The organism is Variovorax sp. LjRoot175 (assembly GCF_964253805.1).
In the GTDB taxonomy this organism is placed as follows: domain Bacteria; phylum Pseudomonadota; class Gammaproteobacteria; order Burkholderiales; family Burkholderiaceae_C; genus Variovorax.
The window spans coordinates 3,744,634-3,961,711 of sequence record NZ_CAXURY020000001.1 but is presented as its reverse complement, the minus strand read 5'-3'; the positions used below and the strand labels follow the sequence as shown (position 1 = coordinate 3,961,711).

The 217,078-nt window shown below is 66.8% G+C and carries 231 protein-coding genes, 2 tRNA genes, 2 pseudogenes and 1 riboswitch (1 of these 236 cut by a window edge); of the genes and pseudogenes, 108 read left to right on the top strand and 127 right to left on the bottom strand.

Annotated features, from left to right (window positions below):
* Positions 1-89: 89 nt before the first annotated feature.
* The 3 genes from ACSQ89_RS19665 to ACSQ89_RS19655 form a co-directional block, all read right to left on the bottom strand.
* The gene (locus tag ACSQ89_RS19665; RefSeq protein WP_436291017.1) at positions 90-524 is read right to left on the bottom strand and encodes a hypothetical protein; all 435 of its coding nucleotides are present in this window, start codon (positions 522-524) and stop codon (positions 90-92) included.
* Positions 525-758: 234 nt separating this feature from the next.
* Positions 759-920 carry a hypothetical protein gene (locus tag ACSQ89_RS19660; protein ID WP_436291018.1) on the bottom strand — a complete coding sequence of 54 codons (162 nt, stop codon included), beginning with the start codon at positions 918-920 and terminating at the stop codon, positions 759-761.
* 135 nt (positions 921-1,055) lie between these two features.
* Entirely contained in the window at positions 1,056-1,964 is a 909-nt protein-coding gene (locus tag ACSQ89_RS19655; protein ID WP_436291019.1) for a LysR family transcriptional regulator, read from the bottom strand.
* Positions 1,965-2,048: 84 nt separating this feature from the next.
* Here ACSQ89_RS19655 and ACSQ89_RS19650 point away from each other — a divergent pair, with 84 nt between their 5' ends.
* Genes ACSQ89_RS19650 through ACSQ89_RS19635 form a run of 4 tightly spaced genes read left to right on the top strand, consistent with a single transcriptional unit; the run spans position 2,049 to position 5,170 of the window.
* On the top strand, positions 2,049-3,044 hold the full coding sequence (locus ACSQ89_RS19650) for a 2Fe-2S iron-sulfur cluster-binding protein (RefSeq protein ID WP_093103280.1): 996 nt from the start codon (positions 2,049-2,051) through the stop codon (positions 3,042-3,044).
* A gap of 29 nt (positions 3,045-3,073) precedes the next feature.
* Entirely contained in the window at positions 3,074-4,336 is a 1,263-nt protein-coding gene (locus ACSQ89_RS19645; RefSeq protein ID WP_093103137.1) for an aromatic ring-hydroxylating dioxygenase subunit alpha, read from the top strand.
* A gap of 2 nt (positions 4,337-4,338) precedes the next feature.
* Complete coding sequence (locus ACSQ89_RS19640) at positions 4,339-4,812, top strand: aromatic-ring-hydroxylating dioxygenase subunit beta (RefSeq protein ID WP_093103138.1); 474 nt, start codon at positions 4,339-4,341, stop codon at positions 4,810-4,812.
* Positions 4,813-4,834: 22 nt separating this feature from the next.
* Entirely contained in the window at positions 4,835-5,170 is a 336-nt protein-coding gene (locus ACSQ89_RS19635) for a non-heme iron oxygenase ferredoxin subunit (RefSeq protein ID WP_093103140.1), read from the top strand.
* Positions 5,171-5,194: 24 nt separating this feature from the next.
* Here ACSQ89_RS19635 and ACSQ89_RS19630 read toward each other — a convergent pair whose 3' ends face one another.
* From ACSQ89_RS19630 to ACSQ89_RS19605, 6 genes are read right to left on the bottom strand one after another with little or no spacing between them, the layout of a single operon-like run.
* Positions 5,195-5,689: a dihydrofolate reductase gene (locus ACSQ89_RS19630; RefSeq protein WP_093103141.1), complete on the bottom strand. Its 495-nt coding sequence runs from the start codon at positions 5,687-5,689 to the stop codon at positions 5,195-5,197.
* Positions 5,690-5,692: 3 nt separating this feature from the next.
* Entirely contained in the window at positions 5,693-6,523 is an 831-nt protein-coding gene (locus ACSQ89_RS19625; RefSeq protein ID WP_093103143.1) for a thymidylate synthase, read from the bottom strand.
* Between the two features lies 1 nt (position 6,524).
* The gene (locus ACSQ89_RS19620; RefSeq protein ID WP_436291020.1) at positions 6,525-6,839 is read right to left on the bottom strand and encodes a CcdB family protein; all 315 of its coding nucleotides are present in this window, start codon (positions 6,837-6,839) and stop codon (positions 6,525-6,527) included.
* Between the two features lies 1 nt (position 6,840).
* Positions 6,841-7,110: a type II toxin-antitoxin system CcdA family antitoxin gene (locus ACSQ89_RS19615; protein ID WP_093103146.1), complete on the bottom strand. Its 270-nt coding sequence runs from the start codon at positions 7,108-7,110 to the stop codon at positions 6,841-6,843.
* 46 nt (positions 7,111-7,156) lie between these two features.
* The gene (locus ACSQ89_RS19610; RefSeq protein ID WP_436291021.1) at positions 7,157-8,581 is read right to left on the bottom strand and encodes an FAD-binding oxidoreductase; all 1,425 of its coding nucleotides are present in this window, start codon (positions 8,579-8,581) and stop codon (positions 7,157-7,159) included.
* A complete protein-coding gene (locus tag ACSQ89_RS19605) occupies positions 8,578-8,982 on the bottom strand; it encodes a DUF2069 domain-containing protein (protein WP_093103150.1) in 405 nt (134 codons plus the stop codon). Before ACSQ89_RS19605 ends, ACSQ89_RS19610 begins: the two co-directional genes overlap by 4 nt.
* A gap of 51 nt (positions 8,983-9,033) precedes the next feature.
* Here ACSQ89_RS19605 and ACSQ89_RS19600 point away from each other — a divergent pair, with 51 nt between their 5' ends.
* The 3 genes from ACSQ89_RS19600 to ACSQ89_RS19590 are packed head-to-tail and all read left to right on the top strand — an operon-like array spanning position 9,034 to position 11,339.
* Positions 9,034-10,251 carry a YihY family inner membrane protein gene (locus ACSQ89_RS19600; RefSeq protein ID WP_436291022.1) on the top strand — a complete coding sequence of 406 codons (1,218 nt, stop codon included), beginning with the start codon at positions 9,034-9,036 and terminating at the stop codon, positions 10,249-10,251.
* A gap of 37 nt (positions 10,252-10,288) precedes the next feature.
* On the top strand, positions 10,289-10,672 hold the full coding sequence (locus ACSQ89_RS19595) for a thioredoxin family protein (protein ID WP_244503741.1): 384 nt from the start codon (positions 10,289-10,291) through the stop codon (positions 10,670-10,672).
* Between the two features lie 4 nt (positions 10,673-10,676).
* Positions 10,677-11,339, top strand: a complete 663-nt coding sequence (locus ACSQ89_RS19590) for an NAD-dependent epimerase/dehydratase family protein (RefSeq protein ID WP_436291023.1) — start codon at positions 10,677-10,679, stop codon at positions 11,337-11,339.
* On the opposite strand, the gene ACSQ89_RS19585 is transcribed toward ACSQ89_RS19590, so the two are convergent.
* Positions 11,323-12,135 carry an alpha/beta fold hydrolase gene (locus tag ACSQ89_RS19585; RefSeq protein WP_093103156.1) on the bottom strand — a complete coding sequence of 271 codons (813 nt, stop codon included), beginning with the start codon at positions 12,133-12,135 and terminating at the stop codon, positions 11,323-11,325. The two genes, ACSQ89_RS19590 and ACSQ89_RS19585, sit on opposite strands and share 17 nt — an antisense overlap.
* Positions 12,135-13,445, bottom strand: coding sequence for an O-acetylhomoserine aminocarboxypropyltransferase (locus tag ACSQ89_RS19580; protein WP_093103158.1), 1,311 nt, complete (start codon positions 13,443-13,445; stop codon positions 12,135-12,137). Before ACSQ89_RS19580 ends, ACSQ89_RS19585 begins: the two co-directional genes overlap by 1 nt.
* A 138-nt stretch (positions 13,446-13,583) precedes the next feature.
* Here ACSQ89_RS19580 and ACSQ89_RS19575 point away from each other — a divergent pair, with 138 nt between their 5' ends.
* The gene (locus ACSQ89_RS19575; RefSeq protein WP_093103159.1) at positions 13,584-14,033 is read left to right on the top strand and encodes a CBS domain-containing protein; all 450 of its coding nucleotides are present in this window, start codon (positions 13,584-13,586) and stop codon (positions 14,031-14,033) included.
* Positions 14,034-14,037: 4 nt separating this feature from the next.
* Here ACSQ89_RS19575 and ACSQ89_RS19570 read toward each other — a convergent pair whose 3' ends face one another.
* The 3 genes from ACSQ89_RS19570 to ACSQ89_RS19560 are packed head-to-tail and all read right to left on the bottom strand — an operon-like array spanning position 14,038 to position 17,358.
* Entirely contained in the window at positions 14,038-15,021 is a 984-nt protein-coding gene (locus ACSQ89_RS19570; protein ID WP_436291024.1) for a Bug family tripartite tricarboxylate transporter substrate binding protein, read from the bottom strand.
* A 2-nt stretch (positions 15,022-15,023) separates the two neighbouring features.
* Positions 15,024-16,106, bottom strand: coding sequence for an adenosine deaminase family protein (locus tag ACSQ89_RS19565; RefSeq protein WP_436291025.1), 1,083 nt, complete (start codon positions 16,104-16,106; stop codon positions 15,024-15,026).
* A gap of 34 nt (positions 16,107-16,140) precedes the next feature.
* A complete protein-coding gene (locus tag ACSQ89_RS19560) occupies positions 16,141-17,358 on the bottom strand; it encodes a polyhydroxyalkanoate depolymerase (RefSeq protein ID WP_436291026.1) in 1,218 nt (405 codons plus the stop codon).
* A 122-nt stretch (positions 17,359-17,480) separates the two neighbouring features.
* Between ACSQ89_RS19560 and ACSQ89_RS19555 the strand changes: the two genes are divergently transcribed.
* The gene (locus tag ACSQ89_RS19555; protein WP_093103165.1) at positions 17,481-18,143 is read left to right on the top strand and encodes a glutathione S-transferase; all 663 of its coding nucleotides are present in this window, start codon (positions 17,481-17,483) and stop codon (positions 18,141-18,143) included.
* 6 nt (positions 18,144-18,149) lie between these two features.
* On the opposite strand, the gene ACSQ89_RS19550 is transcribed toward ACSQ89_RS19555, so the two are convergent.
* From ACSQ89_RS19550 to ACSQ89_RS19535, 4 genes are all read right to left on the bottom strand, one after another.
* Positions 18,150-19,169, bottom strand: coding sequence for an SRPBCC domain-containing protein (locus ACSQ89_RS19550; RefSeq protein WP_436291027.1), 1,020 nt, complete (start codon positions 19,167-19,169; stop codon positions 18,150-18,152).
* Positions 19,166-20,104: an SAM-dependent methyltransferase gene (locus ACSQ89_RS19545; RefSeq protein WP_436291028.1), complete on the bottom strand. Its 939-nt coding sequence runs from the start codon at positions 20,102-20,104 to the stop codon at positions 19,166-19,168. The genes ACSQ89_RS19550 and ACSQ89_RS19545 overlap by 4 nt, the downstream gene beginning before the upstream one ends.
* 22 nt (positions 20,105-20,126) lie before the next feature.
* Entirely contained in the window at positions 20,127-21,038 is a 912-nt protein-coding gene (locus ACSQ89_RS19540; protein WP_436291029.1) for an NAD-dependent epimerase/dehydratase family protein, read from the bottom strand.
* Between the two features lie 68 nt (positions 21,039-21,106).
* Complete coding sequence (locus ACSQ89_RS19535) at positions 21,107-21,685, bottom strand: GbsR/MarR family transcriptional regulator (RefSeq protein WP_436291030.1); 579 nt, start codon at positions 21,683-21,685, stop codon at positions 21,107-21,109.
* A 127-nt stretch (positions 21,686-21,812) separates the two neighbouring features.
* On the opposite strand from ACSQ89_RS19535, the gene ACSQ89_RS19530 reads away from it, so the two are divergent.
* Both ACSQ89_RS19530 and ACSQ89_RS19525 read left to right on the top strand, forming a co-directional pair.
* Complete coding sequence (locus ACSQ89_RS19530; RefSeq protein ID WP_093103171.1) at positions 21,813-22,901, top strand: PA0069 family radical SAM protein; 1,089 nt, start codon at positions 21,813-21,815, stop codon at positions 22,899-22,901.
* Positions 22,902-22,910: 9 nt separating this feature from the next.
* The gene (locus ACSQ89_RS19525; RefSeq protein WP_436291031.1) at positions 22,911-23,444 is read left to right on the top strand and encodes a gluconokinase; all 534 of its coding nucleotides are present in this window, start codon (positions 22,911-22,913) and stop codon (positions 23,442-23,444) included.
* On the opposite strand, the gene ACSQ89_RS19520 is transcribed toward ACSQ89_RS19525, so the two are convergent.
* The 7 genes from ACSQ89_RS19520 to ACSQ89_RS19490 are packed head-to-tail and all read right to left on the bottom strand — an operon-like array spanning position 23,408 to position 29,114.
* Entirely contained in the window at positions 23,408-24,019 is a 612-nt protein-coding gene (locus ACSQ89_RS19520; RefSeq protein ID WP_436291032.1) for a 3'-5' exonuclease, read from the bottom strand. The two genes, ACSQ89_RS19525 and ACSQ89_RS19520, sit on opposite strands and share 37 nt — an antisense overlap.
* Positions 24,016-24,366: a TfoX/Sxy family protein gene (locus ACSQ89_RS19515; RefSeq protein ID WP_436291033.1), complete on the bottom strand. Its 351-nt coding sequence runs from the start codon at positions 24,364-24,366 to the stop codon at positions 24,016-24,018. The genes ACSQ89_RS19520 and ACSQ89_RS19515 overlap by 4 nt, the downstream gene beginning before the upstream one ends.
* A complete protein-coding gene (fghA, locus tag ACSQ89_RS19510) occupies positions 24,363-25,226 on the bottom strand; it encodes an S-formylglutathione hydrolase (protein ID WP_436291034.1) in 864 nt (287 codons plus the stop codon). Before fghA ends, ACSQ89_RS19515 begins: the two co-directional genes overlap by 4 nt.
* The gene (locus ACSQ89_RS19505) at positions 25,223-26,143 is read right to left on the bottom strand and encodes an alpha/beta fold hydrolase (RefSeq protein WP_436291035.1); all 921 of its coding nucleotides are present in this window, start codon (positions 26,141-26,143) and stop codon (positions 25,223-25,225) included. Before ACSQ89_RS19505 ends, fghA begins: the two co-directional genes overlap by 4 nt.
* Positions 26,136-27,245: an S-(hydroxymethyl)glutathione dehydrogenase/class III alcohol dehydrogenase gene (locus tag ACSQ89_RS19500; protein WP_436291036.1), complete on the bottom strand. Its 1,110-nt coding sequence runs from the start codon at positions 27,243-27,245 to the stop codon at positions 26,136-26,138. The genes ACSQ89_RS19505 and ACSQ89_RS19500 overlap by 8 nt, the downstream gene beginning before the upstream one ends.
* A 45-nt stretch (positions 27,246-27,290) precedes the next feature.
* Complete coding sequence (locus tag ACSQ89_RS19495) at positions 27,291-28,127, bottom strand: amidohydrolase family protein (protein ID WP_436291123.1); 837 nt, start codon at positions 28,125-28,127, stop codon at positions 27,291-27,293.
* A 12-nt stretch (positions 28,128-28,139) separates the two neighbouring features.
* Positions 28,140-29,114 carry an aldo/keto reductase gene (locus ACSQ89_RS19490; protein WP_436291037.1) on the bottom strand — a complete coding sequence of 325 codons (975 nt, stop codon included), beginning with the start codon at positions 29,112-29,114 and terminating at the stop codon, positions 28,140-28,142.
* A gap of 52 nt (positions 29,115-29,166) precedes the next feature.
* Between ACSQ89_RS19490 and aroQ the strand changes: the two genes are divergently transcribed.
* Positions 29,167-29,622 carry a type II 3-dehydroquinate dehydratase gene (gene aroQ / locus ACSQ89_RS19485; RefSeq protein ID WP_436291038.1) on the top strand — a complete coding sequence of 152 codons (456 nt, stop codon included), beginning with the start codon at positions 29,167-29,169 and terminating at the stop codon, positions 29,620-29,622.
* A gap of 6 nt (positions 29,623-29,628) precedes the next feature.
* Entirely contained in the window at positions 29,629-30,270 is a 642-nt protein-coding gene (locus tag ACSQ89_RS19480) for a DNA-3-methyladenine glycosylase I (protein ID WP_436291039.1), read from the top strand.
* On the opposite strand, the gene ACSQ89_RS19475 is transcribed toward ACSQ89_RS19480, so the two are convergent.
* From ACSQ89_RS19475 to ACSQ89_RS19455, 5 genes are all read right to left on the bottom strand, one after another.
* Entirely contained in the window at positions 30,263-31,780 is a 1,518-nt protein-coding gene (locus ACSQ89_RS19475) for a SpoVR family protein (RefSeq protein WP_436291040.1), read from the bottom strand. The two genes, ACSQ89_RS19480 and ACSQ89_RS19475, sit on opposite strands and share 8 nt — an antisense overlap.
* Positions 31,777-33,069: a YeaH/YhbH family protein gene (locus ACSQ89_RS19470; RefSeq protein WP_093103188.1), complete on the bottom strand. Its 1,293-nt coding sequence runs from the start codon at positions 33,067-33,069 to the stop codon at positions 31,777-31,779. Before ACSQ89_RS19470 ends, ACSQ89_RS19475 begins: the two co-directional genes overlap by 4 nt.
* Positions 33,070-33,091: 22 nt before the next feature.
* On the bottom strand, positions 33,092-35,014 hold the full coding sequence (locus ACSQ89_RS19465) for a PrkA family serine protein kinase (protein ID WP_093103189.1): 1,923 nt from the start codon (positions 35,012-35,014) through the stop codon (positions 33,092-33,094).
* Positions 35,015-35,437: 423 nt separating this feature from the next.
* Positions 35,438-36,424 (bottom strand): tripartite tricarboxylate transporter substrate binding protein, encoded by a 987-nt coding sequence (locus tag ACSQ89_RS19460; RefSeq protein ID WP_436296347.1) that lies wholly within the window; start codon positions 36,422-36,424, stop codon positions 35,438-35,440.
* Between the two features lie 38 nt (positions 36,425-36,462).
* A complete protein-coding gene (locus ACSQ89_RS19455; RefSeq protein ID WP_093103192.1) occupies positions 36,463-37,332 on the bottom strand; it encodes a fumarylacetoacetate hydrolase family protein in 870 nt (289 codons plus the stop codon).
* A 121-nt stretch (positions 37,333-37,453) separates the two neighbouring features.
* Between ACSQ89_RS19455 and ACSQ89_RS19450 the strand changes: the two genes are divergently transcribed.
* The 3 genes from ACSQ89_RS19450 to ACSQ89_RS19440 all read left to right on the top strand — a co-directional run bounded on the left by ACSQ89_RS19450 (position 37,454) and on the right by ACSQ89_RS19440 (position 39,918).
* Positions 37,454-38,125 carry a FadR/GntR family transcriptional regulator gene (locus ACSQ89_RS19450; protein ID WP_436291042.1) on the top strand — a complete coding sequence of 224 codons (672 nt, stop codon included), beginning with the start codon at positions 37,454-37,456 and terminating at the stop codon, positions 38,123-38,125.
* A gap of 108 nt (positions 38,126-38,233) precedes the next feature.
* Complete coding sequence (locus tag ACSQ89_RS19445) at positions 38,234-39,232, top strand: tripartite tricarboxylate transporter substrate binding protein (protein ID WP_436296346.1); 999 nt, start codon at positions 38,234-38,236, stop codon at positions 39,230-39,232.
* The gene (locus tag ACSQ89_RS19440) at positions 39,229-39,918 is read left to right on the top strand and encodes a molybdate ABC transporter substrate-binding protein (RefSeq protein ID WP_436291044.1); all 690 of its coding nucleotides are present in this window, start codon (positions 39,229-39,231) and stop codon (positions 39,916-39,918) included. The genes ACSQ89_RS19445 and ACSQ89_RS19440 overlap by 4 nt, the downstream gene beginning before the upstream one ends.
* A gap of 10 nt (positions 39,919-39,928) precedes the next feature.
* Here the strand turns inward: ACSQ89_RS19440 and dnaJ are convergent, their stop codons facing one another.
* From dnaJ to ACSQ89_RS19365, 15 genes are all read right to left on the bottom strand, one after another.
* Positions 39,929-41,062, bottom strand: a complete 1,134-nt coding sequence (gene dnaJ, locus ACSQ89_RS19435) for a molecular chaperone DnaJ (RefSeq protein WP_093103197.1) — start codon at positions 41,060-41,062, stop codon at positions 39,929-39,931.
* Positions 41,063-41,143: 81 nt separating this feature from the next.
* Complete coding sequence (gene dnaK, locus ACSQ89_RS19430) at positions 41,144-43,078, bottom strand: molecular chaperone DnaK (protein WP_436291045.1); 1,935 nt, start codon at positions 43,076-43,078, stop codon at positions 41,144-41,146.
* 104 nt (positions 43,079-43,182) lie between these two features.
* Positions 43,183-43,752 (bottom strand): nucleotide exchange factor GrpE, encoded by a 570-nt coding sequence (grpE, locus tag ACSQ89_RS19425; RefSeq protein WP_093103200.1) that lies wholly within the window; start codon positions 43,750-43,752, stop codon positions 43,183-43,185.
* 130 nt (positions 43,753-43,882) lie between these two features.
* Positions 43,883-44,233, bottom strand: coding sequence for an FKBP-type peptidyl-prolyl cis-trans isomerase (locus ACSQ89_RS19420; RefSeq protein WP_093103202.1), 351 nt, complete (start codon positions 44,231-44,233; stop codon positions 43,883-43,885).
* Positions 44,234-44,273: 40 nt separating this feature from the next.
* Positions 44,274-44,633: a winged helix-turn-helix transcriptional regulator gene (locus ACSQ89_RS19415; RefSeq protein ID WP_093103203.1), complete on the bottom strand. Its 360-nt coding sequence runs from the start codon at positions 44,631-44,633 to the stop codon at positions 44,274-44,276.
* A gap of 173 nt (positions 44,634-44,806) precedes the next feature.
* Entirely contained in the window at positions 44,807-45,658 is an 852-nt protein-coding gene (gene asd / locus ACSQ89_RS19410) for an archaetidylserine decarboxylase (RefSeq protein ID WP_093103205.1), read from the bottom strand.
* Between the two features lie 67 nt (positions 45,659-45,725).
* Positions 45,726-46,718, bottom strand: a complete 993-nt coding sequence (locus ACSQ89_RS19405; RefSeq protein WP_093103206.1) for a Bug family tripartite tricarboxylate transporter substrate binding protein — start codon at positions 46,716-46,718, stop codon at positions 45,726-45,728.
* A 45-nt stretch (positions 46,719-46,763) separates the two neighbouring features.
* Entirely contained in the window at positions 46,764-47,861 is a 1,098-nt protein-coding gene (locus tag ACSQ89_RS19400; protein WP_436291046.1) for a lactonase family protein, read from the bottom strand.
* 28 nt (positions 47,862-47,889) lie between these two features.
* Positions 47,890-48,654: an SDR family NAD(P)-dependent oxidoreductase gene (locus ACSQ89_RS19395; protein WP_436296345.1), complete on the bottom strand. Its 765-nt coding sequence runs from the start codon at positions 48,652-48,654 to the stop codon at positions 47,890-47,892.
* Positions 48,655-48,667: 13 nt separating this feature from the next.
* Complete coding sequence (gene garD, locus ACSQ89_RS19390) at positions 48,668-50,242, bottom strand: galactarate dehydratase (RefSeq protein WP_093103211.1); 1,575 nt, start codon at positions 50,240-50,242, stop codon at positions 48,668-48,670.
* Entirely contained in the window at positions 50,239-51,537 is a 1,299-nt protein-coding gene (locus ACSQ89_RS19385; RefSeq protein WP_436291048.1) for a TRAP transporter large permease, read from the bottom strand. The genes garD and ACSQ89_RS19385 overlap by 4 nt, the downstream gene beginning before the upstream one ends.
* Positions 51,528-52,067 carry a TRAP transporter small permease gene (locus ACSQ89_RS19380; RefSeq protein ID WP_436291049.1) on the bottom strand — a complete coding sequence of 180 codons (540 nt, stop codon included), beginning with the start codon at positions 52,065-52,067 and terminating at the stop codon, positions 51,528-51,530. Before ACSQ89_RS19380 ends, ACSQ89_RS19385 begins: the two co-directional genes overlap by 10 nt.
* Positions 52,064-53,032, bottom strand: a complete 969-nt coding sequence (locus ACSQ89_RS19375) for a TRAP transporter substrate-binding protein (RefSeq protein WP_436291050.1) — start codon at positions 53,030-53,032, stop codon at positions 52,064-52,066. Before ACSQ89_RS19375 ends, ACSQ89_RS19380 begins: the two co-directional genes overlap by 4 nt.
* A 42-nt stretch (positions 53,033-53,074) precedes the next feature.
* Complete coding sequence (locus ACSQ89_RS19370) at positions 53,075-53,965, bottom strand: SMP-30/gluconolactonase/LRE family protein (protein WP_436291051.1); 891 nt, start codon at positions 53,963-53,965, stop codon at positions 53,075-53,077.
* Positions 53,966-53,970: 5 nt separating this feature from the next.
* The gene (locus ACSQ89_RS19365; protein ID WP_093103217.1) at positions 53,971-54,798 is read right to left on the bottom strand and encodes an NAD-dependent epimerase/dehydratase family protein; all 828 of its coding nucleotides are present in this window, start codon (positions 54,796-54,798) and stop codon (positions 53,971-53,973) included.
* 66 nt (positions 54,799-54,864) lie between these two features.
* Here ACSQ89_RS19365 and ACSQ89_RS19360 point away from each other — a divergent pair, with 66 nt between their 5' ends.
* From ACSQ89_RS19360 to ACSQ89_RS19345, 4 genes are all read left to right on the top strand, one after another.
* Positions 54,865-55,689, top strand: a complete 825-nt coding sequence (locus ACSQ89_RS19360; RefSeq protein WP_093103218.1) for a FadR/GntR family transcriptional regulator — start codon at positions 54,865-54,867, stop codon at positions 55,687-55,689.
* 129 nt (positions 55,690-55,818) lie between these two features.
* Positions 55,819-56,793, top strand: coding sequence for a Bug family tripartite tricarboxylate transporter substrate binding protein (locus ACSQ89_RS19355; protein WP_436296344.1), 975 nt, complete (start codon positions 55,819-55,821; stop codon positions 56,791-56,793).
* Positions 56,794-56,920: 127 nt separating this feature from the next.
* A complete protein-coding gene (gene kdgD, locus ACSQ89_RS19350) occupies positions 56,921-57,832 on the top strand; it encodes a 5-dehydro-4-deoxyglucarate dehydratase (protein WP_093103221.1) in 912 nt (303 codons plus the stop codon).
* Between the two features lie 105 nt (positions 57,833-57,937).
* A complete protein-coding gene (locus tag ACSQ89_RS19345; protein WP_436291053.1) occupies positions 57,938-59,374 on the top strand; it encodes an aldehyde dehydrogenase family protein in 1,437 nt (478 codons plus the stop codon).
* 89 nt (positions 59,375-59,463) lie between these two features.
* On the opposite strand, the gene ACSQ89_RS19340 is transcribed toward ACSQ89_RS19345, so the two are convergent.
* Complete coding sequence (locus ACSQ89_RS19340; RefSeq protein ID WP_093103224.1) at positions 59,464-61,002, bottom strand: ABC transporter permease/substrate-binding protein; 1,539 nt, start codon at positions 61,000-61,002, stop codon at positions 59,464-59,466.
* A gap of 95 nt (positions 61,003-61,097) precedes the next feature.
* Here ACSQ89_RS19340 and ACSQ89_RS19335 point away from each other — a divergent pair, with 95 nt between their 5' ends.
* Complete coding sequence (locus ACSQ89_RS19335; protein ID WP_436291054.1) at positions 61,098-61,886, top strand: alpha/beta fold hydrolase; 789 nt, start codon at positions 61,098-61,100, stop codon at positions 61,884-61,886.
* 18 nt (positions 61,887-61,904) lie between these two features.
* Positions 61,905-62,975: an ROK family protein gene (locus ACSQ89_RS19330; protein ID WP_436291055.1), complete on the top strand. Its 1,071-nt coding sequence runs from the start codon at positions 61,905-61,907 to the stop codon at positions 62,973-62,975.
* Here the strand turns inward: ACSQ89_RS19330 and ACSQ89_RS19325 are convergent.
* The 3 genes from ACSQ89_RS19325 to ACSQ89_RS19315 are packed head-to-tail and all read right to left on the bottom strand — an operon-like array spanning position 62,972 to position 66,173.
* The gene (locus tag ACSQ89_RS19325; protein WP_436291056.1) at positions 62,972-64,351 is read right to left on the bottom strand and encodes a phospholipase D-like domain-containing protein; all 1,380 of its coding nucleotides are present in this window, start codon (positions 64,349-64,351) and stop codon (positions 62,972-62,974) included. The genes ACSQ89_RS19330 and ACSQ89_RS19325 overlap by 4 nt on opposite strands.
* Positions 64,348-65,013, bottom strand: a complete 666-nt coding sequence (locus ACSQ89_RS19320) for a glutathione S-transferase family protein (protein ID WP_436291057.1) — start codon at positions 65,011-65,013, stop codon at positions 64,348-64,350. The genes ACSQ89_RS19325 and ACSQ89_RS19320 overlap by 4 nt, the downstream gene beginning before the upstream one ends.
* Positions 65,014-65,051: 38 nt before the next feature.
* Entirely contained in the window at positions 65,052-66,173 is a 1,122-nt protein-coding gene (locus ACSQ89_RS19315) for a 5-methyltetrahydropteroyltriglutamate--homocysteine S-methyltransferase (RefSeq protein WP_436291058.1), read from the bottom strand.
* A gap of 147 nt (positions 66,174-66,320) precedes the next feature.
* Between ACSQ89_RS19315 and ACSQ89_RS19310 the strand changes: the two genes are divergently transcribed.
* The 11 genes from ACSQ89_RS19310 to ACSQ89_RS19260 all read left to right on the top strand — a co-directional run bounded on the left by ACSQ89_RS19310 (position 66,321) and on the right by ACSQ89_RS19260 (position 75,733).
* Positions 66,321-67,436: an aromatic ring-hydroxylating dioxygenase subunit alpha gene (locus ACSQ89_RS19310; protein ID WP_093103232.1), complete on the top strand. Its 1,116-nt coding sequence runs from the start codon at positions 66,321-66,323 to the stop codon at positions 67,434-67,436.
* On the top strand, positions 67,433-68,188 hold the full coding sequence (locus ACSQ89_RS19305) for a GntR family transcriptional regulator (protein WP_093103233.1): 756 nt from the start codon (positions 67,433-67,435) through the stop codon (positions 68,186-68,188). The genes ACSQ89_RS19310 and ACSQ89_RS19305 overlap by 4 nt, the downstream gene beginning before the upstream one ends.
* The gene (locus ACSQ89_RS19300; RefSeq protein WP_093103235.1) at positions 68,188-69,186 is read left to right on the top strand and encodes a PDR/VanB family oxidoreductase; all 999 of its coding nucleotides are present in this window, start codon (positions 68,188-68,190) and stop codon (positions 69,184-69,186) included. The genes ACSQ89_RS19305 and ACSQ89_RS19300 overlap by 1 nt, the downstream gene beginning before the upstream one ends.
* A gap of 157 nt (positions 69,187-69,343) precedes the next feature.
* Complete coding sequence (locus ACSQ89_RS19295; protein ID WP_436291059.1) at positions 69,344-70,522, top strand: ABC transporter substrate-binding protein; 1,179 nt, start codon at positions 69,344-69,346, stop codon at positions 70,520-70,522.
* A gap of 79 nt (positions 70,523-70,601) precedes the next feature.
* Positions 70,602-71,474: a branched-chain amino acid ABC transporter permease gene (locus ACSQ89_RS19290; protein WP_093109898.1), complete on the top strand. Its 873-nt coding sequence runs from the start codon at positions 70,602-70,604 to the stop codon at positions 71,472-71,474.
* Complete coding sequence (locus tag ACSQ89_RS19285; RefSeq protein WP_093109897.1) at positions 71,474-72,445, top strand: branched-chain amino acid ABC transporter permease; 972 nt, start codon at positions 71,474-71,476, stop codon at positions 72,443-72,445. The genes ACSQ89_RS19290 and ACSQ89_RS19285 overlap by 1 nt, the downstream gene beginning before the upstream one ends.
* Entirely contained in the window at positions 72,442-73,200 is a 759-nt protein-coding gene (locus ACSQ89_RS19280; RefSeq protein ID WP_436291060.1) for an ABC transporter ATP-binding protein, read from the top strand. The genes ACSQ89_RS19285 and ACSQ89_RS19280 overlap by 4 nt, the downstream gene beginning before the upstream one ends.
* Positions 73,193-73,897: an ABC transporter ATP-binding protein gene (locus tag ACSQ89_RS19275; RefSeq protein WP_436291061.1), complete on the top strand. Its 705-nt coding sequence runs from the start codon at positions 73,193-73,195 to the stop codon at positions 73,895-73,897. The genes ACSQ89_RS19280 and ACSQ89_RS19275 overlap by 8 nt, the downstream gene beginning before the upstream one ends.
* Positions 73,898-73,926: 29 nt before the next feature.
* Positions 73,927-74,772, top strand: a complete 846-nt coding sequence (locus ACSQ89_RS19270; protein ID WP_436291062.1) for a helix-turn-helix domain-containing protein — start codon at positions 73,927-73,929, stop codon at positions 74,770-74,772.
* Between the two features lie 26 nt (positions 74,773-74,798).
* Entirely contained in the window at positions 74,799-75,197 is a 399-nt protein-coding gene (locus ACSQ89_RS19265) for a nuclear transport factor 2 family protein (RefSeq protein WP_436291063.1), read from the top strand.
* A 137-nt stretch (positions 75,198-75,334) separates the two neighbouring features.
* Positions 75,335-75,733, top strand: a complete 399-nt coding sequence (locus ACSQ89_RS19260; protein WP_436291064.1) for an SRPBCC family protein — start codon at positions 75,335-75,337, stop codon at positions 75,731-75,733.
* A gap of 109 nt (positions 75,734-75,842) precedes the next feature.
* On the opposite strand, the gene ACSQ89_RS19255 is transcribed toward ACSQ89_RS19260, so the two are convergent.
* The 3 genes from ACSQ89_RS19255 to ACSQ89_RS19245 are packed head-to-tail and all read right to left on the bottom strand — an operon-like array spanning position 75,843 to position 78,105.
* Positions 75,843-76,460, bottom strand: coding sequence for an NAD(P)-dependent oxidoreductase (locus tag ACSQ89_RS19255; RefSeq protein WP_436291065.1), 618 nt, complete (start codon positions 76,458-76,460; stop codon positions 75,843-75,845).
* Positions 76,461-76,502: 42 nt separating this feature from the next.
* Positions 76,503-77,159 (bottom strand): DsbA family protein, encoded by a 657-nt coding sequence (locus tag ACSQ89_RS19250; RefSeq protein ID WP_436291066.1) that lies wholly within the window; start codon positions 77,157-77,159, stop codon positions 76,503-76,505.
* Between the two features lie 55 nt (positions 77,160-77,214).
* Positions 77,215-78,105, bottom strand: a complete 891-nt coding sequence (locus tag ACSQ89_RS19245; protein WP_436291067.1) for an MBL fold metallo-hydrolase — start codon at positions 78,103-78,105, stop codon at positions 77,215-77,217.
* 100 nt (positions 78,106-78,205) lie between these two features.
* Here ACSQ89_RS19245 and ACSQ89_RS19240 point away from each other — a divergent pair, with 100 nt between their 5' ends.
* A complete protein-coding gene (locus ACSQ89_RS19240; protein WP_436291068.1) occupies positions 78,206-79,135 on the top strand; it encodes a LysR family transcriptional regulator in 930 nt (309 codons plus the stop codon).
* Here ACSQ89_RS19240 and ACSQ89_RS19235 read toward each other — a convergent pair.
* Positions 79,119-80,042 carry a LysR family transcriptional regulator gene (locus tag ACSQ89_RS19235; RefSeq protein ID WP_436291069.1) on the bottom strand — a complete coding sequence of 308 codons (924 nt, stop codon included), beginning with the start codon at positions 80,040-80,042 and terminating at the stop codon, positions 79,119-79,121. The two genes, ACSQ89_RS19240 and ACSQ89_RS19235, sit on opposite strands and share 17 nt — an antisense overlap.
* 118 nt (positions 80,043-80,160) lie before the next feature.
* Between ACSQ89_RS19235 and ACSQ89_RS19230 the strand changes: the two genes are divergently transcribed.
* From ACSQ89_RS19230 to ACSQ89_RS19220, 3 genes are read left to right on the top strand one after another with little or no spacing between them, the layout of a single operon-like run.
* On the top strand, positions 80,161-81,111 hold the full coding sequence (locus ACSQ89_RS19230) for a hydroxymethylglutaryl-CoA lyase (RefSeq protein WP_093109886.1): 951 nt from the start codon (positions 80,161-80,163) through the stop codon (positions 81,109-81,111).
* 13 nt (positions 81,112-81,124) lie between these two features.
* Complete coding sequence (locus ACSQ89_RS19225) at positions 81,125-82,285, top strand: CaiB/BaiF CoA transferase family protein (protein ID WP_436291070.1); 1,161 nt, start codon at positions 81,125-81,127, stop codon at positions 82,283-82,285.
* Between the two features lie 25 nt (positions 82,286-82,310).
* Complete coding sequence (locus ACSQ89_RS19220) at positions 82,311-83,288, top strand: Bug family tripartite tricarboxylate transporter substrate binding protein (RefSeq protein WP_436291071.1); 978 nt, start codon at positions 82,311-82,313, stop codon at positions 83,286-83,288.
* A 5-nt stretch (positions 83,289-83,293) separates the two neighbouring features.
* Here ACSQ89_RS19220 and ACSQ89_RS19215 read toward each other — a convergent pair whose 3' ends face one another.
* The 3 genes from ACSQ89_RS19215 to rpoD form a co-directional block, all read right to left on the bottom strand.
* Entirely contained in the window at positions 83,294-84,424 is a 1,131-nt protein-coding gene (locus tag ACSQ89_RS19215; protein ID WP_093109883.1) for an HPP family protein, read from the bottom strand.
* A 5-nt stretch (positions 84,425-84,429) separates the two neighbouring features.
* Positions 84,430-85,668, bottom strand: coding sequence for a multidrug effflux MFS transporter (locus tag ACSQ89_RS19210; protein ID WP_436291072.1), 1,239 nt, complete (start codon positions 85,666-85,668; stop codon positions 84,430-84,432).
* Between the two features lie 100 nt (positions 85,669-85,768).
* Positions 85,769-88,018, bottom strand: a complete 2,250-nt coding sequence (rpoD, locus tag ACSQ89_RS19205) for an RNA polymerase sigma factor RpoD (protein WP_436291124.1) — start codon at positions 88,016-88,018, stop codon at positions 85,769-85,771.
* Here rpoD and ACSQ89_RS19200 point away from each other — a divergent pair.
* A complete protein-coding gene (locus ACSQ89_RS19200) occupies positions 87,933-88,244 on the top strand; it encodes a hypothetical protein (protein WP_436291128.1) in 312 nt (103 codons plus the stop codon). The genes rpoD and ACSQ89_RS19200 overlap by 86 nt on opposite strands.
* Before the next feature lie 114 nt (positions 88,245-88,358).
* Here ACSQ89_RS19200 and dnaG read toward each other — a convergent pair whose 3' ends face one another.
* Entirely contained in the window at positions 88,359-90,248 is a 1,890-nt protein-coding gene (gene dnaG, locus ACSQ89_RS19195; protein WP_436291073.1) for a DNA primase, read from the bottom strand.
* 90 nt (positions 90,249-90,338) lie between these two features.
* On the opposite strand from dnaG, the gene ACSQ89_RS19190 reads away from it, so the two are divergent.
* A complete protein-coding gene (locus tag ACSQ89_RS19190; protein WP_436291074.1) occupies positions 90,339-91,292 on the top strand; it encodes a YihY/virulence factor BrkB family protein in 954 nt (317 codons plus the stop codon).
* Here ACSQ89_RS19190 and ACSQ89_RS19185 read toward each other — a convergent pair.
* Positions 91,240-91,998 carry a 3-hydroxyacyl-CoA dehydrogenase gene (locus ACSQ89_RS19185; RefSeq protein ID WP_436291075.1) on the bottom strand — a complete coding sequence of 253 codons (759 nt, stop codon included), beginning with the start codon at positions 91,996-91,998 and terminating at the stop codon, positions 91,240-91,242. The two genes, ACSQ89_RS19190 and ACSQ89_RS19185, sit on opposite strands and share 53 nt — an antisense overlap.
* 105 nt (positions 91,999-92,103) lie before the next feature.
* A complete protein-coding gene (locus tag ACSQ89_RS19180) occupies positions 92,104-92,661 on the bottom strand; it encodes a phasin family protein (RefSeq protein ID WP_093109878.1) in 558 nt (185 codons plus the stop codon).
* Between the two features lie 185 nt (positions 92,662-92,846).
* On the opposite strand from ACSQ89_RS19180, the gene ACSQ89_RS19175 reads away from it, so the two are divergent.
* Together ACSQ89_RS19175 and ACSQ89_RS19170 are read left to right on the top strand one after the other, a co-directional pair.
* On the top strand, positions 92,847-93,788 hold the full coding sequence (locus ACSQ89_RS19175) for a histone deacetylase family protein (protein WP_436291076.1): 942 nt from the start codon (positions 92,847-92,849) through the stop codon (positions 93,786-93,788).
* Positions 93,785-94,222: an acyl-CoA thioesterase gene (locus ACSQ89_RS19170; RefSeq protein WP_436291077.1), complete on the top strand. Its 438-nt coding sequence runs from the start codon at positions 93,785-93,787 to the stop codon at positions 94,220-94,222. The genes ACSQ89_RS19175 and ACSQ89_RS19170 overlap by 4 nt, the downstream gene beginning before the upstream one ends.
* A gap of 60 nt (positions 94,223-94,282) precedes the next feature.
* Here the strand turns inward: ACSQ89_RS19170 and ACSQ89_RS19165 are convergent, their stop codons facing one another.
* Together ACSQ89_RS19165 and ACSQ89_RS19160 are read right to left on the bottom strand one after the other, a co-directional pair.
* Positions 94,283-94,699 (bottom strand): hypothetical protein, encoded by a 417-nt coding sequence (locus ACSQ89_RS19165; protein WP_093109875.1) that lies wholly within the window; start codon positions 94,697-94,699, stop codon positions 94,283-94,285.
* Positions 94,700-94,727: 28 nt separating this feature from the next.
* Positions 94,728-94,961, bottom strand: coding sequence for a CsbD family protein (locus ACSQ89_RS19160; protein WP_436291078.1), 234 nt, complete (start codon positions 94,959-94,961; stop codon positions 94,728-94,730).
* Positions 94,962-95,147: 186 nt separating this feature from the next.
* Here ACSQ89_RS19160 and pncB point away from each other — a divergent pair, with 186 nt between their 5' ends.
* The 5 genes from pncB to ACSQ89_RS19135 are packed head-to-tail and all read left to right on the top strand — an operon-like array spanning position 95,148 to position 101,328.
* Positions 95,148-96,377: a nicotinate phosphoribosyltransferase gene (gene pncB / locus ACSQ89_RS19155; protein WP_093109873.1), complete on the top strand. Its 1,230-nt coding sequence runs from the start codon at positions 95,148-95,150 to the stop codon at positions 96,375-96,377.
* Between the two features lie 20 nt (positions 96,378-96,397).
* Entirely contained in the window at positions 96,398-97,786 is a 1,389-nt protein-coding gene (locus ACSQ89_RS19150) for a sodium:proton antiporter (RefSeq protein ID WP_436291125.1), read from the top strand.
* A gap of 2 nt (positions 97,787-97,788) precedes the next feature.
* Positions 97,789-98,775, top strand: a complete 987-nt coding sequence (locus ACSQ89_RS19145) for a 2-hydroxyacid dehydrogenase (RefSeq protein WP_436291079.1) — start codon at positions 97,789-97,791, stop codon at positions 98,773-98,775.
* 5 nt (positions 98,776-98,780) lie between these two features.
* Positions 98,781-100,133 (top strand): DNA recombination protein RmuC, encoded by a 1,353-nt coding sequence (gene rmuC, locus ACSQ89_RS19140; protein ID WP_436291080.1) that lies wholly within the window; start codon positions 98,781-98,783, stop codon positions 100,131-100,133.
* Positions 100,134-100,146: 13 nt separating this feature from the next.
* On the top strand, positions 100,147-101,328 hold the full coding sequence (locus ACSQ89_RS19135) for an MFS transporter (protein ID WP_436296343.1): 1,182 nt from the start codon (positions 100,147-100,149) through the stop codon (positions 101,326-101,328).
* Here the strand turns inward: ACSQ89_RS19135 and ACSQ89_RS19130 are convergent.
* The 4 genes from ACSQ89_RS19130 to earP form a co-directional block, all read right to left on the bottom strand.
* A complete protein-coding gene (locus ACSQ89_RS19130) occupies positions 101,316-102,182 on the bottom strand; it encodes a TIGR00730 family Rossman fold protein (RefSeq protein WP_093109868.1) in 867 nt (288 codons plus the stop codon). The genes ACSQ89_RS19135 and ACSQ89_RS19130 overlap by 13 nt on opposite strands.
* Before the next feature lie 41 nt (positions 102,183-102,223).
* The gene (locus ACSQ89_RS19125; RefSeq protein WP_436296342.1) at positions 102,224-103,000 is read right to left on the bottom strand and encodes a crotonase/enoyl-CoA hydratase family protein; all 777 of its coding nucleotides are present in this window, start codon (positions 102,998-103,000) and stop codon (positions 102,224-102,226) included.
* A 61-nt stretch (positions 103,001-103,061) separates the two neighbouring features.
* A complete protein-coding gene (efp, locus tag ACSQ89_RS19120) occupies positions 103,062-103,616 on the bottom strand; it encodes an elongation factor P (RefSeq protein WP_093109866.1) in 555 nt (184 codons plus the stop codon).
* Positions 103,617-103,754: 138 nt separating this feature from the next.
* Positions 103,755-104,825 carry an elongation factor P maturation arginine rhamnosyltransferase EarP gene (earP, locus tag ACSQ89_RS19115; protein ID WP_436291084.1) on the bottom strand — a complete coding sequence of 357 codons (1,071 nt, stop codon included), beginning with the start codon at positions 104,823-104,825 and terminating at the stop codon, positions 103,755-103,757.
* A 17-nt stretch (positions 104,826-104,842) separates the two neighbouring features.
* On the opposite strand from earP, the gene uvrC reads away from it, so the two are divergent.
* The 3 genes from uvrC to ACSQ89_RS19100 are packed head-to-tail and all read left to right on the top strand — an operon-like array spanning position 104,843 to position 108,293.
* Complete coding sequence (uvrC, locus tag ACSQ89_RS19110; protein ID WP_093109864.1) at positions 104,843-106,804, top strand: excinuclease ABC subunit UvrC; 1,962 nt, start codon at positions 104,843-104,845, stop codon at positions 106,802-106,804.
* Between the two features lie 44 nt (positions 106,805-106,848).
* Positions 106,849-107,415: a CDP-diacylglycerol--glycerol-3-phosphate 3-phosphatidyltransferase gene (pgsA, locus tag ACSQ89_RS19105; protein ID WP_436291085.1), complete on the top strand. Its 567-nt coding sequence runs from the start codon at positions 106,849-106,851 to the stop codon at positions 107,413-107,415.
* Complete coding sequence (locus ACSQ89_RS19100; protein ID WP_093109862.1) at positions 107,412-108,293, top strand: DMT family transporter; 882 nt, start codon at positions 107,412-107,414, stop codon at positions 108,291-108,293. Before pgsA ends, ACSQ89_RS19100 begins: the two co-directional genes overlap by 4 nt.
* 88 nt (positions 108,294-108,381) lie before the next feature.
* On the opposite strand, the gene ACSQ89_RS19095 is transcribed toward ACSQ89_RS19100, so the two are convergent.
* Positions 108,382-109,326: a LysR substrate-binding domain-containing protein gene (locus ACSQ89_RS19095; RefSeq protein WP_436291086.1), complete on the bottom strand. Its 945-nt coding sequence runs from the start codon at positions 109,324-109,326 to the stop codon at positions 108,382-108,384.
* A gap of 74 nt (positions 109,327-109,400) precedes the next feature.
* Between ACSQ89_RS19095 and ACSQ89_RS19090 the strand changes: the two genes are divergently transcribed.
* The 7 genes from ACSQ89_RS19090 (at position 109,401) to ACSQ89_RS19060 (ending at position 114,526) form a co-directional block, all read left to right on the top strand.
* Positions 109,401-110,291: an alpha/beta fold hydrolase gene (locus ACSQ89_RS19090; RefSeq protein ID WP_436296341.1), complete on the top strand. Its 891-nt coding sequence runs from the start codon at positions 109,401-109,403 to the stop codon at positions 110,289-110,291.
* A gap of 3 nt (positions 110,292-110,294) precedes the next feature.
* Positions 110,295-111,380, top strand: coding sequence for a tartrate dehydrogenase (locus ACSQ89_RS19085; protein WP_436291088.1), 1,086 nt, complete (start codon positions 110,295-110,297; stop codon positions 111,378-111,380).
* 228 nt (positions 111,381-111,608) lie between these two features.
* Positions 111,609-111,881 (top strand): HU family DNA-binding protein, encoded by a 273-nt coding sequence (locus ACSQ89_RS19080; RefSeq protein WP_007830705.1) that lies wholly within the window; start codon positions 111,609-111,611, stop codon positions 111,879-111,881.
* 17 nt (positions 111,882-111,898) lie between these two features.
* Positions 111,899-111,974, top strand: a tRNA-Val gene (locus ACSQ89_RS19075).
* A gap of 74 nt (positions 111,975-112,048) precedes the next feature.
* Positions 112,049-113,962, top strand: a complete 1,914-nt coding sequence (locus tag ACSQ89_RS19070; protein ID WP_436291089.1) for a SurA N-terminal domain-containing protein — start codon at positions 112,049-112,051, stop codon at positions 113,960-113,962.
* 30 nt (positions 113,963-113,992) lie between these two features.
* Positions 113,993-114,068: transfer RNA gene (locus tag ACSQ89_RS19065), tRNA-His, on the top strand.
* 119 nt (positions 114,069-114,187) lie between these two features.
* Positions 114,188-114,526 (top strand): H-NS histone family protein, encoded by a 339-nt coding sequence (locus ACSQ89_RS19060; protein WP_093109857.1) that lies wholly within the window; start codon positions 114,188-114,190, stop codon positions 114,524-114,526.
* A gap of 66 nt (positions 114,527-114,592) precedes the next feature.
* On the opposite strand, the gene ACSQ89_RS19055 is transcribed toward ACSQ89_RS19060, so the two are convergent.
* Entirely contained in the window at positions 114,593-115,579 is a 987-nt protein-coding gene (locus ACSQ89_RS19055) for an NADPH:quinone oxidoreductase family protein (RefSeq protein WP_093109856.1), read from the bottom strand.
* Between the two features lie 126 nt (positions 115,580-115,705).
* Here ACSQ89_RS19055 and surE point away from each other — a divergent pair, with 126 nt between their 5' ends.
* The 5 genes from surE to rlmD are packed head-to-tail and all read left to right on the top strand — an operon-like array spanning position 115,706 to position 120,730.
* Positions 115,706-116,470: a 5'/3'-nucleotidase SurE gene (surE, locus tag ACSQ89_RS19050; protein WP_093109855.1), complete on the top strand. Its 765-nt coding sequence runs from the start codon at positions 115,706-115,708 to the stop codon at positions 116,468-116,470.
* A 1-nt stretch (position 116,471) separates the two neighbouring features.
* Positions 116,472-117,245 carry a protein-L-isoaspartate(D-aspartate) O-methyltransferase gene (locus ACSQ89_RS19045; protein WP_436291090.1) on the top strand — a complete coding sequence of 258 codons (774 nt, stop codon included), beginning with the start codon at positions 116,472-116,474 and terminating at the stop codon, positions 117,243-117,245.
* 11 nt (positions 117,246-117,256) lie between these two features.
* Positions 117,257-118,201 (top strand): peptidoglycan DD-metalloendopeptidase family protein, encoded by a 945-nt coding sequence (locus ACSQ89_RS19040; protein ID WP_436291091.1) that lies wholly within the window; start codon positions 117,257-117,259, stop codon positions 118,199-118,201.
* A gap of 8 nt (positions 118,202-118,209) precedes the next feature.
* A complete protein-coding gene (locus ACSQ89_RS19035; protein WP_093109852.1) occupies positions 118,210-119,250 on the top strand; it encodes a sigma-70 family RNA polymerase sigma factor in 1,041 nt (346 codons plus the stop codon).
* A 43-nt stretch (positions 119,251-119,293) separates the two neighbouring features.
* On the top strand, positions 119,294-120,730 hold the full coding sequence (gene rlmD / locus ACSQ89_RS19030) for a 23S rRNA (uracil(1939)-C(5))-methyltransferase RlmD (protein ID WP_436291092.1): 1,437 nt from the start codon (positions 119,294-119,296) through the stop codon (positions 120,728-120,730).
* Positions 120,731-120,775: 45 nt separating this feature from the next.
* Here the strand turns inward: rlmD and ACSQ89_RS19025 are convergent, their stop codons facing one another.
* Positions 120,776-121,477 carry a Bax inhibitor-1/YccA family protein gene (locus ACSQ89_RS19025; protein WP_436291093.1) on the bottom strand — a complete coding sequence of 234 codons (702 nt, stop codon included), beginning with the start codon at positions 121,475-121,477 and terminating at the stop codon, positions 120,776-120,778.
* 179 nt (positions 121,478-121,656) lie between these two features.
* On the opposite strand from ACSQ89_RS19025, the gene ACSQ89_RS19020 reads away from it, so the two are divergent.
* Positions 121,657-122,064: a GlcG/HbpS family heme-binding protein gene (locus ACSQ89_RS19020; protein ID WP_436291094.1), complete on the top strand. Its 408-nt coding sequence runs from the start codon at positions 121,657-121,659 to the stop codon at positions 122,062-122,064.
* 177 nt (positions 122,065-122,241) lie between these two features.
* Here the strand turns inward: ACSQ89_RS19020 and hemP are convergent, their stop codons facing one another.
* The 13 genes from hemP to bfr form a co-directional block, all read right to left on the bottom strand.
* Entirely contained in the window at positions 122,242-122,454 is a 213-nt protein-coding gene (hemP, locus tag ACSQ89_RS19015; RefSeq protein ID WP_093109848.1) for a hemin uptake protein HemP, read from the bottom strand.
* A 95-nt stretch (positions 122,455-122,549) separates the two neighbouring features.
* Complete coding sequence (locus tag ACSQ89_RS19010) at positions 122,550-122,963, bottom strand: ExbD/TolR family protein (RefSeq protein ID WP_436291095.1); 414 nt, start codon at positions 122,961-122,963, stop codon at positions 122,550-122,552.
* 5 nt (positions 122,964-122,968) lie between these two features.
* On the bottom strand, positions 122,969-123,682 hold the full coding sequence (locus ACSQ89_RS19005) for a MotA/TolQ/ExbB proton channel family protein (protein WP_093109846.1): 714 nt from the start codon (positions 123,680-123,682) through the stop codon (positions 122,969-122,971).
* Between the two features lie 16 nt (positions 123,683-123,698).
* Positions 123,699-124,409: an energy transducer TonB gene (locus tag ACSQ89_RS19000; protein WP_093109845.1), complete on the bottom strand. Its 711-nt coding sequence runs from the start codon at positions 124,407-124,409 to the stop codon at positions 123,699-123,701.
* A gap of 93 nt (positions 124,410-124,502) precedes the next feature.
* Positions 124,503-124,775 carry a (2Fe-2S)-binding protein gene (locus ACSQ89_RS18995; RefSeq protein WP_093109844.1) on the bottom strand — a complete coding sequence of 91 codons (273 nt, stop codon included), beginning with the start codon at positions 124,773-124,775 and terminating at the stop codon, positions 124,503-124,505.
* 115 nt (positions 124,776-124,890) lie between these two features.
* Complete coding sequence (locus ACSQ89_RS18990) at positions 124,891-125,571, bottom strand: Fe2+-dependent dioxygenase (RefSeq protein ID WP_436291126.1); 681 nt, start codon at positions 125,569-125,571, stop codon at positions 124,891-124,893.
* An 85-nt stretch (positions 125,572-125,656) separates the two neighbouring features.
* Complete coding sequence (locus ACSQ89_RS18985; RefSeq protein WP_436291096.1) at positions 125,657-127,945, bottom strand: catecholate siderophore receptor Fiu; 2,289 nt, start codon at positions 127,943-127,945, stop codon at positions 125,657-125,659.
* 228 nt (positions 127,946-128,173) lie between these two features.
* The gene (locus tag ACSQ89_RS18980) at positions 128,174-129,535 is read right to left on the bottom strand and encodes a sulfite reductase subunit alpha (RefSeq protein WP_436291097.1); all 1,362 of its coding nucleotides are present in this window, start codon (positions 129,533-129,535) and stop codon (positions 128,174-128,176) included.
* On the bottom strand, positions 129,532-130,434 hold the full coding sequence (locus ACSQ89_RS18975) for an FAD:protein FMN transferase (protein WP_436291098.1): 903 nt from the start codon (positions 130,432-130,434) through the stop codon (positions 129,532-129,534). The genes ACSQ89_RS18980 and ACSQ89_RS18975 overlap by 4 nt, the downstream gene beginning before the upstream one ends.
* 125 nt (positions 130,435-130,559) lie before the next feature.
* On the bottom strand, positions 130,560-131,366 hold the full coding sequence (locus ACSQ89_RS18970; RefSeq protein ID WP_436291099.1) for a DUF4198 domain-containing protein: 807 nt from the start codon (positions 131,364-131,366) through the stop codon (positions 130,560-130,562).
* A gap of 35 nt (positions 131,367-131,401) precedes the next feature.
* Positions 131,402-131,923: a DUF2271 domain-containing protein gene (locus ACSQ89_RS18965; protein WP_093109838.1), complete on the bottom strand. Its 522-nt coding sequence runs from the start codon at positions 131,921-131,923 to the stop codon at positions 131,402-131,404.
* Positions 131,924-131,943: 20 nt separating this feature from the next.
* Positions 131,944-132,588, bottom strand: coding sequence for a PepSY-associated TM helix domain-containing protein (locus ACSQ89_RS18960; protein ID WP_436291127.1), 645 nt, complete (start codon positions 132,586-132,588; stop codon positions 131,944-131,946).
* A gap of 106 nt (positions 132,589-132,694) precedes the next feature.
* The gene (bfr, locus tag ACSQ89_RS18955; RefSeq protein ID WP_093109836.1) at positions 132,695-133,171 is read right to left on the bottom strand and encodes a bacterioferritin; all 477 of its coding nucleotides are present in this window, start codon (positions 133,169-133,171) and stop codon (positions 132,695-132,697) included.
* A 239-nt stretch (positions 133,172-133,410) separates the two neighbouring features.
* Here bfr and ahpC point away from each other — a divergent pair, with 239 nt between their 5' ends.
* Positions 133,411-133,983, top strand: a complete 573-nt coding sequence (gene ahpC / locus ACSQ89_RS18950) for an alkyl hydroperoxide reductase subunit C (RefSeq protein ID WP_093109835.1) — start codon at positions 133,411-133,413, stop codon at positions 133,981-133,983.
* A 79-nt stretch (positions 133,984-134,062) separates the two neighbouring features.
* On the top strand, positions 134,063-135,640 hold the full coding sequence (gene ahpF, locus ACSQ89_RS18945; RefSeq protein WP_436291100.1) for an alkyl hydroperoxide reductase subunit F: 1,578 nt from the start codon (positions 134,063-134,065) through the stop codon (positions 135,638-135,640).
* On the opposite strand, the gene ACSQ89_RS18940 is transcribed toward ahpF, so the two are convergent.
* The 3 genes from ACSQ89_RS18940 to ppsR form a co-directional block, all read right to left on the bottom strand.
* Complete coding sequence (locus ACSQ89_RS18940) at positions 135,592-136,611, bottom strand: FUSC family protein (protein WP_436291101.1); 1,020 nt, start codon at positions 136,609-136,611, stop codon at positions 135,592-135,594. The two genes, ahpF and ACSQ89_RS18940, sit on opposite strands and share 49 nt — an antisense overlap.
* The gene (locus tag ACSQ89_RS18935) at positions 136,608-137,060 is read right to left on the bottom strand and encodes a MarR family winged helix-turn-helix transcriptional regulator (RefSeq protein WP_436291102.1); all 453 of its coding nucleotides are present in this window, start codon (positions 137,058-137,060) and stop codon (positions 136,608-136,610) included. The genes ACSQ89_RS18940 and ACSQ89_RS18935 overlap by 4 nt, the downstream gene beginning before the upstream one ends.
* A gap of 62 nt (positions 137,061-137,122) precedes the next feature.
* Positions 137,123-137,944, bottom strand: a complete 822-nt coding sequence (ppsR, locus tag ACSQ89_RS18930; RefSeq protein ID WP_093109831.1) for a posphoenolpyruvate synthetase regulatory kinase/phosphorylase PpsR — start codon at positions 137,942-137,944, stop codon at positions 137,123-137,125.
* 195 nt (positions 137,945-138,139) lie between these two features.
* Here ppsR and ppsA point away from each other — a divergent pair, with 195 nt between their 5' ends.
* From ppsA to dnaB, 7 genes are all read left to right on the top strand, one after another.
* Positions 138,140-140,533, top strand: a complete 2,394-nt coding sequence (gene ppsA, locus ACSQ89_RS18925) for a phosphoenolpyruvate synthase (RefSeq protein ID WP_436291103.1) — start codon at positions 138,140-138,142, stop codon at positions 140,531-140,533.
* A gap of 209 nt (positions 140,534-140,742) precedes the next feature.
* A complete protein-coding gene (locus tag ACSQ89_RS18920) occupies positions 140,743-141,279 on the top strand; it encodes a hypothetical protein (protein ID WP_436291104.1) in 537 nt (178 codons plus the stop codon).
* A 121-nt stretch (positions 141,280-141,400) separates the two neighbouring features.
* Entirely contained in the window at positions 141,401-141,775 is a 375-nt protein-coding gene (gene rpsF / locus ACSQ89_RS18915; RefSeq protein ID WP_093109828.1) for a 30S ribosomal protein S6, read from the top strand.
* Between the two features lie 31 nt (positions 141,776-141,806).
* A complete protein-coding gene (gene priB / locus ACSQ89_RS18910; protein WP_093109905.1) occupies positions 141,807-142,082 on the top strand; it encodes a primosomal replication protein N in 276 nt (91 codons plus the stop codon).
* A gap of 21 nt (positions 142,083-142,103) precedes the next feature.
* Positions 142,104-142,385 (top strand): 30S ribosomal protein S18, encoded by a 282-nt coding sequence (gene rpsR / locus ACSQ89_RS18905; protein WP_007830781.1) that lies wholly within the window; start codon positions 142,104-142,106, stop codon positions 142,383-142,385.
* A 13-nt stretch (positions 142,386-142,398) separates the two neighbouring features.
* Complete coding sequence (gene rplI, locus ACSQ89_RS18900; protein ID WP_436291105.1) at positions 142,399-142,851, top strand: 50S ribosomal protein L9; 453 nt, start codon at positions 142,399-142,401, stop codon at positions 142,849-142,851.
* A 187-nt stretch (positions 142,852-143,038) separates the two neighbouring features.
* On the top strand, positions 143,039-144,445 hold the full coding sequence (gene dnaB, locus ACSQ89_RS18895; RefSeq protein ID WP_093109826.1) for a replicative DNA helicase: 1,407 nt from the start codon (positions 143,039-143,041) through the stop codon (positions 144,443-144,445).
* 25 nt (positions 144,446-144,470) lie between these two features.
* On the opposite strand, the gene ACSQ89_RS18890 is transcribed toward dnaB, so the two are convergent.
* From ACSQ89_RS18890 to ACSQ89_RS18865, 6 genes are all read right to left on the bottom strand, one after another.
* Positions 144,471-145,181 carry a helix-turn-helix transcriptional regulator gene (locus ACSQ89_RS18890; RefSeq protein ID WP_093109825.1) on the bottom strand — a complete coding sequence of 237 codons (711 nt, stop codon included), beginning with the start codon at positions 145,179-145,181 and terminating at the stop codon, positions 144,471-144,473.
* Between the two features lie 43 nt (positions 145,182-145,224).
* Positions 145,225-145,677 (bottom strand): GyrI-like domain-containing protein, encoded by a 453-nt coding sequence (locus ACSQ89_RS18885; protein ID WP_093109824.1) that lies wholly within the window; start codon positions 145,675-145,677, stop codon positions 145,225-145,227.
* A gap of 19 nt (positions 145,678-145,696) precedes the next feature.
* Positions 145,697-146,146, bottom strand: a complete 450-nt coding sequence (locus ACSQ89_RS18880; RefSeq protein WP_436291106.1) for an EVE domain-containing protein — start codon at positions 146,144-146,146, stop codon at positions 145,697-145,699.
* Between the two features lie 76 nt (positions 146,147-146,222).
* Entirely contained in the window at positions 146,223-147,971 is a 1,749-nt protein-coding gene (locus ACSQ89_RS18875; protein ID WP_436291107.1) for a PhoH family protein, read from the bottom strand.
* 191 nt (positions 147,972-148,162) lie between these two features.
* A complete protein-coding gene (locus tag ACSQ89_RS18870) occupies positions 148,163-148,639 on the bottom strand; it encodes a peroxiredoxin (protein ID WP_093109821.1) in 477 nt (158 codons plus the stop codon).
* Between the two features lie 135 nt (positions 148,640-148,774).
* A complete protein-coding gene (locus ACSQ89_RS18865; RefSeq protein WP_093109820.1) occupies positions 148,775-149,161 on the bottom strand; it encodes an Mth938-like domain-containing protein in 387 nt (128 codons plus the stop codon).
* A 66-nt stretch (positions 149,162-149,227) separates the two neighbouring features.
* Here ACSQ89_RS18865 and ACSQ89_RS18860 point away from each other — a divergent pair, with 66 nt between their 5' ends.
* The 6 genes from ACSQ89_RS18860 to moaD are packed head-to-tail and all read left to right on the top strand — an operon-like array spanning position 149,228 to position 155,275.
* Positions 149,228-150,454 (top strand): pyridoxal phosphate-dependent aminotransferase, encoded by a 1,227-nt coding sequence (locus tag ACSQ89_RS18860; RefSeq protein WP_093109819.1) that lies wholly within the window; start codon positions 149,228-149,230, stop codon positions 150,452-150,454.
* Between the two features lie 28 nt (positions 150,455-150,482).
* Positions 150,483-151,805 carry a homoserine dehydrogenase gene (locus tag ACSQ89_RS18855; RefSeq protein ID WP_093109818.1) on the top strand — a complete coding sequence of 441 codons (1,323 nt, stop codon included), beginning with the start codon at positions 150,483-150,485 and terminating at the stop codon, positions 151,803-151,805.
* Positions 151,805-153,220, top strand: coding sequence for a threonine synthase (gene thrC / locus ACSQ89_RS18850; RefSeq protein WP_436291108.1), 1,416 nt, complete (start codon positions 151,805-151,807; stop codon positions 153,218-153,220). The genes ACSQ89_RS18855 and thrC overlap by 1 nt, the downstream gene beginning before the upstream one ends.
* A gap of 15 nt (positions 153,221-153,235) precedes the next feature.
* The gene (gene mobB / locus ACSQ89_RS18845) at positions 153,236-153,781 is read left to right on the top strand and encodes a molybdopterin-guanine dinucleotide biosynthesis protein B (RefSeq protein ID WP_436291109.1); all 546 of its coding nucleotides are present in this window, start codon (positions 153,236-153,238) and stop codon (positions 153,779-153,781) included.
* Positions 153,774-155,021, top strand: coding sequence for a molybdopterin molybdotransferase MoeA (locus ACSQ89_RS18840; RefSeq protein ID WP_436291110.1), 1,248 nt, complete (start codon positions 153,774-153,776; stop codon positions 155,019-155,021). The genes mobB and ACSQ89_RS18840 overlap by 8 nt, the downstream gene beginning before the upstream one ends.
* A 2-nt stretch (positions 155,022-155,023) precedes the next feature.
* Entirely contained in the window at positions 155,024-155,275 is a 252-nt protein-coding gene (moaD, locus tag ACSQ89_RS18835) for a molybdopterin converting factor subunit 1 (protein ID WP_126836506.1), read from the top strand.
* Here the strand turns inward: moaD and dapA are convergent.
* Complete coding sequence (dapA, locus tag ACSQ89_RS18830) at positions 155,262-156,251, bottom strand: 4-hydroxy-tetrahydrodipicolinate synthase (RefSeq protein WP_436291111.1); 990 nt, start codon at positions 156,249-156,251, stop codon at positions 155,262-155,264. The genes moaD and dapA overlap by 14 nt on opposite strands.
* Before the next feature lie 153 nt (positions 156,252-156,404).
* On the opposite strand from dapA, the gene ACSQ89_RS18825 reads away from it, so the two are divergent.
* On the top strand, positions 156,405-156,881 hold the full coding sequence (locus tag ACSQ89_RS18825) for a molybdenum cofactor biosynthesis protein MoaE (RefSeq protein WP_093109812.1): 477 nt from the start codon (positions 156,405-156,407) through the stop codon (positions 156,879-156,881).
* A gap of 102 nt (positions 156,882-156,983) precedes the next feature.
* Here the strand turns inward: ACSQ89_RS18825 and ACSQ89_RS18820 are convergent, their stop codons facing one another.
* Entirely contained in the window at positions 156,984-157,982 is a 999-nt protein-coding gene (locus ACSQ89_RS18820) for a Bug family tripartite tricarboxylate transporter substrate binding protein (protein WP_093109811.1), read from the bottom strand.
* A 94-nt stretch (positions 157,983-158,076) separates the two neighbouring features.
* Entirely contained in the window at positions 158,077-158,970 is an 894-nt protein-coding gene (locus ACSQ89_RS18815) for a LysR family transcriptional regulator (RefSeq protein ID WP_093109810.1), read from the bottom strand.
* Positions 158,971-159,083: 113 nt separating this feature from the next.
* Here ACSQ89_RS18815 and ACSQ89_RS18810 point away from each other — a divergent pair, with 113 nt between their 5' ends.
* The 12 genes from ACSQ89_RS18810 to ACSQ89_RS18755 all read left to right on the top strand — a co-directional run bounded on the left by ACSQ89_RS18810 (position 159,084) and on the right by ACSQ89_RS18755 (position 171,629).
* Positions 159,084-159,998, top strand: coding sequence for a ferritin-like domain-containing protein (locus ACSQ89_RS18810; protein WP_436291113.1), 915 nt, complete (start codon positions 159,084-159,086; stop codon positions 159,996-159,998).
* A 10-nt stretch (positions 159,999-160,008) separates the two neighbouring features.
* Positions 160,009-160,989: a Bug family tripartite tricarboxylate transporter substrate binding protein gene (locus tag ACSQ89_RS18805; RefSeq protein WP_436291114.1), complete on the top strand. Its 981-nt coding sequence runs from the start codon at positions 160,009-160,011 to the stop codon at positions 160,987-160,989.
* A gap of 4 nt (positions 160,990-160,993) precedes the next feature.
* A complete protein-coding gene (locus tag ACSQ89_RS18800) occupies positions 160,994-161,890 on the top strand; it encodes an alpha/beta hydrolase (RefSeq protein ID WP_436296340.1) in 897 nt (298 codons plus the stop codon).
* Positions 161,891-161,961: 71 nt separating this feature from the next.
* Positions 161,962-164,583: an ATP-dependent chaperone ClpB gene (gene clpB, locus ACSQ89_RS18795; RefSeq protein ID WP_436296339.1), complete on the top strand. Its 2,622-nt coding sequence runs from the start codon at positions 161,962-161,964 to the stop codon at positions 164,581-164,583.
* A 5-nt stretch (positions 164,584-164,588) separates the two neighbouring features.
* Complete coding sequence (locus tag ACSQ89_RS18790; protein ID WP_093109807.1) at positions 164,589-164,921, top strand: hypothetical protein; 333 nt, start codon at positions 164,589-164,591, stop codon at positions 164,919-164,921.
* 45 nt (positions 164,922-164,966) lie between these two features.
* The gene (locus tag ACSQ89_RS18785) at positions 164,967-165,884 is read left to right on the top strand and encodes a LysR family transcriptional regulator (RefSeq protein WP_093109806.1); all 918 of its coding nucleotides are present in this window, start codon (positions 164,967-164,969) and stop codon (positions 165,882-165,884) included.
* A 151-nt stretch (positions 165,885-166,035) separates the two neighbouring features.
* A complete protein-coding gene (locus tag ACSQ89_RS18780; RefSeq protein ID WP_436296338.1) occupies positions 166,036-166,416 on the top strand; it encodes a cupin in 381 nt (126 codons plus the stop codon).
* 69 nt (positions 166,417-166,485) lie between these two features.
* A complete protein-coding gene (locus ACSQ89_RS18775; protein WP_093109804.1) occupies positions 166,486-167,562 on the top strand; it encodes a TRAP transporter substrate-binding protein in 1,077 nt (358 codons plus the stop codon).
* The gene (locus ACSQ89_RS18770; protein WP_093109803.1) at positions 167,562-168,170 is read left to right on the top strand and encodes a TRAP transporter small permease subunit; all 609 of its coding nucleotides are present in this window, start codon (positions 167,562-167,564) and stop codon (positions 168,168-168,170) included. The genes ACSQ89_RS18775 and ACSQ89_RS18770 overlap by 1 nt, the downstream gene beginning before the upstream one ends.
* Positions 168,167-169,567 (top strand): TRAP transporter large permease, encoded by a 1,401-nt coding sequence (locus ACSQ89_RS18765; RefSeq protein WP_093109802.1) that lies wholly within the window; start codon positions 168,167-168,169, stop codon positions 169,565-169,567. The genes ACSQ89_RS18770 and ACSQ89_RS18765 overlap by 4 nt, the downstream gene beginning before the upstream one ends.
* A gap of 11 nt (positions 169,568-169,578) precedes the next feature.
* The gene (locus ACSQ89_RS18760) at positions 169,579-170,292 is read left to right on the top strand and encodes a DUF2848 domain-containing protein (protein WP_093109801.1); all 714 of its coding nucleotides are present in this window, start codon (positions 169,579-169,581) and stop codon (positions 170,290-170,292) included.
* The gene (locus tag ACSQ89_RS18755; protein WP_436296337.1) at positions 170,292-171,629 is read left to right on the top strand and encodes an amidase; all 1,338 of its coding nucleotides are present in this window, start codon (positions 170,292-170,294) and stop codon (positions 171,627-171,629) included. Before ACSQ89_RS18760 ends, ACSQ89_RS18755 begins: the two co-directional genes overlap by 1 nt.
* 3 nt (positions 171,630-171,632) lie before the next feature.
* Here ACSQ89_RS18755 and ACSQ89_RS18750 read toward each other — a convergent pair whose 3' ends face one another.
* From ACSQ89_RS18750 to amrB, 3 genes are read right to left on the bottom strand one after another with little or no spacing between them, the layout of a single operon-like run.
* Positions 171,633-172,109 (bottom strand): YbhB/YbcL family Raf kinase inhibitor-like protein, encoded by a 477-nt coding sequence (locus ACSQ89_RS18750; RefSeq protein WP_436296336.1) that lies wholly within the window; start codon positions 172,107-172,109, stop codon positions 171,633-171,635.
* Between the two features lie 11 nt (positions 172,110-172,120).
* Complete coding sequence (gene amrS / locus ACSQ89_RS18745) at positions 172,121-173,206, bottom strand: AmmeMemoRadiSam system radical SAM enzyme (protein WP_436296335.1); 1,086 nt, start codon at positions 173,204-173,206, stop codon at positions 172,121-172,123.
* Entirely contained in the window at positions 173,203-174,009 is an 807-nt protein-coding gene (gene amrB, locus ACSQ89_RS18740; RefSeq protein WP_436294573.1) for an AmmeMemoRadiSam system protein B, read from the bottom strand. Before amrB ends, amrS begins: the two co-directional genes overlap by 4 nt.
* 93 nt (positions 174,010-174,102) lie before the next feature.
* Here amrB and arfB point away from each other — a divergent pair, with 93 nt between their 5' ends.
* Together arfB and ACSQ89_RS18730 are read left to right on the top strand one after the other, a co-directional pair.
* Entirely contained in the window at positions 174,103-174,516 is a 414-nt protein-coding gene (arfB, locus tag ACSQ89_RS18735; RefSeq protein ID WP_093109796.1) for an alternative ribosome rescue aminoacyl-tRNA hydrolase ArfB, read from the top strand.
* Positions 174,517-174,595: 79 nt separating this feature from the next.
* Entirely contained in the window at positions 174,596-175,390 is a 795-nt protein-coding gene (locus ACSQ89_RS18730) for a GntR family transcriptional regulator (RefSeq protein WP_436296334.1), read from the top strand.
* 15 nt (positions 175,391-175,405) lie between these two features.
* Here ACSQ89_RS18730 and ACSQ89_RS18725 read toward each other — a convergent pair whose 3' ends face one another.
* From ACSQ89_RS18725 to ACSQ89_RS18710, 4 genes are all read right to left on the bottom strand, one after another.
* Complete coding sequence (locus ACSQ89_RS18725) at positions 175,406-176,143, bottom strand: amino acid ABC transporter ATP-binding protein (RefSeq protein ID WP_093109795.1); 738 nt, start codon at positions 176,141-176,143, stop codon at positions 175,406-175,408.
* The gene (locus ACSQ89_RS18720) at positions 176,121-176,810 is read right to left on the bottom strand and encodes an amino acid ABC transporter permease (protein ID WP_093109794.1); all 690 of its coding nucleotides are present in this window, start codon (positions 176,808-176,810) and stop codon (positions 176,121-176,123) included. The genes ACSQ89_RS18725 and ACSQ89_RS18720 overlap by 23 nt, the downstream gene beginning before the upstream one ends.
* The gene (locus ACSQ89_RS18715) at positions 176,810-177,478 is read right to left on the bottom strand and encodes an amino acid ABC transporter permease (protein WP_093109793.1); all 669 of its coding nucleotides are present in this window, start codon (positions 177,476-177,478) and stop codon (positions 176,810-176,812) included. The genes ACSQ89_RS18720 and ACSQ89_RS18715 overlap by 1 nt, the downstream gene beginning before the upstream one ends.
* Positions 177,479-177,549: 71 nt before the next feature.
* A complete protein-coding gene (locus ACSQ89_RS18710; protein ID WP_093109792.1) occupies positions 177,550-178,383 on the bottom strand; it encodes a transporter substrate-binding domain-containing protein in 834 nt (277 codons plus the stop codon).
* A gap of 208 nt (positions 178,384-178,591) precedes the next feature.
* Here ACSQ89_RS18710 and ACSQ89_RS18705 point away from each other — a divergent pair, with 208 nt between their 5' ends.
* The 6 genes from ACSQ89_RS18705 to ACSQ89_RS18680 are packed head-to-tail and all read left to right on the top strand — an operon-like array spanning position 178,592 to position 184,161.
* Positions 178,592-178,918 (top strand): (2Fe-2S)-binding protein, encoded by a 327-nt coding sequence (locus tag ACSQ89_RS18705; RefSeq protein WP_436294570.1) that lies wholly within the window; start codon positions 178,592-178,594, stop codon positions 178,916-178,918.
* Positions 178,911-180,359 carry an FAD-dependent oxidoreductase gene (locus tag ACSQ89_RS18700; RefSeq protein WP_436294569.1) on the top strand — a complete coding sequence of 483 codons (1,449 nt, stop codon included), beginning with the start codon at positions 178,911-178,913 and terminating at the stop codon, positions 180,357-180,359. The genes ACSQ89_RS18705 and ACSQ89_RS18700 overlap by 8 nt, the downstream gene beginning before the upstream one ends.
* On the top strand, positions 180,356-181,504 hold the full coding sequence (locus tag ACSQ89_RS18695; RefSeq protein ID WP_436294568.1) for an NAD(P)/FAD-dependent oxidoreductase: 1,149 nt from the start codon (positions 180,356-180,358) through the stop codon (positions 181,502-181,504). The genes ACSQ89_RS18700 and ACSQ89_RS18695 overlap by 4 nt, the downstream gene beginning before the upstream one ends.
* A 12-nt stretch (positions 181,505-181,516) precedes the next feature.
* Positions 181,517-182,452: a dihydrodipicolinate synthase family protein gene (locus ACSQ89_RS18690; RefSeq protein ID WP_093109789.1), complete on the top strand. Its 936-nt coding sequence runs from the start codon at positions 181,517-181,519 to the stop codon at positions 182,450-182,452.
* A gap of 26 nt (positions 182,453-182,478) precedes the next feature.
* On the top strand, positions 182,479-183,891 hold the full coding sequence (gene hydA, locus ACSQ89_RS18685) for a dihydropyrimidinase (RefSeq protein ID WP_436296333.1): 1,413 nt from the start codon (positions 182,479-182,481) through the stop codon (positions 183,889-183,891).
* 6 nt (positions 183,892-183,897) lie between these two features.
* The gene (locus tag ACSQ89_RS18680) at positions 183,898-184,161 is read left to right on the top strand and encodes an FmdB family zinc ribbon protein (protein WP_093109787.1); all 264 of its coding nucleotides are present in this window, start codon (positions 183,898-183,900) and stop codon (positions 184,159-184,161) included.
* A gap of 7 nt (positions 184,162-184,168) precedes the next feature.
* On the opposite strand, the gene ACSQ89_RS18675 is transcribed toward ACSQ89_RS18680, so the two are convergent.
* From ACSQ89_RS18675 to ACSQ89_RS18665, 3 genes are all read right to left on the bottom strand, one after another.
* On the bottom strand, positions 184,169-184,951 hold the full coding sequence (locus tag ACSQ89_RS18675) for a metallophosphoesterase (protein ID WP_436294567.1): 783 nt from the start codon (positions 184,949-184,951) through the stop codon (positions 184,169-184,171).
* Positions 184,948-186,639, bottom strand: a complete 1,692-nt coding sequence (locus tag ACSQ89_RS18670) for a SulP family inorganic anion transporter (protein ID WP_436296332.1) — start codon at positions 186,637-186,639, stop codon at positions 184,948-184,950. The genes ACSQ89_RS18675 and ACSQ89_RS18670 overlap by 4 nt, the downstream gene beginning before the upstream one ends.
* Positions 186,640-186,713: 74 nt before the next feature.
* The gene (locus tag ACSQ89_RS18665; protein WP_436296331.1) at positions 186,714-187,535 is read right to left on the bottom strand and encodes an AraC family transcriptional regulator; all 822 of its coding nucleotides are present in this window, start codon (positions 187,533-187,535) and stop codon (positions 186,714-186,716) included.
* 89 nt (positions 187,536-187,624) lie between these two features.
* Between ACSQ89_RS18665 and ACSQ89_RS18660 the strand changes: the two genes are divergently transcribed.
* The gene (locus ACSQ89_RS18660; RefSeq protein ID WP_436296330.1) at positions 187,625-188,866 is read left to right on the top strand and encodes an MFS transporter; all 1,242 of its coding nucleotides are present in this window, start codon (positions 187,625-187,627) and stop codon (positions 188,864-188,866) included.
* Between the two features lie 88 nt (positions 188,867-188,954).
* A complete protein-coding gene (locus tag ACSQ89_RS18655) occupies positions 188,955-189,707 on the top strand; it encodes a sulfite exporter TauE/SafE family protein (RefSeq protein WP_436294563.1) in 753 nt (250 codons plus the stop codon).
* A 20-nt stretch (positions 189,708-189,727) separates the two neighbouring features.
* Here the strand turns inward: ACSQ89_RS18655 and ACSQ89_RS18650 are convergent, their stop codons facing one another.
* From ACSQ89_RS18650 to ACSQ89_RS18640, 3 genes are all read right to left on the bottom strand, one after another.
* Positions 189,728-190,186, bottom strand: coding sequence for a hypothetical protein (locus ACSQ89_RS18650; protein WP_093109782.1), 459 nt, complete (start codon positions 190,184-190,186; stop codon positions 189,728-189,730).
* A 110-nt stretch (positions 190,187-190,296) separates the two neighbouring features.
* Entirely contained in the window at positions 190,297-190,971 is a 675-nt protein-coding gene (locus ACSQ89_RS18645; protein WP_436294562.1) for a glutathione S-transferase family protein, read from the bottom strand.
* Positions 190,972-190,987: 16 nt separating this feature from the next.
* Entirely contained in the window at positions 190,988-191,500 is a 513-nt protein-coding gene (locus ACSQ89_RS18640; RefSeq protein WP_093109780.1) for a 6,7-dimethyl-8-ribityllumazine synthase, read from the bottom strand.
* 89 nt (positions 191,501-191,589) lie between these two features.
* A riboswitch (FMN riboswitch) is annotated at positions 191,590-191,746 on the bottom strand.
* 166 nt (positions 191,747-191,912) lie between these two features.
* Here ACSQ89_RS18640 and ACSQ89_RS18635 point away from each other — a divergent pair.
* Both ACSQ89_RS18635 and ACSQ89_RS18630 read left to right on the top strand, forming a co-directional pair.
* Positions 191,913-192,374 carry an SRPBCC family protein gene (locus tag ACSQ89_RS18635; protein ID WP_436294561.1) on the top strand — a complete coding sequence of 154 codons (462 nt, stop codon included), beginning with the start codon at positions 191,913-191,915 and terminating at the stop codon, positions 192,372-192,374.
* Complete coding sequence (locus ACSQ89_RS18630; protein ID WP_436296329.1) at positions 192,358-192,714, top strand: ArsR/SmtB family transcription factor; 357 nt, start codon at positions 192,358-192,360, stop codon at positions 192,712-192,714. Before ACSQ89_RS18635 ends, ACSQ89_RS18630 begins: the two co-directional genes overlap by 17 nt.
* Here the strand turns inward: ACSQ89_RS18630 and ACSQ89_RS18625 are convergent.
* The 17 genes and pseudogenes from ACSQ89_RS18625 to ACSQ89_RS18545 all read right to left on the bottom strand — a co-directional run.
* Positions 192,683-192,919 (bottom strand): annotated as a pseudogene (locus tag ACSQ89_RS18625) (hypothetical protein); the annotation flags it as partial. The gene ACSQ89_RS18630 and the pseudogene ACSQ89_RS18625 overlap by 32 nt on opposite strands.
* Positions 192,920-193,142: 223 nt before the next feature.
* On the bottom strand, positions 193,143-194,051 hold the full coding sequence (locus ACSQ89_RS18620; RefSeq protein WP_093109777.1) for a nucleotidyl transferase AbiEii/AbiGii toxin family protein: 909 nt from the start codon (positions 194,049-194,051) through the stop codon (positions 193,143-193,145).
* On the bottom strand, positions 194,048-194,653 hold the full coding sequence (locus ACSQ89_RS18615; protein WP_436294559.1) for a type IV toxin-antitoxin system AbiEi family antitoxin domain-containing protein: 606 nt from the start codon (positions 194,651-194,653) through the stop codon (positions 194,048-194,050). The genes ACSQ89_RS18620 and ACSQ89_RS18615 overlap by 4 nt, the downstream gene beginning before the upstream one ends.
* Before the next feature lie 43 nt (positions 194,654-194,696).
* Complete coding sequence (locus tag ACSQ89_RS18610) at positions 194,697-194,942, bottom strand: lecithin retinol acyltransferase family protein (protein ID WP_436296328.1); 246 nt, start codon at positions 194,940-194,942, stop codon at positions 194,697-194,699.
* Positions 194,860-195,114: pseudogene (locus ACSQ89_RS18605) on the bottom strand (DNA glycosylase AlkZ-like family protein); the annotation flags it as partial. The gene ACSQ89_RS18610 and the pseudogene ACSQ89_RS18605, both read right to left, overlap by 83 nt.
* A 42-nt stretch (positions 195,115-195,156) precedes the next feature.
* Positions 195,157-196,035: a sugar phosphate isomerase/epimerase family protein gene (locus ACSQ89_RS18600; RefSeq protein WP_436294557.1), complete on the bottom strand. Its 879-nt coding sequence runs from the start codon at positions 196,033-196,035 to the stop codon at positions 195,157-195,159.
* Positions 196,036-196,069: 34 nt separating this feature from the next.
* Positions 196,070-197,494, bottom strand: a complete 1,425-nt coding sequence (locus tag ACSQ89_RS18595; protein ID WP_436294556.1) for an enolase C-terminal domain-like protein — start codon at positions 197,492-197,494, stop codon at positions 196,070-196,072.
* On the bottom strand, positions 197,487-198,341 hold the full coding sequence (locus ACSQ89_RS18590; protein WP_436294555.1) for a sugar phosphate isomerase/epimerase family protein: 855 nt from the start codon (positions 198,339-198,341) through the stop codon (positions 197,487-197,489). Before ACSQ89_RS18590 ends, ACSQ89_RS18595 begins: the two co-directional genes overlap by 8 nt.
* A 16-nt stretch (positions 198,342-198,357) precedes the next feature.
* Positions 198,358-199,884, bottom strand: a complete 1,527-nt coding sequence (locus ACSQ89_RS18585) for a tripartite tricarboxylate transporter permease (RefSeq protein ID WP_093109772.1) — start codon at positions 199,882-199,884, stop codon at positions 198,358-198,360.
* Positions 199,885-199,905: 21 nt separating this feature from the next.
* The gene (locus tag ACSQ89_RS18580) at positions 199,906-200,478 is read right to left on the bottom strand and encodes a tripartite tricarboxylate transporter TctB family protein (protein ID WP_436294554.1); all 573 of its coding nucleotides are present in this window, start codon (positions 200,476-200,478) and stop codon (positions 199,906-199,908) included.
* Complete coding sequence (locus tag ACSQ89_RS18575; protein WP_436294553.1) at positions 200,475-201,485, bottom strand: Bug family tripartite tricarboxylate transporter substrate binding protein; 1,011 nt, start codon at positions 201,483-201,485, stop codon at positions 200,475-200,477. The genes ACSQ89_RS18580 and ACSQ89_RS18575 overlap by 4 nt, the downstream gene beginning before the upstream one ends.
* Before the next feature lie 67 nt (positions 201,486-201,552).
* On the bottom strand, positions 201,553-202,620 hold the full coding sequence (locus ACSQ89_RS18570; protein ID WP_093109769.1) for a dihydrodipicolinate synthase family protein: 1,068 nt from the start codon (positions 202,618-202,620) through the stop codon (positions 201,553-201,555).
* Positions 202,621-202,622: 2 nt separating this feature from the next.
* A complete protein-coding gene (locus ACSQ89_RS18565; RefSeq protein WP_436294552.1) occupies positions 202,623-203,645 on the bottom strand; it encodes an NAD-dependent epimerase/dehydratase family protein in 1,023 nt (340 codons plus the stop codon).
* Between the two features lie 26 nt (positions 203,646-203,671).
* Positions 203,672-204,859: a dihydrodipicolinate synthase family protein gene (locus ACSQ89_RS18560; RefSeq protein ID WP_436294551.1), complete on the bottom strand. Its 1,188-nt coding sequence runs from the start codon at positions 204,857-204,859 to the stop codon at positions 203,672-203,674.
* Positions 204,860-204,867: 8 nt separating this feature from the next.
* On the bottom strand, positions 204,868-206,031 hold the full coding sequence (locus ACSQ89_RS18555; RefSeq protein WP_436294550.1) for a Gfo/Idh/MocA family protein: 1,164 nt from the start codon (positions 206,029-206,031) through the stop codon (positions 204,868-204,870).
* Positions 206,032-206,055: 24 nt separating this feature from the next.
* Positions 206,056-207,033, bottom strand: a complete 978-nt coding sequence (locus ACSQ89_RS18550) for a tripartite tricarboxylate transporter substrate binding protein (RefSeq protein WP_436294549.1) — start codon at positions 207,031-207,033, stop codon at positions 206,056-206,058.
* Between the two features lie 98 nt (positions 207,034-207,131).
* A complete protein-coding gene (locus ACSQ89_RS18545) occupies positions 207,132-207,779 on the bottom strand; it encodes a TetR/AcrR family transcriptional regulator (protein ID WP_093109764.1) in 648 nt (215 codons plus the stop codon).
* A 93-nt stretch (positions 207,780-207,872) separates the two neighbouring features.
* Between ACSQ89_RS18545 and ACSQ89_RS18540 the strand changes: the two genes are divergently transcribed.
* A complete protein-coding gene (locus tag ACSQ89_RS18540; protein ID WP_436294548.1) occupies positions 207,873-209,597 on the top strand; it encodes a thiamine pyrophosphate-binding protein in 1,725 nt (574 codons plus the stop codon).
* Positions 209,598-209,657: 60 nt separating this feature from the next.
* On the opposite strand, the gene ACSQ89_RS18535 is transcribed toward ACSQ89_RS18540, so the two are convergent.
* Positions 209,658-210,074, bottom strand: a complete 417-nt coding sequence (locus tag ACSQ89_RS18535; protein ID WP_093109762.1) for an SWIB/MDM2 domain-containing protein — start codon at positions 210,072-210,074, stop codon at positions 209,658-209,660.
* 183 nt (positions 210,075-210,257) lie between these two features.
* Entirely contained in the window at positions 210,258-211,184 is a 927-nt protein-coding gene (locus ACSQ89_RS18530; protein WP_093109761.1) for a DMT family transporter, read from the bottom strand.
* 35 nt (positions 211,185-211,219) lie between these two features.
* On the opposite strand from ACSQ89_RS18530, the gene ACSQ89_RS18525 reads away from it, so the two are divergent.
* Both ACSQ89_RS18525 and aceA read left to right on the top strand, forming a co-directional pair.
* On the top strand, positions 211,220-211,636 hold the full coding sequence (locus ACSQ89_RS18525; protein WP_436294583.1) for a gamma-glutamylcyclotransferase family protein: 417 nt from the start codon (positions 211,220-211,222) through the stop codon (positions 211,634-211,636).
* Between the two features lie 216 nt (positions 211,637-211,852).
* Positions 211,853-213,172 carry an isocitrate lyase gene (aceA, locus tag ACSQ89_RS18520; protein ID WP_093109760.1) on the top strand — a complete coding sequence of 440 codons (1,320 nt, stop codon included), beginning with the start codon at positions 211,853-211,855 and terminating at the stop codon, positions 213,170-213,172.
* A gap of 64 nt (positions 213,173-213,236) precedes the next feature.
* Here the strand turns inward: aceA and ACSQ89_RS18515 are convergent, their stop codons facing one another.
* Positions 213,237-214,199, bottom strand: a complete 963-nt coding sequence (locus tag ACSQ89_RS18515) for a GlxA family transcriptional regulator (protein WP_093109759.1) — start codon at positions 214,197-214,199, stop codon at positions 213,237-213,239.
* Positions 214,200-214,313: 114 nt separating this feature from the next.
* Here ACSQ89_RS18515 and ACSQ89_RS18510 point away from each other — a divergent pair, with 114 nt between their 5' ends.
* Both ACSQ89_RS18510 and thrS read left to right on the top strand, forming a co-directional pair.
* Positions 214,314-214,625 (top strand): putative quinol monooxygenase, encoded by a 312-nt coding sequence (locus tag ACSQ89_RS18510; RefSeq protein ID WP_093109758.1) that lies wholly within the window; start codon positions 214,314-214,316, stop codon positions 214,623-214,625.
* Between the two features lie 221 nt (positions 214,626-214,846).
* Positions 214,847-216,754, top strand: coding sequence for a threonine--tRNA ligase (gene thrS / locus ACSQ89_RS18505; protein ID WP_436294547.1), 1,908 nt, complete (start codon positions 214,847-214,849; stop codon positions 216,752-216,754).
* A 69-nt stretch (positions 216,755-216,823) separates the two neighbouring features.
* Here the strand turns inward: thrS and ACSQ89_RS18500 are convergent, their stop codons facing one another.
* Complete coding sequence (locus ACSQ89_RS18500; protein ID WP_244503993.1) at positions 216,824-217,018, bottom strand: hypothetical protein; 195 nt, start codon at positions 217,016-217,018, stop codon at positions 216,824-216,826.
* Here ACSQ89_RS18500 and infC point away from each other — a divergent pair.
* Positions 216,929-217,078: the start of a translation initiation factor IF-3 gene (gene infC / locus ACSQ89_RS18495; RefSeq protein WP_244503985.1), read on the top strand. The gene runs 387 nt beyond the window's last position; only the first 150 of its 537 coding nucleotides appear in the window; the start codon lies at positions 216,929-216,931; its stop codon lies off the right edge, out of view. The genes ACSQ89_RS18500 and infC overlap by 90 nt on opposite strands.

The following is a 217,078-nucleotide window of genomic DNA, read 5'->3' as shown; positions in this document are numbered from 1 at the left end:
GCGACAGCGCTGGTGCGCGCTTCTAGTTCGTTCGACTTGTCAAAGACCGCATCTGCGCCGGCCGCCAATCAGACCAAGGTGCCTGCCGCTCATTTCTTCATGGCCTTGATGTCGGCCTTGCCCTTCGCCTGTTCCGACTGGGCCTGCTTCACGCACGCAGTCTTGGCATCGCCCTTCTGGTCATCGCATTTCTCCTTGGCGACGCTGTAGGTGGCCTCCACCTTGGCCTCGGCCACCTTGCGCGCATTGCCGTCGCTGGGCTTGCGCTGCTGGTCGAACTCGGCCTTGGCGACCTTTTCCTTGCCCTTGGCTTCCGCGATGCAGACGTCCTTGGCGTTGTCCTTCATGGCGTCGCACAGCGCCTTGGCTGCCTTGTAGTCGGCTGCGATCTTGTCGCGGGCGGCCTTGTATTCGGCGTCGACCGGATCGATCTTCCCCGGTGGCGAGGGAGTCAGCTGTGCGCTGGCCTGGACGGCAAACAGGCACAACGATGCAATGGTGAACATCGACAGAAGCTTTTTCATGGTGGTCTCCTCGTCGCTATCCAGACAGGGTGCAGAGGGCTGATGCGGCGGCGTGCCTGCATGCGGTCCGGCGTCAACAGCAATGTAGAAATCGACGGGTCCCGCAAAGGTAGGACGCTCCGTGGAGCGATCGTAGGTACATGCCGACGCGAGACTTGTCTTCATCGACCTTGACGACGTTGCTCGATTCGGTGCTTTTCCGGTGTCTCGGGGACTTGCTCATGTCGTACTTTCCTAGAGCTGACGGTTGAGATGGCTGAGGAACCAATCGCGCGCCAGCGCGGAAACAGCGCCGAGCGCGTCGGGCTCTTCGAACAGGTGGGTCGCGCCAGGCACGATCGCAAGCCGCTTCTGGCTGTGCAGCAACGCGAGCGCTTGCCGATTCAAGTCGATCACCGCCTCGTCGTTGCCGCCGACGATCAGCCACGCGGCTCGGCGTTGCGAACGGGCTGGGTCCCGATCGGAACTTCATCTGCCGCCGGGGTTTGTGTCACCGCGCCGTGCGGCGTGAAGTTTCGGCTTCGTGCAGGATCAGGTGTCGGCAAAGCGGTCGAATAACACACCCCGCAGCCACTGGTTGCCCGGATCGCGGTGGAAGCGCGCATGCCAGAACGCGTTGATCGCGATCTGCGGCAGCGCCACCGGGTGCGTGCGCCAGACCAGCCCGAAGGGCTCGGCGATGCTTTGCGCCAGGCGCTCGGGCACGGTGGCGATCATCGGCGTGGAGCGCAGGATGTGGCCGATGGCCACGAAATGCGGCACCGTGAGCCGGATGCGCCGCGCGACGCCCTGCGCGGCCATCAGCTCGTCGACCTGGCCGTGGCCGGTGCCCGCGGCCTTGACCAGCAGGTGCTCGGCGGCGCAGAAATCCTTCAGCGTCAGCTTCGGCTTGGTCGCGAGCGCATGCGTGGCGCTGAAGAGGCACACGTAGCGCTGCTTGAACAGCCGGCGCTGGAAGATGCTGGCCTTCAACTGCGGCAAGAGGCCGATCGCGATGTCCACCTGGCCGGCCTCCATGGCATCGCGCAGGTTGACGGCGGTGTTGCGCACGGTGCTGATGGTCACGCCCGGCGCAGCGCGCGACAGCACCTCCATGAGCACCGGCGCGAAATAGATCTCGCCGATGTCCGTCATCGCGAGCGTGAAGCTGCGCGTGCTGGTGGCCGGATCGAAGACGGTCTGTTGATTGAGCGCGCCGTGCAGCGTGCCCATCGCGTAGGCCACGGGCTCCGCGAGCTGCAGCGCGAAGGGCGTGGGTTCCATGCCGCGCGCGGTGCGCAGGAACAGCTCGTCGCCGAAAGCCCGGCGCAGCCGCGCCAGCGCATTGCTGATGGCAGGCTGCGAGAGGCCGAGCGATTCCGCCACGGCCGAGACGCGCTTCTCGGCCAGCATCCGGTCGAAGACCAGCAGCAGGTTGAGGTCGATGTCCCGAAGCTCCATGCCGCACCTTTATTCACAACGGTGATTCGATGAATTCACGAGATTCTATTGGCCAATGTGAGAAGGATGCCGATGATCGGCGCCATGGAACTGCATATCCGCCCCTTCGCACGCACCATCGAGGTCCGCCCGGGCGCGAACCTGCTGGAGGTGCTGCGCGAGCACCAGGTGCCGGTCTCCTACAGTTGCATGGCCGGGCGCTGCGGCACCTGCCGCTGCAAGGTGGTCGAAGGACGGGTGCTGGACGCAGGGCAGGGGCAGGACGCGATGCGGCCCGAGGGCCTGCGCGAAAGCCATGTGCTGGCCTGCCAGAGCACACTGACCGAGAACTGCACCATCGAGATTCCCGAGCCTGACGAAGTGGTCGTGCACCCGGCGCGCATCGTCAAGGCCACTATTGCGGAGATCGAGACGCTCACGCACGACATCCGCCGGCTGCGCCTGAAGCCGGCCAAGCCCTTGTCGTTCTCGCCGGGCCAGTACGCCCAGCTGCAGTTCGCGCCCGAGCATGTGCGGCCTTATTCGATGGCCCGGCTCAGCGGCGACGCGGAGCTGGAGTTCCACGTGCGGCGCGTGCCCGGCGGCCGCGTGACCGACTATGTGTTCGAGCAACTGAAGCCCGGCGACGCGGTCCGTGTCAGCGGCCCGATGGGCGCCGCCTACCTTCGCACGCGGCACACCGGCCCGATCCTGTGCGCGGCCGGCGGCACGGGGCTGGCGCCCGTGCTCGCCATCGTGCGCGGCGCCATCGAGGCCGGCATGCCCAACCCGATCCACCTCTATTTCGGCGTGCGATCGGACGCCGACGTCTACGGCCTCGAAGAATTGCGCGAGCTCCAGGCGCTGCATGCGGGACTCAAGGTGCACGTGGTCGGCGTGTCGGGCGCGATGCGCCCGGGCTCGCGCCAGGGGCTGATCACCGACGCCATCCGGTCCGACTGGCCCGGCGGCTTCGAGGGCTGGCGCGCCTACCTCTGCGGCTCGCCCCCGATGGTGGAGGCGGTCACGCTGCTGCTCAAGGATCGTGGCCTAGCCGCAGAGAAGATCCATGCCGATGCCTTCTACATGCAGGGCACCTGAGACAGAGAAAGCGAGAAAAGGAGACTCCCATGACCACCCCCCAATCCATCGTATTCCCCGAGAAGATCCACTGGGAGTCGGAGAAGACCAGCCGCATTCCCTTCATGGCCTACATCGGCGAGGACCAGCACAAGAAGGAGCTGGAGCGCTTTTTCTACAACAAGCACTGGTGCTACGTCGGCCTGGAAGCCGAGATCCCCAACGCCGGCGACTTCAAGCGCACCGCGATCGGCGAGCGCTCGGTGATCATGGTGCGCGATGCCGAAGGCGGCATCAACGTGGTGGAGAACGTCTGCGCCCATCGCGGCATGCGCTTCTGCCGCGAGCGGCAGGGCAATCGCAAGGAATTCGTCTGCCCCTACCACCAGTGGAACTACACACTCAAGGGCGACCTGCAGGGCGTGCCCTTCCGGCGCGGCGTCAAGCAGGACGGCAAGGTCAACGGCGGCATGCCGGCCGACTTCAAGCCTGAAGAGAACAGCCTCAACAAGCTCAAGGTGGCCACGCGCGGCGGCGTGGTGTTCGCCTCCTTCGACCACGAAGTGGAGTCGCTGGAAGACTTCATGGGGCCGGCCATCCTGCATTACTTCGACCGCCTGTTCGACGGCCGCAAGCTCAAGATCCTCGGCTACAACCGCCAGCGCATTCCGGGCAACTGGAAGCTGATGCAGGAGAACATCAAGGACCCGTACCACCCGGGCTTGCTGCACACCTGGTTCGTCACCTTCGGCCTCTGGCGCGCGGACAACAAGTCCGAACTCAAGATGGATGCGCACGGCCGCCACGCCGCGATGATCTCGACGCGCGGCAGCGCGGGCAAGGCCGCGCAGGTCACGCAGGTGTCCAGTTTCAAGGAGAGCATGCAACTGAAGGACCCGCGCTTCCTCGACATCGTGCCCGAGCCCTGGTGGGGCGGCCCGACCGCGGTGATGACCACGCTGTTCCCGAGCGTGATCCTGCAGCAGCAAGTGAACAGCGTGTCGACGCGCCACATCCAGCCGGTGGGCCACGATGCCTTCGATTTCGTCTGGACGCACTTCGGCTTCGAGGACGACAGCGAGGAGATGCAGCAGCGGCGCCTGCGCCAGGCCAACCTGTTCGGGCCGGCCGGTTTTGTCTCGGCCGACGACGGCGAGGTCATCGAGTTCTCGCAGCAGGGCTTCGAGCAGAAGCCTTATCACCGCACGCTGGCCGAGCTCGGCGGGCGCGAGGTGGAAGACACCGATCACATGGTGACCGAGACGTTGATCCGCGGCATGTACAAGTACTGGCGCAAGGTGATGGAGGCATGACCATGGCGCCGCATGACTACTTCGAGCTGAGCCAACTCTACGCCGACTACGCACGTGCCGTTGACTCGGGCAACTGGGATTTGTGGCCCGCCTTCTTCATCGACGAGTGCAGCTACCGCCTGCAGCCGCGCGAGAACCACGAGCGCGGCCTGCCGCTCGCCACCTTGTCCTTCGAGAGCAAAGGCATGCTGGAAGACCGCGTCTACGGCATTCGCGAGACGCTGTTTCACGACCCCTACTACCAGCGCCATGTAGTAGGCCTGCCACTGGTGCATGGCGTCGACGAGGACGGCACGATCCGCAGCGAAGCCAACTACGCCGTGTTCCGCACCAAGCTCAGCGAACTCTCCACCGTCTTCAACGTGGGCCGCTACATCGACACGGTCGTGCGGCGGCCCGAAGGCCTGAAGTTCGCTTCACGCCTCGTCGTCTACGACAGCGAAATGATCCCGAACTCCATCATCTATCCGATCTGAGACGAGGCCCACGAGGATGAACATGAGCACTACTTCCTGGATCGACGCCGCCGCCGTCGACGAACTGCCGGCCGACGACGTGTTGGGCATCGAGGTCGAGGGCCGCGACCTCGCGCTCTACAGCGTGGACGGCGAGGTCTTCGCGACGAGCAACACCTGCACGCACGGCCAGGCCCGCCTGTGCGACGGCTTTCTCGAAGGCCACGAGATTGAGTGCCCCTTGCACCAGGGCAAATTCGACGTGCGCACCGGCAAGGCGATGTGCGCGCCGCTCACCGAGGACCTGCGCAGCTATCCGGTGAAGATCGAGGCCGGGCGCGTGTACGTCGCGCTCGACGAGATCGAATGGGCGCCGTGATGTGCGGAGAGCGGTTGCCGGCCTTCAGGGCCGTTCGAGCGTGACGAAGGCGTAGGGCAGGCCGTTGGCCGCGATGTGCGACTCGCGTGCGGTCTCGCGCCAGGACACGTCGAAGCGCGGCGCCCAGGCGTCGCCTTCGTAGTCGCGCCCGATCTCGGTCACGAGGGCGCGCTGCGCCAGCGGCTCGGCCTCGGCATAGATCTGTGCGCCGCCGATCACCCAGACCTCGGGCAACTGCTCGTCTTCGCAGCGGATCAAGGCCTCGCGCAGGCTGCCGGCACGCTCTGCGCCGTCGCTCTGCCAATCCGCCTGGCGCGTGATCACGATGTTGCGGCGGCCCGGCAGCGGGCGGAAGCGCGGCGGCAGCGAGTCCCAGGTCTTGCGGCCCATGATCACCGGCGCGCCGGCGGTCTGTTGCTTGAAGTGCGCCATGTCCTCGGGCAGATGCCAGGGCATCACGCCGTCGCGGCCGATCACGCCGTTGGCGGCGCGTGCGAGGATCAGGTTGATGCGCGTCATGGTTCAGACGGCCACGGGTGCCTTGATGGCCGGGTGATGCTGATAGTCGACGACCTCGAAGTCCTCGTATTCGTAGTCGAAGATCGAGGCCGGCTTGCGCTTGATGACCAGCGTCGGGTAAGGGTAGGGCGTGCGGCTCAGCTGCAGCGCCACCTGCTCGGCATGGTTGCTGTAGATATGGCAGTCGCCGCCGGTCCAGACGAAATCGCCCACGTCCAGATCGCATTGCTGCGCGATCATGTGCGTGAGCAGCGCGTAGCTCGCGATGTTGAAGGGCACGCCGAGAAAGATGTCGGCGCTGCGCTGATAGAGCTGGCACGAGAGGCGGCCCCGTCCTGAGCCTGTCGAAGGAGCCACATAGAACTGGAAGAAGGCATGGCAGGGCATCAGCGCCATCTTCGAGAGCTCGGCCACGTTCCATGCGCTCACGATGATGCGGCGCGAATCCGGGTTGGTCTTGAGCGTGTCGATCACCTGCTGGATCTGGTCGATGTGGCCGCCGTCCGGGGTCGGCCAGCTGCGCCACTGAACGCCGTAGACCGGACCCAGGTCACCGTCCTCGCGCGCCCATTCGTCCCAGATGGTGACGCCGCGCTCCTTCAGCCAGTTGTTGTTGCTGGAGCCGGTCAGGAACCACAGCAGCTCCTGGATGATGGACTTGAGATGCACCTTCTTCGTGGTGACCAGCGGAAAGCCTTCGTTCAGGTCGAAGCGCATCTGGTGGCCGAACACGCTCTTGGTGCCGGTGCCGGTGCGGTCGCTCTTGTGCACGCCGGTCATGTCGACGTGGCGCATGAAGTCTTCGTATTGGGAGCGGATGGGGCGGGTGGTCATGTCAGTAGCCTGGAAACAGGGTATCCAGGGCGTCTTGGATTTCGAGTTGTCTATCGGCGAGGTTGGCGACGGGGCGGCGCAGATCGCTGATCGGCACGGCGCCGATCGAAGCCGTGTCCATGATCACCGCCTTGCCTGCCACCTCGAGCTCCGGATTCAGGTTCCGGACGCGGGTGGTGAACCTGCCGCGTGTATAGAGAGGCACCACCACGCGTGTTTCGAGGACATCCAGAAAGCCGTTCTGAACGTCGAGCATGAATGGAATTGTCGTGCGGTCTGCGGGATCGGGATTGGCGTAGACGTCGAAGCGAGCCATCTCAGCCTTTTTTGCCATCGCCGAGGCTGCGTGCAAAACTGCGGTACTTGGCCAATGGCAGACCCTCCTTCGCAATCCGCGCGTTGTAGGCCTCCATGGCTTCCTTGTTCTCCGCAGCCCACTTTTCCCAATAGCGGCGTTTGACTTCTTCGGCAAGCAAACCGTCCACCGTTTGCGAGACGTTCATACCCAACTCGCGCGCCATCTCGAGAACCTTGCTATTGAGCGACAGGTTGGTGGCTTTCTTGGGCGCGTTGTCGAAGCGAAGCATGGGGTTTTCCTTGCTCATGGAGTATGCGCATATTTTACGCGCACGCTTACTCTGCGCGAATCACCCGACCCGGATTCAGGATGTTCTGCGGGTCCAGCCCGCGCTTGATGGCGCGCATCATCTCGAGCGCCACCGGCGACTTGTGCTTTTCGAGCTTGTCGACCTTGAGCGAGCCGACGCCGTGCTCGGCCGAGAAGGAGCCGTCGAACTTCGCGACCGCGTCGTAGACCAGCGTGTTGATGCGCTCCTCGTGCTCGCGCAGGAAGGCGCCGTTGTCGCCGCCGGCGGGCGCCTGCACGTTGTAGTGCAGGTTGCCGTCGCCGAGGTGGCCGAAGTTCACCAGCCGTACGCCCGGCACCTCGCGTTCCAGCAGCGCGTCGGTCTCGGCCACGAAGGCCGGGATGCGCGACACCGGAATCGAGATGTCGTGCTTGATGTTGAGCCCTTCCTCGGCTTGCGCCAGCGGAATGCTTTCGCGGATGTGCCAGAGCTGGTGTGCCTGCGTGAGGTTCTCGGCCACCACCGCGTCGCTGACGCAGCCGGCCTCGAAGGCGGTTTCGAGCAGTGCCTCGAAGCGGCCACGGGCATGGTCTTCGGATTCGTTGTCGGAGTTCTCGAGCAGCACGCAGTAGGGCGCCGCCGCATCGTCGATGAAGGGCACGCGCAGCTGCGGCATGTGCTTGTCGACCAGGCTCAGGGCAAACTTGCCCATGACCTCGAAGCCCGTGAGCCCCGGGCCCAGGCGTTTGTGCGCCAGGCCGAGCAGCGTCACCGCATGGTCGAGTGAAGGCACGGCCGCCCAGGCGGTGAGCCGCGCGGCCGGCAGCGGGTAGAGCTTCAGGGTGGCGGCGGTGATGATGCCCAGCGTGCCTTCGCTGCCGATCATCAGGTCGCGCAGGTCGTAGCCGGTGTTGTCCTTGCGCAGGCCGCTGGTGCCTTCCCAGATGCCGCCCTGCGGCGTGACGACCTCGAGCCCCAGGCACAGCTCACGCGCATTGCCGTAACGCAGCACCTGCGTGCCACCCGCATTGGTCGCCAGGTTGCCGCCGATGGTGCAGCTGCCTTCGGCCGCCAGGCTCAGCGGGAACAGGAAGCCGGCCCTTTCGGCGGCTTCCTGCAGGGTCTGCAGCACGCAGCCGGCATCCACCGTCATCGTGAGGTTGGCGGCGTCGATGCCGCGGATCGCGTTCATGCGCTGCAGGCTCAACAGCACCTGGGTGCCGCTCTCGTCGGGGATCGAGCCGACCGCAAGCCCGGTGTTGCCGCCCTGCGGCACGATCGTCGTGCCGGCGGCCGCGCAGGCCTTGACCACCTCGGCCACCTGCTGCGTGCTGGCTGGGCGCACCACGGCCAAAGACTTGCCGCGCGAGCGCTTGCGCCAGTCCTGCTCGTAGGCGCTGAGGTCGCCCTCGGTCAGCACATGGGCGGCACCGACGATGGTGCGCAGCTTGTCGATCAACGATGCGCTCATGGCGCGGCTCCTTCCAGATTGCGGGCCCGCGCCGCGTGGCGCAGGCGAAGACGAACATGCCAGGCGCAGGCGGCGAAGAGCGCCAGGCACAGCGCCACCTCGATCAGCGCAAGCACCTGGCTCGTGCCGTCGGCGTCGCTCCAGGCGCGCACCACGCCTTCGGTGAAATAGAGCCAGACCATGAGGCTGACCCAGCGGTAGGTGTACATCCGGTTCTTGAGCAGGCCCGCGAGCGGCACCACGAGCGGCAGCACCTTGAGCGCCAGCCAGGAGCCGCCCGGGCGAAGCGGCGCCAGCCACATTTCCCAGGCCAGGCCGAGCACGATCAGGCCGACCAGGCTGCCGACGGCGAGCCAGCGCGTGGCGGAAACGGAAGGAGGGGAGGCGTTGGGAGCGGTCACGGCAAGGGGAGATCGATCGGGCGGCGCCGGAGCGGCAGAGGACCCGATGGCATGATACCGGCCATGAATCGCCGGCAACTCTGGAGGGATCTTTCGCACTTTCCCTGGGGCAATACCGCCGCGGTGCTGGGCGAACGTTTTCGCGAGGACCGGCTGGGCCTCACGGCCAGCAGCCTGACCTTCACCACCACCATCGCGATGGTGCCTTTCTTCACCGTCGCGCTGGCGCTGTTCACGGTGTTCCCGATGTTCTCGGCCATGCAGGGCCGGGTACAGCGCTGGCTGATCGAGAGCCTGATCCCGGACAACATCGCACGCCAGGTGCTGGGCTACCTCAACCAGTTCGCGAGCAAGGCCAGCGGCCTCGGCGTCGCCGGCCTGGTGCTGCTGCTGGTGACCGCCATCGCGCTGATCCTGACGATGGACAAGACGCTCAACAACATCTGGCGCGTGCGCACGCCTCGGCCCTTCGCGCAGCGGGTGCTGATCTACTGGGCCGCGATCACGCTCGGGCCGCTGGTGCTGGCCCTGAGCCTGAGCACCACGGCCTATGTCTTCTCGGTCTCGCGCGATGTGGTGGGCCGCGGCATGCTCAAGCTGGTGTTCGACACCTTCGAATTCGTGCTGCTCGCCGGCGGCATGGCCTCGCTCTATCACTACGTGCCCAACACCCACGTGAAATGGGTGCATGCCTGGGCCGGCGGCATCTTCGTGGCTGCCGCGATCGAGATCGCCAAGCGCGTCCTGGGCTACTACCTGAGCCTGGTGCCGAGCTATTCGGTGCTCTACGGCGCCTTCGCCACCGTGCCGATCCTGTTGGTGTGGATCTATGTGGCCTGGGTCATCGTGCTGCTGGGCGCGGTGATCGCGGCCTACTTGCCCAGCTTGCTGACCGGCGTCGCGCGACGCGGCGGCACGGCCGGCTGGCCGCTCCAGCTTGCGGTGGAAACGCTGCAGCAGCTGGCGCGCGCGCAGACGTCGCCGGCCAAGGGGCTGGGCGCGGCCGAGCTGGTGGCGCGCATGAAGGTCGACGCCCTGCAGCTCGCGCCGGTGCTGGAAACGCTGGTCGCGCTCGACTGGATCGGGCCGCTGGCCGAGGAGCCGGCCAACGAGGATCCGCGCTACGTGCTGCTGGCCGACCCCCGCAGCACGCGGCTCGAACCCTTGCTCAAGGAAATGCTGATGCCGCAGGCGCCGGCCCTCGATAACCTGTGGCAGAAAGGTCCCTTGCGGACGTTGCTGCTGCAGGATGTGCTTCCGTATCGATAATGGCATCGCTTTCCGTTCCACCCTCATTCATTCGACCTTGAACGATTCCACAGTTCCCGCGAGGCTGGCCCTGGCCGACGATGCCCTGTGGGTGGTCTGCCTGTGCGCCGAATGGTGCGGCGCCTGCCGCGAGTACCGGCCGCTGTTCGAGCAGGTGGCGCGCGCGCATCCGCAGTTCCGCTTTGCCTGGGTCGACATCGAAGACCACGCCGACCTGGCCGACGACTTCGACGTCGAGACCTTCCCGACCATCCTGGTGGCGGGCGAGTCCGGCACCCGCTTCCTCGGCCCGCTGCTGCCGCATGCCGAAACGCTGGCGCGCATGCTCGGCGCGTTGCAGCCGGGGCAGGCGTCGGCCGCCGAGGTTTCAACCCTGCTCCGCGCACTGGCGCGCGAGCCCGATACCTTCTGCGTCGGCTAGCGCCATGAACGTCCTGCTCTTCGGCGCGACCGGCATGGTGGGCCAGGGCGTGTTGCGCGAATGCCTGCTCGACGCCGGCGTGTCGCGGGTGCTGAGCGTCGGGCGCAGCACGACCGGGCAGACCCATCCGAAGCTGCGAGAACTGATCGTGACGGACCTCTTCGACTTGAGCGCCGTCCGGGAACAGCTCGCGGGCTTCGATGCCTGTTTCTTCTGCCTCGGCGTCTCGTCGGCGGGCATGAGCGAAGAGGCCTATCGGCACGTCACCTACGAGCTCACGCTGGCCGCCGCCAAGGTGCTGGTGCGGCTCAATCCGCAGATGACCTTTGTCTATGTGTCCGGCGCCGGCACCGACAGCAGCGAGCGCGGCTCCAGCATGTGGGCGCGCGTCAAGGGCGCGACCGAGAACGCGCTGATGCGCCTGCCTTTCAAGGCCGCCTACATGTTCCGCCCCGGCTTCATCCAGCCCTTGCACGGCGTGCGTTCCAAGGTGGCGCTCTACCGCTGGATTTACGTGCTGGCCAGCCCGATCTTCGGCCTGATCAAGCGTCTGGCGCCGCGCCACGTGACCACCAGCGAACAGGTGGGCCGCGCGATGCTGGTCGTCGCCCGGCGCGGCGCGCCCACGCCGCTGGTCGAAACCGCGGACATCAACGCGCTGCGCTGAGAAAGTCCCGCAGCGCGAACAGCACCTCGTCCGGCGCTTCCGACATCAGCTGGTGGCCGGCCCTGACGGTGAGCACCTGGGCCCGGGGCGCTTTCGCGCTCAGCGCACGGGTCGCGCGCGCCGGCGTCATCTGGTCCGCGTCGCCGAGCAGGAACAGGATCGGGCACTGCACGGCCGCGATCGCCGCTTCGCCGTTCGCATAATCGTTGCAGGCCTTGAAGCCGATGTGGAACACGTTGGCGTCGCGGTTGCTGGCCAGCACCCGCCGCATCAGCGCGCGCGAACCGCCGTAGAGCCAGGTGCCCGGGCCCAGCGAGGACGGTGGCGGCGCCAGCAGCGAATGCGAAAAGGTGTTGACCATGTCGATCGCGCGCTGCGGATCGTTCAGTGCACCGTCGAGCAGCGCGGGTGACACGGTCATCGGGTAGGCCGTGCCGACCAGCGCCAGGTGCGTGACCCGCTCCGGCGCGCGCGCAGCCGCTTCGAGCGCGATCAGCGAACCGAAGCTGTGGCCGACCAGAGCTGCCTTGCCGATGCCGGCCGCATCGAGCAGCGCGACGACGAATTGCGCCGCCTCCTCGACGCTCGCGGGCGGCGGGCCCTCGCTCCTGCAATGCCCGGGCAAGTCGATCGCCAGCACGTTCCAGCCGTGGTTGGCGAACCAGCGGCTTTGCAGGATCCACACGCTGTGGTCGTTGAGCACGCCATGGATGAACACCACGCTGGGCTTCGCGGCATCGAAAGTCTTGCCGCCGGTGTAGCAGTAGCTGCGGTGACCGTTGACGAGCAGATCCATCACGCGCCTGCCTTTTCTGCGGCCTTCAAGGCACGCTTGAGATCGTCGATCAGGTCGGCCGGGTCCTCGAGCCCGATCGACAGACGGATCGTGCCCTGCGAAATGCCTGCGCCGGCCAGCGCCTCGTCGGTCATGCGGAAATGCGTGGTACTCGCCGGATGGATCACCAGGCTGCGGCAGTCGCCCACGTTCGCGAGATGGCTGAAGAGCTTCAGCGCCTCGATGAACTTCTTGCCCTGCTCGCGGTTGCCCTTGAGGTCGAAGCTGAAGACCGCGCCGGCGCCCTTGGCGCCGTGGCGCAGCAGCTTGGCCGCCAGCGCATGGCTCGGATGCGTTTCGAGCAGCGGATGTCCCACGTGCGCCACGAAGGGATGCGCCGCCAGGAACTCGACCACCTTCTGCGTGTTGTCGATGTGGCGTTCCATGCGCAGCGGCAGGGTCTCGATGCCCTGCAGGATCAGCCAGGCCGTGTGCGGGCTCATCGAGGCGCCGAAGTCGCGCAGCCCCTCGCGCCGAGCGCGCAAGAGGAAGGCGCCGACCGTGCTTTCCTCGCTGAAGACCATGTTGTGGAAGCCGTCGTAGGCCTGCGTCAGCTCGGCGAACTTGCCCGAGCGCTCCCAGTCGAAACTGCCGCCGTCGACCACCACGCCGCCGATCACGGTGCCGTGGCCCGAGAGGAACTTGGTGGCCGAGTGGTAGATCAGGTCGGCGCCCCAGTCGAAGGGCTTGATCAGGTAGGGCGAGGTCAGCGTGGAATCGACCAGCAGCGGCACGCCGGCCGCGTGCGCGATCTCGCTCACCGCCGGGATGTCGAGCACGTCGAGGCCCGGGTTGCCCACGGTCTCGCCGAACAGCAGCTTGGTCTCCGGCCGGATCGCGGCGCGCCAGCCGTCGAGGTCGCCCGGCTTCACGAAGGTGGTCTGGATGCCGAAGCGCCGCAGCGTGTAGTGCAAAAGGTTTTGCGAGCCGCCGTAGAGCGCGGTGCTCGCCACGATGTGCGAGCCTGCGCCCATCAGCGTCGCGATCGAGAGGTGCAGCGCGGCCTGGCCGCTGGCGGTCGCGATCGCACCGATGCCGCCTTCGAGCGCGGCCACGCGCTGTTCGAGCACCGCGTTGGTCGGGTTGCTGATGCGCGAGTAGACATGGCCCGCGCGTTCGAGGTTGAAGAGCGCGGCCGCATGGTCGCTCGACTCGAAGACGAAGGAGGTGGTGAGGTGGATCGGCACCGCGCGTGCGCCGGTGGCGGGGTCGGGTGCGGCGCCGGCGTGCAGTGCCAGCGTATCGAAGCCGGGGTCGGAATAGCCGGGCATGGGAGCCTTTCGATGGTCGTTTCTGCAATGCCCCGTGGCGCGCGCAATGCCTGCGACGCCGACATGGGCCTGTGGACGGGCGGCCATTGTGGGCTATATTCAAATCGGCACGCCGCCGAGCAAGTGAGGAGCACCACGATGAAAGTCAGCGACATCCTGCGCGTGAAGGGCAACACGCTCTACACCGTCACGCCCGACGAACCCCTGTCCGATGCGGTCAACACCATGGCCGACAAGGACATCGGCTCGCTGGTGGTCATGGAGCATGGCGACCTGGTGGGCATGCTCACCTTCCGCGAAGTCATCGTCGCCATCGTCGGCAACGGCGGCCAGGTCGGCGGCACGCTGGTGCGCAAGGCGATGGACGACCATCCCGTCACCTGCACGGCCGAAACCGACCTCGACGAAATCCGCCGCATCATGCTCGAGCGCCATGCGCGCTATATGCCGGTGATGGACAAGCGCATGCTGATGGGCGTGATCAGCTTCTACGACGTCGCCAAGGCCGTGGTCGACAGCCAGAACTTCGAGAACAAGATGCTGAAAGCCTATATCCGCGACTGGCCGGCGGAAGACGAGTCCTCGTAGCTCTTCACTCCTTGATGTTCGCCGCCTGCACGATCTTCTGGTTGCGTGCGTACTCGGCGTGTACGAACTTGCCGAGTTCTTCAGCCGAACCGCTGCCCGGTAGCGCGCCTTGCTCCGTCAGCTTGGTGCGCACCTCGGGGTCCTTCAACACCGCATTGAGCTCTTGGTTGAGGCGGATGACGATCGCCGGCGGCGTGTTGGCCGGCGCGAAGATGCCGGTCCAGCTCAGCATCGAATAGCCCTTGAGGCCCGGCATCTCGTCGAAGGCCGGCACGTTGGGCAGCGCGTCGAGACGCTTGCTGCCGGTCACGCCCAGCGCCTTCAGGCGGCCGCCGTTCACATGCGGGATCGCGCTGGTGCTGATCAGCATGGCCAGGTCGATCTGGTTGCCGATCACATCGGTGGCGATCTGCGCGCCGCCGCGATAGGGCACATGGGTCACGTAGATGCCGCTTCTTTCCTTGAGCAGCTCCATCGCGAGCTGCAGCACCGTGCCTACGCCCGAGGTCGCGTAGTTGTACTTGCCCGGCGCGGCCTTGGCGAGCTTGACGAAGTCGGCGTAGCTCTGCGCCGGCAGGCCCGGCCGCGCGACCAGCACCATCGGCGCGGTGTTGAGCATGCCGACCGGCGCCAGGTCCTTCAGCGGGTCGAACTTGAAGGCGGCGGGGTTGATGAGCTTGCCGATCGCGATCGCGCTGTCCGGCCCCGCCACCAGCGTGTAGCCGTCGGGCGCCGCGTTGGCGGCCTTGGCCACGCCGATGGCGCCGCCGGCGCCGGTTACGTTCTCGATCACGACCGACTGCTTGAGCCGTTCGCCTAGCTTGGTGGCGACCAGGCGCGCATTGAAGTCCACGCTGCCGCCGGCAGAGTAGGGAACGATCAGCGTGATCGGCTTGGCGGCGGGCCATGCGGGCGCTTGGGCGAATGCCGCGCCGGGCAGCGCGGCCAGGAGCATCGAGGCGAGGAGCAGGGGCTTGGGTCTAGGCATGGTCAGTCTTCGGAAGTGATCTGGTCTTGCGGCAGCTGTGCGCGCAGCGCATCGAATTCGGCGCTCCATTGCACGCGCCATTCGCGGCGCGTCGTGTCGTCGATCCATGCGCCGTCGAGCCCGTTGTGCATGAAGCCGCGCAGATCGTCGAGGCCGAAGCCGAAGTCGCGCACCATCATTCCCCAGGCTTGCGTGGGCGTGACCTTGTGCAGCGTGGGGTCGTCGGTGTTGGGATGGATGCGCAGGCCCAGGCCGGGCATGCGGCGGATCGGATGGTCCAGCGCCCAGCGCTCGGGCGGCAGCGTGCGCAGGTAGTAGGAGTTGGTCGGCACCACGGTGAAGAGCACGCCGCGCTCGGCGCACTCGCGTGCGAACTCGGGCTGGTCGACCACCGTGTAGCCGTGGTCGATGCGGTCGACCTGCAACACGTCGAGCGCGGTGCGCACGTTGGTCCACGGCATGCCGAACTCGCCCGCGTGCGCGGTCGTCTTGAGGCCGGCGCGCCGCGCGTCGCGGTACGCCTCCTGGAAGAGCTCGGGTGGCCGGTCGACCTCGCGGTAGTCGATGCCGATACCGATCACCTCCTCGCAGAGGTTGGCCGTGACCCAGCCGACCATCTCGACAGCAGCCTCGGGGCTGGCCTCGCGGTCGATGGCCGCGATCAGCCGGCCGGTGATGCCGAACTCGTCTTTTGCGTCATGGATGGCGCGCACGATGGCCTCTTGCGCGCTGCGGTAGGCGATGCCGGAGTCGCGCACCGTGCCGGTCGGGTTCCAGAAGAACTCGGCGTAGCGCACGTTGTGGGCCGCCGCGTCCTCGAGGTATTCGAAGGTGAGCCGGTGCAGGTCGTCGGGCACGCGCACCAGCTGCGCATCGAGCGCGCGCAGCACGCGAAGCACGCCGACCGGCTTCTCGCCGCGCGTGTAGAAGCCTTCGATCTCTTCATCGGCCAGCGGCCGCCCGGCGCGGCGATTGAGCGCCGCGAAGCTGTCGTGCCGCACTGTGCCGAACAGGTGGCAATGCAGCTCGAGCTTCGGGATCGCATGCAGGAAGGCATCGAGCGGGGAGGCGGGCGCGGGCGTCATCCGGGCCAGTCTAGACCAGCGCCAGCCAGTGGAGTCAGTGCACCTCGGCAGCCGTGTGGATCGCCTCGCGCACCCGCGGATAGATCTGCGCATTCCACTTGCTGCCGCTGAAGACGCCGTAGTGCCCCACGCCCGCCTGCAGGTGGTGGGTCTTGAGGTAGGGGCGCACGCCGGTGCAGAGGTCTTGCGCTGCCACCGTCTGGCCGACCGCGCAGATGTCGTCGCGCTCGCCTTCGACGGTCAGCAGTGCGGTGCGGCGGATGGCAGCGGGGTTGACCTTGCGCTCGCCCACGGTGAGCGCGCCGCGCGGCAGGTCGTAGGTCTGGAACACGCGCTCCACCGTCTCCAGGTAGAACTCGGCCGGCAGGTCGTTCACCGCCAGGTACTCGTCGTAGAAATCGCGGATGGTGGCGGCCTTCTCGATTTCTCCTTCGACCAGGTACTCGAAAAGGTTCTGGAACTGCTGCTTGTGGCGCTCCGGGTTCATGCTCATGAAGGCGGTGAGCTGCAGGAAGCCGGGGTAGACGCGCCGCATCATGCCTGCATGCGGCCAGGGCACGCGGCTGATCAGGTTGCGTTCGAACCAGCCGATCGGGCGCTCGTTCGCAAGCTTGTTGACGGCCGTCGGGTTGATGCGGCAATCGACCGGCCCGGCCATCAAGGTGAGGCTGCGCGGCGTGGACGGGTTGTCGTCCTCGGCCATCAGCGCGGTGGCCGCCAGCGCCGCCACGCAGGGCTGGCAGACCGCAACCATGTGCACGCCGGGTCCGACGGCCTCGAGAAACTTGATGAGCTGCAGCGTGTAGTCGTCCAGGCCGAAGCCGCCATGCCAGAGCGGCACGTCGCGGGCGTTGTGCCAATCGGTCAAATAGACGTCGTGGTCCCGCAGCAAGGTGCGCACGGTTTCGCGCAGCAGGGTCGCGAAATGGCCCGAAAGTGGTGCGGCCAGCAGCACCGGCGGATGCACCGCGCTGGTGTTCTTGCGGAAGTGAAGCAAGGTGCCGAAGGGCGCGACCAGCGCAACCTCTTCATGCACGGCCACTTCTTCGCCGTCGACCGTCACGCTCTGGATGCCATAGGCCGGCCGCGTGTGGGTGAGCCGCATGCGCGAGTAGACCTCCATGGCGGCGGCGATGCGCCGCGCCGCGCTGCGCTGCGAATTCTGCTGCCACAGGGAACTGCCGAGGTACTGCGCCGCGAGCCGCGATGGCGAAAGCAGGTCGGCGCTGGTTTGGTAGGCCCTGTACAACATATATACCTCTCGCAGGCAATTTGCGGGCCAAGGCGCGCGCCGGGGTGGGTGCGGCATGCACTGTTCTGGCACAGGCCTTGCACACACTGCAGGGCCTATCCCGGCAGCCGAGGAGCGTCCCCATGGCGAGCAGCAAACCCGTTCTCACGATCAGCAGCAAGAACTACGGCGCATGGGCGCTGCGCGGCTGGCTGATGTGCCGGCTGGCGGGGCTGGACTTCGTCGAGAAGGTGATCCCGCCCGACGACCCGGCCATGAAGGCCGAGATGCTGCTGCTGTCGGCCTCGATGCTGGTGCCCTCGCTGCAGCACGGCAGCGTGAAGGTCTGGGACACGCTCGCGATCGGCGAATACCTGAACGAGATCAAGCCCAAGGCCGGGTTGCTGCCGGCCGACATCAAGGCCCGCGCCCACTGCCGCGCGATCTGCGGCGAGATGCATTCGGGCTTCGGCTCGATGCGCGGCGCCTTGCCGATGAACATCAAGGCCAGGTTTCCCAACTTCAAGATCTGGTCGCGCGCGCAGACCGACATCGATCGCATCGCCCTGATCTGGCGCGAGTGCCTCAAGGCCTACGACGGCCCCTTCCTGTTCGGCAAGGAGCCCAGCATGGCGGACGCGATGTACGCACCGGTGGTCACCCGCTTCATGACCTACGACGTCGCACTCGACCGCGCCTGCGCCGCCTACTGCAAGCGGATCGTCGAACTGCCGGCCATGCAGGAGTGGATCGAGGCGGCCAAGCTGGAGCCCGAGGAGATTGACGAGCTCGACGCGGAGTTCTGATCAGGATCACGCGGAAGGCGCTTCGCTGCGCGCCTTGTAGAAGCGCAGGATGTGCTCGGAGAAATCACCCAGCAGGAAGTGCGCGACCCGGTCCGCATACCAGTTGAAGCGCGTGCTGACGCGCCAGGACACGTCGATGCGCAGCTCGGTGCCGCCATCGCGCGGCGAGAGCGTATAGGCCGAATCGCGCAGGTCGAAATAGTGGCCGCCGATCACCACGTGGTCGTCGAGCGCGCCGGCGGGAAAGGAGTCGGGCGCGAAGCGGTAGCGCCACTTCACGCGCCGCGACGGTTCCCATTCGGTGATGAGCTCGTCGAAGTGCACGTCCTTCTGCCAGCGCACTTTGCGTACCCGGCCTTCGGGGCTTTCCTCGGTTCGTCCTTCCATGGGCATCGGCACGCCGATCCGGTAGGCCCAGGCATCGCCGACTTCGTCCGGCCGGATGTCGCGCGCATCGTTGAGCGATTGCCAGACCCGCTCGGCCGGCGCTGCGATGAAGATCGTGCGCGAGGTGCTCGAGAGCTGCTGGGGATCGGGCAGCGAGGGCTCGATCGCGCCGAGCAGCAGTGGCAAGGCCGCGATGCCGTAGAGCGTCGGCCGCGGCCAGTCGGTGACGCGGCAGACCACGCCCATCATCAGGCCGCCCAGGCTGCCCATGAGCGCGAACAGCGGCACGATGACGATGGCGCAGATCAGGCCCTCGATGTAGATCATCAACGTGCCGCCCACGAACAGCGCCGTGGCGCACCACGGCGCCCAGAGGTAGTACCAGAAGCTGCGCCTGCGGCTGCGCTCGGCGAGATAGACCGTGACCGCGCCGCAGAGCACCGGTGCCAGGTAGATGAAGCTGCCGAGCATGGCCGAGTAGCGTTGGCCCGGCGAGCCGCTGAAGGCCAGGCGCATGACCAGGGCCGCGGCCGCGCCCCCGAACAGCGGCAGGAGCCAATGGAAGGGCAGCTCGACCGCCGGCGGTGCGGCGACGTGGTGCGTGCTTCGCTGGTGCGCCGGATCTGCCTCCTCGCTCATGCGCGGCCCGCCTCGCTCGCGTCGCGCACGGCGGTCACCATGCAGTAGTCGAAGTCGCGCCAGAACAGGCCCAGCGCGAGGGCGCAATAGCTGGCGACGATGTGCTTGCGGCGCCAGGGCGAGAGGCGGCCGCGCGCCTTCCAGAGCTCGGCCAGCGTGAAGCGCGTGGCGAGCACAGGAATGTGCAGCGCGCTCGGTGCCACGCGCCAGCGCAGCGACTTCACTTCGACTTGCGCGAAGCCGTGGCTCTGGAGCGTTGCGGCGAAGTCGTCGCGCGTGGCCAGCGTGGGCACGGCCCAGCTGTCGGCCCAGAGCCGGTGCAGCCAGCCGGCGATGCGGCCGGGCTGGCGGCGCAGCAGGAAACCGTCGATCACCACCAGCCGCGCGCCGGGCTTGAGCAGGCGCGCGGCTTCGGCGACGAAGTCGGCCTTGGTGGCGCCGCTCGCATAGCAGGCGCTCTCGACCGCCCAGGCGCCGTCGGCCTGCGCGGTGGGCAGCCCGGTGCGGTTGTAGTCGGCCTCGACGTGCGCTACGCGGTCGGCCACGCCGGCGCCGGCATCGAGCCGGGCCGCGATCGTGTTCTGCACCGCCACGTTGGTCACGGTCACCGCGTAGAGCTTGGGGTGCTCCATGGCCAGCGTGCGCGCGGTGGCGCCGGCACCGCAACCGAGGTCGACCACGCAGGCTGGCTTCGCGACGTCGAGCTGCAGCGCGCGGCCCACGGCGCGGTTCATCTCGACCAGCATGCCCTCGCGCCGCAACGGATTCAGCCCTGCGCGCCAGAAGCCGAAGTGCATGTTGTAGCCCGGGCTCCAAGCGCGGTAGTCGTCGGCGACCTCGGTGAAGTAGTCCTGCGTGTCGCTCGGCGTCACGGGGGCATGCGAGGGCGCGGCAGGTGCCGGCAGCGCGATGCGTTGCGGGAGGGTGTCGCTCATGAAGTGCTTTCCTGAAGTTGATTCACAAGGTGTCGGCGAAATCGCGCAGGTCGCGCGGCGCGGTGCCCAGCCAGCCGCGCAGCGGCGCATTGCTCGCGACGTTGTCGAGCTCGAGCATCACGCGGGTGTCGGTGCACCACGGCACGCCGGGTACGAAGTCGCCGGCGCGCGAACTCAGCACGCCCACCCATGCAGGCAGGCGCAGCACGCGGGCCGGCTTCGGCGCACCGCCGCGCCGCGCGCTGCGCAAGGTGGCGATCAGCTCGGCCAGCGTCATCGCGCGTGCCCCGCCGAACTCCACCACGCCGCGGGAGGGCGAGGCCGGGTCGGCCAGCACCGCCACGGCACGTGCGAGATCCTCGACATAGACCGGCTGCAACTTGGCAGCAAGCGCGGGGGCGGGCATCGCCAGCACAGGCAGTGCGGCCAGCGTGTGGAACAGCTTGGTCGCATCGCCGCCCTGGCCGAGCACGACCGAGGGCCGCAGCGCGATCCACGACGGGCCGCCGGCGGGCAGGGCTTGCAGTACAGCTTCGGCGGCGCGCTTGGTGCGCGCGTACTGGGTCGGGTTGTCTTTGTCGTTGCGGCCGATGCCCAGCGCCGAGATCTGGACGATGCGGCGCACGCCGGCCTGCGCGCAGGCTTGGAAGAGCGCGGCCGGCGTGTCCGTGTGCACCGCCTGCATCGGCCGGCGCGCGCTGTCGCGCAGCACGCCGACGGCGTTGATCACCGTGTCGAAGCCCGCCAGGCGCGGCAGCCAGGTCGCGGCATCGGTGTCGCGCGAGTAGTCGATCGGCAGGTGGGGCAGGTCGGTGCGCAGGCGCGTTGCGCTGCCGCAGGTCACCTGGTGTCCCGCCTTCTGCACCGCGGCGGCGATGCGGCTGCCGATGAAACCGTTGGCACCGCAGACGAGGATGTTCGATGAAGTGGTCATGGCGCTACTCCGGGTTTGAGTTCTTCTCGATGCTTCAGTCAAAACAGAAATAAACACGCAAAAAAATGTCAGAGCATGGGCAGGCTGGCATGGTGCGCGTCAGGATCGTCCTTGCCGCGGTTCGCATCGCCGCGCACGAACTTCTGCACGCTTGCGCCCAGCGTCAGCACCTTGTCGAGGGTGCCGGGCGACAGCCGCAGCATCTCGTCGGCCCAGGTGCCCAGCTTGGCCATGAGTTCCATGGTGGAGCGGATGCGGTCCTGCGCGTCGGCCGGCTCCTTGCCGAAGTCGGGGCTGGCGATGATCTCGCGCAGCACCCGCACGGTGGGGTCGAACTCGCGCTCCTTGCGCTCGCGCACCACGGTGCGGAACAGCTCCCACACGTCGACGCTGGTCTCGAAGTAGTCGCGCCGGTCGCCCAGTACGTGGGTCACGCGCACCAGGTTCCAGGCCTGCAGTTCCTTCAAGCTGTTGCTCACGTTGGAGCGGGCCACGTTGAGCGTTTCGGAAAGCTCCTCGGCATGCAGCGGCTTGCCATGGGCGAAGAGCAGCGCGTGGATCTGCGACACGGTGCGATTGACACCCCACAGGGAGCCCATCTCGCCCCAGTGAAGCACGAATTTGCGTTGGATTTCGGTCAGTTGCATGGTGTGGCCTTGCGATCGAGTTTATGGTTTTCGAAATTTCTGTCAATAAAGAAATGAAAATCTGATGCGGCGCTGGCCAATTGGTGAAATACTGTATGTTCATACAGTTTCCAAGAGACATTTCACCATGGCCGATGTTTTCATTCCCGTCCATGCCCTCAAGGGCCGAGGCGCGGCCACCCGCCTGCCGCACCGCTTCGAGCGCGACGTGCGCGATGCCTACGACGACGGCTGGGGCACGCTCGAAGAAGGCGCGGCCGAGCCGCTGCCGCCGCTTCAAACAGAGGTGCGTTTCGAAGACGTGAAGTCGGTGTTGTGCGAGAACGATTCGCCAGACATCTACTTCGATCGATCGATCAATCCGTATCGCGGCTGCGAGCACGGCTGCATCTACTGCTTCGCACGGCCCACGCACAGCTACCTGAACCTGTCGCCTGGCCTGGACTTCGAGACCAAGCTGATCGCCAAGCGCAACATCGTCGAGGTGCTGCGCGCCGAGCTCGGCCGCAAGAGCTACCGGCCCAGCCACATCGCGATCGGCACCGCCACCGATTGCTACCAGCCGATCGAGCGCGAGCTGCGGCTCACGCGTTCGGTGATCGAGCTCTTGAAGGAAACGCGCCATCCCTTCGGGCTGGTCACCAAGTCGAGCGCGGTCGAGCGCGACCTCGACTTGATCGCGCCGATGGCGGCCGAGCATCTGGCGGCGGTGTACGTGACCATCACCTCGCTCGACGGCGAACTCGCGCGCAAGCTGGAGCCGCGCGCGGCGGCGCCGCACCGGCGGCTGCGCACCGTGCGCACGCTGGCCGAGGCCGGCGTGCCGGTGGGTGTGAGCGTGGCACCGCAGATTCCCTTCGTCACCGAGGACATGGAGCAGGTGCTCGAAGCCGCGTGGGAGGCCGGTGCGCGCAGCGCCTTCTACACGGTGATCCGGCTGCCCTGGGAGGTGGCGCCGCTGTTCAAGCAGTGGCTGGAGCTGCACTACCCGCAGCGTGCGGGCCGCATCATGGCGCGCATCCACGAGATGCGCGGCGGCAGGGATTACGACGCCGACTTCGCCACACGCATGGTGGGCAGCGGCCTGTGGGCCGACCTGATCCGCCAGCGCTTCGAGAAGGCGACCCGGCGCATCGGCTTCAACCGCGAGCGCATCGCGCTCGATCTCAGCGCGTTTCGGCCGCCCGGCGAAGCGGGACAGGGCAGTCTGTTCTAAAGTCGATGCATGGATCGTTTCTGGATCGTTGTCATGGGGGTCTCGGGCTGCGGCAAGTCGAGCCTGGGTGCGGCGCTGGCCGCCGAGTTCACATTGCCGCTGATCGAGGGCGATGACTTTCATCCGCCGGCCAATGTCGAGAAGATGCGCGCCGGCATTGCGCTCACCGATGCCGACCGCACCGGCTGGCTGGCCACGCTGGGTCGGGAACTCGCCGGCCACCGGCAGGGTGCGGTGCTGACCTGCTCGGCGCTCAAGCGCGACTACCGCGAGCGGCTGCGCGCCGCGGCGCCGGGGCTGCGCTTCGTGTTCATGGATCTGTCACGCGAGGAGGCCGAACGCCGTGTCGCGGCGCGCGCGGCGGAGCACATGTTCCCGGCCAGCCTGGTCGCCAATCAGTTCGCGACCCTCGAATCGCCGGTCGGGGAGCCGGGGGTACTGGCCGTCGATGCGTCGGCGCCGCTGGACCGGCTCGTGGAGCAGGTCCGGGCCTGGCTGCAGCAGGATCAGCGCGCCGGCGGCGTGAGCCCCAGCGCCTCGTAAACGCGGATCGCCGCGTAGGCATCGTTGGCCGCGTAGCGCAGCTGCGCATCGGTCAGCTGCTTGTGGGCCCAGTTCGAGGTGGTGGCCTTGCGCGACTTCACGAAGCGGCGGTCGAACACCAGCGCCACGGCCGTCTTCACGCCGACCGACTTGCGGTAGCCGCGGCGGCGGAACTCGGTATCCAGATCGAAGACGGCCTGCGGCTCGATGCCGAAGCGCTGCCGGATCAGGCTCAGGTCGGAAGAGAGGCCGAAGCCGACCTTGGTCAGTTCGGTCGAGGCGAGCAGCCCGGCCAGGACCTCGTGGAACTCGCTGCGGTGCAGCTGGAAGAGCCAGGCCGCATCGCGCGTCGCGAACTGCAGCACGTGCGGGCCGCCCGAGACCTCGAACTTCGCGAAGGTCGGCTTGGATTCGGTATCGAAGCCGACCACGCCGCTGGCTCGCAGCGCCGCCACGGCCTGTTCGGCCTTTTGCGTCGTGTCGACCACGTGGATCTGCTGCAGGCCCAGGCCTTCGAAGACTTCGAGCAGCGCGATCTGCTCGCGTTCGGGCAACGGGGGCGGCATTCCGGTCATGGTGCTTTCGATCGTTTCTTTGGCGCGGTGCCGGATCGCAAGGCGGCTTCCCAGGCGCGCCGGGCCCACAGCGCGGCCTCGTCGCGGTCGTCGAACACCTCGGCCGGCGCTTCCCGGTAGGACGTCTGCATGGTTTTCCCGTTCCTCGTGTATTCGAAAGCCGGCAATCGCAGCCGGTCGAAATGCTCGACGCTTTGCGGGTCGGCCTTGAGGTAGAGCGTGTCGCGCGCCACCAGCGCGAACATGCGCCCCTCGTGGTAGATGCCGTGGCCGCCGAACATGCGCCTGGCTTCGATGCGGCCGAAGCGCTCGAAGACCTCGTGCAGGCTCCGGACGAACTCGCTCAAGTCAATGCCCCGGCATGGTGGCGCAGGTGGTCCGCCATGAAGCTCTGGATGAAGTAGTAGCCATGGTCGTAGCCGGCGTGTCGGCGCAGTTGGAGCGGCTGGCCCGCTGCGCGACAGGCGGCCTCGAACAGGTGCGGATGCAGCTGTTCTGCCAGGAATTTGTCGGCCAGGCCCTGGTCGACCAGGATGCCGGCCGGGTAGGGCGGTGCGGTCTGCGACTGCATCAGCGCGCAGGCATCGTGCGCGAGCCAGGCGCTGCGCTCGGCGCCGAGGTAGCCGCCGAAGGCCCTCTCGCCCCACGGGCACTGCGTCGGCGCGCAGATCGGCGCAAAGGCCGAGAGCGACTTGAAGCGACCCGGATGCCGCAGCGCCAGGGTGAACGCGCCATGGCCGCCCATCGAGTGGCCGAAGAGGCCGATGCGCTGCCCGTCGATCGGCAGGGCTTGCGCGACCAGCGGCAGCAGCTCATGGACCAGGTAGCTTTCCATGCGCCAGTGCTGCGCCCACGGCGCCTCGGTGGCGTCGAGGTAGAAGCCGGCGCCGATGCCGAAGTCCCAGCTCGCACTCGCGCCGGGCAGGCTCTCGACGGCGGCGCCGCGCGGGCTGGTGTCGGGCGCGATCAACGCCAGGCCCAGCTCGGCGGCCATGCGCTGCGCGCCGGCCTTGACCATGAAGGTCTCCTCGTTGCAGGTCAGGCCCGCGAGGTACATCAGGGCCGGCACCGGGCGCTGTTCCGCTTGCGGAGGCAGGAACACCGAGAAGCGCATCGGCAGCCCGATTTCGCGCGAGGCGTGCTCGTGAAAGCTTTGCATGCCGCCGAAGCAGCGGTGTTCGGAGAGGGTCTTCAGGCTGTCGGTCATCGGCCGATGTTGCCATGCACGAGATCGCGCACGGCATCGACGAAGGCCTGCGGTTTTTCCTGCGGCAGGTTGTGGCCGGCGCCCTGCACGACGCGGTGCTCGTGCCGGCCGATGAAATGGTGGCCGTGGTCGGCCGTGCCGCCGACCGGCATCACGCCGTCGTCGGTGCCGTCGAAGGTGATGCTCGGCACGCTGATGTCCGGCTGCTCTGCGAGGCGGGCCTCCAGGGCCGCGTACGCCGGGTCGCCGGCCGCCAAGCCATGGCGGTGGCGGTAGGAGTGGATCACGATGTCGACGAAATCGGGGTTGTCGAAGGCCGCCGCGCTGCGCTCGTAGGTCGCGTCGTCGAACTGCCAGATCGGCGACCACATGCGCCACAGCAGCTTGCACAGCGCGCGCCGGTTCTGCGCCAGGCCGGCGCGGCCGCGCTCGGCGTGGAAGTAATACTGGTACCAGTACCGCGCCTCGTTTTCCGGCGAGATGGGCTGCCGCGCCGCCGCGATGTTCTGGATCTTGTAGCTGTTGACCGAGATCAGGCCCGTGCAGCGCTCGGGCCACAGCGCCGCGGCCACGCAGGCCGCGGTTCCGCCCCAGTCGTAGCCCGCGAGCACCGCGCGCGGGATGGCCAGCGCATCGAGCAGGTCCCGCACGTCGGCGCCGATCGCGGCCTGCTCGCCCGATCGCGGCGTGCCCGCGTCGGCGAACTGGGTCGGGCCGAAGCCGCGCAGGTAGGGCACGACGACGCGGCAGCCCTCGGCCGCGAGCTGCGGCGCCACCTCGACGTAGGACTGCACGTCGTAGGGAAAGCCGTGCAGCAGCAGCACCGGCGGGCCATCGGCCGGACCGCTTTCGTGGAAGGCGACCTTGAGCACGCCGGCCTGCACGCGGCGCAGGCTGCCCAGAGCGTTTTCATTCATAGAGCACCACTCCCCGGATCGACTCGCCGCGCTTCATCAGGTCGAAGCCCTTGTTGATGTCCTCCAGCGGCATGGTGTGGGTGATCAGGTCGTCGATGTTGATCTTGTTCTCCATGTACCAGTCGACGATCTTCGGCACGTCGGTACGCCCGCGCGCGCCGCCGAAGGCCGAGCCTTCCCACTTGCGGCCGGTGACCAGCTGGAAGGGTCGCGTGCTGATCTCGGCGCCGGCCTCGGCCACGCCGATGATGATGCTGCGGCCCCAGCCCTTGTGCGTGCATTCGAGCGCCTGGCGCATCACCTTCGTGTTGCCGATGCACTCGAAGCTGTAGTCGGCGCCGCCGTCGGTGAGCTGCTGAACAGCATCGATCACGTTCTCGGTGTCCTTGGGGTTGATGAAGTGCGTCATGCCGAACTTGCGCGCCATCGCCTCGCGGGCAGGGTTCAGGTCGACGCCGATGATCTTGTCGGCGCCCACCATCTTCGCGCCCTGGATCACGTTGAGCCCGATGCCGCCGAGGCCGAACACCACCACGTTGGCGCCGGCTTCCACCTTGGCGGTGAAGATCACGGCGCCGATGCCGGTGGTGACGCCGCAGCCGATGTAGCAGACCTTGTCGAAGGGCGCATCCTCACGGATCTTGGCCAGCGAGATCTCGGGCGCGACCGTGTAGTTGCTGAAGGTGCTGGTGCCCATGTAGTGGAAGATGGGCTTGCCGTCCAGGCTGAAGCGGCTGGTGGCGTCGGGCATCAGGCCCTTGCCCTGGGTGCCGCGGATCAGCTGGCACAGGTTGGTCTTGCGCGAGAGGCAGAACTTGCACTGGCGGCATTCGGGCGTGTAGAGCGGAATGACGTGATCGCCTTTCTTGAGCGTCGTGACGCCGGGGCCGACGTCGACCACGATGCCTGCGCCTTCGTGGCCGAGGATGGCCGGGAAGATGCCTTCGGGATCGGCGCCCGAGAGCGTGTAGTAGTCGGTGTGGCAGATGCCGGTGGCCTTGATCTCGACCAGCACCTCGCCGAACTTCGGACCTTCGAGGTCGACGGTTTCGATGGACAGAGGAGCGGCGGATTTCCAGGCGACGGCGGCTTTGGTTTTCATGGGGAGAGCAGGAAGTGGAGAGGCGCGGAGGACGGTCCCCGCGCGTCACTTTATGCCATAGAAGCCCGCCGCGTTCGTGCCCCATACCTGCTCTTGTTCGGATGGCGGGAGGGCTTTGAGCAATTCCCTGGACACGGCCTCCCATTGCAGGTAGTCGCCTGCCAGCTCGAGCACGGGCCAGTCGCTTCCCCACATCAGGCGCGAGGGACCGAAGCAGGCCAGCAGGTGATCGACATAGGGACGCAACGCGTCTGCGTCCCAGCCCGGCCCCGCCTCCGTGGCGAGGCCCGAGAGCTTGCAGCACACCTGCGTCTGCTTGCCGAAACGCGCGATCTGCGTGGCCCAGGGCTCGAAGGCCCCACCAGCGATGTCGGGCTTGGCGGCGTGGTCGATGACCATGCGCAAATTCGGGTGCTGCAGCGCGAAAGCCAGTGCGGCGTCGAGCTGCTGCGGCTTGATCAGGAAGTCCAGGCTGAGATCCAGCTCGGTCATGGTCTCGATGGCAGGCTGCAACTGCGCGCCGAGGATCCAGTTCGGATCGGCGATGTCCTGCAGCATGGGGCGCAATCCCTTGAAGAGCGGCTCCTGCGCGAGGCGGCGGATGCGCTGCGGCGCGTCGGCCGCGTCCAGATCGGTCCAGCCGACGACCGCGCGCGCCCGGCTGGCGGGTTGTGCGGCCAGAGCCAGCAGCCGCCAAGTTTCTGCCTCGCTCGGCGCGGCCTGGATCAGCACCGTGCCGTCGATGCCCGCGCGGTCCAGGAGCGGTGCGAGGTCTTCGGGCGAGAAGTCGCGATAGAGCACGTGCAGCGCCGGCGTGTCCTGCAGCCAGCCGTAGTCACGATGCGCGAGCGACCAGTAATGCTGGTGGGCGTCGATGCGGATCGCCGCCATGGCTCAGTGTTCGCTGGCCAGCGCGTCCCACAGTGCCGCGGGAATGGGCGCCCGGCTGTGCGCCACGCTCTGCGTGATCTCCGCGGGGCTGCGCGCACCGACCACCACGGCGGCCGCGCAAGGGCAGGCCAGCGCGAACTGCAGCGCCGCGGCCGGCAGCGCAACGCCGAAGCCTGCGCAGATGCCGGCGAGGCGCTCGACGTGCTCGCGCACGGCGGGTGGCGCAGGCCGGTAGTCGAAGTGCGCATTGGACGTGCTGCCGCTCGCGAGGATGCCGGAGTTGAAGACGCCGGCCAGGATCAGGCGGACCTTGCGCGCGACGCACAGCGGAACCAATTCGCGCGCGGCCGAAGCATCGAGCAGGGTGTAGCGGCCGGCCAGCATCATGCAATCGAAGTCGCCCGCGGCCAGCGCATCGCGGCACACCTCCCACTCGTTGACGCCGATGCCGATCGCGCCGAGCACGCCTTCGGCGCGCAGGCGGTCGAGCGCGCGGTAGGCGCCTGTCATCGCTTCGCGAAAGCGCTCGGGCTGCTGCTCGCCATGGGTGTGGCGGTCGATGTCGTGGATGAAGGCGATGTCGATGCGCGCCAGGCCCAGGCGCTCCAGGCTCTCTTCGATCGATCGCATCGCGCCGTCGAAGCTGTAGTCGAAGTGCGGCGCGAACGGGAGGCCTTGCACATAGCCGTCGCGCTCCTCGGGCGCGGCCGGGTCGGGACGCAGCAGGCGGCCGACCTTGGTCGACAGTGCGAAGCTGTCGCGCGGCTGCTTCCCGAGCACGCGGCCCAGGCGCTGTTCGCTGAGGCCGTGGCCGTAGAGCGGGGCGGTGTCGAAGTAGCGCAGGCCCTGTCGCCAGGCTTCCTCGATGGTGCGCTCGGCGCTTTCGTCGTCGAGCGGTGCAAAGAGATTGCCCAGCGGCGCGCCGCCCAGACCCAGGCGCAGTGGGCCGGCGAGTCGTTCGAAAAGGGTGTCGTTCACGCCTGCATTCTCGGCGGTAGCTGCCCTGGCGAACACCTGCTACAAACGGGCCATGAAAAAGATCCTCGTCCTCAACGGTCCCAATCTCAACCTGCTCGGAACGCGCGAGCCCGCGCAGTACGGCTACGAAACCCTGGCCGACGTCGAGCGCATGTGCCAGGAGGCGGGCGCGAAGCTCGGCGTCGAGATCGAGTGCCGCCAATCGAACCACGAAGGCCAGCTGATCGACTGGATCCACGAGGCCGGTCGAGAGGTTGCCGCCGGCCGCATGTTCGGCGTGGTGATGAATCCCGGCGCCTACACCCACACCTCGATCGCGCTGCACGATGCGATCAAGGGCGCGAGCGTGCCGCTGGTCGAGCTGCACATCTCGAACGTGCATGCGCGCGAGGAATTTCGCCACCATTCCTACATCTCACCGGCGGCGCGCGGCATCATCGTCGGCTTCGGCGTCAAGGGCTATCCGCTCGCGATCGAAGCGCTGGTGCGCGTGAGCGAAGCGGCGTAGTCGCCGATGTCAGTGTCTCCGGGGCTTTTCGCCGGCGCCGACGGCACGCTGCGCTGCCGCTGGTGCGAATCCACGCCGGCCTACCAGCACTACCACGACAAGGAATGGGGCTTCCCGGTCACGGACGACCGGCGGTTGTTCGAGAAGCTGTGCCTCGAGGGTTTCCAGGCCGGGCTGAGTTGGCTCACCATCCTCAACAAGCGCGAAGCCTTCCGGCGCGGCTTCGCCGAGTTCGATGCCGAGCGCGTCGCGCGCTTCGGCCCCAAGGATGTGGAACGGCTGCTCGGCGATGCAGGCATTGTGCGGCACCGCGGCAAGATCGAGTCGGCCATCAACAACGCGCAACGCGTGCTGGAGCTGCGCGAGGAATTCGGTTCGCTGGCGGCCTACGCATGGGGCTTCGAGCCCGACCCGGCATCGCGGCTGCGCCGCATCACGCAGAAAGCCTTGCAGGCCATGAGCACGTCGCCCGAATCGGTGGCGATGTCGAAGGACCTGAAGAAGAGGGGCTGGAGCTTCGTCGGCCCGACGACGGTCTACGCCTTCATGCAGGCCATGGGGCTGGTCAACGACCACGTCGAGGATTGCCACGCGCGCGAACTGGCGCTGGCGGCGCGCGCGAAGCTTCGGATGCCGCGCCCTAGGTAGCTTGCGGGCCGGCCACTTTCCGGTGGTTCACCCGGCCCTGGCTGTCGACGCTCTCGAGATGCACGTCGAAGCCCCAGAGGCGGGCGACATGCTTGAGCACCTCCTGCGCATCGTCGTGCAGCGGGCGGTCGTTGTGCTGCGTGTGGCGCAGCGTGAGCGCGCGGTCGCCGCGCAGGTTGACGCTCCAGACCTGGATGTTGGGCTCGCGGTGGTTGAGGTCGTACTGGCGCGACAGCGATTCGCGCAGCTGGCGGTAGCCGCTGTCGTCGTGGATGGCCGACACCTCGAGCTCGGGCTCACCCTCCTTGTCGCGGATCGCGAAAAAGCGGAAGTCGCGCATCAATTTGGGCGAAAGGAATTGGCCGACGAAGCTCTCGTCCTTGAAATTGCGCATGGCGTAATCCAGCGATGTCAGCCACGGCGAGCCGGCCATGTCGGGGAACCAGCGCTTGTCTTCCTCGGTCGGGTTTTCGCAAATGCGCCGCAGGTCGGTGTACATCGCAAAACCCAGCGCATAGGGATTGATGCCGCTGTAGGCGCGGTGGCCGACCGGCGGCTGGAACACCACATTGGTGTGCGACTGCAGCCACTCCATCATGAAACCGTCGGCCAAAAGGCCTTCGTCGTACAGCGTATTGAGCAGGGTGTAGTGCCAGAAGGTGGCCCAGCCCTCGTTCATGACCTGCGTCTGGCGCTGCGGATAGAAGTACTGCCCGATTTTGCGCACGATACGCACCACTTCGCGTTGCCAGGGGTCCAACAATGGTGCATTTTTCTCGATGAAATAGAGCAGGTTCTCCTGTGGCTCGGACGGAAAGCGCTTGGCGGCCTCTTCGTCCTCGGCGCTGCGCCCGCTTTTCCGGGGCAGGGTGCGCCAGAGGTCGTTGACCTGCTGCTGGAGATGGTGCTCGCGTTCCTCGCGGCGCACCTGTTCCTGGTTCAGCGACAGTTTCTGCGGGCGGCGATAGCGGTCCACGCCATGGTTCATCAGCGCGTGGCAGGAGTCGAGCAGGTCTTCGACGGCCGCCACGCCATGGCGCTCCTCGCATTCGCTGATGTAGTTCCTGGCGTAGACCAGGTAGTCGATGATGGACGAGGCGTCCGTCCACATCTTGAAGAGGTAGTTGCCCTTGAAGAAGCTGTTGTGGCCGTAGGCGGCATGGGCGATCACCAGGGCCTGCATCGCCATGGTGTTCTCTTCCATCAGGTAGGCGATGCAGGGGTCGGAGTTGATGACGATTTCATAGGCCAGGCCCATGTGGCCGCGACGGTAGTTCTTTTCGGTCGAGATGAACTGCTTGCCGTAGGACCAGTGGCGGTAGATGACCGGCATGCCCACCGAGGCGTAGGCGTCCATCATCTGCTCGGCCGTGATGATCTCGAGCTGGTTGGCGTAGGTGTCGAGCTTGTAACCGCGCGCCACGCGGGCGATCTCGCCGTGGTAGCGCTCGATCAGTTCGAAGGTCCAGTCCGAGGGGCTGGGCAGGGGCTCTCGTTTCTTTGCGTTCACGCCGGCACCCCCTCTTTCTTGAACAGGTCGCGGAACACCGGGTAGATGTCCTGCGCATCGGCCACCTTGCGCATCGCGAAGTTCTTGTGGGTTTCAACCAGCTGGCTGTATTCCTCCCACATGTTCTGCTCGGCGTCGGCGACCTGCACGTAGGCGTAGTAGCGCACCAGCGGCAGCAGATGATCGGTCAGCAGCTCGCGGCAGCGGCCGCTGTCCTGGTGCCAGTTGTCGCCGTCGCTGGCCTGGGCGCCGTAGATGTTCCATTCGTTGCTCGGGAACCGCGCGCGGACGATCTCGTGCATCAGCGTCAGCGCGCTGGAAACCACGGTGCCGCCGGTTTCGGTGGCATGGAAGAACTCCTCTTCGCTCACCTCGCTGGCCTGGGTGTGGTGGCGGATGAACACCAGTTCGATCTTCTCGTAGTGCCGGGTCAGGAACAGGTACAGCAGCATGAAGAAGCGCTTCGACATGTCCTTGCGCGCTTCGTCCATCGAGCCCGACACGTCCATCAGGCAGAACATCACCGCCTTGGCCGAGGGCACCGGCACCCTGACGCGGTTGCGGTAGCGCAGGTCGATCGGGTCCAGGTAGGGCACGTGCTTGGCCTTGGCGCGAAGCTCCTCGAGCAGGGCTTCGGTTTCGCGGATCTCGCGCTGCACCAGCGCATCCGCCGCGCGCGGGCTGCGCTTGAGGTGCAGCAGGTGCGCCTCGAGTTCGCGGATCTCGCGCCGCGGGGCGCCGCCGAGCGCGATGCGCCGCGCCAGCGCGCCGCGCATGGAGCGCACGACGTGCAGGTTGGTGGGCATGCCGTCGCTGGTGAAGCCGGCGCGGTGGGTCTTCCATTCCGGCACCTCGGCCAGCTGGGTGCGGATCAGGTGGGGCAGGGCGAGGTCCTCGAAGAAGACCCGCATGAACTCTTCCTTGGTGAGGCGGAAGACGAAGTCGTCTTCGCCGCCTTCGCCATCGCCGGCCTGCGAGCCGCTGCCCGCGCCGCCGCCGCCCTGCTGCGGCCGCTCGATGCGGTCGCCCTTGACGTACTCGCGATTGCCGGGATGCACGTACTCGCGGTCGCCGCCCTGGCCATGGCCGAACACTGGCTCGGAGACATCGCGCTTGGGCAAGGTGATGTCCTCGCCCTGTTCGAGATCGCGAATGCTGCGGCCGCTGACGGCGCGCCGCACGGCTTCGCCGATCTGCTCGCGATAACGCCGCAGGAAACGCTCGCGGTTGCCGATGGACTTGTTCTTCCCCGACAGACGGCGGTCGATGATCTGCTGCAGCATGGCCACGGCAGGAACTCCTTTCAGCTCATCATGAGCTCTTGCGAACGCGCAGATACCACTCGCACAACAGGCGGACCTGCTTGGCGGTGTAACCCTTCTGCACCATGCGGTTGACGAAATCCTCGTGCTTCTTCAGCTCGTCGGCACTGCTCTTGGCATTGAAGCTGATGACGGGCAGGAGCTCTTCGGTGTTGGAGAACATCTTCTTCTCGATCACCGTGCGCAGCTTCTCGTAGCTGGTCCATAGCGGGTTTTTGCCCGCGTTGCCGGCGCGCGCGCGCAGCACGAAGTTGACGATCTCGTTGCGGAAGTCCTTGGGATTGCTGATGCCCGCGGGCTTTTCGATCTTCTCGAGCTCGGCGTTGAGCGAGCCGCGGTCGAAGACTTCGCCGGTGTCCTGGTCGCGGTACTCCTGGTCCTGGATCCAGTAGTCGGCGTAGGTCACGTAGCGATCGAAGATGTTCTGGCCGTACTCGGAGTAGCTTTCCAGGTAGGCGGTCTGGATCTCCTTGCCGATGAACTCCGCATAGCGCGGCGCCATCAGCTCCTTGATGTAGGAGAGGTACTTCTGCTCGGTCTCGGGCGCGAACTGCTCGCGCTCGATCTGCTGTTCGAGCACATACATGAGGTGCACCGGATTGGCGGCAACCTCGCTGCTGTCGAAGTTGAAGACCTTGGAGATGATCTTGAACGCGAAGCGGGTCGATACGCCGCTCATGCCCTCGTCGACGCCGGCGTAGTCGCGGTACTCCTGGATCGACTTGGCCTTGGGATCGGTGTCCTTGAGGTTGTCGCCGTCGTAGACCTGCATCTTGCTGAAGATGCTGGAGTTCTCCGGCTCCTTGAGCCGCGTCAACACCGAGAACTGGGCCATCATGCGCATCGTTCCGGGCGCGCAGGGCGCCAGCGAGAGCGAGGAGTTGCGCACCAGCTTCTCGTAGATCTTGATCTCTTCGGAGACGCGCAGGCAGTACGGCACCTTGACGATGTAGATTCGGTCGAGGAAAGCCTCGTTGTTCTTGTTGTTGCGGAAGGCCTTCCATTCGCTTTCGTTGCTGTGGGCCAGCACGATGCCGTCGAAGGGAATGGCGCCGAAGCCTTCGGTGCCCTTGAAGTTGCCTTCCTGCGTGGCGGTCAGGAGCGGATGCAGCACCTTGATGGGCGCCTTGAACATCTCGACGAATTCCAGCAGGCCCTGGTTGGCCAGGCACAGGCCGCCGGAGTAGGCGTAGGCGTCGGGGTCGTCCTGCGCGAAGGTCTCGAGCTTGCGGATGTCGATCTTGCCGACCAGCGAGGAGATGTCCTGGTTGTTCTCGTCGCCCGGCTCGGTCTTGGCCACGGCGATCTGCCGCAGCACCGAGGGATAGCGCTTGACGATCTGGAACTGCCGGATGTCGCCGCCGTACTCCTCGAGCCGCTTCACGGCCCAGGGCGACAGGATGCGCTGCAGGTAGCGGCGCGGGATGCCGTATTCCTTCTCGAGGATCTCCCCGTCTTCCGCGGCGTCGAAGAGACCGAGCGGCGACTCGTTGACCGGCGATCCCTTGATCGAATAGAAGGGCACCTGCTCCATCAGCTGCTTCAAGCGCTCCGCGATCGAGCTCTTGCCCCCGCCGACGGGACCGAGCAGGTAGAGGATCTGTTTCTTCTCTTCCAGGCCCTGTGCGGCGTGCCGGAAGTACGAGACCACCTGCTCGATTGCATCTTCCATGCCATAGAACTCCCTGAACGCAGGGTAGATCTTGATGACCTTGTTGGCGAAGATGCGCGACAGGCGCGGGTCGTTGCGCGTGTCGACCAACTCGGGTTCCCCGATCGCCTGGAGCATGCGCTCGGCGGCCGTCGCGTAAGCCCCGGGCTCGCGCTTGCAGATCTCAAGATATTCCTGCAGGGACAGGACCTCTTCGCGGGTCCGCTCGTAGCGGGCGGCGAAGTTACTGACGACATCCATAGACACCTCCATCGAGTCAGCGGGGCGCTGCCCGGAGTTTCCGTGCTGCACACGTTGCATCGTTCGCAGGAATGGTGCCAGGTATGGTGTGCACGCTTCGGATTCACTCCTCAAGCAGGAACTTGGTCAAAGCATAGAACAAAGAGCGCGTCCAGCAAATTGCTTTTCAAATAAGAATTGGCGCGTTGTTTAAAAGTTCCAACAAGAAACCGGAAGCATTAGTCAGATCGACCGAAAAATGTGTGACGCGCGAAGTCAGCCCCGGGGCAGGCTCTTCGTCGATCGTGCACGCAGGTTCTTTTCACATGCCTTGAAACAGCAGTCGGGATACAACGCCCCGCCCTTGGTTATAGGCTACGCGCGACGTGAAAGCATCAGTAGTAGGCCGGTTGCTCGAACGGCCGCGAGGAAAACCGCCTGCCGCTACTCGACCTTGCCGATCTTCCGGACGGCCTCGGTCATCATGGCGGCATCGGCGTTCCAGTACGACTGGAACTCCGGAGCGTCGAGGTAGGCGATGGGACTGCCCGCCTTCTCGATGACCTGCGCCACCGCCGGGTCCGCGGCGGCCTTGGCCGAGGCCGCGCGCAGCCGCCGCACGATGTCGTCCGGCGTGGCGGCGGGAACGAAAAGTCCCGACCACTGCGCGAACTTCACCCTGAACCCCGACTGCTCGAAGCTCGGTATCTCGGGCAGCGCAGCCAACGGGCGCTCGCCCCAGTGCGCGAGTGCGCGCAGCTTGCCGGCCTTGATCTGCTGGACCACGGTCGACGGTCCGCTCGCGACCGCATCGACCTGCCCCGCGAGCAGCGCGACCACGGCGGGCCCCGCGCCGGTGTAGGGGATGTGGGTCATGCGAAAGCCGGCCGCATTCTTCAGCATCTCCATCGGCACGTGCATCGTGCCGTAGTTGCCCGAGCTGCCGTAGTTGTAAGCGCCGGGCTTGGCGCGCGCGTCGGCGATGAACTCCGCCAGCGTCTTCCACGGCGCGTCCGCGCGCACGACCAGGACCGTCGGATCGGCGGTGAAGCGCGCGATCGGCTTGAACTGGCTCGTCTGGTAGGCAGGCTTGCGCTCGAGGATGGCGTCGGCCTCCGGCAGGATGGAGATCGAGGACAGGCTCAGCAGCACGGTGTAGCCGTCGGCTGGTGCGCGGGCCGCGAAGCCGATCCCTACCGCGCCGCCTGCGCCGGCCTTGTTCTCGACGATCACGGATTGTTTCAGTTCGCGCGACAAGGCCTCGGCCACGGGCCGTGCCACCGTGTCCGCAACGCCGCCCGGCGGAAAAGGCACGACCATCGTGATCGGCTTGTCGGGCCAGCCTGGCTGCGCGATCGCCGCCATGGCCGTGGCGCAGCAGGCGGCCGCAAGGAACGCGGCGCGCAGCAGCGCGTGTGGGTATGCATGCATGAGCTTGTCTCCATTTGTTGTAATGGGTACGTCCGCTTTCAGGCGAAGCGGTTTTCCAGCGTGCCGAGCCCGTCGATCTCGATGCGTACCGTGTCGCCTGCCTTCAGGTACTGCGGCGGCGACAGTCCCATGCCGACGCCGGCCGGCGTGCCGGTGGCGATCACGTCGCCGGGATACAGGGAGATGCCGCGCGAACAAGTCTCGATCAGCGATGGAATGTCGAAGATGAAGTCGGTGGTCCGCGCATCCTGGCGGAGCTCGCCGTTGACCCAGCAGCGCACGCGGGTGCGCGTGCCGTCCAGCGTGTCGGCGCTCACGATCCAGGGCCCCATGGGGCAGAAGGTGTCGAAAGACTTGCCCAGGTCCCATTGCTGGTGGCGCATCTGCACGTCGCGCGCGGTGACATCGTTGACGATGGTGTAACCGAACACGTGCGACAGCGCCTCGTCGCGCGCGATGTTGCGGCCGCCCTTGCCGATGACCACGGCCAGCTCGGCTTCGTAATCGATCTGCGCCGACACCGACTCGCCCGGCAGCCGGACCTCGTCCTCTGGCCCGATCACGCATTCCGGCACCTTGGTGAACACGATCGGCCAGGCATCGGCCTTGGCCGTGTTGTTCCTGAAGACCGAGCCCGACAGCTCCTGGGCGTGCGCGTGGTAGTTGCGTCCCACGCAGAAGATGTTGCGGCGCGGCAGAGGCAGGGGGGCTTGGAGCCTTACTTTGCTCAGAGCAAGCGGCGCACCCGCAGGAGGCAAGGCCGCGCCGGAGGCTCGGTCTTCGATCAGGGACAGTGCGCCGCGTTGCACTTGGGCGTCGCTGAGTTCGAGCGGACTGACAGTCGCTCCGTCTTCCGAGACCAGGCCGACCTGGCGCCGGCCTTGATATTGATAGGTGGCAATGCGCAAAATGATCTCCTTATGGAGACCAAATGCTACCAATCGAGTACCAAGTGCACAATAGCGACGCGCGCGCCGCGGTTGATACGATCGGCGCACTCCTCCATTTCATCCACCCAGCTTCGCGACCGTGTACAGCGCCCTGACCCTGCGGGAAGCCATTCTCGAAAACCTGAAATCGCGCACCTGGCGAGCCGGCCATCGCCTGCCGACCGAGCGCGAACTGTGCGGGCAGTTCGGGCTCAGCCGCGGGGCGGTGCGCCGCGTGCTGGCGGACCTGAAGGGGCGGGGCTTGATCACCCAGACGGTGGGCAGCGGGACCTATGTCAGCGAAGCGGTTGCGCAGGCGCTCGCGGAGCTCAGCCATGGCGAGTCGCCGCTCGCGACCAGTCCTGCCGAACTGATGAGCGCGCGCCTGGTGCTCGAGCCCGCGATCATCGCGATGGTGGTCGGCAATGCCACGGCCGCCGATTTCGCCCGGATGGAAGAGTGCTGCGACAGGGGCGAGGCGGCCGCGAGCCTCGAGGAATTCGAGCTATGGGACGGCAGGCTGCACGAGGCCATCGCCGGCGCAGCCCACAACGCCTTCATCTCGGCCGTGTTCCAGCGCATGAACGAGGTGCGCGCGCAAAGCGAGTGGGGGATGCTCAAGCGCCGCAGCGCGACGCCGGAGCGTCGGCTCGACTACCAGCGCGAGCATCGCGAGCTGGTCGCCGCGCTCAAGGACCGCGACGGCGCGCGCGCCGTGCAGCTCTGCCTGGAGCACCTGACGCACGTGCGTCGCAACCTGCTGGGGTACTGAGGGCCCGGACAAACCCGGCCTCGCATTGACCCGCTCGCCGGCGGCCGCTATTCTGGTTTTCAATTGGCACTGTCTTGTACCAATTCGTACCAATCCTTGGAGAAGGCCGTGAAAAGACTTGCCGCAGGCTGGTTGTTCAAGAAGACGGTCTGGAAGTACGTCGCCGCGGCACTGCTCCTCGTGATCGCGCCGTGGACAGCGGCCCAGGATTACCCCTCGCGCCCCGTGCGCATCGTCGTTCCCTTCGCTGCCGGCGGGCCCGCCGACGTTTACGCGCGCTTCGTCGCCACGCGGCTCCAGGAAGCGCTCGGCCAGGGTTTCGTGGTGGACAACCGGCCCGGTGCGGGCTCGGTGATCGGCACCGATGCCGTGGCCAAGAGCCCGGCGGACGGCTACACGCTGCTGTTGATGTCCAACGCGCACACGGTCAACGAGTCGCTGATCCCGAACAAGCCCTTTCAGCTGATGCGCGACTTCCTGCCGGTTGCGGCGCTCAACTATTCCGACCTCGTGCTCGTCACCCGCAGCGGCTTGCCGGTGAACGATCTGGCCCAGCTGATCGCGCTGGCGAAGTCGAAGCCCGGTGCCTTGTCCTATGCGTCGTCGGGGCCCGGGACGCCGTATCACATGGCCGGCGAACTCTTCAAGGCGATGGCCGGTGTGTCGATCCTGCACATTCCCTACCGCGGTAGCGCCGGCGCGCGCACCGATGTGCTGGGCGGCCAGGTCGACATGATGTTCGACGCCGTGCCGACGATGGTGGAGCATGCGCGCGCCGGCAAGGTGAAGGCGATCGCCACCACGGGGTTGACGCGCTCCGCCGTGACGCCCGAAGTACCGACCGTCGCCGAGGCCGGCGTTCCGCGGTACGAGGCGACCATCTGGCTCGGCCTGATGGCACCCCGGGGCACGCCTGCAGCCGTCGTCGATCGGCTGAATGCCGAGGTCGTGAAGATCGTGTCCAACCCCGAGGTCGTGCGCGCGTGGAAGGCGCAGGGTGCGACGCCGATGGCCATGAAGCCGGCGGAGTTCACCCGCTACATGAACGAAGACATCGAGAAATGGGCCCGCATCGTGAAGATCTCCGGCGCCAAGGCCGACCAATGAACCTTCTTTGCGCGGGCGCCGCGCAGGGCCTGGTCAAGGCCTTGCAGGATGCGTTTTTCGAGGCCACGGGCGAAAAGGTGGAAGGCCGTTTCGGCGCCGTCGGTGCGATGAAGGAGGCGCTGCTGGCGGGCGAGCCCTGCGACGTGATGATCGTCACCGCGTCGATGGTCGTGGCACTGCAGGCCGATGGCCGGCTGGTGCCGGGCAGCGAAGCGGCGCTGGGGCGCGTGCGCACCGGCGTCGCCGCGCGAAGCGGCGAGCCGCTGCCCGCCATCGCGACGCCCGAGGCGCTGAAGGCCAGCCTGCTCGCGGCCACCGCCATCTATTTCCCCGACGCCGAGCGCTCGACCGCGGGCGTCCATTTCGCCTCGGTGCTGGCCAGGCTGGGGATCGCGGACATCGTGTCACCGCGCCTTCGCACCTTCCCGAACGGCGCGACGGCGATGCGCGAACTGGCTGCGGCGCCGGAGCCGGGCGCCATCGGCTGCACGCAGATCACGGAGATCAACTACACGCCCGGGATCGCGCTGGTGGGCGCCTTGCCCGAAGCCTTCGAACTCGCGACCGTCTACACCGCGGCGGCGAGCGTCAACGCCGTTGAGCCCGAGTCGGCCCGGCGCTTCATCGAATGGATCGCGGGGCCCCGCTCGCGCGCGCTGCGGGAGCAGGGCGGCTTCGAACCTTAGGCTCGAGCCGTCAGCTGAAGAACTCCTTGGCCTTGTCGAACCAGCCCTTGTCGGTTGGGCTGTGCTTGTCGCCGCCCTTCTTGAGCGATTCGTCGAGTTCTTTCAGCAACTTGCGCTGGTGCTCGGTGAGCTTGACCGGCGTCTCCACGCGGATGTGGCAGTAGAGGTCGCCCGGGTAGCTGGAGCGCACGCCCTTGACACCCTTACCGCGCAGGCGGAACTGCTTGCCGCTCTGCGTGCCGTCGGGGATGTCGATGGCGGCCGCGCCCTTGAGCGTGGGCACGTTGATCTCGCCGCCGAGCGCGGCGGTGGTGATGCTGACCGGCACGACGCAGTGCAGGTCGTCGCCGTCGCGCTCGAACAGTTCGTGCTTCTTGAGCCGGATCTCAATATAGAGGTCGCCGGGCGGCCCGCCGTTGGTGCCGGGCTCGCCGTTGCCGGTGCTGCGGATGCGCATGCCGTCGTCGATACCGGCCGGGATCTTGACCTCGAGCGTCTTGTTGTTCTTGATCTTTCCCTGGCCATGGCAGGTGGTGCAGGGCTCGGGAATGATCTTGCCGGTGCCGTGGCAGGTCGGGCAGGTCTGCTGCACGCTGAAGAAACCCTGGCGCATCTGCACCGCGCCCTGGCCGTGGCAGGTGGTGCAGGTGATGGGCTTGGTGCCGGGCTTGGCGCCCGTGCCCTTGCAGGTGCCGCAGTCGTCCCAGCTCGGGATGCGGATCTGCGCTTCCTTGCCTTCGGCCGCTTCCTCGAGCGTGACTTCCATCGCGTAGCTCAGGTCGCTGCCGCGGAACACCTGGCGCCCGCCCTGGCGGCCGCCGCGGCCGCCGAACACGTCGCCGAAGATGTCGCCGAAGGCTTCCGCGAAGCCGCCAAAGCCTTCCGCGCCCGGTCCGCCGCGCATGTTGGGGTCGACGCCCGCATGGCCGTACTGGTCGTAGGCGGCGCGCTTCTGCGCGTCCGACAGCATCTCGTAGGCTTCCTTGACCTCCTTGAACTTGGCCTCGGCTTCCTTGCCGGTGTCGCCATGGTTGCGGTCGGGATGGTGCTTCATCGCGAGCTTGCGATAAGCCTTCTTGATTTCTTCCTCGCTGGCGTTCTTCGGGACGCCGAGGGTTTCGTAGTAGTCGCGTTTGGTGGCCATGGTCGGTGGGCTTGGGGGCGAAAACGGAAAAAGGCCGGACCGCCTTGTCAGGAGATCCAGCCTTGCATCAGGGTCGAAAAATCAACCCTTCTTGACTTCCTTGACCTCGGCGTCGACCACGTTGTCGTCGGCCGGAGCGCTTGCAGCTTCCGGGCCAGCGCCCGCCGCGCCGCCCGCGGCCCCGGCGGCCGCCTGGGCGTCGGCGTACATTTTCTCGCCGAGCTTCTGGCTGGCCGTCATCAGCGTGTTGGTCTTTTCCTCGATCACTGCCTTGTCGTCGCCCTTCAGGACTTCTTCCAGCTCCTTGATGGCGGTCTCGATCTTTTCCTTCTCGCCGGCATCCAGGCTCGCGCCGTGTTCGCCGAGCGACTTCTTCACGCTGTGCGCCATCGCTTCGCCCTGGTTGCGGGCCTGGGCGAGCTCGACCTTCTTCTTGTCCTCGGCCGCGTTGAGCTCGGCGTCCTTCACCATCTTCTGGATCTCGTCCTCGGAGAGGCCCGAGTTCGCCTTGATGGTGATCTTGTTTTCCTTGCCGGTGCCCTTGTCCTTGGCGCCGACGTGCAGGATGCCGTTGGCATCGATGTCGAAGCTCACCTCGATCTGCGGCGTGCCGCGCGCGGCCGGCGGAATGCCTTCGAGGTTGAATTCGCCGAGCAGCTTGTTGCCCGAGGCGATCTCGCGTTCGCCCTGGAACACCTTGATCGTCACGGCCGGCTGGTTGTCTTCCGCGGTCGAGAAGGTCTGCGCGAACTTGGTCGGGATCGTGGTGTTCTTCGTGATCATCTTGGTCATCACGCCGCCCATGGTCTCGATGCCGAGCGACAGCGGGGTCACGTCGAGCAAGAGCACGTCCTTGCGGTCGCCCGAGAGCACCTGGCCCTGGATCGCGGCGCCGACGGCCACGGCCTCGTCGGGGTTCACGTCCTTGCGCGGCTCCTTGCCGAAGAATTCCTTCACCTTCTCCTGCACCTTGGGCATGCGGGTCATGCCGCCGACCAGGATCACGTCGCTGATGTCGTTCACGCTGACGCCGGCATCCTTGATGGCGGTGCGGCAGGGCGCGATGGTGCGCTCGATCAGCTCTTCGACCAGCGATTCGAACTTGGCGCGCGTGAGCTTGATGTTCAGATGCTTCGGGCCCGAGGCATCGGCCGTGATGTAGGGCAGGTTGATGTCAGTCTGCGCGCTGTTCGAGAGTTCGATCTTGGCCTTCTCGGCCGCTTCCTTCAGGCGCTGCAGCGCGAGCACGTCCTTGCTGAGGTCGACGCCCTGGTCCTTCTTGAACTCGCCGATGATGTAGTCGATCACGCGCTGGTCGAAGTCCTCGCCGCCGAGGAAGGTGTCGCCGTTGGTCGACAGCACTTCGAACTGCTTCTCGCCGTCGACATCGGCGATCTCGATGATCGAGATGTCGAAGGTGCCGCCGCCCAGGTCGTACACGGCGATCTTGCGGTCGGCCTTGTCCTGCTTGTCGAGGCCGAAGGCGAGGGCCGCCGCGGTCGGCTCGTTGATGATGCGCTTCACGTCCAGCCCGGCGATGCGGCCGGCATCCTTGGTGGCCTGGCGCTGGCTGTCGTTGAAGTAGGCGGGGACGGTGATCACGGCCTCGGTGACGGGCTCGCCGAGGTAGTCTTCGGCGGTCTTCTTCATCTTGCGCAGGATTTCCGCGCTGATCTGCTGGGGAGCGAGCTTCTTGCCGCGCACTTCGACCCAGGCATCGCCGTTGTCGGCCTTGGTGATCGTGTAGGGCATCAGGTCGATGTCCTTCTGCACTTCCTTTTCCTCGAACTTGCGGCCGATCAGGCGCTTGACGGCGTAGATCGTGTTCTTGGGGTTGGTGACGGCCTGGCGCTTGGCCGAGGCGCCGACCAGCACTTCGCCGTCTTCCTGGTACGCAACGATCGACGGCGTGGTGCGCGCGCCTTCCGAGTTCTCGATCACGCGGGTCGTGTTGCCTTCCATGATCGACACGCACGAGTTGGTGGTGCCGAGGTCGATGCCGATGATTTTGGCCATGATGTTGTTGCTCCTGAAAGCGAAAAATATGTTGTTGTGAACTTGTGGATAACCCGGCTCGATTCAAGGGACGGAGCGGGGATTTCCTGTGGGTTTCGTGTGATTCAGTTAGGGGCGCTGACGGTCACCAGCGCAGGTCGCAGCACGCGGTCGGCGATGGTGTAGCCCTTCTGCAGAACGCCCACGATGGTGTTGGGCTCCTGCCCCTCGACCGGCACGACCGAGATCGCCTGATGCTGGTGCGGATCGAACTTGCTGGCCTGGGCCGGCGCGATCTCGATCACCTTGTTGCGTTCCAGCGCGCTCTTGAGCTGGCGCAGCGTGGCTTCGGCGCCTTCGCGGACCTGCTCGGGCGTGGCGTCCTTGTGGTTCAGGCCGGCTTCGAGGCTGTCCAGCACCGGCAGCAGGCTTTCGGCGAAGGACTCGATGGCGAACTTGCGGCCCTTGCTCACCTCCTCGTCGGCGCGGCGGCGCGCGTTCTGCACGTCGGCCTGCGCGCGCAGGTACTGGTCGGCCAGTTCGGCGTTCTTGGCCCGAAGCTCGGCGATCTCGGCCGTGGCGGCTGCCAGCGCGTCGGCCTCGTTGGCGGCTTGCGCGGCTTCCAGCTCTTCGGGGCTGGGCTCGCCCTGCAGGAAGTTCTCTGGATTCGATTGGGGGTTTTGCGGGTCTGACATGCTCAAAAAGCCGGCGTCCACGCCGGAAAACAAAACAATAGCGGGCCAGATGGGGCTGGGTGCGGGGTTTTCAAGGCAAAAAAATGCGCCCATCCAGGCGCATTTCGCTCGGGGCGGCGGTGCCGCCCGTTCAGTGGGCGTCGAGCAGCTCGACGTCGAACTTCAAGGTTGCATTCGGGGGAATCACGCCGCCGGCGCCGCGTGCGCCGTAGCCGAGGGCGGGCGGGATGATCAGGGTGCGCTGGCCGCCGATCTTCATGCCGGCGACGCCTTCGTCCCAGCCCTTGATGACCTGGCCGGCGCCCAGCGAGAAGGCGAAAGGGTCGTTGCGGTCGCGGCTGGAATCGAACTTGGCGCCCTGCACGCCGTCGTTGTAGAGCCAGCCGGTGTAGTGCACATGCACGTGCTGGCCGGCCTTGGCTTCGGCGCCGTCGCCGACGGTGGTGTCTTCGTACTGCAGGCCGGAGGGAGTGATGGGCATGAGATGCTCCTTTGGGGGATGAAGGAAAAAGGCCCGCAGTTTAACGAGGCGCCGGATTCGGCCCGAGTGCGGGTGCAGCAGGCACGGCAGGCGCCGCCTTCTTGACCTGGTTCACCTGCCACTTCACGGCAAAGGCCTGGAGGTCGGACAGGCGCTTGAGCAAGTCCTGCCCGCTCAACGTGAGGCTGTAGCCCTCGCTGCCGTGGTTCACGATGCCGGCTTCGCGCAGCTCCTTGATGCGGGTGTTGAGGGTGTTGGGCGTGATGTTGCCGACGCTGTCCTGCAGCAGGCGGAAGGTCTGGGCATGGCCGTCACGCAGTGCCCAGAGCACGCGCAGTGCATAGCGGGCTTCCAGCAGCGCAAGCAATTGGTTGACGGCCGCGTTTTCCTTGCTACTCATCGAACAACATCTCCTCGGGGCGGCGGCTGCTGCACGGCGCTGTGGCGCCGCGCGTTTTTATGTTGGGTGCTGGACCACTCGGATCGGGCGGGCGACTATATCCCAGAAGGCAGCTTGCTACAAGTTTTATAGCTATGCAATGAAGCCGGCTGCGGGTTGCAGCGGCAGCGCCTTCAGGAGGTCGAATGGTTGGCCATGAATTCGCCGAGCCGGATCGCGCCCGCCGGCGCCCATGCCGGGTTGAAGACGAGCGGCGGCGGCGGGAACAGCATCACGACCGTGGATCCGAGCAGGAAGCGGCCCATCTCTTCGCCCTTCTTGAGCACGATCTGGCGGTCAGCGTAGTCCCATTCGCGCACTTCGCCGCCGCGCGGCGGGTTGACCACGCCATGCCACACGGTCGCCATGCTGCCGACGATGGTGGCGCCGACCAGCACCAGCACGAAGGGGCCGCGCGCCGACTCGAAGATGCACACCACGCGCTCGTTGCGCGCGAAGAGGCCGGGCACGCCGCGCGCCGTGGCCGGGTTGACCGAGAACAGCTCGCCCGGCACATAGACCATGCGCAGCAGGCGCCCGTCGCAGGGCATGTGGATGCGGTGGTAGTCCTTCGGGCTCAGATAGAGCGTGGCGAAACTGCCGTGCTCGAATTGCGCCGCCAGCGCCGCATCGCCGCCGACCAGCGCGGTGATGGTGTAGCTGTGGCCCTTGGCCTGGAAGATCTGGTCGCCCTCGATGGGGCCGAACTGGCTGATCGCGCCGTCGACCGGCGACACCAGGTCGGCTTGCGCGATCGGGCGCGCGCCGGGCTTCAGGGCCCGGGTGAAGAACTCGTTGAAGCTCGGGTAGCTCGCGATGTCGCTGTCCAGCGCCTCGCCCATGTCGACGCCGTACTTGGCGACGAAGCGGCGGATGATCCAGGTCGTGACCGCACCGCGCTCCTTGCCCGCGACCCAGCCGGCAAACGAAGTCAGCGCCTGTTTGGGAAAGAGGTACTGCGGCAGGACGAAGAGGCGGTCGGACAAGAAGGCGCTTCCAAAAAGGGGAAGGCGATTCTATCGAGCGCCCCGCCTGTCGCCATTGGGACGGCGGCTACTCCGCCTTGATCGCCGCCGCCTTGATCACTTGCGCCCATTTTTCGACCTCGGCCTTCTGGAAGGCGGCGATCTGCGCGGTCGTCATGTCGGCCGGTTCCATGCCGAAGCCCTTGAGCTTGTCCTGCATCTCGGGCTGGGCGAGGATCTTGCGGATCTCGGTGTGCAGGCGATCGACCACCGGCGCCGGAGTCCCGGCCGGCACGAAGATGGCCTGCCAGGAGAGCACCTCGAAGTCCTTCAGGCCCGGCAGGCCCGACTCCGCCACCGTCGGCACGTCCGGCATCGAGGCCAGCCGCTTGGCCGAGCTGACCGCGATCGCGCGCAGCTTGCCGCTCTGGATGTGCGGGCCGGCCACCACGGTGGTGTCGAACATCATGTCGACCTGGCCGCCGATCACGTCCTGGATCGCAGGGCCGCTGCCCTTGTAGGGCACGTGCGTGAACTTGACGCCCGACCTGTACGACAGCAGCTCCAGCGTCAGATGCTGCGAGGTGCCGGTGCCGGCCGAAGCGGACGAGAGCCCGCCCGACTTGGTCTTGCTGGCCTCCAGCACATCCTTCAGCGTCTTGTAGGGGCTCGCCTGGTTGACCACCAGCACCACCGGGTTGGTGCCGATCAGCGTGACCGGCGCAAAGGACTTCTGCGGGTCGTAGCCGATCTTGGGGTAGAGGCTCACGTTGATCGCGTGCGAGCTGATGGTGCCGCCCAGCATCGTGTAGCCGTCGGGCGCGGCGCGCGACGCGATCTCCGAACCCACGCTGCCGCCGGCACCGCCCTTGTTGTCGATCACGATGCTGGTGCCCAGCGCGGGCCCGAGCTTCTGGCCGATCAGGCGGCCGAGCACGTCGGTGGTGCCGCCGGCCGGGAAGGGCACGAGGTAGGTGATGGCCTTGCCGGTCGGCCATTGGCCTTGAGCGAAAGCGGGCAGGGCGGGCAGGCCCGCGGCGAGCGAGGCGATGGCGGTCTGGATGAGGGTGCGGCGTTGCATGACAGTGTCTCCTTGGCGTTCAGGTACAAAAAACTCAGCGCGAGCTCACGGCAGCTCGACGATCTCGACCCAGTTCGGGTTCTTGCCCAGCGGCAGTCGCTGGGGCGTGCCGAGGGCACCGCTCGCAGCGTCGATCGGGTGCACCGAGGCGCTGTGGGACTCCTGGCCGACGGCGATCAGGAAACGGCTGCTCGGATCGATGGCGAAGCCGCGCGGCGTCTTCTCGGTCGGTGTCTGGCCCAGCGCTTGCAGCCGGCCGGTCGAGGCGTCGACCTTGAAGCCCGACAGCGTGCTGGACGTGCGCTCCGATGCGTAGAGATAGCGGCCGTCGGGCGTGAGATGAAGATCGGCGGCCCAGGGCTTGCCGGTGAAGCCCGCGGGCAGCACGGTGGCGCTCTGCTGGAGTTGCAGCGTGCCGCGGGCGGCGTCCCAGGCATACACATGCAGGCCGGCGTCGAGCTCGTTCAGCAGGTACACGTTGCGCTGCGCCTTGTCCCAGACGAAGTGGCGCGGTCCCGACTTCGCCGCGCCGGTCGTCAGCGGCGGGTCGTTGGGCGACAAGACCCCGGTCTGGGCGTCGAAGCGCCAGCTCGAGACGTTGTCGCCGCCCAGGCTGGTCGCCAGCACGAAGCGATTGCCGGCATCGGCGTGAATCGCGTGTGCGTTGGGTGCCGTGGGAAGCAACTGCTGGATCGGGCCGACGTTGCCCGCCTTGTCGATGCTGTTGACCGTGATCTTGTGCCCCGGGTAGGAAGCCGCGAACAGCCAGCGCCCCGTGGCGTCGGTGTCGATGTTGGCCATGCTGTCGGCCAGCGGCGCCTCGCCCAGCTTCTTCAGCTTGCCGCTGGTGCCATCGATCGCGAAACTCGCGACGCGAAAGGGCTGCGAGCGAAGTGCGGCGTACAGGAAGCGCTTGTCGGGGCTCACGGCCATTGGCATCACCATGCCGCCGACGTTCACCGACTCCACAGGCTTCAGCGTGCCCTGGCCGCGGTCGAGCTCGAGAACGGAGATCTCCTGGCTGTCCGCATTGGACACGTAGACCCAGGTGGCGGCCGAAACGTTGCCGCCGATCGCGCCGAGTCCGGGCACGAGCAGCAGCGCGAGGCGGCGCAGCGCGCGAGAAGTGATGGCTGGATGCATATTTTTCTTCCTTAGGGGTTCGGCCGGTTCAAGGCATGTACTGGCCGCCGTTGACTTCGAGAATCTGGCCCGTCACGTAGCTCGAAAGCTGCTCCGAGGCGAGGTAGAGAAAGGCGCCCACGCAGTCGTCGGGCTCGCCGATGCGGGCCATCGGGATCGTGGCCTTGAAGGACTCGAGCATCTGGGGCGTCGAGAACTGGTCGTGGAAGGGCGTCTGGATCACGCCCGGCGCCACCGCGTTGACGCGGATGCGGTCGAGTGCAAGCTCCTTGGCCAGGCCGCGGGTCGCCGTGCTGACGAAGCCCTTGGCGCCGGCATACAGGTAGGCGCCGGGCCCGCCGCCGTGGCGCGCCGCGACCGACGAGACATTGATGATGCTGCCGCCGCGGCCCTGCGCGCGCATCAGCGGCACCACTTCGCGGCAGAAGGCGAGCACCGAGCGCGCGTTGATGTGCAGCACCTCGTCGAAGAGCGCGTCGTCGAAGTCGGCGATCGGCACGCGCTTGACCAGGCTGCCGGCGTTGTTGACAAGGACGTCGATGCCGCCAAGTCGTGCGACGGTTTCGCGCACCACGCGCCGGATCGCTTCGGTGTCGCGCACGTCGCCCTGCAACGCGAAGGCTTCGCCGCCGGCGGCGGTGATCGCGTCCACCACCTCCTTCGCGGGGCCGGCCGAGCGGTTGTAGTGGACGGCCACGTGCATGCCGCGCGCCGCGTAGGCCCGTGCGACGGCGGCACCGATGCCGGTGCTGGCGCCCGTGACGAGGGCGGTCTTGCCTTTCAGATCTTCCATGCGATTCTCCTTTTCAGGTGACGGGCGCCGGGTTGAACAGCACCAGCGCGTTGTGCAGCTTCCAGTGCTCGGCCCAGGTCTTCTTGCGTCCACTGGCCACGTCGAGCATCAGCCGGAACAGCTCCCAGCCCACGTCTTCGATCGTGGCTTCGCCGTCGGCGATGCGGCCGGCGTTGACGTCCATCAGGTCGTGCCAGCGGCGCGCGAGATCGCTGCGCGTGGCGACCTTGATCACCGGCACCTCGGCCAGCCCGTAGGGCGTGCCGCGGCCGGTGGTGAACACGTGCAGGTTGATGCCGGCCGCGAGCTGCAGCGTGCCGCAAATGAAGTCGCTGGCCGGCGTGGCGGCATAGAGCAGGCCCTTCTGCCGCGCCTTCTCGCCCGGCGCGACGACGCCCGAGATCGGCGAGCTGCCCGACTTCACGATCGAGCCCATCGCCTTCTCGACGATGTTGGAGAGCCCGCCCTTCTTGTTGCCGGGCGTGGTGTTGGCGCTGCGGTCGACGCGGCCCTTGTCGAGGTAGGCGTCGTACCAGGCCATCTCGCGGATCATCGCCTCGGCCACCTCGGGCGTAGTCGCGCGGGAGGTGAGCTGGTCGATGCCGTCGCGCACCTCGGTCACCTCCGAGAACATCACGGTCGCGCCGGCGCGCACCAGCAGGTCGGTGCAGAAGCCGACCGCCGGGTTGGCGGTGACGCCCGAGAAGGCATCGCTGCCGCCGCACTGCACGCCGACCACCAGCTCGCTGGCGGGCACGGTTTCGCGCCGGCGGGCGTTGAGGCGCTCGAGATGCTCCTCGGCCTGGCGCAGGATCGAATCGACCATCGACATGAAGCCGATGTGCGCCTCGTCCTGCAGGCACACCACGTCCAGCCCGGTCTCCGCGCTGGCGCCGACGTCGGCCACGTTGCGTTCGTCGATCAAGGGAATCGTGCCGGGCGGCATCAGGCGCTCGGGCTGCAGCTTCTCGCAGCCCAGGCTCACCACCATCACCTCGCCGCCGAAGTTGGGGTTGAGGCTGATGTTGCGCAGCGTGCGGATCGGAATGATCGCGTCGGGCGCATCGATCGCAACGCCGCAGCCATAGCCGTGCTCCAGCGCCACCACGTCGTCGACGTTCGGAAACTTCGGCAGCAGCTCGGCCTTGATGCGCTGCACGGCGAACTCGGTCACGCCGGCCACGCACTGCACGGTCTGGGTGATGGCCAGGATGTTTCGGGATCCGACCGAGCCGTCGGGATTGCGGTAGCCCTCGAAGGTGTAGCCCTCGAGCGGCGCCTGCGGCGGCGGCTTGACGGTGGCGATCGGCAGGCCTTCGAGCTCCCGTGCGGCGGGCATCTTCAAGAGCCGCTCGTGCACCCAGCTGCCGGCGGCGATGGGCTTCAGCGCATAGCCGATCACGACGTCGTAGCGCCGCACCTCGCCGCCTTCGGGAATGTCGACCAGCGCCACCTTGTGCGCCTGCGGCACCTTCTCGACCAGCGCCAGGCCCGAGGGGAACACGGTGCCGGCAGGCAGCCCGCCGTCGTTGGCCACGATCGCGACGTTGTCGCGCTCGTGCATGGTGATGTAGAGAGGTTCGCTCATTTGGGTGCGGAGAAGAGCTCGGGCAGCCACAGGGAGAAGGCCGGCACGTAGGTCACGAGCATCAGGCACACCAGCAGCGCCCCGTAGAAGGGCCAGATCGATCGCATCACCTGCCCGACCGACACCCCTCCGATGGCGCAGCCGATGAACTGCGTGGTGCCGACCGGCGGCGTGTTCAGGCCGAGCGCGCAGTTGATCAGCATGACGATGCCGAACTGCACCGGGCTCATGCCGAACTGCATCGCGATCGGCAGGAAGATCGGCGTGCAGATCAGGATCGTGGCGGCCATGTCGAGGAAGGTGCCCAGCACGAACAGCAGCACGTTGATCATCAGGAAGATGACCCACGGGCTGCTCGAGACCGAGGTCATCAGTTCGCCGGTTTTCTGCGGCACCTCGTACAGCGCCATGAAGTAGCCGAAGGCCGAGGAGATGCCGATCAGCAGCAGCACCACGCCGGTGGTCTTGCAGGCCTTGGCGCAGGCCTTCAGAAAATCCTGCCAGCTGAGCGACCGGTACACCAGCACCGTGACGCCCAGCGCCCACAGCACGGCGGTGGCTGCCGACTCGGTGGCGGTGAACACCCCCGACAGGATGCCGACGAGGATGATCGCGACGATCAGGAGCCCGGGCAGCGCGCCGATGAAGGCCGCCAGCACCTCGCCCCAGCCGGGGAAAGCGCCGCGGATCGGGTAGCCGCGCTTGATCGCCACGTAATACGCCGCCCCCAGATTGCACAGCGTCAGGATCAGCGCTGGAATCATCCCCGCCAGGATCAGGCTCAGCACGCTGACCGAGGCGATGCCGGTGGTGGCCAGTGTGAAGATGATGAGGTTGTGCGAGGTCGGCATCAGCGCGCCGACCAGCGCCGCGTGCGTGGTGACGTTGACCGCGTAGTCCGCGTCGTAGCCCTCGCGCTTCATCAGCGGGATCATCACCGAGCCCATGGCCGACACGTCGGCCACCGGCGAGCCCGCCACGCCGCCGAACAGCGTGCAGCCGATCACGTTGCTCATGCCGAGCCCGCCGCGCACATGGCCAATCAGGCTGTTGGCAAAGCGCACGATGCGTTGCGCGATGCCGCCGTAGAGCATCAGCTCGCCGGCGAACACGAAGAAGGGGATGGCCAGGAACGAGAAGATCTGCATCCCGCCGACCATCTTCTGGAACACCACCGCCACCGGCAGACCGGCGTAGAGCACGGTGGCGACCGAGGCGAGGCCGATCGAGAACGCGACCGGCACGCCGAGGACCAGCAGCGCGAGAAAACTAAGAGAGAGAACAATCAATTCCACGCCGGCACCACTTCCTCGTCACGCAGCAGTGCCACGATGTGTTCAACCGAAAACAGAACGATCAACATGCCCGCGATCACGAGCGCCAGGTAGTCCATGCCCACCGGAATGCCCAGCATGGGCTTGATGTCGCTCCACTTGAGCCGGGTCCAGAGCCAGCCGCTGGAAACCATGATGGCGCCGAACAGCGCCACCAGCGCGTGGATCAGGATCTCGATCTTGAGGCGCAGCGACTCCGGCAACAGGGCGACCAGCGAATCCAGGCCGATGTGGCCGGCATCGCGCACGCCGACCGCCACGCCCAGCGCGGTGACGTACAGCACCAGCTGCAGCGCGAGGCCCTCGGCCCAGACCGGCGTGTCGTTGAAGAGGTAGCGCCCGACCACCTGGTACTGCACGCACACGATGATGGCGATCAGCAGCACCACCGCCAGCATCAGGCTGGCCTTGGACAGCAGCGCGCACACGCGCGAGTACGCATGGCGCGAGGGCGGGCGCGAGGTTTCGGGTTCGGCCGGCCCGTCGATCACTTGTTGTCCTGGATCGCCTTGACCAGGCGCTGCAGGTCCGGCGTGGAGATGAACTTGGCGTACACCGGTGCCATGGCGGCGCGGAACGAGGCCTTGTCGACGTCGGACACGATGGTGGCGCCGCCCTTGGTGACCACCTCGAGCGACTTGGCCTCCTGCTCGTCCCACTTCTTGCGCTGGAACGCGACCGATTCCTTGGCCGCGGCGCGGAACATGTCCTGCTCGGCCTTGGGCAGCTTGTCATAGACGGCTTTGGACATCACCAGCATCTCGGGCGCCATCGAATGCTCGGTGCGCGAATAGAACTTGACGGCCTCGTAGTGCTTGAAGCCGTCATAGGACGGGATGTTGTTCTCCGCGGCGTCGATCAGCCCGGTCTTGAGGCCGGTGTAGACCTCGCCGATCGGCACCGGCGTGGCATTGGCGCCCATGGCGTTGATCAGCGACACCCACAGGTCGGATTGCTGCACGCGGATCTTCATGCCCTTGGTGTCGGACAGCGACTTCACCGGCTTCTTGGCGTAGATCGAGCGCGCGCCGCTGTCGTAGAAGGCCAGGCCGACCAGGCCCTCGGGCTCGCAGCTCTTCAGGATCTCCTCGCCGGCCGGGCCGTCGAGCGACTTGCGCATGTGGGCGATCGAGTCGAACAGGAAGGGCATCGTCGGCACCAGCGTCTTGGCGCACAGCGAGTTCAGCGGGCTGATGTTGACGCGGGTCATCTCCAGCGCGCCGATCTTCACCTGGTCGATGGTTTCCTTCTCGGTCCCCAGCGCGCCCTTGTTGAAGACCTTGATCTTGTATTTGCCGTTGCTGCGCTTGTCGAGCAGCTCGCTCATGTACTTGACCGCGGCCACGGTCGGGTAGTCGTCGCTGTTGTGCACATCGGCCGAACGGAATTCGACGGCGTGCGCGGCCACGCCCAAGGCGGCGGCCGCCAGGGCGATCAGGGTGCGGGTGTATGTCATTTGTCTTCCTCTTTGGTGGTGGTTTGTGGAAATTGAACGTTGTCAGGTGCCGAACGCGGGCTCCGCGATGCCTTGGGTGCCGGGGCGCAGCGCGAACAGGCCGCCGGCGAGCGGCTGCTCGGAGAGATCGCCGCCCGGGCGGATCGAGGTCACGAACAGCGTGTCGAGCTTCGGGCCGCCGAAGGCGCACATCGCGGGCTTCTTCACCGGCACTTCGAGCGAGCGGTCGAGCCTGCCTGCGGGCGTGAAGCGGTGCACCAGGCCGGCGTCGTTGCCGCAGATCCAGTAGCAGCCGTCGGCGTCGACCGCGGCGCCGTCGGGCCGGCCGGGCAGCGGCTTCATATCGATGAAGACGCGGCGGTTCGTGGGCGTGCCGCTGGCCGTGTCGTAGTCGAAGGCCCAGATGGTCTGCACGCTCGGGTGCGAATCGGAGAGGTACATCGTGCGGCCGTCGGGGCTGAAGGCCAGGCCGTTGGGCACGATCAGGTCGTCGAGTTGCACGGTGGGTGCTTCGGCGCCTTTGTCATAGCGATAGAGGTGCCCGACGCGCGAGCCGGCTGCCATGTCCATCAGCATGGTGCCGGCCCAGAAGCGGCCCTGGCGGTCGCAGCGGCCGTCGTTGAAGCGCATGCCGGGCAGGGCGTGCTCCACCTGGGCGAGCCGCGTCGCGGCGAGCGTGCCGTCGTCCTGCGCTGCAATCGAGAACAGGCCGCTTTCCATGCCCGCGATCCAGGCGCCCGGCACATCGGCGCGCGACGCGATGCAGGCCAGCATCTCCTCACCGATCCACTTCACATGACCGGCCGCCGACCAGCGGTGCAGCGCCCGACCCGGGATGTCGACCCAATAGAGCGCTTCGTCAGCCGCCGACCACACAGGGCTCTCGCCCGTGCCGCAGCGAGCATCGACCACGAGCTCGGCTTTGCTGGACATGGCCTTCAATCGCCGAAGGGGCCCTGGGCGGTAAAGGCGCCGCCCTGGTAGATGGCGTTCGGGTCGGTCGGTGCCACGGGCGGCTGCGCCTCGATCTTGGCGCGGAAGACTTCCGAGCTGTCCTGCGGCTGGAAGCCCAGGTGCGCGGCCGCGCTGTTGTCCCACCAGACATCGCGGTTGGCCGACACGCCGTAGACCAAGGTATGGCCCACGGAGGGCGTGAAGAGTGACCTCTCGACCAGCGTCGTCAGGTCGCGGTAGCTGAGCCAGGTGCTCATCATGCGGCGGTTGGCCGGCTCGGGGAAGGAGGAGCCGATGCGGATGCTCACGGTCTCGATGCCCCAACGGTCGAAGTAGAACTGCGCCACGTCTTCGCCGAAGGATTTGGACAGGCCGTAGTAGCCGTCGGGCCGGCGCGCGGCGTGGGCGTCGATCGTTTCGCTCTGCTTGTAGAAGCCGATCACATGGTTCGAACTCGCGAACACCACGCGCTTCACGCCATGCCGGCGCGCGCCTTCATAGAGATGGAAGATGCCCTTGATGTTGGCTTCGAGGATTTCCTCGAAAGGGCGTTCGACCGAGACGCCGCCCAGGTGCACGATCGCGTCGCAGCCGGCGATCAGCGCATCGACCGCGGCCTTGTCGGCCAGATCGCAGGGCACGACTTCCTCGTGCTTGCCCTCGGCCGGCGCGAGCGCCGCGATGTCGGAGACGCGCAGCACATCCGCATAAGGACGCAGCCGTTCGCGCAGCACCTTGCCCAGACCGCCGGCGGCGCCCGTCAGAAGCAGCCGGGCCACGCGGGGCGGATTGGCTTTGGAAATCTCGCTCATCTCTTGTTTGTCTCTGGTGGTAAGTTATCGGTTGTCGTACAACGAGATGACGATTATCATCACCGCATGACGAACCTGTCAACGGGGTCAATCGCTAGCGCCGAAGCCGCCACCTTCACCGGCAGCCCGCGCCGCCGCGGGCGCGGTTTGGCCCATGGCCTGGTCGACGATCTGGGCGAGAAGATCCGCAGCCAGCAGCTCAAGCCGGGCGACAAACTGCCGACCGAGTCGGCCATCATGCAGGCCTACGGCGTGAGCCGCACGGTGGTGCGCGAGGCGCTCTCGAAGCTGCAGGCGGGCGGGCTGGTGGAGACGCACCACGGCATCGGCACCTTCGTGCTGCAGCCCAAGGCCGCGGGCATGTTCCGGCTCGATGCCTCGGACATCGCGACCTCGGTCGACGTGCTCGCGGTGCTCGAGCTGCGCATCAGCCTGGAGACCGAATCCGCCGGCCTGGCCGCGACGCGCCGCACCGACGAGCAGCTGGCCGCGATGCGCGAGGCGCTCGACGATTTCGAGCGCAACGTGGCGGTGGCGGGGGACACGGTGGCGCCCGACTTCCGTTTCCATCTGCAGATCGCGCAGGCCACCGGCAACCCGTACTTCGCGGACATCATGAGCCACCTGGGCACCACGATCATTCCACGCACGCGCATCACCGCCATCCGCAACCACGACCGCCGCGGCGAATACCTGAGCCGCGTGAACCGCGAGCATGAAGAGATCTACGCCGCCATCGCGCGGCGCGACCCGGAGTCGGCGCGCGCGGCCATGCGCATCCACCTGACCAACAGCCGCGAGCGGCTGCGGATCGCGCAGGCAGCGGCCAAGAGCGCCGCTGCCGAAGCCGCGCCGCCTGGCGATCCGGCCGATAGCACGCCGCCGGCCTGAGCGGCCGGCGCGCAGGACTGGACAGAGTGCCCAACTAGTTGTACGATGACTGATGACGAAGCCCGAAGCGGCATGCATGTGTGTGCCTGCGCGGCAGTCGCCCATTCCCATCCTCAGGAGACACAAGACATGACCATGAATCGACGCGATCTCGTGCTCGGCGCACTCGGCACCGGGCTGCTGGCCGCAAGCGGCGCACAGGCTGCCGACGTCTGGCCCGCCAAACCCATCCGCATCGTGGTGCCGTATCCGCCCGGCGGGTCGTCCGACATCATCGCGCGCTCGATCAGCCAGCCGCTGTCGGAAGCGCTCAAGCAATCGGTCATCGTGGAGAACCGCGCCGGTGCCAACGGCAACCTCGGCGCCGACCTGGTGTCCAAGGCGTCGCCCGACGGCTACACGCTGCTCTTGTGCGACGTCGGCGCGCTCGCGATCAGCCCGTCGGTCTACACCAAGCTGCCGTTCGACCCGTCGAAGGACCTGCGCGGCGTGACCATGCTGGCCTATTCGCCGCACCTGCTGGTTGTGCATCCGTCGGTGCCGGTGAGCAACCTCAAGGAACTGGTCGCGCTGTCGAAGAAGTCCGACCTGAACTTCGCCGTCACCGCCACCGGCAGCGCGCCGCACCTCGCCGGCGTGGCGCTCGAACGCGCCAGCGGCGCGCGCTGGCGGTACGTGCCCTACAAGGGCGGCGTGCAGGCCATCCAGGACACGGTGGGCGGCCAGACCCAGGTGCTGATGAACGGCATGCTCGCGACGCTGCCGCATGTGCAGAGCGGCAAGCTCAAGATCCTCGGCGTCTCCAAGTCCACGCGCATGCCGCTGATCGGCGATGTGCCGACCATTGCCGAGCAGGGCGTGCCCGGCTTCGACTCCGGTACCTGGCAAGGCATGCTGGCGCCGCGCGGCACGCCCGAGGCGGTGATCCAGCGCCTCAACAAGGAACTGGTTTCGATCATCCGTTCGCCCGACATCCGCTCGCGCCTGGCCGGGCAGGGTGCCGAGGTTGTGACCATGGCGCCGACCGAGCAGGAGCAGTTCTTCAACAAGGAACGCGCGCGCTGGGCCAAGGTCGTCGATGCGGCCCAGATCAAGCTGGACTAGAGCAACTCTCCCGGCCGTTCGGGCTGAGCTTGTCGAAGCCTGTCCTGAGCAAGGACGAGGGGCCCTTCGACAAGCTCAGGGCGAACGGAGCTGAGGACTCATCTTTTTCTTTCTTCACTTCAATCGCATGAATCCGCAAGAACTCAAATCCATCATGGGCTCCGGCCTGCTGTCCTTCCCGTTGACCGACTTCGACGCCGAAGGCAACTTCCACAAGAAGGGCTACATCGAGCGCCTCGAATGGCTGGCGCCCTACGGCGCGAGCGCGCTGTTCGCGGCCGGCGGCACCGGCGAGTTCTTCTCGCTGACCGCCGACGAATATCCCCAGATCATCCGCACCGCGGTCGACACCTGCCGCGGCAAGGTGCCGATCATCGCGGGCGCCGGCGGCCCCACGCGCTTCGCGATCCAGTGCGCGCAGGCGGCCGAGAAGGCCGGCGCCCACGGCATCCTGCTCTTGCCGCACTACCTGACCGAAGCCGGCCAGGAAGGGCTGGCCGCGCACGTGGAAGCCGTGTGCAAGAGCGTGAAGTTCGGCGTCATCGTCTACAACCGCGGCCAGAGCAAGCTCTACCCGGCCACGCTCGAGAAGCTGGCCGCGCGCTGCCCCAATCTCGTGGGCTTCAAGGACGGCATCGGCGACATCGAGCTCATGAGCTCGATCCACCTGCGCATGGGCGACCGCTTCGCCTACCTCGGTGGCCTGCCGACGGCCGAGGTCTATGCGGCGGCCTACAAGGCGCTGGGCACACCGGTGTATTCCTCGGCGGTGTTCAATTTCATCCCGAAGACCGCGATGGACTTCTACAAGGCGGTGGCCGACGACGACATGGCCACGCAGCACCGCCTGCTCAAGGAGTTCTTCATGCCCTACCTGGAGATCCGCAACAAGGGCCACGGCTACGCGGTGAGCATCGTGAAGGCCGGCGCCAGGATCGTGGGACACGACGCCGGCCCGGTGCGCACGCCGCTCACCGAGCTCAAGCTCGAGGAGTACGACGCGCTGGCGGCGCTGATCGACAAGCTCGGCCCGCAATAGGCCGTTTCCGAGTGCGCCCGTTGCAGGGAGCGTAGAGTTCCCCACTGCGCGGGGCCGCTCTTGCGGCCCTTCCTTTTTTCCCCGACCGACCTCCAAGGAACTGCCATGCAGAACTTCGACAACCTGATCAACGGCGAATGGCGCGCCGGCGCCAGCTACAGCCCGAATACCAATCCGAGCAACCTGGGCGACGTGCTCGGGCAATATGCCCAGGGCGATGCCGCCCAGGTGGATGCGGCCGTCGCGGCAGCCACCGCGGCCTTCCCGGCCTGGTCCACTGGCAGCATCCAGGCGCGCAGCGATGCGCTCGACAAGATCGGCAACGAGATCCTGGCGCGCAAGGAAGAACTCGGCACCCTGCTCGCGCGCGAGGAGGGCAAGACCAAGCCCGAAGGCATCGGCGAAGCCACGCGCGCCGGCCACATCTTCAAGTTCTTCGCCGGCGAATGCCTGCGCCTCTCGGGCGAAGTCATTCCGTCGGTGCGCCCCGGCATCGGCGTGGAGATCACGCGCGAGCCCGTCGGCGTGGTCGGCCTCATCACGCCGTGGAACTTCCCGATTGCAATCCCTGCCTGGAAGATCGCGCCGGCGCTGGCTTTCGGCAATTGCGTGGTGCTCAAGCCCGCCGACCTGGTGCCGGGCTGCGCCTGGGCGCTGGCCGAGATCATCAGCCGCTCGGGCATTCCGCCCGGCGTGTTCAACCTCGTGATGGGCCGCGGCAGCGTGATCGGCAACGCCCTGGTCGACCATCCCGGCATCCATGCCATCAGCTTCACCGGCTCGGTGGGCGTCGGCCGCAACATCGCGGTGCAGTGCGCGACGAAGCACAAGAAGGTGCAGCTCGAGATGGGCGGCAAGAACCCGCAGGTCGTCCTGGACGACGCCAACCTCGACCAGGCCGTCGAGCTCAGCGTGCAGAGTGCCTTCTATTCAACCGGCCAGCGCTGCACCGCGTCGAGCCGGCTGATCGTGACCGAGGGCATCTATCCGAAGTTCATCGAGGCGATGAAGGCGCGGATGGCGAAGATCAAGGTCGGCGACGCGCTGGCGCAGGGCACCGATATCGGCCCGGTCTCCAGCGAGAGCCAGCTGCAGCAGGACCTGAACTACATCGAGATCGGCCAGGGCGAGGGCGCCACGCTGGCCGCGGGCGGCGAGCGCCTGAAGCTGGACACCGAGGGCTACTACATGTCGCCGGCGCTCTTCAGCGAATCGGTGGCGTCGATGCGCATCAACAAGGAAGAGATCTTCGGGCCGGTGGCGAGCGTGATCCGGGTGAAGAACTACGAGGAGGCGCTGGCCACCGCCAACGACACCGAGTTCGGCCTGTCGGCGGGCATCGCGACGACGAGCCTGAAGTACGCGACGCACTTCAAGCGCCACAGCCAGGCGGGCATGGTGATGGTCAACCTGCCGACCGCGGGGGTGGACTATCACGTGCCCTTCGGCGGGCGCAAGGGGTCGAGCTATGGGCCGCGGGAGCAGGGGCGCTATGCGCAGGAGTTCTTTACCGTGGTGAAGACGGCTTACACGCTGGCTTGAGCGTCTTGTCTTGCTCCCTCTCCCTCCGGGAGAGGGTTGGGGTTGGGGTTGGAGGCGCCGGAGCCGGGAGTTCGCCCCGGCTCCAGGCCTCAAGATGAAGCGCGTCGTTGCCCCCTTCGCAGCCAGTATTCGATCAGCTCGAACACCCCTTCGCTCAACAGCGCCAGCACCGCCGCCGGCACCGCGCCCGCAACCAGCAACTCGCGGTCGTTGAGCGCAAGGCCGGTCACGATGCGTTCTCCAAAGCCTCCGGCTCCGATGAAGGCCGCGATGGTCGCCGTCCCGATCGCGATCGTCGTTGCCGTCCGTACACCGGCCAAGAGCGTCGGCAGCGACAGTGGCAACAGCACCAGCCGCAGGCTCTGCCTGCCGGTCATCCCGAGCGCCGTGCCAGCCTGTCGCAGGCCCACAGGCACCTCGGCCAGCCCGGTCACCGTGTTGCGCATGATCGGCAGCAGCGAATAAAGCGTGAGCGCGATCAGCGCCGGCAGGGTGCCGATCGCGCCGATCAGCGAGATCAGCACCGCCAGCATCGCGAGCGATGGCACGGTCTGCAGCAAGCCCGTGAGGCCGAGCACCACGGCGCGCAAGCGCAGGTGCGGAAACACGAGGATGCCCAAGGGCACCGCGATCAGGATCGCGAGCCCGACCGAGACCGCCACCAGCAGCAGATGCTGCCGTGCCAGCCGACCGAGGTCGGGGCCGAAGAGCTTGGCGGCAAAGCCCCGCGCGGCGCTCTCGGCGCCCGCCGGCCCGCTGTGCTTGCCCTGCGCCAGGAAGTCGCGCGCGATCACGTCGAAAGCCACGCCCTGCAGTTCGGCGCGCGCGTTCATCGCGATCATCGCGCGCTCGTCGATGCGGCCTTCGAGCTTCTGCAGCGCGGCCCAGGCCTGCGGAAAGCGCGTGGGCACGTCCAGGCGATACAGCAGCACCGCGTCGTAGCGCGGGAAATAGCGCCGGTCGTCTTCCAGCACGCGCAGGCCGAGGTGGTCGATCTTGGCGTCGGTGGTGTAGATGTCGATCACGTCGATCTGTTTGGCTGCGATCGCGTCGTAGGCCAGGCCGTGGTCCAGGCCGGTCGGCTTCTGGCCGAAGCCGTAGCGCGCGGCCAGGCCCTGCCAGCCATCGGCACGGCCGATGAATTCGTTCGAGAGCCCGAGCCGCAGTTCAGGGTGGCGTGCCAGGTCGCTCAGGCTGCGCACGCCGAGCCGGTCCGCATCGGCCGCGCGCATCGCGAGCGCATAGCCGTCGTTGAAGCCCAGCGGGATGGCGGCGCCGAGCCCGAGCGGCGCGAGCGCGGCGTTCATGGCCTCGCGCGTCATCGGCTGCGGGTTCTTGAGGATCTCCAGACCGATGGTGCCGGTGTATTCGGTGTAGAGATCGATGCCGCCCGAGCGCAGGGCTTCGTAGACGATGGCCGTGTTGCCCAGGCCCTGCCGCACCACGGGCGGGCTCGCCGTATGAGGCGATGCGGTCTGCGCCAGCACTTCCGCCAGGATGTACGACTCGGTGAAGCGCTTGGAGCCGACGCGCAGGCTTCCCTCCTGCGCGTGCGAGGACGAGGCCGCGCAGAGCAGCAGGCCCAGGCAGGACAAGGCGGTCAGCCACGCACGGCGCGAGGGATGCATCGAGCGCAGTGTATCGGCGTGACAGGCCGGTTTCCTACAGCAGCTGGTGTGCGGGGCTGATGCTGCGCCGCACCAGATGAACGCAAGCTGAATCGGTGCTGATCAATTGCGTCCGACGCGGTCAAGGAAAGCCCCTGCTGCTCGTTCATGGGCTTGGCAGCAGCTGGCGCTCGTGGCAAACCATCATGGAGCCGCTGGCTGCCAAGCGCGCGGTGGTCGCGATCGACCTGCCCGGTTTCGGCAAGAGCCCGCCGCTGGCAGGAGAAGTCTCCTTGCAGACCCTGGCCAATGCCATCACGGAGTTTCTGCGCGAGCACGACCTGATCGGCACCGACGCCGTCGGCAGTTCGATGGGCGCGCGCCTGGTGCTCGAACTGGCGCGCCGCGGCGGTGTGCTGGGTTGCGTCATCTCGCTCAACCCCGGCGGATTCTGGGCGGGCTGGGAGCGCCAGGTCTTCCACGCTTCGATCTGGCTCTCGGTGCGGCTGGTGCGTGCGCTGCAGTTCGCGATGCCCACGATCACCGCGCACGAATGGTCGCGCAGGCTTCTTCTCACGCAGTTTTCGGCGCAGTCGGCCATGCTGGCGCCGTCGCTTGTGCTCGAGGAAATGCGCAGCTGTGCTGCTGCGCGGTCCTTCGACCTGGTGTTGCGCGATCTCGTGCACGGTGCGCCGCCGCAAGGCGCGACCATCGGCAGCATGCGCAAGCCGCTTGTGATCGGCTGGGGCCGCATGGACCGCGTCTGTTTTCCGCAGCAAGCCGCGCGGGCGCAGCGGCTTTTTCCCGACGCGCGCCTGCACTGGTTCGAGCGCTGCGGCCACTTTCCGCATTGGGACGCGCCGGAGGAAACCGCGCGCCTGATCCTCGAGACCACGGCCGACTGAATTTTTGTGAAAGACGCAATGGCATCCCACAAGAGAAAGAAAAAAGCTTCGCTTCCCCCACCCGAGATCCATGGCGCGCGAGAACTGCCTACGGTGCTGGTCGAGGGCTACAGCCTCCAGTTGCGCGACAAGGACGGCTTCATCGGCGACCAGGCCAGCCAGACGGCGTTCAGGGAACTGCTGGAGCGCTGGCGACGGCGCCGCCGGAAGAGGGGCAGGGACCCGTTGGGCGCCAAGCATTCGAAGGACCTGCCCAAGAGCACGCTGGACGCCACGCTCAAAGCCGGCCAGACCTCCGAGGCCGCCGACATGGTTCATGGCGCCATCGAGGAATTCGCCGAGGAGCTGGCCTGGGTCATCGAACGCTTCCTGCGCCAGCCGTCATGGCAGGGCGTGGAGCGCATCGTGATCGGCGGCGGCTTCCCGGAGAGCGACGTCGGCGAGCGCGCGGTGCTGCAGGCGGCGGCCATCCTCCAGGGCATGGGCATCGACGTGCAATTGGGTCGCATCGGCCACGAAACCGACGACGGCGGATTGCTCGGCTGGTTGCACCTGGCACCGCCGCCGCTGCTGAAAGGCCGTGACGCGATCCTCGCGATCGACATCGGCGGCACCAACGTGCGCTGCGGCATCGTCAAGATGCGCCGCAAGCGCGCCAAGGACCTGTCGAAGGCGAAGGTGCTGCGGCGCGAAAAGTGGCGCCATGCGGACGACGGCCCGGCGCGCAAGGTGCTGGTCGAGCGCCTGGTGGACATGCTCCACGATCAGATCCGCTACGCCACGAAGAAGGGCATCCGCCTGGCGCCCTTCATCGGCATCGGCTGCCCGGGCCTGATCCGCAAGGATGGCTCGATCGCGCGCGGCGCGCAGAACCTGCCGGGCGACTGGGAGAGCGAACACTTCCATCTGCCGACCGAGCTGGGCAAAAAAATTCCGACGATCGGCGGCGAGCCCGCCCTGGTTCTGATGCACAACGATGCCGTGGTGCAGGGCCTGAGCGAATTGCCTTTCATGCGCGACGTGAAGCGCTGGGCGATGCTGACCATCGGCACCGGACTTGGCAACGCCAGCTACACCAACAAGACCTAAAGCTGGAACGCGATGGTCAGCAGCAGTCCTTCGGCCACGTCGCGCACGATGCCCGGACGGCGCGCGCGGTAGGTCTCGCCGGCCGAGGCGGTGGCCTCGATCCATTGCGCGAGCCAGTCGATCTCGTTGCGGTCGTAGAACACAACCGCCGCCTCGTGGTTCAGCAGCAGGCTGCGCATGTCGAGGTTGATCGAGCCGCACAGCGCGAGCTCTTCGTCGACCACCACCGCCTTGGCATGCGCCATGAAGGGCAGCATGCGGAAGATCACGCCGGCGCGCGCCAGGTCGCGCATGGCGCGGGCACGCACGAAATCGGCGAGCCGGTGGTTGGACTGCGCGGGAATCGCGATCGTGACCTGCACGCCGCGCCGCGCGGCCAGGCGCAGCGCATCGCGCAGGCCGTCGCCGGGCACGAAGTAGGGCGTGATCGCGAGCACGCGGTGCTCGGCGCGGAAGCAGGCGTCGATCAGGAGCGCGTGCGCCGTGTCTTCGGTCTGGTCGGGGCCGCTCGGCAGGAATTGCGCCAGGCCGCCAGCCGGCGGCGCCACCGCGGCCGCGATGGCGCGCGGCTTGCGCCCGCGCACCGAGGCCCAGTCGTGGTCGAACTGGCGCGCCGCCGCGGTGGCCACGCTGCCCTTCAAATCGAAGGACAGGTCGCGCCAGCCCACCGGGTAGTCGTGGTTGCCGAGGAAGTATTCGCCCGCCATGTTGCGGCCGCCCGACCAGAGCCAGCCGTCGTCGGCGATCGTGAGCTTGCGGTGGTTGCGCAGGTTGCGCGGACCCGCGCGGCGCAGGCTGAAGATCGGGCGGAACACGGCCACCTCGGCGCCGGCATCGCGCAGCGTGTCGAAGTGGCTTCGCGGCAGCGACAAGGCGCCGAAGCCGTCGAGCAGCACCCGCACCTTGATGCCTTCGCGCGCGCGCCGCGAGAGCCGGTTGATCGCCTCGTGCCCGAGCGCGTCGTCGCCGATGATGAAGGTGCAGACGTCGATGCGCGTGCGCGCGCCCTCGATCACTTCCCACAGCGCATCGCGTGCGGCGCCGCCGTCGGCATGGAAGCGCACCGCGCAAGGTCCGGGCGCCGCGAGGCCGAAACTTTCGACCAGGTCGGCAGCCCAGTGCCCGGCAGGTACCGAGCGCCGCGGCCGCGGCGAGCCCGCGGGCCGCAGCTTGCGCTGGCCGAATAGCAGGTAGATCGGCAGGATGAAGTAGGGCAGCAGCACGAGACCCATCACCCATGAAATGGCGGTGCTGGGCGCGCGCTGCTCGCGCCTTGCGCGCGTCGTCAGCACGTAAACGAGCAGCGCGAAGGTGACGACCAGCAAATGCTGCGACGGCGAGGGCAGCCAGTCGAGCAGGTCGTCGATGCGGTTCACGCGAGATGCGACTGGAGGGCCAGGGGCACCGGGCGTCCTTGCGAGGCCAGGAACCTCATCATCGGGCCGACCACTTCGCGCACCGCGGGCCGCGCACCCACGCGTTCGCGCCAGACCAGAAGGCGCGGCGTGTCGCCGGTCATGCCTGCGCCCTTGCGGTCAGCGAACACCTGCGCCATGTAGAAGGCGATGTCGGCAAACGAATAGGAGCCGGCGAGGTGGTCGCCGTGCGCCAGCCGATGTTCCATCTGCACATAGAAACGGGCGCAGGCGGCGCAGGCTGCCACCGCGGCCTCGCTTTGCATGTCGTGCTGCAGGCCCATGAGCTTGATCACGTGCGGGAAGAACACCTCGTCTGACATGTGCTCGAGCTGGCGCGCCCGTGCCCGCTCGACCACGCCGCGCGGCCACAGCGGCGGATCGGGCACCCGGTCTTCGAGGTACTCGAAGATCTGCGTCGAGTCGAAGATCTCGACCTCGCCGTCGATCAATACCGGCACCTGCCGCTTGGGGTTGATGCGCAGCACCTCGGGGTGCTTGGGCTCGTAGTTGTCGTCGCGGTCGAAGGACACCATCACGGCTTCGATCGCGATGCTTTTTTCGAGCGCCGCGATCTGCGCCTTGGCGCCGAACATGCTGAGGGGGCCGGTGAAGAGCTTCATGGAGCGCGATCATGCCCCGACTTCACCTCGCGTGCACCTCAGAGGGAGCCCCACACCTCCTGTGCGGTTTCCACGACCAGCCGCAGCTTCGCGCGCTGCGCCTCGACGGCGATGTTGTTGCCGTGCACCGTGCTCGAGAATCCGCATTGCGGCGAGAGCGCGAGCTGCTCCAGCGGCACGTATTTGGCGGCTGCCTCGATGCGCGCCTTGAGCTCGTCCTTATCTTCCATCTCGCCGAACTTGGTGGTCACCAGGCCCAGCACCACGGTCTTGCCCTTGGGCAGGAAGCGCAGCGGCCGGAAGTCGCCCGAGCGGGCGTCGTCGTACTCGAGGAAGTAGGCGTCGAGGTCCATCTCCTTGAGCAGCGCCTCGGCCACCGGCTCGTAGTTGCCGGCCGCCGCATGCGTGCTCTTGAAGTTGCCGCGGCACAGGTGCATCGCGAGGATCATGCCTTCGGGCTTCTGCGCCACCACCTTGTTGATGAAGGCGGCGTAGCGGTGCGGCAGCTCGTTGGGGTCGTCGCCGCGCTGGCGGGCGGCTTCGCGCATCTTCTCGTCGCACAGGTAGGCGAGGTTGGTGTCGTCCATCTGCACGTAGGTGCAGCCGGCCGCGGCCAGCGAGCGCAGTTCGTCGCCGTAGGCCCTGGCCACGTCGTCGTAGAACTCAGGGTCGAGTTCGGGGTAGGCCACCTTGCTGATGCCGGCGCGGCCGCCGCGGAAGTGCAGCATGGTGGGCGAGGGGATCGTGACCTTGGGCGTGTTGCCGGCCGACACCTGGCTCTTGAGGTACTCGAAGTCCGCGAGCTGGATGCACTTCGCGTGCGTCACTTTGTCGATGACGCGCATCACCGGCGGTGCCAGCTCCTCGGTGCCGTCGGGCTTCTTGATGGTGACCGGGATGTCGGTCTTCACGCCGCCGAGCTGCTCGAGGAAGTCGATGTGGAAGTAGGTGCGGCGGAACTCGCCGTCGGTGATGCTCTTGAGGCCGATGTCCTCCTGGAACTTCACGATCTCGGTGATGGCCTTGTCTTCGACCCCGCGAAGCTGTTCGGGCGTGATCTCGCCCTTGGCTTTTTGCTCGCGGGCTTCGAGCAGGTATTTGGGGCGCAGGAAGCTGCCGACGTGGTCGTAGCGGGCAGGCAGGCGGGCGTGCTGGGACATGGGATGCTCCGTCGAAATCAGAAAAAGTACGGTCGATCGTAATCTCATGCCGATGGACCGCGCTGGATACAGTGAAGTCGGTATTTACCCTCGTTTTAGCCGAAAAGTGTTGGAAATACCGGCTCAAATGTATACATTGAGTATCCCATGAGCACCTCTTCAAGCCCTTTTCCACTCAACGCCTGGTACGCGGCCGCCTACGACGTCGAGCTCAAGCACGCGCTGCTGGCACGCACCGTCTGCAACCAGAAACTGGTGCTGTACCGGCGCACCGACGGCCAGGTCGCCGCGCTGGAAGACGCCTGCTGGCACCGGCTGATGCCGCTGTCGATGGGCCGCCTCGATGGCGACGAGCTGGTCTGCGGCTACCACGGCCTGGTCTACAACAGCCAGGGTCGCTGCACCCACATGCCGAGCCAGGAGACGCTGAACCCGTCGGCCTGCGTGCGCGCCTACCCGGCGGTCGAGAAGCACCGCTTCGTCTGGGTCTGGCCCGGCGATCCGGCCAAGGCCGACCCGGCGCTGGTGCCCGACATGCACTGGAACGACGACCCGGCCTGGGCCGGCGACGGCAAGATGATCCGCGTGGCCTGCGACTACCGGCTGGTGGTCGACAACCTGATGGATCTCACGCACGAGACCTTCGTGCACGGCTCCTCGATCGGCAACCGCGCGGTGGCGGAGGCGCCCTTCGTCGCGACCCACGGCGACCGCTCGGCCACCGTCACGCGCTGGATGGAGAACATCGATGCGCCGCCATTCTGGGCCGCGCAGATCCGGCATGCCCACGGCTACCAGGGCAAGGTCGACCGCTGGCAGATCATCCGCTTCGAGGGTCCCTGCACCGTCAACATCGATGTCGGCGTGGCCGAGGCGGGCAGCGGCGCGGTGCCGCGCGACGGCGCGGCGGGCGACCGCAGCCAGGGCGTCAACGGCTACGTGCTCAACACCATCACGCCCGAGACCGACAAGAGCTGCCTCTATTTCTGGGCTTTCGCGCGCAACTACTGCATCGGCGAGCAGCGCCTCACGCACGAGCTGCGCGAAGGCGTGGCCGGCATCTTCCGCGAAGACGAGCTGGTGCTCGAAGCCCAGCAGCGCGCCATCGACGAGCGGCCCGACTACAGCTTCTACAACCTCAACATCGACGCCGGCGCGATGTGGGCGCGACGGCTCATCGACCAGATGATCGCGAAGGAAAGGCCGCGAACAGCTGCCATTCCGATCCGGCCCGCGGCCGAAGCGGCGGGGGAGCGCACGTGAGCATCGTCGCAACCGAGCCTTCGGAAGTCGGCAGCTCGCAAGCCGTCAAGGCCCAGTTGCGGCTGCGCGAGATGGTGCTGGCCGGCGAGCTGCCCGGCGGCGCGCGCATCGCCGAGGTGGCGATCTCCGAGCTGCTGGGGGTGTCGCGCACGCCGGTGCGCAGCGCGCTCATGCGGCTCGAGCAGGAAGGCCTGCTCGAAGCCCTGCCCAACGGCGGCTACGCAGTGCGCACTTTTTCCGAGCGCGACGTGTCCGACGCCATCGAACTGCGCGGCACGCTCGAAGGCCTGTCGGCGCGGCTCGCGGCCGAGCGCGGCGCGGCGCCGGTGGTGCTGCGCGAGGCGCGTGCCTGCCTGAAGCGCATCGACGAACTGCTGAAGGAGCCCGCGCTCGACGATGCGGCCTTCTCGCGCTATGTGACTTTCAACGAGCAGTTCCACCGGCTTCTGTCCGAGATGGCGGGCAGTCCGCTGATCGCGCAGCAGCTGGAACGCGTGATCAACCTGCCTTTCGCTTCGCCCTCGGGTTTCGTGGTGGTGCAGGCGAACTCGCCGGCCGCGCGCGACATGCTGCTGATCGCGCAGGACCAGCACGGCCAGGTGCTCGATGCGATCGAGAACCGCGAAGGCTCGCGCGCCGAGGCGCTGATGCGCGAGCACAGCCGCCTCGCGCAGCGCAACCTGCGCGAGGCGCTGCACGGCGCGCAGAACCACCCCTTGCCCGGCGTGCAATTGATTCGCCGCAGAGCCTGATGAAAAGCGATACCCACTGGATGCCCGCGCGCATCACCGCCCTGCGCGACCTGACGCCGACCGTGCGCGAGTTCGAGATCACGCCCGAGTCGGGCATTGCCGCGACGCACGAGCCCGGCGCGCATCTGCAGGTGCAGGTGCTGGTCGGCGCACCGGGCTCGGGGCGCATGCAGACGCGCTCCTACTCGGTCGTCGGCGAGCCCGACGAACGTTCCTGGCGCATCGCGGTCAAGCGCCTGGACGATGGCCGCGGCGGTTCGCTCGCGATGTGGCGCTTGGCGATCGGCGACCGATTGCTCGTCGCCGAGCCGCAGAGCCACTTCGGCCTCGACACCACGGCGCCGGGCTACCTGCTGGTGGCAGGCGGCATCGGCATCACGCCGCTGGTCTTCATGGCGCAGCGCCTGGGCGCGCTGGCCGAGCGCAACGGCGTGCGTGTGCGCATGCTCTACGGGGCGCGCAGCGCCGAGGAACTGGCCTACCTGCCCACGCTGCAGGAGGCGCTGGGCGCCAACGTGCAGGCCCACACCGGCAGCGCGCCGATCGACTTCGCCGCCGAGATCGCGGCCCTGCCGGCCGGCGGCCAGCTCTACACCTGCGGGCCGGTGCCGATGCTCGAAGCCGTCAAGCGCGCCTGGGCCGCCGCCGGCCGCGTGCCGGCCGACTTGCGCTTCGAGACCTTCGGCAGCAGCGGCCGGCTGGCGGCGCAGGCCTTCGAGGTGCGCATTCCGCGCCACGACCTGGCGATCACCGTGCCGGCCGACGGCACCCTGCTCGAGGCGCTCGAAGCCGCCGGCGTGCAGACCCTCTGGGATTGCCGGCGCGGCGAATGCGGGCTGTGCGCGATGGACGTGCTTGCGGTCGAGGGCGAGATCGACCACCGCGACGTGTTCCTGAGCGAGCACGAGAAAGAGCAGGGCCAGCGCATCTGCGCCTGCGTATCGCGCGCGGTCGGAACGATCACCATCGATTCGGCATGGCGTCCCGAAAGTCCATGAAGCGCCGAAAGGCTTTGCGCGATCATCGCGCGCCCCGTTGACTAATCGCGCAGAAACATGCAGCCCCAGCGCAGCGCTAGGTGTTTGCCTCGGCGCGATCGCAGTTTCGTTTGTTCACAATAGCCAGCATTCCGCTTTCAGCAAAAAGGAGACTTCCATGCAACGTCGCCACCTTGTCCAGGCCGCGAGCCTTGCGGCCATTGCGCTGGCCATGCCGCTGGCCCAGGCCCAGGCCCAGGGCAACACTTTCAAGATCGGGCTGGTGCTGCCGATGACGGGCCAGCAGGCCACCACCGGCCGCCAGATCGAAGCCGCCGCCCGGCTCTACATGGCGCAAAACGGCGACACCGTGGCGGGCAAGAAGATCGAGCTCGTCGTCAAGGACGACACCAGCCTTCCCGACGTGACCAAGCGCCTCGCGCAGGAACTGGTGGTGAACGACAAGGTCAACGTGCTGGCCGGCTTCGGCATCACGCCCTCGGCCATGGCCACCGCGCCCATCGCGACCCAGTCGAAGACGCCGATGGTGGTGATGGCGGCGGCCACCTCGAGCATCACCGAGGCCTCGCCCTACATCGTGCGCACCAGCTTCACGCTGCCGCAGGTCTCGGTCGCGATGGGCGACTGGGCACCGAAGAACGGCATCAAGTCGGTCGTCACGCTGGTCACCGACTACGGCCCGGGCAACGACGCCGAGAAGTACTTCAAGGAGCGCTTCCAGCTCAACGGCGGCAAGGTGATCGATTCGCTGCGCGTGCCGCTGCGCAACCCCGACTTCGCGCCTTTCCTGCAGAAGGTGCGCGATGCCAAGCCCGATGCGTTGTTCGTCTTCGTGCCCTCGGGTGCCGGCGCGGCGGTGATGAAGCAGTTCATCGAGCGCGGCATGGACAAGGCCGGCATCAAGATGATCGCCACCGGCGACGTGACCGACGACGACCAGCTCAACGACATGGGCGAGGGCGCGCTGGGCGTGGTCACCACGCACCATTATTCGGCCGCGCACCCCTCGGCGCTCAACAAGAAGTACGTCGAGGCCTTCCAGAAGGCCAACAAGAACATGCGTCCCAACTTCATGGCCATGGGCGGCTATGACGGCATGCGCGTGATCTACGAGGCGCTCAAGACCACCAAGGGCCAGGGCGGCGGCGATGCGTTGCTGGCCGCGATGAAGGGCCAGATCTTCGAGAGCCCGCGCGGCCAGGTGCTGATCGATGCGCAGACGCGCGACATCGTGCAGGACGTGTATCTGCGCAAGGTCGAGAAGAAGGACGGACAGCTCTACAACGTGGAGTTCGACGTGATCAAGGCGGTCAAAGACCCGGGCAAGGCGAAGTGAGGCCCCGTCGTTCGGCCCATCCCCGTTCGGCCTGAGCCTGTCGAAGGCTTCGACAAGCTCAGCCCGAACGGCCTTTTGTATGTTGACCATTCTTTTCGACGGCATCGCCTACGGCATGCTGCTGTTCGTGCTCGCGGTCGGCCTGGCCGTGACGCTGGGCCTGATGAACTTCATCAACCTCGCGCACGGCGCCTTCGCGATGGCCGGCGGCTATCTCACGGTGTTCGCGATGCAGAAGCTGGGCCTGCCCTTCCTGGCCTGCCTGCCGCTTGCCTTCATCGTCGTCGGCCTGGCGGGCGCGCTGCTCGAACGCACGCTCTACCGGCCGATGTACGGCAAGCCGCACCTGGACCAGGTGCTGTTCTCGATCGGCCTGGCCTTCATGGCGGTGGCGGCCATCGACTACTTCGTCGGCTCCTCGCAGCAGAACATCCACCTGCCCGAATGGCTGCGCGGCCGCACCGAGATCGGGGCCGATCCGTGGCTGCTGGGCATGGGGCACTACCGGCTCTTCATCATCGCCGTGTGCGCGGTGCTCACCGTGGTGCTGCAGCTCATCCTGTCGAAGACGCGCTTCGGCAGCCGGCTGCGCGCGGCGGTGGACGATCCGCGCGTGGCGGCCGGGCTCGGCATCAACGTCAACGTGGTGTTCCTCCTGACCTTCGCGGTCGGCTCGGGGCTCGCGGGCCTGGGCGGCGCGCTCGGCGCCGAGATTCTCGGCATGGACCCGACCTTCCCGCTCAAGTACATGATCTATTTCCTGATCGTGGTCTCGGTCGGCGGCACCTCGTCGATCACCGGGCCCTTGCTGGCCGCGCTGCTGCTTGGCATTGCCGACGTGGCGGGCAAGTATTTCATTCCGAAGATGGGCGCCTTCACGGTCTACCTGCTGATGATTCTGATCCTGATGTGGCGGCCGCAGGGCCTGTTCACGCGCAGGGGAGGGAAGTGATGGATTTCCAGAAGTCTCTTGTGCAGAAGGCGCGCTGGCGGCCGTGGGAGTTCGCGGTCTGGGCCGTGGCCTTCGTGCTGCCGGGTATTTTTCCCTCGCACGCGCTGCTGATCAACGAGATCGCGATCGTCGCGTTGTTCGCGATGTCGCTCGACCTGATCCTGGGCTACACCGGCATCGTGTCGCTGGGGCATGCGGCCTTCTTCGGCTTCGGCGCCTACACGGCCGCGCTGTTCGCCAAGCTCGTGATGCCCGATCCGACGGTGGGCCTGGTCGTTGCGGTGCTGCTCTGCGCCGCGCTGGGCGCGCTGGCGAGCATCACGATCCTGCGCGGCAGCGACCTCACGCGGCTCATGGTCACGCTCGGCACCGCGCTGCTGCTGCTCGAGCTTGCGAACAAGCTCGACTGGCTGACCGGCGGCGCCGACGGCCTGCAGGGCGTGGTGATGGGGCCGGTGCTGGGACTGTTCGAGTTCGATCTCTACGGCCGCACGGCGGCCTGGTACTCGCTGGCCGTGATGGGGGTCTTGTTCCTGCTGATGCGGCGGATTGTGCATTCGCCCTTCGGTGCCACGCTGAAGGCCATTCGCGACAACCGCCTGCGCGCGATGGCGATCGGCGTTCCGGTCATCTCGCGCATCGCGGTGATCTACACCGTGGCCGCCGCGGTCGCCGGCGCCGCGGGTGCACTGCTCGCGCAGACCACCGGCTTCGCCTCGCTCGACGTGCTGGCCTTCGACCGCTCGGCCGACGTGCTGCTGATGCTGGTGATCGGCGGCGTCGGCTGGCTCTACGGCGGCGTGACGGGTGCGATCGTGTTCAAGCTGCTGCAGAACTGGCTCTCGGCGGTGACGCCGCAGTACTGGATGTTCTGGATCGGGCTGATCCTGGTGCTGCTGGTGCTGGTAGGACGCGACCGCTTGTTGAAGCCCTGGACCTGGTTCGGCGCGCGCCGGAGTGCCAAGCCATGAACGACATCGTTCTCTCGGCCACCGGCCTCGTGATGCGCTTCGGCGGCATCACGGCCACCGACAACGTGACGCTGAACCTGAAGCGCGGCGCGCGCCACGCACTGATCGGGCCCAACGGCGCCGGCAAGACCACGCTGATCAACCTCTTGACGGGTGTGCTCACGCCGACGGCCGGCCGCATCGTGCTGGAAGGCGAGGACATCACGCGCCTGGCGCCGCACCGCCGCGTGGCGCGCGGCATGGTGCGCACCTTCCAGATCAACCAGCTCTTCGACTCGATGACGCCGCTGGAAACGCTGGCGCTCGTGATCTCGCAGCAGGCCGGGCTGGCCGCGCAGTGGTGGCGGCCGCTGGGCTCGTCGTCCCAGGTGTCGGAGCGGGCTGCGCAACTGCTCGAGCAATTCCATCTGGGCGACGTTGCGCAGCAGCAGACGCGGCAGCTGGCCTACGGCAAGCGCCGCCTGCTCGAGATCGCGATCGCGCTGGCCTGCGAGCCGCGCGTGCTGCTGCTCGACGAGCCGGTGGCCGGCGTGCCGGCCGGCGAGCGCGAGGAGCTGCTGCAGACCGTGGCGGCCTTGCCGGCCGACGTGTCGGTGCTGCTGATCGAGCACGACATGGACCTGGTGTTCAGTTTTGCCGACCGCATGACGGTGTTGGTCAACGGAGCCTTGCTCACCGAGGGTGACCCCGACACGATCGCGAACGATCCGAAGGTCAAGGAGGTCTATCTGGGTCAGGGGGCTGTCCATGTCTGAGCTGCTGCGCATCGAGAAGCTCAGTGCCGGCTACGGCGAAGCCGTGGTCCTGCACGACATCGCGCTCACCCTCGGCGAAGGCCAGACCCTGGCGCTGCTGGGCCGCAACGGCACCGGCAAGACCACGCTGATCAATACGCTGGCCGGTGCGACACGCCAGCATGGCGGCAGCATCGCCCTCGGCGGCGTGGCGCTGCACAAGCTCTCGCCACACCAGCGCGCGGCGGCCGGCATTGGCTGGGTGCCGCAGGAGCGCAATATCTTCAAGTCGCTCACGGTGCACGAGAACCTGAGCGCAGTCGAGCGACCAGGCAAGTGGAACCCGCAACGCGTCTACGAGATGTTCCCGCGCCTGGCCGAGCGCAAGAGCAATCTCGGCACGCAGCTGTCGGGCGGCGAACAGCAGATGCTGGCGGTGGGGCGCGCGCTGGTGGTCAACCCGCGGCTGTTGCTGCTCGACGAGCCCCTGGAAGGCCTGGCGCCGATCATCGTCGAAGAGCTGCTGCGCGCGATCCGCCGCATCACGCAGGACGAAGGGCTGGCGGCGATCATCGTCGAGCAGCATCCGCAGGCCATCCTCGCGATCTCCGACGAGGCGGTGGTGCTCGACCACGGCACGGTGGTGCATGCCGATCGCGCGGCCACGCTGCGAACGCAGCCCGAGGTGCTGGAGCGGCTGCTGGGCGTCGCGCGCTGAACAATGATCGGGCCTACACTGGCTCGATCATGGTCACGACGAAGGCGCTTCACCAAGGTTCGATCTCGGTCATCGACTACCGCTGCGACGCGGGTCCATCCGACCTGGTGTTTGCCGAACTGCATTGCAACAACTCGGTCTCGTACGTGCGCAAGGGCAGCTTCGGTTACCGCTGCGGCGGCCGCTTGTTCGACATGGTCGCCGGCTCGGTGCTGGTCGGCCGCTCGGGCGACGAGTACGTCTGCACCCACGAGCACCACCAGCGCGGCGACGAGTGCCTGTCCTTTCATCTGTCGCCGGAATTGATGGACGAGATCGGTTCACGCCGCGGCATCTGGCGCACCGTCGGCTTGCCGCCGCTGCCTGAACTGATGGTGCTGGGAGAGCTGGCGCAGGCGGCGATCGAGGGCGGCAACGACCTCGGGCTCGACGAGGTCGCGCTGCTGTTCACCGCGCGCTTCGTCGCACTCGCCGGTGAACGCGAGCCCGGCGCGATTCAGGTGACTGCCCTCGACCGGCGCCGGGCGGTCGAGGCGGCGCTCTGGCTGGAGGCCCGCTCGCACGAAGCGATCGATCTCGACCAGGCAGCGCAGCAGGTCGGCCTCAGTTCCTTCCATTTCCTGCGCCTGTTCTCGCGCGTGCTCGGCGTCACGCCGCACCAGTACCTGGTGCGCACGCGCCTTCGGCATGCCGCGCAACTTCTGGCAACGGGCGCGCGGCCGGTCACGGAGGTGGCGCTCGACGTCGGCTTCAGCGATCTCTCGAACTTCGTGCGCAGCTTTCATCGCGCGGCCGGCGTGTCGCCGCGGCGCTTCAGGCAGGCGGCGCGCGGCGACCGCAAGATTTTCCAAGAACGCCTCGCCCTGCACGCCTAGGATCGGTTCATCCGTCTGGAGGATTCATGAGCTCGTCATCCGAAAGCGCGGTGCGCGAGGTTGTCAGGCGCTACGCAGACGCCTGGGCGGCCAACGATCTGAAGACCATATTCGACTGCTACCACGACGAGGTGGTCTTCCACTACTTCGGCGGCGGGCCGCTGGCTGGCGTTCACCGGGGCAAGGTGGCCTGCCTGGCCTTGCTCAAGCAGGTGAAGGAGAAAACGAGCCGGCGGCTTGTGTCCATCCGCGACGTGCTCGCGGGCGAGCACTTCGGGGTGATCGTCGCGGTCGAGCAGTTCGAGCGCGATGGCGCGACGCATGTGCTGGAGCGGCTGCTGCGATACAGCGTGCGCGACGGCCGGCTCGCCGAGTGCTGGATCTACGACGAGGACCAGCGCCTGGTCGATCAACTGCTGAGGTGAGGCTCACCCCCAGGCTTGCCCACTTCGTGTGGCCGCCAACCCCCTCACCGGGGGCAACACCAGCGGCCCGGCGGAGCCGGTTCCGCGGTGTTTCTGGAACGAGACATCCTTCGCATGCAACTGAAAGGAGAACGTCCATGGCATCCATTCGACGCGAAATACAGGTCGCGGCGAGCGCCGAGCAGATCTGGGAAGTCGTGCGCGACATCGGCGAAATTCACCACCGCCTGGTGCCGGGCTTCGTGACCGACTGCCGGCTCGAGAGCAAGGGCGAGGCCCGCATCGTCACCTTCGGCAACGGCCTGGTGGTGCGGGAGGCGATCATCGATCTCGACGATGCCGCGCGCCGGCTGGCGTGGTCGGCGACCGGCGGCCAGCTCACGCACTACAACGCATCGATGCAGGTGTTCGCCGAGGGCGACCAGCGCAGCCGGATGGTCTGGATCGCCGATCTGCTGCCGCACGAGGCGGCAGGCGCGATCGGCGCGATGATCGACGAGGGCATGCGCGTCATGAAGACGACGCTGGAGGCTTAGCGGCGCGCTCCCATCGGGAGCCGCCGCGGAACCGGCTTCGCCTGGCCGCAGGCGGCGCCCCCTGGAAGGGGGTTGGCGGCTACGCGAGGCGAGCAAGCCTGGGGGTTAGTCAATACCCCACGGTGAACCGCTGGCGCGGATGCTCCGGATTTTCGATCTCGTCGGCCATCGCGATCGCGTAGTCCTCCATCGAGATCCAGCTCTTGCCGTTGGCGTCGGCCAGCAACTGGTTGCCGCCGAGCCGGTAGCTGCCGGTGCGCTCGCCGGGCTCGAAGAACGCGGAGGGCGAGATGAAGGTCCAGTCCAGCTCCTTTTCGGCGCGCAGTGCCTCGAGAAACGCACGGCCCGCCAGCGCTTCCGTCTTGTACATGGCGGGAAATTCGGGCGTGTCCACCAGCGCCTTGCCCGGCGCTACTTCGAGGCTGCCGGCGCCGCCGACCACCAGCAGGCGCGGCACGCCGGCCTTCTTCGCGGCAGCGATGGCGCTTGCTGCATCGATGCCGCCCGCAAAGTGGGTTGAGCTGATCACGGCGTCGTGGCCGCGCAGCAGCGGCACCAGCGCGTCGAGCTGCGTGGCGTCGGCCTGCTGGAGGCTGAGGCCCGCTTTGGCTTCGGCCTTCGCGGTGTTGCGCGCGATGCCGGTGACGGTGTGGTCGCGTTGCAGCAGTTCGGTAGCGACGCGCGAGCCGGCGCGGCCCGTGATGCCGAGGATGGCGATGTTGCTCATGAAATGACTCCTGGTTGAACGAAAACGGAAAAAGTCGAGGGCTCAGGCTGCTTGCTGCGTCATCTGCGCCAGCTGCTCTCGCCAGGCCTCGGGCCGGCCCAGCCACGCGCTGGCGTCGATGCGTTCGAGGCGGCCGTCGCCGCGCGCCAACGCGAAGGTCGGAAAGCCGCCGCCGGCGACGCGTGCCAGCAGCGCACGGCTGTCGGCGATGTGTTGCCGGGTGCCTTCGCTCGCCTGTTGTGCGAACAGGGCTGCAAACGCGTCGCCGTCGAGCCCGATGTCGATCGCGAGTTCATGCAGCACCGCCGTGTCGGCGATGCGGCGCCCCTCGACGTAGTGGGCACGCTGCAGGCGCTGGAGCAGATCGAGCCCGCGGCCGCCGAGCGCTTCGGCCGCGAGGATGGTTGTGGTCGGCGGTTCGGAATCCATCACCGCCGTGGTGTCGCGCAGCAGGCCTTCGAAGTAGGCCTCGCCGAAGGGCTGGCCCGTGAGTTGCGCGATGCGCCGGTCGTGCGGCATCACGTAGTCGCGCCACTGGGGCGTGATCGGCCGGCGGTTGGCGCCGGTCATCATGCCGCCGCCGTGCAGCGCGATCGCGAGGCCCGGCACCGTGCGTGCCGCCTGGACCAGCGGCGCGGCCGCGTAGCACCAGCCGCACAGCGGGTCGAACAGGTAGTGCAGGATGGGGCTGTCGCTCATAAGGCAACCTCCGCGCTGCGCGCTACGGTATTCGCCTTGGGAACGGCCCGGCGGCTCATTGCGCCGGCCACTTCATCTCGCCCTTGATGACCTTGGCGCTCAGCTCGAGCGACGACTGCTGACCCAGGCCGGGGTAGTGCTTCTTCATGGCGGCGACGAGCTCTGCCGAATCCTTGGCCTTCGCGGCTTCGCGCTCGAAGGTCTCCAGGTAGCCGGCGGTGAACTTCACGGCCTGCAGCCCCTTCGGCGCATCGCCCAGGTAGTGGCCCGGCACCACGGTCACGGGCTTGAGCGCTGCAATGCTGTCGAGCGTCTTGCGCCAGGCCTGGCGCGAGGCCGGCGTCTGCGTGTCGGCCACCCACACATGGGTGTTGTGGAACACGGGCACGCCGCCGGCCACGGTCTTCTGCGAAGGAATCCAGACATAGCTGCGCGCCGGGCTCGGGCCCTGGAGGCCCTTCACTTCGAGCTTGCGGCCTTCGAGCAGGATGGTGTCGCCTTCCAGCGGCTCGGGCAGCACCAGCGCCTTGGGCGCGTTGTCCTTGAGGATCGGCGTCCAGTACGCGAGCTTGCCGTCCATCGAGGCCTTGATCGCCGCCACCGTTTGCGGCGTGGCCACGATCTTCGCGTCGGGAAAGGCGGCCTTGATCACGTCCAGGCCGAAGTAGAAGTCGGGGTCGCTGTGGCTGATGTAGACGGTGCTGAGCTTCTTGCCGCCGGCCTTGATCTTCTGCACCAGGGCTTCGGCGTCGTTGCGCTGGAACTGCGCGTCGATCAGCACGGCCTCGTTGCGGCCGCTCACGATTTCCGAGGACACCGGGAAGATGGCCTTGTCGCCCGGGTTGTAGACCTCGAGCTGCAATGCAGCTTCGGCGGCCGAGGCCGGCAGGGTGTGAACGGCTGCGAGCGAGGCCATGCCTGCGGCGAGGAGGGTTCTGCGAATCATGTGGCGCCTGATGGGTGGGAATGGACGGAATCTTATGTTTCTTAATCCGATCAAAAAACCGCATACGATGCAAATATTTGTTGCTTAAATCGATCAAATCATGGACCGCATCACCGCCGCCAAAGTGTTCGTGAACGTCGCCGAGCGCGCCAGCATGACGGCCACGGCCGAGGCGCTCGACATGTCGCGCGCCATGGTCACGCGCTACCTCGCGCACATGGAAACATGGGCTGGCGCGCGCCTTCTGCATCGCACGACGCGGCGGATCAGCCTCACTTCCGCAGGCGAGCAGACCCTGTCGCGTTGCCGGCAGATGCTCGAGGTCGCCGAGCAGATGCAGGTTGCCGTGGATGCGCAGGCCGATGTGCCGCAAGGCCTGCTGCGCCTGACCTGCGCCCAGTCGATCGCGCAGGACGTGCTGGCCGCGGCCGTGGCGGACTTCCTGCGCCGCCATCCGCAAACCGCCATCGACCTGCACATCAGCGACCGCACCGTCAACCTGGTGGAAGAGCGCATCGACCTCGCGATCCGCATCACGAACGACCTCGATCCCAACCTGATCGCGCGGCCGCTGGGAAGCTGCGGCTCGGTGGTGTGCGCGACGCCGGCCTACCTTGCCGAGCACGGCACGCCGCGCGCGCCGCAGGAGCTTGCCCTTCACAACTGCCTGACCTATTCGTACTTCGGCAAGAGCCTGTGGCAGTTCGAGCACAAGGGCCGGCAGATCGCGGTGCCGGTGGGCGGCAATCTCAGCGCCAACGAATCGTCGGTGCTGCTGACGGCGGTGCTCGAAGGCGCGGGCATCGCGATGCAGCCGGAGTACTCGGCCGCGCCGCTGATCGCAGCCGGCCGGCTGGTCGCGCTCCTGCCCGACTGGCGGCCCCAGACGATGGGGGTCTACGGCGTCTACAGCTCGCGCCGCCAGATGCCGGCCGCGCTGCGCGCGATGCTCGACTTTCTGGCGGCGCGCTTTGCCGACGCGCGCTACTGGCCGCCGGCCGCAGCCGCGACGCTCAGGAAGAAGCGTTGAGCGCAGACGCCGCGGCGCGGTCGCGCAGATGCGCAACCAGCAGCTTGGCGGCGGGCGACAGGTTGGCCTCGTTGCGAAAGCAGATCGCGAAGCGGCGCTCGGCCCAGGCGTCGGAGAGCGGCACCACGCGCAGGCCGAAGCTGGCCGCGAGCGGATCGATCACCTCGCGCGGCACCACGGCGATGCCGAGGTTCGCGCGCACGCAGCGCAGCGCCGCGTCGAAGGTCGACACCGCCGCGCGGTAGCTGAGCGGCCGGCCGATGATCGCGGCCGCCCGCGCCAGCATGGTGTGGACCGCGGTGGAGGCGGGCAGGCCCACGTGATCGAACGCCAGCGTCTCTTCGAAGCTGCAGCGCCGCCGGCGCGCGATGGCGTGCGAAGGATGCGCAACGATGGCCAGCCGGTCGCGCCGGTAGGGCCAGGCCTGCAGCCCTTCGAGATCCGCCGCATCCCAGCACACGCCCACCGGCGCCGAGCCTTCGCGCAACGCGCGCACCAAGTCGCGGCTCAAGGCTTCTTCGATGTCGACGCGGATGTCGTGGTGCGCCGGCGTCTGGAGGAAGTCCGCGATGTCGTCGGGCAGGAACTCGGCGATCGAGGACATGCTGGCCAGCAGGCGCACCTGTCCCTTCACGCCGCGGCCATGGTCGGCCATGTCGCGGGCCACCCGGTCGGCGCTCGCGAGCATGGCGCGCGCGTGTTCCAGCAGGATCTCGCCGGCGGCGGTCGGCGTCACGCCGCGGCGGCGGCGCTCGAAGAGCGTCTCGCCCACGACGTCTTCGAGCTGCGCCAGGCGCTTGCTGATCGCCGAGGCCACGATGTGCTGCTGCTCGCCGGCGCGGGCGATGTTGCGGGTTTCGCAGACCGCGACGAAGAGGCGCAGGCTGGTGAGGTCCAGGTCGCGCATGAAGTTCCAGTTCGGAATGTTGGGCGTTCCAGATTACCGCTTTTGCAAGCAATACGGAATGTCTAAAGTCCACGCATCACATCGGCGCCCCTGCCGATGCGCCTGGAGACAAGAACTCATGCCAATGCCCAACCCGCGGCTGCCGCGCGCCGCCGTCATTCGCGAAGTCGGCCTGCGCGACGGCCTGCAGAGCATCGCGACCATCCTGCCCACCGAGCACAAGCGCGAATGGATCCGCGCGGCGCATGCCGCCGGCCAGCGCGAGATCGAGGTCGGCTCCTTCGTGCCGGCGAGGCTCCTGCCGCAACTGGCCGACACGGCCGAACTGCTCGCGTTCGCGAAGACGCTGCCGGGCCTCTTCGTCTCGGTGCTGGTGCCCAACCTGCGCGGCGCCGAGGGCGCCATTGCCGGCCAGGCCGACCTGATGATCGTGCCGCTGTCGGCCAGCCATGCCCACAGCCTTGCCAACCTGCGCAAGACGCCCGACGAAGTGGTGGCGGAAGTCGCCCGCATCCGCGCGGCGCGCGACGCGGCCGGCTCGAAGACGCTGATCGAAGGCGGCGTAGGCACGGCCTTCGGCTGCACGATCCAGGGCCTGGTCGAGAAGCGCGAGGTGCTGCGCCTCATGCAGGCCCTGCTCGATGCCGGGGCCGACCGCGTGAGCCTGGCCGACACGGTCGGCTATGCCGATCCGGCCATGGTGCGCGAGCTGTTCGAGGAGGCCTTGAAGATCGCGGGCGATCGCTTCTGGTGCGGCCACTTCCACGACACGCGCGGCCTGGGCCTGGCCAACGTCTATGCGGCGCTCGAAGTCGGCGTCGCGCGCTTCGATGCCTGCCTGGCCGGCATCGGCGGCTGCCCGCATGCGCCGGGCGCCAGCGGCAATGTTTCGACCGAGGACCTGGCCTACATGCTGGGCAGCATGGGCATCGCCACCGGGGTCGACATCGACGAGCTGCTCGCGCTGCGCCAGCGCGTGGCCGAGTGGCTCGGCGGCGAGACGCTGCACGGCACGCTCTGGCGCGCCGGCCTGCCCAAGACCTTTGCCACCGAAACCGCGCTCGCCTGACCGAAAGCCCCTCATGAACGCTGAAGACAACAAGCTCCCGCTCGCCGGCGTCCGCGTCGTCGAGTTCACGCACATGGTGATGGGCCCGACCTGCGGCATGATCCTGGCCGACCTCGGCGCCGAGGTGATCAAGATCGAGCCACCCGGCGGCGACAAGACGCGCAAGCTGCCGGGTCTGGGCATCGGCTTCTTCCGCTCCTTCAATCGCAACAAGAAGAGCGTGGTGCTCGACATCACGACGGAAGAAGGCCGGGCGACCGCAACCGAGCTGATCGGCCAATGCGACGTGGTGCTGGAGAACTTCCGCCCGGGGCTGATGAGCAAGCTCGGCCTGGACTACCAGACGCTCTCGGCGAAATGCCCGCGCCTGATCTACGTCACGCACAAGGGCTTCCTGCCCGGGCCTTACGAGAACCGCCTGGCGCTCGACGAGGTGGTGCAGATGATGGGCGGGCTCTCCTACATGACCGGCCCCGAAGGCCGGCCGCTGCGCGCCGGCACCTCGGTCAACGACATCATGGGCGGCATGTTCGGCGCGATCGGCGTGCTGGCCGCGCTGCGCGAGCGCGAGCGCACCGGCAGGGGGCAGGAGGTGCAGAGCGCCCTGTTCGAGAACTGCGTGTTCCTCTCCTCGCAGCACATGCAGCAGTTCGCGATGACCGGCGAGCCGCCGCCGCCGATGCCCTCGCGCGTGTCGGCCTGGAGCGTCTATGACGTCTTCACGCTGGCCGAAGGCGAGCAGCTCTTCATCGGCGCGGTGAGCGACAAGCAGTTCCTGACCTTGTGTCGCGTGATCGATGCGCCTGAACTGGCGCAAGATCCGGCACTGGCCAACAACGCGTTGCGCGTCGCGGTGCGGCCAGCGCTCCTGAAGCGGCTGGGCGAGATCCTCGCGCGGCATCGCGTCGAGGAACTGGCGCCCAAGCTCGAGGAAGCCGGCATTCCCTACGCGCCGATCGTGCGGCCCGACCAGCTGATGGACGATCCGCACCTCAAGGCCAGCGGCGGCCTGGTGCCGATGGAGTGCGACGATGGCGGCATGACCGAGGTGGTGTTGCTGCCGCTGCTGATGGGCGGCCGGCGCCCCGGCGTGCGGCAAGCGCTGGCGCGCGTGGGCGAGCACACTGAGGAGGTGCTGTCGCAACTTGGCGGCACGCGAAGCTGCCTGACATAAGTTTTCGAGACCAAGGAGACAAAAGATGAACCCCACCCTTTCGCGCCGCACGGTGCTCGGCCTTGGCGCTTCCGCGCTGGCGGCCGTGGCGCTTCCCGCATTCGCCCAAGGCGCCGACAAGCCGGTGCGCATCATCCTGCCGATCAGCGCCGGCTCGGGCGTGGACACCATTGCGCGCGCCGCCGCACCGGCGCTCGGCAAGGCCTTCGGCCAGCCGGTGGTGATCGAGAACCTGCCGGGCGCCGGCGGCATCACCGGCGCCTCGGTCGTCGTCAAGGCCGCGCCCGATGGCCAGACGCTCGGCATGGTGTCGAACAACCACGTGATCAACCCGAGCGTCTACAAGAAGATGCCCTTCGACGCCATCAACGACATCACGCCCATCAGCGTGGTCGGCGCGACGCCGCTGGTGCTGCTGGTGAACCCGAAGGTGCCGGCGAAGAACGTGAAGGAACTGGTCGCGCTGCTCAAGGCCAAGCCCGACGGCTACAACTACGCGTCCTCGGGCAACGGCACCATCATTCACCTGGCCGGCGAGATGTTCATGGACGAGGCCGGCGTCAAGGCGCGTCACATCCCCTACAAGGGCACCGGCCCGATGGTGACCGACATGATCGCGGGCCAGGTCGAGATCGGCGTGGTCGCGCTGCCGGCGGTGCAGCAGCACATCAAGAGCGGCGCCTTGCGCGCGATCGGCCTGTGCGGGCCCGCGCGCTCGCCGGCCGCGCCCGACATCCCGACGATTGCCGAGCAGGGGCTGCCCAACTACAGCGTCGAAGGCTGGTTCGCGCTGATCGGACCGGCCAAGCTGCCGGCGGCGGAAGTGAAGCGCGCGCACGATGCGGTGGTGGCCGCATTCTCCAGCGCCGAGGTGCAGGAGGCGATGGCCAAGCAGGGCAACATCATCAAGCCGAGCACGCCGGAAGAGGCCGCGAAGTACTTCCGCAGCGAGGCCGCCAGGTACGCTGCGCTCGTGAAGAAGGCCAACGTGACGCTGGAGTAGCCGGCTCAGCTTTCCGGGCCGACGGCGCGGTACAGCGCGCGCACGAAATCGGACTGCGTGATCATGCCGGTGAGCCGCCTTTCACCATCAATGATCGGGATATGGTGGTGGCCGCCCTCGGAGAAGAGCGGCACCAGTTCGACCATCGGCCGCTCCTCGCTCGCCACGCGCACCTGCCGCGTCATGATCTGGCCGACCACCTCGGGCTTGCTCGACATCACGGTTCGCGTCGCGCGGACGAAATCGCGCAGCCGTCCGCCCAGCCCCTCGTGATGCTCCAGGTCGATGTGGCGGAAGAAGTCGGCCTGCGTCACGATGCCGACCACGCGGCGCGTGCGGTCGATCACCGGCAGCGCCTTGATGCGCCGCTGCTGCATCAAGGACCATGCCTCCTGCAGCGGCGTGCCGAACTCGGCGATCACCGGGTCGCGCGACATGATGTCGGCGCAGCGCACGGTGCCGAGGCGGCGCTTGTACGACTCGAGCTCGGTCTGCCGGATCAGCGATTCGAGGTCGTCGCGGCTGATGTCGAGCACCTGGTTGTAGCGCGCGAGCACCGCATCGATGTCGGCCGAGCTGAAGCGCGCATCGGCCTTGGGTTCGCGCGGCGCGAGCTGCACATGCGGGTAGCGCCGGCCGGTCAGGCTGTTGTAGAGCACGCCGGCGAGCACCAGCAGCACGGAGTTGGCCAGCACCGGATAGAGCGAGAAAGGGAAATGCGTCGTGTGGCTCAGCACGGCGAACAGCGCCACCGCGCCGCCGGGCGGGTGCAGGCAGCGCATCGCGAACATCAGCGCGATGGCCAGCGCGGGCGCGAGTGCGCTGGCCCATACCGGGTCCGGCATCCAGCGTGCGCAGGCCACGCCGACGAGCGCCGAGAACGTGTTGCCGGCGATCACGGACCAGGGTTGGGCCAGCGGACTGGCCGGCAGCGCGAACACCAGCACTGCGCTGGCGCCCAGCGGGGCGACCAGCCAGCGGCTGTCGATGGAAGAGCCTGTCATCTGGGAGAGCAGGGCCGTGAGCAGAAGCCCCAGCCCCGCGCCGGCGACGGCGCGCAGCCTTTCGCGTGCGTTGACGTTGGTGCGCGCCGGCAGCCAGGCGCGCGCGAAAGTCCGCAGATCGTCCCAGCGCATCGTCGTCAGGCCACCTCGCCGGCGACCCTGCGCCCGATCTCGGGCCAGCGCCCGTGCAGCCAGACCCAGGCAACCAGGCCCACGCTCATCATGAGGAGCGAGGTCAACGCCAGCGCCAGCGTCGAATGCATCACCAGCGGCGCAATCACGCCGGCCACGATGCCATTGGCGGTCGAGCCGATCACCGCCTGCAGCGAGGAGGCCATGCCGCGGCGCTCGGGATGCAGGTCGAGCACCAGCAGTGTCACCACCGGCACCATCAGCGCCCAGCCGAAGGCGAACACCGCGATGGGCCACAGCGCCCAGGCCGGGTGCGGCGCGAACAAGGCATTGGCTACGACGTTGAGCAGCGAGGTCGCCAGCATGATCACGAAGCCGTCGCGGATCTGCCGCTTGGGCGCGACCTTGCCTGCCATGCGTCCGCTGGCCCAGGCGCCGGCCATGATGCCGCCGATGGTCAGCAGGAAGAACCAGAAGAACTGGGTGGGCGCGAGCGCCAGGTGGTCGCCGAGAAAGGCGGGCGCGGCCAGCACGTAGAGGAACATGCCGTTGAAAGGCACGCCGCTCGCGAGCGCCAGCAGCAGGAAGCGCGGATCGGAGCACAGGTCCCAGTAGCCGCGCATCAGGTGCCGCACCTCGAAGGGTTGGCGCTGGCTCTGGTGCAGCGTTTCGGGCAGCAGCTTCCAATTGGCGGCGAACAGCACCACGCCCACCGCCACCAGGAACCAGAACACGCTGTGCCAGCCCAGGTGCACGAACAGGAAGCCGCCCACGATCGGCGCGATCGCGGGCGCGATGCCGAAATAGATCGTGACCTGGCTCATCACCCGTTGCGCTTCGGCCGGCGGGAACATGTCGCGGATCACGGCGCGCGAGACCACGATGCCGGCGCCGGTCGACAGTCCCTGCAGCGCGCGGAAGAACACCAGCTCGCCGATGGTCTGCGCGAGCGCGCAGCCCAGCGAGGCGATGGTGAACACGGCCAGGCCCCACAGCACCACGGGCCGGCGGCCGAAGCTGTCCGACAGCGCGCCGTGGAACAGGTTCATGAAGGCGAAGCCGAACAGGTAGGCCGACAGCGTCTGCTGCATCTGGGCCGGCGTCGCGCCGATGCTGCTGGCGATGCCCGAGAAGGCCGGGATGTAGGTGTCGATCGAGAACGGACCGAGCATGCCCAGCACCGCCAGCAGCACGGCGAGCGCCCAGCGCGGGGCGTGCCAGAGTTTGTCTGCGTCGGGGTTCATGCGAGAGGTCTCCGTGCTTGCTTGTTGTGCGCGGGAATAGAAAACGCCCGCCGCCGGTGAAGGCAAAGCGGGCGTTCGGGCTCGAAGATCCGCTGAAGGATCAGAGCGTATCAATAAAGCTGCGCAGCTTGTCGGAACGGCTCGGATGCTTCAGCTTGCGCAGCGCCTTGGCTTCGATCTGGCGGATGCGCTCGCGCGTCACGTCGAACTGCTTGCCGACTTCTTCCAGCGTGTGGTCGGTCGACATCTCGATGCCGAAGCGCATGCGCAGCACCTTGGCTTCGCGCGGCGTCAGGCTGTCGAGGATGTCCTTGACCACGTCGCGCAGGCCGGCCTGCATCGCGGCCTCGATGGGCGCCGTGTTGCTGCTGTCCTCGATGAAGTCGCCCAGGTGCGAATCGTCGTCGTCGCCGATGGGGGTTTCCATCGAGATCGGCTCCTTGGCGATCTTCATGATCTTGCGGATCTTGTCTTCCGGGATCTCCATCTTCGCGGCCAGGATGCCGGCGTCGGGCTCGAAGCCGAACTCCTGCAGGTGCTGGCGGCTGATGCGGTTCATCTTGTTGATGGTCTCGATCATGTGCACCGGGATGCGGATGGTGCGCGCCTGGTCGGCGATCGAGCGCGTGATCGCCTGGCGGATCCACCAGGTCGCGTAGGTCGAGAACTTGTAGCCGCGGCGGTATTCGAACTTGTCGACCGCCTTCATCAGGCCGATGTTGCCTTCCTGGATCAGGTCGAGGAACTGCAGGCCGCGGTTGGTGTACTTCTTGGCGATCGAGATCACGAGGCGCAGGTTGGCCTCGATCATTTCCTTCTTGGCATCGCGCGAGGACGATTCGCCTTCGTTCATGCGCTTGTTGATGTCCTTGAGCTCGGCCAGTGGCACCACCACGCGCGACTGGATGTCGGCCAGCTTCTGTTGCAGCTCCTGCACCGGCGGGATGTTGCGTGCCAGCACCGTGCTCCAGGGCTTGCCGGCGGCCGCCTGCTTCTCGACCCACTTGAGGTTGAGCAGGCTGGAGGCCACGCGGTTGCCGTTCTTGTCGTAGCCGCTGAAGTCGCGGATGAACTCTTCCTGCGGGAAGCCGCACTTGTCCACGATGATGCGGCGCAGCTCGCGCTCCTTCTTGCGGACGTCGTCGACCTGCGTGCGCACCAGGTCGCACAGCTTCTCGATCGTGCGGGCCGTGAAGCGGATGGTCATCAGCTCTTCGGACAGCGAATGCTGCGCCTTCTGGTAGGCCGGCGTGCCGTAGCCTTCCTTGTCGTAGATCTTGTGGACCTTCTCGAACAGCGCGGCGATGCGATCGAAGCGCTCCAGCGCGTCGCGCTTGAGTTCCTCGAGCTTCTTGGTCAGCGCCTTGGAGCCGCCCTTGCCGTCGTCGTCGTCTTCCTCGTCGAACTCGTCGAAGTCTTCTTCGGCCACGTAGTCGTCGGCCTCGTTCGGGTTCGAGAAGCCGTCGACGATGGTCGAGATGACGACCTTGCCGTCACGGATCTCCTGGCCCAGGCGCAGGATCTCGGCGATGGTCGCGGGCGAAGCCGAAATGGCTTCCATCATGGCCATCAGGCCGCCCTCGATGCGCTTGGCGATCTCGATTTCGCCTTCGCGCGTCAGCAGCTCGACCGTGCCCATCTCGCGCATGTACATGCGCACGGGGTCGGTGGTGCGGCCGAATTCGCTGTCGACGGTCGAGAGGGCCGCTTCGGCTTCTTCCTCGGCTTCCTCGACCGTGGTCGCCGTCGGCGCGGTGTTGTTTAGCAGCAGGGTTTCGGCGTCCGGCGTCTGCTCGTAGACGGCCACGCCCATGTCGTTGAGCATGGTGACCACGACTTCCATGGTCTCGGCGTCGACCAGCTTGTCGGGCAGGTGGTCGGAGATTTCGCCGTGCGTCAGGTAGCCGCGCGTCTTGCCCAGCGTGATCAGGGTTTTCAGGCGCGAGCGGCGCTTGGCCAGGTCTTCCTCGGAGAGCACGGTCTCGTCGAGGCCGAACTCCTTCATCAAGGCGCGTTCCTTCGCCTTGCTGATCTTCATGCGCAGCGGCTTGACCTTTTCTTCGGTCGTCGCCGCCGGTTCGTCGCCGATCAACTCGTCTTCGATGTCGGACAGGTCGACGTCGCTCGCCGGCGCCTCGTTGCCGGCCTTGGGCTTGCGGCCGCGCTTGGCGCCGCCTGCAGCGGCGGGCGCGCCGGCGGCCTTGGGAGGACGACCGACCTTCTTGGCGGCGGGTTTCGGGGCTTCGGCGATGGGGGTCGATTTCGTGGGCACGGTTTTCACTTTCGTTGCGGCTGTCGCCTTGGACGCGGCGGCATCTGACTTAGTTGCCGCCAGGGCGGCCGCTTTCAACGGTTTTTCTGCAATGGGCTTCTTGGCGGCGGACACGGCAGGCTTCTTTGAACTGGGCATACAACCTCGGTACAACAAGAATGAACAAGCGGAATCACAGGCGCCAACAAGCCGGCGCGGGCGGGAGCACAAACAATGGAGCGAAGAGGAGGCAAATCCTCAAGCACGCTTCAAAAAGGCAAGATGTCGGGCGAACATTTGGTGTGCAGTCCTTGCGGTGTATTGACCCTTTTTCCCGTGGGGAAGTGCGTTGCGCTGGAGGGTCGGCCCGGAGGTGCTGCTGTCGCTCTTGCCGTTTCGCGTATAGCGAAGCCTTAGATTATAGCGCGTTGCGCATTTTTCAAGCAAGGTTCGATCCGGCCTGGAGCCGTGCGCGCAGTTCCAGGCGGCGCGCCTCCAACGCCTTGTACCGCTGCAGGGCACGCGGATCGCTCCCTACGGCGCCAATGGCCTCGCTTTGCTGAGCCTTGAGCAGGTCGTCCAGCATGAAGTCGAGCACGTTGCGCAGTTCCCGGGCGGCATCGGCTGCCTGTTCGCCCTCCGCCTCGCCGATGGGCCCTCCGTCGGGGCTGGTCATGACGCGCTCGGCCAAGGCCTCGAAGGCCGTGCCCCGCATGCCTTCGCGCAGCGCGGCCCAGGGCTGCACGCCGTGCTCGTGCAACTGGCTGTCGAGCCAGGCGAAGAGCTGCCCGTGCTCGCCCGGCAGGTCGCACAGCAGGCCGTGCAGCTCATGGGAAAGCCCCTCCCATTCGACCATGTTCGACAGCAGCAGCCGCGCGGCCACATCCGCCCGGCCGGGCGGCAGCGTGCGGCCGCGGGAGGGCCGCCGGGGGGCGGAAGCGCGGCGGCCCTCCCGCGGCCGGCCGTAGCCCTCGCTTTCGCCCCGCTCGCGAGGCGAGGAGGCCGGGGCGCGTGCGGCAGCCGCCGGCGTCCACAGTTCAGACAGCTCCTGGGTGCTCAACTGGGCCATCTCGGCGATCTCCCCGAGCAGCTGGCGCTTGAGCGCGCCTTCCGGCAACGCGCTCCAGAGCGGCCGCGCATTGCTGGCCATGTGGGCGCGCCCCTCGGCCGTCCCGAGGTCGCAGCCTTCGCGCGCGGCTTCGAGCATGAAGCGGCTCAGCGGCGTGGCTTCGTTCACGAAGCGCGCGAAGGCATCGGCGCCGAACTCGCGGATGAAGCTGTCGGGGTCGTGCTCGGCCGGCAGAAACAAGAATTTGACGCTGCGCACATCGCTGGCATAGGGCAGGGCGCCGTCGAGCGCCTTGCGGGCGGCGCGCCGGCCGGCCGCGTCGCCGTCGAAGCTGAACACGACCGATTCGGTGAAGCGGAACAGCTTTTGAACGTGTTCCGGCGTACAGGCGGTGCCCAGCGTCGCGACCGCGTTCGGAAAGCCCAGCTGCGCCAGCGCCACCACGTCCATGTAGCCCTCGGTCACGAGCGCGTAGCCGCGTTCGCGGAAGGCGGCGCGGGCTTCGTAGAGGCCGTAGAGCTCGCGGCCCTTGCTGAACACCGGGGTCTCGGGCGAGTTGAGGTATTTGGGCTTCTCGTCGCCGAGCACTCGCCCGCCGAAGCCGATGCACTCGCCCTTGACGTTGCGGATCGGGAACATCACGCGGTCGCGGAAGCGGTCGTAGCGCTTGCCGTCGCCGTTGTCGTCCGGCTCGCCGGCGATCACCAGCCCGCTCTCGGCGAGCAGCGGATCGTCGTAGTCGGGGAACACGCCGGCCAGCGTGCGCCAGCCCGCGGGGGCGTAGCCGATGCCGAACTGCCGGGCGATCTCGCCCGAGACGCCGCGACCCTTGAGGTAGTCGATGGCCGCGGGCGACTGGCGCAGCTGCTTCTTGTAGGCGTCGCCGGCCTTCTCGAGCACCTCGGACAGGGTGGCCTGCTTCTGGCGCTGGCCGGCAGCGCGGGCGCGCTCCTCGGGCGAGGCGTCGTCCTCGGGCACCTGCAGGCCGTACTGGCCGGCCAGGTCGTGCACCGCCTCGACGAAGCCCATGCCGGCGTGCTCCATCAGGAAGCCGATGGCGTTGCCGTGCACTCCGCAGCCGAAGCAGTGATAGAACTGCTTGGTGGGGCTGACCGAGAACGAAGGCGACTTCTCGCCATGGAACGGGCACAGGCCCATGAAGTTGGCGCCGGCCTTCTTCAACTGGACATAGCGGCCGACGATTTCCACCACGTCGGCGCGCGCGATCAGTTCCTGGATGAAAGAGGCGGGGATGGTCATGTAGGCGGAGAGCGGCAAATCATACGCAAGACCTCATGCCACCGCGGGCCGGCGGCATACTGGTCGCTTCGAATCCCGCGCCGCATCCGCATGATTCGCCACACCGTCCGCCACGCAGTGCCCTTGCTGCGCCATCCCCTCCGGTTCGCCTGGGAGGCGCTCAAGGCCTTCCGGGCCAACCAGGGCCTGCTGCTGGCCGGCGCGGTCGCCTACTACGCGCTGCTGTCGATCGTGCCGCTCCTGATCGTGAGCGTGATCGCGCTGTCGCATTTCATCGACCAGGGAGAACTGCTGAGCGCGGTCGGACGCTATCTGGAGTGGCTGTTGCCGGGCCAGTCGCGGGCCATCGTCGCCGAGCTGTCGAACTTCCTGGCCCATCGGGACGTGCTGGGGCCGGTGCTGCTGGTGACGATGATCTTTTTCAGCTCGCTCGCCTTCACCGTGCTGGAAAGTGCCATGGCGGTGATCTTCCACCACCGCAAGGCCGACCATTCCCGCCACTTCCTGATCTCTGCGGTGATGCCCTACATCTACATCCTGTGCCTGTGCGTCGGGCTGCTGCTGGTGACGCTGGTGTCCGGCGCGCTGCAGGTGATCGGGCAGGAAAGCGTCGAGCTTTTCGGCCGCAGCTGGTCGCTGTCGGGCGTGTCGGGGGTGCTGCTGTACCTGCTCGGGCTGGGCGGCGAGATCTTCATGCTGACCTCCCTCTACCTGGTGATGCCGGTGGGGCGGCTGCGGCTGCGGCACGCGCTGCTGGGCGGCGTGACTGCGGCGCTGCTGTGGGAGATCACGCGCCGCGTGCTGGTGCTCTACTTCGCCACGCTGTCGCAGGTGAACGTGGTCTACGGCTCGCTGACCACCGCGATCGTGGTGCTGCTGAGCCTGGAGATCGCCGCCACGCTGGTGCTGTTCGGTGCCCAGGTGATCGCGCAGTACGAGCGGCTGGAGCGCACCGGCAACGCGACTCCGCTGCCGGCCGAGATCGCGAAAGTCAGCGCGGCGCCAGCCGAATCGCCCCGTCGAGCCGGATCACCTCGCCGTTGAGCATGTCGTTCTCGATGATGTGCTTGGCGAGCTTCGCGTAGTCCTCGGGCGTGCCGAGGCGCGAGGGGAAGGGCACGCTGGCGGCCAGCGCATCCTGCACCTCCTGCGGCATCCCGAACAGCATCGGCGTGCCGAAGATGCCGGGTGCGATCGTCATGTTGCGGATGCCGTTGCGCGCCAGGTCGCGTGCGATCGGCAGCGTCATTGCGACCACGCCGCCCTTGGAGGCGCTGTAGGCGGCCTGGCCGATCTGGCCGTCGTAGGCCGCGACCGAGGCGGTCGAGATCAGCACGCCGCGCTCGCCTGTGGCCTCGGGCTCGTTCTTGCTCATGGCGTCGGCCGCCAGCCGGATCATGTTGAAGCTGCCGATCAGGTTGACCGTGACGGTCTTGCTGAACACGGCGAGCGCGTGCGGCCCGGTCTTGCCGACGGTTTTTTCGGCCGGCGCGATGCCTGCGCAGTTGATCAGCCCCATCAGCTTGCCCAGCTTCTGGGCGGCAGCCACCACGGCCTGGCCGTCGGCCTCCTGGCTCACGTCGCACTTGACGAAAGTGCCGCCGATTTCCTTGGCGACCGCTTCGCCCATGTCGGCCTGCATGTCGGCGATGACCACCTTGGCGCCGTTCGCCGCCAGCATGCGTGCGGTGCCTTCGCCGAGGCCCGAAGCGCCGCCGGTGACGATGAAAACCTTGCCGTCGATCTGCATGGGATGTCTCCTGAAAAAACGTTGCCGGCGATCATAGAGCGCAAAAAAAAAGCCCCGTCCGAGAACAGGGCCCTGAATTGGATCCCGAAGGACCCAAGGAGACAATCAGCGCTTGCGGGAAGCGGTTTGAGCGGTGCTCTTGGCAGCGTTCACGGCCGTGGTCGAAACGGCCTGGAAGTTGGCTTCGGCGACGTCGGACGCTTGCTTGACGGCCTTCTGGACCGATTCGAAAGCGTTGTTGGCAGCAGCCACGGCGCTCTTCATCACGGCGACGGCGGTTTCCGAACCGGCGGGGGCGTTCTTGGCAGCGCTGTCGACCAGGCCGACGAAGGCTTGCTGGGCTTCAGCAGCCTTCACTTCGAAAGCCTTGGTGAACTCGGCGCCGGTGCCTTGGGCGATGTCATACAGGTGACGGCTGTAGGCAGCGGTCTTCTCGGCGAGGGGCTGGAACAGGCCGGCTTGCAGGGCGAGCAGCTCTTGCGCGTCCTTGACGCTGAGAATCGCTTGCGTGGTGCCGGCGGCTTCGACCAGCGCAGCCTTGGAGGCGGTCACGTTCAGTTCGACCAGCTTCTCGACGCCTTCGAAGGCCTTGGTGGTCAGGCCGAACAGGGTTTCGAGGTTGGCTTTGTGGGAAGCGATGAGTTGGTCAGCGGTCAGTGCCATGTGGATGCTCCAGTTGATGAATGAAAGAGGTCGGTCGCGGATGAGCTGCCCCTCTTTATTTTGTTGCGGTGCAGCATGGCCTGAAGTATAGGCAGCCAAGCGTTTCGATCAAGTGAAAATTTGTTGCCATGCAGCAATTTAGAACGCGCTTTCTAAAAGGCAGAGGCGCCGCCGACAATGTTCCGATGCGTGCGTTTTACTCAGGCCATTTCGTGCTGCCGCTTCCCAGCGGCCACCGGTTTCCGATGGGGAAGTACGCGCTGCTGCGTGAGCGGCTCCAGCAGCATTTGCCCGCAGTGCAGATGTTCGAGGCACCGCGCGCCAGCGACGGCGAACTGGCGCTGGCCCACACGCCGCAATGGATTGCCGCCATCAGCGACGGCAGTGTCGATGCGCAGGCCATGCGCGAAATCGGTTTTCCATGGAGCGAGGCGATGGCAGAGCGCTCGCGCCGATCGGCCGGCGCCACCATCGCCGCCTGCCGGGCGGCCCTGGCGGAAGGCATCTCGGCCAACATGGCCGGCGGTACCCACCATGCGAGCGCGGACAGGGGCGGGGGTTTCTGCGTCTTCAACGATGCGGCGGTCTCCGCGCGGCTCATGCAGGCGGAGCACGGCAGGCGGGGGCGCCTGCCTTTCCGGGTGGCGGTGATCGACCTCGACGTGCACCAGGGCAACGGCACCGCGCGCATCTTCCGAGAGGATCCGAGCGTGTTCACGCTGTCGATGCATGGGCAGAAGAACTTCCCGTTCCACAAGGAGGCGAGCGATCTCGACGTCGAACTGCCCGACGGCTGCGGCGATGCCGAGTACCTGGCAGCGCTCGAGCACGCGCTCGACGAACTCGACCGGCGCTTCTCGCCCGGCCTCGTGATCTACCTCGCGGGCGCCGATCCCTTCGAGCGCGACCGGCTGGGACGCCTCAAGCTGAGCTTCGATGGCCTGGAGGCGCGCGACCGGCGCGTGTTCGACTTTGCCTGGCAGCGCCGGATTCCGCTCGCGTTCGCGATGGCCGGCGGCTATGCGAGCGACATTGCGGAGACCGTGCAGGTGCAGCTCGGCACCTTCCGCGTGGCCTTCGACTACTGGCGGCGGTGGCAGAATGCCGCGCCGAGATCGCACCCATGAGCGCCAGACCCACGCCCCACCACCGCAGCAGCTACCGCGCCTTTCGCAGCATCCCGACGCGCTGGGCCGACAACGACATGTACGGCCATGTCAACAACGTCGTCTACTACGGCTGGTTCGACACCGCCGTCAATGCGCTCCTGATCGAGCGCGGCGCGCTCGACATCCATGGCGGCGACACCATCGGTTTCGTGGTCGAAACCCAGTGCAACTACTTTGCGCCGCTCGCGTTCCCGCAGACGGTGGAGGCGGGCGTCAGGGTCGCGCATGCGGGCGGCTCCAGCGTGCGCTACGAAATCGCGTTGTTCGCCGAGGGGGCCGAGACCGCGGCAGCGCAGGGCCACTTCATCCACGTGTACGTCGACCGGGCGACGCAACGTCCGGTCAAGCTGCCGGCGGCGCTGCTGGCTGTGGTCGACGAACTGCGCGTCTGAGTCGCCCAAAGAAAAGCGGCGTCCGCAGACGCCGCTCGGCCCGGCAACCGGCTTGAAGGCTTATTGCATCTTGGCGGGCTTCGCCATCGCGCGGATGTCGGCCTTGCCCTTGGCTTCCTCGGCCTTGGCTTCCTTCTCGCAAGCGTTCTTGGCGGCGCCCTTCTGGTCGTCGCACTTTTCCTTCGCGACTTCGTAGCTCGCCTTCACCTTCTCTTCAGCTACCTTGCGGGAATTGCTCTCGCTGGGCTTGAACTGCTGTTCGAGTTCCGCCTTGGCAACGTTCTGCTTGCCCTTGGCTTCCTTCCCGCAGACGTCCTTGGCGTTGTCCTTCATGGCATCGCACTTGGTCTTGTCGACCTTGTAGTCGGCTTCGATCTTTTCCTTGGCGACCTTGTACTCGTCCTGGCTCATCGCACCGGCTTGCGTTGCGACAAGGCAGGAGGATGCGATCGCGAGCATGAGCAGATGTTTTTTCATGGGATGTACTCCTTTGGTGTTATCGAACTCAATACTTCTCGAACCACAGCGCAGCGGGCGTGCGGCCATCGCGCGTCTCCCATTCGCCAACTTGCTTCTCGGCCTCTTCCCTGCTGATGCCGTGCCGCTCCTGAATGCGCCCCAGCAGCTGGTCGCGCTTGCCGGCGATGACGTCGAAGTCATCGTCGGTGAGCTTGCCCCACTGCTCCTTCACCTTGCCTTTGAGCTGTTTCCAGTTGCCTTCGACGGTGTCCTTGTTCATCGACGTATCTCCTTCAGATAAGCGGGTTTTGTCGCCTGCCCGAATGCTTGTGGCCGGCGTGAAATGACTCTGGCGTGGGGGGGTGGATCGAACGGTAGGACGCTCGGGGAAGGGGCCGTAGGCACATGCCGACGCGGCCCGTGATAATCGACCGCACGCCGAACCCGGACACCAGCGCGCCGCACCATGATCATTCAAAGCCTGCTCGACACCGACCTCTACAAGTTCACGATGATGCAGGTCGTGCTGCATCACTTTCCGGGCGCCCGCGTCGAGTACCGCTTCAAGTGCCGCAACCCCGGCGTCGACCTGGCGCAGTTCGCGGCCCAGATCCGCGAAGAGGTCCGCCATCTCTGCTCGCTCCAGTTCAGGGATCCCGAACTGAGCTACCTGCGCTCCATGCGCTTCATCAAGAGCGACTTCGTCGACTTTCTCGGCCTGTTCCGCCTGAACGAGAAGTACATCAAGATCATCCCGCAGGCCTCGGGCGAGCTCGACATCCGCATCGAGGGGCCGTGGCTGCACACCATCCTGTTCGAGATCCCGGTGCTGGCGATCGTCAACGAGGTCTACTTCCGCAACAGGCAACCGAAGCCGGACATTGCCGAAGGGCGCCGGCGCCTCGAAACCAAGATCGAGCAGCTGCAGGCGGCAGGCCTCGAGGACCTCAAGATCGCCGACTACGGCACGCGCCGGCGCTTCTCCAATGACTGGCACGAGGAAGTGCTGCGCACGCTCGCTACCAGGCTTGGCGCCGTCAGCTCGCCGCCGCAGCGGGCCGCCAAGCTGCCGCAGCTCGCCGGCACCAGCAATGTGCTGTACGCCATGAAGCTCGGACTGATCCCGCTGGGCACCATGGCGCACGAATACCTCCAGGCCTGCCAGGCGCTCGGGCCCCGCCTGCGCGACAGCCAGGTCTTCGGTTTCGAGTCGTGGGCGCGCGAATACCGCGGCGACCTCGGCATCGCGCTGTCGGACGTCTACGGCATGAGCGCGTTCCTGCGCGACTTCGACCTGTACTTCTGCAAGCTGTTCGACGGCGCGCGCCATGACAGCGGCGACCCCTTCCAGTGGGGCGAGCGCATGCTGGCCCACTACATTGCGAATCGCGTCGATCCGCGCACCAAAACCCTGATCTTCAGCGACAGCCTCACCGTGCCGCGAACCATCGAGCTCTACCAGCAGTTCCGGGGCCGCTGCCAGCTGGCCTTCGGCATCGGCACCAACCTCACCAACGACCTGGGCTACGAGCCGCTGCAGATCGTGATCAAGATGGTCCGCTGCAACGACCAGCCGGTGGCCAAGCTGTCCGACACGCCTTCCAAGAACATGTGCGACGACGAGAGGTATCTGGCCTATCTGCGGCAGGTGTTCGAGATTGCCCAGCCTGCCGAGCGGCCTGGCTCGGCGCGGTGAGAGGCGTTCTGCACCGGCCGATGGCCATCGCGCTGCTGGCGCTGGCCCCCGCAACGAGCTTCGCTGCCGATTTCGACGGCAGCGTGCTGTCGCCCCTGTGGGGCCTGCCTTTCGCCGGCATCCTGCTGTCGATCGCGCTGATGCCGCTGCTGGCGCCGTCGTTCTGGCACCACCACTACGGCAAGGTTTCTGCCGGCTGGGCGCTGGCCTTCCTGCTGCCTTTTGCCGTGATCTACGGCGTCGCGCTGGCGGGGGCGCAGTTCGTCCATGCGCTGCTGGCCGAGTACATCCCGTTCGTCATCCTGCTCACCGCGCTGTTCGCCGTGGCCGGCGGCATCCATGTGCGCGGCAACCTGCACGGTGCGCCGGGGCTGAACACGGCGATCCTCGCCATCGGGGCGGTGCTCGCGAGCCTCATGGGCACGACCGGCGCCTCCATGCTGCTGATCCGCCCGCTGATCCGCGCCAACGACAACCGCCTGCACAGGGCTCATGTGATCGTGTTCTTCATCTTCATCGTGTCGAACGTCGGCGGCTCGCTGACGCCGCTGGGCGATCCGCCGCTGTTCCTGGGTTTTCTCAAGGGCGTGGACTTCTTCTGGACCGCACAGAACATCCTTGCCGACACGCTGTTCATCGTCGGCATCCTGCTCGCGTTGTTCTATGCGATCGACACCTGGTACTACCGCAAGGAAGGCGTGTTGACGATCGACCCCACGCCCGACACGCGCAAGATCGGCTTCGACGGCGCGGTCAACTTCTGGCTGTTGGCGGGCGTGATCTTCTTCGTGCTGCTCAGCGGCTTCTGGAAGTCGCCCGTCAGCTTCGACGTCCACGGCACCGAGGTCGGCCTGCCGGGCCTCGTGCGCGATGCGGGCCTGATCGCGATCACGCTGCTCTCGCTGAAGATCACGGCGCCCCAGGTGCACGCCGCCAACCAGTTCGCCTGGGAGCCGATGGCCGAGGTCGCCAAGCTGTTCGCCGGCATCTTCCTGACCATCATCCCGGTGATCGCGATGCTCAAGGCGGGCGTGAATGGACCCTTCGGCGCAGTCGTCTCCGCCGTGACCCGCCCCGACGGCCAGCCCGATCCGGCGATGTACTTCTGGGGCACCGGCGTGCTGAGCTCTTTCCTGGACAATGCACCCACCTACCTGGTGTTCTTCAATACCGCCGGCGGCGATCCGCAGGCGCTGATGACCACCTACGCCACCACGCTGGCCGCCATCTCGGCGGGCGCCGTGTTCATGGGCGCCAACACCTACATCGGCAACGCGCCCAACCTGATGGTCAAGGCCATCGCGGAAAGCCGCGGCGTGCGCATGCCGAGCTTCTTCGGCTACATGCTGTGGTCGGGTGCCATCCTGGTGCCGCTGTTCGTCGTCTCCACCTTCATCTTCTTCCGTTGATCATGAGCAAACCCAAAATCCTTGTTGCACGTTCGATCTTTCCCGAGACCATCGCACGCCTCGAAGAACACTTCGAGGTCGAGTCCAACCAGGGCGACCAGAGCTGGAGCAAGACCCAGCTGATCGACAAGCTCAAGGGCAAGCAGGGCGCCTTCACCACCGGCAGCGAGCGCATCGATGCCGAGGTGCTTGCGGCCTGCCCCGAGCTGAAGATCTGCGCCAACATGGCGGTGGGCTACAACAACTTCGACGTCGATGCGATGACCGCGTGCGGCGTGCTCGCCACCAACGCGCCGGACGTGCTGACCGAGACCACGGCCGACTTCGGCTTCGCGCTGCTGATGGCCACCGCGCGCCGCATCACCGAGAGCGAACATTTCCTGCGCGCAGGCAAGTGGGAGAAGTGGAGCTACGACATGTTCGCCGGCTCCGACATCCACGGCGCCACGCTCGGCATCGTCGGCATGGGGCGCATCGGGCAGGGCATCGCGCGTCGCGGTGCCTTGGGCTTCGGCATGAAGGTGATCTATCACAACCGTTCGCGGCTCGATGCGAAGCTCGAAGCCGAATGCAAGGCCAGCTACGTGAGCAAGGAAGAGCTGCTCAAGACCGCCGACCACGTCGTGCTGGTGGTGCCCTACACGCCGGCCTCGCACCACACCATCGGCGCCGCCGAGCTCGCGCTGATGAAGCCGACGGCCACGCTGGTGAACATCGCGCGCGGCGGCATCGTCGACGACGCGGCGCTCGCCGCTGCCTTGCGCGACAAGCGCATCGCCGCGGCGGGACTCGACGTGTTCGAGGGCGAACCCAAGGTGCATCCCGAACTGCTCCAGGTTCCGAACGTCGTGCTCACGCCGCATATCGCGAGCGCCACCGTGCCGACGCGGCGCGCGATGGCCGATCTGGCGGTGGACAACCTGATCGGCTTCCTGGTCCACAACAAGCCGGTGACGCCGCTCAACCCTGCAGTGCTTGCGAGCAAGTAGACGCAATGCCCCCGTTGGAACCCTGGATCCTACTGGCCCTCGCGGCCCTGACTTTCATCCTCGTCGTCTGGCTGCTGCTGCGCAAGCCGCCGGCGCTCGACCACAGCACGCTGATCGCCACGCTGGGCGCGGCCAACGAACGCATCGAACGCGAGCTGCGCCACGAGATCGGCGAGTCCTCGCGCGGCGCGCGGCAGGAGACTGCCCAGTCCTTCGCGACCTTTCAGCAGGCGCTGGTGCAGCAGAGCGCTGAAGCCACGCGCACACAGAACGCCCAGATCGATGCCTTCGCGCAGCAACTCACGCTGCTGCAGAAGAGCTTGGCTGACACGCTCAATACCCAGCTGCAGGGCCTTTCCGAGTCGAATGCACGGCGGCTTGCCGAAGTCCGCGCCACCATGGAAACCCAGCTCGCGCAACTCCAGCAGAGCAACACCGCCAAGCTCGACGAGATGCGCAAGACAGTCGACGAGAAGCTGCAAAGCACGCTCGAGGCGCGCCTGGGCGAGAGCTTCAAGCAGGTGGCCGACCGGCTCGAACAGGTGCACAAGGGCCTGGGCGAGATGCAGACCCTCGCGGTCGGCGTCGGCAGCCTGCAGCGCGTGCTGACCAACGTGAAGACGCGCGGCGTGTTCGGCGAAGTGCAGCTCGAGGCCCTGCTCGAGCAGGTGCTCACGCCGGACCAGTATGCGAAGCAGGTCGAGACCAAGCCGCGCAGCGGGCAGCGCGTGGACTTCGCGATCCGCTTTCCGGGCCGCGGCGGCGACGGCGCGCCGGTCTGGCTGCCGATCGATGCCAAGTTCCCGCGCGACGACTACGAGCGGCTGCTCGATGCCCACGAGCGCGTCGACCCTGGCGCCGCCGATCTCGCGGCCAAGGCGCTGGAGGCGCGCATCCGCAGCGAGGCGCGATCGATCGCCGAGAACTACCTGGCCGCGCCGCACACCACCGACTTCGCGATCCTGTTCCTGCCGGTGGAGAGCCTGTATGCCGAGGTGCTGCGCCGCCCCGGATTGATGGACGCGATCCAGCGCCAGCACCGCGTGACGCTGGCCGGCCCGACCACGCTGCTGGCCATGCTCAACAGCCTGCATATGGGCTTCCGCACGCTGGCGCTGGAGCAGCAGGCTTCCGAAGTGTGGAAGGTGCTCGGCGCGGTCAAGACCGAGTTCGAGCGCTATGGCGAATGGGTCGCGCGCATCAAGGAGCAGGTGGCCAAGGCCTCCGACACGCTCGACAAGGCCGACACGCGCGCCAAGCAGATGCGCCTGGCGCTGCGCAAGGTGGAGGCGCTGCCCGAGGCGCAGTCGCAGGCCTTGCTGCCATCGCCCGAAGACACCGACGACGGAGCCCCGTGAGCCCCAAGACTGCATGACCCCGGAGCTGCTGAAGCTCATCGCGGCCCAGATCTGTTTGCATGCGGCAATGACCGGCCTGCGCTTGGCGGGCCCCTTGCTCGCGCTCCAGCAGGGCTACAGCGCGGCGGCGGTGGGCCTGCTGATCGCGCTGTTCGCGCTCACGCAGGTTTTTCTGGCGCTCCCGGCCGGTCGCTTTGCCGACCGGCATGGGCTCAAGCGGCCGCTGATGCTGTCGGTGATCGCCGCCTCCGTGGGCACGGCGCTCGTGGCCGTCGTTCCGTGGTTTTCGGTGATGTGCCTCGCGGCGCTGATGACCGGCGGCGCCACCGGTGCGGCCGTCATCGCGCTGCAGCGCCATGTCGGACGGGCCGCGGCCGATCCGGTGCAGCTCAAGAAGGTGTTCAGCTGGCTCGCGATCGCGCCGGCCGTGGCCAACTTCGTGGGGCCCTTCTGCGCCGGATTGCTGATCGATCATGCAGGCCGAACCCCGGCCGACCTGCCAGGCTTTCGCATCGCATTCGCGGCGCTGGCGCTCTTGCCGCTTGCGGGCTGGTTCCTTGCGCGCAAGACCCCCGAGCTGCCGCGCGTGTCCTTGCCGGCCGGCGGCGCCAGGCCGCGCGCCTGGGATCTGTTGCGCGAGTCGATGTTCCGGCGCCTGCTGTTCGTGAACTGGCTGCAGTCTTCGGCCTGGGACGTGCATGCCTTCGTGCTGCCCATCCTCGGCCACGAGCGCGGGCTGGGCGCTTCGGTGATCGGCTCGATCCTCGGCGCCTTCGCGATCGCGGCCGCGGTGATACGGATCGTGCTGCCGCTCGTGGCCTCGCGTGCGTCGGAGCGCAGCGTGATTGCCGCGTCGACGGTTGTCACCGCGCTGGTGTTCGCGGTCTATCCGCTGTTGTCGTCGGCGCTGGCGATGGGCGTGTGCTCGGTGGTACTGGGCTTCGCGCTCGGCGCCGTGCAGCCGATGGTGATGAGCATGCTGCACCAGATCACCCCGCACGCACGCCACGGCGAAGCGCTCGGGCTGCGGCTCATGGTCATCAATGCCTCGAGCGTCGCGATGCCGATGCTGTTCGGCTCGGTCGGTGCGCTGATCGGCGTCGCGGGCGTGTTCTGGCTGGTCGGCGGGGCGGTGGCCCTGGGCGCGCGAGCGGTGTGGGGCTTGCAACTGCCCCGGCACGATCAGAGCTTGTAGAAGCGCTTGATCGCGTCCCAGGCGTCCTGCGGCGCGTCCACGTACTCGATCAGCTTCACGTCCTCGGGCGAGATCACGCCCTCCTCGGCCAGGAAGTCGAAATTGATCAGCTGCTTCCAGTAGTCCGAGCCGAAGAGCACGATCGGCACCGGCTTGGCCTTGCGCGTCTGCACCAGCGTGATCACCTCGAACAGTTCGTCCAGGGTGCCGAAACCGCCCGGAAACGCGACCAGCGCCTTCGCCCGCATCATGAAATGCATCTTGCGGATCGCGAAGTAATGGAACTTGAAGCTGAGCGCCGGCGTGACGTAGGGATTGGCTTCCTCTTCCATCGGCAATGCGATCGCAAGACCGACCGAGAGCCCGCCGCCTTCGTAGGCGCCACGGTTGGCGGCCTGCATGATGCCGGGGCCGCCGCCGGTGCAGACGAAGAGCTTGTCCGCCGGATCCTTGTCGTCGCTGTACTGTGCGACCAGCTTGCCGAAGGCGCGCGCCTTCTCGTAGTAATGGGAGCTGCGCGCCAGCCTGCGCCAGCGGGCCGCCGCCACCGCGTCGCCGGCGGCATCGGCCTGGGCGATCAGGGCACCGGATTCCTCCTCGCTGCGAAAGCGGGCGCTGCCGAACACCACCACCGTGTTCTCGATGCCGTGCGCGCGCATCTCGAGGTCGGGTTTCATCAGCTCGAGCTGCATGCGCAGCCCGCGCGTTTCGCGGCGCAGCAGGAACTCGGGGTCGGCAAAGGCGAGGCGCGAAGGATCGGAATGGAGGGGAAGGCCCTTGTCGGCGTGGGACTGAAGGGTGGCCCAGGCGTCGGCGAGGCGTTTGTCGTGGAGGTCGTGCGTGCTGTTGTGCATGGTCTGGCGAAGGGTTTTTCTTGGATTGTGCGCGCGGTCGCTCAGAACCGGCCGTGCCGGCCCGCGCCGCCGACGAAGCGGGCCGCGCCGGCCGCACCCTCGGTGGCGACGATCGGTGCGCCCAGTCGGCCTTCCTGCTGCAAGGCTTGGGCCAGGGGCAGGTCCCACTGGGCATATGCGGATGCGCGGTCGGCCAGCATGCATTGCTGCGGAAAGGCCGCCAGTTCGCGCGCAAGCTGTTCAGCCGTCTGCCGCGCGCCGCCGTCGGGCACCACGCGATTGACCAGGCCCATGGCGCGCGCTTCGCTGGCGGCCACGGCCCGGCCGGTAAGGATCAGGTCCAGCGCCCGCCCCATGCCGACGATGCGCGGCAGCCGCACGGTGCCGCCGTCGATCAGCGGCACGCCCCAGCGGCGGCAGAACACGCCGAGCACGGCGCTGTCTTCGGCCACGCGCAGGTCGGCCAGCAGGGCGAGTTCGAGGCCGCCGGCCACGGCATGGCCGCTGATGGCGGCGACGAGCGGTTTGGCCAGTGCCATGCGCGTCGGCCCCATCGGTCCGGTGCCGCCGCCTTCGGGATCCACCTCGTTGCGGCGCGCCGGGTCGTTCACCGCGCTCAGGTCGGCGCCGGCGCAGAACACGCCGTGTTCGCCCCAGAGCACCGCCACGCGTTGGCTGTCGTCGGCCTCGAAGCGCTCGAAGGCCTCGCGCAGCTGCCTTGCCATCTCACGGTCCACCGCATTGCGCTGCCGCGGGCGGCTCATGACGATGGTGCTGACGGGGCCGTCGATCTCGGTGCGAACAGAAGCTGTGCTCATGGCACGAAGCGTACGCAAAAAAGGCTCCCTCGGGAGCCTTCCTTGTCGGCGCAGCAGGCGTTTAGACGCGTTTGCGGTATTCGCCGGTGCGGGTGTCGATTTCGATGCGGTCGCCCTGGGCAACGAACAGCGGCACGCCGATCTCGAAACCGGTTGCGATCTTGGCCGGCTTCATGACCTTGCCCGAGGTGTCGCCCTTGACGGCCGGTTCGGTCCAGGTGATTTCGCGCTCGACGCTGGTCGGCAGTTCGACCGAGATCGCCTTGCCGTCGTAGAACACCACTTCGACCGGCATACCATCTTCGAGGTAATTGAGCGAGTCGCCCATGTTCTCGGCTTCGACTTCATACTGGTTGTACTCGGTGTCCATGCAGACGTACATCGGGTCGGCGAAGTAGGAGTAGGTGCACTCCTTCTTGTCGAGCACGATCTGCTCCATCTTGTCGTCGGCCTTGAACACGACTTCGGTGTTGAAGTTGGCGATCAGGCTCTTGAGCTTCATGCGCACGGTTGCGGAGTTGCGGCCGCCGCGGCTGTATTCGGTCTTGAGGACGACCATCGGGTCTTTGCCGTGCATGATCACGTTGCCGGCGCGGATTTCTTGAGCGATTTTCATAATCAGGGTCTCTGGATGTTGGCCGCTCGGTGTGCCATCGGGTTCGTATATCCCTTTGACACATTCACCGCGGCGGGTTCAGCGGAAGGTGCGGCAAACGGGGCTGACCCCGGCCGGAAATCCGCAAAGCCCACAATTTTAGCTTTTTTGGGCGACGAAGCGCAGCAAGCGGGTCAGAAGATCATCCTGCGCGAGCAGGCACGCGCGCGCGGCGGCGCAGGCGGCGCCCCAGGACGCCAGCGCCGCATCGTCCAGCGCCGGCAGTTCGCCCTCGGCCATCCCGTTCCACAGGTGGTGGACGCGGCGCAACGAAGGCGGGGCTTCCAGCCAGTCGAGGAAGGCGCCCAGCTTGGTGTGGTGGGCGTCGTCGTCCTGCGCATAGATCTGCCAGACGAAGGGCGACCCGGCCCAGAGAGCCCGCACCAGCGAGTCTTCGCCGCGCACGAAATTCAGGTCGCAGGCCCAGAGCAGGTGGTCGAAGTCGGTCTGCGGCAGATGCGGCAGCCAGGTGATGGAAAGCGCGCCGCGCCGGGCCGGGCCCGGCGGCAGGGCACGGGCCGCGCGGCCGGCGGTCACCAGCAGGTGCGTGGGCTCGCCGGCGCTCTCGAACTGCGCGAGCAGTGCATCGAGGGCCAGTGGCTCGTAGCAGAACAGGCAGACAAGGCGCTCGCCGTGCCATGCGATGCCCTGCTGCGCGAGCCAGGCGGCGCGGTCGAAGCGCTGGCGGCGTTCGAGCAGGTCCCCTTCGCGCAGCAGCCCGCCGGTCGCGGGCGTGAAGCCGGGGTAGAAGAAGTGCTTGGTCAGGCTGGTACCTGGCCCCTTGAACACGGGGGAGGGCAGGCCGTGCAGGCGCTCGACATAGGGTTCGGCCGAAAGGTATTCGAGATTGATCCACACGCGGCGTGCGCCGCCCGGGCGCACGGGCTCGGCAAAACGCGCGATCAGCTCGGGCTCGGGATCGCAGCCGAAGGCCTCGATCAGCACATCCGGCGGCGGGCCGGCGGCGGCCCGTTGCGCGGCATCCCTGCTGTTCCAGGTGACGATTTCGACGCCCTTGCATCCCCCCGGCGCCATCCAGGCCAGCGCCGACGGGTCGTCGATCCATAGCCGCACCGTTTCGCCCCCGGCGGCGAGTCCGCGGGCCAGCCGCCAGCAGACGCCGGCGTCGCCGTGGTTGTCGATGACCTTGCAGAAGATGTCCCAGCGCATCGCGAGATACTCTACAGATGTCCGAGACGCATTCCGATCAACTGCTCAGCGAGGTGGCGGCACTGCCGCAACTGCCGGGCGTCTACCGCTACTTCGACGCGGCAGGCGCCGTGCTGTACGTGGGCAAGGCGCGCAATCTCAAGAAGCGCGTCGCCAACTACTTTCAGAAGAACCACGCCGGCACGCGCATCGGCCACATGATCTCGAAGATCGCCCGCATGGAGACCACGGTGGTGCGCTCCGAGGCCGAGGCGCTGCTGCTCGAGAACAACCTGATCAAGACGCTCAAGCCGCGCTACAACATCCTGTTTCGCGACGACAAGAGCTACCCCTATCTCAAGATCGCATCGCACACCTTCCCGCGCCTGGCCTACTACCGCGGCGCGGTCGATCGCAAGCATCGCTACTTCGGCCCGTACCCGAGCGCCTGGGCGGTGAAGGAGTCGATCCAGCTGCTGCAGAAGGTGTTCAAGCTGCGCACTTGCGAAGACACCGTCTACGCCAACCGCACGCGGCCCTGCCTGCTCTACCAGATCAAGCGCTGCACCGGCCCCTGCGTGGGCTACATCACGCCCGAGGCCTATGCGCAGGACGTGGCCAACGCCGAGGCCTTCCTGATGGGCGACACGCAGGCCGTGCTCACCCAGCTCGAGGCACGCATGATGGCGCACGCCGAAAAGCTGGAATTCGAGCAGGCGGCCGAGCTGCGCAACCAGATGTCGGCGCTGTCGCGCGTGCTGCACCAGCAATCGGTCGAGATCGCCTCCGACAAGGACGTCGACATCCTGGCGGTCAAGGTGCAGGGCGGCAAGGCCTGCGTCAACCTCGCGATGGTGCGCGGCGGCCGGCACCTGGGCGATCGCGCTTACTTCCCGGTGCACGTCGAAGACGCGACGCAGATCCAGCATGGCGAGAGCGCCATGGAAGGCGAGGAGGCCGCGCCGCCCGCCGAATCGGTCGAGGTGCAGGTGCTCGAGGCCTTCATCGCGCAGCACTACATCGATGTGCCGGTGCCGCCAACGCTGGTGTTGAGCGAGCTCGTGAGCCGCGAGCTGATCGAGGCGGTCGCCCAGCAGGCCGGCACCCGCGTCACGGCGGTGTTCCAGCCGCGCGAGCAGCGCCGGCACTGGCTCGAAATGGCGCAGACGAATGCCGGCCTCCAGCTCGCACGCCTGCTCGCCGAGGAGGGCTCGCAGCAGGCGCGCACGCGCGCGCTGGTCGATGCGCTGGAACTCGCGCCGGACGAGCTCGACAACTTCCGCGTCGAATGCTTCGACATCTCGCACACCGCCGGCGAGGCGACCCAGGCCTCGTGCGTGGTGTTCGAGCACCACACGATGCAGAACCGCGAGTACCGCCGCTACAACATCGAGGGCATCACGCCCGGCGACGACTATGCGGCGATGCGCCAGGTGCTGCATCGCCGCTACGGCAAGCTGGCCGAGGCGATGGCAGCGGAGACGGACGCGCCACCTGCCGGCGACGCAGGCGGCGTCGGCACCGATGCGCGGCCGGGCACGCGGGCGGCGCGCATGCCCGACCTGGTGCTGGTCGACGGCGGCAAGGGCCAGGTGTCGATGGCGCGCGAGGTCTTCGGCGAGCTGGGTCTGCCGCTGTCGCTGATCGTCGGCGTGGAGAAGGGCGAGGGCCGCAAGGTCGGGCTCGAAGAGCTGGTGTTCGCCGACGGCCGCGAGAAGGTCTACCTCGGTCGCGATTCGGCGGCGCTGATGCTGGTCGCGCAGATCCGCGACGAGGCGCACCGCTTCGCGATCACCGGCATGCGCGCCAAGCGGGCCAAGGTGCGGGTGGGCGGCAGCCAGCTGGAAGACATCCCGGGCATCGGCCCCAAGCGGCGCGCGCGCCTGCTGCAGCGCTTTGGCGGCATTCGCGGGGTGGCGGCGGCCAGCGTGGAAGACATCGCCTCGGTCGACGGCATCGCGTTCGATCTGGCCGAAGAGATCTATCGCGCGCTGCATTGACCGTCGACTCGAAGGCATACCTGCCCCGTGACACAATCGCCGCAATGTTCTGGACGCTCCCAACGATCATGACCTGGACGCGCATCGTCGCGATTCCGCTGATCGTGGGCGTGTTCTACCTGCCGCTGGCAGAGCCGATGCGCAACCTCATCGCCACGGTGATGTTCGTCGTGTTCGCCGCGACCGACTGGCTCGACGGCTTTCTGGCGCGCAGGCTCAACCAGACCTCGGCCTTCGGTGCCTTCCTCGATCCGGTGGCCGACAAGTTCCTCGTGTGCGCCTCGCTGCTCGTGCTGGTGCATCTGAACCGCGCCGACGTGTTCGTGGCGCTGATCATCATCGGCCGCGAGATCGCCATTTCCGCCTTGCGCGAATGGATGGCGCAGATCGGCGCCGGCAAGAGCGTGGCGGTCCACATGATCGGCAAGATCAAGACCGTGGTGCAGATGGTCGCGATCCCTTTCCTGCTTTTCAACGGCACCTTGTTCGGCCTGATCGACACCGGGGCCTGGGGGCAATGGCTGATCTGGATCTCGGCCGTGCTCACGGTCTGGTCGATGGTGTATTACCTGCAGAAGGCCATTCCCGAAATCCGGGCCCGCGCGAAATGACGGGCACAGCCCGGCCGTCGGGTTGGCTGCGCGCCATGCCCGCGGTCTTCGTGCTCATCTGGAGCACCGGCTTCATCGTCGCGCGCTATGGCATGCCCTATGCCCCGCCGCTCAAGTTTCTGGCGGTGCGATATGCGCTGTCGGTGTTCTGCTTCCTCATCTGGGTGCGGCTCGCGCGCGCGAACTGGCCGGAACAGCGCACGCAGTGGCGGCACCTCGTGGTCACCGGCGTGCTGATGCAGGCGGGCTACCTCGGCGGCGTCTGGGCTGCGGTCCGGGCCGGCATGGGCTCGGGGCTCGTCGCCTTGCTGGTCGGCATTCAGCCGGTGCTCACCGCCGTCTGGTTGTCCATGTGGGGCGGCTCGATCACGCGCCGCCAGTGGGCCGGACTGGCCCTGGGCTTCGCAGGCCTGGTGCTGGTGGTGTCGCGCAAGTTCGGCGAGGGCGGGGAGGTGAGTGCGATGACCATGGGCCTGGCGCTGATGGCGCTGTTCTCCATCACGGCCGGCACGCTGTACCAGAAGCGCTTTGTCGCACCTTGCGACGTGCGGTGCGCGGGCGCCATCCAGCTCGCCGCTGCCCTGATCGTCACGATGCCCTTCGCGGCGTTGGAATCCGACAGCATCCAGTGGAACCTGTACTCGGGCGGCGCGATGGCCTGGTCGGTGCTGGCGCTGTCGCTGGGCGGCAGCTCGCTGCTCTACATGTTGATCCAGCGCGGCACCGCGACGGCGGTCACGAGCCTGCTCTATCTCGTGCCACCGTGCACCGCGGTAATGGCATGGCTTCTCTTCGCGGAGCCGATCACGGCGATGACCTTGGCAGGCATTGCGATGACGGCCATCGGCGTGAGCCTGGTCGTGCGCGGGGAAAGGTAACCGGCTCCCACGCTCCGTCACTGCGTGTACTCGCTGCCCCCCCGAGGGGGCCGCAGGCCGCCTTGGGGCGGCCCGGCGTCGGCCTGACTCAGCGCGAACGCTTGCCCTCGGGTTTCCACGGCTCGCCGCGAAAGCGTTCGATCAGGAAGTCGACCAGGACGCGCACTCGTTTTGGTGTCTTCGGGCGCCAGGGTGCGATCCACTGGATGTCGGCGTCCGGCATCGCGAACTGCGGCAGCAGTTGCACCAGTTCGCCCGATGCGAGCTGCGGGGCGATGTCCCACAGGCTGCGCAGCATGATGCCCTGGCCGGCGAGGCACCAGTCGCGCACCATCTCACCCGAATTGCTCGACAGCGGGCCGCGCACGCGCACACGCGCCGTGCTGCCGTCCCTGACGTGACGCAGCGTCCAGAGCGCGGCCTCCCGTTCGCTGCCGTCGCCGTTCTCCCGCGCCACCAGGCAGTCGTGCGCGGCCAGCGCGGCGAGATCCGCGGGCTTGTCACGCCGCTCGAGGTAGCTCGGCGCTGCGGCCAGCACGCGCTGATTGCGCGCGATCCTGCGTGTGACCCAGTCGCCGGCGTGGCGACGCTGCACCGGCCACAGCCAGAGCGCGCCGTCGTGGCCTTCGGCGCCGAGGTCGGGGAGTTGCTCCATCAGCTGCAACTGGAACTGCAGCGCGGGGTGCTGCTCGCGAAAAGCCGCGAGCGCGGGGCCGAGCCAGCGCCGGCCGAAACCGAAAGTCGCAACAAGGCGGATCGTGCCGGCCAGCTCGTTTTGGCGCTCGCCGAGCTCGTTCTCGAGCGCCGCAAAGCCGGCCAGCAGGCTCTTGGCATGCAGGCACACGGCTTCGCCTTCGGCGGTGAGGTTGAGCCGGCGCGTGGTGCGATCGAACAGGCGCTGGCCGAGCCGTGCCTCGAGCGCCCCGAGCCGCTTGGTGACGACGGAGGGCACGACGTCCAGCGCCGCCGCCGCGCCCGCGAGGCTGCCGCGATCGCGGATGGCGATCACCAGTTCCAGGTCTCCACGGTCCATTACTGCCATTTTGGAAAGTATCAATTGGCTGATTGTTGCTTGATGCTGTGCGGCACGCAACGCACAATCGACCCGTGTTCACTTCGTTCTCCACCTTCGACCTGTCGCGCAACGGCGTGCGATTGCACGGCCGCATCGGCGGACACGGCGCGCCGCTGCTGCTGCTTCATGGCCACCCGCAGACGCATGCGATCTGGCATCGCACGGCCCCGGCGCTGGTGGAGCAGTTCACGGTCGTCATGGTCGATCTGCGCGGCTATGGCGATTCGGGCCGCCCTGCGGCGGATGCGGACCACGCGCACTACAGCAAGCGCGAGATGGCGCTCGATGCGCTGTATGCCATGCAGCAGCACGGCTTCTCACGCTTCGGCGTGCTGGCGCACGACCGCGGCGCTCGAGTGGCGCACCGGCTCGCGGCGGATCATGCGCAGGCGGTCGAACGGCTCATGCTGCTCGACATCGCACCGACCCTCGCGATGTACCAGAACACCTCGGAGGCCTTTGCGCGCGCCTACTGGCACTGGTTCTTCCTGATCCAGCCGCCGCCCTTGCCCGAAGCGCTGATCGAGTCCGATCCGGTGCGCTACGTTCGCAGCGTCATGGGCAGCCGTCATGCCGGTCTCGCGCCCTTTGCACCCGAGGCCTTGGCCGAGTACGAGCGGTGTGCTGCGATCGAGGGCACCGCGCGAGGTATCTGCGAGGACTACCGGGCCTCGGCCACGATCGATCTCGAACACGATCGCGCGGACATCGCCGCCGGCCTCAAGCTGACCCAGCCGCTGCGCGTGCTGTGGGGCGAGCATGGCGCGGTGGGCCGCTGGTTCGACGTGCTCTCGCTGTGGCGCGAACGCGCCGTCGACGTGTCGGGCGCGACCTTGCCTTGCGGTCACTACATTCCCGAGGAGGCGCCGCGCGAGCTGCTGGCCGAGGCGCTGTCTTTCTTCAACACCACTCCAAGGATCTGAGACATGAGCACGCAACGAATCGCAGTCATCGCCGGCGACGGCATCGGCAAGGAAACGATGCCTGAAGGACTGCGTGTGCTCGATGCCGCGGCACGCAAGTTCGGCATCGATCTTCATTTCGACCATTTCGATTTTTCGAGCTGGGACTACTGCGAGAAGCACGGCAAGATGCTGCCCGACGACTGGAAGGATCAGATCGGCGGGCACGACGCCATCTACTTCGGCGCGGTCGGCTGGCCCGAGAAGATTCCGGACCATGTCTCGCTCTGGGGCTCCCTGCTGCTGTTTCGCCGCGAGTTCGACCAGTACATCAACCTGCGTCCCGCGCGCCTGATGCCGGGCATCGTGGCGCCGGTGGTCCGGCGGGACGGTACGCCGCGGCAGCCCGGCGAGATCGACATGTACATCGTGCGCGAGAACACCGAGGGCGAGTACTCGAGCATCGGCGGGCGCATGTACGAGGGAACGGCGCGCGAGATCGTCGTCCAGGAGACCGTGATGTCGCGCGTCGGCGTGGACCGTGTGCTCAAGTTCGCCTTCGAGCTCGCGCAATCGCGACCGAAGAAGCACCTCACCAGCGCGACCAAATCCAACGGCATCTCGATCACCATGCCGTACTGGGACGAGCGCGTCGCCGCGATGGCGAAGAGCTATCCGGGTGTCAAGCTCGACAAGTTCCACATCGACATCCTGACGGCGCACTTCGTGCAGCGTCCCGACTTCTTCGATGTCGTGGTGGCGAGCAATCTGTTCGGCGACATCCTGTCCGACCTCGGACCCGCATGCACCGGCACGATCGGCATCGCGCCGAGCGCGAACCTCAATCCGGATCGCACCACGCCCTCGCTGTTCGAGCCGGTGCACGGCTCGGCGCCGGACATCGCCGGCACGGGCATCGCCAATCCGATCGGGCAGATCTGGTGCGGCGCGATGATGCTGGAGTTCCTGGGCCACAAGGCTGCGCATGACGCCATCCTGGCAGCGATCGAGAAAGTACTGGCGCCGGCGAGCGGCGCACCGCGTACGCCTGACATCGGCGGCAGCGCGGGCACGACTGACCTGGGTCGTGCGGTCGCACAAGCGCTCTGAAAAGAGCCGGCGCAAAACACCACTAAAATCGCGGTCCTCGCTGGATTGCGCGGCTGAGTGTCGTATTGACACCCCGTGGACCAGTGGTTGTAATCCTTGTCGGCAGTGCGCTGCCGGCGCGTCAGAACTGCCATCCTTTTTCATTCGTCACACCCCATGGCACCGTCATGGGGCCGGCATTGTTTCTGACGTTACCTGATCAACAATTTTTTCCTGCAAGGGGTCCTTGTGAACAAAACCGAACTGATTGAGCACATCGCAAAAAACGCCGATATCTCCAAAGCCGCTGCCACGCGCGCACTTGAATCGACCATCGGCGCCATTCGTACCACGCTCAAAAAGGGCGGTTCCGTATCGCTCGTCGGTTTCGGCACCTTTGCAGTCGGCAAACGCGCTGCGCGCACGGGCCGCAATCCGCGCACCGGCGACGCGATTAAAATCAAGGCCGCCAAGATCCCGAAGTTCCGTCCCGGCAAGGCGCTCAAAGACGCGCTGAACTGAGACACTGGTTCCCGGTGGGGTGCTTAGCTCAGCTGGTAGAGCGGCGCCCTTACAAGGCGTAGGTCGGGGGTTCGAACCCCTCAGCACCCACCACCCGATGCAAAGGCGAACACTCAGTTCGCCTTTTTTGTTTGCTGTTTCGTTCATCCCGCAGAGAGTGTCCAAGCATGTTTGATTCCTTCCGCAAGTACAACAAGGTCATCATGGCGCTCTTGTTCTTGCTGATCATTCCGTCCTTTGTGCTGTTCGGCGTGGATCGCTACCAGGGCGGCGGCCAAGGGGAGAAGGTTGCACGCGTAGACGGCACCGACATCACGCGGCCGGAATGGGATGCGCAGCACCGCAACGAAGTCGACAGGATCCGGCAGCAGGCACCCAACATCGAACCGGGCTTGCTCGATTCGGACGCTGCCCGCTACGCGACCCTGGAGCGGATGGTGCGCGACCGCGTGCTCGCGGCAGCCGCTTCCAAATCGAACATGACGGTGTCCGAAGAGCGGCTCGCGCGCTTGTTCGCCGAAGATACGGGCCTGGCTTCTTTCCGTACGGCCGACGGCAAGTTCGATCGCGAGCGCTTCATGCGTGCGACGGGCCGCACACCCGAGCAGTACGAAGCCTCGGTGCGCGCCGATCTGGCAACGCAGCAGGTGCTGCTGGGCATTTCGGGAACGGCATTCGCCACGCCCGCCCAGGCAGCGGCCACGCTCAATGCGTTCTATGACCGCCGCGAAGTGCAGGTCGCACGCTTCAACCCGGGTGACTTCGCAGCAAAGGTCAGCGTGAGCGATGCCGACCTCGAGGCCTATTACAAGCAGCATGTCGCGCTATTCCAGGTGCCCGAACAGGCGAGCATCGAATACCTGGTGCTCGACCTCGAAGCGGCGAAGAAGAACATCGCGATCAACGAGGCCGATCTGCGCAGCTATTACGATCAGAACGCCGCGCGCTTCGGTACCAAGGAAGAACGCCGTGCCAGCCACATCCTGATCAGTGCGCCCGCGAGTGCGCCCGCTGCCGAGCGCGAGAAGGCGCGTGCGAAGGCGCAGCAGCTGCTGGCCGAAGTCAAGAAGGCGCCTGGCACTTTCGCCGACCTCGCGCGCAAGAATTCGCAAGATCCCGGATCGGCGGAAAAGGGCGGCGACCTCGATTTCGTGACGCGCGGCGCCATGGTCAAGCCTTTCGAGGATGCGATGTTCGCGCTCAAGAAAGGCGAGGTCAGCGATGTCGTCGAAACCGAGTTCGGCTATCACATCATCCAGCTCAACGACATCAAGCCCGCGGTGATACAGCCCTTCGAGCAGGCGCGCGCCGCCATCGAGAACGAAGTGCGCGGCCAACAGGCCACGCAGGAGTTCGCCAAGGCGGCCGAGAGTTTTACCGACATCGTCTACCAGCAGCCCGACAGCCTGAAGCCGGCCGCCGACAAGTTGAAGCTCACCATCCAGACCGCGAGCAAGATCGGCCGCATGCCGGCGCCGGGCGCCGCGGGCGCGCTGGCAAGCCGCAACTTCCTGAACGCGCTGTTTGCCGCCGATTCGCTTGAGCGCAAGCACAACACCGAGGCGATCGAGATCGGGCCCAACCAGCTCGCATCGGGGCGCGTGACGCAATACAGCCCTGCTCGGGCGTTGCCTTTCGAAGAGGTCAAGGACAAGGTTCGTACGCAGCTTGTCGCCGAGCGCGCAGCCGCGCTCGCCAAGGCCGAGGGCGAAGCCAAGCTCGCGGCGTGGCAAGCCAAGCCGGCCGACGCGAGCCTTGGTGGGCCGGTGACGGTTTCGCGGCTCGAGACCCAGTCGCAGCCGGCGCCTGCCATCGAGAGCGCATTGCGGGCCGATCCGGCCAAGCTTCCTTCACTGGTTGGCGTCGATCTCGGCGCACAGGGCTATGCCGTTGTGCGCGTCAACAAGACGGTGCCGCGGACGCCGTCCGCACCCGAGGCGGCGCAGCAGGAGACGCAGCAGGTCGCCCAGGCCGTGGCCGCGGCGGAGAATGCGGCGTACTACGACATGCTGAAGAGCAGGTTCAAGGCGCAGATCCTGGTGCCGAAACCGGTGGATCCGATCGTTGTCGGCGGGCGCTAGTTTTTTGCCGCTACAATTGCAGGCTCTGTGGTGGCTGTAGCTCAGCTGGTAGAGTCCCAGATTGTGATTCTGGTCGTCGTGGGTTCGAGTCCCATCAGCCACCCCAAACCCCTTTGACATAAAGCGCCGATCATTCGATCGGCGCTTTTTTTTTGGAGTTGCCTCACTTGCGGCAATTGGGATTTGAATTAGAATTTTTACTTTCCAATTCGGAGGATTTCACCGATGGCCTCAACCCTTGCCGACATCAATTCCCAGATCAAGAAGCACGACGAGCAGATTGCGCAATTGCGCAAACAAGCCGAGGAGCTGCGCAATCAGGAGCGCGCGGGTGTCATCGAGGAACTGCGCAAGAAGATCGCGGAATACGGTTTGACTGCGGCCGATCTGAAACTCGGCACGCGTGGCGGCAAGCGCAGTACGGGGGTGGTCACGATCAAGGCGGCTGCAAAGTATCGCAGTCCCACCGGTGAAACATGGTCGGGCGGGCGCGGGCGCAAGCCGCGCTGGATTACGGAGGCGCTGGCCGCCGGCAAGTCGCTGTCGGACTTCGAGATCAAGTAGACGGTTCGCTTGGTCCCTCGTAAAAAAGCCCGCATGTGCGGGCTTTTTTATTGTGTGTAGCAGGCCTTAGTTGACCATCACGAGCTTGCCTTTGACGCCGCGCGAACCCATGTGCGCGTAGGCGGCCTTCAACTCCGCCATCGGCATGGTGCGGTCTATCACCGGCTTGATCTTGCCTTGGCCGTACCACTTTGCCAATTCGGCCATCATCTGCGCATTGGCTTTGGGTTCGCGCTTGGCGAAATCCCCCCAGAACACGCCAACCAGCGACGCGCCTTTGAGCAGCATCAAATTCAATGGCAGCGAGGGAATGGGACCGGCGGCGAAGCCCACGACCAGATAGCGCCCGCGCCAACCGATCGAGCGGAATGCAGGCTCCGCGAAATCGCCGCCTACCGGGTCATAAATGACATCCGGACCCTTGCCGTCGGTTGCTGCCTTGATGGCTTCGCGAAAGCCATTGGGTAGCGCATGCGTCGTGTAGTTGATCGTGAGATCGGCGCCGATGGATTTGCAGAGCTCGCATTTTTCATCGGTGGACGCGGCAGCGATCACCTTGGCGCCGGCGGCCTTGGCGATCTGGATCGCTGCCGTCCCGACGCCGCCTGCCGCACCGAGCACCAGCAAGGTTTCGCCGGCCTTGAGCTGCGCCCTGTCCATCAACGCGTGCCACGATGTCGCGTAGATCATGATGAAAGCCGCCGCATCGACATGGCCGAAGCCCTCGGGCAGCGGCATGCAAAGGGCGGCCGGCGCCAGCGTGTGGGTGCCGAAGCCGCCGGTGCCGGAAAGACAGGCGACGTTCTGGCCGACCTTCAGATGAGTCACTCCGTCGCCGACCGCCGCTACCACCCCTGCATATTCAGACCCAGGCACGAAGGGCAGCGGCGGCTTGATCTGGTACTTGTTCTGCACGATGAGCAGATCGGGGAAGTTGAGGCTGGCAGCCTTGATTTCGATCAGCACCTGACCCGGGCCGGGGGTTGGCGTCGGCAGTTCTTTCCAGGTCAGGGCGTCGACGCCGGTGGGGTTTTCGCAGAGCCATGCGTGCATGCTCGTGTCTCCTTGAGGTAGGTCTCTGGGGCAATGAATCCGGGCCATGATAGGCGGGCTGGCAGGCCGGCATTGTCCCTGCCGTGACGCATGGGCCGCCTACAATCGCGCGCACTCACAGACGACATGAAGATACTTATTTCGAACGACGATGGCTTCCAGGCTCCCGGCATCGTTGCGCTGCACGATGCGCTGAAGGAGGTGGCGGAAGTCGAAGTGGTCGCGCCCGAGCACAACAACAGCGCCAAGTCGAACGCGCTCACGCTGGCGGCGCCGCTCTACGTGCACACCGCGCACAACGGCTTTCGCTACGTGACCGGCACGCCCGCCGACTGCGTGCACATCGCACTCAAGGGGCTGCTCGACTACCGGCCCGATCTGGTGGTTTCCGGCATCAACAACGGCGCCAACATGGGCGACGACACCATCTACTCGGGCACCGTCGGCGCTGCCATGGAGGCCTACCTGTTCGGCATTCCGGCGATCGCGTTCTCGCAGATCGAGAAGGGCTGGGCCCATGTCGACGCGGCGGCCCGCGCGGCCCGGCGGCTGGTGGAGCAGATCGAGCGCGAACGCATGCTCGAGAGCGGCGCATTTCTGCTCAACGTCAACATCCCGAATCTTCCCTTCGACAAGCTGAAATCGGTCAAGGTTTGCAGGCTGGGGCGCCGCCATGCAGCCGAAAAGGTCATTACGCAGGACAGCCCGCGCGGCGAGACCATGTACTGGATCGCGGGGGCGGGCGGCGCCAAGGATAGCGGCGAGGGCACCGACTTCCATGCGACGGCGGCCGGCCACATTGCGCTCACGCCCTTGCAGATCGACCTGACCGACCATGCCAACCTCGGCCAATGGCGCGAGACGGTGGCTCGCCTGGGCGAGCCGTCCTGACATGGCGAGCCAGCGACCAGGATTCCCCGTCCGGCTCACGCCCACCGCGTCGGTTGCGACGCGCGGGCGCGCGTCGGCCGTGCCTGCCAAGCCGCTCGTTCATCACACGCCTTCGATGGCCTCCGACGCCGTGCGCGCGCGCATGGTTCAGCGGCTCGCGGCGCAGGGCATTGCCGACGCGCGGGTGCTGCGCGCCATGGGCACGGTCGAGCGTCATCTTTTCGTCGACAGCGCACTGGTCAATCAGGCCTATGAAGACACGAGCCTGCCGATCGGTCTGGGCCAGACCATCTCGAAGCCGAACGTGGTGGCCCGCATGATCGAACTCCTGCTTGGTGCGCCCGCGTTGGCAAACAAGCCCGCCGACCGGCTGGGCCGCGTGCTCGAGATCGGGACCGGCTGCGGCTACCAAGCGGCGGTGTTGAGCCACATCGCGACCGAGGTCTACAGCATCGAACGCCTGCGCGGATTGCACGAGCGAGCGCGCATCAATCTCCGCTCGTTCCGGCTGGCCACGGTCCATCTGCTGCTGGGGGACGGCATGGTGGGCTATGCGAAGGGCGCACCCTACGCGGGCATCATCGCGGCGGCCGGCGGCGAAGCGGTGCCTGAGGCATGGATCGCGCAGCTGGCCGTGGGCGGCCGCATCGTCGCGCCGACACAGTCCGAGGTCGGCAAACAGGCGCTTGTCGTGATCGACAAAACAGCGCGGGGACTGGAGCGCCGCATTCTTGAGGCGGTTCACTTTGTCCCCCTAAAATCGGGAATTGCTTGAAGGAAGAACACATGCTGGGTATTGGCAATCGGGGCTGGCTTGCCGGCGTGACGCTGCTGGTCGCGCTCTTGATTGCGGGGTGTGCCGCCAGGCGCGGCCCCGTACCGGTCGAGGACCGCGGCACGATGACCAGCGCGACGGTTGCCGCGCCCAGCGCGCCCGGTGTCCCGACCATCACCACGGACGCTTCGGGCAAGCCGCTGCCGGGCATCGAAAACTACGGCAAGCCCGGCTACTACGCGGTGCGTCCCGGTGACACGATTCGCCGCATCGGCACCGAAACCGGCCAGAGCTGGCAGAACATCGCTCGCTGGAACAATCTCGACAATCCCGACCTGATCGAAGTCGGTCAGGTGCTGCGCGTGATTCCGCCGGTCGGCGCTACCGCAAGCGCTGGGGCGCCGGCATCTGCAACTGGCACGACCGACGCCTCGAGCGCCGTGACGCGGCCGGTCACGCAGGCCGCCGTCGCACCGTCCTCCGGCGCCGCAGCGGCGTCTGCGGCCGCGGCGAGTGCGGCTGTCAAACCCACCCCGCCCATCATCACCGCTTCACCTTCCGCGCCGGCTGCCACGGCATCGGGCGATGAAGATGTGGGTTGGATCTGGCCTGCGCACGGCTCGTTGATTGCGGGCTTCGACGAAGCCAAGAACAAGGGACTCGACATCGGCGGCAAGGCCGGCGATTCGGTGCTTGCTGCAGCCGATGGACGGGTGGTGTATGCCGGCGCCGGCCTGCGCGGCTACGGCAATCTGATCATCCTCAAGCACAACAACACCTACCTGACCGCTTATGCGCACAACAGGACGCTGCTGGTGAAGGAAGACCAGTCCGTGCAGAAGGGCCAGAAGATTGCCGAGATGGGCAACAGCGACGCGGATCGCGTGAAGCTGCACTTCGAAATCCGCCGCCAGGGCAAGCCGGTCGATCCGGCGCGCTACCTGCCCGCGCGCTAGGATCATGCATGGCTGCCTCCGTCCCGCGTCGCATTCCGGTCGTGCGGCGCGCGGCGGGCAACGGCAGCATCTCGACCTTGCGGCCCTACAAGCCTGCGAGCCTGCCCGCTCCTGCGGATGACGTCGTTGATCGCGCGGACAAGGGCGCGCTGCCTGAGATTGCGCACGACGCGGTGCCGGTCGACCTAGGCGGTGAAGGCGGCGATTCGCTGACGCTCTACCTGCGCGAGATCCGGCGCACCGAACTGTTCACTCCCGACGAGGAATACCAGACCGCCTGCGCCGCCCGCAGCGGCGACTTCGCGGCGCGGCAATCGATGATCGAGCACAACCTGCGGCTCGTGGTGAACATCGCCAAGGCCTATCTCGGCCGCGGCGTTCCGCTGGCGGATCTGATCGAGGAAGGCAACCTCGGCCTGATGCATGCGATCAACAAGTTCGAGCCGGAGCGTGGTTTTCGCTTCTCCACCTATGCAACCTGGTGGATCCGCCAGTCGATCGAACGGGCGGCGATGATGCAGGCTCGCGCGATCCGGCTGCCGGTGCATGTGGTTCGCGAACTGCAACAGGTGATGCGGGCGCGCCGTGCGCTGGAAGGCGACGCCGACTTCATCGCCCGCCGGCCCGACGGCGTGCGGGTCGAAGATGTCGCGGCGCTGCTGGGCCGCGAGGTGCAGGCGGTGGCCGAGCTGATGGCGCTCTCCGAGGCGCCACGTTCGCTCGACGCGGGCAGCGAGCGCGGCGACGACAGTTTCAGCCTGGCCGATACGGTGGCTTCGGAAGACGAGGGCGGAGACCCGACGGGCGTGACGCAGACGCACGAGGTCGAGAAGCTTCTCGATCGATGGATCCACGCACTGAGCGAACGCGAGCGCGAGGTGCTGGAAGGCCGCTACGGCCTGCACGACCGCGATCCGGAGACACTCGAAGTGTTGAGCGTGCGCCTCGGCCTGACGCGGGAACGCGTGCGGCAGATCCAGAACGAGGCGCTCGCCAAGATGCGCCGCCAGCTCGCGCGCGCCGGCGTCCAGCGCGATGCGTTTTTGTAGCGCTCGGGCCGAGGGCGCCCCGCAGCCCTGAGACAATCCGTGCATGACGGATTCGATAGAGAAGAAGGCGGCGCAGCAGCAAGCCCGCGATGAATGGCTGCACGTCGAGTCGCTCGACCTCGACGCACAGGGCGTGGCGCACAAGGCCGACGGCATGGTGGTGTTCATCGAAGGCGCATTGCCTTTCGAAGAAGTGCAGTTCAGCGTGCACCGCAAGAAAAACAACTGGGAGCAAGGCACCGTGGCCGCGATCCGCCGCGAGTCGTCGCAGCGTGTGCGGCCCGGCTGTCCGCATTTTGGTCTGCACGCCGGCGCATGCGGCGGCTGCAAGATGCAGCACCTGGATGCCGCTGCGCAGGTGGCGGTGAAACAGCGCGCACTCGAGGACAACCTGTGGCATCTCGGCAAGGTGCGTCCCGAGAACATGCTGCGGCCGCTGGAAGGGCCTGCCTGGCACTACCGCTATCGCGCCCGCCTTTCCATGCGCTACGTGGCCAAGAAGGGCACCGTGCTGATCGGCTTTCACGAGCGCAAGAGCCGCTACTTGGCGGACATGCAGGTGTGTCCCGTGCTGCCGGCCCGGGTCAGCGCCATGCTCATGCCCTTGCGCGAACTCGTCGGTTCGATGGAGGCGCGCGACACCTGCCCGCAGATCGAACTGGCTTGCGGGGACGCGCCGGACGGCGCCAGCCTCGGCGTGATCGCCTTGGTGCTGAGGCATCTGGAGCCGCTGTCCGCTGCGGACATGGCGCGGCTCAAAGCGTTCGCGGCGCAGCACGCCGGCGTGCAATGGTGGCTGCAGGCCAAAGGGCCCGAGACCGTGAAGCTCCTCGAACCCGACGGTCCCGCGCTGGCTTACGAGTTGCCGGAGTTCGGCGTCACGATGCCTTTCAAGCCGACCGATTTCACGCAGGTCAATCCGCACATCAACCGCGCGCTGGTCAGCCGCGCTTTGCGCCTGCTCGACGTGCAATCGGGCGAGCGCGTGATCGACTGGTTCTGCGGACTCGGCAACTTCACCCTGCCGCTGGCGAGCCGCGCGCGCGAGGTGCTGGGCATCGAGGGCAGCGATACGCTGGTGGCGCGGGCGACCGACAACTTCGAGCGCAACCGCCCCGCCGTGCCAGGTCGAAGCGCGCTGGCCGCGACTCGCTTCGTCGCGCGCAACCTGTTCGAGATGACGCCCGCGATGCTGGTGGCCGACGGCGCCGCGGACAAGTGGCTGGTCGATCCGCCGCGCGAGGGTGCGTTTGCGCTGGCCAAGGCGCTCGCCGACCTTCATCAGCAGATCGAACTGCACGAGGGCGGCTGGTCGCCGCCGAAGCGCATCGTCTACGTGAGTTGCAATCCCTCGACGCTGGCGCGCGACGCTGGCCTCCTGGTGCACCAGGCGGGCTATCGCTGCACCTTCGCGGGTGTGGTCAACATGTTCCCGCACACGGCGCATGTCGAGTCGATCGCCGTGTTCGATCGAGCATGAAAAAGGGCCCCGAGGGGCCCTTGTTGCTTCAAGCCGAGCAGGTGCTCAGTCGCGCTCGCCGCCGAAGATGCCGAGCAAGGCCAGCAGGCTCTGGAACACGTTGAACAGGTCCAGGTAAAGCGCAAGCGTGGCGCTGATGTAGTTGGTCTCGCCGCCGTCCATGATCTGCTTCAGGTCATACAGCATGAAGGCCGAGAAGATGCCGATGGCGGCGACCGAGATCGCCATCATGCCGGCGCTGGAGCCGACGAAGACATTGATGATCGCACCGACCATCAGCACCAGTGCGCCGACGAACAGCCACTTGCCCATGCCCGACAGGTCGCGCTTGATCACCGTTGCCAGCGAGGCCATCACGAAGAACACGCCGGCGGTGCCGCCGAAGGCGGTCATGATCAATTCGGAGCCGTTCTTGAAACCCAGCACCATCGCGATCAGCCGCGACAGCATCAGGCCCATGAAGAAGGTGAACGCCAGCAGCACCGGCACGCCGGCGGCCGAGTTCTTGGTCTTCTCGATGGCGAACATGAAACCGAAGGCACCGCCCAGAAAGACCATGAGGCCGATACCGCCGCTCAGCGAGCGGGTGATGCCGGTGGCGACGCCCATCCAGGCGCCCAGCACGGTGGGCAGCAGGCTCAGGGCGAGCAGCCAATAGGTATTGCGCAGGACGCGCTGGCGCTCTGCCTGCGGCAACGTCTGGCCGTAGCCGACGGTGGTGTCGAGGGTGTTGACGCGGTCGTTCATTGCTGAAACTCCTGATGTTCGCTGCAACGCTGCAGTTGGGGCCCATTCTAGGTGGCCGCAAGAGCCGGCCGCGACAAAAACCCGCATCCGGATGTCCCTAAAGCGCTTTCTGCCATCCGTAAGGGCTCATGCAGGTGCGGGCGCTATGCTTCAGGGCTTAGTTCACTTTTTGCAAGACCATGAAGACCAAGTCCTTTCTCGAACTCGCCGATGTCAAGGCCATTGCCGCCGCGGCCGAAGCCGAAGCGCTCAAGAACAACTGGGCCGTGACCATCGCCATCGCCGACGACGCCGGCAATTTGCTCTGGCTGCAGCGGCTCGATGGGGCAGCGGCCTTGTCGTCGCACATTGCGCCTGCCAAGGCCCACACGGCCGCGATGGGAAGGCGGGAGAGCAGGATCTATGAGGACATGATCAACGGCGGCCGCCCCTCGTTTCTGACGGCGCCTGGGGTGCAAGGCCTGCTGGAAGGCGGTGTGCCGATCGTCAAGGATGGCCAGGTGATCGGTGCGGTCGGCGTCAGTGGCGTCAAGTCGAACGAGGACGCGCAGATCGCCAAGGCGGGTATCGCCGCGCTCGGCCTCTGATCGCCAGGCTTCCAAAACAAAAACGCCGACTTTCGGGTCGGCGTTTTCTTTTCGGATTCAAGGTGGAAAAAAAGCTTGGCTAGTCGGCGAACCGTTGGCTAGCAAAAAACGACCCTTCGGAGATGAATCTCCTCGAGTCGCCCCACGATGAAACTTGCGCGAGGGGCGGGCTGATCTCTATTTGGTCAGGATCAGCTTGCCGAGTTTGGTGGCTTGCAGCCGATAGAGCGAGCCGTTGTGCATGATCCCGACGATCTTGCTGCCCTTGAGAAGCTCCGTGCTTTCGAAAAGGGCAGCAGGGCGGGGCGCCTCGGCGGCGGCGCGGCCACCGCCCGAATGATCGAGCGAGGGATGGCTCAGGACGGTGAATGCGTTGGGAGTGGCTGGCATTGGAAATCCCCTTGTCGAAGCGATGCGTGAATGATAATGATTCGCAATAAAAAGTCAATCGTCTCGATCGATCTTTTTGCCTTGCAAAGCAGGCTTTACTTCGCCTCGGGTTCCGTGATGAAGCCGATCTTGCGTACGCCGGTCTCGCGCGCCGCCGACATCGCTTGTGCAACACGCTCGTAGCGCACCGCCTTGTCGCCGCGGATGTGCAACTCGGGTTGCGGTTCCTTGGCCGCTTCGGCCGCGAGCCGTGTCTTCAGCTCGGCGTCGTCGATCTTCTGTTCGTTCCAGTAATAGCTGCCGTCGGCGGCGACGGTGAACAGGATGTTCTGCGGTTTGGTCTGCTCCGGCTCGCTGCTCGCGCGGGGCAGGTCGATGTTCACCGCATGCTTCATCACCGGCACGGTGATGATGAAGATGATCAGGAGCACCAGCATGACGTCGACCAGCGGCGTCATGTTGATCTCGTTCATCACCTCATCGGGTTCGTCCTGGGTTCCGAAAGCCATGGTGCTCAGCCTTTCTTGAGCGGGACGACGATGGCTTCGACGCCGCTCTGGACGCGTGCGCCCGTCACGAAGTAGGCATGGAGGTCATGCGCAAAGCTGTTGAGCTTGGTCAGCACGAACTTGTTGCCGCGCACCAGCGCGTTGTAGCCCAGCACTGCGGGAATGGCGACCGCCAGGCCGAGCGCCGTCATGATCAGCGCTTCGCCGATCGGGCCGGCCACCTTGTCGATGGTGGCCTGGCCGGCCGAGCTGATGCTCATCAAGGCGTGGTAGATGCCCCAGACCGTGCCGAACAAGCCGATGAACGGGGCCGTCGAACCGACCGAGGCCAGGACGGCCAGACCAGTCTGCAGGCGCGCGGTGAATTCATCGATGCCGTTGCGCAATGCGCGTGTGATCCAGTCGCTCACGTCGAGCGCATCGTGCAGATGGGCCTTGGTGTTGCGATGATGCGCCGCGGCTTCACGGCCTTCCAGGGCGAGGGCGCGGAACGGGTTGCTGTCGTCCTTGCCGAGCTTGTTGAGCGCGGTGGCGAAGTCTTCGCTGTGCCAGAAGTCCTGCGAGTGCTTCGCGAGGCGCTTGTACTTGATGACGTCCAGCGCCTTGATCAGGATCACGATCCACGAGGCGAGCGACATGCCGATCAGCAGCAAGGCGACGGCCTTGGTGACGAAGTCGCCCTGCGCCCATACGTTCATCAGGCCAAATTGGGAATCCATAACTACTGCTCCGGGACTATTGGGAAAGTGTGAAATTGAAAGGCGCCTTCAACAAGTAGACGGTCGCCTCGTCGGCGCCCGGCTGCCTGATCGGCGTGACCTGCGATGACATGGCTGCCTCGCGCGCTGCCTGGTCGAGCCGGTCATAGCCGCTGGACTTGAAAATCTCGGCGCGCTTGGGAAGGCCCGCGCTGTTGAAATAGACCGCCACGACCACCGTGCCGGTCTCGCCCAATCGCTTGCTCATCGCCGGGTAGGTGATGCGAGGTTCGCGGATGTATTGCGTCTGGCCCTGGCTGATTTCGACGAGCTTGGGCGCCGGCGGTGCGGGTGGCGAGGCAGGAGGAGCCGGCGGCTCTGCGGGGGCGGGCGGCGCAATGGGCGCGGGTGGGGGCGGCGGCTCGATGCTCCCCGTGGGCGCATTCGGCGCTGGTGTGGGCTTCGGCTCGCGTATCGCCTGCGGCCGCGGCGGCGGAGGCGTTTTCGTCACTTCCCGCTTGGGCGGTTCGGGTGGCGGGGGCGGCGGTTCTGCCGGCTTGGGCGGCTCAATGAACTCGCTCAGGATTTCCACCGGGATGACCACCTCGGCGGCGCGGCGGAGCAGGCCGCTCTGCAGCGCCCACAGGGCAGCGACGTGAAAAAGCACCACGCCGCCTGCGATGACGGCGTTGCGTGACAGGCCTAGAACGGAGGGAGGAGACGAGGAAAAGCGGTCAGACACGATCAACTATGGAGTGCCGGCCCTTGCGAAAGGTGCCCGGGTGCAGCGGAAGCGCCAGTTACTTGCGAAGAATCCACCAGACCGAGCCGGTGACGAGGATCAGGCTGCCGCCGAGTGCCGAGAAGAGTTCCATGCCCTGCTTTCCGTGATGGAATTGGCAAGCTGGATCGACCTCGGTTCCGATTCGCGGTTGAGTGCGGCAACCGGATGGGAAGCGCTGCATTGCGCGACCACGTCGCGCGCGCAGCCTTCGCACTGGCCACACTGGGTGGCCACGCCGAGCTCAAACTGCACTTCGTCGAAGGTCATGCCGGCGCGCACATGGCGTGCGATTTCGCGGTCTGACACTCGGCGACATACGCAAACGATCATGGCGGTGAGGCGGCAGTTGGCTGGCTGTTTGTAGAAGGCTCGATTATAAATACGAATTCCTCGCATTTGCAATAACTATTGCAGCTCTGGGGCCAAGCCCTTCGATAGCTGGCCCCTACACCTCGGACCACATGCGCAGCAGGTTGTGATAGTGGCCGGTCAGGGCGACCGTCTCCTCCGACTCGCCGAGCCGGGCGCGCAACTTGATGATGGTTTGGTCGAGTTCGAACAGCATGGCCCGCTGCCGGTCGTTGCGCACCATGCTCTGCAACCAGAAAAAGGAGCAGATGCGCACGCCCTGCGTCACGGGATGCACGCGGTGCAGGCTGCTCGAGGGGTAGAGGATCAGATCACCGGCCGGCAGCTTGACTTCGTGGGTGCCGTAGGTGTCCACGACTTCCAGTTCGCCCCCTTCGTAGTCCTCGGGCTCGGACAGGAACAGGGTGCACGACAGATCGGTGCGCAATTGCTCGCCGGTGCCGGGCACGGAGCGTACCGATCCGTCCACATGCAGTCCGTAGTGTTCGCCGCCTTCGTAGCGATTGAACAGCGGCGGCACGAACCGGAGCGGCAACGCAGCGGAAAAGAGCAGGGCATTCTTGGCCAACGCGGCCAGGATGGTGCTGCCCAGCGCACGGGTCACTGGGGAGAGCTCGGGCAGCTGACGATTACGCTTGACCCTGGCGCCCTGTTCCCCGACGGTTTCCCTGCCGTCCACCCAATCGGTCGTGTCGAGGGTTGCTCGCATTTCGCGCACCTGATCCCGCGTCAGGACATCGGGCACATGCAACATCATTTGCAAGATCTCCATGAAAAAAGCCCCAGCGCGACGACTGGGGCTGCGAGTTTCGCAGTCCTCGAGAGTGGGATGCCGGGGCGTGTCAGAACTTGAAGTTGGCGGTCAACGTCGCGGAGCGCGGCGTCCCCACCGTCAGCCGGTTCCCTGCGTTGTTCACCCGTGCCAGATAGAACTTGTCCGTCAGGTTGTACAGGTTGAGCTGGATCGCCACGTTCTTGTTGATTTCGTAGCCGATCATCGCGTCGAAGACCGTATAGCTCGGAATGGTCGGGAAGAAGGTGGTCGGTGTCAGCGCCGCGTTCGACGTCGCCCGCGCCTGCGTGTCGACGTAACGTGCGCCTGCGCCGACGATCAGGCCCATGGGAAACTTGTAGGTCGTCCAAAGCGTGGCCGTGAGCTTCGGCGAGAAGCGAATTTGCGCGCCGTTCTGCGTGGTGCTTGTCCGCGAACCTTCCAGGATCTCGGTGTCGATGCTGGCGATGCCTGCAATGACCTGCCATGCAGGCGTGATCTGCCCGATGGCGCTCAGTTCCACGCCTTGCACGCGCGTCTTGCCGTATTGCTCGGTGTTGCCGAAGGTATCGATCTGAACCTGTTCGTTCTCGTTGGTTGTCCGGAACAGTGCGCCGGTCACCGCGAGGCGCTTGTCGAGCAGATCCCACTTGGTGCCGACCTCGGCGGTCTTCGCCTTCTGCGGATCGAGGTTCGGATTGTTGATGTTGGTGGCCGTGCCCGACAGCGCGAAGTCGGAGCCTGGCGGTTTCGCGGACGTGGCGTAGGCGGCATAGATGCTGCCGTTGGGGGTCGGCTTGAACACCACGCCTACCTTGCCTGTGAGAAGGTTGTCGGATTTACCGAGCCGTGTTGCGAGTTGCGTCCCGTTGGCTGCAGGTGCGTCCAGGCCGGAAAAGTCGCTCTTGTAGTGCTCGTAGCGGAGACCGCCGTTGATCAGCCATTGCTCGTTGAGCTTGATGGTGTCGAAAGCGTACAGCGCGGCCGTGGTCGTCTTGCCGGCCGTGCTGGCGCCGGTCGGCAGCACCGGAACGAAGGCGCGGTTGACGTTGGGGGCGTAGAGGTTGTTGTAGGCAAGGAACGAAGTGCCCGAGCGCACGCCGTTGAGCGCGTTGATCTGGGCCGCCACGGCGGTGTTGTCCTGCTCTTCGCGGCCCAATTCGACGCCGGCGCTGATGGAGTGCTTCAAGCCGCCCAGGGTCAGGTCCGCCGTGATGTTCGTCTGGTTCGCAAAGATCTCGTTGTCTTGAAGCTTGCCCTGCGGCGTCGTGCGCACCGACCAGCCGAGCGGATTGAACACGTTCGGGACGAGCAGCCCGTTGCTGAACACACCCGTGAGTACCAGGTCCTGCTTGGTGCGGCCCCAGCGGGAGATGTTGCGGATGGTCACGCCGGGCGCAATATCGTGTTCGATGCGCGCCGTGAACATGTCGGCCTTCACGTCGTCATGGTCCGACAGAAAGCCGTAGTAGTTGTTGGTGTCGACCCGGGGCCCGTTGCCGCCGATGCGCGCCAGATCGGCAAGGTAGTAGCCTTCGAGGCCGACCACTGGAATTCCGCCGTCAGGGCGATTCTTCTGATCCATGTGCAGATAGGACAGGTAGATGCGCGTCGGCGTACCGAGGCCGATGGCGAGCGAGGGCGCGATGCCCGATCGATTGTTTTCGACCAGGTCCCGTCCCGGCACGCCGCCGTCCTGCACCATGGCATTCAGACGAAATGCCACGGAACCAGTTTCGTTCAGCGCCCGGTTGAGGTCGACCGTCGCCCGCTTCTGGCTGGCGGAGCCCAGGCTCACGCTGCCGGCGAAGAAGTTCTCGGCGGTGGGTACTTTGGATACGAGATTGATGTAGCCGGTCGGCGATCCGCGGCCAATGTCGGCGCCCGCCGGGCCTTTGACGACCTCGACCTGCTCGATATTGAACATGTCGCGCGAGACGGTGCCCACGTCGCGGATGCCGTCGACGAAGATGCTGCCCGAGGTGTCGAAGCCGCGCATGAACACGGCGTCGCCTGTGGACGTGTTGCCGTTTTCCCCCATCTGGAAGGTAATGCCGGGCGTATTGCGCAGCGCCTCGGTCAGCGTCGTCGCGCCCTGGTCCTGCAGGACCTCCTTCTTGATGACGGTGATGGTTTGGGGCGTATCCACCAGGGGCTGGGTGAACTTGGGCGATGAAGACGTTTCGGGCTTGTAGCCATCGGCCGTCGCTTCGATCTTGACTTCGCGCAACGTGTTCGCCGTGCTGGTCTGCGCCGCTACGGGCATCGATATCGCGATCAGGGTTGCGGCTGCTGCGCCAGTCAACTGGGGTGACGGTGCACGCCCGACGGCGTGCTTGCGGCTCTTGATATAGGCCATGAAGGGTTCTCCGGGAAGGACGGCATGTGAGAACTCGACTGGCGGGTCCGAGCGCGCTCCTCCAAGAGGCGGCGGGATTGGCTGGGTGAGCTGAGTTGCGGCTGCGCGAACTCGAAGCGAATGATAATCAATCTCAATACGTTTGTTTACGTATTTCCAAAATTGAGACTAAGTTCCGCTGTGTTTGTTGCCAGTTAGCAACTGGCGCGGCGTGCAGGCGCCAAAGCGTCAATAGACGTCGCGTCTATAGCGGCCGGTGGCCGTGAGTTCACGCACCAGGGCTTCACCGGCGATCTGGCGCAATGCCGCGTCGACGCCGGAGGCCATTCCCTGCAGGCTGCCGCACACATACACGGCTGCGCCGCGACCGATCCACGAGAGCACTTCCTCGCAAGCCTGCAGCAAGCGGTGCTGGACATAGGGCCGGTCGGGCTGATCGCGCGAAAAGACCATGTCGAGCCGGCGCAGAACGCCTGCGGCGTTCCAAGCTTCGATTTCGGCGCGGTAGAGAAAGTCATGCCGCGCATTGCGCTCCCCGAACACCAGCCAGTTGTCGTGCTGGCGGGCGGCGGCACGGGCTCGCAGATGGCTGCGCAGGCCGGCCAGCCCGGTGCCGTTGCCGATGAGAATCAGCGGCCGCTGCGCATTGCCTTCGAGGCGGAAATTGCAGTGGGGCCGCAGGCGCAGCGCGACCGTGTCACCGATGGCCAATGTCGAGGTCAGCAGGCCCGATGCGGCACCCAGAGTCCCGTCGGGGTGCTGTTCCTGGCGCACCAGCAACTGGAGTTCTCCGTCGGTTTGAATCGAGGAGATCGAATAGTCGCGCGGTCGACCTGGATCGCTGGCGATGGTGATCTGCGCCACGTCTCCGGACTCCCACTGTGCTGCAGTTCCCGCCGGCGCCACGAACGCCAGGTGGTACACCGGCGCGCCTGCGCTGCCCGCATTCAAGCGCTCGCGCGCTGCGAGACGCCAGGGCATGGTCTTTGCGCTGCTGTCTTCCGCCTGCGCAACTGCGTCGCCGCCGCATCGGGCTCGCCAGACGGCGAGGCTGGCCGGGTCGGTATTGTCGACTTCAAGGCGTTCGAATGTGCGTGTGGCGCCGGCCGAGTGAAGCCATTCGTCGAGCGCGCGGCCGAAGCCGCAGAAGCTTGCGTACTGGCGGTCACCCAATGCGAGCACGGCGTAGCGCAACGAGGAGAAGTCGGCAGTGCTGCCCATCACCTGCTCGGCGAACACGCTGGCGCCGTCGGGTGCGTCGCCTTCACCGTAAGTGCTGGCGATGAAGAGCGCAGAGCTTGCGTCACGCAAGGTCTTCGTATCGGCTTCGTTGAGCGACATGACGCGGACCGGGGTCCCTGCCGCGCGCAGCCAGCCTGCGGTCTGCCAGGCGATGGCTTCGGCCTGGCCGGTCTGGCTTGCGTACAGCACCAACGCGGTCTCTTCGGCGCCATCCCCCGCGAGCGCTGCGGCAGCGCGTGCCAGGACCTGATTGCGTCGGCGTTCGCGCCAGTACACCGCGAGGCACAGGCCCGCGTAGGCGCACACGGTCGAGCCGGCTGCCAGCGCGCGCACGGTGGCTTCGGTCATGCAACTTGCGCTGTCCAGGCCTCGCTGGCCAGCGCCCGGTGCCCCGCACCTTCGCGGCCAACGAACAGGGCTGCGATTCCGTGATGCTGCGCAAAGGTCAAGCCGTCGTCCGGACCGAGCACCGTGAGAACGGTGGCGAGCGCATCGGCGTGCATGCATTGGCGATGCAGCACCGTCACCGCTGTCAGCGCATGGCCGCTCGGCTCGCCGCAGCGCGGATCGAGGGTGTGCGACCAGCTTCGACCCTCGTGTTGACGCAGGTGCCAGCGGTCGCCCGACGTGGCAAGCGCCATGTCGCTGAGCGCAATGCGTGTTGCGACACCGGACGCGGCATCGATCTGGACTTGCCAGGGCTGCCCACCGGGGCGGCGGCCGACGCCACGCAGTTCGCCGCCCACTTCAACGAGAAAATCCCCGAGCCCGAGAATTTGCAGTTCAGCTGCTACTTGGTCGACCGCAAAGCCCTTGGCGATGCCCGAGAGATCGAGCCAGACACCGCCCGGCTGCAGGATCGAATTGGCATCGGACTCGAAGGCGATGCGCTGCCAGCCGACATGCGAGCGTGCCGCCGCGAGTTCGGCGGGCGAGGGCGGCAATGGCGATGCATTGGCGTGCGCGCCGAAACCCCAGAGCGCCACCAGCGCCCCGATGGTCGGATCGATGGCGCCGTCGCTTGCCGCAGCCCATTGCAATGCGCAGGCAAGCACCTTGCCGAATTCGGGCGCCAGTGCATGCCGGCTGCCGGCAGCAGCGCGGTTGAAGCGGCTGATGTCCGAGTCCGATTCCCAGGTGCTCATCTGGGCGATCACCCGGTCCAGCGCAGCCTCTGCACTCGCGCGAACGGCGTCCAGAGGAATCAAGAGCGGGTTGTCGAACCTGAGCGACCAGGTCGTGCCCATGGTCCGCCCGGCAAGTTGCTGAAGACTCGCAGGATCGGCGCGACGCGGCACGGCCGCGTTGGCATAGCCACCCGTGCGCCGGACCGCGAAAGAAGGCCGCTTGTGCGGCGTGTCCCGAGACGTGTTCAGGGCATCACTTCCAAGGTGGCGGCATAGCTCAGGCGCCGCTCCTTGGCTTGCGGCACCGTGGTCTTGCCGTCCTTGGTGCTGGCTTCGAGCCAGTACATGCCGGCTTGCGGCCAAATCACGGAGAACTGGCCCTTGGCGTCGGTCTTGGCCGTGATCTCATCCACCTTGTCGCGGTAGCGCGTGTTGCCGGGCGTGACCGTCACTTCGAGGTCCTTGGCCGGTTGCCCGTCGATCTGCAGGGCGAAGCTGGCCTTCTCCCCCTTCACCAGATCTGTCGGATGGGTGGTGGTCACCAGTTCCAGGCCCTTGCCGCTCGGTTTGAGCACACCGGGCTTGCCCACGGTCACGAAGGTTTCGATGCGGCCGGCCGACTGCGTTACCTCGACCTCCTGCGCATCGGCCGGGATCTGGCTGGCAATGTTCTCCGGCGTGCCGCGTGCGCGCTTGGGTTGCCCGGTGGCCTTGTCCTTCCAGCGGGCAAACACGCCGCCATTGAGCACCGCGACGCGGTAGGTGCCGGGCTGCGCGAGGTTGAGGTCGAACACGCTGCGCAACTTGCCCTTGTGGATGTTCTCGGCCTTCACGGCGCTGCCGTCTGGTGCGGTCACGGCCAAGTTGTCGAGCGCCAGCGGGTTGTGATTGAAGAAGAACAAGTCGTTCGAAACGGCCGCGTCGACCGTGATCCAGTCGCCTTTCGAGAGCACGGTGCTCGAAGGCAGCAGCCACACGTTGTGCGCCTGCACGGCAGCGGCGCCGGCGGAAAGAGCAAGGGCCAGGGCGGCGGTGCGAAAAGCAAACTTCATGGTGAGACCCGATGAGGAGGATGAAAGGGGATGGATCAAGGCTTGAGCTCGAGCCGGACTTCGCCGAGCTCGCTGTTGCCGGCGACCTGGGGCTGCTCGGCTTTGGCCGGCGGCCACTGGAACGGAATGCTCACGATCTCGCGGCCGCCGACTTCGCGTGCCGCTTCGACGTACAGCTTGTAGGCGCCCGGCGCCAGCTTCGGCAGCGCGACCGAGCCTTCGGTGAAGCTGATCTGGTGCTTGCCGGCAGGGCGGGTGGCGCTGCTCACGCCGTCGACCGGCATTTGCAGCTCGCGTCCCGTGCGCCGCCACCACTGGCGCATGTCCTTGAGCCACTTGGTGCCTTCGCCTTCCGCGTTGCCCTTGTTCTTGATGTCGTACCAGACGGCCAGCGTGGTGGCGACCGACTGGTCGGCGCGCTCGATCCACGCTGCGACGTACGGGCGGTGGTATTCGGCCACCGTCAGGCGCGGCACTTCGATGTTGACCGCGAGGCCGGCTGCGAAGGCGGGCGCGCCGAAGAGCGCTGCGAGCGCGAGCGAATAGCGAACTTGCACGGGAAAACCTCTTTCCTGGATCAATGAATGAACAACAGCGCGAGCAGCACCGGCACGACCAGACCCATGCCCACCATGGGCCAGGTGAAAGGCCGGTTGCCGGCGTGCATCTTGAGAATGAACAGGCCGGTGACCGAGAACACCAGCGTGGCGGCCGCAAAAAAGTCGATGAACCAGCTCCAGGCAACGCCGGTGTGGCGGCCCTTGTGCAGGTCGTTGAAATAAGAGAGCCAGCCGCGGTCCGTGCGTTCGTATTCGATCTGCCCGTCGGACAGGCTGAGCCGCAGCCAGGCGTCGCCGCCGGGGCGCGGGAGCGAGAGATAGATTTCGTCGTCGGACCACTCGGCTTCGCGGCCCGAAGTGTCGATCGCCCATTGCTTGTGCACCCAGGCCTGAAGTTCTGCCGGGAGTTCGGCCTTGCCTTTTCGCGCCTTGGCAGCCGGCAGTTGTTGCGCGAGGTGGCCGCGCAACGCGTCGTCGATAGTGCAAGTCAGGCTGCTGACCTTCGGCTTGGCTTCGATGCCGGCGGCATGATTGAGGGTGAATCCCGTGACGCTGAACAGCACCATGCCGATCAGGCAGAGCGCCGAGCTGACCCAATGCCATTCATGCAAGGTCTTGAGCCAGTAGGCGCGGTGGCGGTTGTCGGTGGCGGCGGGGGGCATTGGAGCCCGCGATTCTAGCCTTGCAAATGAGAATGAATGCCATTTACAAGACGCGATGCGGGCAAAAAAATGCGGGCCGCAGCCCGCCTGCATGACGCGATGCGCCTTACTCGATCTCGCCCATTTGCGACTGCAGATAGTTCTGCAGCCCGACCTTGTCGACCAGATCGATCTGGGTTTCGAGGAAGTCGATGTGCTCTTCGGTGTCGTCCAGGATCTCTTGCAGCAGGTCGCGCGAGACATAGTCGCGCACCGATTCGCAGTGGGCGATGCCGGCCTTGATGGTGGCTTGTGCGCCGGTCTCTGCCGTGAGGTCGCACTGCAGGATCTCGGGGACGTCTTCGCCGACATTGAGCTTGGCCAGATCCTGAAGATTCGGCAGGCCGTCGAGCACAAAGATGCGATCCATGAGCTTGTCGGCGTGTTTCATTTCGCCGATCGACTCCTCGTATTCCTTCTTGGCCAGCTTGTCCAGGCCCCAGTGCTTGAGCATGCGGTAGTGCAGGAAGTACTGGTTGATCGCAGTGAGCTCGTTCTTGAGCTGCGCCTGGAGATGGTCGATGACTTGAGGGTCGCCCTTCATGGTTATTCCTTGTTCTGAAAGCGTCGATTGTGTGAGCCGCTCGTGACAGCACGCAAGCAAACCCATGCGCTGGCGGTCTGCATGCGTTTGATCGTGATAGGTGTTCGCATTTGGCGGTGGCCGCCGACCTCATAGGCCACCGCAATTTTTTTCATAGTTCATAACTATGAATTTGCCTTTATTGGTAGTTATACTAATCGCTCGCCACTTTCTTTCATCAGTCACCCAAGGAAAACTGAATGTCCCTGATCAACACCGAAATCATCCCTTTCAAGGCCACCGCGTACCACAACGGCAAGTTCGTTCCGGTCAGCAACGAAAACTTCAAGGGCAAGTGGTCCGTCGTGGTGTTCTACCCGGCCGACTTCACTTTCGTGTGCCCGACCGAACTGGGCGACCTGGCCGACCACTATGCTGAATTCCAGAAGCTCGGCGTCGAGGTGTATGGCGTGTCGACCGACACCCACTTCACCCACAAGGCCTGGCACGACACCTCGGAAACCATCGGCAAGGTCCAGTACCCGCTGATCGGCGACCCCAGCCAGCAACTCGCACGTGCCTTCCAGGTCCTCATCGAAGAGGGCGAAGACGCAGGCCTCGCCTATCGCGGCACCTTCGTGATCGACCCCGAAGGCAAGATCAAGACCATCGAAGTGCACGACAACGGCATTGGCCGCGACGCCGCCGAGCTGCTGCGCCGCGTGAAGGCCGCCCAGTACGTGGCTGCCCACCCCGGTGAGGTCTGCCCGGCCAAGTGGACCGAAGGCGCCGAAACGCTCAAGCCTTCCTTCGACCTCGTCGGCAAGATCTAACTCGCCGTTTGCGCCAGGCCCGGGCGCGTTTCGCTCCCGGGCTTTTTTGTTCCCCTCGTATTTTCAAAGTGAGTTCACCATGCTCGACGCCGGCACCAAGGCACAACTGAAAAGCTATCTCGACCGCATCACGCAGCCGATCGAAATCGTCGCTTCGCTCGACGACAGCAAGGCGTCGGGCGATCTGCAATCGTTGCTGAAGGACGTAGCCGACTCGTCTTCGCTGGTGAAGGTGACCGAGAGCCGCGACGACAACCATCGCAAGCCCTCGTTCTCGATCAACCGGCCGAGCCAGAGCCATGGCCCGCGCTTCGCGGGCATTCCGATGGGCCACGAATTCACCTCGCTGGTGCTCGCGTTGCTGCAGGTCGGCGGCTATCCGCCCAAGGTCGACGAAGCCGTGCTGCAGCAGATTCGCGCGCTCGACGGCGATTTCGAGTTCGAGATCTACATCTCGCTCACTTGCCACAACTGCCCGGACGTCGTGCAGGCGCTCAATCTGATGGCGGTGCAGAACCCGCGCATCAAGACCACCATGATCGACGGCTCGCTGTTCCAGGACGAGGTGAAAGAACGCCAGATCATGGCCGTGCCGACCGTGTTCCTGAACGGCACCGAATTCGGCCAGGGCCGCATGAGCCTGGAAGAAATCCTGGCCAAGATCGACACCAGCGGCGTCGAGCGCGAGGCGAAAAAGATCGCCGGCAAGGCTCCGTTCGACGTGCTCATCGTCGGCGGCGGGCCGGCCGGCGCGGCAGCGGCCGTGTATGCGGCGCGCAAGGGCATCCGCACAGGCGTGGCGTCCGAGCGCTTCGGCGGCCAGGTGCTCGACACCATGGGCATCGAGAACTTCATCTCGATCAAGGAAACCGAAGGGCCCAAGTTCGCGCTGGCGCTCGAGGAGCACGTGCGCAACTACGAGGTCGACATCATGAACCTGCAGCGCGCCGCGGCGCTGGTGCCGGGCAAGGATTTCATCGAGATCAAGCTCGAGAACGGTGCTTCGCTCAAGAGCCGCTCGGTCGTGATCTCGACCGGGGCGCGCTGGCGCAACATCAACGTGCCGGGCGAGCACGAGTACAAGAACAAGGGCGTGGCCTACTGCCCGCACTGCGACGGCCCGCTCTTCAAGGGCAAGCGCGTGGCCGTGATCGGCGGCGGCAATTCGGGCGTCGAAGCGGCGATCGACCTCGCCGGCATCGTGGGCCACGTGACGCTGATCGAGTACGACACGCAACTGCGCGCCGACGCGGTGCTGCAGCGCAAGCTGAAGAGCCTGGCGAACGTCAGGATCGTCACCAACGCACAGACGACCGAGATCACCGGCGACAAGCAGAAGGTCAACGGCCTGATCTACAAGGACCGCGCGACGGGCGAGAGCCACCAGGTGGAACTCGAAGGCGTGTTCGTGCAGATTGGCCTGGTGCCCAACACCGATTGGCTCAAGGGCACGGTCGAGCTCTCGAAGCGCGGCGAGATCATGGTCGACGCGAAGGGCCAGACCTCGGTGCCCGGCGTGTTCGCGGCGGGCGATGCGACGACGGTGCCGTTCAAGCAAATCATCATTGCGGCCGGCGATGGTGCGAAGGCCGCGCTCAGCGCCTTCGATCACCTGATCCGGACCTCGGCGCCGGCAGAGGAGGCCGTGGCTGCCTGAAGGCGAAGGCGGGCGAGGCCCGTCAAGTCCTGCATCAGCAGGCGGGCGGCGGGTGCGATCCACGGGATCGGCGAAGAAGGCGAGGCCGGGGCGAACCGGCGCAACGCGGCAAGATCGGGTGGAGCGCCTGCTTCCAGGCTTTCTGCGCTGCTTTCGAGCGCTCGCCCCGCGGCTTGGCCGAGTGCTGTCCATGCTGCATCGTCGCGCGCGAGCGGCGCGCTCTCGGCCAGCCGAGCGAACAGGGCGGCGTCATGCGCGATGCGTGCCACGAACTGCGCCGTCCGGGCGCAATCCTCGGCGCCGTCCTGCGCTCTGCGGCGCAGGCGGCGCCAGAGCTTCGCTTCCCGATCGGCGCCCACCGCCATCACGGCCAAGTCGCGCAATGCGAGCCGCGCTGCGCCAGCGGCGGCCTGCTTTTCTTCCGGCGTCAAAGGCGCCGGGCCGAGATCGCGTTGCACGTCGGCCGCGATGCGCCGCAAGACCGACGCACACGCCGCATCGAAGCGCGCTTGCGTGCGCGATGCCAGCCCCAGCATGGAGATCGCCAGGCCCGTCGAGACCCCGATCGCAATCTCGACCACGCGCAGGCCGGCGACCTCGAGCGCCGGGTGGCCCGCGATCCCGCCGCTGGACAGCACGATCAATGCAGCGATCGGCGCGCTGCGCATCGAAGCAATCCATGCGCTGCCCAGCGCGAGCAGTGCCACGGTGCCGAGCGTGGCCGCCGTCGACCCCACCCCGATGTGATGCTGCAGCCAGACACCGGCCAGTCCCAGGCCGGTACCGGCCAGCGTGCCGCGCACCCGGTCCCAGCCCGCACCGAGCGTGGAGCCCGTGGTCGGGCGCATCACGATCAAGGCGCTCATCACGGCCCAGAAGCTCTCGGGCATATGCAGGGCATCGGACGCCAGGTAGGACAGCACTACCGCGGCCGCCAGTTGAAGGCCGTGGCGCAACGTGGCGTCGTTCATGAACGCCCGACCGGGACTGTTGAAGGCTGCGCGCCCAAGCCTTCGGCCACACGGTCGATGAGCTCGCAGGCCGCGAGCAATTGCGCGCGCTCACCGGCGCTCAGCTGTGCGCCGAGCGCGGATGCAAGCGACGCCTCCCTGCGATGCACCTCGGCGGTGAGCAGATGCGCGCCTGCGGCAGTCAGGGACAGGATCGATTTGCGCGCGTCGCCCTCGTGGGCACGACGCTCCACGAGGCCATCGGTCTCGATTTCTGCGAGCAGCCTCGTCAAGGTCTGGAGCTTGACCCGCTCGTGCAGCGCCAGTTGCGTCGGCGTCAGCGGGCCGCGCCGGTACAGCTGTCCGAGCACGCTCAGCTTGGCCGAACCTGGCTGGTCTGCACTGCCCTGCGAACGAAGATGCCGTGTCAGCTGCGAAACCGCCGCGCGCAGACGCACGGCGGTGTGCATCGCATCTGCGGGAGGTTTGGGAGCCATCCGCAGATCATAAGATCAATCTTAGTAAAAGCCAATCAGTAGGTCAGCCGCTCGGGCCGCAGCTCCTGCAGGATGGTGGTCGCGATTTCCTCGATCGACTTGGTGGTGGTCGACAGCCAGCGGATGCCGGCCCGCCGCATCATCGCCTCGGCCTCGCTCACCTCATGCCGGCAATTCTCGATGCTCGCGTAGCGCGAGTTCGGGCGCCGTTCGTTGCGGATCTCGCTCAGGCGCTCGGGCTGGATCGTGAGGCCGAAGATCTTCTTGCGATGTGGCATCAGGGCTGGCGGCAACTGCCGGCGGTCGAAGTCTTCGGGGATCAGCGGGTAGTTCGCGGCCTTCAGGCCATGCTGCATGGCGAGATAGAGCGAAGTGGGCGTCTTGCCGCTGCGGCTGACGCCGACCAGGATCACGTCGGCGCCGTCGAGGTCGCGGTTGCTCTGGCCGTCGTCGTGCGCCAGGCTGAAGTCGATGGCCTGGATCCGCGCGTTGTATTCCTTGCTCTTGCTCACGTCGCTGAAGCGGCCGATGCGATGGTTCGACTTCATCGCCAGCTCGATTTCGAGCGGCCGCACGAAGGTGCCGAACATGTCGAGCAGCATGCCCTTGCAGCCGGTCTCGATCACCTCGAGTACGTCCATGTTGGCCAGCGTCGTGAAGACGATCGGCCGCAGACCCTCGATTTCGGCCGTGTGATTGATCCGCCGCACGGCCTGGTGGGCCTTGTCGACCGTGTCGGTGAAGGGCAGCCGCACGTGGCGGGGCTTCATCTCGAACTGGGCGAGGACGGCGTTACCGAAGGTTTCGGCAGTGATGCCGGTGCCGTCGGAAACGAAGAAAACGGTGCGCGTGTGCATGGTTGGGCGGCCTTGTCCTGCGGCGCGCCGAAGCGGGCGGCGCCTACAATCCGGCCCATTATCGGGAATGCGCCAGCGCCGTTCCCCAATCCCAATGCCTTCTTTCATGCACACCGCCCCTGCGCCCAGAGCAAAAAGAACGATTGCGTCGCGCCGTCTGCATGTTGCCCCGGTTTTAACTTCTGGAGCTTTCCCATGTCTGCACTCTTCGAAGCGACCGCCCTGGTCGTTGCGTTTGAAAACCTGAGGATGACCGACGTCGAGTCGGTCGGCGGCAAGAACGCCAGCCTCGGCGAGATGATTTCCCAACTGCCCCAGGGGGTTCGTGTACCCACGGGGTTTGCGACCACCGCCCACGCGTTCCGCCAGTTTCTCGCCCACGACGGCTTGGCCGACCGGATCAGCGCCAAGCTCAAGAGCCTGAATACCGAGGACGTGCGCGCGCTGGCCACGGTCGGCGCCGAGATCCGCGCCATGGTCGAGGCCCAGCCTTTCCCGGCCGACCTGCAGAAGGCGATCGGCGAGGCCTTCGCCAAGCTCAGCGCGGGCAACCCCGAAGCCTCTTTTGCCGTGCGCTCGTCGGCCACCGCAGAAGACCTTCCAGACGCCTCGTTCGCGGGCCAGCAGGAGACCTTCCTCAATGTGGTGGGCATCGACGACGTGCTCCACAAGATGAAGGAGGTGTTCGCCTCCCTCTACAACGATCGCGCCATCAGCTACCGGGTTCACAAGGGTTTCGCCCATGACGTCGTGGCGCTGTCGGCCGGCGTGCAGCGCATGGTGCGCAGCGACCTGGGCGCTGCGGGCGTGATGTTCACGATCGATACCGAGTCCGGCTTCGAGGACGTGGTCTTCATCACCTCGAGCTACGGCCTGGGCGAGACGGTAGTGCAGGGCGCGGTGAATCCCGACGAGTTCTACGTGCACAAGCCCACCCTTCGGGCCGGCAAGCGCGCGGTGATCCGGCGCAACCTCGGCTCCAAGCTGATCCAGATGGAGTTCGCGAGCGCTAAGGAAAAGGCGGCCAGCGGCAAGCTGGTGAAGACCACCGACGTGCCGACCGAGCAGCGCAACCGCTATTCGCTGAGCGACGCCGATGTCGAGCAGCTTGCGAAGTACGCCTTGGTGATCGAGGAGCACTATGGCCGTCCGATGGACATCGAGTGGGGCAAGGACGGCACCGACGGCCAGCTCTACATCCTGCAGGCGCGCCCCGAAACCGTGAAGAGCCAGCAGCAGGGCAAGGCTGAGCAGCGCTACAAGCTGCTGGCCAAGGGCGCCGTGCTGGCCGAGGGGCGTGCCATCGGGCAGAAGATCGGCACCGGTCCGGTGCGCCTGGTTCACAGCATCAGCGAGATGGACAAGGTCCAGCCCGGCGATGTGCTGGTAACCGACATGACCGACCCGAACTGGGAACCGGTGATGAAGCGCGCTGCCGCGATCGTCACCAACCGCGGCGGCCGCACCTGCCATGCGGCGATCATCGCGCGCGAACTCGGCATTCCGGCCGTGGTCGGCTGCGGCGATGCCACCGACCTGCTGAAGGACGGCACCCTGGTCACGGTGAGCTGCGCCGAAGGCGATACCGGCTTCATCTACGACGGCCTGCTGGAAACCGAAGTCACTGAAGTCCAGCGCGGCGAAATGCCCGAGATCGACATCAAGCTCATGATGAACGTGGGCAATCCGCAGCTCGCCTTCGACTTTGCCCAGTTGCCGAACCACGGGGTCGGCCTGGCGCGGCTCGAATTCATCATCAACAACAACATCGGCGTGCATCCCAAGGCGATCCTCGACTACCCGAATGTCGATGCGGACCTCAAGAAGGCCGTCGAATCGGTGGCGCGCGGCCATGCCTCGCCGCGCGCCTTCTACGTCGACAAGGTCGCCGAAGGCATCGCCACCATCGGCGCCGCGTTCTGGCCCAAGCAGGTGATCGTGCGCCTGTCCGACTTTAAGTCCAATGAATACCGCAAGCTGATCGGCGGCAGCCGCTACGAGCCGGAGGAAGAAAACCCGATGCTCGGCTTCCGTGGCGCGGCGCGCTACCTGAGCGCGGACTTCGGCGAAGCCTTTGCCATGGAATGCGAGGCGCTCAAGCGCGTGCGCAACGAGATGGGCCTGACCAACGTGCAGATCATGGTGCCCTTCGTGCGCACCCTGGGCCAGGCCGAGCGCGTCACGGGATTGCTGGGCGAGCATGGCCTGAAGCGCGGAGAGAACGAACTCAAGCTGATCATGATGTGCGAGGTGCCGAGCAATGCGATCCTGCCCGAGGAGTTCTTGAAGTACTTCGACGGCTTCTCAATCGGATCGAACGACCTGACGCAGCTCACTCTGGGTCTGGACCGCGATTCCGGTCTCGAACTGCTGGCGGCCGACTTCGACGAGCGCGACCCCGCAGTCAAGGCCTTGCTGAGCCGCGTGATCAAGGCCTGCAAGGCCCAGGGCAAGTACGTGGGCATCTGCGGACAGGGCCCCAGCGACCATCCAGACTTCGCGCTCTGGCTGGCGGAAGAGGGCATCGAATCGATCTCCCTGAACCCCGACAGCGTGATCGACACCTGGCAGCAGCTCGCGCAGCGCTGAGGCCGGAGCGCGGCGGCGGTCCTGTCACCGCCGCGCTACAAATTCCGTCACGCCCGGCCTGTAATTCCCACGTCAGCTCGGTGTAATTGCAACCAGATGAATCTTTAGTGTCAAACTCATGACCTAGGGGAGGCGCAGCCCCGAGAGCGTAGACAGAGGACAACCATGAAACCTCGATCGCCCTCGGGAAATTCGCGATGGGGGACAGCATGATTCTTGTCAAGACGGAAGCCGGGCAGCAGGCGCTCAAGGACCGTTCGATCCGGCTCACGCCGCGCCAACGCTCGGCCTTCATCCTGTGCGATGGCAAACGCTCGGTGAGCGAAGTGCTCGATGCCGGCATGGGCATCGCACGCGAGGACATCGACCAGATGGTCGAACTCGGCTTGCTCGGGCAGGTGGGCGGAACGGCCGATGCGGCCAACACAGGGACGGTTTCGGTCCCGCCCAATTCGGCTGCGCCGGCCGTTGAAGTTCCGAAGGAGGCCGCGCGGCCGGCCGCGCCCGCCCCGACGGAGGCGTCCGCGGCGCACCCGGCCCCGGGGCGCTCGAATCAGCAACGCTACAAGGACGCCTATCCGATCGCGACCCAACTCACCGGCAGCCTCGGCCTGCGGGGCTTCAGGCTCAATCTCTCGGTCGAAGGCACATCGACCTACGAGGAACTGCTCGCCCTGTCGCCCAAGATCCGCGACGCAGTGGGCCCGGAGAAGGCGGCCGCACTCGATCGCGCCCTGGGCCTTTGACGATCTTCAGGCACTTCCCGGACGGCGATACCCTGCTACAATAGCCGGCTTTGCCTTGCCACACTGCGACCGACGCTGCAGGTGGCTTTATCCCTTCCACGGAAGATCCACAAGGAGTGCCATGCGTCACTACGAAATCATTCTGCTGATCCATCCGGATCAAAGCGAGCAAGTTCCGGCCATGCTGGAGCGCTACAAGGGCCTGATCACGGCCGGCGGCGGCAAGGTCCACCGCGTCGAAGACTGGGGCCGCCGTCAACTGGCCTACCAGATCAACAAGCTCAACAAGGCGCACTACCTGTGCGTGAACATCGAGGCCGAGCAGGCCGTGATGGCCGAACTCGAGCACGCGTTCAAATTCAACGACGCCGTCCTGCGCCACCTCACCGTGGTCAAGAAGAAGGCTGAGACCGGCCCGTCGTCGATGATGAAGACGGTCGAGCGCGAAGAGGCCCGCAAGGCTCAGCAGGCCGAGTACGCCGCCAACAACAACTGATGGTGTGAGCGCTGCCGCAGTCAACAGCCTCGTGCTGACTGCCTGCGTCGCCGAACTCGGTACCTTGCGCTTCACGCCTGCCGGCCTGCCCGCTATCGACCTACGACTCGAGCACGAGTCGACGGTGACCGAAGCGGCCCAGCCCCGGCAGATCAAGGCGGCCCTCAAGGCCGTGGCCTTCGGCGCAGTGGCCGAGCGGCTCGCGAGACAGGCGTTGGGAAGTCTCTGGCGTTTTCAGGGCTTCCTCGCGACACCGGGCAACGGCAAGCACCCAGTGCTGCACATCCAGGATTTTCAGCAAGATTAATTTTCGAAAAGAGGTCCCACAATGGCCACGTTCAAGAAATTCAACAAAGACAAGCGCCCGAAGCGCAACACCCAGTCGCTGCTGTTCAAGCGCAAGCGCTTCTGCCGCTTCACAGTCGCCGGCGTCGAAGAGATCGACTACAAGGACATCGACACGCTGCGCGATTTCATCAGCGAAAACGGCAAGATCATCCCCGCGCGCCTGACCGGCACGCGCGCGATCTACCAGCGCCAGCTCAACACCGCGATCAAGCGCGCACGCTTCCTCGCGATGGTGCCGTACAGCGACCAACACCGCGTTTAAGGAGCAAGACACCATGCAAGTCATTCTTCTGGACAAGGTCGTCAACCTCGGCGTGCTCGGCGAGATCGTCAAAGTCAAGGACGGCTACGCGCGCAACTTCCTGATCCCCTCGGGCCGCGCACGCCGCGCCACCGAAGCCAACAAGGCCGAATTCGAAGCCAAGCGCGTCGAACTCGAAAAGGCCGCGGCTGCCAAGCTGGCCGAATCGCAAGCCCAGGGCGAGAAGCTCGCCGGCACCACCGTCAAGCTGACGCAGAAGGCCGGCGTCGACGGCCGCCTGTTCGGCTCGGTGACCAACCACGACATCGCCGAAGAGCTCAACAAGCAGGGCTACAAGGTCGCGAAGTCGCAGGTGCGCATGCCCAACGGCCCGATCAAGACCGTCGGCGACAGCACCGTCAGCGTTGCACTGCACACCGACGTGGTGGTCGACATCACCGTCACGGTGTACGGCGAAAGCGCGTAAGCCTTCGGCAAGGAGAAAACAAGATCGCTGGTGCGATCTTGTCCTTGTGGGCCGCCTTTGGGCGGCCTTTCTTTTTGGCCGGCCGTGTTGTCCCGCGCATTGCACCGACAACTCACCGTTTATCCACAGCCTTATAAGGTGACGCCGTCCGCCGTGCCGCTTAGCATGTGCGGCTGCAAGGAAGTCCATGTCCGCCGTTTTCTCCTATGCCGACAACGATCCGTCGGCCGACCGCCAAGTTGCGCAGCTGCGCATCCCCCCGCATTCGATCGAGGCCGAATCGAGCGTGCTCGGCGGCCTCTTGCTCGACAACGGCGCCTGGGACCGCATGGGCGACCTGCTCGTCGACGGCGACTTCTATCGCCACGAGCACAAGCTGATCTATGCGGCGATAGGAACGCTGATCAACGCCAGCAAGCCGGCTGACGTGATCACCGTCTACGAGCAGCTGCAGAACCTTGGCAAGGCCGAGGAAATCGGCGGTCTGGTCTACCTGAATTCGCTGGCGCAGTACGTGCCGAGCGCGAGCAACATTCGCCGCTACGCAGAGATCGTGCGCGAGCGCTCGATCCTGCGCAAGCTGGTGAGCGCCAGCGACGAAATCGCGACCAACGCTTTCAATACCCAAGGCAAGTCGGTCGACAAGATCCTCGACGAGGCCGAACAGAAGATCTTCAACATCGGTGAGGAAGGCACGCGCATGAAGCAGGGCTTCCAGGGCATGGATTCCCTGGTGGTCGAACTGCTGGACCGCGTGACCGAGATGGCGGAGAACCCCAACGACATCACCGGTGTGCGCACGGGTTTCTACGACTTCGACAAGATGACCTCGGGCCTGCAGCCGGGGGACATGATCGTGCTGGCCGCGCGTCCATCCATGGGGAAGACTTCGCTGGCGATCAACATCGCCGAGCATGTGGCGCTCAACGAGGGGTTGCCGGTCGCGGTGTTCTCGATGGAAATGGGCGCTTCGCAGTTGGCGGTGCGTATCGTCGGCTCGATCGGGCGCATCGACCAGGGGCACCTGCGGACCGGCAAGCTCACCGACGAAGAATGGCCGCGCCTCACCGAGGCCATCGAGAAGCTGCGCAACGTGTCGCTGCACATCGACGAGACACCGGGCCTCACGACCAGCGAACTTCGTGCAAACGCACGCCGCCTCGCGCGCCAGTACGGGAAGCTCGGCCTGATCGTGGTCGACTACCTTCAGCTGATGAGCGTGTCGAGCAGCATGAGCGACGAGAACCGCGCCACGGCCGTGGGCGAGATCTCGCGCGGACTGAAGATGCTGGCAAAGGAACTCAAATGCCCGGTGATCGCGTTGTCGCAGCTCAGCCGCGGTGTGGAAAGCCGGACCGACAAGCGTCCGATGATGAGCGATCTCCGGGAGTCCGGTGCCATCGAGCAGGACGCCGACATCATCATGTTCATCTACCGCGACGACTACTACGACAAGAACAGCAAGGAGCCCGGCGTGGCCGAGGTGATCATCAGCAAGCATCGCAACGGCCCGACGGGCACGGTCAAGCTTGCATTCCTCAAGCCGCTCACCAAGTTCGAGAACCTGGCTGGCGGCGGAGGCGCCGACTTCTGACCCTGGCCGGCGGCGCGGACGGACGCTACCGCAGCCCGGACGATTGAGGTTCCGCCGGGTCCTCCTGCAGGCGGCGCAGCATCTCGGCCAGCGTCTTGCCGGGTTCGTCGCGAAAGCGCTCGGGCAGAACTTCGACCTGGTCGATGCGATCGATCCGGAAGGCTCGAAAGTCCTGCCGCAGCTCGCACCAGGCCGAGAAGGTCCAGACCCGGCCCCAATAGAAACAGCCGAGCGGCCGCACGATGCGCTGGCTCGGCGCGCCGCTGACGTCGCGGTAGTCCATGCTCAGCTTGTTGCGCGACTGCACCGCTTCGCGCAGCGTCTGCAAACGGGCGCGCGTGCCATCGTCGATGGAGAACGCCGGCGCGAAGAGCGCCAGGCTTTCTGCCGAGGCGCGCGCTGCCGGCGGCAGCACCGAGAGGATCTTGCCGAGCGCGGTCTGGATGTCGCGCGCCAGGGCGGGATCGACCGAGCTCTGGGCCAGCCTCGCCGAGGCGACGAGGGCCGCGGCCTCATCCTGCGTGAACATGAGCGGCGGCAGGTCGAAGCCGGCGCCCAAGCGGTAGCCGACGCCGGCTTCCCCTTCGATCGGCACGCCCTGGCGCTGCAGGTCGGCCACATCGCGGTAGACGGTGCGTTCCGACACTTCCAGGCGCTGTCCCAGGAATGCGGCGGTCGTGAGTCGTCGCCCGCGGATGAGCTGGACGATCTGGAACAGGCGGTCGGCGCGGCGCATGCAGGCAGGTCAATGTCGAACGGGCTTCTTGTCGAAATCTTTGTCAGTCCAGGTTGACGCCGATGTGGATGGCGACCTGGTCGGGGCCGCTGTAAGCCTCGAAGTCGCTGCGATAGGTGCGCTTGATTTCCGGGTGCTGCTCGAAATACTGCCAGATCGACTGCCAGACCGCGAGCACCATCTGCGGCATTTCGCCTTGTCCGCTGAAGACGAGGTAATCGCCGGCTTCGATCCGCACGGTCGCCGGGCCGCCCGAGACGGCCACGCCGGTCGTGATGTCGAAGGCGCCATGCGCATCGGATTCGTAGGCCGAATAGACGCCGTAGAGCCGCATGTCGTTGATCCGGTGCGGCCTTTCATAGGCTCGCTCGTCGAAGAAGCGCGTCCAGAGCTTCCCGATCCGGGCCGATTGCGGATCGTTTTCCTCGCGGTTTGTGGTTCGCACGGTCAGGCCGGCGATGCTGAACGCGTCATGGCGTTGGAGCTGGGGTTGCATGGTTTCTTCTCCTCTTGAATCAAAGGTCCAATGCCCTGATGCTGGCGTTCATGGCGCCGGCGATCAGGTGGATGTCGTGGTCGCTGACTTCGAGCAGCCCGAAGCGGAGCTTGTAGCCCCAGCGCTTCGGGTCCTCGACGAAGTCGAGGTGGTCGATGAGCGGCAGGATCGGTGCCTCCTGCGCGGCCACGTAGCCCACGTCGCGTCGCCACGCCACGAAGCCGCCGCCCATGTCCGCTTCGTAGGGCTCGCCCTTCTGCACGACGCCGATCGAGACGAAGCTCTGCAGCTTGTCGGTGCCGTGGAGCACCGTGGCGGGCGCGTAATAGGCGACACGATCACCCGGCGCGAGGCGCCGGAGGGGCGCGAGTTTGCCATGGCCGACCTGCATGAAGCCCAGGCCGGCGTGGTCGCGCCCACGGCGTGCATGTTCTGCGCTGGCGACGGCGATCCAATTCCTGCGGTTCATGCCGCCAATGCTGCGCGGGGGCTACTGACAACGTCCTGTCAGCAGCCTTCGCGCAAAGCGCAGGAACGCAGGCCGGCTACAGCACGTCGCTCGCGAAATCCGCCAGGCGCGAGCGTTCGCCGCGCGCCAGCGTGATGTGCCCGCTGTGCGGCCAGCCCTTGAACTTGTCGACCGCGAAGGTCAGGCCGGAGGAGCCTTCTGTGAGATAGGGTGTGTCGATCTGCGCCAGGTTGCCCATGCAGATGATCTTGGTGCCCGGGCCCGCGCGCGTGACCAGCGTCTTCATCTGCTTGGGCGTCAGGTTCTGCGCCTCGTCGATGATCACGTACTTGTTCAGGAAGGTGCGGCCGCGCATGAAGTTCATGCTCTTGATCTTGATGCGGCTGCGAATCAGCTCGTTGGTGGCCGCGCGGCCCCATTCGCCTGCGCCGCCGCTGTCGCCCTTGGCCAGGAACTCGAGGTTGTCGTCGAGCGCGCCCATCCAGGGCCCCATTTTTTCCTCTTCGGTGCCGGGCAGGAAGCCGATGTCTTCGCCGACGCTCACGGTCGCGCGGGTCATGATGATCTCGGTGTAGCGCCGATCGTCGAGCACCTGGGTGAGGCCCGATGCCAGCGCCATCAGCGTCTTGCCGGTGCCGGCGGTGCCGGTCAGCGTGACGAAGTCGACCTCGGGGTCCATCAGCAGGTTCATCGCGAAGTTCTGCTCGCGGTTGCGCGTGTTCACGCCCCAGACGGCATTCTTGATCGACCCGTAATCCTTGAGCGTCTTGAGCACCGCCGTCTTGTCCCGGATCTCGGTGACCCGTGCATACATGCTCGGCTCGCCGGGCGCCTCGAAGTAGACGAACTGGTTGATGTAGAGGTTCGGGACGATCGGGCCGCTGATGCGGTAAAAGGTGCTGCTGCCGCTCTGCCAGCTTTCGATGGTCTTGCTCTGGCGCGTCCAGAAATCGGCCGGCAGCGCCAGCGAGCCGGAGTAGAGCAGGTCGCCGTCTTCGAGCGTCTTGTCGTTCTGGTAGTCGTCCGCCGCGAGGCCGAGCGCACGCGCCTTGACGCGCATGTTGATGTCTTTCGACACCAGCACCACTTCTTGCTTCGGCCGGCCCGGCGCGTCTTGCGCGTAGAGATCCCGCAGCGCCTGCACGACGCCGAGGATCTGGTTGTCGGCCTTGCCCTGGGGCAGGCTGGTCGGCAGCGAATAGTCGAGCGGAGCGGTCTGGAAGAACAGCTTGCCGCCGGACTCCCGGTGGCCGGTGGAGTCGAGCTTCAGGCCCTTGGCGATGTCGGCGCCCTGCGTGCCGGCGAGCGCATCGAGGGTGCGGCTGGTCTGGCGGCCGTTGCGCGCGACTTCGGTCGTGCCTTTCTTGTGGCCGTCAAGTTCCTCCAGCACGATCATCGGCAGGAAGATGTCGTGCTCCTCGAAGCGGAACAGGCACATCGGGTCGTGCAGCAGCACGTTGGTGTCCAGCACGAACAGCTTGGCCGGGCCGTTGGGTTTGCTGCGCTTGGCGCGCGCCGCGTTCTGCGGTGCAGCGGGGGCTGGAGCGGGGCGGCTCTCGATCTGGCTGCGCGACGGCGCGGTCGGCGCCGGAGAGGGCGCCAGCGCCCTGACTTTGGGCACGGGCGGCGCCTCGATGCTTCCGCCGCCTTCTGCGGCGTGACGGTCGAACAGTTCGAGCGGCTGGGGCCCGTTGGACCGGGTCTCTTCAGTTCGCCGATCGGACGAGCGGCGGCCGTTTCTTCCGTGCGAAGAACGGGCGGGCGCGTCGTGCGCGTCCGGCGAAAGCAATGCGGCGCGTTTCGTGGGTGCGGGAGGCAGGGGCATGGGGCAGTTCGCTCGCAAAAAGAAAGAGGCCAGAAAGCGAAAAAGCCGCCTGAAGACCAGGGCGGCTTTGTTCGGGGGATGCGGTCGTGGAGCTCAACGGCATGAAACCATTATGCACATCGAATGTGTCACCTCCCGTGAACGTTGCGCATCGCCAACGCGACCGCGCAAAAGTACACGCTTGCAGGAGATCAGGCGGCCTTCTTGAGCGCCTTGACTGCTTTGAGCACGTCATCGACATGGCCTGGGACCTTGAGGCCGCGCCATTCGGCCTTGAGCACGCCGTCGGCACCGATCAGAAAGGTGCTGCGCTCGATGCCCTTGACCTTCTTGCCGTACATGATCTTGTTCTTGACCACGCCGAACATGTGGCACATCTTTTCTTCGGTGTCGGCAATCAGCTCGAAAGGGAGCTCGAGCTTGGCCTTGAATTCGTCGTGCGACTTCATGTTGTCGCGCGACACGCCGAAAACGGTGGCGCCGGCTTTCACGAAATCCTTGTAGCGGTCGCGGAACTGCATCGCTTCGGTGGTGCAACCGGGCGTGTTGTCCTTGGGATAGAAGTACATCACCAGCACGTGCCCGAGGTGCGAGGTGTTCGAAACCTTGATGCCGCCGGTGGCGTTGGCGTCGAATTCGGGAATGGGTTTGTTGACAACGATCGCCATGAAACTTGTTTTCTCCGTTTGATTCCATGTTCGAGCCCGCTCCTGGCTCTGGAGGCGCTCGAAATGGAGGATTGGTCGTTGCTTTACTGGGCGGGCTGCCGCTTTGCAACCCGCTATTTTACCCCGAAACGCCCTCTACTTGCCGTCATCCGGCCTCTCGACCAGCAGGGCGGCAACCACATGACGGCCTTCGCCCGCGAGGATGTTGTAGGTGCGGCAGGCGGCGGCCGTGTCCATGGTCTCCACGCCCGTGCGCTGCGCCATGAGCGGCTGCAGCCAGGCTGCCTGCGGAAAACGGATGCGCCCGCCGCTGCCGAAGATGATCAGTTCGGCGCCCATCGAGGCCAACTGCGCGAAATGCTCGGCGCCGAGCTGGTCGAAGCGGGTGCAGTCCCACGCGAAGCGCTCGCCGCGCGAGCCGATCACCACGCTGCTTTCGATCTTCTCGTTGTTGACGGCCACCCAGCCGGGACCGTGTGCGGTGAGGGTCTGGACGTCGGATTTGTCGGGCTGGAGCTTCATCGGGAGGCCGGGGGAACTGTGGTCAAATTATAGGTTTTCCCCCGTGCAGACGCCCTTGGAGGGACTTTGAAAGCGATCAAGAAATCGGCCAAGCTGGCCAACGTGCTCTACGACATCCGCGGCCCGATCATGGACGCCGCGAAGCAGATGGAGGAAGAGGGCCAGAAGATCATCAAGCTCAATATCGGCAACCTCGCGCCGTTCGGCTTCGATGCGCCCGAAGAGGTGCAGCAGGACATGATCCGCAACCTGCCGGCCTCGTCCGGCTACTCGGACAGCAAGGGCATCTTCGCGGCGCGCAAGGCGGTGATGCACGAGACCCAGAAACAGGGCATCGCGGGCGTGACGCTCGACGACATCTACCTGGGCAACGGCGCCAGCGAATTGATCGCGATGGCCGCCAACGCGCTGCTCAACGACGGCGACGAGCTGCTGCTGCCTGCCCCCGACTACCCGCTGTGGACTGCGGTCGCGAGCCTTTCGGGCGGCAAGCCGGTGCACTATCTCTGCGACGAGGACAACGGGTGGATGCCGAGCCTCGACGACATCCGCGCCAAGATCACGCCCCGGACCAAGGGCATCGTGGTCATCAACCCCAACAACCCGACAGGTGCGCTGTATTCGGACGAGTTGCTCAAGAGCATCGTCGCGATCGCGCGCGAGCACGGCCTCGTGATCCTTGCCGACGAGGTCTACGACAAGGTGCTGTACGACGGCGTCAAGCACACCGCCATCGCCAGCCTGTCGAAGGATGTGCTGACCCTGACCTTCAACTCGCTGTCGAAGAGCTACCGCTCCTGCGGCTACCGCGCCGGCTGGCTCGTGGTGTCGGGCGACAAGAAGATCGCGCAGGACTACATCGAAGGCCTCAACATGCTTTCGAACATGCGCCTGTGTCCCAACGTGCCGGGTCAATGGGCGATCCAGACGGCGCTCGGCGGCTACCAGAGCATCAACGACCTCGTGGGGCCCGGCGGCCGCCTGCGCCACCAGCGCGATCTGGCCTACGAGCTCATCACCGCCATCCCCGGGGTGACTTGCGTCAAGCCGAATGCCGCGCTCTACATGTTCCCCAAGCTGGACCCCAAGGTCTACCCGATCGACGACGACCGGCAGTTCTTTCTCGAGCTGCTGAAGGAAACCAAGGTGATGCTGGTGCAGGGCACCGGCTTCAACTGGGCGACGCCGGACCATTTCCGCATCGTGTTCCTCCCGCATGAGGAAGACCTGCGCGAAGCGGTGCAGCGCATCGCCGACTTCCTCGAACGCTACAGAAACCGGGCCGCCGCCTGAGGCCCTCATCGCTCAAGAGACGAAACGAATGAAACCCATCCAAGTAGGCCTGCTCGGCATCGGCACGGTCGGTAGCGGCACCTTTCAGGTGCTGCGGCGCAACCAGGAAGAAATCAAGCGCCGTGCCGGGCGCGGCATCGAGATCACGATGGTCGCCGACCTCGACCTGGCGCGCGCCAAGGCTGCCGTCGGCGAGGGCGTGCAGGTCGTGAACGACGCGCGCGCCGTGATCGCCAACCCCGACATCGACATCGTGATCGAGCTGATCGGCGGCTACGGCATCGCGAAGGAACTGGTGCTCGAGGCGATCGCCGCGGGCAAGCACGTGGTTACCGCCAACAAGGCGCTGCTCGCGGTGCACGGCACCGAAATCTTCGCGGCCGCCCATGCCAAGGGCGTGATGGTGGCCTTCGAGGCCGCCGTGGCCGGCGGCATCCCGATCATCAAGGCGCTGCGCGAAGGGCTCACGGCCAACAGCATCCAGTGGATCGCCGGCATCATCAACGGCACCACCAACTTCATCCTCTCGGAGATGCGCGACAAGGGCCTCGATTTCGGCACCGTGCTGAAGGAGGCGCAACGCCTCGGTTACGCCGAAGCCGACCCGACCTTCGACATCGAAGGCGTCGACGCCGCGCACAAGGTCACGCTGATGAGCGCCATCGCCTTCGGCATCCCGGTCCAGTTCGACAGGGCGCATGTCGAGGGCATCACCAAGCTCGCGGCGCAGGACATCAAGTACGCCGAGCAGCTGGGCTACCGCATCAAGCTGCTCGGCATCACCAAGCGGAAGGCGCAGGGCATCGAACTGCGAGTGCACCCGAGTCTCGTGCCCTCGAAACGCCTGCTCGCGAACGTCGAAGGCGCGATGAACGCCGTGGTGGTCAACGGCGATGCCGTCGGCACCACGCTCTACTACGGCAAAGGCGCCGGCAGCGAGCCCACCGCCAGCGCGGTGATCGCCGACCTGGTCGACATCACCCGTCTGCACACGGCCGACGCGGCGCACCGCGTGCCGCACCTGGCCTTCCATCCCGACGCCATGAGCGACCTCAAGGTGCTGCCGATGGCCGAGGTCGTGACCAGCTACTACCTGCGCCTGCGCGTCGCCGACGAGGCCGGCGTGCTGGCCCAGGTCACGGGGCTGCTCGCCACGGCCGGCATCAGCATCGATGCGGTGCTGCAGCGCGAAGCCGACGAGGTGGGCGGCGAGGGTTCGACGCAGACCGACCTGATCATCCTCACGCACGACACGCGCGAAGGCACGCTGGACGACGCGCTCGCCCAGCTGCAGGCGCTGCCCACGGTGCTGGCGCCGATCGTGCGCATCCGCAAGGAAGAGCTGTCCTGATGCGCTACCTGTCCACGCGCGGCCATCCGGACCGCCGCCGCTTCTGCGAGATCCTGCTGGAAGGCCTGGCGCCCGACGGCGGCTTGTACCTGCCCGAGCGCTACCCGCAGGTCGACGCGGCCACGCTCGCGAAGTGGCGCGGCCTGCCGTACGCCGATCTGGCCTTCGAAGTGCTCTCGCTCTACATCGACGACATTCCGCCGGCCGACCTGAAGGCGATCTGCGCCAAGACCTACACCGCCGAGGTGTTCGGCACGCCCGAGATCGTGCCGCTGCGCGAGCTCGAAGATGGCGTCTACCTCGAGGCCCTGTCCAACGGCCCCACGCTCGCCTTCAAGGACATGGCGATGCAGCTGCTCGGCAACCTGTTCGAGTACGAACTCGCGCGCCGCGGCGAGGAGCTCAACATCCTCGGCGCGACCAGCGGCGACACCGGCAGCGCCGCCGAATACGCGATGCGCGGCAAGAAGGGCGTGCGCGTCTTCATGACCTCGCCCGACGGCCGCATGAGCCCGTTCCAGCAGGCGCAGATGTTCAGCCTGCAGGACGCCAACATCCACAACATCGCGATCGCCGGCGTGTTCGACGACTGCCAGGACATCGTCAAGGCGGTCTCGAACGACCTGAATTTCAAGCGCAAGTACAGGATCGGCACCGTCAATTCGATCAACTGGGCGCGCCTCTTGGCGCAGGTGGTCTATTACTTTGCCGGCTACTTTCAAGCGACGGCGGACAACGAAAAGCAGGTGAGCTTTGCCGTGCCCTCCGGCAACTTCGGCAACGTCTGCGCCGGCCACGTGGCGCGTTCGATGGGCCTGCCGATCCGCACGCTGGTGGTCGCGACCAACGAGAACGACGTGCTCGACGAGTTCTTCCGCACCGGCGTCTACCGCGTGCGCTCGGCCGCCGACACGCACGAGACCTCGAGCCCCTCGATGGACATCTCCAAGGCCAGCAACTTCGAGCGCTTCGTGTTCGATCTCGTGGGCCGCGATGCAGCGAAGGCGCGCGGCCTGTTCGAAGGCGAGCTCGGCCGCAACGGCCGCTTCGACCTGAGCGCCGACCCGGCCTTCGCGCAGGCTTCCGAACGCTTCGGTTTCACGAGCAGCCGCAGCACGCATGCAGATCGGCTCGCGACCATCCGCGACACGGACAAGCGCTTCGCCACGCTGATCGACACACACACGGCCGATGGCCTCAAGGCCGCCCGCGAGCATCTCGCACCGGGCATTCCGATGATCGTGCTCGAGACCGCGCTGCCCATCAAGTTCGCCGAAACCATCGTCGAGGCACTGGGCCATGAGCCCGAGCGCCCCGCGCGCTTCGAAGGCATCGAGGCGCTGCCCAAGCGCGTCGTCAAGCTGCCGGCCGAGGCCGAGGCGGTGAAAGCCTACATTGCCCAGCACTGTGATTGATCGCGAAGGCGGCGCATGAAAGTCATCGGCTTCGCCGGCTTCTCGGGCGCGGGCAAGACCACGCTGGTCGAACGCCTGATCCCCGTGCTCAAGCTGCACGGCCTGCGCGTTTCGGTGGTCAAGCATGCCCATCACAAGTTCGACATCGACCATCCGGGCAAGGACACCTTCCGGCATCGCGAAGCAGGTGCCTTCGAGGTGGTGGTCGGGTCGGACAAGCGGCTCGCGCTGATCCGCGAGTTCGAGCGGCCGACGCAGCTCGGCGTGCACGACCTGGTGGCCGAGCTCGATGACCGTGTCGACTGGGTGCTGGTCGAAGGCTTCAAGCACAGCGACCTGCTCAAGATCGAGATCTGGCGCGAGCCCGGGGAGGGCGAGGCCGCTCGCCCCGCGCGCTACGTGGAAGACGCGCACATCGTCGCGATCGCGACCGACACGCCGGAACGCCTGCCTACCGCCACCGAGCTGCCGATCTTCGACCTGAATGACGTCGATGGCATCGGCGACTGGCTGCTGCAGAACGCGGGGCGTTTCGAGTACAAGGTGGAACGCCATGGCTGATCCATCCGCACGTCCTCCCCTGATGCCGCTCGACGAAGCGCTCGCGCGCCTGCTCGCGGCCGCCACGCCGCAAGTCGGCATCGAAAGCGTCTCCACCTTCGAGGCCGACGGCCGCGTGCTCGCGCAGGACGTGGTGTCGGCACTCACCGTGCCGCCGCGTGACAACAGCTCGATGGACGGCTACGCGCTGCGCGTAGCCGATTGCGCGGCACCCGGCGCGGTGTTGCGGGTGGCGCAGCGCATTCCGGCCGGCAGCGTGGGCACGCCGCTTGCGGCCGGCACGGCAGCGCGTATCTTCACCGGCGCGCAGATTCCCGAAGGCGCCGACGCGGTCGTGATGCAGGAAGACACGAGCGCGCTGCCCGAGGAGGGCGGCCTCGGAAGCGTGCGCATCGAGACCGTGCCCGCCGCGGGCCGGTGGATTCGCCGCGCCGGCGAAGACGTGGCGGCCGGCGACGTGGTGCTGTCCAGGGGCGAACGCCTCACGCCCGCGGGCCTGGGGCTGGCCGCCAGCGTCGGCCTCGACCGGTTGCAGGTGGCGAAACGCCCGCGCGTCACGCTGCTGTCGACCGGCGACGAACTCGTGATGCCCGGCGAGGTGGCGCCTGAGGCGATGAAGCCGGGCTCGATCTACAACTCCAACCGCTTCTTCATGCGGGCGCTGCTCCAGCGGCTGGGCTGCGAAGTGAGCGATCTGGGCATCGTGCCTGACCGGCGCGACGCGACCATCGAGGCCCTGCGCGCCGCGTCGCTTCGCAGCGACGTGATCATCACCACCGGCGGCGTGTCGGTCGGCGAGGAAGACCACATCAAGGCCGCCGTGCAGGCGCTGGGCCAGCTCGACCTGTGGTCGCTTTCGATGAAGCCGGGCAAGCCCTTCGCCTACGGCCGCATCGGCGACGCGCACCTCACCGGGCTGCCCGGCAACCCGGTTTCGAGCTTCCTGACATTCCTGCTGCTCGTGCGCCCGTTCCTGCTAACTCTGCAGGGCGCGACGCGCGTGGCGCCGGCGCCGATCGCGATGCGTGCCGATTTCGACTGGCCGCGCGCCGACCGGCGCCGCGAGTTCCTGCGCGCGCGGCGCAACGCCGCGGGCGGGCTCGACCTGTTCGGCAACCAGAGCTCCGGCGTGCTGACCTCGATGGTCTGGGGCGACGGCGTGATCGACACGCCGGCGGGCCGGCCCTTCAAGGCCGGCGACACCGTGCAGTTCATTCCCTTCGCATCGCTCCTGGCCTGAACATGAAAGTCACGGTGCGTTATTTCGCCTCGGTGCGCGAGGCACTGGGAACCGGCAGCGAGACCGTCGAGACCGGCGCGTCCGATCTGGCCGCGCTGCGCGACGAGTTGATCGCGCGCGGCGAGCCCCATGCAAGCGCGCTGGCTCGCGGCAAGGCCGTGCGCATGGCGCTCGACCAGGTCATGAGCGCCGAGAGCGCTGCGCTGCGCGAAGGCCAGGAAGTGGCCTTCTTCCCGCCGGTCACGGGCGGCTGAGCGCGGCCTGCATCCGGAAGAGGTGCTCGCGCAGCGCGCTGCCGGCCCGCGTCATCGGCGCGCGCAACTCGTCCTGCATCCATCCTTCGTTGGCGAGCACGGCCTTCAACGGTCCGGGGTTCGGTTCGGCGAAGAGCGCTTCGATCAAGGGCAGCAACGGTTGCCATTGCGCGCGCGCTTCGGCCAGCCGGCCTTCGCGCAACAGCTGCGCGACCTGCACGAAACGCGCGGTCTGCAGATGCGCGCTGGCCGCGATGGCGCCCACGCCGCCCTCGGCCAGCGTGCCGAAGAGCTGTGCGTCTTCGCCGGCCAGCACCTGCAGCCGGCCGTCGGCGATCAGCGCCCGCGTCTTGGCCAAGTCGCCGCCACAGTCCTTGATGGCGCGGATGCGCGGGTCGGCCGCCAGCGAGAGCAGCGTCTCGCGTGCGATCGTCGCGCCGGTGCGGCAGGGGATGTCGTAGACCAGGAGCGGCACGGCGCTCGCTTCAGCGATCGCGCCGAACCACGCGACGAGGCCTGCCTGCGAGGGCCGGATGTAGCTCGGCGCCGGCACCAGCAGCCCGGCCAGCCCGAAGTCGTTCAGCTGGCGCACCCAGTCCAGCGTCTTGCCGAGGTGGTAGCCCGAGATGCCCATGATGCGCGGCAGCGCGGGCGCGGCCTTCGCGACCGTGGCGAGCACGGCCAGCTGTTCGTCGCCGTCGAGCGCCGCTGCCTCGCCGGTCGAGCCGCAGACCACGAAGCCGGCAATGCCGGTGGACGCGAGCCGCTCGGCCAGCGCGGCGAGCGCCGCGTGGTCGACGGTGCCGCCCTTGCGAAACGGCGTCACGAGCGGGATCCAGAGGCCCGAGAAATCAGGGGTGGAAGAAGAGGGGTGCACGCGGATGTCCTTCAGGAATCGACCGATGGAAGAACCACCATCGGATGCGCGCACACGAGAAAACAGCTTCAGCTGGAGCCTTGCAGTTCCGTCGCTCATCCGACGACGGAACCGAAGCTCCGGTCAGACGAGCTCTGGTTTTTTGGCTTTGCCGCCCACGCGCACGCAGGCCATCGCTTCGGGCGAAGCGGGGCGGCGGTGCGGGGCGCGGGAAGGCATCGCCGCAGTCTAGCGCGGTGCCACAATCCGGCCATGGGCAGCCCACGCGTTTTCATTCAAACAGGCGATTTCGACCTCGCGCACGAGATCGCCGCGTTGCGCGGCGACGACAAGCGGGTCGGAGCGGTCTGCAGCTTCATCGGCACCGTGCGTGACCGCAACGATGGGGATGCGGTCGCTTCGATGGAGCTCGAGCACTACCCCGGCATGACCGAGAAATCCATCGAAGCCATGATCGACGAGGCGCATCGCCGCTTCGACATCCTCGGCGCGCGCGTGATCCATCGCGTCGGCCTCTTGCAGCCGCTCGACCAGATCATGATGGTGGCGGTGATCTCGGCCCACCGCGGCCAGAGCTTCCAGGCCTGCGAGTTCCTGATGGACTACCTCAAGACGCAGGCGCCGTTCTGGAAGAAGGAGCAGACGCCCGACGGCGCGCGCTGGGTCGATGCGCGCGTGGACGACGATGCCGCCCTGGCGCGCTGGGGCATCACCGTCAGCAACGCTTGAGTCATGCGGCCGCCGCCGGGCCGCCCCAAGGCGGGCCGCGCCTCCCCCTTGGGGGGTGGAGTTACACGCCGCAAAGCGGCGTGAAAAGCCGGGGGGCCAACACTATTGAGGGGTGAAGCCGCTGGCCTTGATGATGCCTTCCCAGGTCTGCGTATAGCTCCGCACGCGCCCCGCGAACTGGCCTTGCGGCTCGTAGGCGACCGTCAGGCCCATCGTGGTGAGCTTCTGCTTCACGTCTGGCATGGCCAGCACCTTGGCCAGGGCATCGCCGAAGCGATCGATGACCGGCTGCGGCGTGCCGACGGGCGCGAACACGCCGTAGTAGGGCAGGTCTTCCAGGTTCGCGAAGCCGAGCTCGGTAAAGGTCGGCACCTGCGGCAGCAGCGCCTGGCGCTTGCTGCCGATGGTGGCGACGATGCGCACCTTGCCCGCCCGATGGTTCTCGATGAAGTCGGGCACCGAGGCGATGCCGGCGCTGATCTGGTTGCCCAGCATGTCGGCCGTCATCGGCGCGCTGCCGCGGTAGGGCGCCGACTGCACGTCGATCTTGTACTTGGTGCCGATCATCTTCACCAGGAACTCGGGGATCGAGGCCGGCGCCGGCACGCCGATGGTGTCCTTGCCGCCGCGCTGGGTGCGCACCCATTTGAGGTACTCGTCCAGGTTCTTCGCCGGGGTACCGCCCGATACCGCGAGCACGTTGGCGAAGGTCGCGAAGCCGGCGACCGGCACGAAATCGGTGGCCGGATTGAAACCCGCGTTCTTCACCACCTGCGGCAGGATCGAAATGCTGTGGTCGTGCGAGAGGAACAGCGTGTGACCGTCCGGTGCGGCGGCCTTGAGGGCCTGCGCGGCGATCTGGCCACCGGCACCGGCGCGGTTCTCGACCACCACCGGCGCGCCCAGCTGGTCCTTGAGCTTCTCGGCCAGCGTGCGGGCGATCGCGTCGCTGCCGGCGCCGGCAGGAAAGCCGACCAGCAGCTTGATCGGCGTGCCCTGCTGCGCCTGCGCGAAGCCAGAGAAGCCCGCAATCGCGGCCAGGAGCCCGAGCGCGAAGACACGGCGCGGCGCGGAAGCGGCAATCCACCTTGAACAGAACATGAGCAACTCCAGACGATTGAATAAAGAACGAACGAGCGAGCAACACGCGTGCCCGGGTTCCAGGGAGGCTATTCTGAACGAGCGCGGTTCGCTTTCATCGCCGGCGCAGCCGATGCGCCATCGCAATGAAGGCATCCAGCGCCGGGTTGCCGTTGGACGGCCGGAAGGCCAGCCCCAGCGCGTACTTGACCGGTGCGTTGCGCCGCCGCACCTGCAGGTAGACCACGTGCTCGGTCTGCACCGCCTGCATGGCCTGCGGCACCAGCGCGATGCCCAGGCCGCCGCCCACCAGCGCGAGGATGGTCTGCATCTGCGAGGCGACCTGGACGAAGTTCGGTATGAAGCCGCTGTCCTGGCAGGCCGCCATCACCACGCTCTCGAAGCCGGGCCCTTCCTTGAAGGGAAAACCGACGAAAGGCTCCGAGGCCAAGTCGCGCAGCTGCACGCGCTTCTGCTGCGCGAGCGGATGCGTGTCGGGCACCGCCAGCGTGAGCTCCTGGTCGCAGAAGGGCTGGATCCGGAAGTCGCCCGCGTCGTGCAGCGGTGGCACGACGATGCCGACGTCGATGGCGCCGCTCAGAAGCGCCGCCACCTGCTGCGAGGTGGTGTCGCCGGTCAGCACCAGCTTGACGTCGGGGTAGTCCTCGCGAAAGGCGCGCAGGAGCCGCGGCACCACGCCCAGCGCGGCGCTGGGCACGAAGGACAGTCGCAGCGTGCCGAGCTTGCCGGCCGCTGCGCGCTGCGCGATCTCGATCGACAGCTGCGCATGCGCCAGCGTACGCCGCGCTTCGCGCAGGAAGGCCTCGCCGGCCACGGTCAGGCGCACATGGTGGCGGGTGCGGTCCAGCAGGGTTGCGCCTACCTCGGCTTCGAGCCGCTGCACGGCCACGCTCAGAGGCGGCTGCGACACGTGAAGGCGCTCCGCGGCGCGCCGGAAGCTGCGCTCTTCCGCGACCGCGACGAATTGCCGGAGCTGACGAAGGTCCATCGCTGCTTCCAGGATTGGTGATCGCTCCAGCCTATCACCAGCCCCTTCAAACGGTATTGGACGAAGCACCCGCGCTGCCGCAGCATGCGGCTGAAACTGAGAAAGACCACACGATGCAGCCTTCGCTTCTCGAAGAACTCACCCCGGTTCCGAACCCGTATCCCATCAAGTCCGAGATCGAATATCCGGAGGTCTGGCGCCTGTGCGAACAATCGCGCGAACTGGCATGGAATCCGGCCGCGATCGATTTCTCGGACCTCCGCGACGCGGAGCTTCCCGCCGAGGTGCGAGAAGCCGGTGCGGAATGGTGGAGCCTGCGCGCCTGGATGGAGCACGGTGCCATTCCCTACGGCACCGAACGGCTGCGCGAAGCCGTGTTCGCGCACCAGCCTTTCGAGATCAAGCAGCACATCGTCAACTTCATCGCGGAGGAGCTGCGCCATCACGAGGCCTCATTCCTCGTCGCGCGCGGGCTGGCTGGCTACCAGGACGAGCCGCGCGCCGACTACTTCAAGGCGGTGATCCCGCGCTTCCACGACGAGCGCGACGAAAAGGCGATGTCCTTCTTCGCGGGGCTCGCGGTCAACACGCTGTTCGAGCAGCTCTCGGGCGAGCTGCTGCAGGCGCGCTACGAGAACGCGCGCTTCAAGTCGATCCGCACCGCCTGCCAGCTGATCCTGCGCGACGAGGCGCGGCACATCCAGTTCGGCCGCATCATCATGCGCAGGTTCTTTGCCGAGCTGTCCGCGGACGAGCGCCGCCTGCTCGGCGAAAAGGTGGCCAAGAAACTGCGCGGCAGCCTGCTCAACGGCGTCTATGCGGTGGTCAACCTGCCTGACGACGAGCGGGTGCGGGCAGGGCGCAACCGGGCGCTGGCGGCCGAGCACGGGTTGGGCGCGACCCATCCCGACCAGGAGATCGCGATCATCCGGCGTGCGCTGGACCGGATCCGCGCCGACGTCGCGCCCTACGGCGTCGAGATACCGGAAGTGCCCGAAGTGGATCGCGCCGCGGTTTCGGCGCATTGAGGACGAAGCCATGAACCCACTGATGGAAACTTTGGGCTGCTGCCTGATGGCGGCCGTCGGCGCGGTCGCGCTCGCGCCGCCGGTTCATGCGCAGGGCGCGTATCCGCAGCGTCCGGTCACGATGGTGGTGCCGTACCCGGCCGGCGGCTCGGCCGACATCCTTGCGCGCACCGTGGGCCAGAAGCTGGCCGAGCGGCTCGGGCAGCCGGTGGTGGTCGACAACCGCGCCGGTGCGGCCACCGCCATCGGCGCCAGGTTCGTCGCGGCTGCCGCAGCCGACGGCTACACGCTGCTGATGGGCACCGTCAGCTCGCAGGCCATCAATCCGGCCATGAACAAGGTCGGCTACGAGCCGGTGAAAGACTTCACGCCGGTTGCGCCGCTGGCCTCCATTCCCTTCGTGCTTGTGGCACATCCGTCCTTCGCCGCCAGGAACGTGGCCGATATGGTCGCGCAGGCCAAGACCAGACCCGGCGAGCTGAGCTACGCATCGGCCGGGCTCGGAACCTCCAACCACCTGGCCGGCGAGCTGCTGGCCTCGGCCGCCGGCATCAAGCTGCTGCACGTGCCCTACAAGGGCAGCGCTCCCGCGCTCAACGACGTGGTGGCGGGCCATGTGCCGCTGATGTTCGATCTGCAGGCCACGGCCTTGCCCTATGTGCAGTCCGGCAAGCTCAAGGCGCTGGCAGTGACCGGCAGGACGCGCAGCGCCTTGTTGCCCGAGGTGCCGACCGTGATCGAGAGCGGGCTCGCGGGCTACGAGGTCACAGCCTGGTTCGGCGTTTTCGCGCCAGCCGGACTGCCGAAGCCGGTGCTCGATCGGCTCAACGCCGAGATCACGGCCGTGCTCAGGATGCCGGACATGCAGAAGCGCCTGCACGAGCTCGGCGCACAGCCCGAAGAGGCCGTGCCCGACGCCTTCGCCGCTTTTGCGCGCAGCGAAGTCGGCAAGTGGTCGGTGGTCGTCAAGAACGCGGGGCTCGCGCAATGACGGAATGATCGAGGGTCCCGAAACCCTGCGCGCGCTGATGGCCGAGATCGGCCCGCGCTGGGCGCTCGATCTCCCAGGGCACAGTCAACGCGTCAAGGACGCCTACGCACCGCTGCTCGCGAGCGCTCCCAAAAATGGCGTGGCGGTGGCGCGGAACCTGGCCTACGGCACGCACGCACGCCAGGTGCTCGACATTTTTCGCCCGAGCGGCGCGAGGCATGCGCCCGTGGTGGCCTTCGTCCATGGCGGCGCCTTCGTGCGCGGCGACAAGTGCACGAGCGCAGAGCTCTACGACAACGTGCTTCACTGGTTCGCGCGGCAGGGCTTCGTCGGCGTCAATATCGAGTACCGGCTGGCGCCCGAGGCGCCTTACCCCGGCGGTGCGCGCGACGTGGCCCAGGCCATGGCCTGGCTGCATGCACAGGTGGCGGATTACGGAGGCGATCCGTCCCGCATGATGCTGATCGGCCATTCCGCGGGCGGGACGCATGTGGCGAACTACGCATTCGATCCGGATCTGCAGCCGGGCGGATGCCATGCGCGGGCCGTAGTGCTCGTCTCGGCGCGCCTCCAGGCCGACCAATCGCCCGAGAACCCCAATGCGCCGGGCGTCCGTGCCTACTTCGGCGACGACGTTTCGCTCTATGCAGAGCGCTCGCCGATGCGCCTTGCGGGCTTGAGCGACATCCCCGCCTTCATCGTGATCGCCGAGTTCGAGAACCCCCTGCTCGATGTCTACGGGCTCGAATTCGCTCACCGCCTGGCCGACGCGCGCCGGCGCGCACCGCGTTTTCTGCAGATGCGAGGCCATAACCACATGTCCGTCATGGCCCACTTCAACAGCGGCGAAGAGGCGCTGGGGCGCGAGATCATGGACTTCTTTTCCTCGCTGCCTGTTTAGGTGTAGGGTCGTTGCTTTCCGCTTGAATTCGGTGCCGCCCACCCCTACATGCCGGGGAATCGGAGTCATTCATGCGCCAAGACAAACTCACAACCAAATTCCAGGAAGCCCTCGCCGACGCGCAATCGCTCGCTCTCGGCAACGACAACCCCTATATCGAACCGGTCCACCTGCTGGTGGCCATGCTGCGCCAGGACGACGGCCCGCGCGCCTTGCTCCAGCGCGCCGGCGCCAACGTGCCGGGCCTCTTGCAGGCCGCCGAAGCGGCGATCAAGAAGCTGCCGCAGGTGCAGGGCCATGACCAGGTTCAGGTCGGCCCCGAGCTGGGCAAGCTGCTGCAGGCGACCGAGAAGGAAGCCATCAAGCGCAACGACCAGTTCATCGCCGGAGAGCTCTTCCTGCTCGCGCTGGCCGACAGCAAGGCCGAGATCGGCAACCTGGCGCGCAGCCACGGCGTGACGCGCAAATCGGTCGAAGCCGCTATCGATGCTGTTCGGGGCGGGCAGGGCGTGAACAGCGCCGATGCCGAGGGCCAGCGCGAAGCGCTCAAGAAATACTGCCTGGACCTCACCGAGCGCGCTCGCCTCGGCAAGCTCGATCCGGTGATCGGCCGCGACGAGGAAATCCGCCGCGCCATCCAGGTACTGCAACGCCGCACCAAGAACAACCCCGTGCTGATCGGCGAGCCCGGTGTCGGCAAGACCGCCATCGTCGAAGGCCTGGCGCAGCGCATCGTCGCCGGCGAGGTGCCCGAGTCGCTCAAGGGCAAGCGCGTGCTCTCGCTCGACATGGCGGCGCTGCTCGCCGGCGCCAAGTACCGCGGCGAATTCGAGGAGCGCCTGAAGACCGTGCTCAACGAGCTCGCGAAGGACGAGGGCCAGACCATCGTCTTCATCGACGAGCTGCACACCATGGTCGGCGCCGGCAAGGCCGAGGGCGCGATGGACGCCGGCAACATGCTCAAGCCCGCGCTCGCGCGCGGCGAGCTGCATTGCGTGGGCGCCACCACGCTCGACGAATACCGCAAGTACATCGAGAAGGATGCCGCGCTGGAGCGCCGCTTCCAGAAGATCCTGGTGGGCGAGCCCAGCGTGGAGGCGACGGTTGCGATCCTGCGCGGCCTGAAGGAAAAGTACGAGGTGCACCACGGCGTCGACATCACCGACCCGGCGATCGTCGCCGCGGCGGAGCTGTCCGACCGCTATGTCACCGATCGCTTCCTGCCCGACAAGGCCATCGACCTGATCGACGAGGCCGCGGCCAAGATCAAGATCGAGATGGACTCCAAGCCCGAGGTGATGGACCGGCTCGATCGCCGCCTGATCCAGCTGCAGATCGAGCGCGAGGCCGTGCGGCGCGAAAAGGACGAGGCCTCGCAGAAGCGCCTGGCGCTGATCGAAGGCGAGATCGAGCGCCTGCAGAAGGAAATCGCGGATCTCGACGAGATCTGGCAGGCCGAGAAGGCGCAGGCCCAGGGCAGCGCACAGATCCGCGAGGAGATCGACAAGATCAAGTTCCAGATCGCCGAGTTCACCAGCAAGGGCGACTTCAACAAGGTCGCCGAGCTGCAGTACGGCAAGCTGCCGGGCCTGGAGAAACGCCTGAAGGAAGCGCAGGACACCGAGGCCAACAAGGGCAAGTCCAGCGCGCCCACGCTGCTGCGCACGCAGGTCGGCGCCGAGGAGATCGCCGAAGTCGTGGCGCGCGCCACCGGCATTCCGGTGGCCAAGCTCATGCAAGGCGAGCGCGACAAGCTGCTCATGATGGAAGAGAAGCTGCACCAGCGCGTGGTCGGCCAGGACGAGGCCATCGGCGCGGTCGCCAACGCGATTCGCCGCTCGCGCTCGGGCCTCGCGGACCCGAACCGCCCGACCGGCTCCTTCCTGTTCCTCGGCCCCACGGGCGTGGGCAAGACCGAGCTGTGCAAGGCGCTCGCGGGCTTCCTGTTCGACAGCGAAGACCACCTGATCCGCGTCGACATGAGCGAGTTCATGGAGAAGCATTCGGTCGCGCGCCTGATCGGCGCGCCGCCCGGCTACGTGGGCTACGAGGAGGGCGGCCACCTGACCGAAGCGGTGCGCCGCAAGCCTTACAGCGTGCTCCTGCTCGACGAGGTCGAGAAGGCGCATCCTGACGTCTTCAACATCCTGCTGCAGGTGCTTGACGACGGCCGCCTGACCGACGGCCAGGGCCGCACCGTGAACTTCAAGAACACGGTGATCGTGATGACCAGCAACATCGGCTCGCCGATCATCCAGGCGATGGTGGGCCGGCCGAACGAAGAGATCAAGGACGCGGTCTGGGACGAGCTGAAGAACTACTTCCGCCCCGAGTTCCTGAACCGCATCGACGAGACCGTGGTGTTCCATGCGCTCGACGCCAAGAATATTGAGGCGATCGCGGCCATCCAGCTCAAGGTGCTGCAGGAGCGCCTGGTCAAGATGGACCTCGGGCTCGAGGTGTCGCCGGCGGCGCTGGCGGAGATCGCCAAGGTCGGCTTCGACCCGGTGTTCGGCGCCCGGCCGCTCAAGCGCGCCATCCAGCAGCGCATCGAGAACCCGCTCTCGAAGCTGCTGCTCGACGGCAGCTTCGGGCCGAAGGATACGATCGTCGTCACCACCGACCCGATCCAGGCGCCGGGGCAGTTCAGCTTCCGCAAGGCCGGGGAACAAAGCCTGGAGGCCGTGGCCTAACTTCGATGCTCAACTTACTTTTGCGCCTCGTTCTTTTCTTCTTGGGCCTCTTGTTCGCGGCCAGCCTCGCAGTTGCCGTGCTGCTGTTGGCGGCGGTCTGGGGCCTGCGCTATGGCTGGGCGCGTCTCACGGGGCAGCCGGTCCAGCCGTGGGTGATGCGCTTCGATCCACGCCACGGCTTCGATCGCTTTCGGGCTGCAGCGCGCCCGGCCGAGCCCACCGCGGCCGACGTGGCTGCGGCGCGAGCGCGCGGCGAAGCCGCCGACAGCCCCGTTCGCCTGCGCGATCCGGGCCGTGTGACGGACGTGGAAGCCCGTCCGGTGTCGCGCGGCGAGTAGAACCCCCCATCGTCCGCACTGCGGCGGGTCGCCTAGACTCCGCCCATGAACGTGCGTTTTCTCGAGGCCTTCGTCTGGGTTGCCAAGCTCGGCAGCTTCAAGGCGGCTGCCGACAAGATGCACACCACGCAGGCCGGCATCTCCAGCCGCATCGCCACGCTGGAGCAGCAGTTCGGCGTCAAGCTCTTCGACCGCGAGCACCGCGGCGTCATGCTCACCTACCACGGCACCGAGCTCATGCCCTATGCGGAACGCATGATCGAGATGCAGGCACGCATGATCGGTGCCATGGGCCAGGCCGATGCCTTCTCCGGCATGCTGCGCATCGGCGTGATCGAGACGGTGGTCCATACCTGGCTGCCCGACTTGCTGTCGCGCTTTGCCGAGCGCTACCCCAACGCCACGCTTGAGCTCGACTCGGACATCACGCCGCACCTGCGCGACGACCTGCTGCGCGGCACGCTGGACTGCGCCATCCTCTCCGAGGAGATCACGCCGGGCTTCATCGACAACCGGCGCATGGTGAACTTCGCGATGCGCTGGGTCGCGAGCCCGAGCCTGGCGCTGAAGCTGCCGGCGCGCAAGCTGCTGTCCTTTGCCGACATCGCCGAGCAGCCCATCATTTCCTTCCATCGCGAGTCGGGCGTCTACCGCAACATCGCACAGGGCGCGAGCGGCTGCGCCAATCTGCGCGTGAGCTACTTCTCGTCGCTGGGCGCCATGGTCGACCTCGCGCGCACGGGCTTCGGCACGGCTTTGCTGCCGCTCGCCGTGATCCAGGAAGACTTGCGCCTCGGGCGCCTCGTCGTGCTCGACGTCGACCCCTTGCCGATCCCGCTGCCGCTGGTTGCCAGCATGCGGCTGGAACCCGCCTCGCCGCTGGCCGAGGCGCTGGTCAACATGGCCCAGGCGGCCTGCGACCAGTTCGTCGCCAACAGCCGCGACGACGTGCTCGCGCCCTAGAGTCTGCCCTCATTCGGTACACCGCGCGCCCGTTGCTGGGGCGGCGGCATGCGCCAGGGCCGTGCATCAGAAAATCCTATCGGCCTCCAAAAAAATTTCCCGTTTGACCGGGCAGGGGTGCGCGACAACACTGCGCGCCATGCACAAGGCCATGTCAAGCAAATTACATCGCGAGTTCTTCGCGATCCGGCTCGATGCGGCATCGACCGCCTGGGTGCCGGTGCCTTCTTCCGCCGGTCGCATCGAGGAACTGGTGCTCGCCGACAACCTCGACGCGGCGGCCCGCACCGGCTCGCGCACGCGGCTCGCACGCTGGGCCACCGGCGCGCTGATCGACCGGCCGGTGATCCATGACTTCCACGAGGAGGTCTTCATCGTCGAAGGCGAACTCGTGGTCGGCTGCAATGCCGAAGGGCAGGGTGGCGAAGCCTTCGGCCCCTACACCTTCGCCTGCCGCCCGCCGGGCGTCTGGCACGGCCCCTTCGCGTCGCCGGCGGGCTGCGTGATGCTCGAATTCCAGTACTACGGGTGAGGCAGCCGTCCGGCCTGCCGCTCCCCCTTCCTCGTTCCATTTCCCTTTGTTTCCCTCCAGGAGTTCCTGATGAAGCGTTCCCTGCCTCCTCTTGCATGCCTCGCAGCCGCCGCGATGCTGGCTGCCGTGTCTGCCTTCGCCCAGGTGCCCGCCGGCCCGAAGATCGCCGTGCAGGCCATTACCCAGGTGGCGCCCAACCTGCCGCAGTACACCAAGGTCGACCAGCCGCTGCTGCGCGACGGCATGGCCAAGGCCACCAACGGACGCGTGGAAGTCACGCTCTCGTCCTGGCCCGAACGCAACGTCAACGGCCCCGAAGTGCTGCGCCTGGTGCGCTCGGGCCAGGTCGACATCGCCGCCGCGCCGCTGACTACCGTGTCGGGCGACGTGCCCATGCTCGACGGCGTGGACCTGGCCGGTATGAACGCCGACATCGCGCAGGCCCGCAAGGTGGCCGATGCGATGGTGCCGGTGGCCAACAAGGAACTCGAACGCCTGGGCATCAAGCTGGTCGCGACCTATCCCTTCTCGGGCCAGATGCTGTTCTGCCGCAAGCCGGTGGCGAGCCTCGCGGACCTGAAGGGCCTGAAAGTGCGGACCAACGGTCCCTCGGCGGCCGACCTCATGAAGGGCCTGGGCGCGCAGCCGGTGTCGCTGGCCTTCGGCGAGGTCTACACCGCGCTGGAGCGCGGCACGGTCGATTGCGGCATCACCGGCGCGGGGTCGGGCAACGGTGTGAAGTGGCCCGAGGTCACGACGCACCTCTACACGTTGCCGCTTTCGTGGTCCACCTCGGGCTACTTCGTCAACCTGGCCTGGTGGAACAAGCTCGATCCGGCCGTGCGCGCGCAGTTCGAGAAGACGATGTCCGAAGTACAGGAGGCGCAGTGGAAGCTCGGTGTCGAAGCCACCAACGACGGCATCGCCTGCAATGTCGGCCGCGCGGCCGATTGCAAGCTGCACACGCTGGTCAAGAAGCCGATGGTGGAGGGCAAGCCGCAGGGCGACGTGAGCGCCACCCTCAAGAAGCAGCTCGCCGATGACGTGCTGCCGGGCTGGATCAAGCGCTGCGGCGAACGCTGCGTGGCGGTCTACAACGACGTGATCGCGCCGATCACCGGCATCAAGTACGCCGCGAGCCGCTGATGTTCCGCGCGCTCGAATGGGTCAGCGGCAAGGCGATGACCATCGCCGGCTGGTGCTACCTGGTCATCACGGTGCTGATCTGCTTCGACATCGGGGCGCGGCGCCTGCTGGGCTTCTCGACCGAGGCGACAACCGAAGTGACCGGCTATCTGATGGCCATCGGCATGAGCTGGGGCCTGGCCGGCACGCTGTTCGAGCGCGGCCATGTGCGCATCGACGTGCTGGTGCAGAAGCTGCCGCTGAAGATGCGCGTGTGGCTGCACCTCGCTTCGCTGCTCGCGCTGCTGGTCGCCACCGGCTTCTTCGCCTGGGGCGCGTTCTCGCTCGCCAAGGACTCGTGGGACTTCGGCGCCACCGACTTGTCGGCGCTGCACACGCCGCTGGCGATTCCGCAGGGCTTGTGGGCCGCGGGCCTGGCGCTGCTGCTCCTGGCCGGTTTGGCCATCGCGGCGCGCGCGCTGCGCCAGCTGGCGATCGGCGATGCCGATGCGATGGACCGCATGCTGATGGCGCGCACCTACATCGACGAAGCCGCCGAAACGCTCGAGGCCGTGGCCGAAGCGCAGCAGGGCATGCAGCCCGTCGCCGCCGCAGGAGCCACCCGATGATCGCCATCGTCTTCATCGTCGCGATCGGCCTCCTGATCGGCGGCGCTTCCTTGTTCGGCGTGCAGGGCCATGCCGCCGCCGTGGCCTCGGCCGGCGTGCCCTGGTGGGCGCTGGCCGCGGTGCTGCTCGCCTTCGTCGGCTTCTTCGCGGGCGGGATCTATGTCGGCGCCGCGCTGGCCGTGCTCTCGCTGCTGGCGGGTTTCGGCCTGTCGGACCGGCCGTTCTGGAACTTCATCGGCGAAATGATCTGGGGGCCCTCGACCAACTTCGTGCTGGTGTCGGTCCCGCTCTTCCTGCTGATGGGAGAGATCATGCTGCGCGCCGGGCTCTCCGAGCGGCTCTACCGCGCGCTCAACATCTGGATGGGCCGACTGCCCGGCGGCCTGCTGCACACCAACGTCATGGCCTGCGGCGTGTTCTCGGCGGTGGCCGGCTCCAGCGTGGCGACGGCCGCGACCATGGGCTCGGTCGCGCTGCCGTATTTCGAGAAGAGCCACTACCCCCCGAAGCTGGTGCTGGGCTCGCTGGCGGCCGGTGGTGCCTTGGGCAACCTGATCCCGCCGGGCATCACCTTCATCATCTACGGGCTGATCACCGAGACCTCGGTGGGTGCGCTCTACCTCGCTGCGGTGGGGCCGAGCATCCTGGTGGTGCTGCTGTTCACGGCGGTGATCCTCTACTACAGCTTCAAGCTCGAGCTGCACGGCGACGCGGCTTCCAAGGCCATCACCTGGAAGCATCGCATCGCGAGCCTGTCGGACCTGGTGCCGACGGCCCTGCTGATCGCACTAGTGCTCGGCACCATCTACGCCGGCTGGGCCACGCCCACCGAATCGGCCGCGCTGGGCGTGGCCGGCAGCGTGGTGCTGGCGCTGGCCGACCGCAAGCTGACGTGGAAGATGATGGCGGAATCGATGCGCGCCACCGCGCGCACCACCTCGATGATCGCGCTGATCCTGTTCGGCGCCTACTTCCTCAACTACATCCTCTCCTCGCTGGGCATTCCGCAGATGCTGGCGAAGTTCCTCACGGGGCTGCCCTTTCCGGGCTGGGTGATCATGCTGGTGATCATCGGCTTCTACCTCGCGCTGGGCACCTTCATGGAAGGCATGTCGATGGTGATCACCACCATCCCGCTGCTCTTTCCGGTGGTGACGGCGCTGGGCTACGACCCGGTGTGGTTCGGCGTGGTGATCACCATGCTGGTCGAGATCGCGATGATCAGCCCGCCCGACGGCACCGTGCTCTACGTGCTGCAGGGCATGCGACGGCAGCCCGGGCCGATCACCGACGTGTTCTCCGGCGTTCTGCCTTTCATGGGCGTCTACATGCTCGCGATCATCGTGCTGATGGTGTTCCCCGCCATCGCGCTGTGGCTGCCGGGCGTGCTTATTTAGGACTTTCATTCATGCCATCGAAGCTTCATTTCGCCTGCGAGTCGGTCGCTGCCGACGGCACGCGCTCCGCGCAACTGATCGCCAGCGCGCCGCAACGCCTGGTGGTCGCGGGCTGGACCGGCCGCGACGCCGCCGCCATCGCACACCACATCGAGGAGCTGGAGGCCATCGGCGTGCCGCGTCCCTCGGGCGTGCCGCTCTACTACCGCGTCGGCGCCAACCTGCTGACGCAGGCGCCCGCGATCGAGGCGCTCGGCGAGCAGAGTTCCGGCGAGGCCGAGCCGGTGCTGTTCTTCGCGCGCGGCGAATGGTGGCTCAGCGTCGGCTCGGACCACACCGACCGCAAGGTGGAGGGCTACTCGGTCGCGGTCTCCAAGCAGATGTGCGCCAAGCCGGTGGCCACGGCCGCATGGCGCTGGGCCGACGTGGCCCACTACCAGGACGAACTGCAGCTGCGCTCGCGCATCCTCGAGGATGGGAAGTGGGTGAGCTACCAGCAGGGCAGCCTGGCGGCGATCCGGCCGCTCGCTTCGCTGCGCGACGGCATTTTCGAAGACAGCGAAGAGGGATGCTTCATGACCTGCGGCACGCTGGGCGCGCTGCCAAACGCACGCGGCGAGGGCATCCGGCCTGCGCCCGAAATGGAGATCGAGATCCACGATCCGCGCCTGAAGCGCAGCATCGTGCATCGCTATGCGGTCCAGCCGCTGCCGGTGGTGGCGTGATGAGTGGCGAGACGATCGCCGCGCTGCGCAGCCGCATGGCGCGCGACGAACTCTCGCACGAGCATCTCGTCGCCCAGGCGCTGGAAGGCGCCGCGGCCTCGGGCGCTCAGCATGTGTTCACGCAGCTGTATGCCGAGGCCGCGCTGGCCGCGGCGCGCCATGCCGATGCGGCGCTGCGCGCGGGCGTCGCGCTGCCTGCGCTCGCCGGCCTGCCGGTGTCGGTCAAGGATCTCTACGACGTGGCCGGGGAGACCACCATGGCCGGCTCCATCGTCTGCCGCGACGAGCTGCCGGCTGTGGCCGACGCGCCGGCCGTGGCGCGGCTGCGCGCGAACGGCGCCGCCATCGTCGGCAAGACCAACATGACGGAGTTCGCCTTCTCGGGCGTGGGCATCAATCCGCACCACGGCACGCCGCGCAATCCGGCGGACGCCGCGGTGGCGCGCATCCCGGGCGGCTCCTCCTCGGGCGCCGCCGTGTCGGTGGCGCTGGGGCTGGCGGTCGCCGGCCTGGGCTCGGACACCGGCGGCTCGATCCGCATTCCGGCCGCGCTCTGCGGGCTGGTCGGCTTCAAGAGCACGCAGGCGCGCACGCCACGCACCGGCGCGCTGGAGCTGTCGCGCACGCTCGACACGGTCTGCGCGATGGCGCGCAGCGTGGAGGACTGCCTGCGGGTCGACGCCGTCATCGCCGATGCACCTCTGGCCGTGCGGCAACGGCCGCTCGCGGGCATGCGCTTCGCCGTGCCGCAGACGCTGATGTTCGACGGCATCGAGCCCGCGGTGGCCAGCGCCTTCGACCGTGCGCTGAAGATCCTGTCTGCGGCCGGCGCTCAGATTGTCGACATCGGGTTGCCTGAACTGGCCGAGATCGCGCAGCTCAACGCGCCCGGCGGCTTCTCGGCGGTCGAGGCGCATGCGGTGCATCGCGAGCGCCTGGCGCAGGCGCGCGAGCGATTCGACCCGCGCGTGGCCGCGCGCATCGCGACCGGTGCCGCGGCGAGCGCGGCAGACTACATCGCGATGCAGGACAAGCGCCGCGCCTGGATCGCGCGCACCGAGCGCGCGCTCGAAGGCTTCGATGCGCTGCTGTGCCCGACGGTGCCCATCGTCGCGCCGCCGATCGACGAACTGGTGCGCTCGGACGAGGCTTTCTTCAAGGCCAACGGCCTGCTGCTGCGCAACACCTTCGCGATCAACTACCTGGACGGCTGCGCCTTCAGCCTGCCGTGCCACCGCGCGGGCGAATTGCCGGTGGGACTCATGCTCTCCTCGGTGCAGGGCGACGATGCGCGGCTGGCCGCGGTGGCGCTGGCGGTGGAGGCGGCGCTGAAGTAGCGCCTATCGACGCTTCTCGTACGTGCCCACCAGCTCCGCCTGTGCGAGCACGTGTCCCTTCATCGCCTTCTCGAGCGCGGCCTTGTCCGGGCGCTCGAGTTCCGGCAGCACGGCGTCGAGCGCGTAGAGCTTGTGGAAGTAGCGGTGGCGGCCGATGGGCGGGCAAGGCCCGCCATAGCCCGTGCGGTCCCAGTCGTTGACGCCCTCGCGCGTGCCCGCCGGCAATGCCGCCGGCTTGACCGCTTCGGGAAGCTCGCCGGCCTCCGCGCCGATGTTGTAGAGCACCCAGTGGACCCATGTCATCTTGGGCGCCGCCGGATCGGGCGCATCCGGGTCGTCGACGATGAGCGCGAAGCTCAGGGTCGCCGCGGGTGCGCCGCTCCACGCCAGCGGCGGCGACACGTCCTTGCCTTCGCAGGTGTGGATGGGCGGTATCGCGCCGTCCGGTGCGAACGCGGTGGAAGTGAGGGTCAGGCTCATGGAGGTCTCCTTTATGATGGCAGTGATTGCGCTGCCCGCACCGGGATGCGCCGCCGGCCGAAGCCGTGGCTGAAGGCGCCGAAGCGGCCTGCGATCGGCGTGCCGCAGTGCGGGCATTCGCCGCGCGCATCGAGTTCGCAGTCCAGCACGAGATACCAGTCGCGGCGCACCAGCGGCGCGCGGCAATGCGGGCACCAGGTCGTCCCGCCTTCCACGTCGTGGACATTGCCGGTGTAGACATGGTTCAGCCCGTTGGCGAGCGCGATGGAGCGGGCGCGCGTCAGCGTGGCAGGCGGCGTCGGCAGCACGTCCATCATCTTGTAGTCCGGATGGAAGGCGGTGAAGTGCAGCGGCACGTCCGGCCCGAGGTGCTCGGCGATCCAGCGGCTCATCGCCTCGATCTCGGCATCGCTGTCGTTGTGGCCGGGGATCAAGAGCGTCGTGATCTCGAACCAGCAGCTCGTCTCGTGGCGCAGGTACTGCAGGGTGTCGAGCACCGGCGCGAGGTGGGCGCCGGTCTGCTGGAAATAGAAGGCTTCGGTGAAGCCCTTGAGGTCGACATTGGCCGCGTCCATCCTGGCGTAGAACTCGCGCCGCGGCGCGGCGTGCATGTAGCCCGCGGTCACGGCGACGCTGAACAGGCCCAGCGCATGGCAGGCATCGGCGGCGTCCATCGCGTACTCGGCGAAGATCACCGGGTCGTTGTAGGTGAAGGCCACGCTCAGGGCGCCGCGCTGGCGCGCCAGCTCGGCGATGCGCTGCGGCGATGCGGCATCCATCAGCCGGTCCATCTCGCGGCTCTTGGAGATGTCCCAGTTCTGGCAGAACTTGCATGCCAGGTTGCAGCCGGCGGTGCCGAAGGAGAGCACGCTGGAGCCGGGATGGAAATGGTTCAGCGGCTTCTTCTCGATCGGGTCGAGGCAGAAGCCCGAGCTGCGCCCGTAGGTCGTCAGCACCATTTCGTCGCCGACACGCTGGCGCACGAAGCACATCCCGCGCTGGCCTTCGTGCAGCCGGCAGTCGCGCGGACACAGGTCGCACTGGATGCGCCCGTCGTCCAACCTGTGCCACCAGCGCCCGGGATGGTTCGCGCTCATGATGCCGGCGCCTCGAACGCGATCGCCGCGTAGCCGACCACGCGGCGGCGGTCTCCCGCGGTATCGCCGGAATTGCGCAGGTCCAGCAGGCGCGGCTGCAGGCGGTGGCTGCGTGCCGCCTGCAGCGCACCGTTGATCGCCCGTGCGCCGCAAGCCTCTTCGGGAACCAGGGCGCCGTCGAAGGCGAGGATGCGCTGCACCGTCGCGCGGTCGCGCGCCTGGGCCTGCGCGTACGGCAGGTAGTGCGACAGGTCGGAGCTGACGACGATCAGCGTTTCGTCTTCGCCCCACAGCCGTTCCAGAATCTGCGCGACCTCGGAGGGACTTGCGTTGCCGACGAGCAGGGGGACCAACGCGAAGTTGTTCAGCACCGTCTGCAGGAACGGCAGTTGCACCTCCAGCGAATGCTCGAAGGCGTGAGGCCAGTCGTCGTGCACGACCTGCGGCGGGCTGCCGAGCAGGGCCAGGGACGCATGTTCCAGTGCGATGCGACCGAGCGGCGTATCGAAGGCGTCCGCTTCTGGTGCCGCCAGCGCGCGCACCGCGCAGCGATGGGCCGGACCGAGCAGCACGACGCGCGTGATCCGCTCGCGCCATGGTGCGAGCAGGGCATAGGCTTGTGCCGCGACGGCGCCGGAATACACATAGCCGGCGTGCGGAACGATCAGCAGCTTCGGTGGCTTCGTGGACTCGGCGACAGCGCTGCCGGCAGCGGCGAGGCAATCGCCGACCTCGCGCTGCAGCTGCAGCGCATCGCCGGGGTAGAAGGTCCCCGCGACCGCGGCGGGACGAACGGCAGGCACGGCATCACACCTCCTGCGATGAATATGGACTCACCGCGGGTCAGCGTCAACCGGCTCGAGATGAAGGCACCACCGCGCAAGCCAAAATAGCGGATGCCCGCGCCGCGTCCGCCCATCCTCATCGACCCTCTGGAAGTCGAGTTCAGCGCCATCCGCGCGCAGGGCGCGGGCGGGCAGAACGTCAACAAGGTATCGAGCGCGGTGCACCTGCGCTACGACATCGCGGCGAGCTCGCTGCCCGAGGACGTCAAGGAACGCCTGCTCGCGCTGCGCGACAGCCGCATCACGCAGGAAGGCGTGCTGGTGCTGAAGGCGCAGAAGCACCGCAGCCAGGACATGAACCGCGCCGACGCGCTGGTGCGGCTGCAGGAGCTGGTCGACAGCGTCGCCACGCCGCCGCGCGTGCGCCGGCCGACCAAGCCCAGCTATGGCGCGAAGCAGCGGCGGCTCGAGGGCAAGAGCCAGCGTTCGGAGATCAAGAGCCTGCGCGGGCCGGTGAAGGATTGAGGCAGGCGCTTGGCGCCGGTCGCGAGAACACCGTATGCTGTGGCATCGCTCGATTGCACACAATTTGTAGACAAAGCATATGAAATCCAAAGTCACGGCCAAGGCGCCGGTGCATGAGGAGGCCAGGAAGCCCGGTCGGCCGAAGAAATCCGCCGCTCGCGCGGCTGCCGATGCCACGCCTGCAAAGCCGTCGCGCAAGGCCGCGACGCTCGAGGCGCCGGCCGAGTTGTCGACGAACCTGACCGACCGGGCCTACGCCGTCGTGCGGCGGCTCATCCTCCAGCGGGAGCTGTCGGGTGGGGAAGTGCTGGTCGAAGGGCGCTTGGCCGAGCGACTCCAGATGTCGCGCACGCCGCTGCGCGAGGCCCTGCTGCGGCTCGAAGGCGAGGGTTTGCTGGTGCGCGCCAATGCGCGCTCCTATGCGGTGCGGCGCATCGCGGCGTCGCATTACTTCCAGTGCCTGCAGGTACGCGAACGCCTGGAGTCGCAGGCGGTGTCGCTTGCCATGGGGCGCGTGCCGGCCGAAGAGGTGCGGAACCTGCGCGCCAGCATCCTGTCGCTGGACTCGAGCCAGCAGGGCTCCAGCCACTGGCAGGCCGATGACGAGATCCACGGGTTGTTCGCGCGCGCCTCCGGCAATGCGATGCTGGCCGACACCATCGCCCATCTGCGCGTGCTGTGCCGCCTGTTCGAGGTGGTCGATCCCTTCAAGCGCATCGAGGACGACCGCAAGGAGCATCTGGCCATCCTGGACGCGTACATCGCGGGCAACGAAAAGGCGGCCGAGGAGGCCGTGGTGGCGCACCTGCGAAATCTCGCGCGCTACACGCTCTCGCGGCTCAGCAACGGGCTGGTGAGCGAGTTCTCGCCATAGCCCGGGCGAACGCGGTCAGTGCCGCAGGATCTTCCCGACGAACTCGCGCGTGCGCGCTTCGCGGGGCTGATCGAAGATCTGCTTCGGGTCGCCGACCTCGACCACCTGCCCGCCGTCCATGAACACGACCTTGCTCGACACTTCGCGCACGAACCCCATCTCGTGCGAGACGATGAACATGGTCATGCCGTCGGCTGCCAGCAATCGCACCGTGTCCAGCACCTCGTTGACGAGCTCCGGGTCGAGCGCAGCCGTCACCTCGTCGAGCAGCACGATGCCGGGGTGCAGCGCGAGCGCACGTGCGATGGCCACGCGCTGCTGCTGGCCGCCCGACAGCTGGTCGGGGTAGGACTGCAGCTTGCTGCCCATGCCGACTTTTTCGAGCAGTTGCGTCGCATAGGCTTCCACCTGCTTGCGCGGCCGCCCCTTCACCTTGATGGGGGCGACGGTCACGTTGTCGAGCACCGTCATGTTCTGGAACAGGTTGTACTGCTGGAACACGATCGCCATCTGCGAGCGGATGCGGCGCAGCTGCCCGCGGTCGTTGTAGTCGAGCGCCTGGCCGTCGATGCGCACCTGGCCGGAAATCGGCGGCAGCAAACCCATCAGCACGCGCAGCAGCGTGCTCTTGCCGGAGCCCGAGGGTCCGATCAGGCTGACGATCTCGCCCTTCTCGACCGACAGGTTGATGCGCTCGAGCACGGTGTGCGCGCCATAGTTGGCCTTGAGGTCAACGATTTCGAGTTGGGGCAAGCTTTCTCTCCAGGTATTTGCCGAAACGCGCCAGCGGATAGGACAGCATGAAATAGAGGGCGAGCACCGTGCCGTAGACGAGCGTGGCCGAGAAGCCCTTGTTGTTCATCGTCTTGCCGGCGAAGGCCAGTTCGACCACGCCGATCTGCGATGCGAGCGCCGTGTCCTTGATGAACAGCACGAAGAAGCCGAACACCGGCGGCAGGATGATCTTCCAGGCTTGCGGAACGATCACCAGGCGCAGCGTCTGCAGGTAGCTGAAGTTCAGCGTGATGGCGGCGTCCCATTGGTTGCGGTGCACGGATTCGAGCCCGCTGCGCACGATCTCGGCGATGAAGGCCGTGGCGATCAGGCACACGCTGATCAGCGCCACCGCGAACATGCTGAGGTCCGCATGCATCCCCTGGAAGATGAAGAACACCAGCATCAGCGTCACGAGGAAGGGGATGCGCCGGAACAGCTCGGTGAAGATCGTCACCACCACGCGCAGCGGCCTCGCCGCAGGCCGCGTGCTCAGGCGCACGGCCGCGAACACGAAGCCGAGCGAGAAGCCCACGATGCAGCCGATGGCCGACAGCGCGAAGGTCGCGCCCAGTGCCTTGGCGAAGAAGATCAGGTTGTAGTAGCCGAAGAAGCGCGGCAGCTCTTCGATGATCTGGTCCCACATCAGAACCACCTCATCTTGGCGCGGAAGAAGCGCTTGCCGACGAAGGCGAGCGACAGCGTCGCGATCAGCGTGATCACGATGTAGAGCACCGCGGCGACCGAGAACACCTCGATCGAGCGGAAGGTTTCGGAGTTGATGTTGAAGGCCCGGCCGGTGAGTTCCTCGACCCCGAACACAGCGGCCATCGAGGTGCCGAGCGTCATCAGGATGTACTGGTTCGAAAGCGGCGGGAACAGCACGCGCACGATGTGCGGCACGATCACGTGGCGGATGGTCTGGAGGCGCGAAAAGCCCAGCGTCTCCGCCGCCTCGAGCTCGGGCAGGCGCACCGATTCGAAGCCCGCGCGCTGGATCTCGGTGAGGTAGGCACCGGCATTGAGCGTCATACCGATCAGCACCGCCTGGTAGGGCGACAGGAGGATGCCCGCGTCAGGCAGTGCGAAGAAGATGAAGAAGATCTGCACCAGCTGCGGCGTGTTGGTGAAGAACACCACGTAGGCGCCGACGATGCGGCGCGCCCAGCGCGGGCCGTAGGCGCGCACCGACGCGCCGCCCAGGCCGATCAGCATGCCGAAAGCGAAAGCGAGAAAGGCGATCTGCAGGCTCAGCCACGCACCGCCGATGAGGTAGGGCAGACGTTCGAGGACCGGGGTGTAGTCGAATTGCATGGGATCTCGGTCGTGCATGCGCGCCGCGCGCAGGCAGGCTGCGCGCGGCGCGGGATCATTCGGCGCGACGCCTACTTGTAGCTCGGCGCGGTGCGCGGGTCATGCAGCATGGGGCCGCCGAACCATTTTTTCCAGCGCTCGTCCACATAACCGTTGCGGTGCAGTTCCTTGATCGCGCCGCTCAGCTTCTCGCGCAGTGCGTCGTTGCCCTTCTGCACGCCGATGGCACAGAAATAGACGTCGATGGGCGCGTCCACGATGCGCCAGTCGATCTTGTGCTTGGCGGTGTGCTCGGTCATGAAGTCCATCACGTCGATCATCGCGTCGGCGCGGCCCTGGGCGATCGCACGCACCGCGTCGGGGTAGTTGTCCAGCAGCAGCAACTGGGCCTTGGGCAGCTTCTCCTGCACCAGTTTCACGGGGGTGGCGCCGCGCACCTCGACCAGCTTGACCGAGGGGTCGTTGAGCTCCATCCAGTCCTTGTACGGCTTGGCCTTGGTCGTCAGGACGCCCAACACCTCGGTGTGCAGCGGCACGGTGAAGTCGATGACTTTCTGGCGTTCGGCCGTGATCGTCATGGCGCCGAGCACGGCATCGATCTTGCCGCTGCTCACGAAGGGAATGCGATCGGGCGAGCCGACCTGCACGATTTCGGTCTTCACGCCCAGCAGCTCGCCGAGCTTGCGTGCGATTTCGACGTCGAAACCATCGATCTCATTCTTGTCGTTGAAGATGCCCAGCGGCGGCAGCGTGGGATTGACGCCGATGACGATCTTCTTGCTGGCAACGATCTCGTCGAGCGTTCGCGCCGACGCGGACGCCGGCAGCCCCAGCAGGGTCGAGCCGAGTGCAAGCGATCCGGCCGCCAGCAAGGCGCGGCGGACTGCGTTCCTGATTTGCTTCATCGCGAAGAACTCCTAGAGATGGATGGTTGGTTGGATCGAACCGCCGATCGCGGTTCGCAGAGCGGGAACGAACGCAAGACGAATGCCAGTTCGATCGATGTCTGCAAAAGAAATAACATCGATATATGAAATGTATACAATAAAATCCAGCGGGTCCAGCCTGGACTTGCCCGGCTTGTTTCAATCGCTCATCCGACGCTCTTTCTTCATGACGAAGTCTTCCTATTCCGCGCCTGCGGCACTGCGTGCCGATCAGGCGGTGCAGCGGGGGCCGGCGGTGCAATTCCTTGTCGATGGTTGCACCGTCCGGGCATTCGGGGGCGAAAGCGTCGCCGCGGCGCTGTTCGCGGCGGGCCGGCGCGAGCTGCGGCGCAGTCCGCGCGACGGGGCGCCCCGCGGCCTGTTCTGCCTCATGGGCTCCTGCCAGGAATGCCTGGTGTGGGTCGGTGCGCGCAAGCTGCTCGCCTGCCAGGTGGCGGTGGCCGGCGGGCTGGAGGTCGAAACGCTCCCCTTCAGGGAAGAGCGTCATGGCTGAGGCAGCGCTCCAGTCCGTCGATCTGCTCGTGATCGGTGCCGGTCCGGCCGGCGCGCGGGCGGCGCTGCGCGCGCAGGGCTGCGGCCTCAGCGTACTGCTGGTCGACGAGAACCACGACGCGGGCGGGCAGGTGTGGCGGCCGCTTCCCGCAGGATTCACGCGTGCAAGCGGCGCCGCGCTGTCGAGCGAGGCGAGGCAGGGCGATGCCCTGCGCGAAGAACTGCGCCGGGCCGGCGTGCGCTGCCTCTTCGGCCACAAGGTGTGGAACGTCGGTACGAGTCTGCGCACCGACCTGATCGGTCCGGATGGCACCGTCAGCTGGCAGCCGCGTGCGCTGCTGGTGGCGACAGGAGCGACCGAGCGCGTCGTGCCCTTTCCCGGCTGGACCCTGCCGGGCGTCATGGGCCTGGCCGCCGCGACGATCCTGCTCAAGTCGCAGAACATGCTGCCGGGGCGCCGTACGGTGGTGGCAGGCAGCGGGCCGCTGCTGCTGGCGGTGGCGAACGGCATCCTCAAGGCAGGCGGCGAGGTGGCCGCGGTGCTCGACCTGGCCGGGCAGGCCGACTGGCTGCGTGCGCTGCCGTCGCTCACTGGCCGCCCCGATCTGCTGTGGCGAGGGGCGCAGTGGTACGCCAGCCTGCGCATCGCCGGTGTGCCGGTGTTCCACCGGCACGGCATCCATTCCGTCCAGGCGGTGGGCAATGGGTTTCAGGTACGTGCGCTGCGTGTCGATGCGGCCGGCAAGCCGATTGCCGATGTCCCGTCAGCCGTGTTCGTGGCCGACGGCGTGACGGTCGGGCACGGCCTGGTACCGGGCACCGACGTGACCCGGCTGCTGCGCGCCCGCCATCGCTATGCCGCGGAACGCGGCGGCTGGATCGCCGACACCGACGCCGACGGCCGCAGCTCGGTCGCGGGCCTTTACGTCGCAGGGGACGGCGCGGGCATTGCCGGCGCCGCCGCGGCCGGCGCCCATGGCGAACTGGCAGCCTTGGCCTGTGCGCACGACCTCGGCCGGCTGGTGGCAGAGGTCCATGCAAGCGAACGCGCCCGCCTGCTGGCGCAATGGCACAAGCCTGCACGATTCGGGCGTGCGATGGCGGGCCTGATGGCACTGCGCGAAGGCACGGTCGCCGGCATTGCCGCGGACACCATCGTGTGCCGCTGCGAAGACGTGACCCGCGCCGAGATCGATGCGGCAGCGCGCGACGGTGCACGCGACATGAACCAGCTCAAGGCCTGGACCCGCTGCGGCATGGGACCGTGCCAGGGCCGAAGCTGCGGCGACGTGGCCGGGGCACTGCTCGCAGCGCATGTCGGCAGTCGCGAGGCAGTGGGCTGCTTCACGGGCCGCGCGCCGCTGCGTCCGGTCTCGCTCGCCGAGGTGGCGGGCGACTACACCTACGCCGACATCCCCATTCCGAAGGCGGCCCCGCTGTGAGCGAGGCCACGCGCCATGCGGCGGCCTACGACGCGGTCGTGATCGGCGGCGGGGTCATGGGCTGCGCCACCGCCCTGCATCTGGCCGAGGGCGGCATGCGGGTGGCGGTGGTCGATCGCGGACCGCTGTGCCGCGAAGCCTCGGGCGTCAACGCCGGCACGCTCACGCTGCACATGACGCGCGCCGCGCTCGTGCCCTATGCCATGCGCGCGTGGCAGATGTGGATGGATGCGGAGAAGTGGCTCGGCATGGGGGTGCTCGCGACCCACGTGCCCGGGCTCACGCTGGCCTTCACCGAGGCGGAGTGCGAACTGGTCGAATTGCGCGCCAAGGCCCGCCGCGCGTATGGCGCGCCGATCGAGGTGATCACGCCCGAGCGTGCGCGGGAGATCGAGCCCGGCCTGCATTCCGGCCTGCTGAAGGCGGGTTACTGCGAGATCGATGGTTTCGCAAGCGCCTACCTCACGGGCCGGGCGTTCCGCCATGCGCTCACGCACGCCGGCGTCGAGGTGCTCGAAAACGCGCCGGTTGCGGCCATCGATTCGGGCGATGCGGGCCACGTGATTCGTCTCGACGCTGCCGCCGGCCGCGCACCGCTGCACGCGAAGCGGGTGGTGCTGGCCGGCGGCGTGTGGATCCAGAACATGCTGGCCTGGCTCGGCGTGCAGATTCCGATCAAGGTGTTGATCAACCAACTCATCATCACCGAGCGCATCCGCCCCGTGATGCGCACCGTGCTCAGCGTCGCGAGCGGTCTGCTCTCGCTCAAGCAGTTCGCCAACGGCACCGTGCTGATCGGCGGCGGCTGGCAGGGCGATGGCGACCGAGAGCGCGGCGGCGTCGAGGCCCGCCCGCAGAACCTGGTGGGCAACGTGCGCCTCGCGGCCTACGCGGTACCGGCGCTGGCCGAAGCCCGCATCGCGCGCATCTGGCTCGGCCTCGAGGCCGAGACCGCGGATGCGATGCCCATCATCGGCGACGTGCCCGGCGTGCCGCAGGCCTATGTGGTCGGCAGTGCGCACTCGGGCTACACCAGCGGCCCGTTCATGGGCCGGATCATGGCCCAGCACATCCTCGGCCAGGAGCCCGACCTGCCTCTTTTCGATCCCGCCCGCCTGCTGGGCATGCCGATGCCCGGCGCTTGAAATGTCCCCTCCATGATTCCTCAACGACCTGACCCATTTCACGGCATCTATGCCGCCACGCTGTGCCCGCTGCAGGGCGATGGCCGCATCGACGAGACCACGCTGGCGTCCCACCTGGAGGCCAACGCCTCCGTGCCCGGCATGACGGGCCTGCTGATCAACGGACACGCCGGCGAGAATTTCCTGCTCTCGCGCGAAGAGAAGCGCCGCGTGACCGAGATCGCCTTCGAGGTCTGCGGCCAGCGCGCCATTCTGGTTTGCGGCATCAACGCCGAGGACAGCCTCGAGGCCCGGCACCATGTCGACGATGCCAAGGCCGCCGGTGCCGACGCGGTGCTGGTCTTCCCGCCGTTCTCCTGGGCGCTTTCGCAGGATTCGCGCATGGCCGTGACGCACCACAAGACGGCCAACGCCAACGCGCAGATGCCCTTGATGCTCTACCAGGCCGGCGTCAATGCGGGCGCGATGGCTTATCCGCCGGAGGTGCTCGCCGAGCTCGCGCAGCTGCCGCACGTGGTCGGCGTCAAGGAGGGCAGCTGGGAGGCTGCAGCCTACGAGGCCAACCGCCGCCTGGTGAAGCGCGTGGCGCCGCAGGTGGCGATGATGGCTTCGGGCGACGAACACCTGTTCACCTGCTTCGCCATCGGCACCGAGGGCAGCCTGGTGAGCCTGGCCGTCGTGGTACCGGAGCTCGTGATCGCGCTCGACCAGGCCATCCGGCGCAAGGATCTCGACGAGGCGCGCCGTCTCAACGAGCGCATCTATCCGCTGGCCAAGGCAATCTACGGCACGGCGCCGGGCGGCTACGCGACGGCACGGCTCAAGACCTGCCTGAAGCTGCTCGGACGTTTTCCGAGCGATGCCATGCGGCTGCCGATGGGGCCGCTGCCGGCCGAGGAAGTCGCCGCACTGGAGCGTGCGCTGGCCGAAGCCGGCGTCAGCGCGTAGCTCGGATTTTTCAGGAGTCAACACCCATGTCCCGCAAAATCATTCGCAACGGCCGCATCGTCACGGCCGTGGACGACTACACCGCAGACCTGCTGGTCGATGACGGCCGGATCGTCGCCATCGGCCGCTCGCTCGACGCGGGCCCCGACGCCGCGGTCATCGACGCCACCGGTCTTCTTGTGCTGCCGGGCGGCGTGGACTGCCACACGCACATGGACAACACCTTCGGAGACTCCACCACCTGCGACAGTTTCGAGTCCGGCACGCGTTCGGCCGCCTTCGGCGGCACGACGACGATCGTGGACTTCGCGTTCCAGCGCAAGGAGGTGAGCGTGCTCGAGGCGATAGCACGCGCCCAGGCCAAGGGCGTGGAGGGCGCCTGCATCGACTACGGCTTTCACGTCATCGTGACCGCGGTCGACGACCAGGCCCTGGCCGACATGCAGCACGCGATCCGGCACGAAGGCGTCTCGAGCTTCAAGATGTTCATGGCCTATCCGGGCTCGGTCATGGTCGACGACGCGGCCATCTTCCGGGCCATGCGCATGGTCGGCCAGCACGGCGGCATGATCGCGCTGCATGCCGAGAACGGCACCATCATCGAGCTTCTCATCCAGGAAGCGCTGGCGCAGGGCCACACCGCGCCCAAGTACCACGCGCTCACGCGGCCGGCCCTCATGGAGGGGGAAGCGACGCACCGCGGCATCAAGCTCGCCGAACTCGCCGATGCGCCGGTGTACTTCGTGCATCTCTCGGCCAAGGAAGCGCTCAAGCATGTGATCGAGGCGCGCGACATGGGCGTGCCGGTGTTCGCCGAAACCTGCCCGCATTACCTGTTCTTCGACGAAAGCGCCTACGACAGCGAGGACTTCGACCTGGCGCGCTACGTCATGAGTCCGCCGCTGCGCTCCAAGGAGTCGCAGCAGGCGTTGTGGACCGCACTGCGCACCGACGATCTGCAGCTCGTGTCGACCGACCACTGCCCCTTCTGCATGAAGGAAGGGCATCTGGGCCGCGTCAACCAGAAGCCGTACGGCCGCGATGATTTCTCGAAGATCCCGAACGGCGTGCCGGGCGTCGAAACACGCATGGCGACCCTCTACGACGGCGGCGTCCGCTCCGGCCGCATCTCGCTCAACCGCTTCGTCGAGCTGACCTCGACGGCGCCGTCGAAGCTCTTCGGCCTGTTTCCGCGCAAGGGCACCATCGCGGTCGGCAGCGACGCCGATCTGGTGCTCTTCGATCCCGGCGCCCAGCATGTCATTTCGGCGAACACGCAGCACGGCAACTGCGACTTCACGCTCTTCGAAGGCCGCAGCGTGACGGGCCGGGTGAGCAAGGTGCTGCTGCGCGGCGAGCTCATCGTCGATGGCGAGCACTGGCTCGGCAAGACCGGCAGCGGCCGCTACGTGCCGCGCGGCGAATCGGGCGGCTGGTAAACGCCTGTGCCCACCTACGACTACGCTTGTGCACGCTGCGGTCCCTTCACCGCGCGGCGGCCCCTGGCGCTGTTCGACCAGCCCGCCCCGTGCCCTGCATGCGGCGCCGAGTCCGGCCGCGCGCTGAGTGTTCCGGTTTCGCTGGGCATGGGCAGCCGGGAGCCAAGATCCGGACTGCGGTCGGAGCAGGGCGCCGGTTCGGGCTACCAGCGCCTGCGGCATGGCGGCGCTTGCGGCTGTTGCCCGCCGGCGCTGCGGACCCGCGCCTGAGGCCGCGTCAGCGGCCGGTGTTCCGCGTGCCGACCTCGACCACGAGCAGCGGGTCGAAGAGCGCGTTCTCGTTGACCCCGTCGCGCGCATAGCCGCGCGGGTTGCACAGCACGCGCGTGTCGTTCACGCGGTAGTCGAAGCTGTCGTGCGTGTGGCCGTGGATCCAGAGCTCGGGCCCGCCGCCGGGCATCAACGTTTCCAGGTCGGACACGAAGGAGGCGTTGATCGGCGAGCCGGCAAAGCGCGGATGAATGCTCTCCGGCGAAGGTGCGTGGTGCGTGATGACCACGGTCGGCCCTGCATGCGGCTCGGCCAGCCGGTCGGCCAGCCAGGCCGCGTGGCGCCGGAACAGCGCGGCCGCGTCCGCCGGCGTGAAGAGGGCCGGCGAATCCTCGTTCAGCCGGATGCGGCTGAAGTCGCGCATGAACTGGGCGGCCAGGGCCGTCGCCGACGTGCGCGCCTCACCGGCGCCGAACAGCAGGTAGTCGGTCCACAGCGTGCTGCCGAGAAAACGCACGCCGTCGACAACGACCTCCTCGTCGTCGAGCACGCGGATGCGCGTTCCGGCCGCGCCTGCCTTGAGTTCGCGCATCGTGCCGTCGATGCTGGCGCCGTAGAACTCGTGATTGCCAGCCACATAGAGCACCGGCTTGTCGAAGCCCGCGGCCCAGGCCATCGCTTCGGCCGGGCGCGCGATGTCGCCGGCCAGGATGACCAGATCGGCATCGGTTTGCGGATGCGGCAGCACGCCGCGGCTCAGGTGCAGGTCCGAGAGGATGTGGAGTTTCATGCGACGCTCTCCTGCTGCAGGACCGACGCATCGGCCAGCGCGGCCAGCGCGTCGCTGTCGGTCCGGTAGACGAAGAGCATCGGCCCCGGCGCCAGCAGCCCGGCGCGTTCCAGCACCTGCTGCGCCGGCAGCTTGAGCCCGCTCAGGTGCAGCCGCACGCCCTTGGATTCCACCAGCCGGCGGATGGCACCGAAGACCTCCGCGCCGGTCACGTCGATGCGGTTGATCGGCTGCGCGAACAGGCAGATGTCGGTGAGCTCGGGCCGCATCGCCAGCGTGACGGTGATGGCGCGCTCCAGCGTGCTCGCGGTGGCGAAGTCGAGTTCGGCGTCCATGCGCATTGCGTGCAGCTGCGGCGCCAGCGGCGGCAGGTTCCACAGGTGGCGGTCGCGCAGGCTGCCGTCGGGATGCAGGCCCACCTCGATGATGCGTGGATGCAGGTGCCGGTACATGTAGTGGCTCAGGCTCATCAAGAGGCCAGCCAGCACGCCCCAGTAGATCGAGGGCGCGGTCGCGATCGTGAGCACGAAGGTGACCAGCGCCGTGACCGCTTCGACGCGCGAGATGCGCCAGAGCGATACGAACTGCCCCGGCCGCACCAGCCCCAGCATGGCGATGACCACGATCGCCGCGAGCACCGCCTGCGGCACGTGGTAGAGCAGCGGCATCGCCCACAGCAGCGCGGCGCCGATCAGCAGCACGCAGAACACGGTGGCCCAGCCGGTCTGCGCACCAGCGTAGAGATTGATGGCCGAGCGCGAAAACGAGGAACTGGTGGGGAAGGCGCCCGAAAAGCCGGAGGCGATCTTGGCCAGGCCCTGGCCGATCAGGTCCTGGTTTTCGTTCCAGAGCTTGCCGGCGCGCGCGTTGTCGACCTTGGCGCTCGATGCGGTTTCGAGAAAGCTCACCAGCGTGATCATCAGGGCCGGCAGCAGCAGCGTGCCGAAGCTGCCGAGCGGGAGCGGGCCGGGCCAGTAGAAGGCCGGCAGGCCCGAGGGCAGGGTGCCGATCACGGCGCCGCCGCGCAGCGCATAGCCGATGGCGGCGCTGATGGCCGCGCTGGCGCCGACCACGATCATCGCGGCCGGAAAGCGCGGCCAGCGCTCCTTGGCGAGCCACAGCGCGGCGATGCTGCCGAGCCCGAAGGCAATGGCCAGGAAGTCGGGCGGCGCGCCATGCAGCAGCTGGCCGATGCTACGGCCCGTGAAGCCGAAGAGCGCCGGCAGCTGCGACAGGATGATCAGCACCGAGGCCGCCTGCGTGAAGCCGATCAGCACCGGCGAATTGACCAGCCGCAGCACCCAGCCGAAACCGCCGAGTCCGAGCACCAGCTGGATTGCGCCGGACATGAGACAGAGCCACACCGCGAGCGCCACCCACTCGGCGCTGCCCGGAATGGCCAGCGGCCCGAGCGAGGCCGCGACCAGCAGGCTGGACAAGGCGGTCGGCCCGACCGAGAGCCTGGTCGATGCACTGAACAGCACGCCGATCAGCGCCGGCAGCACCGAGGCGTAGATGCCGGTGACCAGCGGCATCCCGGCCAGCGCCGCATAGGCCACGCCCTGCGGGATCATCATCAGCGCCACGGTGACGCCGGCCAGCGCCTCGCCGGTGAGAAGCGCGCGACTCGGGCGGGGCCAGCCGAGGAAGGGAAGCCAGCGCACGAGCTGGTCGCGGTGGAGGGCCATGCTTTCAGCGCGCGGGATGTTGTTCGGGGTGCACCGGCCGATGATACGAAAGCGCTTCCGAGGCGCCGCGGCAGCTACTTCTTCTTGTGCTGGAACGCCGTCGGCGATTTCCCCGTCGCGGCCTTGAACATCGCGCAGAAGGCGCTGTCGGTCGCATAGCCGCTGGCCGACGCCACCTGGCTCACGGCCATGCCGCGCGCGAGCAGGGGCAGCGCATGCGCGAGCACGGCCTGCTGGCGCCATTGCTGCCAGCTCGTGCCGAGCTGGTCGCGGAACAGCCGCGCCACGGTGCGCTCGCTGGCGCCGATGGCCTCGGCGCGTTCGGCCAGCGTGGCGCGGCTGGCCGGGTTGCGCAGCAGGGTCTCGCACAACTGGCGCAGGCGCTTGTCGGCCGGCAGCGGCACATCGATGCGGATCTGCGTCGCGCGCTCGAGCTCGTCGACCAGCAGCGGCGCGATCCAGCGCTCGCGCTGCGCCGCATGCGGGTCGGACGGCGGCAGGCCGTCGGGTGTGGTGTCGAGCGCGAGCATCAGGGCGCGCAGCAAGGGGCTGATCTCGAGCACCTCGCATTTCTCCCAGGCCGGCCCGAGCCAGCTGTGCAGGTAGACGGTGCGCAGCTCGGCGTCCTCGATCAGCGTGACGCTGTGCGGCATGTCGGCTGGCACCCAGAGCGCGCGCGAGGGCGGCACGATGTAGCTGCCGTCCTCGGTGCTCAGGCGGATCACGCCGCGCGTCGAGAAGGTCAGCTGCGGCCAGGGATGGGAGTGCAGCTCGACGAGGGTGTCGGCCTTGAGAAAGTGTTCCTTGGCCCGCAGTGGGCGCAGCGCGTCTGGCGCATAGAGATGGGGCGTGAGCGAGGCGACGCTGTAGATCGGCGTGGCGGCAAGGGGCGGCATGATTTCGACAAATGTTGTCTCTGTATCGGCATTCTGCCGCGGCATCCGGGAATACGATCGGTGCCCGCTCCAGTTTCTTGTTGCAATTCATGTCTTCATCCCACGCTTCCGCCGCCACGCCCACCCTGCGCTCCGACGCCAAGCTGATCGGCCTGGTCGGCCTGGCGCATGCCATCAGCCATTTCGCCCAGCTCGTGCTGCCGCCGCTGTTTCCGTGGATCAAGGACGCGTTCGAGGTGAGCTACACCGAGCTCGGCGCGGTGCTCACCGTGTTCTTCGTGGTCTCTTGCGTGGTGCAGGCGGCCTCGGGCTTCGTGGTCGACAAGCTGGGTCCGCGGCCGGTACTGTTCGTGGGGCTCGGTCTGCTGGCCCTGGCCGCCGTGGGTTATGCGCTGGCGCAGAGCTACTGGATGCTGCTCGCGAGCGCGGTGGTTGCGGGCGTCGGCAACGGCGTGTTCCATCCGGTCGACTACACGCTGTTCAATCGCAAGGTGGCACCCACGCGCCTGGGCCATGCCTACAGCGTGCACGGCATCACCGGCAGCCTGGGCTGGGCGGTGGCGCCGGCTTTCGTGGTGCCGCTGGCCGTCGCTTTCTCGTGGCGCGTGGCGCTGGCCTCGGCGGGCGCGGTGGCCTTGGTGGTGCTGGCGGTGCTGTGGTGGAACCGCAGCGTGTTGGCGCTCGATGTGAAGGCAGTGCACAAGGCGACCGGATCGGACGCGGCCGCGGGCAGCGAATTCGCCTTCCTCAAGATCCCGGCGGTCTGGATGTGCTTCGGCTTTTTCCTCTTCTATGCGATGGCGCTGAGCGTGGTGCAGACCTTCGCTCCGGCCGCGGCCGGCCACCTGCACGCGGTGCCGGTGGCGCTGATCGCGGTGTGCCTCACGATCTACATGGTGGCCAGCGCCGCCGGCATGGTGGTGGGCGGCTTCCTGGCGTCCGACCCCTCGCGGTGCGAGCGCATCGTGGGTGCCGCCTTCGGTGTGGCCGCGGTGCTGGCGCTGGTGCTCGCGCTGGCCGACTTCCCGCCCATCGTGGTGCCGGTGATGTTCGGCGCGATGGGCTTCGCCTCGGGCATCGCAGGGCCTTCGCGCGACCTGCTGGTCAAGCGTTCGACGCCGGCCAATGCATCCGGCCGCGTCTATGGCGTGGTCTACGCGGGCCTGGATATCGGCCAGGCGGTGGCGCCGCTGATATTCGGCCGGCTGATGGACCATGGCCAGTACGCGAGCGTGATCGTCGGGCTGGCGGTGGTGCAGGCGGTGCTGATCGCCAGCGCGTTCAATGTGCGGCGCGTGCGGCGCGAGGCCTTGGTTCCTGCCTCGGCATGACGAGCCCCCACGCTCGGCACTGCGTGTCCTCGCTGCCCCCCGAGGGGGCCGCAGCCGCCTTGGGGCGGCCCTGCGTCGGCCGATTCCCTTGTCTCTCTACCTGATCGTCGCGCTCGGCGCGGTCGTGGCCGGCTTCGTACAGGGCCTGTCGGGCTTCGCCTTCGGGCTGGTCGCGATGTCCTTCTGGGCCTGGACGGTGGATCCGAAGCTGGCCGCGGTGCTCGCGACCTTCGGCGCGCTCGCCGGCCAGGTGATCGCGGCCGTCACGGTGCGCCGCGGTTTCAACTGGGCGCTGCTGCTGCCCTTCATCCTCGGCGGCCTCGTCGGCGTGCCGTTCGGCGTCTGGCTGCTGCCGCGGCTCGATGTGCCGCTGTTCAAGGCCTGCCTCGGCGGCCTGTTGGTGCTCTGGTGCCCGGCCATGCTGATGGCGCGCAATCTGCCGCGCGTGAGCGCGGGCGGCCGGGCGGCCGACGCGGTGATCGGCCTGATAGGCGGCGTCTGCGGCGGCTTGGGCGGCTTCACCGGCGCGATCCCGACGCTCTGGTGCACGCTGCGCGGCCTCGAGAAGGACGTGCAGCGCTCGGTGATCCAGAACTTCAATCTCTCGATGCTGGTGGTGGCCTTCTCGTTCTACCTCGGCGCGGGCTTCGTCGCTACCGAGACGCTGCCGCTGCTCGGCATCGTCGCAATCGCGGTGCTGGTACCGGTGCTGCTCGGCGCGCGGCTCTACATCGGCATCAGCGAGGCGCGCTTCCGCCAGGTCGTACTGGGGCTCCTGACGCTGTCGGGCGTGGCGCTGCTGGCGTCCTCGGTGCCGGTGCTGCTGGCGCGGACCGGCTAGGCCTGTTAACAGGCCCTAGTTCATTCCAGGTAGTCGATGAACTCCGGGATCACCTCGCGCAGGAAGGCGATTTCCTCCGCCGGAATGCTGCGCGGCTCCAGATCGAAATGGATGAAGGTGCCATAGGGCGTGCCGTCGGCGCGCGTCAGCAGCTGGCCGTAGTAGGACTCGACGAAGCCGGCGTAGGGGCGGTTCGTCAGGCGCTGGTCCTTGGAGGCATCGCTGGTCACGAACTCGCCATGCTCGATCGCATATTGGCAGAAGCTCCTGCCGAGCGGCACCACCTTCAGCCAGCTGCGGTATTCGGAAATGCGGTCGAAAGCGTGCGCCGCATGCATCACCTCGCCGCTCAGTTTGTAGATCGCCGTGAACCGATAGAGCGTCCGGTCGTTGAGCAGGGCCAGCGCCGGGACGATCCCGTGGTTGGCAAGAAGGCTGCGAACCGCCGCAGCAGGCACGGGCAAATCGATGTCGAGCATGGGGATCCTGGTTGGCGTGGGCGCGAATCTTACGCAATTCTTACGGGACTCGGGAACAGGGTTTGACCCCCATCTTGTCAGCGCAAACCCTTGGATGGCCTCACGGAGGCTCAGGGCTCCGCGGCCTCCCAGCCGGGCGTGAAGGGATAGCGCGCGGCCCAGAACTGGGCCAGGCGCGGCTCCGCGTCGACGCGTCGCACCACCTCGGCCATGCGCGGCGCCTCGCGGTAGAAGCGCAGCCGTCGCGGCGTCCAGCGCGAGACCACCGTCACGTAGAGGTCGAGCATGCCGATGGTGTCGCCCAGCAGATAGGGTGTGCCGCGCGGCATCTGCGCATCCATGAGGCGCCAGCATTCGGCGATGCGTTCTTCCGTGCGCTCGAGGATCACCTTCTCGGCCGCCGCATCGGCCGCCAGCCGCGACGGCACATCGCGCGCCCAGAATAGCGAATAGATCGCGGCGGAGACGAAGCTCATCCAGCGCAGGTGCTGCGCGCGCTGCGGATCGTCGATGGCGGGGGCGAGACCCGCCTCCGGATGGCGGTCGCCGAGCCAGACCAGGATCGCGGCGCTCTCGGTCATGAGCTCGCCCGAAGGCAGCACCAGTACCGGCACCTGCCGCATCGCGTTGACCGGCAGCAGGCGGTCGCGCTCGGCTTCGCTCTCCCAGGGCGCGACGTCGACGATGGTGCAGGGGGCACCGATGAGCGTGAGCGCGGCATGCGCCGGCGTCGCGCCGGAACCGGGCGCGCCGTAGAGGGTGTAGGGCTTGGCGATGGTGTTCATCGCGAAAGCCTAGAGCTCAGGCGGCGAGCAGCGCATCGACGCGCCGCAATCCCTCCAGGGTCTTCACGCAGGCCTCGGCCACTTCCGTGCCCTTGACCGCGAAATGGCGGTGGAAGTACTTGCGGTGCTCGATGTGTTCGTGGAAGTGGTGTGGCGTGAGCACGGCCGAGAAGACCGGCACGTCGGTCTCGAGCTGCACCTGCATCAACGACTGGACCACCGTGCTGGCGACGAACTCGTGGCGGTAGATTCCGCCGTCGACCACCAGCGCGCAGCCGACGATGCCGGCATAGCGCCCCGAGTTGGCGAGCCGCTTGGCATGCAGCGGGATCTCAAAGGCGCCGGGCACGTCGAAGATGTCGATGCTGTCCTGCGGCACGCCTTGGCGCTGCATTTCCTCGAGGAAGGCGTCGCGCGCCTGGTGGACGATATCCGAATGCCATTGCGCCTGCACGAAGGCGATGCGCCGGCCGCGCGGTGCTTCCGTCGACGCGACGGCGGAGAGGGGAAGGTCGTTGATCTGACTCATGGTTTGCCTTTTGAAGAAGGGTTTCCTGAATCAGGGCGCACGAACCCGAGGCCCGGCACGCGCGCGAACGCGCCTGCCGGGCAACGGGATCGCGCTCTCTTTCATCCGGACTGTGACCGTCGGCCCCGGGATCTCACCAGGTCTGCTGACCCTGCGGCGCATTGCACGCCGCAGGCGCTCGCGGGCTCGTGCGAACGTGTCGCCATCACCGCCGGTGGGGAATTCCACCCCGCCCTGAGAACGCTTTGCCGCTGCGCTTTCGTGCGGCGGCCCGGCGATTCTAGGAGCCGGGCGGCGAGCCGGTTGTCGCGCGTGCGGCAGACCTCGCGTGGCGCGGGGCTTTCGCTGGAAATGCAATGAAATGGTTGCGTTTTACGTTCGCACTGCCTAATATGCAGCCAGGAGGTTGCATATGAATGCATCCACGGACCGCATCGAGAGAAAGATCCTGCTCAAGGCCCCGCGCTCGCGGGTCTGGCGCGCGCTGTCGAACGCCGAGGAGTTCGGCGAATGGTTTCGCGTGTCGCTGAAGGGGCAGGCCTTCGTCGCCGGCCAGCGCGCACGGGGACACATCACCTATCCGGGTTACGAACATCTGGTCTTCGATGTGCTGGTCGAGCGCATCGAACCGGAGCGCCTGCTGGCCCTGCGCTGGCATCCGGCCGCGATCGATCCCGCTGTCGACTATTCGAAGGAGCCGACCACGCTGGTCGAGTTCGAGCTGACCGAAGTCGAGGGCGGCACCTTGCTCACGCTGGTCGAATCCGGCTTCGACAAGATCCCGCCGGAACGCCGGCTGGAGGCCTTCCGCATGAACAGCGGCGGCTGGGACGAGCAGATGAAGAACATCGAGAAGCATGTCGCCACGCCCTAGCGCGCCGGTGAAGCTGAAGAAGCCGGCCCTGAAGAACTCGGCGTCGATCTTCGCGGCGCTGGGCGACGAGACGCGCCTGCGCCTGGTCACCGTGCTGTGCGCCGGCGGCGCGATGTCGATCGCGCAGCTCACATCCGGCACCGAGATCACGCGGCAAGCCGTCACCAAGCACCTGCAGGTGCTGGCCGGCGCGGGCCTGGTGCATGACCTGAAGGTCGGGCGCGAACGGCTCTGGGAGCTCGAGCGGGCGCGGCTGGAAGAAGGCCGGCGTTCGCTCGACGCCATCGCCCAGCAGTGGGATCAGGCGCTCATGCGGCTGAAGCTGGCCGTAGAGGATTGAGCGCCGGTGGCCGCCTGGCCATGAACTCGCTCATGCGCTGCAGCTCGTCGTCGAGCGCCGCGCGAAAGGCCGCGTCGCGCGGCTTCGCGCCGGCATAGCCGAAGGCCGGTTGCAGCCGGCCTTCGCGCGCTGTGACGTTGGCCCAGCCGATCACGCGGTCGTGCCACAACAGGGGCAGCGCGTAGTAGCCGAACTGGCGTTTCGCAGGCGCGAGCCGGCGTGGACGTTTTATCTTCGCGGGGACGTGATCTTGGCCACGCCGAACGCCTCAGCGGTGATCGTCACGACCGGGCATGGGGTTGCACAGAAGACGATGCTCTACAAGCTCGCGGCCGTGCTCTTGGAGTCTGGCCGATTCCTGCCGCGTGCGCCTACACCAGCGCCTGCACGCTAAGAGCGAAAGCGGTCTGACATCACTGTCAGACCTATCAGCGCCACTGCTTCTCCGGAGCTTTCCATGCAGCGGTGGCGTTGCTGCCGCTGCCGGCGACCTGGGTCGCCGGCCACAGCAGGGTATGGAGCAGAGTGACGGTCTCCGGCAGGGTGCCGGCTGCGACAGCGATGCGGCTCTTGTTCAGGAAAGCCTGCCATTGGCGACGCTTGACGTCGTCATCGCCGAATGCCGGGGTCAGCGCAGTCGGAGCCTGGGTGGGCAGGGCGGTGCCGCGGCGCGCAAAGGTGGCCGCAATGGCGCGCGCCAACGTGGCGCCGTCGAGATCGGTCCGCTGCGCGATGAAGGCGATGTCGAAGAAGTCCTTCATGCGGGTGTTGGCCAAGCCGAGCACTGTCATCGCGTGGAACTTCTCGGCGATGACGGTATAGATTGGGTAGACCTTGAGCGTGGGCGCGGCCAAGTCATCGAGAAGCACCGGGAACACGATGGTCTGGGGCTCGGGTGTGACTGCGTCGCCGAACCCGACGTCAATCTGCAGAGCGCAGCGCACGTTGCCGATGCGGCCGGTGAGGCGCACGCGCAGTCCGCCGTAGCGGTTGTCCTCGCGGATCACATCGGCGCGAACAGACTGGGGATCGAAGGCGATGCCGTCGTGGAGGTCGATGGCGGCGATATCGCGGAAGGTCGCGATCAGTGTCTCGGCGTCGTCGGGGCCAAAGCCCAGCAGGTCGGCGTCACGCGTCGGACGGTGGGGCTGGTCGTACCAGAGCGAGAAGAGCAGGGCACCTTTGAGCAGGAAGCGGTCCGCGTGCGCGGACGCAGCGACGCGGCACAGCAGTCGTTCCAGCGCGAAGCGGTTCAGCAGCAGGTTGTAGTCGTCGCCGCGCTGCTTCGCCAGGTTCAACAGGCGGGCAAGCACCGAGGCCCCGAGGTTTGCCGTCATGCGACGACGGTTTCCAGGTAGGGCTGCATGACCTGGGCCACGCGATTGATCTTGGCGTAGCGTGTCACTTCATCGATGTTCAGCTTGCGCTGGCGCCAGGCCTCCTTGAGCGCTTCAAGAGCCACGTCGAGCCCGACCTTGTGGCGGAACTTGAAGCAGTCAGTGATGGTCTTGGACAGGCTGTAGACGCGGATCGTCGAGCCATGCTCGACGATGGTCTCGATGCCTTCGCTGTAGGCCTTGCCGCGCAGGCGCGCGATGCGCAGCGATGGATAGTCGATGGCGGGCGTCTGCGTCGCCTCGGGCAGCGCTATCCAGACCTCATGGGGGAGCTGCGTGCCGATCTCGTGAAACTGCAGCGCGGAGAGCAGGCAGATGACGGCCTTGGGCACACGCCGGCAGACCTCGACAAGCGATTGGTGCTCGGTCATCTCGCTGTCTGGCAGGCTGTAGAGGCCGCGGGTGACGCGTTGGAGCTGACCGGTCCGGTGGAGCTTGAGGAGAAGTTGCGGCGACCAGCCGTGCGAGCGCAGATCAGCCGCGCTCAGCAGTCGCTGGCGGCGGGCGAGTTCGAGTATGCGTGCGGTCTGGGTAAGTGGCACCTGGGAAGTTTAATGTACGCATCACTTGTCAGCAAGTCATGCGTCATTTCGCCAACCAGAGGACCGTACCGAGCAGCCCGAGAACGACGGCACCGTTCACTTGTGGGCTCTGTGGCTTCTCGCCCATCAGCCAGGTGGCGTAGTGCTCACAGTTGCGATTCCACAGGTCGTAGGGCGGCGTGCGGCCGACCGACTGGTGAGCGCGCCTCGCGCGGCAGGAAGCCGTAGTTGACGAGGCAGTCCTCGTTGATCGCCAACCTGGCGTGTCGGCTTTCGAGATCGCCCGCACGGTAGTCCTCGACGCGGTGGCGCAGCGTCAGGTCCTGTGCGCGCGCCGGCGCGCGGATCGGATCGGCCTGCACGAAGCCGAGGCGCCGGATCGCGCGCGGGAGGGTCGTGGCCTTGAAGAGGGTGCGCGCCACGGCATAGCGGCGCAGGTCGTCGAGGGTCGGTTCAGCCATGCGGCGGATTGCGGCACAACCGCCTGCCGCGTGCAGCGCGGCTCAGACCGCGCTGCAATGGCGCTCGATGCAGGTGTCGAGCACTTCCTCGCCGGGGCGCTGCCACCAGTCGAGCGCCGAGAAGATCTCGACTTCGCTGAAGCCGTCGAAGCCGGCGGCCTCGACCCAGCCGCGGATCTTCTTCAGCTCGACCACGCCGTCGCCCATCATCCCGCGGTCGCTCAGCAGGTCGCGCGTGGGCGTGAGCCAGTCGCAGACGTGGTAGGCGAGCAGGCGTTGCTTGCCGGCGCGCGCGATCTGCTGCTGCAGCTTCGGGTCCCACCATACGTGGTAGATGTCGAGCGCGACGCCGAGCATGCCCGAGCGCTGCGGATCGAGTTCGTCGCACAGGTCCAGCGCGTGCTCGAGCGTGTTGATGCAGGCGCGGTCGGCCGCCTGCATGGGATGCAGGGGCTCGATGGCGAGCGGCATGCCGACCCCGCGCGCGTAGTCGAGCGAGGCGGCGATGCCGTCGTGCACTTCGCTGCGTGCGCGAGACAGATCCTTGTAGGCCGCATTGCCTTCGAGCGCGCCGGGCAGGGAGCCGACCACCAGCACGAGACAGGGCGCACCCAGCAGCTTGGCTTCGTCGATGGCGCGGCGGTTGTCGTCCAGCGAGGCCGCGAGGCCGGCCGCATCGGGCGCCGGAAAGAAGCCGCCGCGGCAGTAACCCGACAGGCCGATGCCGTGCGCCTTGAGCTGCTTCGCGATCTTGTCGATGCCGGCGGCGGCGACCTGGTCGCGCCAGGGGCTGATGGCGCGGATGCCGCGCGCGGCGCACTGGTCGATGATGCGGTCGAGCGCCACTTCGGCGCCGTGTTGCTTGCGCACGGTGGCGGTGTTGATGGAGAGCCACTCGTGGTCTTGAGAGAAATCGCGCATGGGGAAAAATTCGAAGCGAAGGGGTGGTGAAGAATCAGATGGCGAGCGCCGTCATGGCGTCGAAGTCGGGCATCGCGGCGCTCGCGAAACCAGGGCAGTCCAGTGAGGCGAGGGCGATGCGGCCGTTCGCGATACGCAGGCGCACCGCGCCGTGCGAGCGCTCGTAGAGATCGCCGTGCGCATCGAGAAAAGCTCGCTGCTCTTCGACCGGCAGCGCGGCCATGCCGTTGACGTAATGGTGGCCGTTGCGCTCCACGTGCGTGATGCCCAGCAGGTTGACCAGCGCCAGGTCCTGCTGCACGGCCAGGCCGGCCTGCGTCGTCAGGTCCTCGGCCGACATGAAGTAGCGGATCTGCGAGGGCTCGGCGTTCCATGCCGCGCAGCGCGCCGCATTGAGCAGCGACTTGTAGAAGCCCTTGCAGGTTTTCGAGGACACGCCGGCATAGCCGCGCGCCCGGGCCTGGACGAAGCTGTCGAGCTCGCCGTCGGACTCGTCGATGATCACCGGCTTGCCGATGCTCGCGCTGCGCAGGTCGCGAAGGTCGCGCTCGAGCGCGAGCTTGCGCGCAATCGGCTGCTCGACGAAAAGGATCGAGGCGTAGAGGCGCGCGAGCGCGGGCGTTTCGCGCATGCGCGCCATCAGCTCGGCGATGCCGGCCGCGTCGGTGTATTGCTCGTTGCCGTCGAGCGAGACGAAGTAGGGTTCGGCGGTGCGGTCCAGCACGGCTTCGATCGCGCCGAGGCGCGCGAGGTCGGCATCGATGTCGCCGCCCACCTTGAGCTTGAAATAGCGGTGGCCGTAGACGCGCACCACGTCCTCGAGCGTTTCCGGCAGGCCGTCGGCCACGGGCTCCTTCAGCTCGGTCGCAGTGATGGCGTCGACCATGCCGACGGTGTGGCGTGCCTCGATGTGCGCGGCGGGCGCGAGACCGGCGAGGAAAGCGTCCATTCCCAACCCGTCGAACTCGGGCCGCGCCGACCCGATGCCGGCCGCGTTGCTGCGCACCGCTGCGTAGAAGGACATCTGCAGCGCGCGGCACAGCGCATCGAGCACCGCGCGGTCGAGCAGCGCCGGTCCGTAGCTGGCCAGGAGAGGATTGAAGCCGAGCCGCCCGGCGGCCAGACGGTGCGCATCGTGGTGCCGCGCGAAGTGGCCGAAGGCGCTCCCGGGCGTGGCGTCGCTCAGGTAGGCCTCGCGCGCGAGGGCGGTGACGCGGCGCAGCTGGTCGAAGTTGTCCTCGTTGCTGAGCGCGAGGTTCTTGTCGAACCACTTGGGCGCCATCAGCTCGGCGGCGGCGCCCCAGGCGCTTTGCCCGTCGGCGAACACGATGCGAACGTGCGCGAAGACCTGGGGACATTCGGTCAGCGTCACCACGCCGAAGCGGAAGGGCAGGCGCAGCACCACCGGGCGCTCGTACAGTGCGATCTCGCGGATCACGAAGCGCGGTGCCTCAACCATGGCGAGCTCCTGCGGCTTCCTCGAGCCCGCGCAAATAGCCGATGGCCCGCGCGGCCGAGCCCATGCCGTCGGGCACGTAGTCGAAAGGCTCGACCGCGACGATGCCCTCGTAGTGGCCGCTGTCCTGCATCTCGCGCACGGTCGCCAGGATGGGCGCGAAGCGCATCTCGCCTTGCCCCGGCCCGCGGCGGTTGGGGTCGTTCACCTGCACGTGGGCAATGTGGCCGGTGGGCATCCAGCGGCGCATCAGTGCGGGCACGTCTTCGGCCTCGACCTGGCCTGCAGCACTGCAATCGATCATGGTCTTGAAGGCGGGCGAGGCGATGGCTTGCACCAGCTCGACCGCCTGGGCCACGGTGTTCAGCAGGTCGGTCTCGGTTGTGGACAGCGGCTCGATGCAATAGACCACGCCGCACTGCTGCGCGGACCGCGCGGCGGCCGCCAGGCATTCGCGTGCGCGTTCGAGCGCCGCCGCCTGCGTATCGCCCGGTGGCACCGAGCGCTGCTTCGGCGAGCCGTGCACCAGGTAGCGCCCGCCCATCAGCGCGCAGAGCTCGACCAGGCGCTGCATGACGGCAGTGGTCCGTTGCCGCAAAGCGGCGTCGGCGCTGACGATCGACAGGCCCGCGGGCGCGACCAGCAGCCAGTGCAGTCCACTGATCTCGATGCCGTGGTCCCGCGCCATGCGGCCGAAGGCGCGCGCCTGCGCGTCGCCGATGGCCATCGGGTCCACCGCGAGCGTGAAGGGCGCCACTTCCAGTGCGTCGTAGCCGAGGGCGGCCGCGGCGCGGCACTGCGCCTCGAAGGGCATCTGCTTCAGAACCTCGTTGCAAAGAGAGAACTTCATCGGCGTCAGTCTTTGTTCAGGCACTGCGGCGGAACACGAAGCGTTTGGCGCCGCCCCAGGCACGCCGCAGGCGAACGTTCACCGCCGGGATGTACATCAGCATGGTGAGGATGGTGACGGCAGCCAGCGCCGCGCAGATGGGCCGCGTGAAGAAGGGCGCGATGCTGCCGTCGGACAGCACCAGGCCGCGGCGCAGGCTCTTGTCCAGCAGCTCGCCCAGCACCAGGCCCAGCACGAAAGGCGCCATCTCGTAGCCGCGGCGGCGCAGGAAGAAGGCGCCGACACCGATGGCCAGCATGCAATAGACGTCGAACAGGCGCGAGGCGATCGCGAAGGCGCCCACGGTGCACAGCACGAAGATCACCGGCATCAACACCGAACGGCGCACGCGCAGCACATGCAGCAGCGGCCGCACCAGGAAGAGCCCGAAGATCAGGATGCTGAAGGTGGCCAGCGTGGTCATCGCCACCACGTCGTAGACGAACTGCGGCGTCTTGATCATGAGCATCGGGCCGGGCTGGATGCCGTGGATGATCATCGCCGCCATCAGCACCGCCGCCGGCGCCGAGCCCGGAATGCCCAGCGCCAGCGCCGGAATGATGCCGCCGGGAATGGCCGACATGTCGCCGGTCTCGGCCGCCATCAGGCCGTCGATCGAGCCCTTGCCGAACTGCTCGCGCTCGGGGCTCACCGTCTTGGCGGCCGCATAGGACATCCACGCGCCCGAGTCCTCGCCGATGCCGGGCAGGATGCCGGTCACCACGCCGATCACGCCGGAGCGGATCACGGTGCGCCAGTACTTCACGACCTCGCGGAAGCGCGGCAGCACGGAGTCCTTCATCTCGACGATCTTGCGCTCGATGGGATCGGCCAGCGAGGTCAGCACCTCGGCGAAACCGAAGGCGCCGATCAAGGCGGGGATGAGCGCGATGCCGCCGGAGAGCTCGTCCCAGCCGAAGGTGAAGCGGTCGTAGGCGTAGAGGCCTTCCTGGCCGATCTGCGCGACCAGGAGGCCCAGGCAGCCCATGAGCCAGCCCTTGATCGGGTCTTCGCCGACGATGCTGCCCGACATCGCCACGCCGAAGAGCGCGAGCCAGAAGAACTCGAAGGCGCCGAAGGACAGCGCGATCTCGGCCAGCGCGGGCGTGAACATCGCCAGGCACAGCACGCCGAACAAGGTGCCGGTGAAGGCCCCCGAGGTCGCGATGCCGATGGCGCGGCCGGCCTCGCCCTTGCGCGCGAGCGCATAGCCGTCGGCGCAGGAAGCGGCATTGGCCGCGGTGCCGGGAATGTTGAGAAGAATGGCGCTGCGGCTGCCGCCGTAGAGCGTGCCGACGTAGGCGCAGATCAGGATCAGGATGGCGTCGTTGGGCGCCATCTTGATGGTGAGCGTGGTCAGGAGCGCGATGCACAGCGTGGCCGACAGGCCCGGCATGCAGCCCACCAGGATTCCCAGCAGTGCCCCGCCAAGCCCGTAGGTGATGGACCAGAAGTTCAGGAAGCTGAGGTAGGAGTGCCCCAGCATCTGCAAGCCTTCGAACATGCCGTCTCCTTGGTCTGCGCGTCAGGGCAGGCGCACCAGGAAGAACTCCTGGAACACGAGCGTGACGATGACGCCGGCACCCAGGCCCACGGCCAGCGCGAAGGCCAGGCCGCGGAGGCGCTGGTTCTTCGCCGTCCGCTCCGCGTACTGCAGCAGGCTGATGGTGACGGTGACGAAGATCGCGGCCGCGAGCCAGAAGGGCAGGCCATGGCCCACCAGGCCAGCCGCGAAGCCGATGCACAGCGCCAGCACGGTCCACATGCGGCGCATCTCGGCGTGGTCGGCCTCGGTGCGCGCGTGCGGCACGTGCGGCGCCTTGGCCAACCGGCGCCACGAGCGGTAGAGCATCAAGAGGCCGAAGAACATGATCGCCGCGCCGAGCAAGCCCGGCAGCAGGCCCGGCACGGTGTAGGGGTTGATGTCCTGCCGCTCGAGCCGGTCCATGCGCAGCGAGCCGATGGTGGTCGCGATGCCGAGCGCGATCCAGCCCAGCGACTGCCAGAGGTCCGCGCGCGGCGAGGTCTTGCGCTCGTGCGCCGCGGCCTCGGCCTCCGCCGCGGCGCGTTCGGCGCTGTGGGCGGTGTCGGTCGTCACGGCCGCGCGATGCCGAGCGTCTCGGGCGAGACCTTGGCCTTGCCGCTGTCGAAGAGCAGCCAGGCATTGGCCTGGATGGCCGGCGTGACCGCGGTCTGCGCCTCGGCGCCGTGGAGCGGCGCGAAGAGGGCGCCGCGGCTGGTGGCGTACTTCTTCAGCACCTCGCTCTTGGAGACGTTGTCGACCCAGATCTTCTCGACCGTCTTGACCACCTCGTCGGGCACGCCCTTGGGAATGAAGATGCCGAAATAGTTGGCCGGCGCCTTGAAGCCGGGCAGCGTCTTGGCGAGCGGCTCGATGGTGCCGAAGCCTTCGAGCTCCAGCGCCTTGTCGCTCACCGTGGCCAGCGGCCGGATGCGCTTGCCGCGGATCATGTCGGCCTGCTCGACCGCGAGCTGCGTCGTGACCTCGGTCTCGCCGGCCACCGTCGCCACCACCGCCGGGTTGCCGCCGTCGTAGGTGACGTGGCGGTACTTGACGCCCGTGGTCTTGGCGATGAGTTCCATCGCGTTGTGGCCGGCCGAGGTCACGCCCGCGGTGGCCACGCTGATCTGGCCGGGCTTGGCCTTCATCGCGTCCAGCAGATCCTTGGCGTTCTTGTACGGCGCGGCCGCATTCACGCCGATGACCTGGACGTTGGCGACATTGAGGAACAGGTGCCAGTCGGCGATCTTGGTCTTGAGCATGCCCAGCGTCTCGTAGGAGCCCAGGTCCTGCGCTGCGCCCGCCGTCCAGGTGTAGCCGTCCTTGGGCGCGTCGAGCGCGCTCTTGCTGCCGATCGAGCCCGAGGCGCCGGGCTGGTTGACGATCACCACCTTCTGGCCCAGCGTCTTTTCGATCTCCGCCGCCGTGACGCGCGTCACCTGGTCGGTGGAGCCGCCGGCGGCCCAGGGCACGATGATGGTGATGGGCCGCTCGGGCTTCCACTGCTGGGCCAGGACGGGCCCGCCCAGCGCGGCGAGTGCCGCGGCGAAGGCGATGCTTCGGATCAAGGTGCGCTTCTGCATGGTGTCTCCTGGGGTGAGTTGGACTGGGGAAACGGGATGCGGGAACCTTTGAAAAGTGAAGCGGCGCTCAGCTCAGCCAGCGCTTCAGGTGTTCGGCAACGAAGCCGTCGTCGTGCAGATCGGGGTAGGCGTCGTGCACGCGCGTGAGTTCGCTGTCCTGGCCCGGGCTCAGGCCTTCCTGCGGATCGAGGCACCAGGTGCCGGCCAGCAGGCCCTGGCGCCTGAGCACCTCGTGGCAGCCGGCGATGCAGCCGCGAAAATCGTTCGCGACGTCGAACAGGGCGGCGTTGCAGTCGGTCACTTGCGCGTCGAGCGCGAGCATGTCGGCGGGCACGGCGCCGGACGGAACCATGTCGTGGATGCGCGCCAGCAGCTGCACGGCGCGGCGCGTCCACACGCTCCAGTGGCCGAGCAGCCCACCCTTGATGCGCACCGTCACTTCCTTGCCGTCGCGCACGAAGCGGTAGGGCGTGAGCAGGTCCAGCACGATGTGATCGTCGTTGCCGGTGTAGAGCGTGACGCGCGCCTCGGCGCCGGCCTCGACCACGCCGCGCAGCACGTCCAGCGTGCGGTAGCGGTTGAAGGGCGCCATCTTGATGGCCACCACGTTGTCGATCGCGGCGAAGCGGCGCCAGAAGCTCGTGGGCAGGTGGATGCCACCGACCGCGGGCTGCAGGTAGAAGCCCACCAGCGGCATGAGCTCGGCGATGGCGCGGCAGTGGTCGATGAGCGCGTCTTCGCTCGCGCCCTTCAGCGCGGCCAGGCTCAGCAGGCCGGCGTGGTAGCCCAGCCCGCGTGCGGTGATCGCTTCGGCGCCGGCTTGCGCGGTCGAGCCGGCCAGGCCGGCGACCATGAAGAGCGGGCGCCTGCCGTCCAGCGTTTCCCAGGTGAGCGCTTCCTGCATCGCGAGTTCGAGCACCGGCTTGTAGAGGCCCGCCTCGCGGATTGCGAACTGCGTCGAGTGCACGCCCACGGCCAGGCCGCCGGCGCCGGCGTCGAGGTAGTAGCGGCTCATCGCGCGCTGGCGGCGCTCGTCGAGCTTGCGATCGGCATCGAGTGCCAGCAGGTGCGCCGGAATCACTGCGCCGCGCTTGAGCAGCGCGAGCGAGGCGGGCGGGATTTCGGAGTAGTGCATGGTCAGTACTTGCCGTCGCGCGCCTCGAAGTGCGTGGGCTTGCCGAGACTGGCCATGCCGCGACGCGTCCAGTCGGCCGTCCAGTCCAGCATGCGCGCGAGCGTGACCTGCTGCGGGCCGAAGAGTTCGAAAGCGCGGCTGCAGTCGATCAGCCAGGCGGTGTCGGCCTCGCGGCCGATGAAGACCGCTTCGACGCCGAGGCGCTGCGCGAGTCCTTCCGCGGCCTCGCGGATGGAAATGGCCGGCCCGCTCAGGTTGAGCGGCGAGGTCGGCGTGTCGCAGTGGGCCAGGGCGCGCAGCGTCCAATCGTTGGCCTCGCCCTGCCAGATGATGTTGGCATGGCCCATGGCCAAGTCGATCGGCGCGCGCGCGATGAGCTTCTGCGCCAGGTCGTGCAGCACGCCGTAGCGCATGTCGATCGCGTACGAGAGTCGGATCAGCCGCCCCGCGGTGCCGTGCAGGTGCGAGAAGTGCTGGAACATGCGCTCGCGCGCGACGCAGGAGTTCGCGTATTCGCCGGCCGGCGGCGTGGGCGGCACCTCCTCGCGTGCGCCCGGCCCGTGCACATCGGCGAACGGGTACACGCAGGCGGTCGAGAAGGCCACGATGCGGGAGCTGCGCCAACGCTCCGCCACCAGTGCCGGCACATGGGCATTCATCGCCCAGGTCAGCCATTCGCTGCCGGACGAGCCGAACTTGCGCCCGGCCATGAAGACCACGTTCGGTGCATCGGGCAGGGCGGCCAGCGCCTCGCGCGAGAGCAGGTCGGCTTCGATGCAGTCGACGCCGTAGCCTTCGAGCCGTTCGCGCAGGCCGGGTTCGGAGAAACGCGCGACACCGATCACGCGCCGGCCCGGCGTCGCGCGCTTGGCCATGCGGGCCAGCGTGGGGCCCATCTTGCCGCCCACGCCCAGCACCAGGATGTCGCCCTCGATCTTCTGCAGCGTCTGCACGAGCGCCGCGGAAGGCTGCGACATCAGGTCCTCGAGCTGCTCGAGGTCTACGAAGCGGTCGGGCAACGGCATGATGGCGACTCCCGGGTGGTGTGCAATCAGCTGTCGACGCCGTGCATCGCGAGCAGCGTTTTCATGCGCGACACAGCCAACTCCGGCTGCTCCAGCAGATTGGCCGCATCGGCCAGTCGGAACAGCTCGGCGAAATGCGGCAGCGAACGCGTGCTCTGCTGGCCGCCGACCATCGCGAAATGCTTCTGGTGGCCATTGAGCCAGGCCATGAAGACCACGCCGGTCTTGTAGAAGCGCGTGGGCGCCGCGAAGATGTGGCGCGACAGCGCCACCGTGGGGCCCAGGATCGCGTGGAACTTCTCGGTGTAGCCCTGCGCCAGTTCGCCGAGCGCAGCGCTCGCGGCCGGCGCGATGGCGTCGAAAATGCCCAGGAGTGCATCGCTCTTTCCATGCGTGGGCGCGTTGCCGAAGCCGTCCCCCGCGATCAGCTCGGCATAGTTGAAGTCGTCTCCCGTGTACATGCGCACATCCGCCGGCAGGCGGCGGCGCATCGCGATCTCCTTGTCCTTGTCGAGCAGCGAGATCTTGATGCCGTCGACCTTCTGCGGATGGGCGGCGATGATGCCGAGCGCGGTGTCCATCGCCGCGTCGACATTCTTCGTACCCCAGTAGCCGGCGAGCGCCGGGTCGAACATGTCGCCCAGCCAGTGCAGCACCACCGGCTGCCTCGCCTGCGAGAGGATGCGGTCGTACACGCGCTCGTAGTCGGCCGGGCTCTTCGCGACATGGGCCAGCGCGCGGCTGGCCATCACGATCAGCTTGCCGCCGAGCGCCTCGATGGCTTCCATCTGCTCTTCGTAGGCGCGGATCACGTCGTCGACGTTCTTCACGTCGATCAGGTTCAGATGGTCGGTGCCGCAGCCGGAGGCGACCAGTGCGCCCGGCACGTCCTTGGCCGCGTCGAGCGAACGGCGGATCAGCTCCAGCGAGGTCGGCCAGTCCAGGCCCATGCCGCGCTGCGCGGTGTCCATGGCCTCGGCGACGCCCAGGCCCAGCGACCAGAGATGGCGGCGGTAGGCGATGGTGGCGTCCCAGTCGACCGCGCATTCCAGCCACGGATCGATCGCGGCCAGCGGATCGGCCACCACATGTGCGGCCGAGTAGGCGATGCGGTTGAAGCGGACGCCCGGCGGCGGCTTGACCGGTGTCGTGCCGCGCAGCGTGTAGGGCGCGAGCTTGCCGCCGGTGGTGGGAAGCGTGAGCGAGAGGGTCATCGCAATCCTCAGATCTTCAGCGCCGGCACGTCGATCCAGCGCCGGTCCTTCCACGATTCGAGCGCGGCCTCCACCAGCTGCACGCCCTTGGCGCCTTCGGGCAAGGTCCACTTGTAGGGCGCGTTCTCCACCACGTGGCGAATGAAGTGCTCCCACTGGATCTTGAAGCCGTTGTCGTAGGCCTGCGAATCGGGGATCTCCTGCCACTGGTCGAAGAAGTTCATGCTCTGCTTCTCGTCCGGGTTCCACACCGGGCGCGGCGTGGCGACGCGCGACTGCGCTCGGCACGACGAGAGCCCGGCCACGGCCGAGCCGTCCGTGCCGTCGACGTGGAAGGTCACGAGGTCGTCGCGGCGCACGCGCGTGGCCCAGCTCATGTTGAGCTGCGCGATCACCGGCTCGCCGTTGTGGCCTTTGAGCTCGCAGGTGGCGTAGGCGGCGTCGTCGGCGGTGGCTTCGTAGGGCTTGCCATCCTCGTCCCAGCGCTTGGGGATGTGCGTGGCGCCCAGGCAGGAGACCGACTGCACCTCGCCGAACAGGTTGTCCAGTACATAGCGCCAGTGGCACATCATGTCCAGGATCATGCCGCCGCCGTCTTCCTTGCGGTAGTTCCACGAGGGGCGCTGGATCGGCTGCAGGTCGCCCTCGAACACCCAATAGCCGAACTCCAGGCGCACCGAGAGCATGCGGCCGAAGAAGCCGGCGCGGCGCAGCATGTCGAGCTTGCGCAGGCCGGGCAGGAAGAGCTTGTCCTGCACTGCGCCATGCTTGAGGCCCGAGCCCTCTGCCAGACGCGCGATCTCGACGGCTTCGTTGAGGTTGGTGGCGATCGGCTTCTCGCAGTAGACATGCTTGCCGGCACGGATCGCCTTGGCCAGCAGCGTGGGGCGCATCTGCGTGGTGCCGGCGTCGAAGAAGATCGTGTCGTCTTTGTTCTCGAGCGCGCGGTCGAGGTCGGTGCCCCAGCGCTCGATGCCGTGCGCCTTGGCCAGCGCCTCGATCTTCTCGGCGTTGCGGCCGATGAGGATCGGATCGGGCATGACCTTGTCGCCGTTGGAGAGCGGGACGCCGCCCTGCGCGCGGATCGCGACGATCGAGCGGATCAGGTGCTGGTTCATGCCCATGCGTCCGGTGACGCCGTGCATGATGAGTCCGAGTCGTTGCTGTGCCATGTATGTGTTTCCTTCCCTGGGTTCTTACTGCGTCGGCGTGAGGCCAGCGGCCTTCACGAGCTTGGCGTTGCTGGCGATTTCTTCCTTGATGTACGCATCGAACTGCTCGGGCTTGAGCGTCCAGGCGTCGGCGCCGAGCTTCAGGAAGCGTTCCTTGACTTCCGGGCTGGCGAGCGCCTTCGCGACTTCGTCGTGCAGCCGGTTCACGATCTCGCGCGGCGTCTTGGCCGGCGCCATCATTCCGATCCAGAAGTTGAATTCGGAGCCCGGCACCCCGGCCTCGGCCGTGGTCGGCACATCGGGCAACGCGGCCGCGCGCTTGGGCGAGCCCACGGCCAGCGCGAGCAGCTGGCCGTCCTTGATCTGGCCGATGACCGGCGCGATCGGCGAGAAGTAGTAGTCGACGCGGCCGGCCAGCACTTCGGTCACGGCCTCGGCCGAGCCCTTGAACGGGATGTTGGTGGCATCTATGTTGGCCGCCAGCTTGAACTTCTCGGCGTTCAGGTGCGTGGCGCTGCCCTGGCCCGCGGATGCGAAGTTGATGCTGCCGGGCTTGGCCTTGGCGGCGGCGATCAGCTCCTTCAGCGTCTTGATGTTCTTGGAAGGCGAGATCACCAGCGCGTTGGGCAGCGAGGAGATCGGCGTGACGCCGGCGAAGTCGCCCACCGTGTCGAAGGGCAGCTTGGCGAAGGTGGAGGGGCTGACCGTGTGCGAGGACGAGTGGATCATGATCGTGTAGCCGTCCGGCGCGGCCGTGGCCACGGCCTGTTGGCCGATGGTGCCGCTGGCGCCGCCGCGGTTGTCGATCACCAGCGTCTGGCCCATGCTGGCCCCCATCTTGTCGGCGATGGCGCGCGCAATGATGTCGGTGGTGCTGCCGGCGGCGAAAGGCACGATCACGCGGATCGGCTTGTTGGGGTAGGCGCCCTGCGCCGCGGCGCCGAACGAGGTGCAGAGCGCGAGCGCGGCAATGAGGGCGGTACGTCGGGTGGTGGGTCGCATGGGAGTCTCCTATTGTGCAATTCACCAAAAAGTGAATTAGAGATTCTAGGAAGCCACTCGCCGGCTCGTCAACGGCCGGACCCTAGGAGATACCCGTATCAGCGCAGCACGTAGCCCAGCACCAGGTCGGTCATGTGCGACAGACGCTGCGCCATGGCCTTGGGCGCGCGCAGGTCGCGGCCGAAGACGGCTGACAGCGTGTCGTTGTTCGAGAGGTAGAAGTAGCAGAGCGAGGCGATGGAGATGTAGAGCTGCACCGGGTCGACGCCGGCGCGGAAGAGGTTGTCGCGCCGGCCGCGCTCGAGCACGGTGTCGAGCAGCTGGACCAGTGGCGAGTTCATGTCCTGGATGCGGTCCGAGCGCTTGAGATGCGCCGCGCGGTGCAGGTTTTCGCTGTTGAGCAGCGTGATGAACTCGGGATGCTCGAGGTAGTAGTGCCAGGTGAAGGAGATCAACCGGCGGACTGCTTCGACAGGCTCGATCTCGTCGAGGTGCAGCCTTTGCTCGGCCTCGCGGATGTCGGCATAGGTGCGTTCGAGCACGGCCAGGAACAGGTCGTCCTTGCTGCCGAAGTAGTAGTAGATCAGGCGCTTGTTGAGCCCGGCGCGCGCCGCGATGCTGTCCATGCGCGCGCCGGCGAGGCCACGCTGCGCGAACTCGTCCCGCGCCGAGGCGAGGATCGCGAGCTGCGAGCGATCGGCATCGCGCGAGCGCGGTTCGGCGGGCGCAGGGGATGGGGCTTTCATGGGCGGAATTTAACCAGTTGGTGAATTAAGGCAAGAGGTTTCGGGGCGCGCAGATAATCCGCGCACCGATATTGCAACAGAGGCATCACGTCCATGAGTTCATCGCAACCCGCAGGCCATTTGATCGTCGAGTGCCTGGTCGAGCAAGGCGTGGAGCTGGCTTTCGGCGTCCCGGGCGAGAGTTTTCTGGCGGTGCTCGACGGCTTCCATGCCCACGGCGAGCGCATCCGCTTCATCGTCAATCGCCAGGAGGGCGGGGCCGCCTTCATGGCCGAGGCGCACGGCAAGCTCACGGGCCGGCCGGGCATCTGCTTCGTCACCCGCGGCCCGGGCGCCACCAACGCTTCGATCGGCGTGCACAACGCCTTCCAGGATTCGACGCCGATGGTGCTTTTCGTGGGCGATGTCGGCAGCGACTTCCGCGATCGCGAGGCCTTCCAGGAAGTCGACTACGGCAGCTTCTTCGGCCCCAGCACCAAGGGTTTTGCCAAGCGCGTGGAGCGCATCGACGATGCGAACCGCATTCCCGAGTACATCGCGCGCGCCTTCGCCACGGCGATGAACGGCCGTCCGGGTCCGGTGGTGCTCGTGCTGCCAGAGGACATGCTGCGCACCATGACCTCGGCGCGACCGCTGGCCCGCGTGGAGGCCGTGCAACCCTGGAGCGACCCCGGCGCGCTGCGCACGCTGCGCGAGCTGCTGATGAAGGCCCAACGCCCGCTGGTGATCGCCGGCGGCGGCGGCTGGACCGTCCAGGCGGCGCAGGCGCTGCAGCGCTTCGCCGAGAACTGGAGACTGCCGGTCGCCAATGCCTTCCGCTTCCAGGACACCTTCGACAACCACCACCCACTCTATGCCGGCGACGTCGGCATCGCGATCAATCCGAAGCTGGCCGAACGCGTGAAGCAAAGCGACCTGATCCTCGCGATCGGCCCGCGCTTGGGTGAGATGACCACCGGCGGCTATACGCTGCTCGAAGCGCCGAAGGCAAAACAGACGCTGGTGCACATCCATGCGAGCGCCGAAGAGCTCAACCGCGTCTACCAGGCCGACCTGGCCATCAATGCCGGCATGAGCGCGGCCGCACGCAGCCTCGAGGTGCTGAGTGCGCCGGCCGAGTTGCCATGGGAGGCGTGGACCGCGCAGGCCAACGCGGACTACCTGGCGAACCTCGAGCCTCAGGCTCTCGCCGGCTTGCCGGTGGAGACGCCGCGCGGCGCGGTCGACATGGCGGCGGTGGTCCGCCTGCTGCAGCAGCACCTGCCGCAGGATGCGGCCATCACCAACGGCGCGGGCAACTTCGCGAGCTGGGTGCATCGCTACTTCCGCTACCACGGTCTCGTGAAGGGCCACAAGACGCAGCTCGCGCCGACCAGCGGCGCCATGGGCTATGGCGTTCCCGCCGGCATTGCAGCCAACATCGCGACCGGGCGCATCGCCTTCACCATCGCCGGCGACGGCGACTTCCTGATGAACGGCCAGGAACTCGCCACCGCTTCGCAGCATGGTGGCAAGAGCATCATCGTGCTGCTCAACAACGGCATGTTCGGCACCATCCGCATGCACCAGGAACGCGAGTACCCGGCGAAGGTGAGCGGCACGGCCTTGCGCAATCCGGACTTCTGCGCGCTGGCCCGCGCCTACGGCTATGCGGCCGAACGTGTGACCGAGACTGCCCAGTTCGAAGCGGCACTGCTGCGGGCGCTGGCGGCCGATACGGGGACGCTGATCGAGATCCCGCTGGACCCCGAGGTGATCACCACGCGCGGCACGCTGTCGTCGATCACCAAGGCCGCGCAGGCGCGACCGATCGCGTAGGGCAAAAAAAAGCCGGCTCGCGCCGGCTTTCTTCATTCGGGCACCGATGGCGCCCGAGGCTCACTTGACGTGCTTGCCGATCAGCGAGGCGAGCTCGAACATCGACACTTGCGGCTTGCCGAAGATTTCCTTCAGCTTGGCATCGGCGTTGATGTTGCGCTTGTTGGCCTTGTCTTGAAGGTTGTTCTTCTTGATGTAGTCCCACAGCTTGCTCACGACAGCGGTGCGCGGCAGAGGCGTCGAGCCGACCACGGCAGCGAGTGCCGGGCTGGGGGTCAGTGCCTTCATGAACGCAGCGTTGGGGGTGCGCTTCTTGGCGGGAGCTGCCTTCTTCGCAGGAGCCTTCTTGGCGGGAGCGGCCTTCTTTGCGGGTGCTGCCTTCTTCGCCGGAGCCTTCTTGGCAGGAGCCGCCTTCTTGGCCGGAGCGGCCTTCTTCGCAGGAGCTTTCTTGGCCGGAGCCTTCTTTGCAGTTGCCATGGTTGATTTCCTTTTTTGGATTGGACACTTTCACCAATGAAAAGCGGTGTCTCCACTGGCATTGCGGATGCTAAAGGAGAAAAAACGCGTTTCCAAGGGAAAAAGCGGTTTTTTCATTGGGAGCTGTTGTTTTTTCAGAGGAGAGAAGCGCTCGTTTTCCCTCTGAGCGGCGCGCAAGCTGTCTCAGGAGCGGCGCGAAGGCCACGTGGCGAGCACCACGCCGAGCAGCGCGAGCGCGAATGCGCAGACCTGCAGCATCGACAAACTCTCGCCGAGAACAAGCACGCCGACGACGGCCGCGCTGACCGGCAGCATCACGGTGAACACGCCGGCCTGCGAGGCCGGTACGCCCTTCAAACCGGTCATCCAGAGCCACACCGTCCAGATGCTCGCGGCCAGCGCATAGACGATCAGGAGGCCCCAGAGGCCGAGCGACACCGCGCCGAAGTCGAAGCGAAGCGCGAACCAGATGCCCAGCGGCGTCGAGAGCACGAAGCCCCAGAGGTTGATCAGCGAAGAGATGCGCTTGGGTCCGAGCCGCCCGGTGAGCGACTTGCCGATCACCGCGTACGCGGACTCGCAGAGCACCGCGCAGAAGACCAGCAGGTTGCCGAGCCAGGGCAGCGGTGCGGAGGCGTCGCTGCCCGGATGGGTTTGCGCAGGCGCCGGCGCGAACGCGAGCAGCCCGATGCCCAGCGCCGCGCAAGCGATCGCGATCCAGATGCGCAGCGTGATGCGCTCGCGCAGAAACAGCCAGCTTGTGAGCGCGACGACAGCGGGGATCGACGCCATGATCACGCCGGCCGACACCGCGCTGGTCAGGCTCACGCCGAACAGCATGCAGATCGAGAACATGAAGTTGCCGAGGAAGGACTCGAGAAAGACCAGGCCGCGCGTGCGCGCCGTCATCGCGGGTTCGTCGCTCGGGCGGCGCAGCCAGTGCGGCATCGCCAAGGCGGCGATGCCGAAGCGCAGCCAGGCGAGCAGCAGCACAGGGAAGGCGATCACCAGGGGTTTGGAGAGCGCGACGTAGCTGCCGACGAGCGACATGCTCAGGGCCAGGCAACCGTAAGCCACGAAGCGGCCGGGCGCGGGGAGGGCGGTGTTCAATAGACTGGGCGCGTTGTGCGAGGAGTGATTCGATGATGCCCCAATCCGCAGCGCCTGCAGACCCGGCCCGCCATGTGTTCGTCTACGGCACCTTGCGCCGTGGCGGGCGCAACGACATCGCACGCTTTGTGCCGGCGCCCGCGCATGTGGCCGATGCCTCCATCGCCGGCACGCTGTACGACCTGGGGAGCTATCCGGGCGCCGTGCTCGGCGGGACTGCGCGGGTGGTCGGAGAGATCTACGCGATCGCATCGGCGCTCGAAGCGCAGCTCGATCTGCTCGAAGAAGTGAAGCCCGATGACAGCGGCGAATACATCAAGCGCGAAGTGACGGTGCAAGCCGGCGCGAAGGAACTCGTGTGTCTGGTCTACGAGATTCATCCGAAGCGCATCGTGGGCAGGCCGGTGATCGCGAGCGGCGACTGGCTGGCACACATGCCCCCGATTTCATGAGCGAAGAGTTCATTGCGCATCGCGAAATCCGCGCATGCTGCGACGCAATATTTTTTCTCAATACAAGAAAATTTATTCCGCATTGAGAAAACATCGCGTAAGTGGTTGATTTTAAACGGTGAAAAATATGTCTTCTATAAGACATAAGAGTGTGGCCTTGTCGTACAGTAAGTCCACGGCCGCAGCGCCACCTCTCAATCAACCCTCGGAGTGACCATGCCCCAAACCATCACTGAACAACTGAGCCGCGAACAGCAAATCGCCGCCCTCGAAAAAGACTGGGCGACCAACCCGCGCTGGAAAGGCATCAAGCGCGGCTACAGCGCAGCCGACGTGGTGCGCCTGCGCGGTTCCTTCCCGATCGAATACACCCTCGCACGCCGCGGCGCCGAGAAGCTCTGGGATCTCGTGAACAACGAGCCCTACGTCAACTGCCTCGGCGCGCTCACCGGTGGCCAGGCCATGCAGCAGGTCAAGGCGGGCGTGAAGGCGATCTATCTGTCCGGCTGGCAGGTCGCCGCCGACAACAACAGCTACGCATCGATGTACCCCGACCAGTCGCTCTATCCGGTTGACTCTGTGCCGACGGTGGTCGAGCGCATCAACAACACCTTCCGCCGCGCCGACGAGATCCAGTGGTCCAAGGGCGGCAACCCCGGCGACAAGGACTATGTCGACTACTTCGCGCCGATCGTGGCCGATGCCGAAGCAGGCTTCGGCGGCGTGCTCAACGGCTTCGAATTGATGAAGGCGATGATCAAGGCCGGCGCCGGCGGCGTGCACTTCGAAGACCAGCTCGCTTCGGTCAAGAAGTGCGGCCACATGGGCGGCAAGGTGCTGGTCCCGACCACCGAAGCGGTGCAGAAGCTGATTGCCGCGCGCATGGCTGCCGACGTCTGCGGCACGCCGACGCTCGTGATCGCCCGCACCGATGCCGAAGCGGCCGACCTGCTGACCAGCGACTACGACGAGAACGACAAGCCCTTCCTCACGGGCGAGCGCACCGCCGAAGGCTTTTACAAGACCAAGAAGGGCATCGACCAGGCCATCTCGCGCGCCGTCGCCTACGCCCACTACGCCGACCTGGTGTGGTGCGAAACCGGCACGCCCGATCTCGAGTTCGCACGCAAGTTCGCCGAAGCCGTGCACAAGGTGCATCCCGGCAAGATGCTGGCGTACAACTGCTCGCCTTCGTTCAACTGGAAGAAGAACCTCGACGACGCGACCATCGCGAAGTTCCAGAAGGAGCTGGGGGCCATGGGCTACAAGTACCAGTTCATCACGCTGGCCGGAATCCACTCGATGTGGTTCAACATGTTCGACCTGGCGCAGGACTACGTGAAGCGCGGCATGTCGGCATACGTCGAGAAGGTGCAGGAGCCCGAGTTCGCGGCGCGCGACCGCGGCTACACCTTCGTGTCGCACCAGCAGGAAGTCGGCACCGGCTATTTCGATGAAGTGACCACCGTGATCCAGGGCGGCAAGTCGAGCGTGACGGCGCTCACCGGTTCGACCGAGGAAGAGCAGTTCCACTGATCTTCATCGGCGCTTGAGTTTTGTCCCCGCGCGAGCAATCCGCGGGGATTTTTTTCGTCTCGCCTCAGTCGACCATGCGCAGCTCGCGCACGCCACGGCCCAGGCGCTGGCGCAGCAGTGCGCGCAGCGTCACGCCCTCGGCGTAGCCCACCAGCGTCGCGATCTGTTCCAGGCTCTTGTCGCTGGTCTTGAGCAGATGCACGGCGCGTTCCACGCGCAGGTCCTGGAAGTAGGACAGCGGCGTCTTGCCGAGCACCTGCTGCATGCGGCGCGCCAGGGTGCGTTTGCTGGTGCCCGCCGCCGCGGCTGCTTCGTCGAGCGAAAACCCGTCTGCCAGCCTGCCGCGAGCCCAGCGTTCGAAGCGCTCCACGGTCGGGTCCGAGTGGCTCAGGTGATCGGTGATCACGTAGGCGGACTGTGAAGGCCGCGAGTCGACGATCAGGTATTTCGCCACCAGCGCCGCGAGTTCGGGGCTGGCCTGGCGCACCAGCAGCAGCGCCATGTCGATGTGGCTCAGCGCGGCGCCTGCCGTGACGAAGGCGCCGGAGCTCACCAACATGCGCGATTCGTCGAGCTTCACGCAGGGATAGCGTTGGCGAAACAGCGAGGCCAGCCACCAGGTGGTCGTGGCGTGCTGGTGGTCGAGCAGCCCCGACTCGGCCAGCACGAAGGTGCCGATGCAGGCTGCGGCGATGCGGACACCTCGTCCGGATTGCGCGCGCAGGCAGGCCGCAGCCTCTGCGACGTCGCGCCGCTGCAGCGCGAACTGGAGGCCGTCGGGCATCTTCTCGCCGATCGCGGGCACGACGATCCAGTCCGGCTTGCCGGCATCGGGCGATGAGGCCACGGGCACGCTCAGGCCTTGCGAGGTGCGGACCCTCTTTCTCACGCCGGTGAGCTTTGCCTCGAAAGGCGTGACATCCAGACTGAGCATGCCGGCCAGTTCGTTGGCTGTGGTGAACACGTCCAGTACCGTGGCCAGGCCGGTGTCGAACACGCCGTCGAGTGCGAGGATGTTGACCTTCATGGCAACAACGATATCAAAGATGTCAAAAATGCCAATAGGTCCTATGCCGCGGCATGCTTAGAGTCACCACCATGGACGCGCAATCCCGCGCTTCCGTGTCCACCGGAGACCTTCATGATCAAGTTCGCATTGTTCGCCCGCCTCGAAGCCAAGCCGGGCAAGGAAGCCGAGGTCCAGCAGTTTCTCGAAGCGGGGCTTTCCATGGCGCGCGACGAGAAGACCACGCCGATTTGGTTCGCCCTGCGCATTTCGCCCACCACCTTCGGTGTCTTCGACGCGTTCGAGGACGAGGCCGGTCGCCAGGCGCATCTGAACGGCCCGATCGCCCAGGCCTTGATGGCCAAGGCGCCAGAGCTGTTCGCCAAACCGCCGGCCATCGAGCCGATCGAGGTGCTGGGTCTCAAGAATGCAGCGCCCGCGTCCTGAGCGGGCTGCGGATAGAATCGGCAGCTCCGTCTCAGCAGCAACAAGAGCGAGAAAGGCACCCTGGTTATGACACCGCGAACTACACCGCAAGCAATGAGCGGTCTTTTCCTTGAAGGAAGAGGCCGGTAGTCCGCGCACGCTGGAAGCATCCAGCACTCAAACCACAGCCAAGCGCGGTCCCAGACCGCGCTTTTTTGTTTTCTCGCCGAGGTTTTCTTCCCATGATCCAGATCACTCTCCCCGACAACTCGCGCCGCGAGTTTCCCGGCCCGGTTTCGGTGGCCGACGTTGCCAAGTCCATCGGCCCCGGCCTCGCGAAGATGACCGTGGCCGGCAAGGTCGACGGCCAGCTGGTCGATGCCAGCGACCTGATCGAGCATGACGCGAAGCTGCAGATCATCACGCCCAAGGACGACGAGGGCCTGGAGATCATCCGCCACTCGACGGCCCACCTGGTCGGCCATGCAGTGAAGCAGCTCTACCCGACGGCGAAGATGGTGATCGGTCCGGTGATCGAGGAGGGCTTCTACTACGACATCGCCTACGAGCGCCCTTTCACGCCCGAGGACATGGAGGCGATCGAGGCGCGCATGCGCGAGCTGATCGCGCGGGACTACGACGTGGTCAAGAAGATGACGCCGCGCGACGAGGTCATCGAGGTGTTCAAGTCCCGCGGCGAGGACTACAAGCTGCGGCTGGTGGAAGACATGCCCGACGAAAAGGCGATGGGCCTGTACTACCACCAGGAGTACGTCGACATGTGCCGCGGCCCGCACGTGCCGAACACTCGCTTCCTCAAGGTCTTCAAGCTCACGAAGCTGGCCGGCGCCTACTGGCGCGGTGATGCGAAGAACGAGCAGCTGCAGCGCATCTACGGCACGGCCTGGGCCGACAAGAAGCAGTTGGACCAGTACGTCCAGCGCATCGAGGAGGCCGAGAAGCGCGACCATCGCCGGCTGGGCAAGGAGCTCGATCTGTTCCACATCGATGAGGTGGCGCCCGGCGTGGTGTTCTGGCATCCCAAGGGCTGGGCGATCTGGCAGCAGGTCGAGCAGTACATGCGCCGTGTTTACCGCGACACGGGCTACCAGGAAGTCAAAGGCCCGCAGATCCTCGACAAGAGCCTGTGGGAAAAAACGGGCCACTGGCAGAACTACCGCGAAAACATGTTCACGACGGAGTCGGAAAAGCGCGACTACGCACTCAAGCCGATGAACTGCCCGGGCCATGTGCTGATCTTCAAGTCCGATCTGCGCAGCTACCGCGACCTGCCGTTGCGCTACGGCGAATTCGGCCAGTGCCACCGCAACGAGCCCTCGGGCGGCTTGCACGGGATCATGCGGGTGCGCGGATTCACGCAGGACGACGGCCACATCTTCTGCACCGAAGACCAGATCCTCGAGGAATGCGTGGCCTACACGGGGCAATTGCTCAAGGTCTATGCCGATTTCGGCTTCACCGAGATCCTCTACAAGGTGGCAACACGGCCCGATAACCGCATCGGCGCCGACGAACTCTGGGACAAGGCCGAGCATGCGCTGATGGAGGCACTGCGCCGATCGGGTGTGGAATTCGTCATCTCGCCCGGCGAAGGCGCCTTCTACGGGCCGAAGATCGAATACACGCTGCGAGACGCCATCGGCCGCCAGTGGCAGTGCGGCACGATGCAGGTGGACTTCAACATGGCCGAGCGCCTGGACGCAGAGTACGTCACCGAGTCCAGCGGCCGCGCACATCCGGTCATGCTGCACCGCGCGATCGTCGGCAGCCTCGAGCGATTCATCGGCATGTTGATCGAACATCACGCCGGCGCACTGCCCGCTTGGCTGGCGCCGGTGCAGCTCGCGGTGCTCAATATCAGCGAAGGACAGGCGGATTACGCATCTCAAGTTGCGAAATCGCTGCAAAATCAAGGGCTTAGAGTTTTGCTCGATCTGCACAACGAGAAGATTACGTATAAAATACGGAAGCATTCGTTGCAAAAGCTTCCCTACATCCTCGTCGTGGGCGACAAGGAGAAGGAAGCAGGTGCCGTCGCAGTGCGCGCCCGGGGCAATCTTGATCTCGGTGCCATGTCGGTGGAGGCGTTCTCCCAAAAGATCGCCGCCGACATCCAACACAAGCTTTGAATTTGAACCGGTTCAAAGGCTGATTTTGAGCAATCAGGCTGCTTGTGGGCGTGGACTCTACGGCGTTCGCTACAATTTTTGTAGCAGATTGATTGAAGGATTCTGACCATCGCTACTGCATTTCGCGACCGCCGCCACCGCGAGGAACGCCAACACCGCCTGAACCGGGAAATCATGGCCCCGGAAGTCCGCCTGATCGGGCCCGATAACGAGCAATTGGGTGTCGTGAGTCTTGCCGAGGCATTGCGCCTGGCTGGTGAGCAAGACGTGGATCTGGTGGAAGTCGTCGCGGCGGCCAATCCGCCGGTCTGCCGCCTGATCGAG

Bases quoted from the DNA above. Each gene is read 5' to 3' on its own strand.
- ACSQ89_RS19265 (WP_436291063.1), top strand. From the start codon at position 74,799: ATGAGCTCGTCATCCGAAAGCGCGGTGCGCGAGGTTGTCAGGCGCTAC.
- ACSQ89_RS19560 (WP_436291026.1), bottom strand. From the start codon at position 17,358: ATGTTGTACAGGGCCTACCAAACCAGCGCCGACCTGCTTTCGCCATCG.
- ACSQ89_RS18570 (WP_093109769.1), bottom strand. From the start codon at position 202,620: ATGCACTACTCCGAAATCCCGCCCGCCTCGCTCGCGCTGCTCAAGCGC.
- ACSQ89_RS18750 (WP_436296336.1), bottom strand. From the start codon at position 172,109: ATGAGCCTGACCCTCACTTCCACCGCGTTCGCACCGGACGGCGCGATA.
- ACSQ89_RS19235 (WP_436291069.1), bottom strand. From the start codon at position 80,042: ATGCGCGACCTGGACCTCACCAGCCTGCGCCTCTTCGTCGCGGTCTGC.
- ACSQ89_RS19360 (WP_093103218.1), top strand. From the start codon at position 54,865: ATGACGAACCTGTCAACGGGGTCAATCGCTAGCGCCGAAGCCGCCACC.
- ACSQ89_RS19535 (WP_436291030.1), bottom strand. From the start codon at position 21,685: ATGCAACTGACCGAAATCCAACGCAAATTCGTGCTTCACTGGGGCGAG.
- ACSQ89_RS19465 (WP_093103189.1), bottom strand. From the start codon at position 35,014: ATGGATGTCGTCAGTAACTTCGCCGCCCGCTACGAGCGGACCCGCGAA.
- ACSQ89_RS19420 (WP_093103202.1), bottom strand. From the start codon at position 44,233: ATGCCCATCACTCCCTCCGGCCTGCAGTACGAAGACACCACCGTCGGC.
- rpsF (WP_093109828.1), top strand. From the start codon at position 141,401: ATGCGTCACTACGAAATCATTCTGCTGATCCATCCGGATCAAAGCGAG.
- ACSQ89_RS19310 (WP_093103232.1), top strand. From the start codon at position 66,321: ATGAGCACCTCTTCAAGCCCTTTTCCACTCAACGCCTGGTACGCGGCC.
- ACSQ89_RS19370 (WP_436291051.1), bottom strand. From the start codon at position 53,965: ATGTCCAGCAAAGCCGAGCTCGTGGTCGATGCTCGCTGCGGCACGGGC.
- ACSQ89_RS18980 (WP_436291097.1), bottom strand. From the start codon at position 129,535: ATGACCGAAGCCACCGTGCGCGCGCTGGCAGCCGGCTCGACCGTGTGC.
- ACSQ89_RS19580 (WP_093103158.1), bottom strand. From the start codon at position 13,445: ATGCCCGGCTATTCCGACCCCGGCTTCGATACGCTGGCACTGCACGCC.
- bfr (WP_093109836.1), bottom strand. From the start codon at position 133,171: ATGAAGGGCGACCCTCAAGTCATCGACCATCTCCAGGCGCAGCTCAAG.
- ACSQ89_RS19040 (WP_436291091.1), top strand. From the start codon at position 117,257: ATGCTGGGTATTGGCAATCGGGGCTGGCTTGCCGGCGTGACGCTGCTG.
- ACSQ89_RS19245 (WP_436291067.1), bottom strand. From the start codon at position 78,105: ATGATTCGCAGAACCCTCCTCGCCGCAGGCATGGCCTCGCTCGCAGCC.
- ACSQ89_RS18540 (WP_436294548.1), top strand. From the start codon at position 207,873: ATGAGTTCATCGCAACCCGCAGGCCATTTGATCGTCGAGTGCCTGGTC.
- ahpF (WP_436291100.1), top strand. From the start codon at position 134,063: ATGCTCGACGCCGGCACCAAGGCACAACTGAAAAGCTATCTCGACCGC.
- ACSQ89_RS19590 (WP_436291023.1), top strand. From the start codon at position 10,677: ATGAACGTCCTGCTCTTCGGCGCGACCGGCATGGTGGGCCAGGGCGTG.
- ACSQ89_RS19255 (WP_436291065.1), bottom strand. From the start codon at position 76,460: ATGAGCAACATCGCCATCCTCGGCATCACGGGCCGCGCCGGCTCGCGC.
- ACSQ89_RS18705 (WP_436294570.1), top strand. From the start codon at position 178,592: ATGACGAAGTCTTCCTATTCCGCGCCTGCGGCACTGCGTGCCGATCAG.
- aceA (WP_093109760.1), top strand. From the start codon at position 211,853: ATGCCCCAAACCATCACTGAACAACTGAGCCGCGAACAGCAAATCGCC.
- ACSQ89_RS19405 (WP_093103206.1), bottom strand. From the start codon at position 46,718: ATGCAACGCCGCACCCTCATCCAGACCGCCATCGCCTCGCTCGCCGCG.
- ACSQ89_RS18720 (WP_093109794.1), bottom strand. From the start codon at position 176,810: ATGTGGGACCAGATCATCGAAGAGCTGCCGCGCTTCTTCGGCTACTAC.
- amrS (WP_436296335.1), bottom strand. From the start codon at position 173,206: ATGAGCGCGAACCATCCCGGGCGCTGGTGGCACAGGTTGGACGACGGG.
- ACSQ89_RS19645 (WP_093103137.1), top strand. From the start codon at position 3,074: ATGACCACCCCCCAATCCATCGTATTCCCCGAGAAGATCCACTGGGAG.
- ACSQ89_RS18635 (WP_436294561.1), top strand. From the start codon at position 191,913: ATGAATGCATCCACGGACCGCATCGAGAGAAAGATCCTGCTCAAGGCC.
- dnaG (WP_436291073.1), bottom strand. From the start codon at position 90,248: ATGACCATCCCCGCCTCTTTCATCCAGGAACTGATCGCGCGCGCCGAC.
- ACSQ89_RS18935 (WP_436291102.1), bottom strand. From the start codon at position 137,060: ATGCACACCGCCGTGCGTCTGCGCGCGGCGGTTTCGCAGCTGACACGG.
- ACSQ89_RS18820 (WP_093109811.1), bottom strand. From the start codon at position 157,982: ATGTTCTGTTCAAGGTGGATTGCCGCTTCCGCGCCGCGCCGTGTCTTC.
- ACSQ89_RS19520 (WP_436291032.1), bottom strand. From the start codon at position 24,019: ATGACCGGAATGCCGCCCCCGTTGCCCGAACGCGAGCAGATCGCGCTG.
- ACSQ89_RS19230 (WP_093109886.1), top strand. From the start codon at position 80,161: ATGCCAATGCCCAACCCGCGGCTGCCGCGCGCCGCCGTCATTCGCGAA.
- ACSQ89_RS19060 (WP_093109857.1), top strand. From the start codon at position 114,188: ATGGCCTCAACCCTTGCCGACATCAATTCCCAGATCAAGAAGCACGAC.
- ACSQ89_RS19285 (WP_093109897.1), top strand. From the start codon at position 71,474: ATGGATTTCCAGAAGTCTCTTGTGCAGAAGGCGCGCTGGCGGCCGTGG.
- ACSQ89_RS19545 (WP_436291028.1), bottom strand. From the start codon at position 20,104: ATGAGCGACACCCTCCCGCAACGCATCGCGCTGCCGGCACCTGCCGCG.
- rpsR (WP_007830781.1), top strand. From the start codon at position 142,104: ATGGCCACGTTCAAGAAATTCAACAAAGACAAGCGCCCGAAGCGCAAC.
- ACSQ89_RS19190 (WP_436291074.1), top strand. From the start codon at position 90,339: ATGATTCGCCACACCGTCCGCCACGCAGTGCCCTTGCTGCGCCATCCC.
- ACSQ89_RS18960 (WP_436291127.1), bottom strand. From the start codon at position 132,588: ATGCCCCCCGCCGCCACCGACAACCGCCACCGCGCCTACTGGCTCAAG.
- rplI (WP_436291105.1), top strand. From the start codon at position 142,399: ATGCAAGTCATTCTTCTGGACAAGGTCGTCAACCTCGGCGTGCTCGGC.
- ACSQ89_RS18885 (WP_093109824.1), bottom strand. From the start codon at position 145,677: ATGCAACCCCAGCTCCAACGCCATGACGCGTTCAGCATCGCCGGCCTG.
- ACSQ89_RS19315 (WP_436291058.1), bottom strand. From the start codon at position 66,173: ATGTCCCAGCACGCCCGCCTGCCTGCCCGCTACGACCACGTCGGCAGC.
- ACSQ89_RS18700 (WP_436294569.1), top strand. From the start codon at position 178,911: ATGGCTGAGGCAGCGCTCCAGTCCGTCGATCTGCTCGTGATCGGTGCC.
- ACSQ89_RS19160 (WP_436291078.1), bottom strand. From the start codon at position 94,961: ATGAACAAGGACACCGTCGAAGGCAACTGGAAACAGCTCAAAGGCAAG.
- ACSQ89_RS19650 (WP_093103280.1), top strand. From the start codon at position 2,049: ATGGAACTGCATATCCGCCCCTTCGCACGCACCATCGAGGTCCGCCCG.
- dapA (WP_436291111.1), bottom strand. From the start codon at position 156,251: ATGAGCGACGGAACTGCAAGGCTCCAGCTGAAGCTGTTTTCTCGTGTG.
- ACSQ89_RS18670 (WP_436296332.1), bottom strand. From the start codon at position 186,639: ATGGCCCTCCACCGCGACCAGCTCGTGCGCTGGCTTCCCTTCCTCGGC.
- ACSQ89_RS18985 (WP_436291096.1), bottom strand. From the start codon at position 127,945: ATGGCCTATATCAAGAGCCGCAAGCACGCCGTCGGGCGTGCACCGTCA.
- ACSQ89_RS19150 (WP_436291125.1), top strand. From the start codon at position 96,398: ATGGCCATCGCGCTGCTGGCGCTGGCCCCCGCAACGAGCTTCGCTGCC.
- dnaB (WP_093109826.1), top strand. From the start codon at position 143,039: ATGTCCGCCGTTTTCTCCTATGCCGACAACGATCCGTCGGCCGACCGC.
- ACSQ89_RS19665 (WP_436291017.1), bottom strand. From the start codon at position 524: ATGAAAAAGCTTCTGTCGATGTTCACCATTGCATCGTTGTGCCTGTTT.
- ACSQ89_RS19070 (WP_436291089.1), top strand. From the start codon at position 112,049: ATGTTTGATTCCTTCCGCAAGTACAACAAGGTCATCATGGCGCTCTTG.
- ACSQ89_RS19365 (WP_093103217.1), bottom strand. From the start codon at position 54,798: ATGAGCGAGATTTCCAAAGCCAATCCGCCCCGCGTGGCCCGGCTGCTT.
- ppsR (WP_093109831.1), bottom strand. From the start codon at position 137,944: ATGCACACGCGCACCGTTTTCTTCGTTTCCGACGGCACCGGCATCACT.
- ACSQ89_RS19025 (WP_436291093.1), bottom strand. From the start codon at position 121,477: ATGAACGACCGCGTCAACACCCTCGACACCACCGTCGGCTACGGCCAG.
- ACSQ89_RS19550 (WP_436291027.1), bottom strand. From the start codon at position 19,169: ATGAGCGAGGAGGCAGATCCGGCGCACCAGCGAAGCACGCACCACGTC.
- ACSQ89_RS19615 (WP_093103146.1), bottom strand. From the start codon at position 7,110: ATGCTTCGCTTCGACAACGCGCCCAAGAAAGCCACCAACCTGTCGCTC.
- ACSQ89_RS19585 (WP_093103156.1), bottom strand. From the start codon at position 12,135: ATGGATCTGCTCGTCAACGGTCACCGCAGCTACTGCTACACCGGCGGC.
- ACSQ89_RS18890 (WP_093109825.1), bottom strand. From the start codon at position 145,181: ATGCGCCGCGCCGACCGCCTGTTCCAGATCGTCCAGCTCATCCGCGGG.
- ACSQ89_RS19005 (WP_093109846.1), bottom strand. From the start codon at position 123,682: ATGGATTCCCAATTTGGCCTGATGAACGTATGGGCGCAGGGCGACTTC.
- mobB (WP_436291109.1), top strand. From the start codon at position 153,236: ATGAAAGTCATCGGCTTCGCCGGCTTCTCGGGCGCGGGCAAGACCACG.
- rmuC (WP_436291080.1), top strand. From the start codon at position 98,781: ATGCCCCCGTTGGAACCCTGGATCCTACTGGCCCTCGCGGCCCTGACT.
- ACSQ89_RS19180 (WP_093109878.1), bottom strand. From the start codon at position 92,661: ATGGCACTGACCGCTGACCAACTCATCGCTTCCCACAAAGCCAACCTC.
- ACSQ89_RS18970 (WP_436291099.1), bottom strand. From the start codon at position 131,366: ATGAAGTTTGCTTTTCGCACCGCCGCCCTGGCCCTTGCTCTTTCCGCC.
- ACSQ89_RS18870 (WP_093109821.1), bottom strand. From the start codon at position 148,639: ATGGCGATCGTTGTCAACAAACCCATTCCCGAATTCGACGCCAACGCC.
- ACSQ89_RS19290 (WP_093109898.1), top strand. From the start codon at position 70,602: ATGTTGACCATTCTTTTCGACGGCATCGCCTACGGCATGCTGCTGTTC.
- ACSQ89_RS18855 (WP_093109818.1), top strand. From the start codon at position 150,483: ATGAAACCCATCCAAGTAGGCCTGCTCGGCATCGGCACGGTCGGTAGC.
- dnaK (WP_436291045.1), bottom strand. From the start codon at position 43,078: ATGGCCAAAATCATCGGCATCGACCTCGGCACCACCAACTCGTGCGTG.
- efp (WP_093109866.1), bottom strand. From the start codon at position 103,616: ATGAAAATCGCTCAAGAAATCCGCGCCGGCAACGTGATCATGCACGGC.
- ACSQ89_RS18645 (WP_436294562.1), bottom strand. From the start codon at position 190,971: ATGAACACCATCGCCAAGCCCTACACCCTCTACGGCGCGCCCGGTTCC.
- ACSQ89_RS19345 (WP_436291053.1), top strand. From the start codon at position 57,938: ATGCAGAACTTCGACAACCTGATCAACGGCGAATGGCGCGCCGGCGCC.
- ACSQ89_RS19395 (WP_436296345.1), bottom strand. From the start codon at position 48,654: ATGGAAGATCTGAAAGGCAAGACCGCCCTCGTCACGGGCGCCAGCACC.
- ACSQ89_RS18600 (WP_436294557.1), bottom strand. From the start codon at position 196,035: ATGCGCGATTTCTCTCAAGACCACGAGTGGCTCTCCATCAACACCGCC.
- ACSQ89_RS19440 (WP_436291044.1), top strand. From the start codon at position 39,229: ATGAACCTTCTTTGCGCGGGCGCCGCGCAGGGCCTGGTCAAGGCCTTG.
- ACSQ89_RS19165 (WP_093109875.1), bottom strand. From the start codon at position 94,699: ATGAAAAAACATCTGCTCATGCTCGCGATCGCATCCTCCTGCCTTGTC.
- grpE (WP_093103200.1), bottom strand. From the start codon at position 43,752: ATGTCAGACCCGCAAAACCCCCAATCGAATCCAGAGAACTTCCTGCAG.
- ACSQ89_RS19260 (WP_436291064.1), top strand. From the start codon at position 75,335: ATGGCATCCATTCGACGCGAAATACAGGTCGCGGCGAGCGCCGAGCAG.
- ACSQ89_RS19375 (WP_436291050.1), bottom strand. From the start codon at position 53,032: ATGACATACACCCGCACCCTGATCGCCCTGGCGGCCGCCGCCTTGGGC.
- kdgD (WP_093103221.1), top strand. From the start codon at position 56,921: ATGAATCCGCAAGAACTCAAATCCATCATGGGCTCCGGCCTGCTGTCC.
- ACSQ89_RS19225 (WP_436291070.1), top strand. From the start codon at position 81,125: ATGAACGCTGAAGACAACAAGCTCCCGCTCGCCGGCGTCCGCGTCGTC.
- ACSQ89_RS18620 (WP_093109777.1), bottom strand. From the start codon at position 194,051: ATGACGGCAAACCTCGGGGCCTCGGTGCTTGCCCGCCTGTTGAACCTG.
- aroQ (WP_436291038.1), top strand. From the start codon at position 29,167: ATGAAAAAGATCCTCGTCCTCAACGGTCCCAATCTCAACCTGCTCGGA.
- ACSQ89_RS19240 (WP_436291068.1), top strand. From the start codon at position 78,206: ATGGACCGCATCACCGCCGCCAAAGTGTTCGTGAACGTCGCCGAGCGC.
- ACSQ89_RS19600 (WP_436291022.1), top strand. From the start codon at position 9,034: ATGATACCGGCCATGAATCGCCGGCAACTCTGGAGGGATCTTTCGCAC.
- ACSQ89_RS18535 (WP_093109762.1), bottom strand. From the start codon at position 210,074: ATGGCAACTGCAAAGAAGGCTCCGGCCAAGAAAGCTCCTGCGAAGAAG.
- ACSQ89_RS19300 (WP_093103235.1), top strand. From the start codon at position 68,188: ATGAAAAGCGATACCCACTGGATGCCCGCGCGCATCACCGCCCTGCGC.
- thrC (WP_436291108.1), top strand. From the start codon at position 151,805: ATGCGCTACCTGTCCACGCGCGGCCATCCGGACCGCCGCCGCTTCTGC.
- ACSQ89_RS18550 (WP_436294549.1), bottom strand. From the start codon at position 207,033: ATGCGACCCACCACCCGACGTACCGCCCTCATTGCCGCGCTCGCGCTC.
- ACSQ89_RS19330 (WP_436291055.1), top strand. From the start codon at position 61,905: ATGGCATCCCACAAGAGAAAGAAAAAAGCTTCGCTTCCCCCACCCGAG.
- ACSQ89_RS19035 (WP_093109852.1), top strand. From the start codon at position 118,210: ATGGCTGCCTCCGTCCCGCGTCGCATTCCGGTCGTGCGGCGCGCGGCG.
- ACSQ89_RS18805 (WP_436291114.1), top strand. From the start codon at position 160,009: ATGAACCCACTGATGGAAACTTTGGGCTGCTGCCTGATGGCGGCCGTC.
- ACSQ89_RS18990 (WP_436291126.1), bottom strand. From the start codon at position 125,571: ATGATGTTGCATGTGCCCGATGTCCTGACGCGGGATCAGGTGCGCGAA.
- ACSQ89_RS19295 (WP_436291059.1), top strand. From the start codon at position 69,344: ATGCAACGTCGCCACCTTGTCCAGGCCGCGAGCCTTGCGGCCATTGCG.
- ACSQ89_RS19125 (WP_436296342.1), bottom strand. From the start codon at position 103,000: ATGAGCACAGCTTCTGTTCGCACCGAGATCGACGGCCCCGTCAGCACC.
- ACSQ89_RS18840 (WP_436291110.1), top strand. From the start codon at position 153,774: ATGGCTGATCCATCCGCACGTCCTCCCCTGATGCCGCTCGACGAAGCG.
- ACSQ89_RS19555 (WP_093103165.1), top strand. From the start codon at position 17,481: ATGGCGAGCAGCAAACCCGTTCTCACGATCAGCAGCAAGAACTACGGC.
- ACSQ89_RS19400 (WP_436291046.1), bottom strand. From the start codon at position 47,861: ATGCATCCAGCCATCACTTCTCGCGCGCTGCGCCGCCTCGCGCTGCTG.
- ACSQ89_RS18730 (WP_436296334.1), top strand. From the start codon at position 174,596: ATGAAATCCAAAGTCACGGCCAAGGCGCCGGTGCATGAGGAGGCCAGG.
- ACSQ89_RS19250 (WP_436291066.1), bottom strand. From the start codon at position 77,159: ATGAGCGACAGCCCCATCCTGCACTACCTGTTCGACCCGCTGTGCGGC.
- ACSQ89_RS19095 (WP_436291086.1), bottom strand. From the start codon at position 109,326: ATGGACCGTGGAGACCTGGAACTGGTGATCGCCATCCGCGATCGCGGC.
- ACSQ89_RS19480 (WP_436291039.1), top strand. From the start codon at position 29,629: ATGTCAGTGTCTCCGGGGCTTTTCGCCGGCGCCGACGGCACGCTGCGC.
- ACSQ89_RS18875 (WP_436291107.1), bottom strand. From the start codon at position 147,971: ATGCCCCTGCCTCCCGCACCCACGAAACGCGCCGCATTGCTTTCGCCG.
- hydA (WP_436296333.1), top strand. From the start codon at position 182,479: ATGTCCCGCAAAATCATTCGCAACGGCCGCATCGTCACGGCCGTGGAC.
- ACSQ89_RS18650 (WP_093109782.1), bottom strand. From the start codon at position 190,186: ATGCTCGACATCGATTTGCCCGTGCCTGCTGCGGCGGTTCGCAGCCTT.
- ACSQ89_RS19505 (WP_436291035.1), bottom strand. From the start codon at position 26,143: ATGAATGAAAACGCTCTGGGCAGCCTGCGCCGCGTGCAGGCCGGCGTG.
- ACSQ89_RS18660 (WP_436296330.1), top strand. From the start codon at position 187,625: ATGTCTTCATCCCACGCTTCCGCCGCCACGCCCACCCTGCGCTCCGAC.
- ACSQ89_RS19045 (WP_436291090.1), top strand. From the start codon at position 116,472: ATGGCGAGCCAGCGACCAGGATTCCCCGTCCGGCTCACGCCCACCGCG.
- ACSQ89_RS18515 (WP_093109759.1), bottom strand. From the start codon at position 214,199: ATGAAGGTCAACATCCTCGCACTCGACGGCGTGTTCGACACCGGCCTG.
- ACSQ89_RS19210 (WP_436291072.1), bottom strand. From the start codon at position 85,668: ATGAACCCCGACGCAGACAAACTCTGGCACGCCCCGCGCTGGGCGCTC.
- ahpC (WP_093109835.1), top strand. From the start codon at position 133,411: ATGTCCCTGATCAACACCGAAATCATCCCTTTCAAGGCCACCGCGTAC.
- ACSQ89_RS18765 (WP_093109802.1), top strand. From the start codon at position 168,167: ATGATCGCCATCGTCTTCATCGTCGCGATCGGCCTCCTGATCGGCGGC.
- ACSQ89_RS19135 (WP_436296343.1), top strand. From the start codon at position 100,147: ATGACCCCGGAGCTGCTGAAGCTCATCGCGGCCCAGATCTGTTTGCAT.
- ACSQ89_RS18865 (WP_093109820.1), bottom strand. From the start codon at position 149,161: ATGAAGCTCCAGCCCGACAAATCCGACGTCCAGACCCTCACCGCACAC.
- ACSQ89_RS19530 (WP_093103171.1), top strand. From the start codon at position 21,813: ATGGCCGATGTTTTCATTCCCGTCCATGCCCTCAAGGGCCGAGGCGCG.
- ACSQ89_RS18790 (WP_093109807.1), top strand. From the start codon at position 164,589: ATGCTCAACTTACTTTTGCGCCTCGTTCTTTTCTTCTTGGGCCTCTTG.
- ACSQ89_RS19630 (WP_093103141.1), bottom strand. From the start codon at position 5,689: ATGACGCGCATCAACCTGATCCTCGCACGCGCCGCCAACGGCGTGATC.
- ACSQ89_RS19085 (WP_436291088.1), top strand. From the start codon at position 110,295: ATGAGCACGCAACGAATCGCAGTCATCGCCGGCGACGGCATCGGCAAG.
- clpB (WP_436296339.1), top strand. From the start codon at position 161,962: ATGCGCCAAGACAAACTCACAACCAAATTCCAGGAAGCCCTCGCCGAC.
- ACSQ89_RS19220 (WP_436291071.1), top strand. From the start codon at position 82,311: ATGAACCCCACCCTTTCGCGCCGCACGGTGCTCGGCCTTGGCGCTTCC.
- arfB (WP_093109796.1), top strand. From the start codon at position 174,103: ATGCCCGCGCCGCGTCCGCCCATCCTCATCGACCCTCTGGAAGTCGAG.
- dnaJ (WP_093103197.1), bottom strand. From the start codon at position 41,062: ATGGCCACCAAACGCGACTACTACGAAACCCTCGGCGTCCCGAAGAAC.
- ACSQ89_RS19525 (WP_436291031.1), top strand. From the start codon at position 22,911: ATGGATCGTTTCTGGATCGTTGTCATGGGGGTCTCGGGCTGCGGCAAG.
- rlmD (WP_436291092.1), top strand. From the start codon at position 119,294: ATGACGGATTCGATAGAGAAGAAGGCGGCGCAGCAGCAAGCCCGCGAT.
- ACSQ89_RS18690 (WP_093109789.1), top strand. From the start codon at position 181,517: ATGATTCCTCAACGACCTGACCCATTTCACGGCATCTATGCCGCCACG.
- fghA (WP_436291034.1), bottom strand. From the start codon at position 25,226: ATGACCGACAGCCTGAAGACCCTCTCCGAACACCGCTGCTTCGGCGGC.
- ACSQ89_RS18575 (WP_436294553.1), bottom strand. From the start codon at position 201,485: ATGCAGAAGCGCACCTTGATCCGAAGCATCGCCTTCGCCGCGGCACTC.
- ACSQ89_RS18780 (WP_436296338.1), top strand. From the start codon at position 166,036: ATGTCAAGCAAATTACATCGCGAGTTCTTCGCGATCCGGCTCGATGCG.
- ACSQ89_RS19540 (WP_436291029.1), bottom strand. From the start codon at position 21,038: ATGACCACTTCATCGAACATCCTCGTCTGCGGTGCCAACGGTTTCATC.
- ACSQ89_RS18565 (WP_436294552.1), bottom strand. From the start codon at position 203,645: ATGCCGTTGCCCGACCGCTTCGTAGACCTCGAGCAGCTCGAGGACCTG.
- ACSQ89_RS19500 (WP_436291036.1), bottom strand. From the start codon at position 27,245: ATGAAAACCAAAGCCGCCGTCGCCTGGAAATCCGCCGCTCCTCTGTCC.
- ACSQ89_RS18920 (WP_436291104.1), top strand. From the start codon at position 140,743: ATGATTCTTGTCAAGACGGAAGCCGGGCAGCAGGCGCTCAAGGACCGT.
- ACSQ89_RS19280 (WP_436291060.1), top strand. From the start codon at position 72,442: ATGAACGACATCGTTCTCTCGGCCACCGGCCTCGTGATGCGCTTCGGC.
- moaD (WP_126836506.1), top strand. From the start codon at position 155,024: ATGAAAGTCACGGTGCGTTATTTCGCCTCGGTGCGCGAGGCACTGGGA.
- ppsA (WP_436291103.1), top strand. From the start codon at position 138,140: ATGTCTGCACTCTTCGAAGCGACCGCCCTGGTCGTTGCGTTTGAAAAC.
- ACSQ89_RS18975 (WP_436291098.1), bottom strand. From the start codon at position 130,434: ATGGGCACGACCTGGTCGCTCAGGTTCGACAACCCGCTCTTGATTCCT.
- ACSQ89_RS19175 (WP_436291076.1), top strand. From the start codon at position 92,847: ATGCGTGCGTTTTACTCAGGCCATTTCGTGCTGCCGCTTCCCAGCGGC.
- garD (WP_093103211.1), bottom strand. From the start codon at position 50,242: ATGAGCGAACCTCTCTACATCACCATGCACGAGCGCGACAACGTCGCG.
- ACSQ89_RS19170 (WP_436291077.1), top strand. From the start codon at position 93,785: ATGAGCGCCAGACCCACGCCCCACCACCGCAGCAGCTACCGCGCCTTT.
- ACSQ89_RS18775 (WP_093109804.1), top strand. From the start codon at position 166,486: ATGAAGCGTTCCCTGCCTCCTCTTGCATGCCTCGCAGCCGCCGCGATG.
- ACSQ89_RS19610 (WP_436291021.1), bottom strand. From the start codon at position 8,581: ATGAGCGCATCGTTGATCGACAAGCTGCGCACCATCGTCGGTGCCGCC.
- ACSQ89_RS18595 (WP_436294556.1), bottom strand. From the start codon at position 197,494: ATGGTTGAGGCACCGCGCTTCGTGATCCGCGAGATCGCACTGTACGAG.
- ACSQ89_RS19620 (WP_436291020.1), bottom strand. From the start codon at position 6,839: ATGGCTCGCTTCGACGTCTACGCCAATCCCGATCCCGCAGACCGCACG.
- ACSQ89_RS18560 (WP_436294551.1), bottom strand. From the start codon at position 204,859: ATGACCCTCTCGCTCACGCTTCCCACCACCGGCGGCAAGCTCGCGCCC.
- ACSQ89_RS18545 (WP_093109764.1), bottom strand. From the start codon at position 207,779: ATGAAAGCCCCATCCCCTGCGCCCGCCGAACCGCGCTCGCGCGATGCC.
- ACSQ89_RS18995 (WP_093109844.1), bottom strand. From the start codon at position 124,775: ATGATCGTTTGCGTATGTCGCCGAGTGTCAGACCGCGAAATCGCACGC.
- thrS (WP_436294547.1), top strand. From the start codon at position 214,847: ATGATCCAGATCACTCTCCCCGACAACTCGCGCCGCGAGTTTCCCGGC.
- surE (WP_093109855.1), top strand. From the start codon at position 115,706: ATGAAGATACTTATTTCGAACGACGATGGCTTCCAGGCTCCCGGCATC.
- ACSQ89_RS18675 (WP_436294567.1), bottom strand. From the start codon at position 184,951: ATGAAACTCCACATCCTCTCGGACCTGCACCTGAGCCGCGGCGTGCTG.
- ACSQ89_RS19145 (WP_436291079.1), top strand. From the start codon at position 97,789: ATGAGCAAACCCAAAATCCTTGTTGCACGTTCGATCTTTCCCGAGACC.
- ACSQ89_RS19320 (WP_436291057.1), bottom strand. From the start codon at position 65,013: ATGAAGCTCTTCACCGGCCCCCTCAGCATGTTCGGCGCCAAGGCGCAG.
- ACSQ89_RS18760 (WP_093109801.1), top strand. From the start codon at position 169,579: ATGCCATCGAAGCTTCATTTCGCCTGCGAGTCGGTCGCTGCCGACGGC.
- ACSQ89_RS18630 (WP_436296329.1), top strand. From the start codon at position 192,358: ATGTCGCCACGCCCTAGCGCGCCGGTGAAGCTGAAGAAGCCGGCCCTG.
- uvrC (WP_093109864.1), top strand. From the start codon at position 104,843: ATGTCCGAGACGCATTCCGATCAACTGCTCAGCGAGGTGGCGGCACTG.
- ACSQ89_RS19130 (WP_093109868.1), bottom strand. From the start codon at position 102,182: ATGCACAACAGCACGCACGACCTCCACGACAAACGCCTCGCCGACGCC.
- ACSQ89_RS19355 (WP_436296344.1), top strand. From the start codon at position 55,819: ATGACCATGAATCGACGCGATCTCGTGCTCGGCGCACTCGGCACCGGG.
- ACSQ89_RS19460 (WP_436296347.1), bottom strand. From the start codon at position 36,424: ATGCATGCATACCCACACGCGCTGCTGCGCGCCGCGTTCCTTGCGGCC.
- ACSQ89_RS18815 (WP_093109810.1), bottom strand. From the start codon at position 158,970: ATGGACCTTCGTCAGCTCCGGCAATTCGTCGCGGTCGCGGAAGAGCGC.
- ACSQ89_RS18880 (WP_436291106.1), bottom strand. From the start codon at position 146,146: ATGAACCGCAGGAATTGGATCGCCGTCGCCAGCGCAGAACATGCACGC.
- pgsA (WP_436291085.1), top strand. From the start codon at position 106,849: ATGTTCTGGACGCTCCCAACGATCATGACCTGGACGCGCATCGTCGCG.
- ACSQ89_RS19565 (WP_436291025.1), bottom strand. From the start codon at position 16,106: ATGACGCCCGCGCCCGCCTCCCCGCTCGATGCCTTCCTGCATGCGATC.
- pncB (WP_093109873.1), top strand. From the start codon at position 95,148: ATGATCATTCAAAGCCTGCTCGACACCGACCTCTACAAGTTCACGATG.
- ACSQ89_RS18770 (WP_093109803.1), top strand. From the start codon at position 167,562: ATGTTCCGCGCGCTCGAATGGGTCAGCGGCAAGGCGATGACCATCGCC.
- ACSQ89_RS19185 (WP_436291075.1), bottom strand. From the start codon at position 91,998: ATGCAGATCGACGGCAAGGTTTTCATCGTCACCGGCGGCGCTTCGGGC.
- ACSQ89_RS18810 (WP_436291113.1), top strand. From the start codon at position 159,084: ATGCAGCCTTCGCTTCTCGAAGAACTCACCCCGGTTCCGAACCCGTAT.
- ACSQ89_RS19640 (WP_093103138.1), top strand. From the start codon at position 4,339: ATGGCGCCGCATGACTACTTCGAGCTGAGCCAACTCTACGCCGACTAC.
- ACSQ89_RS19635 (WP_093103140.1), top strand. From the start codon at position 4,835: ATGAGCACTACTTCCTGGATCGACGCCGCCGCCGTCGACGAACTGCCG.
- ACSQ89_RS19215 (WP_093109883.1), bottom strand. From the start codon at position 84,424: ATGCGCTGGGACGATCTGCGGACTTTCGCGCGCGCCTGGCTGCCGGCG.
- ACSQ89_RS19625 (WP_093103143.1), bottom strand. From the start codon at position 6,523: ATGACCACCCGCCCCATCCGCTCCCAATACGAAGACTTCATGCGCCAC.
- ACSQ89_RS19415 (WP_093103203.1), bottom strand. From the start codon at position 44,633: ATGAGTAGCAAGGAAAACGCGGCCGTCAACCAATTGCTTGCGCTGCTG.
- ACSQ89_RS18755 (WP_436296337.1), top strand. From the start codon at position 170,292: ATGAGTGGCGAGACGATCGCCGCGCTGCGCAGCCGCATGGCGCGCGAC.
- ACSQ89_RS18825 (WP_093109812.1), top strand. From the start codon at position 156,405: ATGGGCAGCCCACGCGTTTTCATTCAAACAGGCGATTTCGACCTCGCG.
- ACSQ89_RS18555 (WP_436294550.1), bottom strand. From the start codon at position 206,031: ATGGCACAGCAACGACTCGGACTCATCATGCACGGCGTCACCGGACGC.
- ACSQ89_RS19010 (WP_436291095.1), bottom strand. From the start codon at position 122,963: ATGGCTTTCGGAACCCAGGACGAACCCGATGAGGTGATGAACGAGATC.
- ACSQ89_RS19340 (WP_093103224.1), bottom strand. From the start codon at position 61,002: ATGCATCCCTCGCGCCGTGCGTGGCTGACCGCCTTGTCCTGCCTGGGC.
- ACSQ89_RS18525 (WP_436294583.1), top strand. From the start codon at position 211,220: ATGCCCCAATCCGCAGCGCCTGCAGACCCGGCCCGCCATGTGTTCGTC.
- ACSQ89_RS19570 (WP_436291024.1), bottom strand. From the start codon at position 15,021: ATGCCTAGACCCAAGCCCCTGCTCCTCGCCTCGATGCTCCTGGCCGCG.
- ACSQ89_RS19275 (WP_436291061.1), top strand. From the start codon at position 73,193: ATGTCTGAGCTGCTGCGCATCGAGAAGCTCAGTGCCGGCTACGGCGAA.
- ACSQ89_RS18590 (WP_436294555.1), bottom strand. From the start codon at position 198,341: ATGAAGTTCTCTCTTTGCAACGAGGTTCTGAAGCAGATGCCCTTCGAG.
- ACSQ89_RS19100 (WP_093109862.1), top strand. From the start codon at position 107,412: ATGACGGGCACAGCCCGGCCGTCGGGTTGGCTGCGCGCCATGCCCGCG.
- ACSQ89_RS18785 (WP_093109806.1), top strand. From the start codon at position 164,967: ATGAACGTGCGTTTTCTCGAGGCCTTCGTCTGGGTTGCCAAGCTCGGC.
- ACSQ89_RS18510 (WP_093109758.1), top strand. From the start codon at position 214,314: ATGATCAAGTTCGCATTGTTCGCCCGCCTCGAAGCCAAGCCGGGCAAG.
- ACSQ89_RS18710 (WP_093109792.1), bottom strand. From the start codon at position 178,383: ATGAAGCAAATCAGGAACGCAGTCCGCCGCGCCTTGCTGGCGGCCGGA.
- ACSQ89_RS18640 (WP_093109780.1), bottom strand. From the start codon at position 191,500: ATGAGTCAGATCAACGACCTTCCCCTCTCCGCCGTCGCGTCGACGGAA.
- ACSQ89_RS19575 (WP_093103159.1), top strand. From the start codon at position 13,584: ATGAAAGTCAGCGACATCCTGCGCGTGAAGGGCAACACGCTCTACACC.
- ACSQ89_RS18585 (WP_093109772.1), bottom strand. From the start codon at position 199,884: ATGTTCGAAGGCTTGCAGATGCTGGGGCACTCCTACCTCAGCTTCCTG.
- ACSQ89_RS18665 (WP_436296331.1), bottom strand. From the start codon at position 187,535: ATGCCGCCCCTTGCCGCCACGCCGATCTACAGCGTCGCCTCGCTCACG.
- ACSQ89_RS18800 (WP_436296340.1), top strand. From the start codon at position 160,994: ATGATCGAGGGTCCCGAAACCCTGCGCGCGCTGATGGCCGAGATCGGC.
- ACSQ89_RS18715 (WP_093109793.1), bottom strand. From the start codon at position 177,478: ATGCAATTCGACTACACCCCGGTCCTCGAACGTCTGCCCTACCTCATC.
- earP (WP_436291084.1), bottom strand. From the start codon at position 104,825: ATGCGCTGGGACATCTTCTGCAAGGTCATCGACAACCACGGCGACGCC.
- ACSQ89_RS19055 (WP_093109856.1), bottom strand. From the start codon at position 115,579: ATGCACGCATGGCTCTGCGAAAACCCCACCGGCGTCGACGCCCTGACC.
- ACSQ89_RS19270 (WP_436291062.1), top strand. From the start codon at position 73,927: ATGGTCACGACGAAGGCGCTTCACCAAGGTTCGATCTCGGTCATCGAC.
- hemP (WP_093109848.1), bottom strand. From the start codon at position 122,454: ATGCCAGCCACTCCCAACGCATTCACCGTCCTGAGCCATCCCTCGCTC.
- ACSQ89_RS19020 (WP_436291094.1), top strand. From the start codon at position 121,657: ATGAAGACCAAGTCCTTTCTCGAACTCGCCGATGTCAAGGCCATTGCC.
- ACSQ89_RS18940 (WP_436291101.1), bottom strand. From the start codon at position 136,611: ATGAACGACGCCACGTTGCGCCACGGCCTTCAACTGGCGGCCGCGGTA.
- ACSQ89_RS19655 (WP_436291019.1), bottom strand. From the start codon at position 1,964: ATGGAGCTTCGGGACATCGACCTCAACCTGCTGCTGGTCTTCGACCGG.